Raw genomic sequence first — 223091 nt, 5'->3', positions numbered from 1 at the left:
AGCGGAAGCCGGGGCGGATCCGCTTGAAGATCCGCGGGACGGTCTCGACGTTGTGGGCGAGCACCTGCGGCCGGGAGGAGAAGACCTCGGCCAGCGCTCGCGGATCTCCGTTGAAGTCGGGGGCCAGTAGCTCCACCTGGGTGCGTCCGCCCTCGCGTGTCGCCGTCATGGCGTGGATCTGCCGGACGGTCTCGGCGTAGAGCCAGGCACCGCCGTCCTCCAGGTCGTCACGGGCGACGCCGGTAATCGTGGCGTAGTTCAGATCCATGGTGACGACGGACTCGGCGACCCGGCGGGGCTCGTCGCGGTCCAGCTCCTGCGGCTTGCCGGTGTCGATGAGGCAGAAGTCGCAGCGGCGGGTGCACTGGTCACCACCGACGAGGAAGCTCGCCTCGCGGTCCTCCCAGCACTCGAAGATGTTGGGACAGCCCGCCTCCTGGCAGACCGTGTGCAGGCCCTCGCTCTTGACCAGGCCCTGGAGGTGGTTGTACTCGGGACCCATTTTCGCCCGGGTCTTGATCCACTCGGGCTTGCGCTCGATGGGGGTCTGGCTGTTCCGGACCTCCAAGCGCAGCATCTTGCGTCCGTCGGGTGCGACAGCAGGCACGTCCGGTACCTCTCTTTGCGCAAACGTGGGTAAGGCGTGGCGAGGCGTGTAAGGAGCATCGCCCGGCGGCTCAGGTTACGCCCACGGGTCTGCCGCAACCGGTGAGATTCGGCCCGGCTGAGGTGGGGTGGCCCGAGGTCCGTGGGGCTGTCCGGGCGTGGTGGTCGTGAGGGGCGGGAGGGCAGGTTTGCGGCGGATCTCTGCGTGCATCTTTGCGTGCATCTTTGCGTGCAGCACGGCTGTTGTGGCGGCCGTGGGGACCGGTTCGTATGCCGGCGGGGGTGTGGTGATGAGGGGCGGCCTTGTTCCAGGCGCGTCCATGGTTTTTGTGTGGCTGTGGGTGCCGTCGGGTCGGTTGTGGTGTCTGGCGTGAAACCGATGCCAATGCGTTCAACCGGCCTCGATCGCCTCGCCTTCGGCGGCAGCTTCGGTGACGGCATCATCAAAACCGGCGCCGCTTCCTACGGGCTTGCCACACCCCGGGACCGTTCCGGACGCGAACTGCCAACGGCGAGCGGCGAGCGCGGTCGGCTGCCTCACCATCGCCGCTCAGAGCGCGATCGGCCGATACCTCAAGGCTTCCTCGACGATCTCCTCGGCCGAAGCGTCCTGGAAGTCACTCGAGGGGTGAAAGACCAGGTCACTCACCCGGGGATGCGGCACGTTCGCTTCGAGGAGCCGCAGGTAGTGGTTGCTCTCCGGGAAGCTCACCAGCAATCTGCTGACGATCTCGATGAGTTCGTCCCGTGTGATGTCCGCAATCCGGGGGCAAGCGGGCCGGGCCGCCTCCCTGGCGAACTCCGCCACGGTCCTGCTTCCGTAGTACCCGGCGAAATCGAGGGCCACGTAGGCGTGGCCGGTCACCCCGTTGAAGGCCCGGATCGCCTCGTCAGCGGCCGGGGATTGGTCCGCCACCAGGCCAGCGATCCGATCGATCTCGCGGCTCACCTCATCCAGTCTTCGCCGGCTCACAGGCGGGGGCAGCAGCTCCGGTCTCAGGTCCACAGCCCGCATTATGTCCGCCCGTGCCGACAGGCCGGCAGGCAGGCAGGCAGGAGAAGCAGAACCCTTGTGTGCGCTGAGGGCCCTGCGCATCGCCCCCGCCGCACGGGAGGCCCCGGAAGCCAGTGGCAGGGCGCCGCCGCCGCTCGTACGGTGCCGGTATGACTCCCACAGCCACCGTCGCGCTCCCCCGCCCCATACGTGGGGTGAGGGTGCACTCCCGGCAGACGGTCGGGGCGTGCGTGCCGACCTACGGACGGGTAGAGATGGACTTCGAGCCGGCACCGGCGTCGATCGCCTCTTCCGTCGAGTTCGCCTGCACAGCTGCACCCGAACCGTCCCCGGAGTACGAAGAGTGCCTCGCCCAAGGCGTTCTGCGTGAGCTGGCCGCCGCAGACACCACGGCCCTCGACGCCCGCCGAACTGCCCCGGTGAGCGCGCGGGTCATCGTGCGCGCCATGTCCTGGCACTGGGTCGACACCTGCGAGATGACCTTTGTCCGCCTGGGCGCCCTCGCGGTACGGGAAGCGCTGGCCTGCATAGCGGAAGACCGTGAACCGCGGCTCATCGAGACGAGGGTGCGGCTGATCATTCCGTAACGCCCTCAGGCGAAGTCGGGAGCAGGTGCTGAGAGACCGCCGAATGGGGCAGGGACCGGCCCGCGTCCGGGCGGTCGTTGAGCGAGGCGATCAGGGCCCTTGTGCGTCCATGTCTGGAGTGGCTTGCAAGTGCAGGTGGTTGAGGTCTCCTGAGTGACCTGCCGCGACTTCAACGACGGAGTCGTTGTCGAAGCGGAGGGTGAAGACGGGGCTGAGGTCGATGAGAAATTCGAGGCCGTCTCGGGTCTGGTCGTCAAGCTCCGGCGACACGGCTGCATTCCAGGCGTCACCAGCTATGACCTCGATCCTGATCGGGATACGGGCGAGGCAGGTTGAGGGATTGGCCCACCATTCGAGGTGAGCCAGGTCTTCGTCGTTGTTCATCCTGGTGAGTGAGGTTAGGGCCGGAGCGGGTGCCTTGTCTGTGGGTGAGCCGGCCGATGTGGGCGCGGCGCGGGCGCGCGGGCGGGCGGGCGGCGAGGCCCTGCAGCCACTCCGGGCGCTCCAGGCCCTGCAGCCACTCCCGGTCGCTTCAAGACCCTCCAGTCGCTCCCGGTCGCTCCAGGCGCTCCAAGCTGCTCCAAAATCCCCAGGGACAGCCGTGCTCCCACAGCGACATAGGCGGACACCCGTGCAGCATGCTCTGCCCCGGTCACGTCCACTGGAGGCTCCCGTCCGACATCACACCGGCTGCTGTTGATCATGCCAGGTCCGGATCCTCTTCCTGCCGCTCGCGCTCGTACTCCCAGCCCCCTGTAGTGCTACGACTGGTCAGGGCCCTGGACGGATGTCGCGGCGTCGGCGGTCTCCGCTCTCCCCCTGGCCACCCGTAGCGTCACGGCAGCCGCGACTCCCGCCACCAGACCCCAGGTCAGGGCGGCCGGGACGCCGTCGCCGATCTCGGCAAACAGATGCAGCACTCCCCAGCCCTGGCTCTCTCCGGTCATCGTCACCATCCGCAGCAGTTGGCGCGCCAGCAGCCCGAGGACGGTCGCGCACACCGCGCCGGCCGCCATCGCCGGGACGGTGGCCCGGGTGAGCAGTCCCGGCAGCCGCCGGAGTGCCCACCACACCACGGCGAGCAGCAGCACGTCGGCAGCGCGACTCAGGAGCCAGGCGCCGAGCGGCGTGCCCACCGGGCCCGACCAGGCACCGAGCAGCAGCCACTGGCGCAGGAGGTCACCCGGTTCGGCCAGCAGCCCGGCGTCGGGGGACATCCTCTGCAAGGTGGCGGCGACCGGCAGGTACGACAGGACCACCAGGGAAAAAGCGATCACCGCGGTCCCGGCGGTGGCGGCCAGGCGGGCGGCGCGCGCGGGGACGGCCTGCTGCGGCAAGGGACCTGCCCCCTTGGCGGTGACCCGCGCAATGAGCACGGTCACCACCGCGGCGACCAGCGCGGTCACCACCAAGACCGGCCGCCCGGAGGAGATCACACCCGACAGGCGGGGCAGGAAACGGAAACTGCCGCGTCCGCCCGAGGCGATCAGCCACGGCGCCGATACGGTCACCGCCAGAGTCCCGGCCACCAGGCCCCAGGCCCATACGGCGAGCAGCGTCGCCGAGATCCGGCCGCGTACCGGCGGCAGCCTACGGACGAGGAGAAGCGCCCCGGGCACGAAGAAGGCGAAGACCGCGCCGAACCGAATCTGCAGCGCGGTGGTGTAGAGCGCGAGGTAGCGGACGCTGTTGGCTCCGGCTGCGTCCCCGAGCCCGCCGGCCCCTTCGGTGCCCAGCTGGACCGTGGCCGGCGGGTCGTACGACCAGGGCAGGAGCCAGCGTTCGAGCTCGGCGGTGGCCGGACTGCCGAGCACGCCGGTGGCGCCCGGAAGATGCAGTGCGTATGCGCTCGCCCCTGCCCACCACAGCAGCGCCGTGAGCAGTACCCCTCCGGCTAACGCCGGTATCGCCCCGCGACGGTATGTCACGCGTCGTCCCCCGCCCTGTTTGGTGATGCATGCCGTGAATCTCCTGGTCGGGTGGAGATTACGGGGTGTTGGTCACATCCGGGTCACGGGTGCACGCCGACTTGCCCAGGCGAGGGAGACGTCAGTGCCAACTTGGCGTCGAGAACAACCGCGGTGGTCGGCGATCTGCCTGCGGCACGGCCCGTGAGCTGCGGAAAGCACGATGCTGCGCGGTGGGAGGGTGCACCGGACCTCGTCACACGAACCCTCAGGCAGTCACACAGTCAGGCACTCGCGCAGTCGGGCAGTCACGCCGTCGAGCACTCGCGCAGTCACGCAGTCACGCAGTCACGCAGTCACGCAGTCCGAATGAGCGTAAGGACGTCCGTCGTAGGCCGGACGTCGCCGAAGGACCGGTAGACGGTACGCAGAGTGGCGTTGTGGTCTTCGTCTCGGCCAGTGGCGTTCGCATCGGCGACCATGATGACCCGGTAGCCGAGGGTGCAGGCATCGCGTGCCGAGGACTCGCAGCACACGTTGGTGACCGTGCCGGTGATCAGGACCGTGCTGATCCTGCGCCCCTGGAGCAGATCGGGCAGTGCGCATCGGCCGGGAAAGAAGGCGCTGGGCGCGGACTTCTCCACCAACAGGTCGTCGGTGCCGAGGGTGAAGCCGTGCCAGAGCCGGCCCGGCAGCGGGCCGGCGCCTCCGGCGTTGCGGAACATCTCGGCCGCTTCCGGGCCGTGGAACTCGTCGCCGACCGGGGTGCGTTCGGTACGCGCGGGCAGGACCCAGGCGACCGTTCCGCCGGCACCCCGAAGGCGGTCGGCGAGGCGTTGGATGTTTGGGACGATGCCGCGGGCATAGGGATTGGCGTCGACGAAGAACGGCACCATGTCGACGACCACCAGCGCCGTGCGGGCGAGCTCGAGGCTCGTATAGGCGAACCGGCGGCCGCGTCGTTCTTCCTGGCGCCGGTACTCCCGGTCATCGATGCGCCAGGCGTGGATCCTCCCGTCGTTGTGGATGTTCCCGATGTTCCCCTCGGTGTGTATGTTCCCCTCGGTGTGGATGTTCCCTTCTGTATGGATGTTCCCTTCCGTGTCGTGCACAACGGGCTCCTGTCAGTCGTGGTGCGGATGCAGGCGGCGGTTGTTGCCGGAGTGGCGCTTCACCTCGATGGCGTCATGGTGGCAGCGTTCGACCGGTGCGCAGTGCGGGCCGGGCTCGGATTGCGATCGCCAGGCAGACGCAGAACCAGAACCAGAACCAAAATCAGAATCAGAATCAGAATCAGAATCAGAATCAGAACGAGCATCAGAAGAGGCTGGACGAGGTCTTCGCCTTCTCTCGTCACATGCTCTCGGGTGATGGGGCGTGGTCGGGCCGATTGGTCACCGTGAACTGGTCGACGCTGAGGAGGAGTTCGTTCGCAGCGTCTTCAGGTGGTCAGTTCCGTCTGGGATGCCGCCGCCGAAGCAAGTGTGTGGCGGAGGTACCACTCGGTGGAGAACAGCCGGTGGCGAGCGTCCGGCGGCAGGCCGGCGATCAGTCCGGGTAGCGCTCCCCGTTCCACCTCACTGCGATGGGCCAGCACGGCGGCGATCTTCTGCTCCATCCAGGGGCCGACGTCGACCGTGGCGGTGATCTGTTCGTCGGGAACGCTGTAGACCGTCTCGCGTGCACCGATCACGTCTCTCAGCGCCGGGACAGTCGAGTGCGGGTGCGTGGCCAGATAGAGCGCGTGCGGCTGCCAGGGGGCACCGGCGTCCGGGTAGAGCTGTTCAAGCCCGGCCGCTTGGGCAGCGAGCAGGGTCACCCGGTGTGTGTGCACGTGGTCCGGATGGCCGGGCAGCCCGCCGTAGGCGTCATGGGTGACCATGATCTCCGGGCGAAATTCCCGGATATGCACCACCAGTCGCTGCACCGCCTCGTCGAGCGGTGCATCGCAGAACCGCGCGCTACCCGGGGCCGAGTCCGGTACGCGGGCGTCGGCGTAGCCGAGCATCCGAGGCTTGCCGGCGCCCAGGATCCGCAGCGCCTCGGCCAATTCCGCGACGCGATGGGTACCGGTGGCCCAGGTCGCCGTGACAACTGCGGTACGCGCGCCCGCAGCCGCGTGACGAGCGAGCACGCCGCCCGCCGACAACGACTCGTCATCCGGGTGAGCGAAGACCGCGAGCAGGCTTGGGACGGGCATGGGCAGGCCACCTTCCAGCGCACAGGGGGCCCGAGCCTACGCTCCCGGGGCAACGTGCCGCTGCCCCGCCTGCCGGAGTGGCGACAACCGGTTGCCCGCACATGACCGGGGTCATCGGGTCTCTGGCCAGGCTCATCCAGTCCGCGTCCGCCCCACCGGCGGCCAGCGCCCGCAGGCCCTCTTCAATCCACCTGCCACGTGGTGTGCGGACCGTTGCTACGAGGTGACTCCTCACAAGCCCCCGCCGTCTATACACCACCGCACATGAGGGGCTAGGCTCAATATATACGCTACCGTATATGCGAGAGGGGGCGGTGGCATGCCTGTCTGCTTCGTGGCTTTCCCCTACCCGCGACCTGCGTATCTCGAGGAGTTCGTCGAGCGCGTGCGGCAAGCCTGTGCGTTCGTACGCGCCCGGCCGGGTTGCCTGCCGGGGGAAAACTGGGCCACCGGCGACGGCGAGGCGGTCGTGACTACCGGTCAGTTCGAAACCCAGGAGGCCCTGCAGGCGGCGTTCGCCCCGTCCGCGACTCGGGAGTGAGCACCGACATCGACGAGCGCAAACACCGGCCCCGGGAGTTCTTCACCCTGCTTGCCAGGTAGGGAGAGCGCGGTGTCACCCCGCATCCGGAAGGTACGCACACGCAAGAGGGAGATGGAATTGATCCAGTTGCGCCTGGGAGCACGCTCATTGGAGAACACACGGTTCGCGGTGTCGCCGATATTGGAAACCGCCATTGCCTCCCACTACAGGTGGCACACGCCGAAGCCATGGCACGGGGCACACCAGGAACCACCGTGGGGGCGGGCGGTCCGCAGCGCTCAGATCTGGCAACAACTCCCACTGCTTTCCAGCCTGTTCAGCACCTGCAGTGGACGGTCGGCGAGCCCCCGCCCTTCCCGCCTCTCTCACCCCTCCGACGCCCCTACTCTTCCTCCGTCTCCCCCGATTCCCCCGTTTCCCCCGATCCCTCCGATGACGAGAGCGGACGGGGCCACGAATACCCGTCTGCCCATGTCCCCGGAAAGGGACCGGCCCGCGGACCTGGACGTGGAATCGGAGTTACGGTCCCTACTCCAGGGCGTGGCGCGGCCGACCAGGACCGCGCCGTGCACCAAGGCCGTACTCGCGATCCGGGATGCGGCGTCGTCCGGCACCCCCGTCGCCCGGCGGATCACGGACGAGGTCGAACGGTTCCACCGCCTGTGCCTGGCTCCCCACTGGCCCGCCATCGAGGAACGCATGGAGGCCGACATCTCCTGCCGTACGGGCATCCTCGCCCGGCACGGTCTGGCCGGCGCCCTTTCCCTCCTGCACCCGACGGTCACCTACCGCGACCGCACCATGCGCATTGCCGACGAAGCGCATCTGAACGCTGACTGCGACCAAGAGGTCACACTCGTCCCTTCCACCCTCGCGGACCGGTGCTTCCTCAGCATCGACCTGCATCGGGAGGGCGGCCTGGTCCTCATCTATCCGGCGATCAAACCGGGCAGCGGCGACAGCAGTAGCGGTGGTTGCGCCGGTGGGGGCAGCGGGGCCGGACGGGGGCACGGAGGTCCGCAGCGGGGCGGCGCGGAGCTTCTCGGCCACGTCCTGGGCCACACCCGGCTGTTGTTGCTGCGCAACCTGGGCCGCCCGCGCACCACCACGGCGCTCGCCTCCGACCACCGGCTGAGCCCGTCCACGGTCTCGTACCACCTCACCCGGCTCCACCGGGCGGGCCTGCTCACCCGCATCCGGGACGGCGCGAGCGTCCGGTACCAGCGCACCGCCGAGGCCGAGCGTCTGCTCAGGCCCGTCACGGCCGGTTGACGCCCCCGGGCGCTGAGCACTGTGGCGTCAACTCTCCCCCGGGCGAGACCGAGCGGCCGGGGAAGCGGCGCCCGAAGTTCTCGCGGCGCAGCCGTTTGCAGATGCCTCTCCCCCGTGGCCGTAGTGCCTCTGCAGGGCGTCACTCACCGGCACGTGCGGTCCCCCGACGGGCCGGCGCCTCAATCATCCGCACGGTGCTCCGAGTTCCTCTCGCCGACTTCCGACTTCCGACTCGCGATTGCCGACTTCCGGCTTCCGGTTCGCGACATCCGGCTTCCGGCTTCCGATTCTCTGCGCTCCGTCCGCCAAGCCCCGCACACCACCCACCTGCCGCCGTACACTCGTTCGTTCTCCGGCCAGAAGCATCCGCACCCGCTACGCCGGACGGACCGACGCGATCACCGCCACCCCGGCTCCTCGTACGAGATTGGCGCACCCATGACACAGCAGCCTCAGCCTCCTACCACCCCTTACAACAGCGGCATGTTGAGCAATGACGCCCGTAGCGAGGGTGACCGCTTGCAGTCCATCCAACGCAACGTCGACGCGTTCACCATCGGCCTCCTCGAAGGTCTTCCGATCGAACCCTCCTGGAACTGCCTGGAATTGGGCGCCGGGGCCGGTTCCATCGCCTACTGGCTCGCAGGGCGCTGCCCGGACGGGCGGGTGGTCGGCGTCGACCTGGACACCCGCCACCTCGATCCGAGCCGGGCCGCGAATCTGGAGATTCAGGAAGCCGACATCACGCGCGAGGACTACACGCCCGGTAGCTTCGACCTCATCCACGCCCGCTACCTGTTCTGCCACCTCCCGGAACGCGACGAGATGGTCGCGCGGGTCACCCGCTGGCTCTCCCCTGGCGGCTGGCTCATCGTCGAAGAGCCCTACCACCTGCCGGCCAGCACCTCCCCCTTCCCTGTGATCCAGCGCATCCTCGACGCCTATCAGCGCATGTACGAGCAGCACGGCGCCGATCTGACCTGGGTCCGCGGTCTGCCGGCCCTCCTCGCGCGCAACGCACTGACCGAGGTGGCCTTTGCCGGAAACCCCGGCTGTATGGGCGGGCTCGACAAGGACCGCTGGCTCCCCCTCATCACCCAGGCGGCCCCCGCGCTGCTCGCCGACGGTCTGATCACGGAAGCCGACCTGGCGGAGTTCGCCGCCCTTCTGAAGGACCCGGCCTTCATCGACATCCCCCAGATCACCCTTTCCGCATGGGGCCGTCGACCTGCGGAGACGAAGGCTACGACGGCCTGAACGCGGGGGGGGCCGCCTCCCCTGGCTTCCCATTGCGTCACAGTCAAGACAGACAGACAGGCAGGCCAGGGCGGTCGCGAGCGGGCGGCCGGCGTCGGCCGCGCCCGGGAGCGGCTCCGGCGCGGCCGGCGGACGATGGGATCGGGGCCGATTCAGTGCGCGTGTCAGGGCAGGTGTGCCAGCAGTAGCCTGGTGAGGGGTTCGGGTGTGCGGAGCGGCAGGTAGTGGTCGGCGTTCGCAATCATCTCGCCGCGGGCGTCGGGGATGCCGGTGACGAGCCGTTCGGCGATCACGCCGATCTCCGGGTGGTCGCCGTCGCCGTGGACTACCAGCGTCGGCGCGGCGATGTCCCCGAGGTGCGCTTGGGCATTGGGGACCGCGCTGGAGTGCATTTCGCTCACGATGCGTCGCTTGGCGTTCTGGGTCACCATCGCCTCGATCAGCTCTCCTCCGGGAGCCGTGCGGCCCATCGCTGCCCAGATCGACAGTTCCAGCTCGGCCAGGGCTACCGTGTCCTGCTCCCGGCGCGCCGTGGCATAGGCCGACAACTCGGGACTTCGCGGCCAGACGTGACTGCTGACCGAGGCGCCGATCAAGGCCAGTGCAGTGACGCGCTCCGGGTGGGCGAGGGCGAAGTCCAGCGAGGTCTCCCCGCCCATGCTCAACCCGACCAGGGCAGCCTGACGCAGACCGAAGTGGTCAAGAACAGCGCGCAGATCGTCGATGTCACTGAACGGCTCGCCCGGTGGCGTGGAGCGTCCCAGCCCCCGGGCGTCGTAGCGGATCACGTCGTGGTGACGAGCCAGCTCAGGAACGATGGCGTCCCACAGACGAGAGTCCATGCCAGCGCCGTGCAGCAGCACCACTGGGCTGCCATGACCGCTGCGCTCGGCCCACAGCCAACCGCCGGCCGGGACAGGTATGCAGACTTCGCGCGGAGCCACGGCAGCCGGCCCGTCGGTGTTCGATATCACGCTGCGATTGTTTCAGAACGTTCGACGAGCCGGCCACGTTCGACGCGGGCTCCTGCAACTCGCCGTGGATCCGGTCGCCTCGTACGACGGGGTAGGCCCTGCGCTTCTCGAGGCAGTGTGCGCGATCGACCGCAAGGCGGGCTGCCGACACCTCGTCAGGCCGGCTGCTGCCGCGACGCACCGGCCCACCCCAGTCCCGGCCCCGACCCCACCCCAGTCCCGACCCTGACCCCGACCCCGGCCCACGTTACTTGGATCCACCAAGTCGGCACTTGGAAAATCCAACCTCCATCGCTACGCTGCTCATTATGATCACGAGCAGGGAGGACGGTTATGCGCTCTCCACGGACCCGGACCGCCTCGACGTCGCCCTGGTGCACCGTTGGCTGTCGACCGATGCGTACTGGGCGCTGGGCCGCAGCCGGGAAACCGTCGAGCGGTCCATCCGCGGCTCCCTCAACTTCGCCGTCCATGACCCCACCGGCTCTCAGGTCGCCTACGCCCGCGTGGTCACTGACCAGGCCACCTTCGCCTGGCTATGCGATGTCTACGTTGCCCCTGCACACCGCGGCATGGGTCTCGGCACCTGGCTGGCGGGCGCGGTGCGCGACCACCTCGCCCCCTACGAGCTCAAGCGCGTCCTGCTCTCCACTCTCGACGCGCACGAGGTCTACGCGAAGGCCGGCTTCGCGCCCGTGCCTCATCCTGAACACCTGATGATTTTGAACCCGGCGTCCTGAACCGGTATCCCACCCAGGCTCACCGACCGCGACGCGATGCGGCTGAGCCGACCCGCCGGCAGGCCCGGCGTAGCTACCGGACAGGCTGAAGAGAGGCGACATCCCCCTATGCGTGTTGTGATCTTGTGCGGTGGAGAGAGCCCGGAACGGGACGTCTCCCTGGCCTCGGGCCGATCGGTTGCCCGGGCCTTGCTGGAGCAGGGGCACGAGGTGGTGCTGGTCGACCCGGCCGCCGCGCTACCGGTCCTCGCCGGGCCGCTGCGCCGCGGTGATGCGGTCGACGCCGCTGGGGTCGGGAAGGAGCCGCCGTCCCTCACCGACCGGCAGCAGCTGCGGAGGCGTATGCACACCGCCCTCACCGGCGGCCCGGTCCTGGAGCTGCTGCGCGGCGCGGAGCTGGTGTTCCTGGCGCTTCACGGTGGTTGGGGCGAGGACGGGCATGTGCAGGCGTTGCTGGAGATGGCCGACGTACGGTTCACCGGAGCGGGCAGCGCGGAATGCGCGGCGGCGTGGCACAAGGGACGGGCGCAGGCGCTGCTGGGCGCGGCCGGTCTGCCGGTGGCCGAGCGGGTGGTGTGGCGGCCAGGGGCGCGTGAGGTGCCGCAGGACGTAGTACGGCTGGTGGCGGCTGGGCCGGTGGTGGCCAAGCCGGTCGCGGACGGTTCGAGTGTGTCGGTCCACCGGGTCGACTCGCTCTCGCAGCTGGCGCGGATTGCCGCCGAGGTGGGCGCCGGTGATACCGAGCTGATGGTGGAACCGTTCCTTCCGGGGCGGGAGTTCACCGTGGCCGTGGTCGGCGACCAGGCGTTGCCCGTCATCGAGATCGAGCTGACCACGCCGGTGTTCGACTACGCGGCCAAGTACCAGCCCGGGGCGGTCAGCGAAGTGTGTCCGGCGCGGGTCCCGGACGACTTCGCCTCCCGGCTGCAGGAGCTGGCCCTGCGCGCGCACCGGGCTCTGGGGTTCGGCAGCGGCTCCTACTCACGCGCCGACTTCCGTTGCGACGCCGGCGGAGATCCGATGTGCCTCGAAGTGAACGCGCTCCCAGGTCTGACGGCGACCAGTCTGCTGCCCCTCGCCGCGACCGGGGCCGGCTGGACCTACCCCGACCTGATGCAGCGCATCATGAACCTCGCGACGCGCTGAGCCAACGATCGAGCTGCGGTCACCTCACGTCCAGGACTTCGCGGGCCGCCCGTTCGCCGGAGCGCACGGCGCCCTCCATCAGCCCGTGCATCGACGTCGCCGACTCCGTACCCGCCCAGTGGATGCGTCCCACGGGCTCCCGCAGCGCGCTGCCGTAGTTGGTCAGTGCCCCCGGCGGGAAATGCGCGACCATCCCTCCCAGCGACCACGGTTCATCGGACCAGTCGGTCTCCAGGTAGGCGGTGGGACGGCCGGCCTCCGGGCCGAAGCGCTCGGCCAGCGCGCCCAGCCAGACGTCCCGGCGCTCCGCGGGATCCAGGCGACCCAGCCGTACGGCCCCGGCCCCGAACGCGTAGCTGCTGAGCACGCCCGGCTCCCCCGAACGCGGGGTCTGGTCGATGCTGATCGGGACGGGCGACCGGGGTGCGAGCGTCTGCCCCGACAGCTGCCGGCTCCTCCAGAAGGGCTTGGGGTACTGCGTGTGCACCCGGATGATGGCGCCGGGCACCACTCTTTGCCGCAGGTGGCTGTGTGCGGCGGGGAGCGGTGGGTCGAAGGAGATCCGGCCGGCGAGGGCAGGCGGGGTGGCCACGATGACGCGTCGTGCCCGTACGGCGAGCGCGTCGGCGGTGACCTGCACATCGGTCGTGTTCTGGTCGATCCGTCGGACCGGGTTGGACAGGTGCACCGCCGCACCCAGGCGTTCGGCCATCCGCCGAGCCAGTTCGGGGGCTCCGCCGTCCACGAGGTGGGATTCCGTTTTCCGTGTGTCGGTGTAGTAGCCGAAACCCCCGCCGCCGCGCGCCAGCACCAGCGCGCCCAACAGCGAGACCTCCGCCGGATCGGCGCAGAACAGCAGGTTCATCGTCGACGTGAGGAGGGTGTGGGCGGTGGCCGAGGGCACGTTGAACGGATGGGAGAGCCACTGCCCGAGCGTGCGGGCATCCCATGCGCGTGCGCGCCGTGCCTGCCAGGGGGCGTCCGGCGGAAGCCGCCGCGCCATCAGGTCCAGGCGCAGGAATGCCAGCCCGAGGGTGGCAAGCGCCGCCGGGCCGACCTTGGGGATGCCGCCCCGGTAGCGGTGGTTGAGGCCGTCGAGGCGCACGAGGTGATCGCCCTCGTCGTATTGCGGATACACCGTCAGTCCCAGTTCGCGGCAGAGCTGGAACATCCGGTCCTGGCCCTTTCCCAGCCAGGTGCCGCCCGCGGAGACCACCGTGCCGTCGGGCAGTTCGCGGTTCCAGACCAGTCCGCCCACCCGGTCCCTGGCCTCGAGCACCACGACCTCACGCCCGGCCTCCGCCAACAGCCGTGCGGCCGCGAGCCCGGCGAATCCGGCTCCCACGACGCAGACGTCCGCTGCCACCCGCTCCATGGTCCACCTCCACCGTGCAGCCTTGCTCGCCGGGGCTCGCAGCGCCCGGTGGGTGGTCCGGCCGGGCGGTACGGGCATCCGGAAGGGTGACCCGCCCGACCGGGATACCGACCTTGCGCCCGGAGCCACCATGAGTGACCAGGAGCGGCCCAGCGCACGACGAACCAGCTCCGTGCCCGGTACCGGCCGGCGCACGATGAACCGCCTCCGCGCTCGGTACCGGCCGGCGCACCACGAACCAGCTCCGTGCCCGGTACCGGCCCGGGTGCACCGCGGTGCACCCGGGCCGGTACCTCGTGTCCAACCCGGCGTACGCATGGGGGTGGGCATCTCGAACGGCGAAGCAGCGGCTCTCTAACTGACGGGGGCGGCCTGTTCGGCGGGCCGGCGGGTGGTGCCCGATGCCTTGCCCGACGGCTGCTTCGGGGGCCGGACGAGCCAGAGGGTGAGGGCGGCGCCGGCCATGGCGAGGGCGCCGGCGGTCAGGGCGAGGATGTTGTGCGCGGTGGCGAACACCGCGTGCACGGTGTGGTCGAGGGCCTGGCGCTGTCCGGCCGGGGCGGTGGCGAGGAGGGTGTCGGCTCCGCCGCCGGAGAGGGTCTGCGCCGTCCGGTGCGGATCGGTGGTCGTACCGTCGAGCGAGCGGCTCATGATGCCTACGGCCAGGGCGCCGAAGACGGAGACGCCGAGGGCGTAGCCGAGTTGTTCGAAGGTGCTGTAGGTGCCGGAAGCCATGCCGGCGCGCTCGACCGGGACCGAGCCGAGGGCGAGGGACGCGGCGGCCTGGAAGACGAGGCCCATGCCGATGCCGCTCAGGGTGAGGCCACCGACCAGGGCGGGCCAGCCGGAGGCGGGGGTGAGGAAGCCTTCGGTGCCGACGCCGAGGCCGGCCAGGAACAGACCGAGTGTGGCACCGAGCCGGGGAGCGGGCTTGGGCATCCAGCGCCCACCGATGACGGCGACCAGGCCCGCGGCCACGGCGTGCGGCAGGACGACCAGACCGGCGCCGACCGGGGAGAGCCGCTGAACGGACTGCAGCCACAGGGAGGTGTAGGGCAGGATCCCGTACACCGTGCCCTCGCCGACCGCGATGGTGATCATCGCGGCGGTGAAGGCCGGACGGCGGAACAGGGACAGGTCCAAGAGCGGGTGCATGGTGCGCCGCTGTACGGCCACGAAGACCACCAGCGCTACGAGGGCCACGGCCAGCGGGACCAGCGTTTCGGCCGCGGTCCACCCGTGGGTGTGGGACGCGGTCAGGGCGTAGACCAGGGCGCCTGCCCCGAGTGCGAACACCGCTGTGCCGGGGACGTCCAGTCGCCGTGCGGGGTCGCGCTGGGGGGTGCAGCGGGGGATGTAGCGGAAGGTCATCGTCAGCGCCAGGGCGGTGAGGGGGATGTTGACGTAGAAGATCCACCGCCAGTCGAGCGCCTGGGTGAGCAGCCCGCCCAGGATCGGGCCGAGTGCGGAGGCGCTGGCGGCCACGGCTGCCCAGACCCCGAAGGCGAGCCCCAGGCGGCGCCCGGAGTACAGGGTGCTGATCAGGGAGAGGGTGGTGGTGAACATCGCCGCTGCGCCCACACCTTGCACCAGGCGGGCGACGATCAGCCACCCCATACCGGGGGCGAGCGCGCACGCCACGGAGGCCAGCGCGAAGACGAGCAACCCCGCCACGTAGATCCGGCGGCGACCGTGCAGGTCCGCGAGCATCCCCGCTGCCAGCAGCGCGGTGGCCACGGCGAGCGCGTAGCCGTCGGCCACCCACTGCAGTTGCGACAGCGACGCGCCCAGCGACTCCGACAGGGACGGCAGTGCGACCAGCACGATGGTGATGTCGATGAGCAGCATGAACGTGCCCAGACAGATGGCGGCCAGCGGCCCCCAGATACGCATGACGGAACTCCCGGGAAGGCAAGGACGGGCAGAACGCGCCCAGCCTCCGGGTCCCGCCGACGGCGCCCCAAGCCATACAGTGAGCGATGGGACATTCCGGCGAGGAAGTGGGGAACTACGGTGGATTCCGTCGCAGTGGACGAGCTCGACGAGGGCCTGCTGGAGGCGCTCCAACTCGACGGCCGGGCACCGTTCAGCCGGCTCTCCCGCGATCTGGAGGTATCCGAGCGCACCATCGCGCGTCGCTATCAGCGGCTGCGCGGCCTGGGGCTGCGCATCGTCGGCCAGCCCGTCACGGCGCGCCTGGGGCTGGTGCGTTGGCTGCTGCGTCTGCAGTGCACCCCGGACGCCGCCGGTACGATCGCCGACGCGCTGGCCCGCCGCCCGGACACCAGTTGGGTCACCCTTGCCTCCGGCGGCACCGAGCTCCACTGCGCCGTCAACACCCGCACCGCCGACGAACGCAACGCCCTGCTGCTGGAGAAGCTCCCCCGCACTCCGCAGGTGCTCTCCGTCAGCGCCCACTGCATGATGCGGATCTTCGCAGGAGCCGCCAGCACCTGGCACGCCACCCGGTTCCGCCCGGCCCCCGTCCCGGCCACCGCGGTGGATTCCGGCGCGAGGGTTGCCCCACTGGCCCTGGACGGAACCGACCGCGTCCTGTTCACCGAGCTGGCCCGCGACGGCCGCGCCACCCTGCCCGAGCTGAGCAAGGCCACCGGCCGCTCGCCCTCCAGCGTCCAGCGCCACCTGGAGCGCCTCCGCGGCGAAGGCGCCCTCGCCTTCGCCGTCGACTTCGACCCCCAGCTCCTCGGCTACCACATGACCACCCAGCTCTGGCTGCGGGTCGCCCCCGCGCATCTGCGCATGGTCGGAGAGACCCTGGCCACCCACCCCGCCGTCGCCTTCGCCGCGGCCGTCACCGGCACCGCCAACCTCGTTGCCAGCGGCGTCTTCCGCGCACCCTTGGACCTGTACGACTACATCGACCAGCACATCGGTCCGCTTCCGGGGATCCAGAGCATCGAAACCACCCCCACGCTCCGCGAGGTCAAACGCCTCGCACCGGCCCTGGCCATCCCTTGAGTCAACGGTGCCCGTGGGGAGTTGTCCGGGGCTGCATGTCCCAAGGCACATGTAGGGGCAGCTCGGCTGGCGTGGGTTGCCCGTCGATCAGATCCGCGAGCTGCGGCGGCACAAGAATCTGACGGCCCATTCGGAAAGCCTCATCCCCCACCTGCGGCCCGGCTCATCACGAGATCAGCTCTTCCTCTGGGCCGAGACCCGCCGGCTCCTGCCCTGACCTGCCGACGTCCGGCCGGTCGCCCGGCCCCATGGTGCGTTCCGGGGCCCGGCGACCGTTACCTCCACCACGTGAAGTGGTGTGCCATCAGGAAGGCGCCGCGGTGTACCAGTCCGTCATGGCGCGGTACTCAGGGGCGGGGGTGTCATCGTTCGAGAGCCAGTCGCCGGGGCCGTGCCGTCGCTCCCAGGCGCGGTGCCGGTCGCCGATCGCATCGACGAAGTCGGCTGCCAGCCGGCCCGCTTCGTAGAGGTCCTGGTCCGTGGTCTGTGCGCTCGCACCCACGATCTGGCCGCGGACCTCGGCGGAGTGACCGTAGCGGAAGCTGCCGGTGCCCAGACGGTGCGGGTCGAGGTGGACCGCCTCGCCGTTGTTGTGCCCCAGCCGGCGGTGACCGCCGGCCTTCGCTGCGGCGTTGGGCAGGAACTCGTGGCCGCGGTCGCCGATGGTGATCACGGCCAGCACCGCGCTGTCGTTGGGCACCCAAGGTCCGGCGGTGGCGTCCATGAGGACGAACCCCATCATGGGCCGGGGGTAGGCACCGCGGGGAGCGCATGCGGCTTCGGCATGGTTGTGCCAGATGCTGGCGGCACGTCGCAATCCCAACTCAAGTAGCAAATCGTCGAGTTGGGCGCCGGTGAGGAGGTATGCGTAGGGGTTCTGGCGGTGAGCCACACGGACCTCCAGCCCTTCCGGCGAGACTGTCTCGGCGCCTGCCATGCCTTCTCCTCGTGTGAATGCGGGCCGGGCGCCGGATTGCGGCGCTGTGGGTGGCGCTCGGCGGCCGGCCCTTCGGTGGTGGGGGCCGGATCCGGATGCTACGGCGGTACCGCTCCGCGCGACATCCGGTCGACGGTGCCCGGGAGCCACGGAGAGCCCCTTGTCCAGGACGGGATGCCGGCCTGGAGTGCGCTCTGGGGCGTGTCGTGGTGCGGGCGTTGTCATCGTGCGAGCGCGGGGAGTTGCTGTCATCAGTACCCAGGATCACGTTTAGGTGTGGGGCGAACGCGCCCATGCAGGGGGCCGCACGGTCGTCGCTCATGGGGCCGGTCGCCTTACGGACTCCCGGTGCCCGGGAGGGATCTGGGGTGGTTGTGGCGCATGGGGCAGTGGGCCGAAATTCACCCCCTCGATGAGCAGCATCCAGCCAATCCCGCGGACCTGCTCCACGTACTTCCACCGCCTGAACGCCGAGCATCGACGCCCGCGCCGCCGCGCCCCCTCTCCCTTCACCGAGCGGCTATGCGGACAGTCGCCCCAGCCATTCCGCGAGCAGTTGCTGTTCGGCGTGGCTGAGGGTGCTCTGGCCGGGCAGTGCGGCGCGCAGGGCTCGGGCAGCGCCAGCCGGTCCCTGTTCCTGTACGGCCGGTTCCTGGGTGGTGACGGCGGTGATCATCGATTCGCGCAGCGCGACGAGGAGTGCGGGGTCACGCTGGGGCTCGGGCAGTGACAGCCAAGTCAGGACGGCGCCACGGGCGGTGGCGTGGATGATCTGGGCCGCGAGGCCCTCTTCCACGCGCAAGAGGCCCGCGGCGGCGAGGCGACGGATGCGGTCCATGAGGAGTTCGAGGCCGATCCGGAAGACGGTGGTGGACCGGGTGGGTTCGCCGTACATCAGTGTGTACAGCGCGGGGTTGGCCAGCCCGAACTCGACCGCGATGTCCCAGCCGACGCGCAGTTCCTTGATCGGGTCCTGCGGGGCGGGGTCGATCTGCTGCTTGGCGGCCAGGAACCGAGTGAAGCCGTACTCGGCCACGGCGTCCAGCAGCCCCTCCTTATCACCGAACAGCCGGTACAGGGCCGGTGGCTGCAGGCCAGCGGCGCCGGCGACCGCGCGGGTGGTGACCGCGTCGCGGTCCCCGCGCTCCAGCAGGTCGATCGCGACGTCGATGACCCGGCGGCGGGTCTGCGAGCCCCCATGGGTCCCGTGCTGGCCGGAGCCGGAATCGGCTGATACTACGACCTCGGCATCCAGTACCTGCGCATGATCTTCTCGGGTGTCTTCGACCGGTCCCCGACCTGCAGGTGATCGCCGGACACTGGGGCGAGGTCGTGATGTTCTTCCTCGACCACACCGGCTTCTTCGGCGAGGCAGGCGGTCTGCAGCAGCCGCTCGCCGACTACTTCGAGCGGAACTTCTGGGTCGCCGGCAGCGGCACCAACAGCCCCCGCTACCTGCGCTGGACCGCCGAGGTGATGGGCACCGACCGGATGCTGTACTCCACCGACTACCCCTTCACCTACGGTTTCCGCCCCGACGGCTTTCCCTACGTCGACACCAGCAACGGCGAAGCTCGCTCCTACCTGGAGAACTCGCCCTTCACCGACGAGCAGAAGGCCGACATCGGCCACCGCAACTGATTCCGTCGCCTTCGTCCTGCACCTCGTAGTCAAGGACCGAGCACCAGAACCGGGCGAGGCCGTGGGGATCGGCACAGTCGATCGCAAGCTCGGTGAACTTACTGGTCATATCGAGACCTCCCAGTCAAGCTCCCAGTCAAGCAGCGGGTCCGCCATCCGGCACATACGAATCGCCGTGCCCGACGGCGAAGCAAGCCGCGTGCGGTGTGCGTCCGTCGAGGGCCTGGTGGGGTCGCAGAGTGTGGTGGCTGTGGCGAAATAAGTTGGCTCATTCCATAGGCATGGCACCAGTATCGGGTTCGACCGAGATGAGCGGCAGGTGCGTGACTCATTTCGGCCGACCCGGGCCGCACTCGTGCGTCGAGCGATCGGTACGCCAACACAAGGCCGAGGGTTCAAGCCAACGGCCGAACGTTCCAGCCAATTGCGTAGCACGCGGAGCCACGCGAACGGGAACCCCCGGAACGACCGCCTCCGAAAAGGAAATCCGCCCTGTCCCTCCCAGGCCAACGGCATATGGCGAAACAACCGGGAGAACGGCACGAAGAGGGGGGACGCCGCACTCCGCCGAGGGCGTCAACAGGGCATTCACCCTTGTGGGAGCGCGGCACGAACCTGCCCGCAGCACAAGTGATCGCGCCTTTCAACCACTCCCCCGTTGTTGACAGTTGTGACCATCGGGACCAAGATCCAGCAGTCGGCCGCACGCCCCGGACATCGCCTCGCATTTCCAGCGCGCGGGACCGATGAATCCATGCATTCACCGAACGAATTCCAGGTACGTCACGCAACACCCCGCACCACGACCACCGCTCTTTCCACGAATCCGGAGGACACCTGTTATGACCACGTCTGCCGTCAACACCGCCGTGACCGCCGAGCCCTGGCTCTCCCTCCGCGGCCGTGAATTCCGGTCCCGGCTCATCCTTGGAATCGAGCAGTACACCGACCCCGCACTCGTCAGCGAGGTCCTGCGAGCCGGCGCGTGCGACGTTTTCATCACCACGTTCGACCTGGAGCAGACCAAGCCCAGCCTGCTGATGTCGGACCTGGACGAGGCGGTGGGACTCGACGAGTACGTATGGATCGGGACCACGTCGTTCGCCCGTTCCCAGAAGGACGCGCTGCTCACCGCCCGCCGGCTGCGCGAGTCTTACGGCATCGACATCATGAAGCTCGACGTCCGCCCCTCGGACAACCTGCCGCACAACGCCCAGACGGTCACCGCGGCGGCCGAGCTGATAGCGGAGGGCTTCGACGTCCTGCCGTTCATCCTGCCCGACCCCGCCACCGCCGTCGCACTGGAGGCGGCCGGCTGTTCCGCCGTACGGATCATGTGTTCGCCGGTGGCCAGCGCCAAGGGAGTGGTGGACGAGCGTGCCGTGCGCGAGACCATGGCAGCCGTATCCATTCCGGTGATCCTGGAAGGCGGCCTGGGCACTCCCGCCCAGGTGGTCCGGGCGATGGAGCTCGGTGCCGACGCGGTGCTGGTCAACACCGCGGTGGCACAGGCTCCCGAGCCCGCCAAGCTCGCGGCCTCCATGCGGCTTGCCGTGGAGGCCGGCCGGCTCGCAGCCGACCAGGACCTGGTCCAACCGCTCGACAAGTGAGCACCAGCACAACGGAGGTACCACCCGTGCAGTTCTCAGCCGTGTTGTTCGACATGGACGGTGTGCTCGTAGACACCGACCGGGCCATCGCCGACCTGTGGCACCGGTTGGCTTCGGAGTCCGGGCTGGCCCTCAGCGACGAGGACCTCGCGAACCATGTGTACGGCTGTGTGCCCGAGCACACCGTGGAGACGCTCTTCGCCCCGCTCGCGCCACCGGAGCGGGACGGGGTGCTGGCACGGGTACGGGCGGCCGAACCGGACCTGGTGTGCGAGCCGGTTCCGTACGGCGCCGAACTGGTGCGGGCGCTGGCCGCCGAGGGGGTGCCGCTGGCCCTGGTCACCGGCGCCTCCCTGACCCGCGCCTCCCGGGCGCTGCACGCCCTCGGGCTGACGGGCCTCTTCGACGCCACCGTGACGTGGGGTGAAGCCCCCCGCGGCAAGCCGGCGCCGGACTGCTACCTGCTCGCCGCGCAGCGCCTGGACCTCCCGCCGGACCGGTGCCTGGTCTTCGAGGACACCTCCAGCGGCGTACGCGCCGCCACCACCGCCGGCGCCACCTGCATCGGGGTCGGCCCCGCCGACCCCGATGCCCTGCGCACCAGCGGAGCGCGCCATGCCGTACCGGGCTTCCACGCGGTGTCGTTGCGCGCGGCCTCGGACGGGGCGGTGCTCACCGTGGCGGACACCGAGGAGTTCCGCCTGCGCTCCACCTCGCGCCACCGCTCGGTGGCGCCCACCACCGCAGACGCGACAGAAGGGGGTTCACCATGGCGGTGACCGTCCGCATTCCCACCGTCCTCCGTTCCTACACCGACGGCGCGAGCGAGGTCTCGCTGGTCTCCGGCACCGTCGGCGAAGCGCTCACCGTGCTCGAAGACCGCTTCCCGGGCATCTGCTCACGCATCCTGGACGCGGACGGAAAGCTGCGCCGGTTCATCAACGTCTACGTGGAGAACGACGACATACGAGGCGCCGACAATCTCCGGACCGCCACCCCTGACGGGTCGAGCCTCAGCATCATCCCGGCAGTCGCCGGCGGCTGTTGACCGATGACCGTCCCGCGACGACGTGAACCTGCCGTTCCTCGCGGGACGGTCGCCTCCTCCGCCCGCCGGGCCGGCCCGCCGGCCGGCTCTCCGGCGCGACCGCGTCACCGCCCTGGGCTACACCAGCCTCGCCGCGTACGCCTACTGCCTGTACGCCCTCGCGCCGTTCCTCCGTGCCCCGGGCACCGCGCGGGACGAACTGATCGCCCATGCTCGTCAGCCAATTTGACGCACAGTCAGTCGCCGTCAGCCACTCCTACCGTCGGCCTCCTCCGGACCATGGCTGAACACCGGGAACCTCTGAACCTCTGAAGCTCTGAACCCGTGAACCTCTGAACGTCCTGGAGACGGGGTTTTCGGTGCGGATGCGCTCCTCTTCGCATAGGGTCTGCGCATGCTCTTGTGGATCAACGGCCCCTTCGGCGGCGGCAAGACGCAGAGTGCCCACGAGATCCAGCGACGGCTTCCCGGGAGCGTCGTGTGCGACCCAGAACATGTCGGATTCGGCCTGCACCGGATGATGCCGCCCTCCCTGCGCGCGGACTTCCAGGACCTTCCGGCCTGGCGGCAGGGCGTCCAGGAAGTGCTGGACCTGGTCCTCACCGAGCACGACGGTGTGGTGCTCGCACCGATGACGGTGGTGGAACCGGCCTACTTCCAGGAGATCATCGGTCGGCTTCGGGAACGCGGCCACGAGGTGCGGCACTTCGCCCTGCTGGCCGATCGCGCAACGGTGCTGCGGCGGTTGCGCGAGCGAGGCCTCGGCCACGCCGTGCGGTTCATCGCCGGGAAGGACGCCCCCGTGCGTCGGGAGAGCTTCGCGGTCTCCAAGCTCGATCTCTGCCTGGAGCGTCTGCGCGACCAGGAGTTCGCCGAGCACCTCTGGACCGATCGGCTCACCATCCCGCAGGTCGCCGACACCATCGCGGCCTCGGCCGGCCTGACCCTGGCCCCCAACACCGACAGCGCGCTCCGCGGGCGCCTGCGCCGGGCCTGGACGGGCGTCAAACACATCCGGTTCGACTGACGGGCCAGGCCGGACCGGACTGGGCCGGGTCCCGGGCCGTGCCGCATGCGGGAGCGTCGGCTCCGGGCGCCCGGCCGTACGGGACCACCGCGAGGCGCCCCGCCCGTCGAACGAGGAGGCGCGCCCGCCCGCGGCGCGGAACGTACCGCCGTCCGCGGGGCGTGGCCGGGTGTCGCTCGCCACGGTGAAGAAGGCTTCGGCCCGGGCCCGGCAGACCGTGGCCGCCAGCTCACGGGCCATAGGCTCGGCACGTGGCCCACACCCAGGAGCGCGCCGAGGGCGCCGGACCCTTCACCACCCGACTCACCCGCCACCTCGCCACCGGCGCCACCTCCGTCTGGGAGTCGCGCCGCGCACGCAAGCGGGGCACCCTGACGATCCGTCGCACGGGTGCCACCGCGGCCGTCCAGTACGCGGACGAGGAGGCCCTGCGGCGGCTGCGCCTGCTCAACACCGTGGTCGCCACGGCGTTCACGACCGGCGCCACGCTCTTCGTCCTGGGTGCCGCGCTCTCCCAGTTCACCGCCGCCGATCCCCTTCAGGCCGCCACGGTCTACTTCGTCGGCGGCCTGTTCTTCAACGCCGGCGCGTACGCTTCGCTGCTGCAGACCGTGAACGCGCCCCGCCGGGGCGCTGACGCCGGCACGCTGGAGACCCCGCGGTGGCGGTGGTGGAGCTACGAGCCCCTGCACCTCGACTGGCTGACCACGTTCGTACTGTTCGTGGGCACCCTGGAGTTCGGCATCAACCTGCTCGACTCGTTTCTGCAAGGCCTGACCGTCCAACAGGCCAACCGGCTGATCTGGGCTCCCGACGTCATCGGCTGCCTGCTCTTCCTCACCTCCGGGCACCTCGCGCTCGCCGAGGTCAGCCACGGCCCCCTCCGCGTCCGCCCGCAGGACCTCGGGTGGTGGATCGCCGCCGTCAACCAGCTCGGCTCGGCACTGTTCATGGTCGCCGCCATCGCCGATTTCACCAACCCACGCACCGGAACCCTGGTCAACGTCGGCATCACCAACTGGGGAACCCTCACCGGTGCCGCATGCTTCGTGGTCGGCGGCGTACTGCAGTACTTCGAACGCCCCGGTAGCCCCACCCGTACGACGGGCGACGCGGCGTGAGCAACGGCGCCGGCGGCGCCCCTCGGCGGGTACGGCCGAATGGGTGGTACGCGGCAGCGGGGTCGGTGGCGGCGTTTGGGGGCGGTGGACAGGGGCAGGCGATCTTGTGTCAAGGACTCACACCAACGCAAGGAGGAGTGCGACCATGACCGCCAACGGCAAAACGACCGCGCGGACTCAGCAGGCCATAGGCGCTGTGCAGGAGACCGCGGGACGGGTCGTGGACCACGACCGGATAGCCCGCGAGGGCCGCTCGGAACGTGCCGAGGGCGATCTGCGCCGGGCCGAGGAGAAGGCCGAGGAAGCCGTCCGTAGATGACGGCGTGGCGCAGATGACCTCGTCACGGGAGCCGGTCGACACGTCGGACCCGCCTTTGACGAATGGGGAGTGGCCCGGGGATCGCGTCCCCGGGCCACCGCGCTGTCGCTGTCATCCTCGCTGTCGCTGTCGTACGTCTCCCGACCGCGTTGTCCTCGGCTGCCGCCTGCGGGGCCGGTCGGCGAGCGGGCCGAAGCCGTCAGCCGTCAGCCGTCAGCCGTGGTGAGTGGCGATGACGCAGAAGCGGTTCCCGTCCGGATCGGCCAGCACGATGAAGTCGGCGTCCTCCGGGTACAGGTCCCAGGCAACCCGCCGGGCACCAAGTGACACCAGCCGCTCCACCTCAGCGGCCTGGTCGGCCGCGTCTCCCGCGTACAGGTCCAGATGGACCCGAGGATGCTCCTGCACCGGCGTCTCGCTGAGGCCCAGTGAGAGCTGGGGCCCGGTCCCGGCAGCCGGAACCAGCACCACCCAGTCCTCCTCTGCCTGTTCACGCGGGACGTACCCCAGCGCCTCCCTCCAGAACGCCGCCGCACGCGGTACGTCCGCCACCCCCAGCACCACGGACCCGATCTTGAGCATGCTCTCCTCCGCTCCTCCCCCATCTCGTCCGCACTCTCCCGTACGTCCCTGTACGCACCGGTGCGCCCTGTCCGGCTCCGTGCGTGTTCCCTCCAGGATCTCCCATCGCAATGACGTAGGACGTCGCCAGGAGATCACTGTGCGTCCGAGGGTTGGGTGCACTCACGCATACGTGGCGGAGTCACTCTCGGCGGGCGAGACTGCCGCCAGGTAGATGGTCGCAGTCTCCGTCGGCCGTGCTGTGCTGGGGCTCGGCTCAGCGGTGGCCGAGCCGGACCGGGCTCCTACTGTGGGGTGTCATGAAGATCCTCATCATCGGTGGCAGCGGGTTTTTGGGGACGGAACTGGTGCGCCAGGCGGTGGCTGTGGGCTGGGAGACGGCTGCGACGTACCACTCACGTCCCAGCAGCACGGCCGGAGCCTCGTGGCATCCGCTCGACCTTCGCGTCCCGGGGCGCATCGACGCGATGCTGGCCGCCATCGCCCCCGTCGCAGTGATCAACGCAACCAGCGGAGGGAGCGACTGGGCGGTCACCGCTGATGGTTCGATTCACCTGGCCATGGCAGCGGAGAAGCGGGGTTGCCGTTTGGTGCACGTCTCCAGCGACGCCGTGTTCTCCGGTTCCCGGATCCACTACGACGAGACCTGCCTGCCTGACCCGGTCACCCCGTACGGCGCGGCGAAGGCCGCCGCCGAGACCGCGGTGCGGCTCTTGGCGCCAGCCGCTGCCGTCGCACGCACCTCATTGATCATCGGGCACGGCCGCTCCGTGCACGAGCGCACCGTCCACGCCCTGGCGGCGGACCCGCATGACGGCGTCCTGTTCACTGACGACATCCGTTGCCCGGTGCATGTCGAAGACCTTGCCGCCGCTTTGCGGGAGCTCGCCGTGTCCGACGGGGCTGGGATGTTTCACCTCGCCGGAGCAGACGCCCTCAGCCGTCACGACCTCGGTGTTCTCATCGCCCAACGCGATGGACTCGACGCATGCCGGCTGCCTGCCGGGCGCCGGGCCGACTCCTTGCTGCCCGGGGCCCTCGACGTCCGCCTCGACAGCCGCGCCACCCAGGGCCGTGTGCACACGCGACTGCGTGGAGCCCAGGAGTTCCTCCACGTCCGGGACGGCGAACGCACGGTGCCGTAGGCCGGCTGCTGCCACCGCATCTCCGACTGGGCCCAGCAAGTGGCTTCAGCTCGGGCGGGCGGTGAGCCCTGATCAGGAGTCGCCGCCGCGAGCCGGACGGTTTCCCGTCCGGCAGGTGGGGTGCGGTCGTGCGGTCGGACAGGTGGTCCCGCCTAGGCTTTGCGGGCGAGTAGGTGGACCTCCTTGAACTGCCGTCGGTCGGTGGGCTGGGGCTCGCGAACCATTCGGGCCACCTCGACCAACCCGGACTCGCGCAGCATCGCGGCAAGGTGATCAGGCGACCACCGATAGGCCAGGGCGACTGCGTGATCGAAGACCTGCGTCGGGTGAGACGGATCTTCGCTTGCAGAAAAGGCGAGCAGGAGGTGGCCGGCAGGTGCCAGCACACGGTGGAACTCCGCCAAGATGGCGGGGAGTTCTTGCGGTGGAGTGTGGATGATGGACCAACGTGAGAGTACGCCGCTCAGCGCGCCGTCAGCGATGTTCAACGCGGCCATCGAGCCCACGTCGAACCGCAGGCCCGGATAGGCCTGTCGAGCCAACTTGATCATCGCAGGTGAGGCATCCACACCAAACGCCGCCAGGCCCAGCTCATCCAGGTAAGCGGTGATATGGCCAGGGCCACATCCCAGGTCCGCGACCTGACCGTCCCCACTCGCACGTACGGCCTCGGCGAAGGCACCCAAGATCGCGCGGTCCAGGGGTCTGTCACGCAGGGTGTCGCGGAACTGTTGCGCATAGGTGGGGGCAGCGTCGTCGTAGGCCTCGCGGGTGGCGCTGAGGGCATCGTGTTCGACCATGCTCGCGACAGTAGTTCCTGGCGCTGAGGCGAGCCGGGAGAATCACGATCTCCCCTCCCGCCCGATCGCCCGGGCTATCTGGTGCCTTGTCAGGCAGCCTTGGCCGGGTAATCGGTCCGCTGCCGGATCGGTGGCTCGGGTGCGAAGCGGGTCTTGGGCTCGGCGTGACTGCTCCGCCAGCGGAGGTGTGCGGCGATGTTCACCGACTCCCCGAAGGGCTCCCCGAGGGGGAGCCCTTCGGGGTCTTCGCCAGGCCGAGGTCGTCCAGCCGGCCGACGAAGCGCTTGAAGTCCGTGATGGACCGTGCCAGCTCCTTCAGACCGGTTACGGCCTGGGCCTCGTCGCCCTTGCGCACCCCTTCCCGGCACCGCGTTCCACCGTCCACGGCCTCCCGCAGCGCCTGGTCCCACAGCGCCCGGGACTCGGGCGGGGGCGTACCCGCCTGGGCGCGGCGCCCGTGCTCGGCCAGCCTGCCGCACACCGGGCCGACCTTCCCCGGCTGGATCCCGTCGGTGCTGCGCAGGGCGGCGAGCAGGTCCCTGGAATCCGTGATGAGATCGCCGATCACCGCCTGGCCATGGATGCCCAGCCAGCCGAGCAGTCGGTTCCGTCTCTCGGCGACCGCGCCGGCGGAGGGCGAAGCCGACGGAGAGGGCGACGCCTTCGCCGACTGGCGGGCGAGGGCCGAGGTGAACAGCCCGGCCTCCTGCGGTGGCTTGGCCAACCACCAGCCGGTGAGCAGGACCAGCCCCGCGACACACGCCGCCAGCACATACCCCCGCCGCGCCCACCAGCGGGCGGCAGGCGGCAGCGGTCGGCGTCGGGGCCGGGACCGGCCGCTCACCCGGGCCAGAGCGAGGGCGAGCCCGACGACCGCCGCCAGAGCGACGGAGAGCACCAGCGCTGCCGGAGCCACGGCTGCGTGCAGCCACAGCCAGGAAAGGCCCGGCCGCCAGCCGCAGTTGGCGGCGAGCGCCCCGAGCGGGCGGACGCAGCCGTCCGTGGCCGTGAGGAGGAACGTGGCGAGCGCCCCCGGCACCCCTGCCGCCACCGCCCCCAGCCCGGCGAACCTCAGGGTCTTCCCGGACCCGGAACGCCTCGCCGCCAGATACCCCGTCATGGCCGCCGTCGCGGTCGCGAGCACCAGCGCCAACGCGGTCCACGACTGCGCGTCGGCGAGCCACCTCGGCGTACTGTGCGCGGGCCGCGCGGCATGCAGCCCGCATCGCACCACCAGCACTGCACCGACGCCCAGCAGCACCCCGGCCCCCGCCACCGCCCACCGCGCTCCGGCCGTGGCCACCCTCCGGCGGGCAGCCGACGGCTCCTGCGCGTCCTGCGTGGATCGCCGCGCGCGAGCCCCACGCCGGGTGACCCACGCCCGCAGCGCGACCGCAGCGATCGGGGGGAAGGCCACCGCGTAGAAGCCCATGCCCAGGGTGAACGGGGCGGTGAAGGTGTGGATCTGGAACCACGCCGGACCGGTCTTCCAGCCGCACCACGCGCCGAGCACCGCCACCTGCGGCACACACCCGTCCGTCCCGGACAGTACGAGGTCGCCCGCCAGCCCCAGCAGCAGCGCGGTACCCGCCGCCGCGAAGGCGACAGGCAGGGGGTGGCGGGGCGCCCGGACATACGCGACCACCGCGGTGACCGCCGCCGCGGCGCACAGCGCGACCACCATCCCCATCGTGGCGGTCACGAACCACAGGTCGCCCCGGTCCGCCGCCGGAAGGTGATGCGCGTGCAGCCAGGCCCGGACCGCCACCTCCGTACAGACGCACAGCGCCCCGCCCGCCACGCCGTACGCCAGCACCCGGCGCAGGGACGGCAGTCCGCCACCGACGTGCCCCGGCGGATCGCCTGACGGGAAGGCACGACGCACCCAGGGCGGCACTCCGGTCACCGGGCGCCGGGCCCAGGCAGCCAACGGGAAGAGCCACAGCAGCAAGCCACCGACGCCGAGAACGGGCACCGACAGCAGGTCCGTCCCGATGGCGATCCCTGGCCACCAGGACCGCAGCAGTTCCCGCTGGGCATCCGTGCCGGTCATGGCGGCGAACCCGGAGTCCGCCGCGTGGCGCACCGCCGACATGCCGATGCTCTCGAAGAGAACGCCCCGGGTGTACCACCAGACGAACCAGGCGCCGAACACCGCACACATCACGGCGAGCCCCAGCAGATGGACCCGGTGCAGTGAGCGCCCCCGGCAGGTGCGGATCCAGACCTCGGCGCACTGCGTGGTCCACCAGACGAGCCCCGCGGTGGCGGCCACCAGGAGCAGCAGTACCTGCGGCGCCGGGGGGAGCCAGCCGGGCCCGGCGCTGCGGAAGGTCAGCAGTTCGCCCACGGCGATGCCGAGGCCGAGCCAGACTCCGGCGCGCAGTCCCGACGGGACGGTTCCCCCGGTGAGCACCGCGTGGGCGACCGCGCGCCACAGCGCGACCCCGGCGATGCCGGTGATCAGCGCCGCCGTCAGCCATGCGACCAGTTCCGAGGCCCACGCCACGTCGGCGGGGCCCGACCAAAGGGTGGCCATTTCCACGACGTTCGCCGCCGCGGCCCCGGTCAGCACCATCGTCACGGCCCGGACGCCGAAGAGCGCCGCTGGGTTGAGCAGCGACTCCTCCCGCTCGGCCCACACCGGGTGGGTGCGCCACAGCGCGGCGAACCGCCGTGCTGTGCCGCGCCGTTCGCCGGCCGCACGGGACGCGGCCCGGATCGAGCCCGGGCTGCCGCCGAACCGCGCAGCGTCAAGGTCCGCGTACAGCTCCCGGGTGCGCAGCACATCCGCCCGCGCCAGCAGGACGAGGGCGGCCAGCAGTACCGGCTTCAGCAGCGCGCGCAGGCCCAGTGGCCAGCCCGTACGCCACTGTTCGAGCACCGCGCCCGGGCTGTCGAGGCTGCCCGGGTACAGCGTCCATACGGCGAACGGCATCAGGACGACCACGGCGAAGGTCCGCCACAGCGCCTCGGTGGCGTACGCGATGTCCACATCCCGGTTCCGGATGTGCGCCAATTCGTGCAGGACGACCGTGCGGAACCCGTCCGGGTCGGTGGTGCGGCGTGCGACGAGCCCGGCGTGCAGGCTGACGGTGTGGCTGCGCCAGCGTCCGAAGACCACCGCGCTCGGAGTGGCGGCAACCGGGTCGATGACGAAGCGCGGCGGCCGAGCCAGCCCGGCCGCCCCGGCCAGTTCCGCCAGTTCGGCGGCGAGCCCGACGTCACGGACCGGCACCAGCCGACCGCTGCGGGTCTTCCAGTGGGGCAGCCACCAGTACAGGAGCAGGGCGAGCACGAGGACCAGGGCGGTGCCGCCGGCCATCCAGGCCCATGGGGTAGGCGAGTACCGCTCGACGCAGGCGCTGTACTTGTTGTCGGGGTCTTTCAGGGCCAGTTCGACGGCGGCCGGCCCCAGGCGGTAGTCCCCCACGTCCACGCCGAGCAGCAGCGCGCACGTCCGAGCTGGGTTGGTCACCCCTTCGATGACGGGGCGGGGCGCGGCCAGGGAGATCAGCTCGACGCAGCTGGTGATGACGAGGACGACGAGCAGGGCGAAGCGGAGCGTCGTCCCCGCCCCCAGGACCCTGCGGTCCAGATCGGAGGCGCTCACGACCGCGGCTCGTCCAGCAGGAGGCGGACGGTGACCCCATCGGCGATGGCGGCGGCGCGGGTGTCGTCGATGCCGGCGGCTGTGCAGCGGGCGAGCACCAACTCGCGGACGTGCTGGGCCTGGACGCGGTCCAGCGGCGGCAGGGTCAGTGCTGCCTCGTCCTGCCGCGGGCGACGATGACGACGTAGCCGCTGTTTCAGGCGGGCCAGCCCGCCTGAGGCGGCGGTCTGCAGCTCCTGCCGGGCGACATCCGACAGGACGGTCCACAGCACCGGGGTGACCAGGGCGACGACGGTGTCCAGGCCGAAGCCGAGCGGTTCGCGGGTGCGGGCGCGTTGGCCGAGGACCCGGTCGATGGCGGTGTCGTCCAGTGGTTCCAGCCCGGCCAGCAGCGGCAGTTCCTCCGGCGCGGTCTCGGCGACCACGTCCTTGATCACCTGTCGTACCGTCAATTGCGTTACGTGTTCCCCCATGTATCCGGATTACTTGCTCTCACGCCCCGCCGCAAGACCAGGGCGGGCAGCTGCGTCGTGTTCGCGCCAGACACCGACGGATCAGCGGCATCATCCGCTCCGTGATCCGCCGCCGACTCGATCGTGCCCTCGAGCGGGGGACAGCCCTTAGGGTCGGAAGCCCGGACCCGATCATGGAAGGAACCTCCATGGATGCCGAGCAGGCCCGCGCACGGATCGCGGTCATCCGCAGCTCTGACGGCATGTCACCTGCGGACGACCTGGACGAGCTGTGGGCAGCGCTGCCGCCCGTACGGCCGGAGGACATCCTCGGCCCGTGGAAGGGGTACGCCGTGGCGACCGGGCACCGGGTCGAGGGCATGCTGGTGGAGGCGCAGTGGCACGGAAAACGCTTTACGTCGCTGTCCGATGTGGACCCTCTGATCTGCCGTGACGCCGACGGGCAGCTGTACTCCAACATCGCGTTGGGGCAGGGGAAGGCCACGCTGCAGACGGGCGAGTTCCGTGGCGAGAAGACCGCCGCCATGGTCTACGAGGGCCTGCCCGTCCGCGACTTCTTCAAGCGGATCGACGAGGACGCTCTGCTGGGCGTCATGGACGGCCCGGAGACCCTCGACGAAGGCCGCCACTTCTACTTCGTCCTCGAACGCGACCGCTGAGGACCCGGACTCGTAGCGAAACCGCGGCCGGCGACGGCAGCGCACTCACGCCGGCCGCACACCGCGGCCACGACCGAGGGGGAACACCCGACATGCGTATTCGAGCGGCCTGTGTGGAGTCCGTCGGTGGACCCTTCATCGTCCGTGACCTCGACCTCGAGGGTCCCGGTCCCGGTGAGGTCCTCGTACGGACCGCCGCCGCCGGCATCTGCCACACCGACCTCAGCACCCGGCAGGTCTGGCCGCGGCTGCCCATGGTGTTCGGCCACGAGGGCGCCGGCACCGTCGAGGCCGTCGGAGCCGGTGTGACGGGCCTGGCGCCCGGCGACCGCGTGTGTATGAGCTACCGCAGCTGCGGCGCCTGTGAGCAGTGCACCGCGGGGCACACCGCCTACTGCTCCACCGGCATCAACGCCCTCAATGCCAGCGGCGCCCGGCCCGACGGCAGCACCGCGCTGTCCCGTGACGGTGCGCCGGTCTTCGGCCATTTCTTCAGCCAGAGCAGCTTCGCGACCCACGCGCTCGCCCACCAACGCAACTGCGTCCGGATTCCGGCCGATTTCTCCCCCGTCCTGGCCGCGCCGCTCGGCTGCGGTGTGCAGACCGGCGCGGGAACGGTGCTCCAGGTGCTGCGGCCCGAGCCGGGGGCGTCGCTGGCGGTCTTCGGCGCCGGCAGTGTCGGTCTGAGCGCCGTGATGGCTGCCGTGGCGGTCGGCTGCGAGGTGGTCGCCGTGGACCCGGTTCCGGCACGGCGGGAGGCCGCACTGGACCTGGGTGCCGTCGCCATTGACCCTGCGGCAGCCGGCGACGTTTCCGCGGCCGTTCGTCACGCCACCGACGGCGGGCCGCACCACGCCCTCGACACCACCGGGCAGTCGGCGGTGATCTCCCAGGCCATCGCGGCACTTCGGCAGCGCGGGGCGCTCGCCCTGGTGGGAATCGGGAAGACGGCCGAGTTCGATGTCATGACCGTCATGACCAAGGGCCTCAGGCTGCGCGGCGTCATCGAGGGGGACGCCGATCCGGCCCTGTTCATCCCCCGGCTCATCGAGCTCCACCGGCAGGGCAAGCTCCCCGTCGAGCGGATCGTCACCGAGTTTCCGTTCGCGGAGATCGAGACGGCCGCCCGGGCCGCGGCGGCCGGTGAGGTCATCAAGCCGGTGCTGACGTTCGGATGACCGGTGCTGACGTTCGGAATGGGGCGCCGCGCCGTGACGCACCCGTGGGGGACGGTCGGACCTGCGATCGGGCCTACGAGGGGAAGGGCATGACGTTCACCCGCTTCTCCCTCGATCTGCACCGCCCTCCCCTCGACGGCTTCCTGTCGGCGGTGGACCGGTCCATGAACAGCAACACCCTGCTGTTGGGAGCGGTGGCCGACGTTCCCGTCGGACCGGAGAACCAGGAGGTCGTGTTCCGCGCCTTCCTGCAGAGCGAGGCGTATGCGGAGGCGCTGCTCGACGCGGATCGCCGGCGTGGCTGGTGCAACCTCTCGCACGAGTGCGAGGAGGTCGCCTTTGAGCGTCCACTGCTGCGCGAGGGCTTTCTCGCGACAGTGACCCGACTCGGTCACCGAGAGTTCCTCGCACGGTTGCGATGGATGCTCTGCGAGGCGTACAGCCCGTACGACAAGCACTATGCGGAGCCGGAGGCCGGCAAGCTGGTGAGCGACTTCGCCGATGAGCTGCTCGACGGGGGTGGCTCCGGGTGGACCTTCGCCTCGGTCGAGCCCGACTTCCTGCGTTCGACCGGCTACTTCAGCGGCGAAGCGCCCCTGCCTCCGGTGTACTTCGACGGTGGCGACTCCGATACCGCGACCTTCTTCCACCGTGACCGCATCTGCTACCTGCTGCTCACCAATGGATCTCCCTGAGCGGTGAGCGGTCCTGTTGGGGCATGGTCCGGTTCAGGGTCCCGTTGAGGATGTGGTGACGGGGCGGCGGGCCTGGGACGGCACCTCTCGTACGGCCTGGCGGAAGCCACTCGGCACCCCCGTCTCCGGGGCTGCTGAGTGGCTTCCGTCGTGTGCGCCCTCGACGCGCCTCTTGCGAGGGGGCCGCGCGTCGGCGCTCTAGGCGAGCTGGTCGAGCAGGGCCCGGGCCTCGGCCCGGTGTCGCTGCGCGATGGCGGTGTCCCGGTCCCTGTCCCGGTCAGAGTTGCGGTCCGCTCCCCCGTCCCCGTCCACGTCCCCATCCACATCCGTGTTCCGGTCCGCGCCCCCGTCCGCGTCCGGCTCCCCGTCCGTGTCGCCGTATGCGTCCAGGACGGTACGGGCGCGGGCGCCGGCCGCCGAGGCGTGGCCCAGGTCGGCCTCCAGCCAGGCGGCCATCAGCTGGGTGGCGCTGTGGTCGTGGCGGCCGGCCGGGCCGAGTGAGGCGAACACCTCGATGGCCTTCTCGAGGTGGCCGAGCGCCGCTTCGTAGGTGCGCCGCGCCGTGCCGTCGTCGTCCTCGTCGCCGGGCTCCGACCCGCAGTCGCGGACCAGCAGCTCGCCGGTCTGGCGGTGGGTGCCGGCGAGTTCCGACCGCAGCGTGGCGCGCAGGGCGTCGTCCGCCGGCTCGGCGAGGGCCTCGGTGAGGATCTGCTCGGCCGTGGCCATCACGTCCAGGGCGACCGGCAGTCCGCTGCCCGGGTCGCGCAGTGCGAGCCACGCACGGGCCCGCACCGCACGGGCTGCGCTGTCCGGGTGCCCGAGCCCGCGCCAGAGTTCCTCGGCACGCGCGTAGGCCGCGGCGGCCTGCTCGTGCATCCCGGCGCGGTTGAGGGCGTCGCCGGCGAGGTGGGCGAGGACGGCGTGGTCGCGCTGCCCCTGCCAGCCCTTGGCGATATCGGCGGCGACGAGGAAGTGCTCGCCGGCCTGCCGGGGTTCGCCGAGCACCCCGTGGCATTCGCCGAGCCACCAGCGGGCCTGGACGACCTGGGCCTCCTGGTGGTGCTCCTGCAGGTCGGGCAGGGCGCCCTCCAGGACGGAGGCGGCCTCGTCGAAGCGCCGGAGGCGGAGCAGCGCGCCGCCGAGCACCAGCCGCGCCCAGGCACCGATCCCCTCGCTCCGGTCCGCCTCGTCGGCCCAGTGCGTGGCCTCCAGTGCGTGCTCGGCCACGTCGTTGTCGTCCTGCTCGGTGGCGGCCAGGGCTTCGGCGAGGAGCAGGTGGAGGCGGGCGAGGCCCATCGGTTCGAACAGCTCAGCGCCGTCTTCGAGGGCGGCGCGGGCGGCCTTCGCGGCCTCGTGGGGACGGCCCAGGGCGAGGCAGAGGTCGGCGAGCCGGGCCTCGGCCTCCGCGGCGAGCCAGGGCACGGCGGCCTCGTGGTACAGCCGCACCGCGCGGGTGTACAGCTCCGCGGCCTGCGGCTCGTCACCCCGCCCGGCGAGCAGGCTGCCCAGCAGACACGTGGTGTCGGCGATCCGGGACAGCATCCGCCGGTCCTCAGCGCGGTGCTGCTCGGCGAGGGCGAGCACGCCACGGAGCTCGCCGGTGAGGGCCTCCGCGGCCGCTTCGGGATCGGGCGCTTCCCCGAGCGTGCCCAGCCGGACGCGAGCGGCGGCCAGCAGCGCCCCGGTCAGCTGTCGGGCCGTGGCCCGCCCGTCGGCGTGCAGGGTGCGCAACTCACCGCAGAGGGCGTCGAGTTCGGTGCGTCCTGCATCCGTACGGCCGGAGACCGCCGTCACAAAGGCGGCACGCGCCCGGCTGGCGACGCCTTCACCGGGGTCGCCGGCGGACTCGAACTGCTCGGCGGCCTGGTGGAACAGCCGGATGGCCGTGTCCGGGTCGTCGAAGGCGTCCAGGGCCGCGTGGTAGGCGACCTCGGCGCGAGCCCGCGCATCGAGTGCGGTGCCGGTCCGTTCGGCGGCCTCGGCAACCGCCCGCCATCCGTCGCGGGCGGCAGGGTGCTGGGCCTGGGTACGGCGACCGGCCTCGGCCACCAGCGAAGCGACGTCCTCGGGGCCGGTCTTCGCCGCCGTCACGGGCTCCCCTGCGGTCTCGGGCGCGGACGGCGTACGGACGGGGGATTTCGCGGCGAGCCGGGCGCCCCGGACGCCGAGCGCGAGCCGGTCGGTGAACGGCGTGCCGGCCATCCGCGCGGCCACCCAACGCCCGACCCGGTCGGTGCCGTTGCGCTGGTCGAAGCGGCCGGCCAGCTCGTGGGCGGCGTCCCGGGTACGGACCAGGAGGGCTTCGGTGGTGACGGTGACGCCGCCCGGCATGGGCACCGGCTGGTCGCCGTGACCGAGTTCCGTGAGGCGGCGCAGCAGCAGGACGGCGGCGCTCAGCAGGTGCAGCCGGGAGAGCGGTTCGTCCGCCATGTCGAGGTAGGCCGCGTGCTCGGCGAGGATCTCCAGGCCACGGGCCTCGTTGCCGGTCAGTGCGCAGAACTCGATGTGGCGGGCGAGGGCCGGCACCAGGCTGCCGTTGCCGCGGGCCAGGCGGTAGCCGCGCAGGTGGTTGCGGCGGGCCTCGTCGAACCGTCCGAGGCGCAGCAGCGGCAGCAGGGACAGCGCCAGGATGAGGTGCGGCTGTTCCGCGCAGGACTCCTCGCCGTGCAGTACGGGTGCCCAGGTGGCGAGGGCGCGTTCGTCGTCGCCCCGGTCCGCGTACCAGTCGCCCTGCTCGTTGAGTTCGCAGGCCAGGCAGTCGCTCATACCGTCGCGGTCGGCGGCGGTCCACTCGTCCAGCAGCCGGGCGGCCCGGGCGTCGTCCCCGATGTGCTGGGCGAGGTAGAACTCGGCCGCGCGGACCGGGCGCAGGGAGTGCCCGGCGAGGCGGTAGTGGCGCTCCATGTCCGGGAGCCAGCGGCGGACCGAGTCCAGTGGAATGGCGGGGTTGCCGGTCAGGCCGTAGGTGATCCACTTGAATTGCCAGTGGAGCCGGTGGAGCGCCGGGCCGCTGAAGTCCCCGGGGTTCTCGTCCCACATCCGCAGCAGCCGGGCGAACGGCACGAGCGTCTTACCGCTCTCCGAGCTGAACTGGTACGAGGTGATCAGCGCCAGCAGCGCCTCAAGCAGCAGCGGCCGGTCGCCGGTGGTCTCGGCGAGGGCGACGAGCTCCTCGGCCCGGGTGTTGCGGGCCGACCCGTTGGGCTCGGAGTCGAGCTGCCACAGGGCGCGGCGGATCGACTCGGGGGTGTGCGGCGCGGTGTGGTCGTGCGTCATCGGGCCTCCTCCTGGCCGTCGGCGTGCGTGGCCCACTGCAGCAGGTCCAAGAACGCACGGTTGAGCAGAGCGGAGTCGGCGGGCCGCAGCGGGCGCTGGGCCATCAGCAGGGCCTGGCCGTACAGCGCCTCGGTGGCGGTGCCGGCGAGTTCCCGGTCGTCGATCCGGGCGACCCTGCGGACCAGCGGGTTGTGGTGGTTGAGGACGAGCCGGGCGCGCGGTGCGCTGCCGCGCAGGCTGCCGAGGATCCCGGCCCACAACTCGTCGGCCTGCGCCTCTTCCTCGGCGCGGGCCCGCTCCTGGCGTGCCGAGCGGTCGTCCAGGTGCAGGGCGGGGACGGACACCGGGTGGAAGGTGCGCAGCACGACGTCGCAGCCGAGCGGGTCGAGCTTGGCCCGGGCGGCGGCGAGGAACCCGGACAGTGCCAGTTCCTCGGCGGCGTCGACCGTGTCGAGGTGGGCGGTGACGGTGTCGGCGTCGAGTTCGGCGACCTCGGTGCCGGGCCGTACCGTCGGCAGCAGTTCGACGAGCTCGGCGTCGTAGGTGTAGCCGCCGTTGATGACGCCGATGCCCTGGGCGGCGGCGATCGCGGCGACCTGCCGGTACTCCTCGACGGTCCGGGTGAAGTGCACCACGGCGTGCCGGCGGGCGAAGTCCTCCAGAGGCAGTTGCCCGTCCGTGGTCTCGAACGGCAGCCACGGCAGCATGGTGGTGAGTACGTCCCGGTCGTGCCGGGCCAGCGACTTCACGCCGAGGTGGTGCACGGCGAGGAACTGCGCGAGCCGCTCGGGCTCTCCCCCGGCCAGCCCGGTGAGCCACTCCTTGATGCGCGCGCCGAGGGCTTCGCGGACGGCCGCGAGGGTCTCGTCGGCGTACAGGCTCTCCCGGGAGGCGGTGGGCCGCAGGGTGTCGGTGTCGATGAGGCAGCGGACGAAGAAGGCCCAGTCGGGCAGCAGTTCGTCGGCCCGTTCGCTGAGCAGCATGCCCTTGAGGTGGACCCGGTGCCCGGCGCGCTGCGCGGGGCTGACGGCCGAGGGCAGGACGTAGGCGACTCCGCGGACGCCCGCCACCGGAACGTCGAGGTCGATGGCGTCGAGCGGGGTGAAGCCGAACTGCTGGTGACAGTGGCGGGCGAGGGCCACCCGCCGGGCGGCGGGGCTGGGGTACCGGCGCTCCCAGACGGCCGGGCGATCGGTGACCGGCTCGTCTCCGACGCGTACGTCGTAGGGCAGGAGCGATCCGAAGTCCCTGGCCAGCCCCAACACCCGCTCCGCGGCGAGCCATTCGGCGGCGCCGGGCCGGGCGGTGAGGTGCACGGTGGTACCGGGCTCGGCGCGGGCGTCGTCGGGGAGGGTGCGCACGGTGTACGAGCCGTCGTCGCGGGCGGTCCACTCGACGGGCGGCGCGGCGGTGTCGCGCGCGGACCGGCTGACGACGCGTATCTCCTCGGCGACGACGAAGCAGGCCAGCAGGCCGATGCCGAACTGCCCGAGGAAGTCGGCACGGGCCGACTCCAGGCCGTCGCGCTTGGAGCTGCGGCCGATGGTGGCCAGCAGGCTGTGGACATCGTCCTCGGTCAGGCCGATCCCGGTGTCCTCCACGCGCAGCCCGTTGTCGTCGACGTGCAGACGTACTTGGGCCGGGGCGTCGGGCCACTCGGCGCGGCGGGCCGTGAGGGCGTCGACGGCGTTCTGCAGCAGTTCGCGCAGGTAGACCTTGGGGCTGGAGTACAGGTGGTGGGAGAGCAGATCCACCAGGCCTCGGAGATCGACCTGGAAGCTGTGCGGTATGTGATCAGCAGTCATTCGTCGGTGCGCCGAGGGACATGCAGCATCCGGGGCGCGGACAGGGCGGCCGCGGGCCGCCGGTGGTCGGGTCCGGCCATCATAGGAGCCACGGAACGAAGTTGACCATGGATTTTCCGGTCCGCCGGGTGTGGGACGTACGCCGCCGCGTCGACCGCGGGCACACCCCCCACAACCGCAAAGGATTCTTCGCAAAGAAGCCTTCGCGAAGAATCCTTTGCGGTTTAGGGTGTGCGCCATGACTGACCCCAGAGAGCGGCCGTACCCCCCAACAGCACAGCCGGACACGGTAGTTCTGGATGCCAGGGGCCTGCGTGCCCTGGCACATCCGGTGCGCGTGCAGTTGGTCGGAATGCTGCGGAAGTACGGCCCGTCCACGGCGACCCGTCTCGCGGAGCGACTGGGCGTGAACTCCGGCACGGCCAGCTACCACCTGCGCCAACTCGCCGCCGCCGGCTTCGTCGACGAGGAGACGGAACGCGGCAACGCGCGTGAGCGCTGGTGGCGTTCGGTGCACCACACCACCTGGTTCAACGACCCGGAGCTGGCCGACCGAGAGCCCGAGGCCGCCCTGGCCTACCTGCAATCCGTGGCCGCCGCCTACACCCTTCGCACCCAGCGGGCACTCAACGAACTCCAGACGATGCCCGGCGTCTGGCGGGACACCTTCGACATCAGCGACTGGGCCCTACGGCTCACACCCGAGGAGACCGCCGCCCTGCAGGAGGAGTTGCGGGCCGTCATCTCCCGCTACCGGCGGGATACACCGCAGACGGCGGCCGGGGCTCCCGAGGGGGCCGAGCGGGTCGCCGTCATCGCCCACTTCCTTCCGGAGCTGGATGCCGCCGCCCCGCCGGCGGCCCCTCCCCGCCCCCGAGAAGCAACAGGAAAGGAGGCGCCGTGACGGAGCACGCCTTAGCGGAGGACGCCGCGACGGAGCACGCCCCGGGCGCCGCGGGCACCTCCCGCAGCCGGTCCTTACGTCCGCTGGGCGGGGTGCTGGCCGCCATGGCCGTCTCGGTGACCGGGACGCGGGTCTCGGCCGTCGCGCTGCCCTGGTTCGTGCTCGTCACGACCGGCAGCGCCACCCGGACCGGACTGGTCGCCTTCTGCGAGATGGCTCCCTGCGTGGTGGTCAAGGCCCTCTCCGGGCCGCTGATCGACCGGGTCGGTCCGCGAACCGTGTCCTGGACCACCGATCTGGTCAGCGCGACCGCCGCCGCTGCCGTCCCCCTGCTCCACGCCCTAGGCCTCCTGTCCTTTCCCCTCCTGCTGGTCCTGGTCGCGCTGATCGGCGCGGCCCGCGGCCCCGGCGACCTGGCCAAGGAGGTCATGGTGCCGGAGGCGGCCGAGCGCAGCCGGGTACCGCTGGAACGGGCCACCGGCCTGTCCGGAGTGATCGAGCGGCTGGCCGCCACCATCGGCCCGGCGGCCGGCGGCTCCCTGGTGGCACTGCTCGGCCCCCTGACCGGTCTGGTCGTCAACGCGGGCTGCTTCACCCTCGGATCGGTGATCATCGCCCTGGCGCTGCCGCGCGGCATGGGGCGCGCGACCGAAGCGGCCCCGACGCGGGCGGAGGAGCCGGCACCGGGCTACTGGCGACGCTTCGCCGAGGGCTTCGCCTTCCTCCGCGGCGAACGGCTCCTGCTCACCATCATCGTCACGATCGGAATCACCAACCTGCTGGAAGCGGGGTTCAGCACGGTGCTGCTGCCCGTCTGGGCCAAGGAGTCCGGCAACGGGCCGACGGCGATCGGCCTGACGGGCGGAGCTCTGGGAGCCGCGGCGGTTGGCGGAAGCCTGGTCGCCGCGATGGCCGCACACCGGCTGCGGCGCCGGGTGGTGTTCTTCACCGGGTTCCTGTTCGCCGGGGCGCCGAGGTTCTTGGTCCTCGCCTCCGACGTACCGTTGTGGGCAGTCCTGGTCGTGTTCGCCCTCAGTGGGTTCGGGGCGGGCTTCCTCAATCCGGTGCTGGGGGCGGTCCTCCTCGAACGTGTGCCGCGCCGGATGCTCGGCCGGGTCAATGCGCTCGGCGACTCGCTGGCCTGGGCCGGCGTCCCGCCGGGCGGACTGCTCGCCGGCACGGCGGTGGCCTCCGCCGGACTGACGTCGGTGCTGCTCGCCGGCGGGGCCACGCACGCCCTCACCATCAGCCTGGCCGGACTACGGCCGGAATGGCGCGAAATGGACCGTGCACGTGGGTCAGGCGCCCCGAAGCGGCTCCCCGAGGGGGACGATGCGGAGGAGGGCACCAAGGAGTCCACCGAGGGCCTCGCCGAGGACGCTCACACAGCCGGTACGCCGCACCCGACATGACCGGGGAACCGGCTGACGGCCACCCCTCCCCTGCCGCCCCTAGGACGCGACCGGTCCCAGGACACACGACCGGCTTCAGGCGGCTTCAGGACGCGCGGTCCGCGTCGGGGTGTGCGAGGGCTTCCGTGAGACGTTCCAGACGCCGGGCGAAGGCCGCGGCCTCGCCCGCCGGCCAGGTGGACATCTCCTCGGCCAGGAACGACTCCATCGCGCCGCGCAGGGCGCGGACCGCCCGCTCACCGTCCGAAGTGAGAGCCAGCCGGGTGGCGCGGGCGTCCGACGGGTCGGGGCGGCGGACGATCAGCCCGGCCTCCTGCAGGCGGGTCGCGTAGCGGGTGGTGACGGTGCGGTCCATCCCGATCACCTCGGCGAGCCTGGTGGCGGTCGCGGGACCGACCCGGGCGAGCCCGGACAGTACCGGATAGGTCGTGGCGTCCACCCCCTCAACTCCCGAGGTCAGCCGGCCGTAGACCCCGGCCCGCGTGGCTCGCAGGGTCAGGGCGCCGATGGCCTCGGCCACACGGGCGGCGGAGGTGCTGTCACGGTTCGGTTCACTCACCCCTCAATGATACGTGCAAAAAACACGGAGTCCTGCTACTGTCATTTGCGTGCAGAAAGCACGTTCATCGAACACGCAAAGGACCGTCATGTCGCATCCGCTTCCGCATCAGCCCGCCGTACGCCCCGAAGACGTCCTGCCCGCCGGTATCGACTCGACCGCGATCAACGGGCAAACCGTGCGCAAGGGTTCGGTGGCCGCCTTCGTCGCCAACGCCGTCCGGCTCGACGACCTCACCGAGGACACCCCCGAGTACACGTCCCTCGTCGCGCAGATGCAGGAACTCGCCCCGGCCTTGCGCACGATCGGCCTGCTCGACGTCTTCGCCCCCCGCTCCCCTGTGGTGGCGCGGATCCTCGCCGACGCCGCATAGCGCGAACGGCCTCTCGCGCGGATGCACCGCACCGGGGGACGTGCCGCATCTGGGTACGCGTACCCGCCTGAGTGCGCGTACTCAGAAGACGTCCCCCACATCCGGGCAGGCTCTCCACCACAGCAACCGACAAGGAGTTCCCCATGCACCACACCTCCCGGCCCCGGTCCTCGTCGGCCGCCGGTGGCCGACGCCGCCCGGGAGGCCGCCGCACAGCGGTCCTGGCGATCGCTGCGGTGACCGTCGCACTGTCGGCCACCGGCTGCTCGACCGAGGACGCCAAGTGCCGTGGTGGGGAGTACCCGGTGCTGGCCATCGGCAGCAGCACCGGCGGGGCATGCGTACCCAACGGCAAGAAGCCACCCAAGGGCTTCACCCGGTATCCCGCCGGCAAGGTCCCCGAGCACGTCGGCGACAAGTGGGACACGTACTGGGAGACCCACACGGTCGACAAGAGCGGCAAGATCATCACGACCCACCACAACTGACCACGGGACCGACGGCGAACCCGTACGTCAGCTGGTCATGGTGACCGCGGGCGGAGTCCAGGTGCCGTCGAGGACACGGGGCTTGGGCCGGTACATGCGGAGGATCATGGAGAACCGGCCGCTCGGTGCGGGCAGCCAGTTGGACTGCTTGCCCGCCGGGGCGTCGTGCTGGACGTAGAGGTCCGTGGAACCGTCGGGGTGGCGGGTCGGCTTGACGGCGTGTCCGACCTCGTAGCGGTGGAGCGGGTTGCGCACCAGGAAGCCGTTCGGGTCGTACATCGTGACGGACCAGAAGGCTTTCACCGGCGGAGTTTGCCCTGGGGCGAAGTGGAGGACGTACCGCTTGGCACCGGTCAGCGGCTTGCCCCGGCTGTCGGTGCGGACGATCGGGTAGACGGCGTCCTGGGGGAGGTTGGCGCCGAGCCCTTGCCAGGCGGTGGTCGCGCGCAGCAGGTAGTCGGTGCCATAGTCGCCCAGGTTGAGCGAGACACGCCAGCCGTTCACCTCGTTCCCGGACGTGGCGAGCGCGGCCTTGATCCGCTTCTGGGCCGCGGGTACGGCCTGGCGCAGAGCCTGTGCCGTGGCAGGGCGCGCTCCTCGACCTTGGACGGCCACGCCGGTCTGGTCGAGGCCGTCGCCGCGTTCCTCGACTGCGACCTCGACCGACGCCGCACGGCCCAAGCGCTCAGGGTCCACCCCCACACCGTCGACAACCGCCTCGCCCGGGCTGCCCAACTGACCGGCCTGGACCCGCACACCACGTACGGCGTACAGCTCTTCGGCGCTGCCCGCACCCTCCGTCGACTCGCTGAGGGCTCGACAACCGACTTCATGCCCGGCTGATGGACGCTTCCGCTGGGAATGGCCGGCTCAGTCGCCGTTGTCGTACCGCCCTCAAACGGGGAGTCTCGATCGGGTGGTCAGGGGCCGGCGGATGCCTAGCGGCAGGGCCTCCTGCACGGTTCGGGGATTGCCGAAGCCCTACCGGGCAAGGGAGATGCCCTCTCGCCCCAGCCCGTCGCGCGCGTGCCCGACGCCGCGAGGAGCCACGGCGCGCGCACGGGCCCTCCCCACCCGCCCTCAGGTGTCGGCGTCGTCCAGGAGGTGGGGGCCGTTGTTCCGGACGCTGTTGACCGCGGTGGACACCGCTCGGGCGGCCAGGTGGCCGGCGGCCGGTGCGGTCAACAGGGCGCGGAGCTCGTCGGGGTGCTCATGGCCCGGGTCGAGCCAGGCGCTCCAGTCGTCGGGGGCGATGGCCAGCGGCATACGGGGGTGGACGCGGCCGGCGGCGTCGGTGGCCTCGGTGGTGATGATGGTGCAGGTGGTCCACCAGTCACCGGGGGTCCCGTCAGCGGCGTCGGGGGCGCGCCAGAACTCGTAAAGACCGGCGAGCGCCATCACCTGGCCGTCTTCGGGGCTGATGAAGTACGGCTGCTTGCGGGCCTTGGTGGTCGTGGTGGCGGCGAGGGCCTGCCACTCGTAGAAGCCGTCGGCCGGCAGCAGACAGCGGCGCTTGGCGAAGGCGCGGCGGTAGGCGGGCTTCTCGGTGACGGTCTCCACCCTGGCGTTGATCATTTTCGCGCCGGTGTTCAGGCTCTTCGCCCAGGACGGGACCAGGCCCCAGCGCAGTGGCCGCAGCTGTCGGGTGATCTCCCCGGTGTCGCGCTCGATGCGTTCGAGCACCGACCACACCTCGTCGGTCGGCGCCACGTTCCAGCTCGGGTCGAGCGCATGGTCGGGGTCCCAGCGCGTGACGTCGAAGAGGTCCACAAGATCCTGCGGACGGCGGGTGGAGACGTATCTGCCGCACATACCTCCAGCCTGCCACGTCGCCGGCGGGCTGGCCGGTCGGTCCGGTCCGGCGGTGAGAGCGTTTCCCGCGGACGGGTCTCACCACCGACGGCCGGCCACCTGGGCCCGCCACCGGGACACCACCGGTCCGCTGCCCCCGCGGATGATCCACAGCAGCCGTCGGCCCGCACTGTCATCGATCTCCCGCACCCGGACGCTGTCGGTGGCGTCCGCCCTGTGCGCTGAACGCGCCGATCGGGATCGGAGCCCGATCGGCGCGTCGCGGAGGGCGGACGGCGGTATCAGCCGAGGTGCCGGGCGAAGAACCGAAGCGTGCTGTCCAGCTCGAACGCCGGGAGCTCCCCGTGTTTGCCGGGGTTGGCGTGCAGGGTCTTCTCGGCTGAGGCGAAGGCGTCGAACAGCGCCAAGCCCTGGGCCCGCGGCACCCGTTCGTCGTCCCACTGCAGCAGGAACTCCACCGGGACGGTGATACGCGCGGCAGCGTCGGCCGAGGCCAGCGCACCGCCCAGGCCCAACACGGCCGCGCGCACCCGAGGTTCGGCGGCAACGAACGGCACGCCGAGTCCGCAGCCCAGCGACACTCCCCAATAGCCCACCGGGCCAGCGCCGACATGCTCCAGTTGCTGGACCTCGTCCAGCACCGCCTGCCATTCCGGGACGGTCTGGCGAGCCACGAGCGCCTGGAAGCCGGCGATCATCGGAGCCAACTCCTCTCCGGCCGCCACCCGAGCCTGGTTCTCGGTTGCGATCCGGTCGTACTCCTCGTCCTTCGGCCGGTCGCCATGGCCGGGCACGTCCACCGCCACCACCCCGAACCCGCATTCGGTCACGAAGCGGCGTGCACGGGCCACGATGCCGCGTGCCTTCTTGTGCTGGCCGCCGCCGTGCCCGACCAGGATGAGGGGCCGAGCACCGGAGGAACCTTCGGGCGTCCACAGCACGCCGGGAATCTCACCGAGGGTGAAGAGCTGTTCACAGACGCCGTCGGAGGACGTCGCAGAGCTGAAGCGCATAGCGTTTCAAGCCTTTCAGGATGCCTTCTACGGGCACTCCCTAAGCCATGCGAAGGAGGGAGCCCCGACCTGTCACAGCGTTGATCGGTCTCACCTCCTCAGTTCGCGATGGCGCACAGCGAAGCCGAACGTATCACGGTGTCGGCGGCGCGCACCTGCTCCGGGTCTCCCTTGGTGAGCACCAGCAAGTCCTGCTGGACTACTAGCCGATGTCGGGGGCGGACCGTATCTCGATCCGGTCGCCGGTCCGTTCCATCTCCAGGACGACGATCTCGTTCCGTCCCCTGCGCCACAGATGGCTCGGCGCGTACAGGGTGACCTGCGGCCCGAGCGACCAGTACCGGCCGAGGGCGAATCCGTTGAGCCAGACCATGCCCTTGTCCCACCCCGGGAAGGCCAGGAAGCCGTCCGCGGGGGTGCCGAGGTGGACCCGGGCCCGGTGGAACGCGGGGCCGGCCGGTGTGTCACCGCTGCCGAATGCCAGGGCCGAGAGGTCGTCGAGGGGCAGCCGGCGGATCTCCCAGTCGCGCAGTTCCTCGTTGTCGAGGAGGACCTTTCCGGTGATGCCCTTGGGGTCGTTGAGGCCCTGCCCGAAGTTGACCCGCCCGGTGGGGTCGACGAGGAGGTCCAGGGTGCTCGAGGTGCCGGTGACCGCGAAGTCGACGGTGTGGCCTGGCTGGTTGCGGTCGAAGGTGCCGATGCGCTTGCCGTCGCCGAACACCAGCGCACGGTCGCCCAGCCCCGTGAGCCTCAGGCTCTTGGTGCCCTGCGCCCCCCGCACCCGGGTGCGGTAGTGGATCAGGCCGTGCGGCTGGCCGAGCGCCTCCATGTGGACCGGGGCGGGACGCCGTACCGGGGTGCTCAGCGCGTCCAACGCGTCCATCAGCGGGACCGACTCGCTGACCTTGAGGCTGCGGGCCGGCATGCGGCGTGGGGTGGCCGGCAGCGGCGTGTTCGGGAGGGTGGTGTAGGTGGCCAGCACCTCGCGCACCTTGTGGAACTTCTCCGTCAATTCACCGGATTCGCTGATCGGGGCGTCGTAGTCGTAGCTGGTGACGGTGGGCTGATAGGCGCTGCCGCTCAGGTTGGCACCCGCGGACCAGCCGAAGTTCGTTCCGCCGACCGCCATATAGAAGTTGATCGACGCTCCCGCTTCGAGGAGCTTCGCCACGTCGGCGGCGGTCTGCGCCGGGTCCGTGGTGTGGTGGGGCTCTCCCCAGTGGTCGAACCAGCCGTCCCAGAACTCCGTGCAGAACAGGGGCTTGTCCGGCTGGAAGGCACGCAGTTCCGCGAAGGGGCCGGTGGGGTCCCCGGCGAAGTTGACGGTGGACAGGAGATCGGGGAGGCTGCCGGCCCTCAACGCTTCCTGGGTGGCCCCGTTGGAGCAGAACAGCAGGCTGTCGATCCCTTGGGCCCGCATGGTGTCCCGTAGGTGTGCCAGGTGCGCGTGGTCGTCGCCGTAGCTGCCGTACTCGTTCTCGACCTGCAGGGCGATGATGGGCCCGCCGCGCGTGGCCTGCAGATCGACGAGCCGCGGCAGCAGTTCGGCGAACCAGGCATCGACCGCCCGCTCGTACCCGGGGTCGGAGCGCCGCAGGGGCGCGTCCTTGTCCTTGAGGAGCCAGGCCGGCAGGCCGCCGAAGTCCCATTCCGCGCAGATGTAGGGCCCCGGCCTCACGATCACCTTGAGCCCGACCTCGTCCGCGGTCCGTACGAAGGCGGCGACGTCTCGCCAGCCGGTGAAGTCGGCCTTCCCCTCGTACGGTTGGTGGAAGTTCCAGGCGACGTAGGTCTCCAGCGTGTTGAGCCCCATGGCCCGCATCCGCAGCATCCGGTCGCGCCAGTCGTTGGGATGGGTCCTGAAGTAGTGGAAGGCGCCCGAGAGTATCCGGAACGGCTTCCCGTCCAGCAGGAATTCGTGCCCGCGGGTGGTCAGCCCGCTCGGACTGTCGGCCTGGGCGAGGGTCGTACGGCCGCCCAGGGTGAGGCCCAGGGAAGCGGCGCCCACCATCGCCGCGCTCAGAAACCTACGTCGGCTGAACTGCGTCACGCTGCACTCCTCGACTCGACCGGTCATCGCCCAAGACTCGAACATGTTCAGTGGTGCGCGTTTCTGTGCATCGAGAGTGTTGTGTAGAACAGAAACGAGCACAAGGGTTCGTGACGATCAGGCGCGGTGAATCGGAAGGTGAGCGCGGGTCGTTCGTACGGTCCGTCCGGGGAGGATCGCGAGGGGGAGAACGGTGCCGGGAAGGACGGTGCCGGGAAGGACGGCGAGAGGGCGGAGGGCGGCAAGGGGGACGCGGCGCTTCGACGTGCGGTGGCCGCGGGGGTGCGTCGCTCAGGAGGGGAAGGTGATGAGCGGCTTGATGATGCCGCCCTCCTGTTGGGCCATGGCGTGGAACGCGTCCACGATCCGGTCGAAGCCGAATTGATGCGTGGTCATCGCGGTGGGGTCCACCCGGCCGTTCTCGATCAGGCGCAGGATCCGGCCGAGCCGTTCCCGCCCACCGGCATTGAACCCCATGTACAGCTGCTTGTCGGCCATGCCGTGGCCGATCGCATCGTGCGGGACGACCAGGGGCCCACCGGCGTCCGCGTGGTACCCGACGCTGGAGATACGGCCGCCCGGTTTGGTAGCCCGGAAGGCGTCCTGCCATGTCCCGGGGGACCCGTAGGCCTCGATCACCGCATCCGCCCCCAGGCCTCCGGTCAACTCCCTGATCTGCTCTACGGTGTTGCCCTCGGCCGGATCGATGACCAGGTCGGCGCCGAAGTGCCGGGCGAGCTCCTGGCGGCGGGGCACCGGTTCCACCGCGATGACCAGCCCCGCCCCGAGGAGCCGGCAGCCGACGGTGGCACTCAGCCCGACCGCGCCCTGGCCCAGGACGGCGACGGTCTCACCGAGTTTCAGCTCGGCGTGTTCCGCAGCGACGAAACCGGTGGAGAGCATGTCCGTGGCGTAGACCGCCGCGTGATCGGTGACGGAGTCCGGAATCGCCACCACGTTGGCCTGCGCGTGGGGCACCAGAAAGTACTCCGCGAGCATGCCGCCGTGCTGGGTGTACGCGGCGGCGCCCATCGTCCGGCCACCGCACTGCGAGGAGAACCCACGCTGACAGGAGTCACACTGGAAGCACGGGATGACGCCCCCGACCGCGACCCTCGAGCCGACCGTCAGGCCGGTGACGGCGGAGCCGACGGCATGCACCGTTCCCACGGCTTCGTGCCCCATGGTCCAGTCGGGCGGGACCGGCATACCGCCGCTGGCCGTGTGGATGTCCGAGGTGCACACCATGGCCGCCGTGGTCCGGATGACGACGTGATTGGGGCCGGGCTCGGGCACCGGTTTCTCCATGACCGCCACCTCCCCGGTCTCCCGCAGCACAAAGGCCCGCATCGTGTCGGAGCCGCTCACCGAGGGGTTCCTCCGCTTCCACCGTCACGGCGCCGGCGTGCATGGAGCCGGGAGCGCGGGGCCGGTCCTTCCGGAGCGCATCGCTCGCGCCGGACCCCGCAGCCCTCTCCTCCGACGTGTCGCCCTCGGCCCGCGACGGAGCCGGGGGCCCGTCCTACCGCCGCTGCCTGATGACCGCCTCCGCGGCCGGATCGCGTACCCACGGGAGGAGCGTAGTCTGCTTTGGTCGAATTGCCCGATTGCCGCCGCCCCGGGTGCTGTACGGACGGACCCACGGGCCGGGCCGCAGGGAGCCCCTCGCATTCCCCCAGGAACGGCGAAGGCCCCTTCCCTCTTACGGGAAGGGGCCTTGCATAGAGCGCCCGGCAGGCCTTGCACCTGCATCTCCCACCGGTTGGTGGACGTCTTTCCTTGGACCACAGACGCATCACTCCGGGCTCACTTTCCGCGAGCCGAAGTCACACCATGATCATACAACGTCGACGGCTGCCGGCGACGCCGCCGTTCCCCTGCCTCCGTTGAGGTGCGACGTCCTGACCTGAGGTGCGACGTCCCGATGTGCGGTGCGACGTCCAGACGTGAGGTGCGACGTCCAGACGTGAGGTGCGACGTCCTGACCTGAGGTACGTCCTCACCCCGACGATGCCTGCACGCGCTCCCCCATCGTGCCGGGCTGCAGCGCGGCGGCCCGCCCGCGTACGACGAGGTTCTGCGTGCCCAGGCCGATGGCCAGGTACGCGTAGAGCGACACCGCCCCCAGCACCCCGGCGCCGGCCGCGTGGTCGATCCATATGCCCAGGCCGAAGTGCACGGCCGCCGAGGCCAACCACAGCCCGGTGGTGGCCACCGTCCCCCTGCGCAGCGCCTCACCCTGCGGCCCGCGCCAGACGCGTACGGTCCGCGCCCTGACGGCTCCCAAGCACGCCGCGACGGCCAGGCTCGCCACCAGCAGGACCACAGGCAACGCGGTCATCGCATGGTGCTTGGCGACCGAGGCGATGCCGAAGGCGATCCCACAGACGCCCAGGACCGCGAAGACCGCCGGCGCGATCAGTGAGCCCACACGGCGTACCGGACGGGTGCGCAGCTGCTGCCGCACCACCAGACCGACCACCACAACCAGGGCCAGAACGGCGCCGCCACTCGTGCTCTGCATCTCAACTCCCCCGTCACGGCGCTGCATTCGACCGGCAGCGACATACGCCATTGTGTGCCAGCCACGGGTGGCGCCGCGGAGAGGGGCCGGCGTGAGCGGGACAGGCCTGTCGAGCATGTCAGGGGCGGCACCACGATTGCGGCCGTCGTTGCCTACCCGGCCCGGGCCTCCCGGCGCAGAACCACCTGTCATGGTGGGCGCGTCTTCGCGGGCATGGCGAACATCTCGATACGGCCCGCAGGCCTGGGCGACCTGGACGCGATCGTCGACGTGCACGGTCAGGCGCGCACCGCCTACTACCTGGCCGGCGGGCTGACTCAGGGGGAAATCGACGGTCCGGGCGGGCCAGGGCAGCGGCGGGAGGCGTGGGCGCGTTGCCTGGAGTCGGATGGGAGGAAGGCGTGGTGTGCTCGTGAGGGAGACGGGGTCGTGGGCGCCGCGGCGATGGGCCCGCCGCTGAGCCCCGGCGCGGATGCCACCACAGTAGGCGAGCTCTACCAGATGCATGTCCTGCCGAGCCATTGGGGGAAGGGCATCGGCGGTCAACTGCACTCCCTTTTCGTGCAGTTCCTGCGCGAGGCTGACCTGCGGACGGGCCATGTCGAGGCGTGGGAACGGAACCACCGCGCACAGGCCTTCTACGCCCGGCACGGGTGGAAGCCGGACGGGCGTCGTCGCCCCGGCCCGGGCAACTCCAGCTATCTCGGCATGCGGCTCACCGTGACCGCGGATTGACCGTACAGGGAAGGAAGAAGGGGGCAGAGAGGGCGGAGTGCGTGCGCCTTGTCGGCCGTACGCCGATGCGGCCGCTTGGCAGCTCGGCCGGTGTCGGCCCGTTGCTCTCCGCTCCCGGTCGAACTCGTCGTCATACGATGCCTGTTGTCCGTGATCCAGGCCGTTCGGGCAGGTCGCACGGGATACGGCCGTCGTTAGGAGGTGTACGGGATGCCCTTCACTGCGTTACACCCGGATGCCGGCCGCCTCGACGCCACCCAGGATGATCTCGGGTGCGGGATGGACTGGTCCCGGCTGCACAAGGCCCGTCCCCGCATCGCGCTCACCTGCCCCGAGTGCGGCTGGGGTGTCCACGCCAAGCGTTCCCCGCACGGCGTGCGGTTCTTCTGCCACGATCCCGGTCGGCCGCCGTCGTGTGCGCTGTCGAACGAGTCGTGGGAACACCACATGCTCAAACTGGAGCTGGCAGGTGCGATCCGGGCCGCCGGCTGGTACGCCGAGCTGGAAGTCGCTGCCGCCGACGGCACGTGGCGGGCCGACGTCATGGCGTCCTCGCCGGACGGCGCGCGACGTATGGCCTGGGAGGCGCAGCTCTCGCCGATCACGGTGGAGGACATCCAGGCCCGCACCGCCCGCTACCGGGCCGAGGGGATCGCGGTCTGCTGGGTCTGCCCGCACAGCAGAGCGCCACAGTGGATGGGCACGGTGCCGGCGATACGGGTGCGCGCCCCGGAAGCGGGGGACCCGTGGACGGTGGACGACGGGATCGCCGGTTTCGACTTCGCCGCCGGTAGCTGGGTGGTGCAGGAGGCGGAGTTGCAGCGGTTCGTCCAGTGGACCCTTCTGGGGCAGGTGCTGCCGTGCCGAAGCCTGCCGCGGTACCGGCCGTTGGCCCGGACCGCCGACGGTCAGCCATGGGGGCAGAGGGACGGCTGGTGGACCTCCCGGCAGTCCGCTCGGGCGCAGGCCGAGCACGAGGAGATGCGTCAGCGTCAGGAGAAGGCGGAGCGGGAGCGCGAGGCGCGGAAGAAGGAGCAGGAGAGTGAGGCCGCGCGGAAGCGGGCGGTACACAATGAGGAGGCTCGGCAGCGTCGCGCGGAGAGGGACCGTCGACGCCGGCAGCTGCGCGAGAAGGAGGACGCTGCCCGCAAGGAGGAGGCGCGCCGGCTGCGGGCGGAGCACGACGCCCGCCACGCCCGGGAACTCGCCGAACGGACGGAGCGGGAACGTAGGGAGCGGACGGAGAAGGAACGCCATGCCGTGGCGACGGCGAAGGCGTGGTGGGACCGGCTGTCCCGGGAGCAGCTCCAGGAGCTGCTGGCCGCGGTGGCGGACCGGGCCTGGCGCGAGGAACGACTCCGGGTGGACATACCCGACAGCCCTGGCCTCGCGGCGCACTTCGCCTACGGGATACCGCTGCACTCCCGGGGCCCCGTCCACGCCCTGTACGGGATCGTGCGCCCCTGCCCCCAGCTCGTGTCCCTCTCGCCGCAGCTGTCGTTCCAACGCGCCTTCGTCCGGAACGCCCGGGAAGCCGGCGAGTTGAGCGAGGCCCTGACCGGACGCATCACCCACTTCGACCTGCCCGATCCACCAGGGCCGCGCCCCGATACGGGGTGACGCCCACGCCTGACACGACGCGCCCGCACCGTCGGTCCCGACGTCGGCATCGAGGTCCTCGGCGCCGTCACGGACTCCTCGGCGCTGGCGAACTCCTCGGCGCTGGCGAACTCCTTCGGTGAACGGACCCCGCTGGTCCGGCCGGCCGCCGGCCACGACCTACGGCGCAATCCCCTGCGCGGCCCCACCCCGGTCTCCCCGCACGCGCTGATCTGGCGCACCGACCATCCCGTACCCCGCACCCAGCGCGCTCCGCAGCCGCGACACGACGAGCGCGCCGATGGGCGGGATCCGGCGGCCCGGCCCGCACACTTGCTCCCACGAGTGGCCCGTGCCTCGTGCGCACCGTGCGCGGGCCGGGCCGCCGGCTGCACGCGCCGCTCGCCGCCCCGGAGCCAGCCGCCCGCGACGAGCAGTCCCCCCGTCCCGCTCTGCGCCTCCCTGCCGAGGGGCGCCGAGCCCACGCCGGAGTCCCCATGACAGCACCCCCGCCCGCACCTGCGCGTACGACAGCGCCCACGCACGCACCTTCGCGTACGTCCACCCCTACGCGTCTGTCCACGTCTGCACGAGCGCCCGCGCCCGTGTCCCCGCCTCCGCCCGCATCGCCGCCCGCACTGCCGTCCGCACTACCGCCCGCACTGCCGCGCGCCGCGAGCGGGCCGTCGTCGGGCGGTGACCGTGCCGGAGCGCGGGCGGAACCCGGCCTGGAGGCGCGGATGGCGGCCGTGGACGCCGCCATGACCGTGCGTCTGGAGGAGGCCGCCGTGGCCCATGAGGTGCGCACCGCGCACATCCGGACCGAGCAGGCCGGCCTGGCCGACGCCCTCACCGTGCCGCTCGCCCCCGAGTGGCAACCGCCCGCGCCGCCGGCGTACCCGACCCCGGTGGCTGCCCTCCTGGAGCGGGCCCACCGCCGCATAGCAGTGGGCGGCTGGTGCGCCGGAGCCCTCACCGACGGCCGGGGCGCGGTCTGTCTGCTGGGCGCCGTCCGGGAAGCGGCGGGCGGCGACCGGGGCCTGGAGGCCGGGGCGGTGCGCGTACTGATGGACGCCATCGAACGGCGCTTCGGCGACCGCGGGGCGCCCGGGCCGTCCGGACGGTCCGTACCGTCTGTGCCGCCCGTGCCCTCCGTGCCGTCCTTCAACGATGCCTGGGGAACCGGCCGCGTCCCGCTGCGCATACTGCACGAGGCTGCCGTGCTGGCCGATGCCCGAGGGGTGTAGGGATCCGGCCGTGCGGGGGGATCCTGCGGTGCGTGGAGGGACCCGGCCGTGCGTGTGGCGACCGGCGGTCTGCGAAGGTGGGTAGGTGTGGGCTGGCGGGAGCCGGCCACGGCCGGCGGTGTGTCGTCCTGCGTCGGTCAGAAGACCAGCTGCCCGATGCCCAGCATGTTGCCCTCGCTGTCGCGGAACCAGGCGCCGCGTTCGCCCCGGGCGCCCTTGCTCGGGTAGTTCCCGTCGATCTCGGCGATCCCGTTGCTCGTGTGTCCGCCACCCAGGAGTCCGGGCAGGTCGACGTCCTCGAAGACCACGCCGCGCCGGGTGAGTTCGGCCACCACGTGCTCGATGTCGTCGACCTCCCACGCCATCTGGGTGAACGTACCGGACGAGGCTCCCGTTGACCGGAACAGGACGAAGTCCGTGCCTGCGCACCGGTACAGCAGGCCGCCGGGCAGCTCGTCGACCGGGTCCAGCCCGAGCTTCTCCGAGTAGAAGCGCCGGGCCCGGTCCAGGTCCTGGGCCGGAAGCCTGGTCGCCGTGGACGCCCCGGCGAGAATGTCCCTGTTGTTGGTGTTCATTCCTCCACTCTGGCGTGCGCGGGGGCCGGGCGGGTGGATCGCCGGGGCAGGCGTCGCTCAGTCCGCCGGTGGGGGCGGTTGCGGCGGGCGGTGTTCGTCCGGGAGGGGGACGGCCGTGACGGCGTCCTCGCCCTGTTGTTCCGCGCGCAGTTGCCGGCCCGTCCCGGTCTCCCCCAGCCGCGGCCCGGCGGGGACGTCCGGGCCGTCGAAGCCGGGGCTGGTGAACTCCGGTGCGGAGAAGCCCGGGGCGGTGTCCGCGGCGGGGGCGGTGCCACCGGCGTCCGCGGAGGGGGCAGCACCCTCCGTGTCCGTGTCGGGGGCGGTGCCGACGGCGTCCTCGTCCGGGGCGGTGCTGCCGGGGCCCGGCGAGCTGAAGTCGGGTGAGGTGTAGCCGGGGTGGGGCAGGCCCATGGGGTCCGCCGTGACGTGTTCGGGCTGCTCGTCCAGGGGGCCGGCGGGGAAAGGACCGGGGCCGGTCCCGTCGGTGCGACGGGGTGCGGTGTCCTCCATGGTGGGGCTCCCTCCTGCGGAGCGGCGGCCGCCGGACGGGTCGCCCGGTCGCCGCCTCTCTCCGGTGCCGATGTACTGCGTCTGTCCCGGTGGCCGCCGGCCATGCCTGGCGGACGGGCGGGCCGCGGTGCGCAGGGCGGCACAGCGGCACAGCGGCGCACCGGCACAGCGGCACAGCGGCACAGCGGCGCCAGGGAACCCTCCGTCAATGCGTACGGGCCGCCGGCCGCGCCCCTTCAGGACAGCAGGTCGGTCAGCGGGACCTGCGGATCGGCGAGGCGCTGTGGGTCCACAGGCCGGCCGCTGGAGACCAGTTCCCGGATCTGGTCGGTGACGTCCCAGATGTTGACGTTCATGCCGGCCACTACCTGGCCGCCGGAGAGCCAGAAGGCGAGGAACTCCCGGGCGGCGGTGTCCCCCCGGAAGACGACGCGGTCGTATCCGCCGGGGGCGGCGTGGCCGGTGTACTCCATGCCCAGGTCGTACTGGTCGGTGAAGAAGTAGGGCAGCCGGTCGTAGCGGACGTCCTGGCCGAGCATCGCCTTGGCCGCGGTCCCCGGCTGGTGGAGCGCATTGGCCCAGTGCTCGACGCGCAGGTGCCGGTCCAGGACGGGGTGGTAGGCGTTGGCGACGTCGCCGGCCGCATGGACGTCCGGGTCGGAGGTGCGCAGCCGCTCGTCCACCACGATGCCGTTGTCGACGCGGAGGCCGGCCGCGGTGGCCAGTTCGGTGTTGGGGGTGACGCCGACGCCGACGATGACCGCATCGGCCGCGATCCGGGTGCCGTCGGCCAGCCGCACGCCGTCGGCGGTGCCGCCGGTGCCGGTGATCTCCGTGATCCGGGTGCCGCAGCGCAGGTCGACGTCGTGCTCGGTGTGCAGGGCGGCGAAGATCTCGGCGGCCTCGCGACCCAGTACCCCCAGCAGGGGCAGTTCGGCGGCCTCCAGTACGGTCACCGCGACCCCGGCGGTGCGGGCGGCGGCCGTGGTCTCCAGGCCGATCCATCCGGCGCCGATCACCACGATGCGGGTGGCGGAGCGGAAGACCTCCTTGAGCCGGTCGCTGTCCTCCAAGCGGCGCAGGAGGTGGACGCCGTGGAGGTTCGCGCCGGGCACCGGCAGCGGGCGGGGGGTGGCACCGGTGGCCAGCAGCAGTTTGGCGTAGCCGAGCCGGCTGCCGTCGGCGAGGGCCACCTCGTGGGCGGCCGGGTCGACGGCGGTGACGGGGGTGCCCAGCCGCAGGTCGACGTCGTGCTCGGCGTACCACTGGGGCGGGTGGACGTGGACCTGTTCCCGCTCGGTGTTGCCCATCAGGTAGCCCTTGGACAGCGGTGGCCGCTCGTAGGGCCGTTCGTGCTCGTCGCCCAGCAGCACCACGGGGCCGTCGAAGCCTTCCGCGCGCAGCGTCTCGGCGGCCTTCGCGCCGGCCAGCCCCGCGCCGGCGATGACGAATGCGGTGTTCCGGGCCATCTCGGGCTCCGCTCCCTCGGGTGATGATCGGTTCTGCGTCATCACCTACCCATGTGGGGCGGGGACGGGTGCCGCCGAAGGTGTGACCTGGGGGCCGGCAGCCCTCCTGGCGAGGGAGGTGGGGTGCGGCAGGAGGCGCGTCGGGACGGCGCGCCTCCTGCCAGAAGTGCGGGACGCGTGCCCTCCCGGACGTCCGGGAGGGCACGACGCGGTCAGCCCGCGGTCCGCTCCCGGTGTCCGCGCAGGGCACGCGCCGTCAGGTCGCGGTCCTCGCCCAGCACGAAGGCCGTGACACCGTCGGCGCGCCACTCGGCGCGGCGCTCCGGCGTGGTGGACATCGCGCAGAACGGCACGGCGTGGCGGGCGCAGGCGGCGCGCAGGGTGCGCACCGCCTCCTGGACGCGGGGGTGGCGGACCTGCCAGGGGACGCCGTAGGACTGCGAGAGGTCGCCGGGGCCGGGCAGGACCAGGTCGACCCCGCCCGGGGCGAGGATCTCGTCGATCGCCTCGACCCCCTCGGCGTCCTCCAGCAGCGCGATGACCATGATCTCCGCGTTGGCCCGGCGCAGGTACTCGGCCGGGTCGATCCGGCCGAAGCCGGGACCGCGGCCCCCGTTGAGCGAGCGCATGCCCTCGGGGGCGTAGCGGGCGGCGCGGATCGCGGTGTCGATGTCGGCGCGCCCGCGGACGTGCGGGATCACCACGCCCATCGCCCCGGCGTCCAGGGCCCGCAGGACGGCCCCGGGGTCGGCCTCGGGGACCCGGACGAAGGGGGTGAGCCCGGAGGTCTCGGCCGCTCGGATCAGGTGTTCCAGCTGCTGGGGGCCGACGAGGGTGTGCTCGGTGTCCAGGATGACGAAGTCGTAGCCGGCGCAGCCGATCATCTCGACGACGGTGGGATCGGGGAGCGTGCTGAACAGCCCGTATGCCTCCTCGCCGGCGGCGAGCTTGCGCCGGACCTCATTGGGGCGGAGCACCTCAGCCCTCCCCCGCCGCGTCGGCTTCCTCGGCGCCCAGGAAGTGGAAGCCGGGGCGCGGGTGCATCAGGAAGTCGTGGTGGGAGATGTTCCAGGCGTACGCCCCGGCGATCCCGAACACCACCCGGTCGCCGGCCCGGAGCCCGGGCGCCGGGACCGCGCGGGCGAGCACGTCCTTGGGGGTGCACAGCTGTCCGGTGACGGTGACCCGGTCGCCCTCGGCCGCCGACCGGGGCCAGGGGTGCGGCCAGGGCGCGTCGGACGGCACCACGGTGCAGGGCTGGTCGTGGCCCTTGGTGGCGGGGGTGCGCAGGTGGTGGGTGCCGCCGCGGACCACGGCGAACTCCTCGCCGTGGCTGTGCTTGACGTCCAGCACCTCGGTGGCGTACCAGCCGCAGTACGCGGTCAGCGCGCGGCCCGGCTCGATGCGCAGGGTGAGGTCGGGGTGGGCGTCGGCGAGCCGGGCCAGGCCCGCGCCGAAGGCGGCCCAGTCGAAGCGGCGCTCCGGGTGGGCGTAGTCGACGGCCATCCCGCCGCCGACGGTCACCTCGGACAGCGGTACGCGGTGCCGCTCGGCGAGCGCGGCGGCCCAGCTCACGATGGACTCCGCGACGGCGAGTTGCTCGGGCGCCTCCAGGCCGCTGGCCAAGTGGGCGTGGACGCCGCGGAGTTCGAGGTGCGGGTAGCGGCCGTCGGTGAGCAGGGCGACGACCTCGTCGGCCTGGTCGGGGTCGAGCCCGAAGGGGGTGGGCCGGCCGCCCATGGCGAGCGAGCTGCCGTCGAGGGAGCCGTCGTCGACGGGCAGGTTGAAGCGGGCGAGCACCGCGATCCGGCGTTCCGGGGCGAGCCGGGCGGCGAGGTCGGCGAGCATGTGGAGCTCGTGGACGCTCTCGACGTGGAAGCGCTCGACGCCGGTCTCCAGCGCCTGGGCGATCTCGGCGGGGGTCTTGCCCGGTCCGCCGAAGGCCAGCGGGGCGCCGGGCACGGTCTTGCCGACGTGCGCCAGCTCGCCGCCGGAGGAGACCTCGTAGCCGTCGACGTACGGGCGCAGCGCGGCCAGGATCTCCGGTTCCGGGTTGGCCTTGGCCGCGTAGTAGAGCTCGATGCGCTCGGGCAGCGCGGCCCGTACGGCGGCGAGGTGGTCGTGCAGCGCCGTCAGGTCGTAGAGGTAGGCGGGCAGTTCCTCGGACGTGAGGGCGTGGACGCGGTCGCGGACCGCGGGGGTGAGGTCGGGGGCGGGGGTGGTCATCGGGTGCTCCAGGGGGTGGTGTCGTCGGTGCGCTGCGCGCCCGACAGGACGGCCTCGGCCAGCGGGGAGGGCAGCCGCACATAGCCGGCCTCGCGGTCGGCCTTGCGCTCCCAGCGGGTGAGCAGGTTGGCCTTGGCGGGCAGCGGGACACCGGCCAGCAGGGCGGCCAGCCGCGGCGGGCAGCCGTGCCGGTCCGCGTGGGTCTGCAGGGTGCGGCGGACCTGGGCCCACAGCTCCGTCTCGGTGTCGGGGTGCAGGTCGGCGAGGGCGGCGAGCACCTCGGAGACGTGGTTGACCAGCAGGCAGTACACCACGCGGTCCCAGCCGCGCTGGGCGTCGTAGGTCATCGGCGCCGCGACCTCGGCGGGCAGTGAGGCCAGCAGTTCGGCGTGGTGCTCGGGGACGAGCTTGGTGCCCTCCAGGTCTCGGAAGAGCACCTGGGCGGGCATCCCGTCGCCGTCCACGCAGATCAGCACGTTCTGCAGATGCGGCTCCAGCACCAGTCCGTGGTCGAAGTACGCGGCGAGCACCGGCGGCAGCAGCAGGTTGAGGTAGGCGGCCCACCAGTCCAGTGCGGCCTGCCTGCTGGTGCCCGCCAGCAGCCGGGAGAGGTGGGCGGGGCCGGTGGGGTACTCGTCGGCGACGGCGGCGGCCAGCAGCGGGGTGGTGCCGGGCAGCAGCCGCTGGGACAGGCCCTCGCGGACGATCACGCCGAAGCCTTCGAGGAGCGCGGTGTCCGGGCGGCCGTCCGCGCCGGGCAGCGCCAGGCTGCGGTAGGCGGGCTCGTGGAGCACCGCGCTGCCGGGGAAGCGGGTGGCGAGGTCGGTGAGCGCGGGCGCCAGCAGGCGGGTGAGGGCCACGGCCCCGGAGAGTTCGTAACTGGCGTTCTTCCGGAGGCAGTTGGTGATCCGGACGTTCAGGCTGAACTTCAGGAAGTCGGCGCCGTCGTAGAGGGTGCGGACCGAGGCGGTGGCGGCGAACGGCGTTGCGGTGGTGCCCAGGACGCGGATGTCGTCGCGCTCCAGGGCCTCCCTGAGGCCGGGGTGGTCGCGCAGCAGCTCGTACTGCCAGGGGTGCGCGGGCAGCAGCCGGTAGCCCTCCGGGACGTCGGGGTGCAGCGCGTCCAGTACGGCGGTGGCGCCGTCCGCGCAGGACTCTTCGGCGATCAGTTCCGCGCGCACCGCGAGCAGCAGCAGCGGGAACTCTCCGCCGGTCTCGGGGGCGTAGGACTGCCAGGCGGTGGGGTCGCCGGTGCGGGCCTTGGGGGTGGGATGGAAGCGGTGGCCCAGGATCAGCGACTGCTCGGAGGCGACATAGGCGGTCTGCCAGTCGTCGGCGGCGGGCTCGGCGGCGGGCTGTTGCTCTCCGGCGCGGGCGGCCAGCGCGGCGGAAACGGCCTGGTGGCTGGAGGCGATCTGGTCCAGGAACTCGTCGTTGTCCACGCCGGTGCGCAGCGACAGCTCGGCGTGCGCATACGTGGCCAGGCGGCGCCAGTCGACCTCCGCCCAGCCGTCGGCGGTCTGCTCGAAGACCGGGCCGGTGAACCGGTGGGCGCCCAGCAGCGCGGTGCGGCGCAGGGCGACCCGCAGCAGCACCCCGCGGCGCGGCAGCCGGATCAGCAGCTGTCCGTCGTCGACGGCGGTCTGGTGCTCGGGGCCGGAGACCTCACGCAGCAGGCAGTTGAGCAGGGTGTGCGCCACGGCCTGGTCGGCGGTGGGCAGACCGGCGGGGGTGACGGGGGCCGGGGCGGTGCCGGGCGGGTTGGTCAGCGAGGGCATCGGGGGCTCCTGCGGGTGCGGAGAGTACGGGAGAGGCGGGGGACGGCGATCGCGGCCACGGTGACCAGCGCTATCGCGGTGCCGGTGACGACGGGGGCGGTGGGGCCGAACCAGTCGTTGCCGGCCGCGGCGGCCAAACCGGCGGCGACGGCACCGGCCTTGGAGAAGAACTCGATCGAGCCGAACAGGCCGCCGGGGGCACGGCCCCTGGCGCAGTCGGCGGCCAGCATCGACATACAGACCAGGCCCAGGGTGAGCCCGGCGCCGAGCACCAGGCGGACCGCGACGAAGGCGGTCAGCGAGTGGGCGACGCCGTGGCCGGCCAGGCCGAGCGCGATACAGCCGAAGCCGATCGCGATACCGAGGCGGGGGCGGTTGCGGAACAGGGAGTGCACCGCCATCGCCGCGACGAGGTAGCACATGTGCGGCAGCGCGAACAGGACACCGGACACCATCGGGCCGGTGCCCGGTATGCGCTCCTTGATGAGCGCGATGAGGTACGGGAAGGAGATGACGGTGGAGAAGACGAAGGCGAACTCCAGGGCGTACAGGGCCCGCAGGGAGCCGGCCGTGGCCCGTGGCGCGTCGGCCAGCGGGGCGGGCTCGGCGTCGGCGACGGCCTCGGCCGCGGTGGGCTCCGCCGCTTCGACCTCCGCGGTGGCTCGGGCGGGGGCGGCGGGTCGGCTCTGCGGCGGCTCCGGCAGCGCCGCCAGCATCACGGCGGCGGCCAGCGGGAGTACGGCCAGCAGCGCGTACTGCCGGTGCGGGGAGAGCCACGGCGTCAGCGAGCCGACCACGATCGGCGCGCACACCAGGGCCGCCCGTGCGCTGCCCTGCATCAGCGTCAGGGCGCGGGACAGGGCGTGACCCTCCAGGGCGGCCCCGAGGTAGCCGTTGGACGCCGCGAAGGTGCCGCCGAGGACGCCCTGGATGACCAGCGCGGTGGTGAAGGTGGCGAGCGAGTCGGCCCAGCCGGCCAGCAGGAAGGCGGCGGCGAGCCCCAACTGGGCGCGCAGCAGCAGCTTCTTGCGGCCGAAGCGGTCGGCGAGGCGGCCCCACAGCGGCGCGCCGATCGCGCCGAAGATGGTTGGCACGATGTACAGCAGGCCGGCCCAGCGGGCGGCGCCGTCGCCCAGCTCGGGCAGGATTTCGGTGAGGTAGGGCGGCAGGCCCAGCGCGGCGAAGGAGGCCACGAAGTAGCAGCCGGCCACGGCGTAGACCTGGCGGCGGGCGAGCCCGGGGCGGACCTTGGTCTCGACCGCGGCGTCGACCCGTCGGGGGGCGGTCTTCAGCGGGCTCATCGGATCGCCCCCGTCGGCAGCAGGTAGTTGGGGCCGGTGGTGTAGTGCTTGTTGATGTCGGCGGCTCCGGAGCGTTCCTTGGTCAGCAGGCTGCCGGCACTGACCATGGCCTTGACCGGCAGCTGCGGGGCGTCGAGGAGATGGGCGCGCAGTGCGGCGCCGGGTGCGCCGCCCAGCCTGTCGACGGCCTCGGCGAGCCGGTCGCGGACCAGGCCCAGAGTCCGGTCGAGCGGCGCCCGTCCGTGCCGGGCCAGCCCGAACGCGTAGGAGCCGGCGCACAGATGGACGGTGATGGTGGTGAACAGGTCGAGCACCGGCCGGTCGTGGTCGGCGAAGATCCGCGGGTCGGCGAAGGCGTCGGGGTCCGGGGCGTCGCTGCCGAGGGTCTCCCGCAGGCGGGCGGCGTTCAGGCGCGGGGCGTCGTTGTCCTTGAACAGCAGCCGCAGTCGGGTGCCGTCCGCGGTGCGGTCCAGGACCAGGGAGATGTTCTGCTGGTGGGATTCCAGGCCGATGCCATAGCCGAACAGCGTGGTCTGCCAGTCGAAGAGCAGCGCCCACATCGCGTCCAGCAGGGCCAGCGGGTCGCCGCCGTAGAAGCGGTCGGCGAGGTCGTCGACGACCAGCCGCCCGCCGGGCGCCCGGGCCAGCAGGGCGGCCATCGGGACGACGGTGGAGCGCTCCAGACCGGCCGGGTAGCGGCGGAGCAGCACGGCCAGCAGTTCGTGGTCGGCGTGCGCGTAGACGGTCTCGTCGGCCTGCAGAACCGATCCGGCGAACCGGGGTTCGCGGGCGATCACCCGCTCCAGCAGCCGCTGGCCCTCGGCGCCGTCGATGAGCGTACGGGGCTTGATGGTGCGGCGGTTGCGCAGCCCCAGCGTGGCGGTGGCCAGCGGGAGTTTCAGGTGCAGCCGGGGGTCGGCGTCCACGGCCACGGTCCGCATCGACAGCGTCGGCACCGCGTCGAGCAGCGCCCGCGCGGACAGCTCCGCGGCGCGCTCCAGGCCGGTCTCGCGCAGCGCCTCTGCGAGCGGATGGCCCAGCGTCAGCGGGTGGACGGGCAGCGCGAGGTGGCTGTCGTCGAGGTGCGGCAGATCCAGCTCCGCCGGGGTGGGCCAGCAGTCGGGCAGGGCCGGCGCCTGGCCCGTCACGGTGAGCGCGGTACGGGGCACGGCCAGCCACCGCAGCGCGAAGCGGGGAGCGAACTCCGGTGCGTAGGCGCGCAGTTGAGCCTCGTCCAGGCCGGAGCGGCCGCGGGCGGTCGGGTAGACGGGGTGGTCGAGGCGGGCGGCGAGCGCATCGTACGCCAGGCCGCCGTCCAGGCCCGGCCAGCCCTCGGCCAGTCCGCCATGACGCTCCGTCAGAAGACGGTCGGTCTCGTCCTGGGTGCGGGTGTGCAGCCGCATCGTCGCCAGGGTCTGCCGGCACTCCTCGGCGAAGGCGTCGAAGCCGGGCCGGTCGGCCGGATCGGCCAGCGCGCGCAGCGCGGTGAGGACGGCGTCGGTCGAGGTGAGCCGGGCGCCGTCGGTCTCCCGTATCAGCAGCGGCAGCCGGGCCGCGTGGGTGCCCTGGTAGCCGTCGGGGGCCAGCGGCAGCAGCAGGGCGCCGGTGTCCGGCCCGGCGGGCAGCCGCAGCCAGGGGCCGTCCGGCCGCTCCAGGAGGGTGCCGCGGGTGCGGAGTCCGACGACGTCCTCACGCAGCAGCGCGCTCAGCACCCGCAGCATCAGCTCGGGCTCCTCGGCGGGTCCGGCCGCCGCACGCTCGGACAGCACGGTGGTGGTGTCGGTGCGGGCGGTCACGCTATCTCCCAGCGCTCGGCGGCGAAGAAGCCGTCCACGGCCCGGTCCACGGCGCTCCGGTCGGTGCCGGTGGCCCGCAGGACGCCGAGGTAGTCGCGGTTGGTGCGGTGGTGGGGGTGGTCGGCGCCGACGGGGCGCAGCGGCCGGTAGGCCAGCCGTACGCCGTCGGTGACGCGGTCGGTGGCGGCGGGCGCTGCGGTGAGCGTCCCGGCCCGGTCGGCGAGGGCGTACTCCACCCGGCCCGCGCCGTCGGTGCGGACGTCGAGGTCGGCGGGCAGCGGCTCGCCCAGGTGGGTGCGCAGCACCAGCTCGAACAGCGGTATGCCCAGGACCTGCGCGAGCAGCAGGTCGCACTGGTCGCCGATGACGCGGTAGTTGACCTCGATCAGCCGGGCCCGGCCCTCGTGCACCACGAACTCGGTGTGGCAGGCGCCGAAGCCGACGCCCAGCGCGTCGAGCTGGGCCAGGATCTGGGCGGTGATGGACTCGGGGTGGGCGTGGACGTAGTCGTGCCGCTCCTCGATGAAGGCCGGCGGTGCGGAGACCGTGGTGCGAAAGCCGCCCAGCACATGGCGTACCCGGCCGTCGCCGAGGGTCTCCAGGGTGCACAGCTCGCCGGCCAGGAACTCCTCGGCGACCAGCGCCGCTTCCGGTCGCCGCCGCTGGATGTCCTGGGCCAGGGCCAGCAGTTCCTCGGGGCTGTCGGCGGGCCGGACGTCCTCGCTGGCCACGCCCTCGCGGGGCTTGACGACGCAGGGGAAGGGCAGGTCGGCGGCGAGCAGCGCGGCGGGGTCCTCGCCGGGGGCGAGTTCGGCGGACCGTACCCGGTCGACGCCGGCCGCGGCGAGGTGACGCCGCATCTCGGCCTTGTTCTTGGTGCGCAGCGCCGCCCGCCAGTCCTTGCCGGGCAGCCCGAAGTAGTCGGCGACCAGGGCGGCCTGGGTCTGCAGGTGGTCGCTGTTGGTGAACACCGCGTCGGCCGGGTGGTGGGTGGCGATGCGCGTGATCACGGCACGGAAGTCACGGACGTCGCACTCCAGGACCTCGGCCTCGGTGCCGGTCTTGCGGTGCGCCTCGGGTTGGTCGGTGAGGATCGTGACGTCGAGGCCGAGGTGGGCGGCGGCGGGGAGGAACCCCTCGGTGACCGAGTCGGTGGGGTTGAGGGCGAGCAGATACATCCGCATGAGCGGGACCCCTTCGGGATCAAGGGTGGTGCAGGGGGCGTCGGGGGCGGGGCGGGCCGGGGGGAACGGCCCGCCCTGGGCGGTTCAGCTCTTGGGCAGCGGCACCCCGGTGGCCTTCGCCACGTCGGCGAGCATGTGCTCGGCGGCCTGGATGCCGATGCCGGACATCCACGTCTCGTCGGGCACGTCGAAGACCTTGTGGTTCTTGACGGCCGGCAGGTCCTTCCAGACCGGGTTGGACGTGACGTCCTTCTGCTGCGTCTTGCTGGGGGTGTCGGCGACGGTCACGAACACCAGGTCCGCGTCGGCCTTGTCGATCTGCTCGGGGCTGACGTCGACCATGGTCTTGACCGGGTCGGTGGAGCTCTGGGACTTCGGCCGGGCCAGGCCGATGTCGTCGAGGACCACGCCGCTGTAGGAGGACTTCTGGTAGAGGCGGGTCGGGCCGGCGACGAAGCGGACGACCGAGGCCGACGGCATCTTGCCGTGGTACTTCTTCTTGATGGCCGCGCCCAGCGCCTTGGCCCGGTGCTGGTACTCCTGCAGCTTCTGGTCGGCCTCCTTCTCCAGGCCCAGCGCCTTGGCGTGCACCTTCAGGTTGGCCTTCCAGGGGCCGCCGGTGGTCTCGGTGAAGACGGTCGGCGCGATGGCCTGGAGCTTGTCGTAGATCTTCTCGTGCCGGACCTTGGAGGACAGGATCAGGTCGGGCTTCAGGGAGATGATCTTCTCCAGGTTGGGCTCCAGCAGCGGACCGACGTCCTTGACCCCGCCGATCTCGTCCTTGAGGTAGGAGGGGAAGCCGCCCTCGGTCTTCATGTGCGGGGAGACCGCGCCGACCGGCTTGACGCCGAGGGTGGTGACGTCGTCCAGCTCACCGGTGTCCAGCACGACCACGCGCTTGGGCTTGGCGGGGATCTTCACGTCGCCGCCCATGGCGCTCTTGACGGTGCGTGGGAAACCGGCGCCGGCCTTGCCCTTCGCGGCGTCGTCGGCGGTGGAGGAGCCGTTGCCGCAGGCGGTGAGCGAGGCGGCGCCCAGGGCGACGGTGAGCGCCGCGGCCGGCAGCCGGCGGGTACCACGGAGGGAGCGTCTGGTCAGCATGAGGTGTCTTCCTTGAGGGGGAGGAGGGAACGGGAGGGGACGCGCTCGTGGGGGAAAGCGGTCGGTCAGGCGGTGACGGCGGTGTGCCGCTGCGCACTGCTCTTGGGGACGACCAGCGGGGTGCCGGTCTCGGGGTCGGGGATCACCCGGCAGTCCACGTCGAACACGGACTTGACCAGCTCCGCGTCGAGGACGTCCGCCGGTGCGCCGGCCGCCGCCAGCTGCCCGTCCTTGAGGACCACCAGGTGGTCGGCGTAACGGGCGGCCTGGCCGAGATCGTGCAGCACCATCACCACGGTGCGGCCCGCCTCGGAGTGCAGGGCGGCGACCAGGTCGAGGACGTCGAGCTGGTGCCGCAGGTCCAGGAAGGTGGTGGGCTCGTCGAGGAGCAGCAGGTCGGTGTCCTGCGCCAGGGCGAGGGCGATCCAGGCGCGCTGCCGCTGGCCGCCGGAGAGCCGGTCGACCGGCTGGTCGCGCAGCTCCGCGGTGCCGGTGCGCCGCAGCGCCTTCTCCACCGCCTGCTGGTCCGCCGCCGACCAGGGGCTCAGCAGCCGCTGGTGGGGGTAGCGGCCGAGTCGTACGAGCGCCTCGACGGTGATCGCGTCGGGGGTGACCGGCTGCTGGGGCAGCAGCCCCATCCGCAGGGCCAGCGCCCGGGCCGGCATCCGGTGGATGTCGGCGCCGTCCAACGCGACGGTGCCGGCGGCCGGTGCCAGCAGCCGGGTCAGGCCGCGCAACAGGGTCGACTTGCCACAGGCGTTGGGGCCGACGACGGCGGTGACGGCGCCGCCGGGCAGCACCAGGTCCAGGCCGCCGACGATCAGCCGGTCGCCGTAGCGCAGGTCGAGTCCGTGGGTGGAAAGCTGGTTGGCGGTCATCGGACACTCCTGTTCACGGAACTGCTCTGACGGATCATCAGCACCAGGAGCCATGGCGCTCCCAGGGTGGCGGTGACCACGCCGACCGGCAGTCCGCCGATCGGCAGCAGGTACTGCGCCACCAGGTCGGAGGCGAGCAGCAGCACGGCGCCCGCGAGACCGGACAGCGCCAGCGTTCCGGCGGTCGGCGGCCCGGCGAGGAACCGGACCATGTGCGGTACGGCCAGCGCGACGAAGGCGACCGGCCCGGTGAGCGCGGCGGCCAGCGAGGCCAGCACGATCGCGATGACCAGGACCTGGAGCCGGGCGGCGTTGGTGCGCAGGCCGAGCGCACCGGCCGAGTCGTCGCCCAGGTCGAGCACGGCGAGCCGGCGGTGCAGCGCGAAGGCGGCCAGCAGGCCGACGGCCACCGCCCCGCCCGCGGACCACACCTCGGGCCAGGTCCGCCCGTACACCGAGCCGGTGGTCCACTGCAGGGCCGAGCCCGCCAGCTCGGTGGGGAAGCGGACGACCATGAAGCTCACCGCCGCGGACAGGCCGGCCTGGACGGCGAGACCGACCAGCACCAGTCGGGTCACGCTGGTGCCGGAGCGCCAGCCGAACACGCCCAGCAGCACCGCGGCGAGCAGCCCGCCGCCGAGCGCGGCCAGCGGCATCAGGGCCTGCGAGGCCCCGGCGGCCAGCATCGCCACCGCGCCGAACGAGGCTCCGCCGGTGACCCCCATGACGTCGGGTGAGGCGAGCGGATTGCGGAACAGCCGCTGGAGCAGGGCGCCGGCGGTCGCCAGCCCCGCCCCGGCGACGATCGCCGCGACCATGCGGGGGGCGCGGAACTCCTGGACCACCAGCACCGTGGCGGAGTCGCCGAGCCCGAACAGGCCCTTGACCGCGTCGACGGGCGGCAGCGGCATATCGCCGTTGGCCACCGACACCGTCACCAGGGCGCACAGCACCAGCAGACCGACGGCCCCGATCAGCGCGGTGCGGCTGCGTCCGGCCCTGCGGCCGGGGCGGCGGGCGGTCTCCGCCGCGGCGCCGTGCAGTGCGGAGGTGCGTACGAGGTCGTTCATCGGGCCACCTTCCGGGCCAGCAGCGCCAGCAGGGGCGCGCCGAGGAACGCGCTGATGATGCCGACCTGTAGCTCGGACGGCCGGATGACGATGCGTCCGAGGATGTCGGCGCCGAGCAGCAGCAGGGGTCCGGCGATCAGGCAGCCGGGCACCACGATCCGGTGGTCGGAGGTGCGCAGCAGCTGGCGGACCAGGTGCGGGGCGGCCAGTCCGATGAAGGCCAGCGGACCGGCCACGGCCACCGCGGACGCGGCGAGCAGGACGACGGCGAGCCCGCCGGCGGCGCGGATGCGGGAGACCGGTACGCCCAGCGCCTGCGCCGAATCGTCGCCCAGCGCCAGCGCGTTGAGGGCCGGGGCGAGAGCCAGGGCGAGCACGATGCCGACGAGGAGGGTCGGCAGCAGCGGGTAGAGCACCTCCAGCGGGCGCTCGGACAGCGAGCCGGCCAGCCAGAACCGCGCCTCGTCCAGCGACCGCTTGCTGGCCAGCATGACCGTCGACGTCCAGGACAGCAGGACGAGTTGCAGGACGGTGCCGCCCAGCGCGAGGCGTACCGGGTCGAGGTCGCCGGCCCGGCGGGCCAGCGCCTGGGCGAAGAGCGCGGCCAGTGCGGCGCCGGCGAAGGCGAACCAGATGTACTGCACGGGCCGGGTCAGGTGCAGGGCGTAGATCGCGGTGACGACGGCGAAGCCGGCGCCCGCGTTGATGCCGAGCGTGGTCGGGGAGGCGAGCGGATTGCGGGTGATGCCCTGAACGACCGCCCCGGCCACCCCGAGTGCCGCGCCGACCGCGAGCCCGATGACCGTGCGCGGCAGCCGGAGGCCGGTCACCACGATGGCGTCCCGCCCGTGGCCGGCGCCGAACAGCGCGTCCCAGACGGTGGAAAGCGGCACCGAGCGGGCACCGACGGCGAGGCTGAGGGCGGCACAGAGCGCCAGCGCACCGAGCCCGACCGCGAGCAGCGGTACGCGCCGCAAGAGGTGAGCGGCGGGACGCTTTTCGGGCACAGGGGGTGCAGTGGCGGGTGGTTTGGTCGTCGACACGCGTCGTTACATTAGGTTAGGCATACCTAATCCCGCAAGGCCCACCCGTAGAAAGTGATCAACTGTCCCTTTTGTCTGGCGCGACAGCTCCTCAATCACCCAGCACGCGTCTGACCTGGGGTGACCTACCCAGCGGCCCACCCGCCCACTCGGCCGGAACTCCCGGCGCACACCCCGGCGCACGAAGGCACCGGAGCGCACGCCGCGGTCGGGGCTACAGGAAGCCCGGCGGTACGGAGACGAATCCCTCCGGCTCCGGCCCCGGTTCCAGTGGCCGGATCCCGACGACCCAGGACGCCCGCACCACCGGAAGGCAGGCCTGTACCCGGCAATCGCTCCCCCGCTCGTCGTCCGGGCCGATGGCCCAGTTCATGGCAGGCGCGGGCGCCCCCTCGAGGACGTCACAGAGGAAGTCGTTCCACCGTCCGTACGCACTGCACAGCACGGAGGCGTCCGGGACATCGAGGTCGAGGACCACCACGCCACGCTCCCACTCGACGGGGCTGAGCAACAACTGAGCCGTCAGCAGCACCCGTTCACCGCCGGCGTCCGGCTCGGCCCAGGCCCACACCGGTGGCCTGCCACCGCAGTCGATCCCCCGCCGATGCATCTCGGCCACCATGACCTCGTACGCCGGACGCACCCCGGGAGCAACGCGCTGCCAGTCCCCCGTCAACCGGCCCTCCTGCTCCAGGGTCGCCAGGACGTCGCCGGGTTGCACGGTCCACACACGCATACCGCTCATGGTGACACCCACTCGCCGGGTCCCCGACTCCCGGCCAAGGCTCCGGGGGTGAGGATGCGTGGGTGGTAACAGATGCCGAATGGAGAAGGATCCGGGAGGGCTTGCGCTTCGGGCAGGCCTATGAGGGGACCGTCGTGCGCGTGCCGCGTCCCGGTGCGATCGGGATCTTCGTAGACATCGGGCTGGAGGTCGGAGGCTTTGTCGACGTCGTGCTGCTGCCCGATCTGAGTGAGCACTGGCCGGCCGAGGGCACGGTCACCGGATTCGAGATCTGGTGGGCCGACCGCCGGAAGCAGATCCGCCTGAAGCCGTCCGATCCCCGCTATCTGTGCGCGGACTTCGCCGACTTCGTGGCGCGCTTCCGGCCCGACTGGCCGTCCGAGGTCGGTTGCGCCGTCGAGGCCCCGGGCCGCCACTCGCTGAGGGGGTAGCGGCCCGAGGCGGGGAGATCAGGCCAGGCTCACTGGGGCCAACTGAGGCCTGCTCAGGTCAGACCTTGGTGAAGCACATCGTGTAGTCGATGCCGCGGGACTGGGTGACCTGGATCTGGTAGGTGTACGGCGAGCGGCACTCCTTGCCGGCGCCGTAGAGCCGCTCCCCCGCCTTGTACTGGGCTTCGGAGGAGCCGCAGTCGACGATGGTCGGCAGCGGGTCGCCGTTCGGATGCTCGACCTTCACACAGTCGCCGGACTGCGGGTCGTGCGTCTTCTCCTCTGCCCTCTTGGCGGCCTGGGCGGCCTCCTTCTTCGCCTTGCCGCCCGAGGGGTTGGTGTTGTAGTCCCAGACGTACCAGCCCACGCCGCCGAAGACCGCCAGCACGATCACGGCGGTGATCAGACCGCGCAGCAGGCTGGGCTGGGGCGGACGCTGCTGCGGGGGTACGGGAGCGGGCTGCTGGGCGTACCCGTACGGCTGTTGCTGCTGCCCGTAGGCCTGCTGCTGCTGTCCATAGGGCTGTTGCGGGTGCCCGTAAGGCTGCTGCGGCGGGTGGTTCTGGTAAGGCGGCGGTGCGGACATGGTGCGAATCCCCCATGAATGACGGCAGAAAGTGGAAATCAGCGTGCGGCTGATCGAAGCAGCAGGCTACCCATGGGGCGAACGGCACAGCGATCCGGGGCTCTTGGCGAACGCTTTACGCGCCAAGGGACATCCCGAGGCCCCGTGGTTCGCTTTACCGGTGAACGTCGACCTCGGGGGCGCACGGCCGTGTGCGGCAAGGCAACCGGTCCACGAGCGGCTGTCAGAGCAAGCGGTCCAGCAGCCGCTCGGCCTGCCTCTCCGCCGTGCCGGCCGGATTGCGGGGCCTCGTCGCGGCATCACGCGTCAGCAGAAACAGCCACACCAAAGCCAGCAATCGCCGGCACTCCCGCAATCGCACCGTTTCCGCCGGAGTGAGGTCGAAATGCCCCAGGAACGCGGAGACATCCAAGGGGTGTTCCACCCAGCTGCTCACGTGCTCGATGATTTCCGCCAATTCAAAGGCGCGGTCACTGCGACCGGATTCTTCGAAGTCGACGACCTGTACTCGGACGCCGTCCCACAGGTAGTTCGCGAGATTGCCGTCTCCCGCACCGAAGACCGCCGGCACCTCCCCCGTCGTGCGGACGTCCGCCCCCGACCGCGCCAACCAGGCGAGCCCGGCATCCATGGCCTGCCGCACCACGCCGGTCGCCTGGGGGCGGACCGTCACGCCCCACCGGCGCACGCGCACGATGAGCGCTCCGAGGTGCCCCTCCCGTACCGGGACCTCCCTGACGATGTCGGACGGCACGGCCGTGTGGATCCTGGTGACCGCCCGGGCCAGGGCGTCGGTCCGCTCGCGGTCGAGGGCAGCGCCCCGGAGGGGTACGCCGGCCAGCCGGGACATCACGACGGTGGGCTCGGCGGCCTCAAGGTCCGCCTCCCACGGCCGCGGTGCGAGCCCAGGGGCATGGGCGTGCAGCAGCGTCAGGGCACGCCACTCACACACGGCACGGCCTCGCTCCACCGCCGGAAACCGTTTGATCACGCGGTCAGCGGTCATCTCGATCGCATGGCCGCCCCATTGCCCCGGTTGCATGGGCAGTGATCCTGCCAGACCTCGCGGGCGAGCACGGGCGGAGGGGCGCACGGGTCCCAGGGGATGCACGCTCGCCATCGACCCGAGTGCGTACGCCTGGGCCCACCGTGCCTCGTGCCTCGTGCCTGGTGCCTCGTGCCCGGTGCCGCGAGGCTTCGGGGCCGCGGCGCGCCTCCGGCCGCATACGCTGGGGCTCCCGCCGGCCCCGGCGTCTGCGGCCGGTGGCCGAAGGGTGCTGTCGGTGTGGTGGGACTCCTCCCGTCACCGGTGCCGGCTCGCGCAGACTCGGCACAAGCATGCTCAGCACTCCCCGACCCACGACAGGAGCCGATCCGGATGACCGAAACCCATCAGAACCCCGCGACGGCACAGCCGCTGTTCCGCGCGGACGCCTTCGTACGTGACGGCCACTGGCACCTGGAGATCGCCAGCCTCGACAGCGAACCGGAAACCGGCGACACCGAAGCGCTGCTGGTGACCCTCTGGCCGGTCGACGCCACACCCGATGGGGACGGCTTCCCCGCCGATGCGCTCCGCGAGCAGCTACTGGACAACGGATTCGCGCCGACCGGTCCCGTACGGGGCGCCGGCGGCTGGACCCCGGCCGGCGAGGACCGCTACACCGCCTCGTGCCGACAGACGTACGACACCGCCTGAGCGGCCGTCCCCGGACGACCGACCCACCCGACCGCCTCTCCTCCCGCCTGCCCTCAACCTGCCTCGCCCGTAGTGGCGTTGGCGCCCCGCGAACCGGCCGCCCAGGCCCGTTGCTCCCCATGCCAAGGCGGGCGAGGGCAGGAGCGGCCTGGGGGGCCTGGCGGTCCCGTTCGAGCGCCGTGGTCCACCGGCCTATCTACGGACCGGTGTCAGACACAGCCTCAGCGTCGTCACGCTCCCCTTGGTCCTCTCGTACTCGCTGAAGCCGTCGGGGCACCGGTCACCCGTGGGATTCCGGATCGCGACCTTGTACTCCGCCTTGCTGCCGGCACACTCGACGACGGTGAGCGAAACGTCGTCACCCGACCCGGTCTTCTGCACACAGTCGCCAACGTCGGCCGCATCGACGGTCGTGTCGACGGGCTTCTCCCCGTGGTTCAGGAACCACGCGGCGGCCGCGAAGGCGGCCACCAAGACAAGGGCGATGACGCGTGCCCGTGTGGTGTTGCCCGGCCGGCTGCCCTGCGGCAGCACACCCGGCACGGGGGCGAAGCCGTTTTGCGGGGGTACTGCCTGACCGTTGGGCGGTAGCGGCGGAGCGTACGGGGCACCGTAGGGGGACTGTGCCGGCGGCCCGTACGGGACCTGCCCCTGTGCCTGCCCCTGGCCCTGGCCGGGCTGGCCGTACGGGCCGGGCCCGGGTGGTGGGCCATAGGGGGCCGGGTTGGGGCCGGGCTGGCCGTAGGGGTACGGGCCGCCAGGAGGCGGCAGATGTGCGGACAAAGGAGTTTCCCCCAGATGTGGTTGCCGTTGCGTCCACCGAGCCCGTCGTCCCCTCGGTCCGTCGTTCGGTCCATTGGTCCGTCGATCGGTCCGTCGTTCGGTCCATCGGTCTGTCGGTGGCCACGCCACGTTACCCGCCACCGGTGCACACCGACGCCTTCCGGCCAGCGGCCGCGCCCCTGCCACGAGGAGCCGGCCGCATCCGCCGGGCCGGGCCGCCCGTCCGCCCGTCAGCCCGCCGGAACCGGCCGTCAACCGGAACCGGCCGTCAGCCCGTTACGCCCCGTCCGGAGCGGCCGGGGCGTCCTCGGTCGGGTCGTGGTGCTCCGTCAGCAAGCGGCGGCGGAAGAGGTCGAGCACCTCGTCCAGAGCCGCACGGGTCGGCTGGCCGGGCTCGTCGATGAGGTGCTCGGTCAGTACGGAGTGCGGCGACATCGCGGCATCGGGATTGGCCGCGCTGTCATCGAGTTCGACGGCGGTGAAGGCGTCGCCGAGTTCGCGGCGCAGGAACGCGAACCGGTCGCCCGGCACCAGCCGGTCCCCTCGGAAGCGCAGCCCGAGGACCTGAAGACCCTCACGTTGGCAACGGGTCCGGACGGCGGCGAGTTCCCCGGCGGAGATGTCGATGCCGGCGGCCTGCCGCTTGGTGAGGGCCATCGGCATCGACGGCTGGGACAGCACGGGGGCCAACAAGCGGTCGTCCACGGCCATGGCGAGGGCGAAGCCGCCGGTCATGCACATGCCGACGGCGCCGACACCGGGGCCGCCACAGCGCTCGTGCTCATGGGCGGCCAGGGCCCGCAGCCAGGTCACCACCGGCGAGGACTTCCCGGTGGCCATCGTGGTGAACTCCCGGCTCACACACACCTTTCCGATCGATGAGGCCAGATAGAGCCCCGTCTTCAGCTTCCCGTCGGTGTTCGGATCAGCGCTGCGGCCGGGCGTACCGAAGAGCACCGGGAGCACGGCGGTGCAGCCGATGGCGGCCACCCGCTCGGCGAACGCCAGCACCTTGGGCGTGATACCGGGTATCTCCGCCATCACGATCACCGCGGGCCCGGTACCGCGCCGCAGGATCCGACGGGTCACTCCGCCGTGGCTGAAGGTGCTCCGGGCGAAGCCGGTCAGGTCGTGATCTGCCATGGGTTCCCACCGTCTTGGTCGTGTGCTGCTGAGGACGCTGTCGGGTACGGCCCGAAACCGGTCGGGCCGCGGGCTGCCGGGTGCGGTGCGCATCTCTTCGGGCCGGAGCCTCGGCGGCACCCGGCGTGGTGCGGCGGATGCGAGCCTACTCACTGGTCACTTCCGTCGCCGGCCACTTTTGCGGACGGCCGCCTTCGCGCCCGATCGGTTCCGCTGTGGCCGAGCACCCCAGTTGGCCATTGAGCGCTCCGGTTGGCCAACGTGAGGCTCAGCGGCACGGTGCGACAACGGGCCAGCACCGCATCGGCGGGATGCCGGCTGTATGACGGGACTGTCGGTGATCCGTAGGCGATGTGTAGGCGCGGTGTAGGCGGTCGCTGGAACCGTGGGGTCGAGCTGCCCAGCGCAGCAGCTGCAGCCGCAGCCGCCTTCAACAGCAAGGGGTCCCCGTCCTCATGTCGTCCACGCCCGCCGCCCTGCCCTGGGATGTCCAACGGCTGCCTCGCGCCGATGACAGCGTCTTTCTGGTCACCGGCGGCAACGCCGGCATCGGGTACTTCGTCGCGGAGCAGCTGTCGGCAACCGGAGCCACCGTCGTACTCGGCAGCCGGAATCCCGCGAAGGCCGAGGTCGCCACGGCCTCGATCCGTGCGCATGTCCCTGGCGCGAGGGTGCGGGCCGTACAGCTGAACCTCGCCGACCTCTCGTCGCTCGCAACGGCGGTGGAATCACTGGAGGTGGCACGCCTCGATGCGGTGGTCCACAACGCTGGCGTCGCGCTTGACGCCCCACCGCGCAGGGAGACCGGGGACGGTCACGAGCTCATGTTCGGCACGAACCACCTCGGGCACTTCGCACTGACCCAGAGGTTGATGCCGCTGCTGTCGGCTGCGCCGGCGGCCCGTGTTGTGACCATGGGCAGCTTCGCGGCGAAGTCCGAGCGGCTCGACCTGGACGACCTGCAGTCCCGGACGGGCTACCGGCCCAAACGCACCTACGGACGCTCCAAGTTGGCGCAGATGTACTTCGGCGTCGAACTCGACCGCCGGCTGCGTGCTGCCGGCAGCACGGTGGCGAGCGTGGTGGTCCATCCCGGTGGCGCGCTGGACTCCCTCACCCCGTCACGGCCGCCGCTCCCTGTGCGAACTGCCGGCGCACGGCTGAGCGCGGCACCCGCGGCCCTCCTCGTCCAGGGCAAGCACGCCGGCGCATGGCCCGCGGTCCGGGCGGTGCTCGACCCGGCCGTGTGTGGAGGCCAACTGTGGGGACCGCGCGTCTTCGGCCTGCGCGGCGAGCCCCGACGTGAACCGGTGTGGAACCACCTCACCGACAGCTCCGTCGCGGCGCGGTTGTGGGACGCGAGCTGTGATCTGACCGGCGTCGACTTCGGCACCGTCCCCGGATAGCCCCGGCGCGCGCGTCGGCAACCAAGCGGGGGGGGAGGCCCCCCGGCCGGACGGGGGACCGGCCGGGGGACCTGTCCCGCATGTGCCCCGGTCCGTAGGGAACAAACCGGTTCCGGGCCGGGACGCCAACCGAGCCGCAGGGACTTCCGGCCACCGCCCCACCGGCCACGGCCACGGCCACCAGCCACCGCCCCACCGGCCACCGGCTAACCGCTAGCGCCTGACGGCTACCGGGCGCCGGGCACATGGCACGAGGCACCAGGCACCAGGCACCAGGCACCGACCAGGTGGCAGTCAGGTGACGGTGCGGCCGAGATAGCCGGCCAGATGGTCGAGGGCGGGTGCCCGGTGAGGTACGGGCCGGGGCGGGGCGAAGGAGCCGCCCGTGCTCCGTGGCTGGTCACCGTAGATCTGCCGCACGACCGGAAGGGCCGACTCGGCGAGGTCGGGAACGAGGTCGCGCGGGTGCCCGATGGCCGTGGCCAGGTCCCAGCCGTGGACCAGCATCTCGATGACCAGTTGCTCGACGATCCGCCGGCCCGGTGCCGGCCCATAGCGCTGCTCCAGCATCCCGGGACGGCCGAAGGCGGTCAGTGCGATCTGTGCGGCGGCGTGGAAGGCCCCGACCGGGTCGTCGCCGAGGTGATCGGCGGTGGTCCCGATGGGGGGAGTGCCGTTGGCCAGCCCGGCCCACAGCAGGTTCTCCCGGACCAGGTGGTCCAGCAGGGTGCGTACGTCCCAGTCCGCGCAGGGCGTCGGCCGGCCGAGCTGGTCCGGGGCCACGGCACGGATGAGCCCCTCCACCACGATCAGGACCCGCTCGCAGGCGTCCAGCACTCCCGTGGGCTGCCATGCGTCGGCCCCGGCGTCGTACAGGGAGCCGAGCTCCTCGGCCCGGGCGCCGGGGACGGGGTGGGCGCGCAGCGCGGTCTGCAGCCAGTTGCCCGCCGCGGCGAGGCCGGGGTAGGCGGGCTGGCCGTTGATGGTGCACAGCAGTTGCCCGTACCGCTCGACGACCGGGTCGGAGACGACGTCGAGTTGTTCCCGCAGCAGGCGCCGGGCGGGGGCGCCGTCCGTGTCCGGGACATCGCAGTTGTGCGCCTGTGTGGGGATCCAGGCGGCGACGATGGCGGCGACCACCGGGTCGGCCGCCGGTGAGTCGGGGGCGATGCCCTCCTGCATCGCCGTGTTCACCCGTGCCGTCCAGTCGTCGGTGAGCCGCCGCGCTTGTTGCAGTGCGCACTCGTCATGGTCGCCGGGTGCGTGCTCGGCGGCGTACTGGGCCATACGCCGTATCCCGGTGCGGAGTGCCGGATCCGCCACCAGTTCGCTCAGCTCGATCCAGGCGTCGACCTGCTCGTCAGTGGGGTCGTCGGAGAGTTCCGGGGCGGCTGCCAGCAGTCCGCGGCGGTAGGCCGGGACGTCGAGGTCGCCGAGCGTCTCGGTGAGGAACGTGTGGATGAGCGCGCGGCGTTCGGCGGCGGACAGGCGGGCGGTTCGGGTCATCAGGGCGAGTCCTTCGGCAGTGGTGGTACGGCGGGTGACGGAGCGCAGCACCGCCTGTTGTGTGCGCAGCGCGCGGATCTGGGTTTCCAGTGCGTCGGCGTGCGCCGCGGCCACCTCCGCCAGGGTGTGTTCGCGGTCGAGGACGTCACGGATCGCCGGGAGTCCCAGCCCGAGGTCCCGCAGGGTCCGGGCCAGCTCCAGGCGGGCCAGCGAACCGGGGTCGTAGCGGCGGTACCCGGCGGCGGTCCGCCCGGCGGGCGGCACGACCCCGGTGTCGGACCAGTGCCGGATGAGCTTCACCGACAGCCCGGTCTTCGCCGCGACCTCCCCGATGTTCCACAGCGCTGTGTCGTCGACGTGCATGGGCCCTACCTTCGGCTCTCCCATCGGGGGAGAGTCAACCTCTCTTCCGAATTGTTACGGCGTGCCCCCTCTCCCCGGTTTTCCCCAGGTCTCCCCGGATTGTCGTGCGGAGCGGAGGCCGGCCATGCGCCGCAATCGGGCCCCGCCGGCGGGGCCGGGCGCGGTGCGTCGGGGAGTGCTCCAGCGGCCGAGTACGGGCCGCCCGAAGGGCGCCTGGGCCCGCCCTCCCGTGCGACGGCCGGGCCGTCGCCCATGGCTCAGGCCGAGAGCCTCCGCCCCGAGACTCCCCTCCCCCGAAGGAAGGTGAGGAAGGTGGTGTCCGTGAAACCGCGACCCCGCGAACACCGGGGAGAAGGGCGGGTCCACCGCCTCCCGGCACCCCGCCGATGCCACCCAGGAGGCCTGGAAGGTCCTCGCACTCGCCAATGATGCGGCCAAGCACGCCGACGCCAAAGCGGGGGTCACACTGGCCGCGACCGGACTCATCGGCGGGACGCTCTACCGGTCCGTCCAGAACGGGGAGCATCCCGGCGCCTTCCTCGTCGGCAGCCTGGCGGTGAGCACCGTTGCTGCTGGGCGCCGGGCTGCGCTCCGCCTGCGCACTGGTGCCCCGGGCGCACGGCAAGGGCGCCCCGTCCAGCCTCGTCCACTTCGAGCGGGCGGCCCGGGCCCACCCCACCGGCACGGCGTACGCCGACGGCCTCTCACGACCGTGCAGCCGCCCCCACCGGCCCCGCAGGGCGCGAGCTTCCACCCAGCAGCCACCCGGTCCCCCGCCCCCGGTCGCTCAACCGCCCAGCAACCGAGCCCCACACGGCGCCCTCTCGGTCGTGCCCTTGCTGCTGACCGTGCCGCTGACCGTGCTGCCGTGAAAGGCATGCTTGAAGGGCCGACCGGGGCGGCAGTGGCCCCGGCCGCCTCAGCGACGGCCGGGGGCCCGCGGCTCCAGGAACTCGAGCCGGTTGCCGACCTTGTCGTAGGCGTAGAAGCGGTCGTGGCCCGGGAAGTCGTCGTCCCATGTCACCTCGTGACCCCGCTCCTGCAACCGCTGGGCGAGCTCGCTGAGGGAACGGACGAGGATGCCCGGGTGAGCCTTGCGGGCGGGGCTGAAGTCCTTTCCACGCCGAGGTGAACTTCCAGGCCGCCACCGCGGAACCAGCAACCGCCGCGGGGCGCCAGCGCCGGCGGCTTGGCCACCTCGGCCATGCCCAGGACGCCGCCCCAGAACTCACGGCACAGGTCCTCGGCCCCCGGCGGAATGGCCAACTGCACGTGATGGAGGCCGCCGAAGGTGTAGTCCCCCGCGGCCTCGCCGCCGGTGGAGCCGTTCTCGCTGCCCATTCCGTCCCCCTCGATCGAATCGGTACCGGGCACCAGGCACCAGATGCCCGGTACGTACCGGCACCAGATGCCCGCGTACGTACTGACTGCGCCCCGCTGCGACCAGCTCCGACCGCCCGGTGCGCGGCGGCCTGCCCACGGCATTCCAACTCGCCCTACCGCAAGGGTGGTTCGCCCCGAAGGTGCGCTCCGTGCCGTACGTCCCGCGACGGGCGACGGGGCGGCACCGCACCGGCCCGTCCGTCGGTCCTCAGGGGCGGCGGCCCCACGCGGAGATCATCGGGGAAGTGGCGAGGTCGAGGCGGCCCGACGTGACGTTCGCGAGGTGCCGGTCGATCTCCTCGTCCGTCGCGAGCCCCGCCGCGACCAGACCGTCGCGCACGTGTCGGACCGTCGCCGCCTCCAGGACGTCGCAAGCCGGGGATGTGATCGGGAAGTAGGCGTCCGCGGTGACCTCGGTCAGTCCCGCCTCCCGCAGCAGCCGCGGGAGTTTACGGCCGTAGGCCAGGTCGGCGCCACGAGCCGCCAGCAGCGAGCGGAACCCGGCCCGCAGCCTGTTGGCCAATGCCTGCTCGGGCCCGTACTCGTCCAGGCAGATCAGCGGCTGCGATGCCGGATCGGCGTCTTCCAGCAGGAGCCAGCCGCCCGGCCGCAGAGCCCCGACCATCGCCCGCAGGGCCCGTTCCCGGTCGGCCACGTGCACCAGCACCAACCGTGCGTGGACGAGGTCGAAGCCGCTCCCCGGCGGCTCGTCCCGGCCCACGTCGTGGCGCAGCACCTCGATGCCCCCTCCGGCTGCCCGCTCGGCCCAGGAGGTGTCGATGTCGGTCGCCACTACCCGACCGGCCCGCCCGACCCGGTCGGCCAGCCATGTCGCCACCGAGGGGCCGCCCGCCCCGACCTCCCAGCACTGCCACCCCGGGGCGACCCCCAGTCCCTCCATGTGCCGAAAGGTGGTCGGGTCGAAGAGCTCGCCGAGCGCATCGAATCGGGTGCCCGCCTCGGGCTGTGCATTGTCGAGAAGGTAGCCGCCGTCGTTGCGGGGTTCCTCGGGTGCAGAGCGCGTCATGAGGGGATTGTCCCCCTCCAGTACGCCCCGCCGCACGGCACCACCGACCTCCGGAACGTCCCGCAGTTGCGCAGATCCCGTCAACCGTGCCCCTGGGGCCCGCCAAAGACCTGGCATGCCCTGGCCAAGCCCAGTGAGGCCCTGTGAGGCACGGCGAGGCCCTGTGACTCTCGGGAGAAACGCTCGCGGGCGGCACCCGGTCCGTGAGCAGCAGCTCGCACAGCAGAATCCGTGTAACCCGCTCCGGCGCTCCACCAACGGCCTGAGCTGCCCAGCAGCCCCGACGGACAGAAGCTGCGTCAGAAGCCGTGCGCCGGGCCATGACGGAAGTCGCTTCAACCGGTCACAGACCAGCGACGTCCCTGGCCCTCTTCAGCACGGAGTCGAGCGCGTCCACCACGGCGTCGTGCCGCCTCGCGCGCGCCGCCCGGTCCGCCGGCACCAGCCGCGCGGCGGCCTGCACGGCACAGGCGTCCGGGTCGCCGAAGGCGGTCCGCGGGTGCTCTCCCGTATCCGCACAGTGCGCCGTGATGTCCTTGACGGCCTGGAGCACGACGGCCCGGTCCACGCCCGGCTGCATCACCAGCCGTACCTGGAAACGCGCCATCCACTTCTCGCGGTCCTTCTCCCTCGCCGCGTCCGTCGTCTGGTCCTTCTTCGCCATGTGCTCTCCCGGGTGATCGGCAGCCGTCCGTCATGGAGTTGGACGCCGGGGCACCGAAGTGGGTTGCGGAAGTTGCGGAAGCGAGAATCCGAGATGGCCCGCAAGGCTGCGGCAGGCACGCTCCGCGGCACAGCCATGGAGATGTCTGCAGGGCAGGACGCCGTGGCTTCGGGCGGGGCCGCGTGCGTGTTGGCGGGTCGCTGAGGAGCGGCCGGCCCGGGCGCGGTCGCGGGCCGCACCTCCAAGTGGGCCCTGGAGGGGATGAGCGAGGCCCTCGCCCAGGAGGTCGGCTCGTTCGGCATCCACGTCACCCTCGTCGAACCCGGCCCCTACGGCACCGACTGGTCAGGCGCCTCCGCGGCACGCACCGAGCCGCTCCCCGCCTATGAGCCCGTCCGCGTCGCGCGCCGGGCCGGCGCGTCCACCCGCGCGCCCCAGGACCCGCGGGCCACCGCCGCCGTCGTCCTCGAACGCGTCGACACCGACGCACCACCCCTGCGGCTCTTCCTCGGCACCTATCCGTACCCGGTTGTCGAGGCGGCCTATCGGAAGCGGCTCGACACTTGGCAAGACTGGCGGCACCTCGCGTCCCGAGCGTGACCGGCACGGAGCGGTCGGGCGCTCCGTGGCGCCCGGTGTCTTTGCCCACCACCCGCTGCACACCCCCGTCCGCTGGCGCGCAGCGGGGCGGTGACCGAGCGCTTCAGTTGGCGAGCTTCGTCAACTGAAGCGCTCGGGGCGTGGCATGCCCGTTACCGTCTTGGTCCTGCTGTGGCGTACAGCACGGTGCCGGTCGCCAGCAAGGCCCACGCGGTCGCGGCGGACGCCGTCGTGGCGGGGGAAAGGATCATCCAGCCGCCCACCTCTCCCGCGATGCCGGGCGGAACCGGGACGACGAGGGTGAGCGCGAGCCAGCCGATCGGCAGGGTCCATGCGAACTGTGCCCCGCACAACACCGCCCCGAGCGCGGCCAGGCCGGCCAGGCCCGCGCTGTCCTGGACGACGAGCGCGGCCGGGGCGAGCTTGACTCCCGCCGCCTGGACCGCCAGCAGCGCCACCCCGGCGACCGCGCCGGCCAGCAGCACATGCGCCGCCCGCCGGGGCATCCACCGGATCGCGGCCGTCCGGTCCAGCGCGGCATCCTGCCCGCCGAGCCCGACGGAAGCGGCTGCCACGTTCGCGGTGAGGACCAGGACCGCGATCCCCAGGTCCACCGGTCCTGGACCGTTGAGGGCCCACACCGCCAGCGCGACGAGCGCGACCGCGGCGGCAGAGGTGGGCACCTGCCGTGAACGCGCGTACAGCATCAGCCATCTCATGGGGATGCCTCCCCCGTCAGCGCCGCGAGCTCGTTCTTGCAGGAGAGCGCGGCGGCATGCGTCTGGGCGATCCGCGAGCGCTGCTCGGCCGGTGGCAGGGCCGTCAGCTTCTCCCAGGCGGCTTTGGCGTTCGCCCATGTGCGCTGCGAGTACGCGTAGGTGTCCGGCGTCCACAGCGGTTCGAAGTGGCGATCGCCGAGGGCCCAGCTCGCGGCGATGCTCTGTGCGGGGATGTCGAGCTGGCCCCCGCCCTCCCAGGGGGTGCGTGGTTTGCAGTTGGGTGCCAGGCCCTGGGCGACTAGGAGGCGGGTCAGTTCGGCCCCCGCCGCGTGGGCGATCAGCGGGTCGTCGAAGTCGATCAGCACCACGTCGCCGGAGAGTTCGCGTGGGTCGCCGAGCGCGCGCAGCTCGGTGCCCTCCCGCACCGAGTTGGGCGCCTGGTCACCGAGGGCGTTGTGCAGCACGCGCAGCGCCTCCTTGCCGCGCGGCGCGAGCTCGGGCAGGCGTGAGCGGTGTGCCTGCGTCACGCACACCGGTCCGTCGCAGATCAGGGTGGCGGCGGCCTTGTCGACGACGTAGGTGTCGCGGGGAGCGGCCGGCAGGATCAGCAGGGCCAGCGCCGCGCCGGCCAGGACGGGGGCCACCGCGAGCAGCCGGGCCCGGCGGGTGGCGGCCGACAGCAGTGCGAAGCCGGTGGCGAGCAGGCCGAGCAGCCAGAGCGTCTGACCGAGGTGCACGGAGTTGGACAGGGTCAGCAGCATCTCCCGCGGCTCCGCGGTCGCCGGGGACAGCTGGGTGAGCCGGTTCGGCGCGATGCTCGACGGCAGTGCCCCCTCATTGCTCTGCCGCAGGAGGAGGGCCGTCAGCAAGAAGAACACCGTCAGGGCCGGCGGGGTGAGCACGGAGGGCACAGCCCGCGCGACGCCCATGCCGAACACCGCCCCCGCGACGAGGGACAGCGCCGCCACCAGCGAGATCGGCAGCCACCCGAGACTTGTGTAGGTGGTGGCGCCGAGGGCCACCTGGACTGCGCCCACCAGGACGAGGAGGCCGAAGCCCAACGCCAGCGTGAGCGCCATCGCACCGGCCGGCAGCGCCGCACGGCGCCAGGCCGGCAGCGGCGTGGTCATCAGCAGTTCGGCCGTCCGCGAGCGGGATTCGCGCAGCCCGAACACCGCTCCCATGCCCACCACGAGCGGCCACCAGAAGACCAGCAGGTACCGGGTCCACAGGGCCATTGAGGTCCACTGGGCCGTCCACCCCGCGGCGCCCTGCCACCAGATCCCGTCGATTAGGCAGAAGACCGCCAGGCTGCCTGCCAGGACGACGACGCCGGGCCACGGGGCGACGGAGCGCTTCAGTTCGATGCGCAGAACACGTCCGGTCACCAGGTGCCTCCCTGCTGACCGGAGTTGCGGAGCAGCGCCGAGTAGCCGCGCTCCAGGGGGCTGTCGCCCGGGTGGTCAGGGCCGCCCGCCGCGGCCAGGTCATCCGGCGTGCCCTGGAAGACGAGGCGGCCGTCGGCGAAGAGCACCACGTCGGAGCAGGCGGCCGCGACGTCCTCGACCAGGTGGGTGGAGACGACCACACAGGTGTCGCGGCCCAGTTCCTGGAGCAGCTCGCGGAAGCGCAGTCGCTGCGCCGGATCCAGGCCGACTGTCGGCTCGTCCAGCAGCAGCACCGCGGGATCGTTGACGATGGCCTGGGCGATGCCGGCCCGCCGCACCATGCCGCCGGACAGGGTCTTCATCCGATGGTCGGCGCGGTCCGCCAGGCCCACCCGTTCCACGGCCCGCTGGACGGCCCCGGGGACGAGCGCCTTCGGAACCTCCTTCAACCAGGCCATGTACTCGACGAACTCACGCACCGTGAAGCGCTTGTAATAGCCGAAATCCTGCGGCAGGTAGCCGATCCGGCGACGCAGGGCCCGGTGGTCGACCATCCCGCCCACGGAGGTGCCGAGCATCTCCAATTCGCCCTCAGTGGGGCGCAGCACGGTGGCCAGCGTCCGGATCAGGGTGGTCTTTCCCGCTCCGTTGGGCCCCAGGAGGCCGTGGGTGCCGGTGCCCAGGGATAGGTCGAGCCCGTCGACGGCCATCTTCTTGCGTCCGACGCGTACTCTCAGGCCGTCGGCCCGGATCTCCCAGGCGTAGGTTTTCGGCGCGGTGTCGGCCGCGCTCGTGGTGGGCGTCATGCGGTGGTCCCTTTCGAGGGTCGATGATGGTTTCACAGCGTTGAGTACGCGTTTTTGCGGGCGATCACGGCGCCGATGCCGAGCGCGAGGAGCAGCCCCCACACGTGCAGTTGGTCGGTCTGGAGGACAAGCCGCTGGACAAGGGGGACGTGGCCGGTGACCGATGCGGGTACCACGGCGACGACGCCCCACGCGACCGCCAGCCCGGTGGCGGCGCGGGTCACGCCGACCACGCTGCCCAGCGCCAGGGCGGTGGAGGTGAAGGCCAGGGAGGGCAGCAGCCACTGCGCGGCCGTCACCGTTCCGGTCAGCCATCCCCCCACCAGGAGCCCGGGCAGGACCACCACGAGAACCGCCGTGGTGCGCCTGAGGAGCAGGGGCAGGCCGGCTCGGGCTGTCGAGGCCGTCAGTTCGTGCGCCGGGTCCAGGCCGCGCGACCACGATGCGGCGACACCGCACAGCGGCAGCACGGGCGCGATCAGCGACACGGGAGAGACGCCGCCGAAGAACGTCGGCGACGCGACCGCGTCCAGCAGCAGCGCCATCAAGGTGACGACGCCGGTCATGGCCAACCACGGGGCCATGACCGGCGTCAGCCAGGCCGAGACCCACCTCGGGCGGCGTCGCCGCGAGGGCGCCCTGACGGCCGCGTCCAACTGCGGTTCCAGACCGGCCCGGACGGTGTCGAGGAGCGCGGCGATGCCGGGCGCCTCGGTGGCCACACAGGCCGCCAGGTGGCTCCGGCACGGCGCGCACGTCTCCAGATGGGCCTCCAACGCCCATACCGTGTCCGCGGCCATCGTCGCGTCACCACGTGCGTAGTCGTCGATCAACTGCCTCGACGCGTGTTCCCCGCTCATGTCAGCGCCTCCCGCATCGCGATCCGGGCCCGGCGGGCGCGGGTCTTGACCGTGCCTTCGGGCAGTTGGAGCAGGACGGCGGTCTCCCGGATGGAGAGCCCGTCGAGCACCGTGGCCTGTAGTACCTGGCGGAGTTCCGGCGCCAGTTGCCGCAGGGCGTCGCCGACGTCGCCGCCGACGGTCCCGGCGAGTGCCTCTTCCTCCGCCGCGGGCGCCACAGCCCGCTCGGCGGCGGCGACCGGCGGTTCGGCGTGGTGGGCACGGCGCCGGAACGCGTCGACGAGGCGGCGCACCGCGATCGTCCACAGCCACCCGACGGCCGTCCCGCCGACCGCGCTCCCGGCGAACGCGCCGGCCGCGCGCCACACCGCCAGATAGGCCTCCTGCATGACCTCGGCGACGATCTGCTCGTCCGCGCAGCGGCGGCGCAACCGCACCGCCAGCCACGGCGACGTGCGCCGGTACAACTCGTCGAACGCCCCGCGGTCACCTCTGGCCACCAGCCGGACGAGGCGTTCCTCGTCCAACTCGTCCAGTGCTCTCCTGCGTGATCTCACACCAGCCAGACGCCCGATGCCGCGCGCAGGTTTTGCATCTGCCGTGAGCTGCGTCACAGTGTCACGCGCGGAGGATTGCGATCTCCGCGAAACCCGGTCGCCGGCTTCGACCCGGCTCGTGGTGAACTCTGGCGTCTCGCGGTGCTTCGCCCTCCTCGGCGCAGCCCTGGCCGAGTACGCCGACTGATGCGCAGTCACAATCGATGCCGAAGGTCCAGCCCGCCAACTGAAGCACTCACTCGCCAACCGAACCGCTCAGTCGCAGGGGCGGTGAAGCGGAGCGGTCACGCCGCACCGCTAGAAGTCGAGCTCCACGTAGTCGATGTCGGTGAACTCCACCAGCAGGCCGTCGGCACGGCGGCCGCGGTCCTTGAAGTAGATCTCCTGCAGGCCCTCGGCGGCGATGGTGCGCAGTTGCTCCTCGGTCGCGCCCGCGGCCTGGGCGTCGAAGAGACGGGCCGCGTACGAGGGCGGGAGGTGCTGGGTGATCAGCCGGATCCGGCCGTCGTCGGTGCTGCCGGGTGCGGCGGTGAAGCCGAAACGCGCCCTGGTCTCGATGGTGATCCCCGTGCGCTGGGCCGCGCGCTGCTGGGCCCGGCGTCGCACCCTGGGCTGCCAGCGGCGGCGGACCTCGCGTTCCATGCGCGCGGCCAACTCCGGGCGGGGCCGGCGAATCTGGTCCTTGACGTACCGCTCGACCGTGCGCTGGGAGACGCCCAACAGGTCGGCGACGGCTCTGGTCGAGCCCTTGAACTGCCGGACGAGGAACCGCACTTGCGCGCCGGCCGACCTGGGGACCGGCCGGGTGGCGGTGTTCGCGGCGGCCTGGTCCAGGCTCTCACCGAGAATGCCCATCAGCGGTGCTCCTACTCTCCGTCAGCTGCGGCGTCGGTGCCCTTGATGTGGCGGGCCGGGTTGAGCGCCTCGTCCTCGATCATGGCAGCCACCCACAGGAAGTCCTGCGTCCCTTCGTGCTTGACCATGCCGGGGCTGACACCGAGGCGGAAGCCGCCGGGCAGCGGTGCGCCCTCGGGCGTGCGCGGAAGGAAGTCGAGCGGGCCGGGGCCGTGCGCGAGGTAGACGGCGCAGTCCGACAGGACCGCCACCGGGTACCGGCCGACTGCGGCGAGCTTGGCCATCTTGCGGTGCATATTGGTGCGGGCCTTACCGATCAGCTCCGCCCGGATGTGCGGACTCCAGGTCGGCCGCTCCAGCGCCGGCCACCGCTCGCCATAGGCGTGCTTCGCGCTCTGCGGCCGCTCGCGCAGCTTGCCGATGCCGCCCTTGACCGTGGACTTGATGGCGGAGAGCACGGCGGACCGGCCGGGGTCCGCCTCCTTGTGGCCGGCCATGGCGGCGAGGAAGTCCCGCTCGCTCAGGCCGGTTTCGACGCCGAGGTCGGCCATCGTGGCCAGGTACGCGTCGCGCAGCCGGGTGTACCAGGGGTCCAGGTAGGCGCCGTGCTCGTAGCGGACGTACGCCTCGGCCGGGGCGACCGGGTGCCCGAGCTCCACGGCGTAGGCCAGGGTCGAGGTCGAGTACCAGGCGGGGCCCTCGGGGCGGGTGCCCGTCGGGGTGAAGGGCGAGGGGAGGCGTGGGTCGAGGTCGAGGTGGGAGAGGTCGGCGAGCCAGGAGCCGGGCAGCTTGGGGTCGAAGGCCGGGTTCGTCAGGTGGGTGGCCGGGCCGAGGCCGACGTTCAGCCGGTTGGCGGCCGCGGCGAACGCCATGTTCACATCGATGCCGACGGCGTGGGTGTAGCCCCGGGCGCACTCCTCGTCGGTCAGCGGACGGAACCAGTCGTACGCCTCTTCATCGAGGACCTCGTCCGGCGTGCGCTCGTGGAAGCGCGGGTAGCGGGCGGTGACGACCGGGTGCTCGGCAGGGGCTTCCGGCGGCGCCGGGTCGACGGGCCGGGTCAGCGAGCCAGGCATCGGGCCGGACACCCACGAGCCGGTGCTCTCGTCCTTGACGGCCCGCGTCGGCGGCCGCAGCGCACTCATCAATTCCAGGCCGCACACGGCGGTCGACCCGCGCGGGGTGAGCACGCGGGTGGCGTACGTGCCGAGGACGGCCGCGACATCGGCCGCCGGCAGCTGACCGGTGCCGCCCCAGGAGCGGGAGTCCAACGCGCCCCACGGCAGGACCGCCAGCTGGACGCACTGCCGGGTGCCGCCCTCGGCCGGACGGTAGATCCGCGCCCACGGGCCGAAGCCGCGCCGGGTCAGCTGCCACTTCGCCCGGGTGAGCTGCTTGACGACCTTGTGGTCGTCGGGCAGCCGCAGCCCCCGCCGGTCCGCCAACTCCGTCGGCAGACCGAGCCGTTCGGCGGCCTCGGTGGTCAGCACGATCAGCGGGTCGGAGTCCTTGCCGCTGCGGTGCAGCCGGGGCGCACCGAGCCTGCTCTCGGCCAGGGTCCACTTCACCAGCGCCGGCAGGGTTGTGGCAGGGCAGTTGAGGACCAGGCCGCCGACGCAGTAGAGCGAGCCGTCGCCGTCCAGTACGCCGAGCGGGCCGTTGGCGAAGCGCGGGTCGGGGCGCTGGTCGGGGCGCCGATCGCCGGTGGTCGTGGCGGCGCCGGCCGGCTTGCCGGGCGGGGTCTTGCGCACGGCCGGGCGTCGGGGGGCGGTCCGTTTCGGGGCGGGCGCGGGCGCCGTGGGGGCGGCGGGGGCGATGTCCGGTCCGGGGGCGGGTGCGGCGCCCGACGCCGGGGCGGGCGCGGGGTCTGCTGCCGGTTCGGGTGCACGGGGCGGGGTGGTGACGGCGGCAGGCGGGGTGGAGGGGGCGGGTAGGGCGGAGGGGGCCTCGCCGCCGCGTGCGGCCGCACCGGGGGCGGGTGCGCTGGGGGCAGTCGCGTCACCGACGGTCGTGTCGGAGGAGTTCGTGTCAGAGACGTTCGTGTCGGAGGCGTTCGTGTCTGAGGCGTTCGTGCTGCCAGCGAGCGGGCCGGGCGTGGCCGCGTCACCGACGGCGGTGCCCGGAGCAGCCGCTTCACCGGCGGCCGGATCGGAGGTGGTCGCGTCGGGGGCGGAGAAGCGGGCGGCAAGGCCTTCCAGGAGGCGGGCGTAGGCGGCGCGTTTGGGCGGCCGCGGCTCGGTGCGCCCGGCCTCCCAGTTTCCTACGGCCTCGCGCCGCGCCTGGAGTGCCTTGGCGACCTGCTCCTGGCTGAGGCCGGCCGCCTCCCGCAGACGCTTGCGCTCCGCGGGCGCCGGCAGGGGGTCCTGGGCGACCTGATCCAGCAGCGCGTCCACCGCGCTGAACAGGGCCATCTCGTCGTGGGACACGGCGTCACCTCCGCCCCGACCCTATCCGAGCGCTCTGCGAACCGCAGGCGGGACACACATGGGGCGCGTATGAGACGCACACGGATACGCACACGGATCGAAGGGCGAAACGCTGGTGAAGCGCTTGCAGATCGCTCCAGATCGCCGGGGGGTTCGGGGGCGCGGCGCGGGTGCGCTGCTCGGCGCACTCGGGCACGGATGCCGCTCAGGACGGCGTCGGGGCCCGCCCACCGCCGCCGGTAGCAGCCGCCGGTAGCAGCCGTCGGTGCCGCCCGCGCGCGGCACACCGTGCGGACGGTGGGTGTCCGGACCACGAGGAGGCGGGGTCCGGTGCGAGGTGCGAGGGGCGTGTGCCACCCGCACGATGGTGAGGGGAAGGGAAGATGCCTGTGAACAAGAGCAGCGCCGGGGGGAATGCCGCGCCGGGAGCCCGCCATCTGAACAGGGCGGTCGGCTTCTGGGGGCTGATGTTCCTCTCCTTGGGATCGATCATCGGCTCCGGCTGGCTGCTGGGTGCGCTGACGACGGCGGTGATCGCCGGTCCGGCGTCGATGGTGTCGTGGGTGCTGGCGTCGGTGATGCTGGCGGTGCTGGCGCTGGCGCACGCGGAGCTCGGCGCTGCGTATCCCATCGCGGGCGGAACGGCGCGGTTCCCGTTCTTCGCGTTCGGTCCGCTGGTGGGATTCACCGCGGGCTGGATGTCGTGGCTGCGGTCGGTGATGATTTCGCCGATCGAGGTCGAGGCGACCCTGTCGTACTCGGACCGCATCGGGTGGGTGCACGACCGGGTGCAGATCCTGCACCCCAATGGGACGTTGACGGCCGCGGGGCTGGTCATCGCCAGCTGCTTCATGCTGGTGTTCACGCTGATCAACGTGCTGGGGGTCCGGCTGTTGTCGGCGACGAACTCCTTCACGGTGGTGGTGAAGACGGCCGTTCCGCTGCTGACCGTGGTGGTGCTGATGTCCCTGGCCTTCCACGGCGGGAACTTCACGGCGGGTGGCGGCTTCGCCCCGCACGGCACGCACGGGGTGTTCGCGGCGCTGCCGGCGGGGGTGGTGTTCGCGTTGCTGGGCTTCGAGCAGGCCATTCAGCTGGCGGGCGAGGCGCGTGATCCGCAGCGGGACATCTCGCGTGCGGTGATCGTGGCCATGGCGGTGGGGTGTGTGCTCTACCTGCTGTTGCAGGCCGCGTTCATCGCCGCGCTGGACCCGGGGGCGGTGGCCGGCGGGTGGGATTCGCCGGTGGGGAAGGGGAACTTCGGGCCGTACGCGACGCTGGCGACGGCGGTCGGAGCGGCGTGGCTGGCGACCATCCTCTATGCCGACGCGGTGATCTCGCCGGCGGGTACGGGGCTGGTGTACATGGCCGGAGCAGCCCGTCTGTCGTATGCGATGGGGCGTGAGCGGGTGCTGCCGCGCAGTCTGGCCCGGGTGGGCCGGCACCGGGTTCCGGTGGTCTCCATCGTGCTGGCCTTCGCCGTGGGCGAGCTGGCCTTCCTGCCGTTCCCCAGCTGGCAGGCGCTGGTCGGCGTGGTGACGTCGGCGGCGGCCATCATGTACGCGTTCGCGCCGGTGGCGCTGCACGCCCTGCGGCTGCGGGACGGCGACCGGGCGCGGCCCTACCGGCTGCCGGCCTGGCGGGTGCTGGCACCGGCCGGCTTCGTCTTCGCCAACCTGATCTTCTACTGGTCGGGGTACGAGGCGGGGTGGAAGCTGGCGGTGGCGGCGGCGCTGGGCTTCGTGGTGCTGGCGCTGACCCGTCGGGGCATTCCGCCGGAGGTGCGTCGGGCGCTGGGGTGGCGTGGGGCGGTGTGGATCTGGCCGTGGCTGGGCGGGCTGGTGGTGATCGGGCGGTTCGGGCGCTACGGCGGTACGGGGGCCCTGCCGGCCTGGTGGGACCTGGTGATCGTGGTCGTCTTCAGCCTGTGTGTGCACTACACGGCGGTGCGGCTGGCGGCGCCACGGGCCGCGGTGGAGGCGGCGGTTGAGCACGAGGAGGAGGGCGAGGTGGAGCCCGGGGAGACGGGAGCGGCGGGGGCTGCCGGGAGGGGGTGAGGGTTCCCCAGGCGAGGCGTCAGGGGCCACTCGGCCCCTCCCGAGCAAGGCGCCCGGGCCCCGACAGCATCCTCCCCGTGGAGGTCTCCCCGTCTGCCCCTCCGTCCCTCCGTCTCTCTGTCCCTCTGTCCTTCCGTTCGTCCTTCCGTTCGTCCCTCCGGGCGTACGGGCTGCCGGGCGGGCCCGGGCCCGCCGACGCCGGTGCGGACTACTACCGGGCGCTGGGGGTCTTCGGGACGCGGGCGGCGGGGGCCGTGGTGTCGTAGCGGCCGGACCAGGTGCGGAGGGGAGGGCGGCCGACCCAGGTGCCGAAGATGAGCGCGGCGGCGGTGGCGGCCAGGACGCCGGGCACCATCTCGTAGATGCCCGACCGGAGGGGGCCCAGGAGCGGGTCGATGTGCTTCCACAGCAGGACGGTTGCCGCTCCGGTGACGATGCCGGCCATGGCACCGGCGCGCGTCATCCGCGGCCAGTAGAGGGACAGCAGGATGACCGGGCCGAAGGCGGCACCGAAGCCGGCCCAGGCGTAGGCGACGATGTCGAGGACGGCGCCGCCGCTCAGGGCGATGGCGTAGGCCACCAGGGCGACCACGACCACGGTCGCCCGGGCCGCGAGGACCTTGGCGGCGTCGGAGGCGCTGCGCTTGAGGAAGGCGCCGTAGAAGTCCTCGGTCAGGGCCATCGCGGAGACCAGCAGCTGGCTGTCGGCGGTGGATTTGATGGCGGCCAGTACGGCGACGAGCAGGATGCCGGCGACCCAGGGGTTGACGAGCTGGGCGCACAGGGCGATGAAGACGGTCTCGGGGTTGTCCGGGCGGTGGTCGAGGGCGGCGATGCCGACCAGGCCGATGAGGCAGGCGCCGGCCAGGCAGGCCACGACCCAAGTGACGCCGATCCGGCGGGCCTTGGGGATCTCGCGGGTGCTGCGGATGCTCATGAAGCGGACGAGGATGTGGGGCTGCCCGAAGTAGCCCAGCCCCCAGGCGAGCAGGGAGATGACCGCCACCGCGGTCAGCGGCCGGCCAGACGTCCAGTGGTCGCCGTCGAAGCCGGCCTTGGCACCCATGTCCAGCAGGCTGGAGGTGTGGCGGGTGAGCTTGTCGTGCAGGGCGCCGAAGCCGCCGAGCGCCACCAGGGCGATGGCCGGCAGCGCGATCGCGGCGCAGAACATCACCGTGGCTTGGACGGTGTGGGTGACGCTGACGGCGCGGAAGCCGCCCAGGACGGTGTAGACGACGATGACGACGGCGAAGACGGTGAGGGCGAATTCGAAGCCGCCGCCGAAGATGCCCTCGAACAGGACGCCGCCGGCGAGCAGACCGCTGGCGACATAGACGGTGAAGAAGACCACGATGACGGTGGCCGAGAGCAGCCGCAGGACGTGGCTGCCGTCCTCGAAGCGCTCCTCCAGATAGGCGGAGAGCGTCTTGGCGTCGCCGGCGCGTTCGGTGTAGGTGCGCAGGCGGGGGGCGACCAGCAGCCAGTTGAGGTAGGTCCCCACCGCCAGGCCGATGGCGATCCAGCTGGCGCCGATCCCGGCCGCGTAGACCGCTCCGGGCAGGCCCAGGAACAGCCAGCCGGACATGTCGCTGGCGCCGGCGGACAGCGCGGCGACCACGGCGCTCAGCCGGCGGCCGCCCAGCGCGAAGTCGGAGAAGGTCAGGGTGTCCTGATACGTCCAGAAGCCGACCGCCACCATGGCGAGCAGGAACACCCCGAAGGTGATCATGACGGGGACGATCAGGGGTGTCATCGCTGCTCCTCGGTTGCAGGCACTGCTGGCGGCGCACGGCCCGGAAGACGCCGGGGACGGTTCCCGGACCTCGTAGGGGATCGGGCAGGCGACCCCCTGTGGCCCTCGGGTCCCACACGTGACTTCACAGTGATCCCACAGGTGATCCCCGCACGATCCCGTGATTGGCACAGGCGTAACCCACCCGTAACAACCCGGATGGTCCGGTTCCGGCGCGAGCCGACAATACGGATCCGGACTCGCCAACGGCACCCCCTGGAAAGGATGTTGCGGCCATCCAACCGACGGGGCGGGCGTGCGGACGCACCCGTAACTCCCCTCACCCACTCCCCCGGGTGAGTCCAACTACCGTTCTGCCAGCTCTTTTTGATGCATCGTCATTTCGATGCACGACGGCGGGTGCCCCATGCCGAGAGGACAGGCGGCTCGGCCGGGAGATCGGCGCGGAGATCAGTCGGGAGATCAGCCGGGACGGGTGACCATGGACGCCGCCAGCTCCGCGGTCAGGCGGTGCCAGTGGTGCGCCCCGCGGAGCATGGTGTGTCCGCCGCGGGCCATCGCGATCACCGACGCCTCGGCGCCCGACCCGCGGGCCCGCTCGGCGAACCGCCGGGAGCCATCGGCGTCGGTGACCCGGTCGTGGGTGTCGTGCAGAACGGCCAGCGGCTTCCCCCGCAGGTGGGCCACCTCGTCCTCGGGCGGGCACCACGGGGCGAGGGCGACGATGCCGCACACGGCCGGGTGTCCGCCGATGTGCAGGGCGGCCCGGCCGCCCATGGAGTGGCCGATCAACACGACCGGGAGGCCGGGGGCGAGTGCGGTGAGCGCATCGAGCGCGCCGCGGGCGTCCCGGGCGGCATCGGCGCGCGGACCGTTCCAGCCGCGGACGCGGTAGCGCGCGGACGCCAGCAGCACCGCCCGGCCGCCCAGGGCCCGGACCACGGCGGTGCCGAAGGGGCGCATCCGCAGCGCCGGCAGGTTGAGGCGGGGCGGCGGTTCGAGGCCGTCCGCGCGTCCGCCGTGCAGCAGCAGGACCGCGGCCCGTGGCGCGTCGGGGCTGCGGTGGATCCGCAGCGGCCGGTGCCCGGCGGTGACCGGCCAGTCGGCCCGGTCGCCGGCCGGTACCGCGGCGAGGCCGCCGTCCTCGGTGCCGGCCGGGTCGGGCGGTGTGGTGGGGTCCGTGTCCGTCACGGTGCCGTCCCGTGGGGTCGGCGGCCTGGTGGCCGGGGGGGGGGAGGAATCCGCTGGTGCGGGCCGAGTAGGCAGCGTACCCGGGCCGATCGGCGAGGTGGCGGTCGAGCAGGCGTGTGCCGCTGCCGCAGAGCAGGAGGTACGACATCACCAGCGGAGAGAGCAGGCTCACGGCGGCCGACTGCCAGCGCCACCCAGGCCACCGCGGTGTGGCTGGATCCGGCGTACGGCATGGTTGGCGGTGCGTTACCCGAGTACCGTCGACCTCAGGTTGGCCGGTACACGGGGGTGCGAATGAAGGCTGACACACGCTGGATGCGGCAGTGCGCCGACGACATCGACGCCACAGGAGGCTCCGTACGCAAGCTTCTCGGGCCTGCCGACGGCGCCGTCAGCACACTCAAGGCCGCAGCGCCGGGCTGGGACTTCACGGGCAGCGTGGACGAGATGTCGTCCAGGTGGGAAACGCTCAACAAGGTCGTACGCGACGAGTTGTCCGAAGCCGCGGAGAACATCCGGTTCAACGCCAGCAGCCATGACGGCAACGAGAACGTCATCACCGAAATGTGGCACGACCTCTTCGGATAGGCGGCAGATGATGGTCGACATGACCGCGCTGATGAGCCTGGACCTCGGGAAGTTCCGCGAGGGAGCCTCTGACTGGGGATGGATCGCCTCACGCCTGCGGCAGGCCGGCGAAGGATACGAAGACTCCGTCATCAAACCGCTGAAATCCGAGCAGCACTGGAGCGGCGACGACGCGACCGAAGCATCCCGCACATGTTCCGGGATCCGCCTCGACATCGACGCGGTGGCCAAGGAAGCCGAGGCCGTACAGAAGTTCCTCGACGACGTTGTGGACGGCACCGGCGACGGATTCGGCAGCCTCAGCGAGCACCAACGCCGCGCGACGGAACTGCAGCAGGAAGCCATCGGCCACGGCTTCAGTGTCCGGCCGGACGGCACCGTCACGTGGACCGTCATGCGCGCGCCCGGGCCGCTCTCCCCGGAGGAGCAGCAGGCGGACCGGGTGCGGACCGCCCAGGCCACAGCGATCGAGGAGAAACTCAAGGGCGTACTCAAGGCCGTTACCGAGATCGACGGGAGCCTACAGCGCGGTCTGAAGGTCATCTTCGGGACGGAGGACACCTTCCGTACCGAGAACAGGGGCCGTGTCGACCGCGACGACGCGGACATGAGCGACAGCTGGAACGAGGCGCAGATGGGCCTCGTCCGCGGCTACCTCAACGCCAAGGGGTGGGACGATGCCGCCATGCTCCTGGGACACTTCCTCGACGGGAACGGCGAGCCGGTGGAGGTCGACGCGAACCGCATGCTCGACGACATGCCGGCCTTCCGCCGGGATGTCGACACCACCCTCGCCGAGGCGAAGAAGCTGCCCGACGGCGCCTTCCAGAGCTCATGGCAGGGCAGCCGCCCCAACATCTCCGAGGGCGACAAGAGTCTGAACTGGTACTACGCGCTGAACAACTTCCAGTACCGGCTCGTCGGCCAGAAACATGGCGACCGCATCACGTACCAGGTCGAGGTGCAAAAGCGGTATGACTGGGGCGTCCCCAGCGAGCACCGGCGGGACCTAGACAAGGGGCCGCTGCAATTTGAGCAGGCGGACCTGGCTCGGCTCAACATGGTCGGCATGGCCAAGGACTTCGACGTCAAGGGGCGCAGTACGACGCGGGTCGGTTGAACGGCCCGCACTGCACGGCCCCGGAGCAGGAAGCGGTGTGGAAAAGCGAAAAAGGGTAGTGCTGTCGTGCTGCGTGCTCGTGGGCGTCGTGCTGGTGGCGGCAGGCCTGTTCAGCTGGTGGATGATCGACGCGCTCGACTCCCCCGTGCAAGGCTGGCAGGAGACGCCGACCACGCCGCGGCCGAGTGCCCCGATCTCCTTCAGCGTCAGACCGGAGCCCAGCCACAAGTGACCACACGGCGCCGAATGCGGAACGCGCAGACACTACGGACGCAACGGAGGAGAGACGCGACTTTGCACCGTGGGTCGCCGAACATCTCCATCATGTCGCCGTCAAAGACGTCCGGCCGGTGCCCATGGACCCGCCTGACCGGGCAGTAAACCGCCCACGCCCGGTGCGGACAGAGCTGGTCTCACCCCCTGCTGTGGCATCGCCAGGACGCTCGCGTTCGCCCGAGCCCATGCGGTCCCTCGCCACGGCACGAGCTGATCCACTCAAGGGCCGACCGCGTCGTTACGGGGTGCGGATGGGCACGGATGGCTGTAGCGGGACGCGGATGGGTGCGACGGCGGGACCTTCTACCGCGGGGCGGTCCGGCGTGGTGCGGCAGGGAGCGGGCCGGCTCCCGCTGTCCGGTTGCTGGCCCGCCCATCTCCACTAGGTCAGAGGCGGCGCCCGAAGAGGTCGAGCAGGGCGCTCCAATGGCGCTCGTCCGCCTCCTTGTTGTACGCGGCGGTGTCGATCTGGGTGTAGCCGTGCGCGGCGCCTTCGTACAGCTCGCTGCCGTAGGTCACGCCCGCGGCGTCCAGGGCCTGTTCCAGGGCGGTGATCTGGTCGGGCGTCATCGACTGGTCCTGGTCGGCGTGGCCGAAGTACAGCTCGGCCGTGATCCGGCCGGCGAGCCGGTGCGGGCTGTCCTCGTCCTCGGTGACCAGGCGCCCGGCGTGGAAGGAGGCGACGGCCGCGATCCGGTCGGGGTGGGCCGCAGCGGAGCGGACGCCGAGGATCCCGCCCATGCAGTAACCGGTCGTGCCCACCGGGCCGTCGGCGACGAGCGGGGAGGCGGCCATCCAGTCGAGGTAGGCGCCGGCGTCCCGCGCCACCCGGTCGGGGGTGTGGTCCATGATGAGCGGGATGAGGCGCTCGAAGAGGTCCGGCCGCTGCCCGGGGTCGATGAAGTCGGGCATCTCCACCACCGGGGCGCGTCCGGCGCGGTAGAGGACGTTGGGCACCAGCACCGTGTAGCCGTGTCCGGCCAGTCGCCGGGCCATCCCCTCCAGCGAGGGGCGCAGTCCGAAGGCGTCCATGTAGAGCAGCACACCGGGGTGCGGTGCGCCGTCGTCCGGGTGGGCCAGGTAGGCGTCGGCGGTGCCGTCCGGAGTGGGGATGTCCAGGGGGGTGCCGTGCACAGTCGTCATGTCCGCACCTTTCGGGTAGGTCCGGGGCGGCACGCACCCGGCGGGCCGCCCGCCCGCCGAACAACACGCCGGCGGTCGTCCCCACCGTAACCACTCAAGCGGAGGCACCATCCGCCAGGGGTCCGTACAGCGCGGGAACCGGGCGCCGACGCGGCGGTGGCCCGGCGGAAGGAGGTCCGCCGGGCCACCGCCTCAGTCTCTGCACACGCGGTCGCATCCACCGAAGTCGCTACGGGGCGCTCTCATCGCTTCATCGCGTCCCGCACTTTGTGACCGGCCTCGCGGAGGTCTCCCTTCGCGCGTTCGGCGCGGCCTTCGGCGGTCAGTCGCTCATTGCCGACGGCACGCCCCGCGGTCTCCTTCACCGCGCCCTTGGCCTGGTCGGCCTTGGCAGACACTTTCTTGTCGGTCGTCATGGTCGTGCTCCCTTGCTGTCGAGCCGTTCCTTGACGACAACCCGCCTGCCCTGCGGCCCGGGACACAAACCCGGTCGCGGACCGGTCCGGGCGGAGTGGCGCGATCCGTACCCCAACCCGCCACCGTGCGGCGCCCGTTCACACGGCGGTGGACACGCAGCCCGGCGCCCGGCTGAAGGGGGAGGCCAGCCGGGCACCGGGCTGCGTGGGTGCCCTGTGTGCCTGAGCAGAAACCGGTACCGCGACCGCCCCCTTTCACGGGTCCGGGCGCCGAGGCCGCCGCCGCGGACCGGACCGTGCGCCGCATCTGCGAAGGGCGGGGCAGGGTGATCCGGCGAGGCGACCCGGGGGTGTGGTCCGCCGGTCAGACGCGGCGGATGCGGGCGGCGAGAAGGTGCCCGACGAAGACGTAGAGCACGGCCGGCAGGCCGTAGTTCAGCACGGTCCGCAGCCACTCCGCGTCCATGGTGAACAGGTCGTGCGACCAGCCCGCCAGCCAGAGCGAGGCCGCGTGCACGGCGCTCACCAGGTCGTTGGCGCGGTTGGCGTCGAGGAGGGCGAAGAGGATCCACAGACCCAGGATCAGCGCGGCGATGTCCGCGATGACGACGATGACTTTGGCAGCTCCGTTGTTGCTGTACTGGATGCGTCTGGACATGACACAGCGGATTGCCGTTTTCGGCCCATCGAAACCCGGCCACGGAGCCGGGTGTTCCGCTTCGCCCCTCTCCGGCGACGTTCCCTGACGGCGTCTTCCGCCTGCTACGGCAGCGCCTCCCGCACGGAACGCGCCGGCCGCATGCGTCCTGCGCATGCGGCCGGCGGGTGCGGCCGGCGGGTGCGGCCGGCGGGTGCCTCGGAGTGTCAGCGGATTCCGCCGGCTCCCGGCGAAGGGGCCGAGGGGCGGTAGTGGTCGCTCAGCCCCTCGTGCGGGTGGGGGCCGGCGGTGCGGTGCGCGTCGGGGTGGTCCAGGCGGGGCCGGCGTCCGTGCAGCAGGAAAGCCGCGATGCGCGGGACAAGACGGCTGTGGGGGGTCTTCATCGGTTCCTCCGCTTGTCGATGAGGGGTTACCCGCCAGTGTACGAAGCGGCGTGCCGATGCACGGCGCGATCTGAGCAAGACCTGAGGCCGGACAGCGGCAACCGAGGACCCGGCCGGTACCCGAACGGATGAAATCGCCATCCCGGCCGGATAGTTGGCCGCATCAGGGCATTCCCTGCCCGGGATCGGGAACCCGCGAAGGCAACGGGGACGGACAGGACGACGCGGGCGAGCGGCCGGTGCTCCCGCCGGGCCGGAGGGCCCTGCCACAGGGCGCCCGACCGCAGTACCGCGCAGAGAACGGAGGTACCACGAGCCATGGACTGGCGGAACGAAGCGGCGTGCCGCGCGGAGGATCCGGAGCTGTTCTTCCCCGTCGGCACCAACGGTCCCGCGCTCCTGCAGGCCCAACAGGCCAAGTCCGTCTGCCAGCGCTGCCCGGTGACGGAGCGGTGCCTGGAGTGGGCGCTGGAACACGGGCAGGATGCCGGAGTCTGGGGCGGTACGAGCGAGGAGGAGCGGCGCACCCTGCGCCGGCGGGCCGCACGCCGCCGGGCCCGCAGCCGCCCCTCGTAACTCCGCGCGGCGGCGACCGGGCGGCGCCAGCCGGAGCACTACGCCAGCAGGACCTCCGATCCGGTCCGGCGCCTGCGCGCCTCGGCGACGACGAGGGCCGCGGCCGCGGCGTCCTGGACCGCCACCCCGACCGACTTGTAGAGGGTGATCTGCCCGGGCGAGGTGCGGCCGGGCTTGTCGGCGGCGAGGAGTTCGCCGAGTTCGGCATGGACGTGGTCCTCGGTGATGACCCCGTCGCGGATCGGGTGGAGCAGGTCGTTGCTGCCCGCGGGGAAGGGCGCCAGGGCTGCCCGCCGTGATTCGACGCAGACCAGGGCCTCGGCGACGGTGGCGTCGTCGAGCTCACGGCCGGCCGGGTTGAAGCCGACCGAGGTGAGGTGGACGCCCGGTGTCAGCCAGTCGCGGCGGATCACCGGGTCGGTGGCATGGGTGGTGGCCGCGGCGATGTCCGCGCCGTCGAGCGCCTCGGCGAAACCGGGCATCGCCTCGACGGGCAGCCGGAGTTCGGCCGCGAGGTCCGCGGCGAGGGCGGCCGCGGTGGCCGGGTTGCGGCCGGCGACGCGGATCCGGCGGATCGGGCGGACCCTACACATCGCCCGGGCGTGCGCACGGGCCTGGGTGCCGGTGCCGAGAACGGCCAGCACGGCCGCGTCCTCACGGGCCAGCAGGCGCGCGGAGAGCGCCGAGCAGGCCGCGGTTCGGGCGGCGGTGATCGCCGTACCGTCCAGCAGCGCGGTGGGCTCACCGGTATCGGGGTCGAACACTGCGATCAGGGCCTGGTGGGTCGGCAGCGCGGTACCGGCGTTGCCCGGGAAGACGGACAGCAACTTGCCGGTGAGCGCGCCCGCTGAGGGGACATACCCCGGCATGGCGGCCAGGAAGCCGTCGTGGTCGGGCACCATCGCCGCGCCCCGGTCCGGGCAGGAGGCCCGGCCCGCGCTGAGGTCGGTCATCGCCGACGCCAGTGCGTCGATCAGCGCATCCGTATCGAGCAGCGCCTCGACCTGTGCACGCCCCAGAACCAGCATCTCCGCAACCTCCCGCTCGCAGCCGCCGGGCCGGCCCTGCGCCGGGCCCGGGACCGACCGTAGCCCCAGCCGCGTGGGCCGTGGCGGCCGACGGGCGCGGCGTACGCCCTGGGGGCACCGGCACCGTCACACTGATCGGGTACGGGGATCGCGGTCCCGGCTCCTGGTGCCGGCGCCCTTGTCCCCGCGCCACCATCGGTTCCCGGTGCCGGTGCGGGACTCCGTGCTGCCCGTGAGGGCGTGCGTTGATGTGATGACGGAAGGACGTGACGGATCACCATGCCCACGGATGCCGCTCCCGGACCACTGCGCGTGCTGGTTCTCAGCGCCTCGCTGCGGGCCGGTTCGACCAACACCCGCCTGGCCACCCTGGTCGCCCGGATGATGACCGAGGCCGGCGCAGACGTGGACTTCAGTACGCTGCGGGAATTCGACATGCCGCTGTACGACGGCGACCTGGAGACCGAGCACGGCCTGCCGGAGGGTGCGTTGGCGCTGCGCGACCGGCTGGAGCGGTGCGACGGCTTCGTGCTGTCCTCGCCCGAGTACAACGCCTCCGTGCCGGGAGTGGTGAAGAACGCGGTGGACTGGGTCTCCCGGGTCCGGCCGCAACCGTTCAAGAGCAAGCACGCCCTGCTGGTCTCCGCCTCGCCCTCCCTGGTCGGTGGGAACCGGGGGCTGTGGGCGCTGCGGGTCCCGCTGGAGCACCTCGGCACCCGGGTCTACCCGGACATGTTCAGCCTCGCCGGCGCGCACAAGGGCTTCACCGAGGACGGGCAGCTGACCGACACCGGGTTGCAGGAGCGCCTCGACGAGACCGTGACGGCCTTCCTCCGCCTCGTCGAGGCCGATGCGCGCTATGTCTGCCTGCAGCGGCGGTGGTACGAGTTCCTCGGTGACCGCACGGAGGCACCGGTGACCCAACGGGCGGAGGACTGACCTTACGGTCCGGCGCGTGGTGTGGTGTGGTGTGGTGTCCGTACTCCGCCGGGCCCTTCCCTGCGGCATCCGTTGTACAACGACGCGTCAGGGGGCAGCGCGCCGCGCACGCCCGGTGCCTACGCCGCCGCACTCCAGGCGGCGGCGAACGGCGCAGAATGGCCCTAAGAGGGATCTCTCCGGCGGCCCATACTGAGGACGCTTCGAGACCGGCCGCCCCAAGCCGTCGGCAACGGTGCGTTCTGCTTGACGCACCCGTGTCCCCCGTGTCCTTCCCGCTGCCCTTCCGCTGCCTTTCGGTCGTGGACGTCATTGGTGTGGTGGACGTCGTGGACGTCGTTGGCGTGGTGGCGGTGCGGTCTTCCGATCCTCGACGAAGAAGCGGAGTTTCTCCCATGCACCGACTCTCCTCCTGTGCCATTGCCGCGACCGCGCTGGTCGCCGCGCTCGGCATGACGCCCACTGCGAGCGCGGCCCCGGAAGGGCCCGCCCACCGGGCGGCGTACAACTGCACCCCTGGGTACTTCTGCATCTACAGCGACTGGAACGGCGGCGGAACGCGCTGTCAGTGGTCGCAGTCGAGCAAGGCGAACACCGCCGACGACTGCTCGTTCATCCAGCGGGGCAGCAATGTGCGTTCCGTGTGGAACGGCACCGGGCACCGGGTGCAGTACTACACCCAGACCAACTACCACGCGCGGGTCGGGTCCACCGCGGCCGGCTCCGGCGGCAATCTGCAGGGCGGCTACCAGATCCGTTCCTTCCGGCCGCAGTAGGCGGGAAGCGTCCCAGGACGACCTCACCGGTGTGCACGTCCCAGCAGGTCAGGGGCCGGGCCGTCCCACCCGGTCCCCTGACGGGCTGCGGGGCTGTGCGTCCACCGGCGACGGCGCGATGCTCCTTTCCCGGAGGGCCCGGACCGCCCGGACCGTTCGCCAGGAAGGGAAGCCCATGAAGTCCACACGTCTGTCCGCCCGGAGCGGCCTCGCCGCCGCTGCCGTGACCGCGCTCGTGGTCGTCGCACCGCTCGTCACCGCGGACACCGCGGCCGCCAGCGGTACGAAGCTGACGCAGGCACAGGCCGCCGGCCGACTGCGGGCGGCGGGGATCGGCTGGACCTCCAGCGGTCACTGTTCGGACCGCAACAACCGGCGGTGCACCTCGTTCTCCCGGATCAACTCCGGCACCGTCAACGGGATCATCACGTTCAAACGGGCCAGCCACTGCGCGGTCACGATCACCGGCGGCACCGAGACCGGCCACGCCTCCGGCCGGTACAGCCACTGGAACGGCTACAAGGTCGACGTCGCCCCGACCAGCTGCGTCACCAACTACATCAAGCACAGCTTCCGTTACATCGGCAAGCGCGGGGACGGCGCGCCGATGTACCGCTCCTCCGCGGGCAACCTCTACGCCCGGGAGAGCAGCCACTGGGACATCACCTACCTGTGAGGGGACGCCACGCCGTGCGCGGCGGTACGCCCGCCCGTCAGGGGACGCGGAGCGGGACGCGGAGAGAAGGGACAGGGACAGGGTGAGGACGAAGACACGGGGAAGGCTCGCGGTCGCCGCGGCCGTTCCCCTGCTGTGGGCCGCTTCCGGGAGCGTGCCGGTGCAGGCGGCTCCCGTCACGGTCACCGCACCGTGCTCGGGCAGCGGGCGTGCGGGGAGGAGCCCGGTGAGCACCGGCTGCGACCACCAAGCACGGACGGTGCGCCGCAGCGCGGAGATCGGGCCGCTGATCGAGCTGCGGTACAGCGCGCGGTGCCGTGCGGCCTGGGTCCGGGTCACCCACGCCCGCGGCGGTGACCGCATCGAGGCGCGGAACCGGAGCGGGGCCTGCCGGCCGCGTTCCTGCTACACCAGGACCGTGGCGTCGGGCCACAGCTCCACGTACACCGCCATGGTCAACGACAAGGGCGTCAAGGCCTGGGGCTGCCTGTACCGGCGGAACGGCAACATCGTGTGTACGGAAGGGTATTGAGCCGCCACTGATCAGCCACTCGCGGGACGGGCCGCACCCCCTGAGGGGAGTGCGGCCCGCCCCGGTGGCCGTCGGTGCGGCGCTCCCCCGGTGTGCGGGCCGTACGGGGCGGGCGCTCCTTGCGTCAGAAGGTGAGCGTCCGTCCCTCGCGCTGGGCCTGCTGCTCGGTGTAGGCGACGCCGTGGACCTTGAGGCCGGCCGGGTCCAGCAGGGTGATCGATCCACCGTGGTTGCCGAGCTGGAAGCCGTTGTGGACCGGGACGACCAGGGTGGCGCCCGGCCCCAAACGCCCTTCGGGCAGGTCCAGTTGGTGCTTGTGCTGGTCGGTCAGGTGCCAGCCGTCGAGGTCGACCGGGGCGGCGGAGGTGTTGACCAGAGTGACGGTCTCCTCCTCGGGCGCCGGACCGGCCGGGTTGACCAGCGCGGCCACGATGCGCAGCGCCTCCTCGTCGCCGGTGTGCGGCCGGGCCACGGCAGGCAGGGCGTGGCCGGTGGCGTCGTCGGTGTGCCAGGCCTGTGACTGGAACGCCAGGAAGACGGCCGTACAGCGGGACTCGGTGGGGAAGTGCACCAGCAGGCCGCCGTCCTGCCAGACCCCGTCATCGGCGCGGAACCGGCCGGAGTTGCCCTGGTTCATATGGATGTCGTGGACGCCGTCAGTCGGCTGGAAGCGGAAGACCTTGTCGGCGGCGGGTTCCCGGAACCGCTGTCCGAAGAGGTAGACGGAGGCGGCCGGGTCGACGATGGCCCGCTGCACGGAGTGGTCGAGGAGATCGGCGAGGTCGTTGTCCACGCCCGGCAGTTCCGGTGGCAGTGTCCGCATCTGGGAGCGGTCGAAGAGATTGCCGCGGATGAAGTCCAGGCTTGCCCCGCCGGGTTGGGACGTCAGGGGGCTCCAGCCGCTCCCGGCCGGTGGGAGCAGGTGCGTCAGCGGGTGCCGGAAGTCGTCCAGCACCACGTACAGCAGATCGGAAGGCGCCTGCTGGGAGAGGACGTTGATGGCGGCGCGGTACGACGCTCCGTGGTTGTCGGTGAGGTGGATCTGGTAGTGCGGTGTGTCGGCGGCGCCTTCACGGCGTCGTTCGCGCGGCCGGGCCGCCAGTACACCGTAGTTCCTCAGTGGCATGTGCTCGTCCTCCCGTGTGCCGTGGGCCGGCGGGGTCCGGCCTCGGGGGCGCCGGTTGCCGGCGCCGGGTGCCGCGCCGGTGAGGGATCACAGGCGCAGCCGTATCCAGGCGGGGTCGTGGTCGCTGCCGTCACCGGCGTGCCGGGTGCGGCGGTCGATGAAGGCGCCGTCCTGCCGCGGGGCCAGGGCTTCGCTGAGCCAGATCTGGTCGAACAGCTCGTACTGGGCGGGGCGGCCCGGCGCCTTGAACCGGTGGGTCCATGCCCCCGAGGCCGGGGGCGGCGGGGTGTCGGGCTTGGGGGCGCGGGTCTCGACGGGGTGGGTCAGTCCGTTGGTCAGGGCCGGCTGCCGGGCTTCCGTCAGCGCGGCGAGGGCCGGGGCCTCCGGGGCGTCGTTCATATCACCCAGGATCAGGAAGCGGCCGTCCGGGCGGGTGCGCGCGGTGACGATCCGGGCGATCGTCTCGGCCTGTCTGCGGCGGCGGGTGTCGTTGGCCCGCTTGCCCTGCTCGGGGTCCCGTCCGGGCTCGACGAACTGGCTCTTGAGGTGGGTGATGAAGGTGGTGAACAGGCGCTGGTTGCGGTCGTGCGGATCGAGGATCTCGCACTCCAGGAGATCCCGGCTGAACACCCGCTCATCGGGCGCTTCGGGGTGCACCGCATGCTGCCAGGAGGTGACCGCGCCGATCGGCAGCCGGGACAGTACGGCCACGTCGATCAGCCGTGGGTCGTTGCCCTCCACGAGCGTGAGGAACCGGTAGGAGCGGTCGAGTTGCTGCGCGACGAAGAAGCGCAGCGTATCGATGTCCTCGACCTCCTGCAGGGCGAGGACATCGAGGTCCATCCGGCCGATGCGTTCCGCGAGCACCTTCTGGTCCTGCGGGTCCTTGCCCTTCACCAGCCTCCCCTGGTAGGTGCGCAGCCGCACCTCTTCCGGGTCGTCGAAGACATAGCTGGCGGTCAGTTCGCCGTTGGGCCCGGTCGGGTGGACAGCGGTGATTTCGGCCTGGAAGTTGAACCGCGAAAAGAGGTTGTTGAGGTTGAAGGTACCGACGGTGACGTCCATGGCTTCTTCCTCCGTCACTCAGCGGTGGACACAGCGGTGAACTCAGCGGAGAACTCCGCAGCGTCCGCGGGGAACTCCGGGCGGCGAAACCCTCCGGCGCAGGCCCGATGACACACGCCTGAGGTGCACGCCCGCCTGGTGCGCTCTCACCCCGTGACACACGTTCGGTGACGCGCGTTCGGTGACGCAGGTTTCCGTTACGCACGTTCCGTGACGCACACCCGGCAGGGAATGTCGCAGGGCGAATTCCGGGCATTCCGGCGGCGTACCGCGATTGGTTTGACGGTAAGCCGCACACCCCGGACGGAAATCCCCGGTGGGCCATTCGGGTGACGGCCGGTGGTACGCAGTGCGCGAGGCGGGCCCGACGGCACGGGCGCGCCCGGCCGCGTACGCGGCGCGCGCCGAGGGGCGCGAACGGCGCCGCTGATCGACTGGAGGGGGCTGTCACCCGGTGTTAGCTTGAGAATTGTCTGGCCCTACGGGCACCCGCCCCGCTTTCACCACGGGCGCTCCCCCGCTTTCTCTCGAACTGTCCGCAGAGGAGATGGTGGCCATGGCGCGGGCTCGGCTCTCCCGCACCCCTCGGGACGATCCACCGGCGGCCGGCCCCGGCGCGACCGAGGTGGACTGGGACGGCCTGCGCGCGCGGATGCGCGGACCGCTGCTGCGGCCGGGAGATCCGGCCTTCGACGACGCCCGCAAGCTGTTCAACCCGCTCAACGACGACCATGTCCCCGCGGCCGTGGCGCAGTGCGCGTCGGTGGAGGACGTCCGCGAGGGCGTTCTGGCGGCGGCGAACCGGGTGCCGCTGGCCGCCCGCAGCGGTGGACACTCCTACGTCGGCTACTCGGCTCCCGACGGCGGGCTGGTGCTCGACCTGCGCCGTCTGTCGGCGGTGACGGTCCCGTCGGACGGCACCGCGACCGTCGGAGCAGGTGCGACCCTCCGGGACGTCTACACCGGACTCAGCCAGGCCGGCCGCGCGCTGCCCGGGGGTTCCTGTTTCACCGTCGGGATCGCCGGGGTGACGCTCGGCGGCGGAATCGGCGTACTGCAGCGCAAGTTCGGGCTCACCTGTGACCACCTGGTGTCCGCCGATGTCGTCACCGCCGACGGGCGCACGCTCACCGCGACCGCTTCCGCCACCCCCGACCTGTTCTGGGCGCTGCGCGGCGGGGGCGGGGGCAACTTCGCGGTGGTCACCCGGTTCACCTTCGCAACCGCCCCGGCACCGGCGCTGACCATCTTCTCCCTCGCCTTCCCGGCGGGGAAGGTGACCAAGGTGCTGACGGCCTGGCAGCCGTGGATCACGGCCGCACCACGGGAGTTGTGGGCGAACCTGAACATCTCCAGCGGCAGCACGCCGGGCTGCCGGGTCAGCGGCTGTTTCGTCGGGCCGAGCGGTGCCTGCAACCCGCTGCTGAACGATCTGGTCGCGCGCTGCGGGGTCTCGCCCACGACGCGGAAGGTGGAGGACCGGAGCTACTTCGACGCCATGCGCTTCTTCTCCGGCACCCCGGGCCGCCAGGCGTTCGTGGCCTCCTCGCGGGTGCTCAGCGCGCCCGCCACCAATCCTGGCCGGGTGGTCGACCTGCTGACCGGCAGTACGGGGGTGTCGCTGATCCTGGACGCCCTCGGCGGTGCGGTGGCCGATGTCGGCGTGCAGCAGACCGCGTTCCCGCACCGGACCGCATTTGCCACGGCACAGATCTACGCGGGCGCCACGACCGCGTCCGAGGCCGTGGTGACCCGCAGGGTCGGCAAGGTCGTGACCGGGCTGGCGGACCTGGGCATCGGCGGCGGCTATGTGAACTACATCGACCCCGCCCTGCCCGACTGGGCTGCGTGCTACTACGGCCCGAACCTGGCCCGCCTGCGGTGCGTCGCACACGACTACGACCCGGACCGGGTCTTCGACTTCGCGCAGAGCCTGTGGCGGGCGTAGGGCACCGCGCCGCTTGGGGCCGAGCCGCCCGGGGCCGGTGAGCCTGCCGCATGGAGGGCGTCCCGTACGGGCAGGCGGCTTTGCATGGGAACTCTGAGGCGGGTGGAGCGCATGGTGGAGCGGTGCGAGAACGCGCTGCTGGCGAAGGTCTTCCCGAGCGAACCGGTCGAGCTCTTCGACGACCTGCGGCGGGAGTGCGACGACCATGCGGTCGTCTGCAACCGGAATCGGGTCCTGGTCCCCAATGACTACACGGTCGAGCTGGCGCACGAAGTGCATGACGAACTGGCGGCGCGGGGCGGGGAGGTGGGGCGGCAGCTGACCGATCTGCTGGCCCGGCACGCCGCCGAGCGGGGATACGAATGGCCGGGGCCGCTGACGGTCCATGTGACCGCCGGCGAAGTGCCCAACGGCCGGTACCGCATAGCGAGCGCGGCGCTCGCGCACGTCCCGGCCGGCGCCTCCGGCCCGCGGAAGTAGCCGGAGGCGCCGGCCCGCGGGAGTAGCCGGAGGCGCCGGCCCGCGGGAGTAGCCGGAGGCGTCGGCCGAACGCCGCGGAGGCCGCAGGAGGCCATAGGAGCCGGCCCCTTGGACGTCGATTCTCTTGGTGTGCCTGGTGGCGACCGCTACGCGGAAGGTCGTCCTGACACCCCCAGCACGTCCGTCAGGTGGTGCTGGGTGTGGGCGTGTGCCTCCTGAGCATTGAGTGCTCCGCCGTCCACGCTCAGCACGCGCCACGGGGTCCGGGCCAGGAGACGACTGGTCAGGTCAGCCTCGAAGCGGAGGTGAGCGGCGGCTGACGAGAGGTCATGAACGGCCCGAGTACCAGGGCAGCCAGCGAGTTTCCGCACGTACCAGTCCTCCCAGGCATCGCCTTCTCGCTCGACTGCGCGCCGCAGTGCCCGCTCCGGATCGTCGTGGACGTACACCACGGTGACCTGGGCCGGCTCCACGGCCCGGGCCAGCTCTTCCATGACGTGGACGAGGGTCCCCTCGTCGTGGCCCCATGCCACCAGGGACGGAATGAAGGGCAGAAGGGCATCCGTCACCAGATAGTCCTTGCCCGCCGCGAGGGACTCCGCGACGTAGGCGCGAGTGCACTCGACCAGGGTCTCGGTCCGGACGGCGGAAGCCCCACCAGCGAACTCTTCGGCCACGGGCCGGAAGGCCGACCGGGTGAGAATGTCGGCCTCCTCGAAGTGGTCGACCGATGCGCCGACGCTGGTGAGCCACTGGGCCACCGCACGGCACAGGGTGGACTTGCCGACGCCAGGGCTACTCCCGATCACGGAGATGAGGTGCAGAGTCATGGCGACAGTCTCGCACCGTGCGAAGTCCTTCACCCGGTGAACCGACGGCAGTTGATGAGGGCTGCGGCGATGCCGACGAAGGCCCTTCCCGGGAGGGCGGGCTCCAGAACCATGCCCTCCGGATGAGTTCCCCTTCCCGTGCCTTGTGGCCTGTGTCACTCCATGGCTATGCTCCGGCACACTTCGGACACATCTCCTCCGCAAGTTGACCTAACTGTGTGCTGGTCTTCACGATCTGCCCACGGACGTGAGGTGACTTCGCATGGAACGGCGAGCAGTGGCACCCCCCGCAGAGGACGCTCCGTCCGGCTTATCCGCCGACGTGACGTCCGACGTATCTGCCGACGCCCCGGTCATGACGGGATCCGCCCCGGACGCCGCCGGCGCCCGTGCGGGCGGTGCCCGTGCGGGAGGTGCCCGTGCGGGCGGTGCCCGTGCGGGAGGTGCCCGTGCGGGAGGTGCGCCCCGTCGGGTCGCCCGCTGCGCCCCGCGCCCGGCCCCGGACCCCACCCGATGACGCCGGCCGTTGCCGAACCGGCGCCCGCCGCGCACCGGCCCCACGCCCGCCGCGACATCCGGCTGTTTTGGTGCGCGGGCACCTGTGACGCGCTGGGCAGTCAGGCGTCCGGGCTGGTGCTGCCGCTGCTGCTGATCGGCCTCGGCCGCTCGCCCGCAGAGGTGGGGACGATCGCCGGGCTCTCGGCGGCGGTCACGCTGGTCCTCGGCCCGCTGGCCGCCGTACCCGCCGACCGCGGGGCGCGTCAGCGCGTCATGGTCGGTGCCGCACTGGTGGGCGCCGCCGCGATGGGCTGCGTGGCCGGGGCGGTGTGGGCGGGCCGGGTGTCGATGGCGCTGCTGCTCACCGCCGTCCTGGTCGAGCGGTGTGCGACCGCCTGCTACGAGGCGGCCTCGCTCGGCACCGTCGCCCTGGTGTGCCCGCCCACCGAGCACCGGCGCGTGCTGTCCCGCTTACAGGCGGGAGAGCGCGGTGCCCTGCTCCTCGGACCAGCCCTGGGCGGTCTGCTCTTCCAGGCCGGCCGCTGGCTGCCGTTCCTGGCCGACGCGGTCTCCTACGCCGTGGCGGCCGGCTGTGTCCGCGCCATGCGCACCGATCTGTCCGCGCCCGGGGAGCGTCGACCGGAGGCCGCGGCCCGGCGCCGGCCGGGCTGGCGGGCGCTGGTCGCTGAAGCGGGGGCGGGGCTGGCCCTGGTCCGCCGCACTCCGTTCCTCCGACTGGCGCTGGTCTGGGTCTCCGTCGTCAACGCCCTGCTCGTCGCGCTGTATTACGCCACCGTCTTCGCCCTGCAGGGCGCCGGGCGGGCGGCGGAGCTGGGGCTGCTGCTCGCGCTTTCGGGGGCGGCCGGGCTGGCCGGTTCGCTGCTCGCGCCCCGACTGGCCGGCCGACACTCTGCCCGGGCCGTGCTGGTGGCGGTGTCCTGGCTGATGGTGCCGCCCGCCGCGGCCCTGGTGATGGCTCGTCAGATATGGCAGTACGGGCTGCTGTTCGGCCTCTTGTGCGCGCTCACTCCGCTGGCGACCGTGGCGCTGCAGGCCCGGATCCTCCAGCTCACTCCGCCCGCGCTGCAGGCCCGCACCGGCACCGTACTGGCCACCGCCGCGGGCACGCTGGCCGCGCTGGCGCCGGTCCTCGCCGGACTGTCCGCCGGCCGGGCCGGGTCCAGGGCCACCTTCCTGGGCTGCGCGGCGCTGCTGGCCGGGCTCGCACTGTATGCGACCACTGCGGCACCGGACCGCACCCACGGCACCGTGCAGGGGCAGGCATGAGCACCGGGACCAACGCCCTGGCCGCGCCGCCGGCACCGGGAGGCGGCTTCCGGGTCTACCGGCCGGCGCTGCCCGAGGTCTGCCCGCGCGATCCCGCGCGGATGGCGCTGGCCGCGGACGCCGGCGGCCGCTGCGAGATCTTCACCTGGAACGCCGCCACCGGCGCCTCCCGCCAGGTCACCGACAGCCGGCACGGGACGCTGCACTGTGCGGTGGACGCGGACGCCCGGGTGTGGTGGTTCGCGGAGGACCGCAGCGGCGTCGGGCAGTGGCACTTCCAGGACTTCGAGGGCGGGCCACGGCACCCCGGCCTGTCCGGTCTGCGCCCGGGGTTGCCGAACGGCCTCGCGGTCAGCGACGCCGGGACGGTGGCCATCGGCGTCGGGGACGGCCGCGGGATGGCCGTCCACCTCGGCGTCCCAGGCGGCCCGGCCCGGCAGGTGGCGGCCGTCGACGGCCCTGCGCTGCTCACCGGCATCGCCCCGTCGGGCGGGCTGCTCGCGGTGTCCGGGGCGGCCGGCTCCGAGCCGGCGGTGACGGTGCTGACCTGCGCGGGCGTGCCGCTCGCCCGGCTCTCCGGGCGGGGCGGCCGGCTGTGGGCACTGGGCTTCGCCCCCTCCCCGGCGGCCACCGAGCTGCTGCTGGTGCAGGAGCACAACGACCACTATCGGCTGGCCAGTTGGCGCCCCGGCGGGGGGCTGCGACCGCACGACTGGTGCCGCTTCGACACCGAGATCACCGCCCGCTGGTACCCCGGGGGCCGCCAGGTCCTCGTCCGGCAGGACCGACACGGCCGCTCCTCGCTCGTCGCCGCCGACCTCGGCCGGCGCACCCTGACCCCGGTGCCGTCCCCGCCCGGCACCCTGCTCGACGCCGCCGCCCGTCCGGGCGGCGATGTGCACTACCTCTGGACCGACACCGCCACGCCGCCGCAGATGCGCTCCACCGCGGGGACCCGGCTCCCGGCGCTCGCCACGCTGCCGGCCCGGCCGCCCGGCCGGCACCGCGACCTGTGGACCGACGGCCCGGACGGGCCCGTACACACCCTGCTGAGCGAACCGGACCCGGTGCCCGGCCGACGTCCGCCGCTGGTGTTCCTCGTCCACGGCGGTCCCGCCGACCACGACCGGGACGCCTACGACCCGGAGGTGCACTCGCTGGTCGCCTCCGGTTTCACGGTGGCCCGGGTCAACTACCGCGGCTCCACGGGGTACGGCCCCCGGTGGCGGGCCGCGTTCGGGGAGGGCGTCGGGCTCACCCAGGTCGCCGACCTCGTCGCCGTACGGGCCGACCTGCTGCGCCGGGGCGTGGCCCGCGAGGACGCGATCGGCCTGTGGGGCACCTCCTGGGGCGGCTATCTGACGCTGCTGGCGCTCGGCACCCGGCCCGACCTGTGGCAGGCCGGGGTCGCGGTCAAACCGGTCGCCGACTGCGCGGCGGCCTACCGTGCCGGCACCCCCGCACTGCGCGCCCTGGACGAGCGGCTGTTCGGCGGCACCCCCGCGACCGTACCGGAGCGCTATGCGCGCAGCTCACCGCTGCACCACGCCGCCGCGGTGCGCGCCCCGCTGCTGGTCGTCGCCGCGACGCTGGACGCCAAGTGCCCGCCCGGGCAGGTACGGGGCTACCTCACGGCCCTGCGGGAGGCCGGCGTTGCGCACGAGTCGATGTGGCTGGAGACCGGCCACGACGGCTACACCGGCGCCCACCACGTGGCCGTGCTGACCCGCGCCCTGGGCTTTCTCGACCGGCATCTGCGCCGCACCCCCGCGGCCCACCGAACCCCCCGCCCCAGCGCGGGCGGGGTCCCCGGGAGCACCGGCGCGTCCGGTGCCCCCGGATTGCCAGACCCGTTGTCCGAACACCGGCAGAAGCAGAACAGGAGAAACGGCCATGCAGAAGGACATCATCCACAACGACCCGCTCGAGGGTGACGAGGAGAACCGCAAGCCCGGCATCGGCATCACGGTGACCGTCCCGTTCCGTACCGCTGAGGACACCGAGGAGGAGTGACGCTCCCCGGCCGGCCCGGTGCACCGCCGGGCCGGCCGGACTGTCCCGCACCGCCCCGGCCGGCCGCCGGCCGCATCAGCCCGTACCCCGCCCACCGCCGCCGTATCCCCGGAGCCCCGCTGCGCTCCGCCGCCGTACAAGGAGCCGAGATGCGCGTCCTGCTGGTCAATATGCCCTGGTCCCCGATCGACCTGCCGTCCCTCGCCCTGGGAATCCTGCGGCGCAGCGTCAACGAGCGCACCTCCGGCCACGCCGACGTCCTGCACGCCAACCTGGAGTTCACCGATTGGATCACCCGGCGCACCGCGTTCACCGGGGACGACTACCAGTTCTACGCGCTCTCCTCGTACTTCATGGGGTGCGGCGACTGGGTGTTCTCCTCCGCCCTCTACGACGACCCCGAGTGGCGGGTGGCGGAGTTCAGCTCCTCGATGCGCGGCAAGCTCAGGGACGAGCGGGTGCGGATGTCGCACGAACTCCACCGCGTGGTACCGGAGTTCGTCCAGGAGATCGCCGAGCGGATCGTGGCGGCCGGGCCCGACGTTGTCGGCTTCACCTCCACCTTCCAGCAGAACACCGCCGCGCTGGCCGCCGCCAAGTACGTCAAACGGCTCGCCCCGCACATCAGGACCGTGATGGGCGGCGCCAACTGCGACGCGGAGCAGGGCGCCGCCGCCCACCGCAACTTCCCGTTCCTGGACTTCGTGGTCCGGGGCGAGGGCGAGGCCGTCTTCCCCCAGCTGCTGACCGCCCTGGACAAGGGCGACGAGCTGTCCGACGTCCCCGGCCTGTGCCACCGCGCCGACGACGGCACCAGCACCGCCAACCCCATGAGCACCAGCCCGCTGCCGCCCGTCGCCATCCTGCCGCCCGACTACACCGGCTACTTCGAGCGGCTGGCGTCCTCCGTCGCCCGCAACTGGGTGGAGCCCAAACTCGTCGTCGAGGGCGCCCGCGGCTGCTGGTGGGGGGAGAAGCACCACTGCACGTTCTGCGGGCTCAACGGCTCCTTCATGCAGTTCCGCAGCAAGAGCCCGGACACCTTCTACGAAGAGATCATGGATCTGGCACGCCGGCACCGGGTGCTGGACATGTACGTCGTCGACAACATCCTCGACATGGGCTACCTCGGCACCGTGCTGCCCCGCATCATCGACAGCGGCTACGACCTGCGGATGCACATCGAGATCAAGGCGAACATGCGCCGCCCGCAGCTGCGCACCCTCGCCGACGCCGGCATGATCTACGTCCAGCCCGGCATCGAGAGCCTCAACAGCCGGGTGCTCGACCTGATGGACAAGGGCGTGAGCGGCTGCCAGAACGTCCGGATGCTCCGGGACGGCGCCGAGACCGGCCTGTCCGTCTCCTGGAACTACCTCCACGGCTTCCCCGGCGAGACCGCCGCCGACTACGAACCCGTCATCGCCCAAATACCGGCGCTGGAGCACCTCAACCCGCCGGTCGACCTCTCCGCCCGGATCGCGATCGAGCGCTTCAGCCCGTACTTCAACCGGCCCGAGCTCGGCTTCACCGGCCTGCGCCCCGAGGAGCACTACCGCTTCACCTACGACCTCCCCGAGTCCGAACTGCTCGATCTGGCCTATGTCTTCGAGGCGCCCGAGCGCGGCATCACCGAGCCCACCGTGACCTCGCTCAACGACGCGCTCGGCGCCTGGAAGCGGCGCCATGCGGACAGCCGGCTCACCCACGCCGACCTCGGCGACCGCATCGTCCTGGTGAGCCGCCGGCACGCCTTCGACTGGGGTGCGATGGAACTCACCGACCCCAACGAGATCGAGGCCTTCCGGCTCCTCGACCAGCCGCACACCCCCGCCGCGCTCGCCCGCAAGCTCGCCGCCCGCCTGCCCGAGCACACCGTCGACGCCGCCGCCGTGCACACCCTCCTCCAGCACTGGCTGACGCTCGGCCTGGTCTTCACCGACAACGGCCAGTACGTCCAGCTGGCCCCGGCGGCCGTCAACGAGGACCTGCTGCGGCTCGACTTCATGCGGCACGCCCACGCCGGTGCCTCGGCCCGGGGCGGCGGGCCCGACGCCGACACCGCTGCCGGGGCCGAGGCCGCCGCCGGGGCTGGGGCTGGTGGTGGGGCTGGAGCCGGGGCGGGACGGGAGCAGGTACCGGTTCCCCGGTGACCGATGCTCCGGCCCGTGCCACGGACCGCTCCCCCGCGCTGCCGGCCCCCCGTACCGCAGCGCCGCCCGCACCTCCCGTACTGCCCGCACCTCCCGTACCGTCCGTACGCCGGATCGGGCCGGTGCACGGGCGCGCCCCCGAACGCGTCCGTGCACCCCACGACCATGACCGCCCGTAGGAGACACCCATGGCCATGACCTCCGCCCCCGTCGCCCTCACCGAGCCCGGAGCCCTGACGATCCGGGCGTGGCGGGACTACGACGAGGACGCCTGTGCACTGCCCGGCATGAGCCTGGGCACGGTCGAGGTGACCGGCCCCACCGAGGACCGGGCCGCCCGGCTGTGGGAACTCGGCGTGCGTCGGGTGCAGTTCACCGAGGAGATCGACCTGACCGCGGTGGACGACGCCGACGCCGCGGCCCAGGCAGTCCGCCGGCTCTGCCTCATCCGCGACCTCACCGCCCACGCCGTCCTCGTGCAGTGGCGGCTGCGCCTGCCGGCGGAGCCCGACGACGGCTGGCGCGACCTCGGCCACCTCCAGCCGCCCGGGATGCTCACCGGCCCCGTCGACCCGGCGGCCGCGCTCACCCAGTGGCGCGAGCAGCACTACCTCTGCAAGTGCCTGTGGCGCCAGGGCCCCGGCTTCGTACAGATCCGTGACCGCCGGTGGGGCGACCTGCGTCGCTTCACCGCCGAGGAGCCCGCGTACCACCGGGCGATCGCCCGGCTGGCCTACGGCGCCCCGCCGTCGGCCGTCCCCGAGGCCGTAGCCGCCGACTTCCTACAGGAGCGGCTGGTGCGGCGTACCGGCCCGCTGCTGTGGTGGCTCCCGTACCGGGTCAACCGCTGGATCCAGGAGGCGATGGCCATCTGACAGCCCGTCTCCGGGCGGGCCGGTCGCCGGGAGGTGCCGGCCCGCCCGTCCTGGACAGCACTCCTGCGCCGGAGCCACCGCGGTCGCCATCCCCCGTGTCCACACAAAGATCCCCTCCACTGCCACCTGCTCCGGCCTTCTGGCATTCCGGCCGTCTCCCCCGCCCCCGCCCAGCGGCGGCAGGAGTTCCGCACCCCGTGCTCCCCAAGGAGTACCGCGAGGACGGGCGCCGGAAGAAGGTGATTCGATCAGCCTCGAAAGTGCACCCCTGGCCCTCCACGGTGTCCTGGCAGACCGCGAGTCATGTGCCGAGTCGCTTCGCCCTGGCGGCACGCCGGGCGAACACCTCGTCCTGGGAGTCCCGCATCTCGCGGAGGGCCGCCTTCCGTTCCCGCTGTGCCAGCCGGTCCAGATACAGCCGGCCGTGCAGATGGTCGGTCTCGTGCTGCAGGCACCGGGCGAAGTAGCCCCGGCCCTCGATCACCAGCGGATTGCCGTCCTTGTCACGGCCCCGGACAACGGCACGGTCAAGGCGGGGCACGACACGGTACGGACCGGGCACGGACAGACAGCCTTCGGGTTCTTCCACCAGCCGGCGGCCTTCGGCGGGCGTCTCGTCCAGGACCGGATTGGCGATGTGCCCGACATGGCGGACGCCCCAGTCGTCGGTGATGTCCCACACGAACAACTGCAGGTCCACATCGACCTGGTTGGCAGCGAGCCCGGCTCCCCCCGCCACCTGGTTGGTGGCGAACATGTCGTCGATCAGCTTCGCCAGCTCCGGCGTGCCGAACCGGGTCACCTCCCGGCACCGGCGGCGCAGAATCTCCTCCCCGACCACGGTGATCCGGTGCACCGCGCCCCGAGCCGCCTCCGGCGCGAGCCGCGGAGAGGGCGCGACGGGCTCACCCTGCACCCGCACCCGGCGATCCTGCGCGGTGTCACCGAACTCCACAGCCATGAACCCTCAACGCCTTCCATGAACGCCCCAGTCACCGGGCGGAGTTGTCGCCCGGCTACCTGACGGCTTGCCAAGTCCTTTGCAAAGTAGCACCCTTTGCAAAGTGAGCGATGAACACCGTCCATCCGATGAACACCGTCGGTCCGTGGCCGCGGGCCCCCTGGCAGAGCGCGCCCGCCAGTACCTCCCCGACCATCCCGTACGCATTGCCCTGCTGGACCTGCTCGCCGAAACCGGCACCCTCACCTCCACCGAGGCCGCCGCCCGCCTCGGCCACAGCTCCGGACTCTGCTCCTTCCACCTGCGCCAGCTCGCCCGGTACGGCCTGATCGAGGAAGCACCGCACGCAGGCGGCCGGGCGCGGCCCTGGCGGCTGCGGTGGGACTCACCCCAGCAGTCCGGTCCGCAGCAACCCGAGGAGTTCGCCACCCTCGCCCGCGGGCTGGAGGACGAGAGCTACCGGCACTGGCTGGCGCACCAGCACCAGGCGCCGACCGAGTGGCAGCAGGACGAGTCCTTCAGCGCCGTGCTCCACCTCACCCCGGCGGAGATGGCCGAACTCGCCGCGTCCCTCCGCCGCCTGATCGCCCGCTATCGCGACCGGGACCACCACCCTGCCGCAGGCCCCCGGGACGCGAGGGCCGTAGCCGCGGTCACCCGGCTGTTCCCGCTCCTCGCCGAGCAAGCCCGGCCCCCGCAGCCGGCACCCCACCCCAGCGTTGCGGAAACGACCGAGCGATGAGCCCAAGCCGACGTCGCCCCTCGCCTGCCGACGTCGTCCACGCCCGCGGTGCCTCAAGGAGCGAACTGTGGCCGTCACTCGGCTCTTCCTGCCGCAGACGCTCGTACGGTGCCCGGTAGTACGCCCCACTTCCCCGGTAGTACGCCCTACTTCGGTGCCTGGAAGCCGCCGATCTTCTGCTCGAGCAGTTCGGCCAGCCGCAGCGGGGTGCGGTCCTCGAACATCGGGCCGATGAGCTGCACTCCCACCGGCAGTCCCTCGGGGGACCGGCCCGCGGGGACGGCGGTGGCGGGTAGGCCGGGCATGGTGGGCACACCGGCCCAGACGAGCTGGTCGAGGTACGGGTACTCGACGCCGTCGATGTCGATCCGGCGCTCCCTCGGATCGGGGTTGTGGTCGTGCGGGAACGCGGGAGTGGGCGTGATGGGACACACCACGGCGTCGAACTCGGCGAAGAGCTGCCGCCAGCCGTGGCGGTGGAGGTCGCGACGGTTGTTCGCCTCGATCCAGCCGCGGTGGCTGAGCACCATGCCGCGCAGCCGCGCCGCATCGAGACTCTGGTCGTCTGCGCTCAGCCCGGCGGCACGGGTCCGCAGTTCCTCGTACGCTTCGACGGGAAAATGTGCAACGGAGCTTGAGAACAGCAACTGCGTGTAGAGCATCGCGGCTTCGGTCAGATCGGGCAGCAGCGGACTGTGCCGTTCGACGCGGGCGCCGTCGTCGACCAGCGCGTCGGCCACCCGGTTCACGCCCGCCCGCACGGCGGACCCGGTCGGAATGAGCGGATGCTCCTCAAGGACCAGGACCCGGAAGTCGCAGAGCCGCTCGTGGCGCGCGGCCGGCAGCGTCACGTCGTGCGCCACACCGAGCGTCAGCGGGTCCGGTCCGGCCATGACGTCGAGCAGGAGCGTGAGGTCGCGGGCCGTGCGCGCCATCGGACCGACGACGGCGAGGTCGAGGTCGACAGGCAACGCCGGCGCGGGCGGCGGGACCATACCGCGGTTCGCCGCCAGCCCGAGTGTCGGCTTGTGCGCGTAGACACCGCAGAAATGCGCGGGGGTGCGCAACGAACCGGCGATGTCGGAGCCGATGGACAGCGCGCCGAATCCGGACGCCAGGGCCGCCGCTGATCCGCCGGAGGATCCGCCCGACGTGCGACCGTGATCCCACGGATTGTTAGTGGTGCCGTAGATCTCGTTGAAGCTCTGGATATCTTGCAGCCCCACGGGCACATTGGTCTTGCCGAGCACCACCGCGCCTGCGGCCTTGAGCCGCGATACCTGTACCGCGTCCTCGGCCGGCACATAGTCCCGGTGTTGCGGCATGCCCCAGGTCGTGGGCAGCCCAGCCATGTTGTAGGACTCTTTGACCGTCACCGGAATGCCGAGCAGCGGCCGGTCCGCACCGCGGGCGCGCGCCTGGTCGGCGTCTCGCGCGGCGGCCCGGGCACGGTCGAAGTCCGGCACACAGATCGAGTTGATCGCCTTGTCGTCCCGCTCGATACGGGCGATCGCCTCGTCGGTGAGTTCCGCCGAGGTCACTTCACCGGCACGCAAGGCAGCCGCGAGTTCTTCTGCCGTCTGAGAATTCCACTCCATGCATCCGACCGTAGCGGCCTCTCGAACAGGCCATGAAATGCCGCTTCGCGCAACGGGATTGAGCTCTGCATACCCGTCATGTTCCGCTCTGGCCACCGACAATGACGATGCGTCCGACCGGGGATGGCGACGGAACCCGGCCCCGGACACCCCCATGCCTACCGAATCGAACGGTCAACCGGCGTAGTTCAGCTGGACCAGGGCGATTTCGCTGTTGCCGATGAGGATGACGCCGGCGACGCTGCCGCGGGCAATGGTGCGCATGATGCCGTCGTCGGCCCCGTACGGCTCGGAGTGCGCACGCGGATCCACCATGGCGTCGAGCATGCACACCGACAGGTCACGGCGGGCGTCGTCGGGCAGCGCGGTGTAGGTGGCGTGCAGGGACGGGTCGAGGTGCAGCCGATAGGTCACGCGGCGCCCCGGCGACGGGCGGTGTCGTCGGCGGCGGCCTGGAGTTCCTCGGCATTCACATCGATGAGACCGGCGGTGTAGGCGGAGGGGAGGTGGCCGTTGTCCCGGACGATGGACCGGAGTTGCTCGATCCGGTCGCGGTCGGCCTCGAAGTCCTCGACGAAGGCGACCCACCGGTCGAGCACCGCGGGCAGCTCCCGCACATCGGTGAAACTGAGCTCGTGCATGAAGGTGGCGCGCAGTTGGGAGTGCGGGAGGGCGTGGACGACGCCGTCCACGGTCCACGACCGGCCGGTGCTGCTCATCGGGTCCTCCACACCGCACTTCACGAACGTTCCGTGACTTCTCGGCCCACCGTAGCGAATCGCCCGACCTGTCGGCACCGGTACCGAAGGGGACTACCCCGGCGGCTGAACTCCCCGTCCGGTGGTTGATTCAGCCGGTGGGTGCTTCGTTGCGGTAGGCGACGCGGTCCCGGTTCCACGCCGTGCTGCGCGAAGGGCGTGTGGATGGGGTGAACTGGGCGAGTTGCACGGCTCCCGAGGCGGCCTCGCGCTGCGCGCCGCTCAAGGTGACGGGATGCGGCATCACCTGCCCGGGTCTGTTCCTTCTTCCCCCTGTGCAAGAAGGAACAGACCCGGCGGTGGGACCGGACCCCTCGCGGCGCGTGATCGCCGCGAGGGCGGCATCGGCCGGGTCCGGCGTCCTGGGCCGGGATCGGGATCCCAGCCGGAGGCTCCCCGACCGCTTCTCCGCGCCCCGGGGAACACCGCACCTCCGCGCCCCGGGAACGTGGTCAGGCGTTCTCCGGGCGCCGGGAGCACTGCCGCGGGGCCTCCGGGGCCGGGTCCGGCGATGGGTACGGGAGTCGGGCCGGCGGTCAGGCCTCCGGGCTGTGCTGCTGCTCGTCCCGCGCCGCGTTCTTCTCCTTGATACGGGCCGTCTCCTTCCGGACCTCGGCCTGGGTGGCGCGCTCCCGCTCCAGCCACTCGGGGCGCTCGTCCTTCAGCGCCTCGATCTGCTCGGTGGTGAGCGCCTCGGTGATGCCGCCGCGCGCGAGTCCGGAGATGGAGACGCCCAGCTTGGCGGCGACCACCGGCCGCGGGTGCGGGCCGTTGCGCCGCAGCTCCCTCAGCCACTCGGGCGGGTCGGCCTGCAGCGCGTTCAGCTCGCTGCGCGAGACGACACCCTCCTGGAACTCGGCGGGGGTGGCCTGGAGGTACACACCCAGCTTCTTCGCCGCGGTCGCGGGCTTCATGGTCTGGGTGGTCTTGTGCGACGTCATGCCGTCAAGGATATCGAGCGTGTGCACGACCTCTGACCACGACCGGTAGCCTTGGCGGGGTGACAGGCTCGGATGTATCCCCTTCGTTCCGGCTCGCGTATGTACCAGGAGTGACGCCCGCCAAGTGGGTGCGGATCTGGGACGAGCGGCTGCCCGACGTTCCGCTGACCCTGGTCGGGGTGTCGGCCGCCGAGGCACCCGGTGCGCTGCGGGAGGCCGGCGCTGACGCGGGCCTGATCCGGCTGCCGGTCGACCGGACGTACTTCAGCGCGATCCCCCTCTACACCGAGACCACGGTGGTGGTGGTGCCCAAGGACCACCTGGTGACGGCGGTCGAGGAGGTGTCGCTGGCGGACCTCGCCGACGAGCTGGTGCTGCACCCCCTCGACGACACCCTCGGCTGGGAGCGGCTGCCCGGCCAGCCGGCCAAGGAGCGTCCCGCCACGACGCCGGACGCGCTCGAGCTGGTGGCGGCCGGTGTGGGCGTGGTGATCGTCCCGCAGTCCCTGGCCCGCCTGTACCACCGCAGGGACCTCACCTACCGTCCGGTCGTGGATGCCCCACAGTCGAGCGTCGCACTGTCCTGGCCGGAGGAGGCCACCACCGATCTGGTGGAGGACTTCATCGGGATCGTCCGGGGCCGGACGGTCAACAGCTCCCGGGGGCGTCGCCCGGCGGAGCCCCAGCAGCAGCGTGCCGGTGCGGAGGCCGCGCGGCGAAAGCCGGCCACGGCCGGTCGACCGACCGGAAAGGGGCCCCGGAGAGGCGCCGGCGGGGCCGGGGGTTCCGGAGGTTCCGGCGGTTCCCGGCGTGGCAAGGGCGGCGGCAAGGGCGGGCGACCGCGCCGCCGGTCGTAGCCACGGAGGCGGGGCGAGGAGCGGCGTGGCGGGGAAAACCCGTGGCCCGGCGCCCGCGGCCCTGACACGATCGCTCCCGTGATCTATCGAATCGAGTCGCACCCCACCCGGTGAGCGCCCCGGAAGAGCGCGGTGCGCTCACCTCTGTGCTCCCCCTGTACCTCCACGCCCTGCGGCTGCATCGCGCGGCGCCCGACGGCCCGTTGCCCGACGGCGGCAGCCCGCTGCCGCACCGCGCCCGCCCCGGTCCTCCGGAACGGGACGCTCACCGCCGCCGGCCAGCGGCCCGGCCGGCTCTCCGTGCGGCCCTGCTGCCGCTGCTGGCCGGTCCCGATCCCGCCCGGGCCGCCGAGGAGGTGCACCGTCGCCTCCCCGGCCTCGGCGTACCCGAGCGGCAGCTCGCCCGCGCCGTCGCCGAGCTGCCGCTCGAGGACGAGGCGGCGGCCCGGGCGCTCGGCCGCCGCCTGACGCGCACCGGGACCGGCACCGCGGCCGTGCACGTCGGCCTGGCGCTCCTGGCCCGGGTCGGTGAGCCGGAGGACGTGCCGTATCTGAAGGTCCTCGGTCTGCTGCGGGTCTTCACCGAGCCGGTCGTCGAGGCGCTCACCGCGCTGGGCTGTCCCACTTCGGCGCTGGTGTGGCTGGGCGACCGGGTCAGCGGCCGACAACTCCAGCCGCTGATCACCGCGCTCACCCGGCGCGACGGCCCTGCCGCACGGAGATGGCTGCTGGCCGTTCCCCTCGGCCCGCGCGCCGTGTGGCCGTCGACGGCCCGCACGATCGCCGAAGCGGTACGGCTCCCCGACGCCCTGCGTCAAGAACCCATTGGCCCCGGTGTCCTGGCGCAGGCGGGGCGTCTGCTGGCCAGGATGACGGTCCTGGGCACCGACGTGGCCGAGATCCTGGCCTACCGGCAGGCCGTGGCCGGGTATGAGGCGCTGATCGTCCGGGCCGGCCAACTGCCGCCCACTCTCGACCACTTCGCGCTATTGCTCGCGCTGGCACTCGACCTGCACAGCGGCCCGAGCGTCCTGCTCGACTGGCGTCCGGGACAGCGTGCGGCGCTGCTGGACTCCCTGGAGTCCGTGCTCCGTTCGCCCCGGTGGTCCGCCGTGCTGACCGCCGAACCGGCCGGTCCCGCCGCGCGCCGCCGGATCCGCTGGGCCCGCAGCGCCACCCACCTGCCCTTCGGCCGGCCGACGGAGCCGGCGCGACTGCGGGTCGAGGTCACCGTGGGGGACCCGGCGGCTGCCGGCCCGGTGGAGACCAGGATCCTGATCGATGGCCGGCCCCTGGTGCCGGAGGCCTTCGGACTCGGTCCCGCCCACTCCCCCGAGTACCTCCTCGACACCGGCCGGCTGCGGGCCGCCGCCGAACCGCACCCAGTGCAGTTGTCCGAGGCCTCCTGCACCGAGGGCTGCTGTGGTGCGCTGCAGGTCACCATCCACCGCGAGGGGGACCAGGTGGTGTGGGGCGACTGGCGCCGCCCTGCCCAGCGCCCTTCCCTGCCGCCCCGGTCGGACCTCCCGGTGTACCGCTTCGACGCGGCCGCGTACGACGCGGAGATCGCACGTGCCGAGCGGGACCGGTCCTGGTCGTGGCCGGCCCGTAGCGCCGCCCGGCTGCTCACCGAGGGGCTGCGCGACCGGCCCGGTCTCCTCACCCGGTGGGACGCCCGGCTCGGCTGGGTCGGCACCGACTTCACCGACCCCGACACCACCGTGCTGTCCTTCGTCTACTGGCCGGGGCTCGCCGCCGGGCGCCAGGACAGGGACGGGCCCTGGCTCCAGTTCGTCTGGCGCATCCCCGAGGACGGAACCCCTCCCCAGGAGCGCGCCGACGCCGCCCTGAGCCGCCTGGCCACCACCGACCCGAAGGCCTTCGCGGAGGTCACGGGCGGGAGATCGGCCTACGCCGAGGCGCTGGGCTTCCCGTGGTCCGGCAGCGGCGACCGGGAGTAGCCGGCGGCCCCCGAGGCCGGGGTCGGGCGGCCGTCGCCCGGCCCCGGCCAGGGCGGCCCCCGATCGGTGCCCGCCCGGGTATCCCCCGATCGGCGCCGCAGACGTCACCCGGTACACCCTCCGGGCGGCCGACACCCCCGTGCACGTCCGGACGCCACCATGGAGCTGCCGGGTGCCCTTCCGAACAGGACCGGGCCACCCGCGTCGCATCTGTCGTAGCTCTGCAGTGACGAAGGGAGCGAGTCCGGTGGCTCGCCTGGTGATCGCCGACGGCAACGACTGTCGGGGGCAGCTTCTGCTCGCCGCGCTGCGCCGGAGGAAACACTCGGCGCTGCTGTCGCAGTCCGGCGAGGACGCCCTGCGACTCATCGTCGAGACCCGGCCGCACGCCGTGATCCTCGACCTGGCGCTCACCGAGCGGGCGGGCCCGCGGGTGCCCCAGTTCGTGGCGGCCGCGCGGGGTGCCCCGGTGATCGTGAGCGGTCCGGAGCGTCAGATCATTCCGGCCCTGCAGGCGGGTGCCAGCGGCTATATGCCCGAGTCGGCCTCCGTGGAGCTGAGGTCGCTGCAGATGGACTCCGTCATCGCGCCGGAGCCCGGGCGGGACATCGAGATCGGACGGCTGTTCATCAGCGAGCGCACCCACGAGGTCACTCTGGACGGCCGGCAGGTCGCACTGCGCCCCCAGGAGTTCCGGCTGCTGCTCTACCTGGCGCACAGGGCGGGCCGGGTGGTGGGCACCCTCGAACTCCTCGACCAGCTGTGGGGCGGAGACGTCGGCCCGCCCTCGCTGAACACGGTGAATGTCCACCTGTCCACCCTTCGGCGCAGGCTGGGGGAGAGCGCGGCCCGGCCGCGCTACCTGCACCGGGTCCACGGGTTCGGGGTGGTCCTCAAGGCTCCCCGCTTCGATCGTGCGGAGCAGAGCGAGCGGCCGACCGGCCCGGCACTCCCCGATGCCGGACCCGCACTCCCCGATGCCGAACCGGTACTCCCCGATGCCGCATCGGCGCTCCCCCATGCCGGACCGGTACTCCCCGATGCCGGATCGGCACTCCCCCATGCCGGACCGGTGTTCCCCGACACCCGGGACTCCGGCGGCACGGGCTGACGCGGGAGTCCCGGGCAGGTCCTGAGCGGGCGCCGGGCGGGTGCCGGGCGGCCCGGCCCAGCGGGCGCACGCGGCGCGGGGCCGGGCCGCGGGAGAGCCGCGCCTCGGCGGCCGGCGCGGCGCCTCAGGGCCGGCGGGGCGTGCTCCCGTGGTGCGGTGCGTGGCCCTCGGTGGCGTCCTCCGCGGCCGTCGGGTGTGGGCCCCCCGGCTGTGGGTGTGGATGGCGGGATATGTACGGGCAGGTCCAGTCCTCCTCGGTCAACCGGCCGGCGAAGTGGCGCGCGGGCTGCTCGTATTCGTACCGGGTGAAGCTGGGGTTGACGGAGCCGTTGTGCAGGCACTCCCGGCGGCGGATGGCGGCCTGCATCGTGGAGAACTTCTTCCCCAACAGCACGAACTGGGTCAGGGAGTTGAAGACGATCGCCGGGGAGGTGAAGCGCCGGCTGGCCCGGGACGCACCGGAGTGCATGCCGACCACGAAGAAGGCGTGCCCACCGGTGTGGAAGCCGAAGTCGGGCCGGCCCGGGTCCGACGATGCGCCGGCTTCCACGCCGTGGGTCCGGCTGTCGATGTCGTGCATGAGCTGGAGGTGCTGCCACAGGAGGCGTTCATGGGCGGCCTCGTCGAGCCGACCGGGTTCGTCGAAGGTGGCGACGAAGGTACGAAAGCTCTGGTCGGAGAGCTGGGGGCGGACGGTGCGGACGTAGGCGAGGAGGTCGCGGTGGTTGTCGGCGGCCGTCGCGGCGTCGCCCATTCTTCGGTAGTGGTGATGGGTGAGGGTGTGGCGTTTGAGCGCGGCGCGGGCTCCCAGACAGCTGAACTCGCGGGTCTGGAGGAAGCGTTCCAACTCCGCGCGTACGGCCGCGGCAGCGGCGGAGCCGGCGACGTCGGTGCCGCTGGGGCCGGGACCGGTGTCGGTGTCGCTCGCGCGGTCGGTGTGGGGTTCGGTCATGGTGTGGCCTTCGGTCATGGTGTGGCCTTCGGTGGTGGGGGACGGGCTGCCCGAGGGGCCGGACCGTCCGCGGAGGACGGGCTATCCGCGAGCGCACTGCCGGGCCCGCAGGCACGGGGGTGCACGGTCGAATGCCGGCCGAGGTAGGTCCTTCCCCGCGGTGATCAACGCTGCCGAGATCGACAGTGCGGGGTACGGGACGGCACGGCAAGCCACAAAGCGGACAACAGCCGGCCGCTAGCGGGGGCGACGCTCCGCAGGCACACCGTCACCGCACGCGGCAGCGGCGGCCGTGGGTTCGTGGGTCGAAAGGCGCCGGGACGTTTCCTCTGGATCTTCGCGAGCCCACGAAGATCCAGAGGAAGCGCCCTACTAGAGCACCGCCGAGGCCGAGTCCGCCAGCCGGCGGCGGGCGATGCGGGCGGCGGGGAGGACGGCGGCGGCCGCGGAGATCGCCACGGCGAGGGTGACCACGAGCAGCAGGGTTCCCGGAGCGGGGTGCTGGGCGATGCCGGTGCCCCAGCCGCTGGTGGCGCCCTGCAGGTCGATCAGCCACTGGGCGGCGAGGACACCCAGCGCCGTCCCGGCCAGGGCGGCGGCCAGGGCGGTGAAGGCGGTGGCGGAGACGATGACCGCGGTGATCTCGCGCGGGGTCAGGCCGACGGCCCGGAGGGCGAGCAGGTCGCGGCTGCGGTCGCGTACGGCGGCGCCGACCGTCGTCGCCAACTCCGCGAGCCCGATGAGGGTCAGCACCGCGATCAGGCCCGCGGAGACCCCGCGGACCGCCGAGAGCTGATCGGCGGGGTTGGGGATCTGGCGGACTTCGAGACGGCCGCCGGAGGCCTCGGTCAGGGCGTTGCGTACCGTCGCGGGGTCGGTGCCGGGCCGCAGGGCCAGGTGGTAGAAGTCGGGCCGGGGCGCGGGGTTGGCACCGTCGCGCAGGGTGTCGAGGCTGGTGGAGATGACCCGGCCGGCGTCGCTGGTCTCGATGCTGCGGCCGACGATGTGCAGCACGTGCGGGCGGCCGGCGACGGTCATCCGCACCCAGTCGCCGACGTGTGCGTCGAGGAGTTCCAGCAGGCCCTGCCCGGCGACCGCTTCGTCGGGCCCGTGGGCGGCGCGGCCCTCGGCGAGGGCGAAGGGGTAGGGGCGGGCGTCGGTGCCCAGGCCCCGCAGGGTGATCGTGCCGGTCTGGCCGGGGACCAGCGCCTGCACCTCCGCACCGGGGTAGGCAGTCAACCCGCCCTGAGTGGCGATGAGTTGGCGCACCTCGGGGTCGCTCAGGGAGTCCGGGCGCACGGTGAGGGCGGCCGGCAGGCCGACGCTCTGAGGGTGGGCGGTGAAGCGGTCCAGGGTGGTCCAGACGCCCAGGGCGATGGTGATCAGCAGCAGCGGGACGGCGAGCCGGGCGATGGCCGCCGAGGAACGCAGGGGGCGGTGGAAGGCTCCGCGCCAGCCGAGGACCAGGGCCGGCGGGATCTTGAGGCCGAGGGCGCGGCGGGTGAGGGCGGAGGGGCGACCGCCGGCGGGTGCGGCGGCGCGGGCCGCCGGAACCGGCGGGACCCGGCCGGCGCGCCAGGCAGTCAGGCAGGTCGCCGCACCGATGAAGGCCACCACCCCGCCGCAGATGGCGAGGGGCAGCCAGGTGTGTTCGGGGAGCTGCTGCCACAGGGCGGTGGCCTCGCCGATGCGGCCGGGGGTCAGCGGGCCGAGGGCCTGGGTGAGGAGCGCGCCGAGGGTGACGCCGAGCAGGGCGAGGCCGAGGTGGAGGACGAGGAACATCCGGACGACCTGGCCGGGGGTGAAGCCGATGGCCTTGAGGACCGCGATGTCACGGAGGTGACCGCGGATGCGGGTGCTGATGGCACCGCCCACGGCCAGGGCGGCGGCGAGCAGCGCGCCGAGCCCGAAGAGCCCGAGCAGCCGGGCGAGGAGGTTGTTGTCGCCGGCGGCTTCGGCCTTGGCCTGGCGCCAGGTGGAGACGTCGGTGATCTGGTCGGCGCCGAGCCGGGTGACCGCCCGCTGGACGACGTAGTCGGTGTCGTCGGGGTGGGTGAGCTGCAGACCGATGGCCCGGCCGCGCTGGTCGGGTCCCGCCTCGGAGGCGGCGAGGGTACCGGGGAGCACCCAGGCCACGCCCGGCGTCTCGCCGGCACGGAAGGGGACTTCGGCGGTGTCGGCGATGCCCACCACACGGAGCGGCGCCGAGAAGCCACCCAACACCAGCGAATCTCCCGGTTTTGCCCAGATTGCCCGGGCCACCGAGGCGTCCAGGACGATGCCCTGGGTACGGCCCGCGTCCGCTTCCGCGTCCAGCCAGCGGCCGGCGGTGATCTGAGGTGCGGCGGTGGCCGGCCGCCGGGCCGCGCCGCGCAGTTCGAGCGCCGCCTTCGTCCCGCCGGGCTGGAGGCTCGCGGTGGTGCGGACCGTACGGAACGGGCCGGAGGCGGCGTGGACCTCGTCCAGCGCGGCGAGCGAGCCCGCGGGCGCACCGGCCCGGGTGTGGATCCAGACGTGGGCACCGGCGGACTGGGTGAAGGTGCGCTGCCAGGGGTCGGTGGCGTACGCGAAGAGGGCGGTGGCCAGCAGGAGGGAGACCGTGATCCCGGCGGTGGCCAGCACGATCAGTACGGCCGCGGGGCGGTGCGCGCGGAGGTGCGCCTGGGTCCAGCGGGCCGCTGCTCGCACGGTCAGCCCTTGAGCTTGAGGACGTCCGCGACACCGGCCGCGGGGCGCCGGCCGTCGCCGCCAAGGTGGGCGTCGTCGACGACCTGGCCGTCGAAGAAGCTGATCACGCGGTCGGCCGCACTGGCGATCCGGGCGTCGTGGGTGACCAGGAGGATGGTCTGGCCGCGCTGGTGGAAGCGGGCGAGCAGCCGCAGAACCTCCCGGGTGCCCTTGCTGTCCAGGCTGCCGGCGGGCTCGTCGGCGAGCAGCAGGCTGGGGGAATTGACCAGGGCGCGGGCGAGGGCGACCCGCTGCTGTTCACCGCCGGAGAGCTCGCCGGGGGTGCAGTTCTCCTTGCCCGCCAGGCCGAGTTCGTCCAGCAGCTCGGTGCGGGCGGCGCGGGCCTGCCGGGGGGACCGGCCGGCCAGCAGGGCGGGGAGTTCGACGTTGTCGGCGACGGAGAGGTTGGAGACCAGGTTGAAGAACTGGAAGACGATGCCGATGTGGTTGCGGCGCAGCTCCGCCCAGCGGGCCTCGCGGAAGGAGTCGACCTGGCGGCCGTCGAGCCAGAGGGCGCCGCTGTCGGGGCGATCGAGGCCACCGAGGAGGTGGAGCAGGGTGGACTTGCCGGCTCCGGAGGGGCCGGTGACGGCGACGAACTCACCGCGTTCGACGGTGAGGTCGACGCCCCGTACGGCGTGGACGGGGGCGGCGCCCTCCGGCCGGTGGGTCTTGACCAGGCCGGCTGCCCGCAGTATCGGGCCGGACGGCTCGTCCTGGTTCATTCCAACTCCTCCTGACAGCGCTCCAGCCAGTCGAGATCGGCCTGCAGGTGCAGCATCGCGCCCTCGATCAGCAACTGTGCGATCCGGTTGTCCCGGTCCTCGGCCGCGGCGAGCTTCGACAGGTCGCGCATGGTGTTGAGGTACTGGCGGCGCTGGTTGTTGATCAGGGTGATCTGGTGGGCGGTCCCGGTGTGCGGGGCGAGGGCGAGCTTCATGAAGAACTCGTCCCGGACCCGTGGTTCGGCGGTGGTCTCCTCGAACCACGCGTCCACCGTCTCCCGTCCCGCCCCGGTGATCCGGTAGATGCGCTTGTTGGGCCGGTCCGACTGCTCGACGTCCTCTCCCTCGATCAGGCCCGCCTTCTCCAGCCTGTTCAGGGTGACGTAGATCTGGCCGACGTTCGGCTGAGGGTATGCGGCGCCGAGGAGGTTCTCAAGGGCCTGTTTGAGTTCATAGCCGTGTGCGGGTCCGCTGACCAACAGTGCCAGGAGTGGCAGCCGCACGCTCGTCCTCTCCCTCCCCGCCCTACTTGTCCGTTATGCGGGCGTGTCCGACGGTGAGCCGGACCATCCCCGTATCTTCCTGCAGCATCTAGTATCCCGCATGGCTAACAGGTATACATGGGGCGGGCTGTCGGCCCAGCCCCGTCGACGCCTGGTGCAAGGAGGAGCCCATGCGGTGGAAGCGTGCCGCGGGACGGGCTCTGCTGGTGCTCACGCTGCTGTTCTCCGGCAGCGCGGGCGCGCAGGCCGGGGAGCCGGCCGACGGCGCGGACGGGCGGGGCCCGGTCACGCTGGTGACGGGCGGCGACCTCACGGGCTATCTGCGCGGTGTCCTCGACGGGTGGAACGCCCGTCACCCGCGCGAGAAGGTCACGCTGGTCGAGCTGCCGGACGCGGCCGACGAGGTGCGGGCCCAGATGGTCACCGAACTCCGCTCGCACAGCGCCCGCTTCGACGTGCTGAACATCGATGTGGCCTGGACGTCGGAGTTCGCGGCGGCGGGCTGGATCGAGCCGGTGGATGCCCGCCGGTTCCCGCTGGACCGCTTCCTGCCCCCGGTGGTGGACACCGCCACCTTCCGCGGCCGGCTCTACGCGGTCCCGTACGTGACCAATGCCGGGCTGCTCTACTACCGCAAGGACGTCCTGGACCAGGAAGGCGTCCGGCCCCCGCGCACCTGGGCCGAGCTGGCGCACCTGGCGAAGACCGTCGCCCCCAAGTACGGACTGGACGGCTACGCCGGGCAGTTCCTGCCGTACGAGGGGCTGACCGCCAATGTCGTCGAGGCCGTGCAGTCGGCGGGCGGTTCGGTGCTCGGCGGCGAGGGCAGCCGGGTGACGGTGGACTCCCCGGCGGCCCGCCGCGGCCTGTCCTTCCTGCTCGACGGTGTGCGGGAGGGGTGGATCCCGCGGCGCGCGCTGACGTACAAGGAGGAGGAGTCCCGTAGGGCCTTCCAGGACGGTCAGCTGCTGTTCCTGCGGAACTGGCCGTACGCCTATGCGCTGGCCGGCGGCCGCTCGTCGAAGGTAGCGGGGAAGTTCGGGGCGGTGCCGCTGCCGGGCCCGGACGGGCCGGGCTCCAGCGCGCTGGGCGGCTCCAACCTGGCCGTCAACGCGCACTCCCGGCACCGGCGGACGGCCGAGGAGTTGATCTCGTACCTGACGTCCGAGCCGGTCCAGCGCCGGGTGCTGACCAAGGGCGCGCTGCCACCGGTGTGGGCCGGACTGTACGAGGACCCGCGGCTGGTACGGCGGTTCCCCTACCTGCCGACGCTCAAGCGGGCGGTACTCACCGCCCGGCCGCGACTGAAGAGCCCCCGGTACGACCAGGTGAGCCTTGCGGTACAGGCGGTCATGCATGACGCACTGGTCCACCGGCGGAGCACGGACGCCACCGTCGCACGGCTGGAGCGGGAGCTACGGGCCATCGTCGGCCGCGGCTGACACACCTCGGTCTCACCTCTTCAGTATCCCCCTCTTCTAGTTACTTGTTAAGTACTGTCGCGCGCTATCTGGCTTCACATTCCTGGACAAATGCCGGCAAGTGGCAGGCATCTTCGACCTTTTCGTTGACACTCAAATGACATCCCTACTTAACATGCATGCATAACAGCGACCTCGCAGGCCGCACGGCATGCCCCTGCAAGAACGGGATCACGGCAGATGCTCATCGCCACCGCAGACAACGACTCCCCGGCTCCCTCCGCGCCTTCCCTCCGCCTCCCCGGCCCGGCCGCCCCCTCGCCGGCCACCGGAACCCCCTCCTCCGACACGGCACAGCGCTGGTGGCGCGATGCGGTGATCTACCAGGTCTACGTCCGCAGCTTCCTCGACAGCACGGGCGACGGCATCGGCGACCTGGCCGGCGTCCGCGCGGGGTTGGCCTACCTCAGGAAGCTCGGGGTGGACGGCATCTGGCTCAGCCCCTTCTACCCCTCCCCGCAGCACGACCACGGCTATGACGTCGCCGACTACCGCGATGTCGACCCCGTCTACGGCGACCTCGCCGAGTTCGACCGGTTGGTGGCCGACGCCCACCGGCTGGGCCTGAAGGTGCTCCTGGACATCGTCCCCAACCACTGCTCCAGCGCGCACCCGTGGTTCCGCGCCGCGCTGGAGGACGGGCCGGGCAGCCCCGCCCGCGCACTGTTCCACTTCGCCGACGGGCGGGGGGAGCACGGCGAACTGCCGCCCAACAACTGGCGGGCGATGTTCGGCGGCCCCGCCTGGTCACGCGTCACGGAACCGGGCCCGGCGTCCAGTGGCGCGGAGGACGGCGGCGGCACGCCCGGCCAGTGGTACCTGCACATGTTCACGCCCGAACAGCCCGATCTGAACTGGCGCAACCCCGCGGTGGCCGCCGACTTCGACCAGGTGCTGCGCTTCTGGCTGGACCGCGGGGTCGACGGCTTCCGCATCGATGTGGCCGCGGGGCTGTTCAAGCACCCCGAACTGCCCGACTCCCCCGACCCGTCGGCCGACGAACGGACCCGGGACTCGGTCAACCCGCTGGCCTGGAACCAGCCCGAGGTGCACCAGGTGTGGCGCGAGTGGCGTGCGCTGTGCGAGGAGTACACCGCACGCGACGGCCGCGACCGGCTACTGGTCGGCGAGGTCTCCGTACGGACCCCGAGCGAGCAGGCCGCCTACGTCCGCCCCGACGAACTCCACCAGGCGTTCTTCTTCCACCTGCTGACCGCGCGCTGGGACGTCGACACCTTCCGCACGGTGATCTCCGACGCGCTCACCGACATCGCCGGCACCGGCTCCACGGTCACCTGGGTGCTCAACAACCACGACCAGGTCCGCACCGTCACCCGCTACGCCACCGAACCCGGCAGTGGACCTGGGAGCACCTCCCGGACGAAGTCCCAGGGAGGACTGGGCCCCGCCCGGGCCCGCGCCGCCGCCCTGTTGATGCTGGCGCTGCCCGGCGCCGCGTACCTCTACCAGGGCGAGGAGCTGGGACTGCCGGAGGTCGTCGACCTGCCGGACGAGGTCCTCACCGACCCGATCTTCCACCGTACGGGCAGCCGGCAGCACATCCGGGACGGCTGCCGGGTGCCGCTCCCCTGGTCCGGACACGCCTCCCCGTTCGGCTTCACCTCCGGGACCGATGCGGCCGAGCCCTGGCTGCCGCAGCCGGAGTGGTTCGCCGCGCACGCCACGGACCGGGCGCTGGCCGACACCCGGTCGTTCTGGCACCTCTACCGCGAGGGGCTCCAGCTGCGCCGCAGCCTGCCCCAGCTCGGCGAGGGCACCCTGCGCTGGCTGCCCTCCCCGCCCCAGGTGCTGGCGTTCGAACGCGGCGACGGCCTGGTTTGCGCCGTCAATTTCGGCACCGAGCCGGTGGCCGCGCCCGCGCCCGGCGCCCCGCTGCTGGCCAGCGGCGACTGCCCGGCGGGCACGCTGCCCGGCTCCACCACCGCCTGGTGGACGCACTCCCCCGACCCCCGATAGCCCCGTCCGTCCCCCTGCACCACGCCCCGCTCGTCCTCCCGAAGGGAACACCACCATGAGACGACCCGCAGTACGACACACCCGAGCCGCCCTCTCCGGCGCGGCCGCGCTCGGTCTGGCGCTGACCGCCACCGCCTGCGGCGGCGGGGCCTCCGCCGGCGGCGGCAAGCAGGAACTCAGCGGCCAGACGGTGACCGTGGCCGGTGTGTGGACCGGTGTGGAACAGCAGAACTTCAAGAAGGTGCTGGACGCCTTCTCCGAGAAGACCGGCGCGAAGGTGGTCTTCTCCTCCACCGGCGACAACGTCTCCACCGTCGTCGGCAGCCAGATCGAGGGCGGCAACGCACCGGACGTGGTGATGGTCCCGCAGGTCGGCGTGCTCCAGCAGTTCGCCAGGAAGGGCTGGCTGGCGCCCCTGACGGCGGACATCGGCGCCGAGGCCAAGCGCAACTTCGCGCAGATCTGGAAGGACTACGGCACGGTCGACAAGACCTACTACGGCCTGTACTTCAAGGCGTCCCACAAGTCGACGGTCTGGTACAGCCCGGAGGCCTTCAGCCAGGCCGGGGCCGAGCCGGCGACCACCTACCAGCAGCTGCTCAAGACCGGCCACACGCTCTCCGACTCGGGCGTGCCGGCCTTCTCCGTCGCCGGTGAGGCCGGCTGGCCGCTCACCGACTGGTTCGAGAACATCTACCTCTCCCAGGCCGGCGGGGAGAACTACGACAAGCTGGCCGCCCACAAGATCCCCTGGACCGACCGTACGGTGGTCAAGGCGCTCGGCACGCTCGGCAAGCTCTTCGGCGACAAGAGCCTGGTCGCCGGCGGCGGTTCGGGCGCGCTGCGCACCGACTTCCCCGAGTCCGTCCAGCAGGTCTTCGGCCCCGAGCAGAAGGCGGCCATGGTCTACGAGGGCGACTTCGTCGGCGCCCTGGTCACCGACGAGCTGCACAAGCAGGTCGGCAAGGACGCCAAGTTCTTCCCCTTCCCCTCGGTCGACGGGGGCAAGGCACCGGTGGTCAGCGGCGGGGACGCCGCGGTGGTGCTGAAGGCCGGCAAGAACAGGAAGGCCGCGATGGACCTGGTGAAGTTCCTGGCCACACCGGAGGCGTCGTCGGTCTGGGCCAAGGCGGGCGGCTACCTCTCCCCCAACAAGAAGGTGCCGGCGGCCGACTACCACGACGCGGTCACCCGCCGTATAGCCACCTCGCTGACCGCCGCGGGCAACTCCGTGCGCTTCGACATGTCCGACCAGGCGCCGGCGGCCTTCGGCGGCACCCAGGGGGCCGGTGAGTGGAAGCTGCTGCAGGACTTCCTGCGCGACCCGTCCGACCCCGAGGCGACGGCGCACAAGCTGGAGGCCGCGGCGGCCAAGGCGTACGGAAAGTAAGGACAAAGGGCCCGATCGATGCCTGTCACCACGTCTGCGGCGCCGCCCGCCACCCCGCGCGGCGGCTCGCCCCTCCCCCCGGGCGGCGCGCCCGGACGGCCCGACGCCCCCGCGCGCCGCGCCGTCCGGCGCCGCCGGCGGATCGCCGCGCTGTTCCTGTTCCCCGCGCTGTTGCTGCTGGGTGCGCTGATCGCCTACCCCATCGTGTTCTCGGTGGTCCGCAGCCTCTACGACGCCTCGGGCGACACCTTCGTCGGCGCCGCCAACTACACCGAGATGTTCCAGGACCCGGCCACGCTCCGGGCCATCCGCAACAGCGCGGTCTGGGTGGTCTTCGCGCCCGCGCTGCTGACCGGCCTCGGGCTGGTGCTGGCGGTGCTGACCGAGAAGATCCGCTGGCGGACGGCGTTCAAGTTGCTGATGTTCATGCCGATGGCGATCTCCTTCCTCGCCGCCGGCATCATCTTCCGGCTGGCCTACGAACAGGACCCGCAGCGCGGTGTGCTGAACGCGGTCACCGTCGGCGTCCACGACACCTTCCACGGTGAGTCCGTCTCCTTCCCGACCGCCAAGCCGCGGCTGGGTGACCGGCAGCTGACCCGGCAGCCGGACGGCGGCTACCGCACCGCGCGGCGCACCGGCCCCGGGCACACCGTCCACCTCGGCCTGGTCGGGGTGGCGCCCAAGGACATGCCGCGCACCGCCCGGCCCGCCGCCGGAGCCGCCGCGGCCCCGGCCGGCCACGGCGAGCTGCGGGGCGTGGTCTACCTCGACTTCACCCCCGGCGGGGGCGGCCGCCCCGGCGTCGTCGACCGCGGCGAACGCGGGCTGCCGAAGCTGTCGGTGGAGGCGGTCGACGCGCACGGCAGGGTGGCGGCCACGGCCAGCACCGCCGCCGACGGCTCCTACCGGCTGACCGGCCTGGCGCCGGGGTCGTACGCCCTCCGGCTGCCGGCGAAGGACTTCGCCCCGCCGTACGCCGGCATCTCCTGGCTCGGCCCCACCCTGATCACCCCCGCCATCATCGGCGCCTACATGTGGATCTGGACGGGCTTCGCGCTGGTCCTCATCGGCGCCGGGCTCTCCTCGATGCCGCGGGACGTGCTGGAGGCCGCCCGGATGGACGGCGCGAACGAGTGGCAGGTCTTCCGGCGGATCACCGTGCCGCTGCTCGGGCCCGTGCTGGGCGTGGTGTTCGTGACGATGGTGATCAATGTGATGAAGGTCTTCGACCTCGTCTACATCATCGCCCCGGGCCCGGTGCAGCAGGACGCCAATGTGCTGGCCCTGCAGATGTGGCTGGTCTCCTTCGGCGGCGGCAACAACCAGGGACTCGGCAGCGCCCTCGGCGTCCTGCTGCTGCTCCTGGTGGTGCCGGCCATGGCCCTCAACATCCGACGCTTCCGCAGGAGCCAGACATGACCACCGCCCAGGGAACCGCCGCGCCGCGCAGGCGGCCGGGGGCGCGCCCGGCCAAGCGGCTGAGCCGCGCCGTGATCCAGCTGTTCCTGCTCGTCATCGGCCTGGTCTGGCTCACCCCGGCGGCCGGCCTCTTCCTCTCCTCGCTGCGGACGGAGGAGGCCAACGCCAGCAGCGGCTGGTGGACCGCGCTGAGTGCGCCGGGCCGGCTGTCGCTCGACAACTACGCCGCGCTGCTGAAGGATTCCGGCATCGTCCAGGCGTTCTGGAACACCGTGCTGATCTCGGTGCCCACCACGATCGCGGTGGTGGCGATCGCCGCACTGGCCGGATACGCCTTCGCCTGGATGGACTTCCCCGGCCGGGACTGGGTCTTCCTGGTGGTGGTCGCCATGCTGGTGGTGCCGGTGCAGATCGGGCTGCTGCCGGTGGCCAAGCTGTTCGGCGCGCTCGGCCTGTTCGGCTCCATCCCGGGCGTGATCCTCTTCCACACCGCCTACGGCCTGCCGTTCGCCATCTTCCTGCTGCGCAACTACTTCGCGGAGATCCCGAAGGAGATGCTGGAGGCCGCCCGGATGGACGGCGGCGGGGAGTGGCGGATCTTCTCCCAGCTGGTGCTGCCGCTGGGCCGTCCGGCCATCGCCAGCCTGGCCATCTTCCAGTTCCTGTGGGTCTGGAACGACATGCTGGTGGCGCTGCTGTTCGCGGACAACGAGTCGCAGCCCCTGACGGTCGCCCTGCAGTCGCAGATGCGGCAGTTCGGCAGCAACATCGGGGTGCTGGCGCCCGGGGCGTTCCTGTCTCTGATCGTGCCGCTGATCGTGTTCTTCGCGTTCCAGAAGCACTTCGTCCAGGGGATCATGGCCGGCTCGGTCAAGTAGCCCGTTCCGTACGGCGGATGAGCACGCCTGGTCCCGCTGCGCGCCGCGGCGGGACCCGGCGTGCTCGCCGCATTCGGCAGAGCGGGGACACCGGCCGCCGCCCCGCAACCACCCCCATGAAATGCTGAGACACCCCTGCTCAGGGCGAGAATCGGGAGTGTAGGGCAGCGTGAAGTCAGCGATACGACGGGCAGTGACCGGCGCGTGGGACCGCTTCGCGGCATCCGACCCCGGGCTGTTGCGGCTGATGGCGGGGTTGCGGACGGTGGGGGCCATTCTGCTGACCCTCGGTGCCCTGGCGCTGCTGGGGACCGACGTCACCCTGTTGGTGGCCGGCGCCATGGCAGCGATGGTCTCGACCTTCGCGATCCAGGAGAAGCAGGTGCGCGGCCAGGCGATCACGCTGGCGCTCGGCCTGCCGGTGGCGCTCGCCGCGATGTCGTTGGGCGCGCTGCTGCACCACAGCGTGCTCGCCGGTGACCTGTTCTTCCTCGCGCTGATCTTCGGCGCCGTGTACTCCCGGCGCTTCGGCGACCGGGGCACCGCGCTCGGACTGATCGGCTTTCAGGTCTACTTCATCTCGCTGTTCGTCCAGGCCGGCGTGGCCGCCCTGCCCGAGCTGTGGCTGACCCTGACCATCGCCATGGCCTGCAGCGCCGTCGTACGGTTCACCGTCGTCCCGGAGACACCGCAGCGCACCCTCGGCCGGCTGCGTGCCGCGTTCCGGGCCCGTCTGGCACAGCTGGTGGAAACCCACCTCACGCTGCTCGACGCGGAACCCGGGCAGCTGGACGACGTCCTGGACGATCTCCGCCGGCACACCTCCCGGCTGCACGAGACGGCCCTGATGATCCAGGGCCGCCTGGAGGACGGCACCCGCGACGCGGCCACGGCCGGGCTGCTGCAGCGCCGGACCGCGGACGCCGAGATCGCCGCCGAGCGGCTGGGCATGCTGCTGCTCAACGCCCGTAGCGCCGAACGCACCGACACCCTCACCCTCCATCTGCCCGACGCTCCGGTGTCGGCCACCGCGAGCGTGCTGCAGAGCGGCGGCGATGTGCACCTCCAGCTGCGCCGGGACCTTGAGGCGCTGCGCCTGCTGGTCGCCCGCCGGGCGCCGGACGACCGCGGTACAGCGCTGGCGCACCTGCGCAACCGGCTGCTCGCCTACCGCGACGAGGACAAGCTGCCGCCGGCGTCCCCGGCCGTGCAGGACGCCTTCCGCGGTATCGGTGAGACCGCGCGCGGCGTGCTGGGCCTGCGGCTCGCGCTGGACGGTCCGCAGGACGAGTCGGACGACTCCCCCGCCACCACCCGCTCCCGCGAGGAGTTCGACGCCGAGGAGATCGCGATCGTCGGGGCCAGCGAGGAGGTGGCGCAGGAGGCGCCCGAGGACGAGCGCACCGGCCTGCAACGGCCCACCACCCGCGCCGCCTTCCAGGTCGCGGTGGGCTCGGCGCTGGCCATCGTCGGCGGGGAGTTCCTGTCCAGCCAGCGCTGGTACTGGGCGGTGCTGACCTGCTGGGTGGTCTTCCTCAACACGGCCTCGACCGGCGAGATCCTGGTGAAGGGCTACCGCCGGCTGCTGGGCACGGTCCTGGGGGTGGTCGCCGGTGTGGCGCTGGCCGGGCTGGTCGGCCAGCACACCTGGACCGCGTTCGCCCTCGTGCTGCTCTGTGTCTTCGGGATGTTCTTCACCGCGCCGCTGTCGTACGCGCTGATGTCGTTCTTCACCACGGCGATGCTCGGCCTGCTCTACACCGTCCTGAGCACCTACAGCCTGTCCGTGCTGGTGCTGCGCATCGAGGAGACGGCGCTGGGGGCCGCCTGCGGCATCATCGCCGCGATGCTGGTGCTGCCGGTGCCCACCGACAGCCGTACGGACGAGCAGCTGGCCACGGTCCTGGTCCGGCTGCGGGAGATCGTGACCGCGGCGGTGGAGCAGCTCAGCGGCGGCCCGGCCGTCGACCTGCTGAGCCAGGCGCGCGACCTGGACACCGCGCTGGACGAGCTGCGCGCCTCCACCGGTCCGCTGACGCACCCGATCACCCCGCTGCGGGTCCGGCGGCAGACCGCCCGCTATCTGGTGGCGCTGCTGGAGACCTGCGCCTACCACGCCCGTTCGCTGGCGGCCACGGCCGAACTCGTGCCGTACAGCCGGACCGTCGCGGCCGATCCGCGGCTCGCGCACGCCGGCCGGCGGATCGCCCGCAACCTCGACCTGATCGCGGCGCGGGTGCAGGACGAGCCGGTGACGGGCGAGGTCGAGGCGGGGGCGAGCATCGCCGCGATGCTGGAGGCGAGCGACTCCCCGGCGCTGCGCTCGGGCAGCGTCACCTTCCGGGTGCTGCGGCATCTCCAGCGGCTGGACGAGTACGTGGTGGGTATCGCCCGGCCGCTGGAGGTGCCGGTGGCCGGCCCGGCGAGCCCGAAGGGCTGAGGCCGCCCGTACGGCCCGGGTCGGCCGGCCCGCTCGCTCGCCTACCGCAGGTGCCGGTCACCGGGCCGGGCCCGATCCCCAAACGAGCCGGTCACCGGGCGGGTCACCGCGTCGGCGCCGGGAGGGGGACGGCCGCGCCGGACACCCGTACCCGCGCCTCGTCGGGGCGGACGTCGACGAAGAGGTCGCTGGGGCGGCCCATGTCCTCGCCCTGCCGGATGTGCACCTGCACCGGTTCGGTGACCAGGCCCAGGGCGCGCAGATAGCCGCCGAAGGCCGCGGCGGCGGCGCCGGTCGCCGGGTCCTCCACGACGCCGCCGACCGGGAAGGGGTCGCGGGCGTGCACATCGAGGCGGCCGGGGTCCGGGCGGTGCACGAGGTGGACGGTGGTCCAGCCGTACTCCCGCATGACGGCGTGCAGGGCGTCGAAGTCGTAGTCGAGGGCGGTCAGTTGCGCCCTGCTGCGGACGGCCAGCACGAGATGGTCGTTGCCGGCGAAGGCGATGTGCGGCGGCAGGCCCGGGTCGAGGTCGTCCGGGCTCCAGCCCAGGGCCCGCAGGACGGGGGCGAGGTGGGTGTCCGCGGCCGGGCGGGAGTGCGCCGGCACGCTGGTGAGGGTGGCGCGAACGGGCCCGCCGTCGGCGGTGGTCCCCACCCGGATCTCACCGGCCGGCGTGTCGAAGACCAGCTCACCGGTTCCGGTCCGGGAGGCGAGGGCGACGGCCGTGGCGATCGTGGCGTGTCCGCAGAAGGCGACCTCGGCGCGGGGGCTGAAGTACCGCAGCCGGTAGCGGCGGGCGGCGGGGTCGAGTGCCGTGACGAAGGCGGTCTCGGAGTAGCCGACCCGGGCCGCGACGGCCAGCATCTGCTCGTCGTCCAGGCCCTCGGCGTCCAGGACGACACCGGCGGGGTTGCCGCCGGCGGGGTCGGTGGTGAAGGCGGCGTAGCGCAGCACCTCGACGGCGTCGGCATCGGTGGTGGCGGGGTGGGTGACGGGCTCGTGGGTGGTCATGCCGGCAAGCCTGGCACCAGCAGGACAATCGCGTCCAACGATGGTTCTCGTTCGCCCCTATCGAGAATGCCGATAGCCTGCCGGGATGGACACCCGGCTCCTCCAGACGTTCGTCACCCTCGTCCGGGCGGGCAGCTTCACCGCCGCCGCCCGGTCGCTGCACCTCGCGCAGTCCACGGTCACCGTCCAGATCCGCACGCTGGAGCGGGAGTTGGGGACGCCGCTGTTCGACCGGCTGCCGTCGGGGACGGTGCCCACCCGCGCCGGACTGCGGCTGCTGGAGGACGCCGAGGCGGTGCTCGACGCGGTCGCCCGGCTGCGGGCCAGGGCGTCAACCGGGCAGGGCGACGCGGCCGACGGGGCGGCGATCGAGGGGGAGGTGGCGGTGGCCGCGGGCGATTCGTTGTGCTCGGCGCGGCTGCCCGGGGTGATCGCCGCGTTGCGGCGCGACCACCCGGGGCTGGACGTCCATCTGCAGGCGGCCGCCACCGCGCCGGCGGTGGACGGGTTGCGCTCCGGGCGGCTCGACCTCGCACTGCTGCTGGAGCCGGAGGTCACCGACCGGGACCTACTGGCCCGGAGGATCGCGAGCGAACCGCTGGTGTACGTGGCGGCGGCCGACCACCGCCTCGCCGGGCGGACGGCCGACTGGGCGGAGCTGGCGCGGGAGAGCTTCTTCGTGCACGAGGAGGGCTGTTCCTACAGTGACCGACTGGTCGGCGTGCTCGAGGGCATGCCGGGGGTCCGTCCCCGGATCACCCGGTTCGGCAGCATCGATGCGACCCGGTCGTGCGTGGCGGCGGGTCTGGGGCTGACCCTGCTGCCCCGCGTCACGGTCGCCGGCCAGCTCGCCGAGGGCCGGCTCGCCGAGGTGGCCGGCCCCGCAGCCGAGCCGGTGCCGGTGCAGCTGGTGCGGCACCGGCGGCGGTGGGTATCGCCGGCCGCGCGGGCCGTGGCGGAGGAGCTGGCGCGGGCGTTCACGACGGCGTCCTGAAGAGCACCGCACCCCCGGCGGGGCGTCCCCTGTGACATCCGCCATAGCCCGGGCCCTCGCCAACTAAGCCGCATAGTAGATGCCACCTCGGCGACATAAGGGATTTGTCCTCCTTGGCAGCGTCATAGCCGGCACGGCGCGTCCGGTTCCACGGTCCGTCCGGAATTTCTGTCCGCGTATTCCACATCCAAGGCTTCCTGACGGAGCGACAGGAATTCCACGGAGATCGCCTGCACGGGCAGCACGCCACCCCTCTCATGACAAGAGCCGGGAATGCCTACTAAGCCGCTTAGTATTGTGCGTTCTTGCCCTGCCTCACCAGCGGTCCCAAGAATGGCGACCCCACGGCATCTCCGCAGTTCACGGGCGGGTTTTCGGTACGAGCCCGGCCGTGCAGGAGTGCTGCGCACATACCGAGTGAGGTCACGGATGACGAAGCACCGCAGGACCAGGCATTACCGAAAGATAACCGTCGCCGCATTGGCCGTCGGCGCCGTGGCCATTCCCTCCGCCGCCATGGCATGTCTGAACGGACCTGGCTCCGAGGGCAGGCCTTCCTACGCCGAGGGAAACAGCGGCCACTGGCAGAACGCCGACTGGAAGAAAGCCCACTGGCAGCACGCCCACGGTCATGGGAAGCACGGTCATGGGAAGCACGGCCACTGGCAGCACGCCTCGGCAGCGCCCCGGCCGCAGGCGAGCGGGCAGCCGGCCGGCGGCGGCGCGCAGCCGGCGAAGACCCCCGCCGCGTCCCCCAGCGCCTCGACCACCGCCGCGCCCGCGTCCAAGACCGCGGCCCGCATCCTGGAGCTGGTCAACAGCGAGCGCAGCAAGGCCGGATGCTCACCGCTGACCCTCAACGCCAAGCTCTCCAAGGCCGCCCAGGACCACAGCAAGGACATGGCGGCGCACCGGAACATGTCCCACACCGGCTCCGACGGCTCCTCGCCCGGCGACCGGATCACCCGGGCCGGCTACAAGTGGAGCGCGTACGGCGAGAACGTCGCGTACGGCTACGGCACGGCGGAGAGCGTGATGAAGGGCTGGATGTCCAGCCCCGGCCACAAGCGCAACATCCTCGACTGCTCGTTCAAGGAGCTGGGCGTCGGCCTGGCGCAGCCCGGCGACTACTGGACGCAGGACTTCGGCACGGCCGGCTGACGACATCGCGGCCGTGCGCCGCGCTCAGGCCCCCGCCCGGTCGTGGGTGATCAGCAGGTGCCGCGGGCCCCGCAGAACCGGACTGCGGCGGTACGGCGGCGGATCCTCGACCAGGCGGGGCCCGTCGAGGTGCCGGATCAGCTCGGTCAGGGCGATCTGGGCCTCCAGGCGCGCCATCGGGGCGCCGAAGCAGCTGTGGATGCCGCTGCCGAACCCGAGGTGCTGGATGTCCTGCCGGCCCGGGTCGAAGTGGTCGGGGTCGGTGAACCGCCGCGGGTCGCGGTTGGCCGCGGCCAGCACGAGGATGAGCGGGGCGCCCTTGGGGACGGTGACGCCGGCGACCTCGATGTCGGCGAGCGGGGTGCGCTGCGGCAGCAGTTGGACGGGCGGCTCGTAGCGGAGCAACTCCTCGACCGCCCGCGGCATCAGCGCGGGGTCCTGCCGCAGCCGCTCCAGCTGGCTGGGGTAGCGCAGCAGGGTCAGGACACCGTTGGTGATCAGGTTGACGGTCGTCTCATGGCCGGCGATCAGCAGCAGGACCGAGGTCGCCATGATCTCCAGCTGGGTGAGCTGCCCGCCGGAGCCGTCGCCACCGACGAAGGCGGAGAGCATGTCGTCGGAGGGCTCGGTCCGGCGCCGCTCGGCGAGTCCGCCCAGATAGAGGCCCATCGCCTTACGGGCCTCCGCGGCGGCGCGTTCGCGGTCCGCGGGATCCTCGCCGGGGGTGGGGTCGAAGCCGGCGACGATGGCGTTGGACCACTCGCGGAACTGCGGCTCGTCCTCGGTCGGGACGCCCAACAGCCGGCAGATCACGGCGACCGGCAGCGGATAGGCGAAGTCGTCGACGATGTCGATCCGGTCCTTGTCGCGGAGGCCGGCAATGAGGTCCGCCACGATCCGGGACATCTCGCCCTGCAGGGCGTCGACCCGGCCCGGGGTGTGCGGCGGCCCGAACGAGCGCATGGCCAGGCCGCGAAGGCGGTGGTGCTCGGGGTCGTCGAGACCGATGAAGGACGGCGGCAGACCGCCGCCGGGTTCCTCCGGCGGGATGCGGTTGCGGCGGTCCGAGCTGACCCTGGGGTCGTGCAGCAGCGCCTCGACCTCGTGGTAGGTCCCGACCAGGTAGCTGCCGTCCTCCTGGCGCGCCACCCCCGCCTCGCGGAGCTCGGCGTAGAGGGGGTAGGGGTCGGGGCGGCTGGCGTAGTCGGTGATCCGGTGGAACAGGGTGTCCGCGGGCACGATCGTTCTCCTCATCGCTCGGCGTCGCCGGAGGGGGGCGGGTTCACCGGGGCGGCTGCACGACGGTCAGGCGGCGGTCCGGCAGGTGCCCGGTGAGGGCGACGGTCGGACCGTGCGAGAGCACCCGCGGGTCCGGTACGTCGGAGGGGACGGGGTCCTGCGACTCGGCCTGGTCGGCGGCTCCGGGCCCGGGCGGGAACGGCGCCGCGGTCTCGATCAGGTGCTGGTAGTACTCCAGCGAACGGGCCTGGTTGACGCTGACCGCCGCGGTGACGCGCCCACGGTAGCCGTAGACGGCGACCAGGCGGGCGTCCTGGAGCGAGCCCTGGGCGATCACCACCTGGTCGGAGAAGGTGGGTACGCCGACGGACTTGATGTTGAGGCCGAACTGGCTGGACCAGAAGGACGGCACGGCCAGGTGCGGGCGCCTGCGGGGCCCCGGGTGGACCATGTTGTGCGCCGCGACCTCGGCCTGGGCGACCGCATTGCCCCAGTGCTCCAGCGACAGCAGCTGGTACTCGAAGAGCGGGTGGGGGAACCGGGCCACATCGCCGGCCGCGAAGACGTCGTCGGTGACGATCCCGTACATGTCGAAGGCGCGGCACCCCGCGTCGCAGGTCACGCCCCGCGGGCCGGCGGCGAGGCCGGACTCGGCCAGCCACTCGGTGTTGCGGATCGCCCCCAGCGCCACCACGGCGATGTCCGCCTCGATCCGCGAGCCGTCGGAGAACCGGGCGCCGGTGAGCCGTCCCTTGTCGCCCTCCAGCGAGGTGACCGTCACCCCACAGCGCAGATCGACGCCATGGGCCTGCTGGAGCTTCGCGGCCAGCGCGCCGAGCGTCCCGCCGAGCGCGCCGACCAGCGGCGCCGGCCCGCGCTCAGCGACCGTGACCTCGAGACCGCGCTCCCGGCAGGCCGAGGCGATCTCCGATCCGGTGAATCCGGCGCCGATGACCAGCACCCGGCGGGGCCCGGCGTCGAGCTGCTCGGCGAGGCGCCCCGCCTCGTCGGCGGTGCGCAGGGCGAACACCCCGTCCAGGGCGGCCTCTTCGGGGTGGGGCCAGGGCCGGGCGCGGGTGCCGGTGGTGATCAGCAGCCGGTCGTAGGGCACCTCCGCGCCGTCGGCGAGCAGCACCCGCTTGCCGGCCGGATCGAGCCCGGTGGCGCGCACGCCGAGCCGCCACTGCGCGTTCAGCGGCCGGCGCTGCGGCAGCCCGGTGTGCTCCGCGGACACCTTCCCGAGCAGCACCTGCTTCGACAGCGGCGGCCGGTCGTACGGCGGGCGCGGCTCCTCCCCGATCAGGGTCAGCGAGCCGGTGAAGCCCTCCGCACGCAGCGTCTCGGCGGCCCGCAGTCCCGCGAGCGAGGCGCCGACGACGACGATCCGGCCGTCCCGCACTTCACCACCCACCGGGTCCCGCCTCCTCCCCCACGAGAATGGCCTGTACGGGGCAGGCCGCCGCGGCGCGGCGGACCCGTTCGTGCTGCTCCTCCGGAACGACGGGGGTGTACAACAGGGCCTCCTCGCCGTGCATGGTGAACACCTGGGGCGCGAGGAAGGCGCACTGCGCATACCCCTGGCAGCGGTTGAGGTCGACGACCACATTCATCCCGGACACCACTCCTCCCACCGCCACACCCATCGCCTCTGTCCTCTCCGTCTTACTACCGGCGGCGGGGCCCGGCAGGCGGTGCTGACCCGTTGGAGGGTTGACGCACGGTGACCGGCGGGAGCCGCATAATGGAGCAATCCCGGACCAATCCTCACTCCCACCCGGACAGCGAGAGAGCAGGTACGCACAGGAAACAAGATCTGACACCCCTTCCGCTTACGGCGGCCACCAGCGAACCTCGTAGTCACGGACCGGAAATCCGGTACCGGACACGGAAGAAGCGGAGAGAAGGAGCCCCTCGTGCCTCAGGCGCACACCCCCCACCCCGGTCTGGCCTCCGGGACCGGTTCACCCGGCTGGTCGGTGGACGACCGCTGCACCAACTGCGATGTCGCCCGGCAGCTCGCGCCGGAGCTGATCGATGAGCACGACGGACGCTCCCGGGTCCTGCGGCAGCCGCGCGACACGGCCGAGGAACGGCAGTTGCACGCCGTCGCCTTCGCCTGCCCCACTCGTTCCGTCCGGCCCGCGACGGGGCGGCTGGACCCGGCGTGGGACCCGTTCCCGCTCCCCCTGGACGACGACCACCGGGTCCGGTTCTGCGGGCACAACTCCCCGCACAACGCGGGCGCCAATGCGTACCTGGTGCGGCGCTCCGACGGCACCCAGATGATGGTCGACACCCCGCGCTGGAGCGCCGCGCTGGCCGCGCGGTACGAGCGGTTCGGCCGGATCACCGATGTGCTGCTCACCCACCGCGACCATGCCGCGCACGGACGCCAGTACGCCGATCACCTCGGGGCCCGGCTGTGGATCCACGAGGGCGATCTCGACGCGGCTCCGGATGCCGACCGGGTACTGCGCGGCACCGAGCCCATCGAGATCGCCGACGGGATGGTGGCCCATCCCCTGCCGGGTCACACCGAGGGGAGCGTGCTCTACGTCGCCGATGAACAGTTCTGCTTCAGCGGGGACAGCTTCTACTGGTCACGGGGGCGGGGCGACCTGGAGGTGGCGGAGAGCGTCACCTGGTACTCCATCGAGGCACTGGCCGCCTCGCTGGCCCGGACCGCCGGCCGGCTGCGTTTCGAGTGGCTGCTGCCCGGCCACGGCGACCGCAAGCAGCTTCCCGCCGCCGAAATGGTCCGGCGGTTGCGGGAGTTGACGGACCGGGTCGCCGAACTCCGGCCGCAGCCGGTCGACTTCACCGCGGTGCGCTGGTGACCCCCACCGCCCCTTGACCCACGCCGCCCCGGCGCCCCTGCATCCCGCATCAGGCCACCCGCGTCGCCCCCGTCCGGCCTCCGCGCTCCCCCTGGTCCTCACGGGCGAGTATCCGGAGCAGGGCCCGCACCAGGTCGCCGGACGGGTCATCGGACGGGGCAGACGGCTCGGGCAGATGGCCGGACGGGTCATCGGACGGGGCGGACGGCTCGGTCAGATGGCCGGACGGGTCATCGGACGGGGCGGACGGCTCGGTCAGATGGCTGGTCGAGGCGTCGGACGGATCGGACGGGCCGCCTGACGGCGCGGCCGACCGCCAGCCGATGAACTGGTCGGGGCGCACCAGCAGCGCACCGCCCCCGTCCGGGCCGGTGAACTGCGGCCAGCGACCGTCCGGGTCGGTCACCTCGGCGCCCGGTCCGATCCGGTACGCGGGCAGTTCCAGCCCCAGCCGCTCCCCCGCCTCCCGGGCCGCCCGCACCCACCGGTCACCGCCGGCGCCGGCGCCGGTCAGCAGGGTGAACCGGGACCCCACCAGGTCGAGCGTGGAGAGCCGGTGGCCGTCACGTTCCACCCACAGGTGCGGGAGCCGGGACCCGGGCGCTCCGTCCAGGGCGACGGTGAGGTCCTCAGGGGAGGGCAGCTCGGGCTGCGGGTCGATCACCGCGGCGGAGTCGTAGCGGTACCCCATGTGCACGAGCGGCGCGTTGAGGACGCCGGCCGCGGCGCGCGCCTCGGCCAGCCGTGGACTCAGGTCCCAGTGCAGCCGGGGGTCGGCGAGCCGCCGCAGTGACTGCTCCAGGGCGAGCGCCCCCACCGGGCGCCGTTCGGCGGTATAGCTGTCGAGCAGACCAGTCCCGGCCTGGCCGCTGAGCACGGCGGCCAGTTTCCAGGCCAGGTTGTGGGCGTCGGCGATGCCGGTGTTCAGGCCGAAGGCGCCCAGCGGAGGGTTGGTGTGCGCGGCGTCGCCCATCAGGAAGACCCGGCCGTCCCGAAAGCGGTCGGCGAGCAGCCCCCGGGGCCGCCACGGCAGGGTGCTGACCACCTCGACGTCGAGGTCGGGGGCGCCGATCGCGGTGCGGATCAGGGCGCGGCAGCGTGCCGGGGTGAAGTCGTCGGCCGACTCACCGCCGTCCGGGTCATAGCTGGTGTGGAAGATCCACTCCTGGTCCCCGTCGATGGTCAGCAGGATGCCGGGGGCATCGGGGTGGGTGATGTCGCAGATGACGAAGGACTGGCCCCGGGTGTACGGCGTGAGGTCGGCGCGGAAGAGCATGTTGATCATCGGCGTACCGAGGTTTCCGGGCCCCGAGGCGCCGATGCCCAGGGCGTCCCGCACCCCGCTGCGGACGCCGTCGGCGGCCAGCAGGTAGTCCGCCCGGACGGTGTGCGGGCCGTCGGGGCCGTCGAGGAGCGCGGTGACGCCTTCGGTGTCCTGCTCGAAGGAGACCAACCGGGTCGCGTGGCGGACGGTGGCGCCGCGGTCGCGCGCCGCGGACAGCAGTACGGCGTCCAGCCGGTTCTGCGGGCAGGTGCCGCGCAGGGTGCCCGGGCTGGTCCGGTCGGTCCGTTGGCGCCCCGGCCGCGCGTGGGCCGGCGTGGCGCGCGCCAGCGCGGGCAGGTCGGCCTCGGCCAGGGTCGTCACGGAGATCTTGCCGAGGCCGCCGGCGGACATGTCGATGGCCACCGCGTCGACCGCTTCGGCGATACCGGTCTCGCGCAGGAACTCCACGGTCCGCGGCCCGAGGCCGGTGGCCCGCGGGTGGCGGGACGGACCGTCCTGGCGCTCCACCGCCAGGCACTCGACCCCGTGGTGAGCCAGGAACAGCGCGGCGGACAGGCCGACCGTGCCGCCGCCGGCGATCAGTACGGGTATGCGCTGCTCGGACTGGGTCTTCGGCATGGACAACTTCCCCCTCTTGGCTAGCCATCACGGCTGTGGCTACACCGTATCCATTACGGAAACACCGTAGCCATCAAGATAGGCTGAGGGCAACAGCCGCGATGAGGAGGACCGCGATGACCGACCCGGCCCAGCAGCCGTCCCCACCTCTGGTGTGGCAGAAGGACCGGCCCACCCCGCGCCGCCAGGCGCCGAGCGTGGAGCGGATCGTCCAGCGCGCCCTCGCCATCGCCGACGCGGAGGGGCTGCCCGCGCTGTCGATGCGCCGGATCGCCACCGACCTCCGCTCCGGCACGGCTTCGCTCTACCGGTATGTGACGAGCCGGGACGAGCTGCTGGACCTGATGGTCGACGCGGCGCAGGGCGAGACCGACCCCCCGGCACTCACCGGCGACTGGCGCACCGATCTCACCGGCATCGCTGCGGACGCCCGCGCCACCCTGCTGCGCCACCCCTGGCTCGGCTCCGAGCTGACCGGGCGGCCCGCCCTCGGCGCGAACTCCCTGCGCCGGTACGATCTCGCGCTGGCCGCCGCCAGCTCGCTCACCGCGGACATCACCTTCGCCTCCCATGCCGTCGATGCGGTCACGGCGTACGTCTTCGGCACCGTCGCCCAGGAGCTGGCCGAACTCCGGGCACAGCAACGGACCGGCCTGACCGAGGACGAGTGGCGGGCCGGCGTCGGCCCGTACATCCGCCAGGTCATCGACAGCGGCGACTATCCGCAGTTCGCCCGCCGGGTACGGGACGCCGAGGACCTCACGCCGGAGGAACAGTTCGCGTTCGGCCTGGCCTGTGTTCTCGACGGGATCGCGGCCCGGGCGCCCGGCACGGCCCGCTCCGATCCGGCCTGAGCCGACCTGAGCCAGACTGAGCCGACCTGAGCCAGACTGATCCAGCCTGGTCCGGAAGGCGCGTCCCGGCTCGGCCGGCGCTGAGCACCCGGGGCGGCCGCTCAGCGCAGCGCGGCGGCCGGGGGGCGTTCGCGCACCGCGCCGTAGGCGAAGAAGTAGGCGGGCAGCCGGTTCAGCCAGCGCGAGGTGGTGAGCAGCTCGGCCGCCCGTTTGGCCCGCGCCGGGTCGCCGAAGGGCGGGTCCCCGTCCAACACCGGCCCGATCACCCGCCGGTGGGCGAAGCGCTGCAGGGCCTGGGTGAGCGCCGCGGTCGGCCACCGGCGGCGCTGGACCCCGCGGACGTCCCGCAGGCCCACCGCGCCCGTGCGCAGCGGCTCGACGAGGTACCGGGCGGCGGCCACCGCGTCCTCGACCGCGAGGTTGATGCCGATGCCGAAGACCGGCGACATCGCATGGGCCGCGTCGCCGATGCACAGCAGTCCCGGGCGGTGCCACCGACTCAGCCGGTCGAGCCGGACGTCCAGCAGCTTGACCTCGTCCCAGGACCGCAGGGCCGGCATCCGGTCGGCCAGCCAGGGGGCGGCCGTGGTGAAGTTGGCCATGAACGGCGCGAGTCCGGCGGCGCGGCGCTCGGCGTCGGTCCCCTTGGGGATCAGGGCGGCGCACTGCCAGTAGTCCCCCCGGTCGATCATGGCGGCGAGCAGCCGGTCGCCCACCCCGCCCACCAGGCCGTGCGGGTCGTCATCGCGCCGCGGCAGCCGGAACCACCAGGCGTCCATCGGGCAGGCGAAGCGGCGCAGCCCCAGTTCGGGCAGCGACCGCGCCAGGGAGCCCCGGCCGTCACAGGCCACCGTGAGGGTGGCCCGCAGCTCGCCGGTGCGGCCGTCCGCGGTGCGGTAGCGCACCCCGGCGACCCGGCCGCGCTCCATCAGGAACGACGTCGCCTCGGTGCTCATCCGTACGGAGCAGGACGGCTCCCGGCGGGCCTCGTCCGCCAAGAGGTCCAGGAGGTCCCACTGCGGCACCATCGCGATGTAGTTGAACGGGCCCCGCAGGGCGCCGATGTCGCCGACGGTGACCAGTGAGCGGCCGGGCCCCAGGGGCAGCCGAACCGTCGTCACCCGCCGCTGCGGCAGCCCGGCGAACCGCTCGGACAGCCCGAGGTCGTCCAGCAGCGCGAGGGTGGAGGGGTGCACGGTGTCCCCGCGGAAGTCGCGGAGGAAGTCCCCGTGCTTCTCCAGGACCGTGACCTCGACGCCCGCCCTGGCCAGCAGCAGTGCGAGCACCATGCCGGCCGGACCGCCGCCCACCACACAGCAGGTGGTCCGCTCCATCGCCACCGCTCCTTCCGCACGCTCCCGGGTCCGCCGCGCGGGGAGGGCCCATGGCTCCACGGGCACCCCGTGGGCCCCGTGAGCACCGCACGGGCACTGCCACATATACCCGTAAATCCCCCGGCCGTCGCTGACCCGCGCCCGCCGCGCGGCCGGCTCCACGGCTCGGGGCGGGCCACACCGGTTCGCCCCGGGTGGCCCGCCCCTGTCGCGTCACCAGCTGTGCGCGACGTCCACTATCAGGGTGTGGCCGGACTGCTGGACACGGAACGGCAGCTTGGCGCGCACGCCCAGACCTATCTGGGTCTGACCCTCGAAACTCGCCCCGAACTTGGTGTCCTTGAAGGTCCGGTACCCGCCGATGTTCACGCCCGGCAGCGACTTGCCGGCCTTGCCCGGGTAGGTCTGCTTGCCCGTCGACGGGTCGTGGCTCGGCGCGGACACAAAGACCTGCAGGATGGCGCCGCCCTTGACCGGGATCCGCTCGCCGGAGCCGTCCTGGTGGAAGGCGTCGACGTACCCGACGTGGTAGCCGGCCTTGCCGTGCACGCCGCCGAGGTCGAAGACCATGCGGTCGAAGCACGCGCCCTTGCTGGTCGTGACGTTCTTCAGCGGGCCGGTGCCCGCGTCCGTCACCGACTTGGTGCCACTGCCCCAGTTCACCGCGCAGGCCTTGGCCGGTCCGGCTTGGCCCGGCGTGACCGTGGCGGCACCGGCCGCTCCGGCGGTGCCCAGCAGTCCGGCGCCCGTCAAGGCGACCACCGCGGCGGCTGCCCCCAGACGTCGCATGTCATACCCCCAAAGAAGAGTCTTGGTCAGATGCGTGCGGTAGGACGGGCAAAGCCGCCGGAGCGTTGTGCGCGGGGCGGAATTCGGCCGAGGCCCGGCCGAAGTTGTCGTGAAACCGGCGCCCGTTGGGCGCCGTGCGCCGGTGAACCGCTCCCCCGCCCGGCGACCGCGCCCCGCAGCACGCCCGGCCTCAGTGCACGCCATGCGGCCGGAACTGGATGCTGATCCGGGGGCCCGCCGCCCGGCTGCTCTTGGGGATGGCGTGCTCCCAGGTCCGCTGGCAGGAGCCGCCCATCACGATCAGATCGCCGTGCCCCAGCGGCCTGCGGACGGCGCTTCCGCCGCGCCGCGGGCGCAGCAGCAGGTCGCGCGGCGCCCCCACGGACAGGATGGCGACCATGGTGTCCTCCCGCCTGCCGCGGCCGGTCCGGTCGCCGTGCCAGGCCACGCTGTCCCGGCCGTCGCGGTAGTAGCACAGGCCGGCCGTGGTGAACGGCTCGCCGAGCTCGGCGGCGTAGTACGCGGAGAGGGCGTCCCTCGCCTCGGCCAGTACGGGGTGCGGCAGCGCCTCCCCCGCGCCGTAGTGGGCGAGCAGCCGCGGGACGTCGACCACCCGCTCGTACATCTGCCGGCGCTCGGCCTGCCAGGGAACCTCGGTGGCCAGCCGTACGAACAGGCCGTCGGCGCCGGTCAGCCACCCCGGGAGCAGATCGATCCAGGCCCCGTCACCCAGCTGGGTCCTCCGCAGCCCCCGCAGCGGGCCGAGGCGGATCTCCTCGTTCTGGTCGAAGAGCGAGCCCTGGAGATGCATGCTCATGCAGACAGAGTAGCCCGATATTCGAATGGGTGTTCTGACGGCGCACGGGCCCGGGTATCCGGCTTCGCGCCCGAGGGACGCCAGGAAGCCGATGCCTCGATGCCCCTGACCCCCGCCGACCCCACCGTGCTGCACCCGGTCCCCGGACAGCCGCGGGTGGTGCTCCTCAAACCGCTGATCACCTCCCCGCTGATCGACGTCGGGGAGTTCACCTACTACGACGACCCGGACGACCCCACCGCTTTCGAGACCCGCAATGTGCTCTACCACTACGGACCGGAACGGCTGGTCATCGGCCGGTTCTGCGCACTGGGCACGGGGGTGCGGTTCCTGATGAACGGTGCCAATCACCGCATGGACGGCCCCTCCACCTTCCCCTTCCCGATCATGGGCGGTTCCTGGGCCGACCACGCGGACCTGATCACCGGGCTACCCGGGCGGGGGGACACCGTGGTCGGCCACGACGTCTGGTTCGGATACCGGTCCACGGTCATGCCGGGCGTCCGCATCGGCCATGGCGCGGTGATCGCCTCCGGCTCCGTGGTCGTCGACGACGTACCGGACTACGGCATCGTCGGCGGCAACCCGGCGCGGCTGATCCGCCGCCGCTTCAGCGACGCCGAGGTGGCGCGGCTGCTCGCCGTCGCCTGGTGGGACTGGCCCGCCGAGCACCTCACCGCGCACCTGCGGACGGTGATGTCCGGCAGCATCGACGCACTGGAGGCCGCGGCGCCGACCAGGCGCTGACCGGCGCCGCCGCGACCGCCGCCGACCCCGTCACCCCGGCCCGCCGCGTACGACCGGCGGCCGGACGCGGTCGCGGCCCCGTGCCGGCCCCGCGGGATCAGTGGCCGCTCAGCGGTCGCCGGCCGCGGGCGCCGGGGCCGGGCGGGCCTCCCCCGTCGCCCGCTCGGCCGCCGCCCGCTCGTCCGCGCCCGCCAGCCAGAAGTACAGCGGCGGCAGGCCGAGTTCGAGGACCGTCAGCACCACCTGGAACCACTGTGGCCGACCGTGGACGGCGAGCGACAGCAGTCGGCCGGCGCCGCCCAGCAGGAAGACGGCCGCCAGCCCCCGCACCGCCTTCGCCGGCACCGGCGACTGCCGTCCCGCCCACAGCCAGGCCAGCCCGTACCCGAGGAAGATGGCCCCGTAGTACCGCTCACGGCTGTCGACGGTCGCCCCGGCCGACCCCTCTCCGGGCACCGAGTCGATCCCGAGGGCGAAGTGGAAGACGCCGATCGCCACACAGGCCCATCCCATGGCCCACACCAGCCACTTGAGCAGTCTCGGCATGCCCGACCACCTTCGCCCAGTTAGTAGACACTCGTCTACTAATGAGCTTCGGTGGTGAGTAGACAACTGTCAAGCAAGTACGCTGTGCGGCGTGACCGCCCGCCGCAGGCTCAGCCCCGCCGAACGCCGCGGCCAGCTGCTCGACGTCGGGGCGCGGCTGTTCGCGGCGAAGCCGTACGACGACGTGCTCATGGAGGACGTCGCCGAACGGGCGGGCATCTCCCGCGCGCTGCTGTACCGCTACTTCCCGGGCAAGCGCGACCTGTTCGCCGCGGTCTACCGGCAGGCCGCGGACCAGTTGCTGGCCGCCACCCGCCTCGACCGGGACACCCCCCTCACCGAGCAGCTGGCCGCCGGACTCGACGCGCACATTGACTACTTCCTCGCCCACCGCAACACCGTGCTCGCCGCGAACCGGGTGCTCGCCGGGGACCCGGTGATCCAGGCCGTCATCACCGACGAGCTGGCGGTACTCCGCGCGCGCCTGCTGGACGCCACCCCGCTCGGCGATGGCCCCCGGGAGGCGGTCGCCGCCGCCCTGATGAGCTGGCTGGTCTTCGTGCGGACCCTGTGCGTCGACTGGCTGACCCACCGGGCGTTCTCCCGTACCGACCTGCGCGAGATGTGCATCGGCGCCCTGCTGGGCGCGCTCGGCCCGGTGGTGGACCTCGACGCGGGGGCAGCGACCGGCAGCCGGGGACACCGGCGCAAGGCGCCCCCGGGGACGCCTCCCGCACCGCGCACCACGGCGGAACCCGGCACCACGGCGGAACCCCCGGGACGGTCCGCTCAGGACGAGGCCTGAGCGGCCGCGCGCGCCCGGGCGGCGGCCGCCCGGTCCGGGGCACCGAGCTGGTCCTCCAGGCGGGCCTTGGCCGACCAGTTGTACGGGCAGATCGGCCGCAGCTGGATGCGCTCGCTCAGCAGCGTGCGGGCCAGGTCGCTGCGCCCGGCGCGGAGGGCCGCCTCGACCAGGGTCCGCTGGATCGCGTCGCGCTGGGCATGGCTGCCGCCGAAGGTGTGCAGCCGGTGGCGGACGGGCAGCAGCAGATCGGTGACCCGGGCGAAGTCCTGTTGCCCGTAGGCGATCAGGGCACGGCAGACCGGCAGGCCGATGTCGGCGGTCATGGCCCGATTGGACACCCCGGGCCCCTCGGCCGCCAGCCACTCCTCCCGGTCCCGCACCAGCCGCTGCGCCTCCTCGATCCGGCCGGCCCCCACGTAGGCCATCACCGCGTGGGCGTCGTTGAAGGCGTAGTACGGACCGACCTGGCGGCGCTCCCAGGCGTCCGCGAGCCGGGCCCATCGGGCGCTCTGGTCGTTCTGCGCGAGGTGCAGCCGCCACAACAGGGCGGCGGCGTCCAGGAGTTCCATCGCGATGTCGGCCGAGCCGTCGTGGTGCAGTGCGCTGTCGTAGACCTCCAGCACCCGGGCGGTGTCCCCGGTCTCCAGGGCGTAGAGGGCGTAGTGCCACCAGTTGTGGACGGTGAGCAGGGTGCCGGCGGACCAGTCGTCGGTACGGGCGTCGAGGAAGCGCAGGCCGTCGGCGAAGCGGCCCCGCATCTCGTAGGTGTGCACCACGCTGTGGATCCCCCAGACATCGCGCGGATGCCGGGCGAGGGCCGCGAGGCCGACCTGTTCGGCGTGCTCGTAGTGGCCGGACTCCTCCAGGCCGAAGGCGTACATGCCGAGCAGCGGCCCGTGGTGGGGATCGGACTCGTCCCAGGCGTCCAGCGCGCCGCCGACGCGGTCGCGCAGCCGCTGGGCATCGCCGGTGAGGAAGTCGCGCTGGTGACCGGCGAAGAGGGCCAGCGCATCGCGCGGGAAGGCGACGGAGAGCTCGCCGAGGAGGCGGCCGGCGCCGTGCATGTCGCCGTCGAGCCAGGTGGCCGCGGCGGCCAGGTGCATCCGCTCGCGGGACGTCAGCCGCCCGGTGTCCAGACCGGTCCGGAAGCCGGCCAAGGTGGCGCGCGCGACCTCGGCGTCCTTCTCCTCGGTGCCCAGGACGCCCAGGTAGGCGGCCAGGGCGTGGCCCATCGGGGACCGGGGCGCGGCGACGAGCACCGACTGTGCGGACGCCATGACCTGCGGGCGGAAGAAGAGCAGGTCGTCCAGGGCCCGTTCGTACTGGGCCACGGCCTCGGCGCCGGTGTCGGTCATCGGGTGTCCGTGCCGGTCAGCTGTCATGGGTACCTCCGGTGTGGCGAGCGGCGCGTGCGCGCACCCGCCATCGTTCCCAGCTGTGCGGCCGCTCATGGGACCGCTTCCGGCAACTGGCCGAACCACGGCCGCGGCACGCTGCCACCCGCGCCCGCCTCCCCGCGGGGTCCACACGACCACCGGCCGAACCGGCGTCCTCATGCCGGGACACCCCGCCCCCTGTGCGGTGGAACGCCCCCGCGTGCCCTACGCTACGCGCCGTCGCCGGCGGTGGCGCGGCAGTCCGGATGCCCCCAGCCGTCCGGGTTCTTGGCGATCGACTCGCCGGCGGCGTACGAGCGTCCGCAGCGGCAGCGGCCGGGGAACTTGGCCTTGAGGGTCCGCGCCGAGCCCTTCGCCGCACCCCGGGCGCCGTTCTTCGCACCGGGCCGCCGTGCCGAGGCCGCCGGGCTGCCGGGGCGGCGGGGACCGGCGGACCGTACGGTGTCCGGCGCGGCCAGCGGCTCCGGGGAGCCGAGCTCGGTGCCGGCGGCTTCCTGGACGACGGCCGCCTGGCTCGCGGCCCGGTCGGCGAAGTCATTGAGCCGGTCGCCGTCCACCTGGTGCGCCGGCACGTACCGGAACTCCACCTCGCGGCCGGTCAGCAGCTCGTCGATCCGTACGACCAGCTCCTGGTTGGCGACCGGCTTGCCCGCGGCCGTCTTCCAGCCCTTGCGCTTCCAGCCGGGCAGCCAGGTCGTGACGGCCTTCATCGCGTACTGGGAGTCCATCCGGATCTCGATCGGCACGGCCGGGTCGGTGGCCGACAGCAGGCGCTCCAGGGCGGTGAGCTCGGCGACGTTGTTCGTCGCGGTGCCCAGCGGGCCGGCCGCCCAGCGGACGACGGTCTCCTGGGCGTCGGCGAGCACCCACGCCCAGCCCGCTGGCCCGGGGTTCCCCTTCGAAGCACCATCACATGCGGCAATCACGCGTTCAGCCATGCGCGCGATCATGCCAGGCCGGGAGGCGGCGGGCGAAGTGGCGTCGGCGGGGCCGACGTGTTAGCTCCCGAGGGCACGCCCCCCACCTCCGCACGGCACGCCCCAGGCGCCGGTGCCCGGAGTGCGTGCCCCGGCGGCCGTTCCTAGGCTGGAACGAAGGCTCCGGTCCCGCGGCACCCCTTCCGGCCGGAGCTGACGGACGTCGGCTCCGCGGCGTCCCCCGTCGTCCGCACGTCCCGTGCCGGAGCCGCCATGACGTACCGGTTTTCCCAGAACGATCAGTTCAACTACGAGATCCAGATCGCTCTGGGCTCCGCATGGCGCCACGGCGCCGACGTGGGCGAGGTGCTGGCCGCCGCGGGGTCCGTGGCGGACGCGGACGCCGGGACCTGGCTGACCACCTGGAGCGACCTGGCCCGTGCAGTCCGCGAACAGGCCGAGAAGTCCGCCGCGCACGGGCACGCGGTGAGCGCCCGGGAGGCCTTTCTGCGGGCGGCCGGATACTTCGGCACGGCCCTGGTGGCGGTCGATGCGCTCGCCGACCCGGAAGCGCGGCTGGGCGAGCTCTTCGCCGAGCACCGGCACTGCTTCGACCGGTTCGCGGTCGCCTGGGACCCGCCTGCCGAGCGGGTGGCGATCCCGTACGAGGACACCGCGCTCCCCGGCTACCTGATCAGCCCGCCGGGCCCGCCCGGCCCCCGGCCGACGATGATCGTCAACAACGGCAGCGACGGCCCGGTCTCCGCCGCCTGGACGCTGCTGGGGGCGCCCGCGGTGGCTCGCGGCTACCGCGCCCTGCTCTTCGACGGCCCCGGCCAGCAGTCGATGCTCTTCGAGCGCGGGGTCACCTTCCGGCCCGACTGGGAGCGCGTCATCACCCCGGTCGTGGACTTCCTGGCCGCCCACGAGGACGTCGACGCCCGGCGCATCGTGCTGGCCGGTATCAGCCAGGCCGGCTACTGGGTGCCGCGGGCGCTCGCCTTCGAGCATCGCCTCGCCGCCGCCGTCGCCGACCCCGGCGTCGTCGATGTCGCGGAGAGCTGGTGGCACAACCTCGGCCCGGATCTGCGCGCGCTGTGGGAATCCGGTGACCGCGAGACCTTCGACCGGCTCATGAACGAGGCCCTGGAGGAGTCGCCCGCGCTGGCCGCCGTGTGGCGCTGGCGGGCCAAGCCGTACGGCATCACCTCCCCCTTCGCGCTGCTCACCGAGGTCGCCCGGTACACCGTGGCCCCGGTGGTGCACCAGATCACCACCCCGCTGCTGATCACCGACCCCGAGGGCGAGAACTTCTGGCCCGGTGCGGCGCGGCGCCTCTACGACGCTCTGCCGGGCCCCAAGGAGCTGGTCCGCTTCACCGCCGCCGAAGGCGCCCATCTGCACTGCGAGCCCCTGGGCCGCGCACGGTTCGAGCAGCGGGTGTTCGACTGGTTGGACGCCCGCCTGGGCCTGCCGGCCGACGACTGACGGTCCCGTACGCCTCGTAGGCCCGGTGCGCCCTGTGCACCGCGTGCGCCTCCTCCGTCCCGGAGACGCCGTGGACACCGGGGAGGCTGGGACGTCAGGGGCGCAGGGGACACCGGATTCGCACGGCAGAGCGTCAACCCCCGTCGCCATATCACCGAGAAGTCTGATCTTCGCGCTCTCCGGCTCTGACGAGGAAGTCGACAGGGCATCAACTCCCCCGTACGCAAAGGCGGTCCACCGTCGCGCACCAGGCCTTCCACGGAACGGCAGGGGACGGAACCGCTTCCGCCACAGGTAAGGAGACCGATCGATGGCTCACCGGATCAAGAGTGCCCTCGTCACCGCCGGCGCCTTCGCCGCCGCATTCGGTGGGGCCGGTCTGGCCACCGCCGACAGCGGCGCACAGGGCGCGTCGCTCCACTCGCCCGGCATCGTCTCCGGCAACGTGATCCAGATCCCCGTCCACGTTCCGGTCGGCGTCTGCGGCAACACCATCAACGTCATCGGACTGCTCAACCCCGCTTTCGGCGCCCCCTGCCCCAACGGCTGATACCCCGCACGTACGCCGTTGCCAGGCCGGCGGCCCGGCGTGTGCGGGCCGGAAGAGCGGGCCCCCGGAAGGTCGTCCTTCCCGGGGGCCCGCTCCCTGCGTGGAACCAGGCGCCGCGTCGAACTCCCCCTCATTCGGGGCAGGTTCACGCGGCGCGGCCGTGGGTGCGGCGACAGACGTCGCACGAGCCGGCCGCGGCCCGGGGGGACGAGCAGGAGCGGCCGGCTCCGGGGCGTGCCGTGCGTGGGTCGGCCCGGTCCGTCGTGGGTCGGGTCGACGGCCCGCGGGCTGCGGGGGTGGAGCAGGGACCGGCGCCAGGTTAGGGGGCCGCGCCAGCGGGGTTCGAGCCGCAATCCGGCCAGAGGTGAGCCGTTCCTCGGGTGACGCCCTGTACCGCCTGGGAGCACGGGGCGAGGGAGCACGGGTGGGGGCGCGGAAGCGCCTACCGGCGGAGGTCGGAGGAAACGGATCCGTACGGGCCGGCCGCGCCCGGACGCCACCGGGGACGGAGGTGGCGGGGCAACGGAGTCCTGTCGGCGGGCGGGCGTCGCCGCGCCACCTCAGTACGCATGCGTACACACCAGTTCTGCGCGGAAGGCTCCGCTGTCCCGGCCGTTCGGGCGGAGCCGCCTCGCCCTCCCCCTAGGCAAGCGCGCTCCGACGTAGGACGATCGACAGTATCGATTGAAAGCGCAAGCCCCTCGTTGTTGCGCAGCAGGGGATGCGGGTGCCCCGGCGGCGTCGTCCGTCGACCGCACTCCGCAGGGCGCCACCACATTCCACGAGAGTCCATGGGATTTTCGCCACCACGAGCGCGCTGGCGCGGGTGTTCTACACCGCGGCCACCCGAGGCGCCGGTGCGGGAAGCGAACCGTCATGAAACTCCTCGCTGAGCGGCCGCCGGACGCAACCACCCGGCCCCACGACCTCCGATCTCCCCCGCTGGCCACCGACCTGGGTCTGCTCTTCCTCCGGCTGTCGTTCGGGCTGATCATGGCCGGTCACGGCGCCCAGAAACTGTTCGGAATCTTCGGTGGCCAGGGACTCACCGCCACCGGAAAGGGCTTTGATGCCCTTGGCTACCACCCGGGCGAGTTCTATGCGGGCCTCGCCGGAGTTTCGGAGTTCCTCGGCGGCCTGGGCCTCGCGGCCGGACTGCTCACCCCGCTCGCCGCGGCCGCAGTGATCGGCGTGATGATCAATGCCATGGTCCTGGCGGCCCCCAAGGGGCTCTGGACACAGAGCGGCGGCATGGAGTATCCCCTCTGCATCGCGGTCGTGGCGTTGTCGATCGCCGCGATCGGCCCCGGCCGGTTCGCGCTGGACCGTCCGTTCCGCTGGCGGGACGGTGGTATGGCCTGCGCGGGCTTCGCCCTGGGGGTCGGAGGCATCGGCGCCTTGATCGTGCTGGCCATCTGAACGGCCTCGTACCGTAGGGGGCGTACCGGCCGACCCGCGCGGCTCCTTGCGGCGGTACAGCCCGTGCGGGCCACCTGCCGCTCGCGGCGGTGGAGCCACCGCCCCGGTCACCCGGGATCCGCACGCGGGACGGCGACCGCCGGCCTCCCCTCACCGCCCGCCGTCCGAGCGCTGCTCGACGCTGGGAAGGGCTGCTACCGAGGCTCGGTTCCCCGTACCTGCCGCAGGAACGTCGCATTGTCCGGCGTCTTGCGGACCCGCTCCAGCAGTGCCTCGGTCCGCACCGTCCCGTCGCCGGCGTGGAGGGCACGACGCAGTTGGTGGAGGGCCACCAACTCGTCGGCGGGGAGCATCAGTTCCTCCCGGCGGGTACCGGTCAGGGGGACGTTGACCGCCGGATGGAGGCGCCGGTGCGCGAGGGCGCGGTCCAGGCGGAGTTCCATGTTGCCGGTGCTCTTCAACTCCTCGAAGAAGTAGTCGTCGGCCCGCGAACCGGTCTCCACCAGTGCGGTGGCGAGGATGGTGAGGGAACCGCCCTCCTCCGTCAGGCGCGCCGCACCGAAGAACCGCTTGGGGCCCTGCAGCGCCGCGACGTCCACACCGCCGCTGAGGGTCCTGCCCCCGCTCCCCGGCCCGGTCGCGTTGTTGTGCGCCCGGCACAGCCGCGTCAGGGAGTCGAGCAGGATGACGACGTCCTGGCCCTGTTCGACCAGCCGCTTCGCCCGTTCCACGGCCAACTCCGCGAGCGCGATGTGCTCCTTGGGCGACTGATCGAAGGTGGAGGCCAGCACCTCGCCCCGCACCCGCCGGCGCATATCGGTGACCTCCTCGGGGCGTTCGTCGATCAGCACCACCATCAGCCGGCACTCCGGGTGGTTCTCGGCGAAGGACGCGGCGAGTTGCTGCAGCAGCACCGTCTTGCCCGTCTTGGGCGGGGCGGCGATCAGGCCGCGCTGGCCCTTGCCGACCGGGGCGAGCAGGTCGACGATGCGCGGTGTCAGCCCGCCGGTGGGGGTCTCCAGGCGCATCCGGTGGCGTGGGTGCAGCGGCGTGAGATCGCGGAAGTGCGGCCGGCCGCGTACGGCCCCGGGTGGCAGGCCGTTGACCGAGGCGATACGGGTGAGCGTCCGCGCCCGGTCGCACTCCCCCACCACGAGGTCGCCCCTCCGCAGGCCGTGGCGGCGGATCAGCTCGGCGGGGACACGGACGTCCCGGGGCGAGGGAAGAAGTCCTTCGGTGCGGAGAAAGCCGTGCTGCTGCCGGTCGTTCGCGCCGTCCAGGACCCCTGCGGCGGACAGCGGCGGGGCCGTCGGTGCGGTGGCCGGTGCCGGGGTCCCGGCGGCGGTCGCCGACGCACGGCGGGCGCCCGTCGCCTTTGTGGCCGCGACCCCGGTCGTGCTCGCGGTCGCTGCCATGGACGTGGGGCTGGGCATGGGGGTGGTCAGTGTGGTGGCCATGGTGGTGGAGGAGGTCCTCTCGTCATGCGCGGATCGCTCACGGCGCCCGCGCGGACAGGGCAGATGGGGGAAGGCGGGGAGGGCGGCAGGGCCGCTCCGGAAGCGGCCGGCCGGCAGCGTCGGGCGGACGCGACGGCACGCCCCTGCCGCACCGGTGGTACGCCCCGCGGACGGACGGCGGAACGGCCCACGGCCTGGGAACGGCAGCTGGTGCCGGCATCGCCCAGCCGGGCCGTGTCAACGGCGTACGGTGCGGCGCTGGGTCATCCCCGGATGAAGGTGACTGGTGCGAGGAGCGTGAATCGCGAAGCAAGGCCAGATAGGCAACCAGGACACCGGCGCCGCCAGAGCGGCGAACCGGCGAACATAAGTACGCTCCACCGGCACGGTACCACTCCGCCGGGAAGGCCGTCGAGCGTATGCTGAGGCGCGATGTTCACCGCCCAAGGCCCCACGTTCCGTGAACTCGCCGTCCAGGCGCTGTCCTCCGTCGAGCACGGCTATGACCTGCTCGCGCCGAAGTTCGACCACACCCCCTTCCGGACGCCTCGGCCGGTGCTGACGTCCGTCGCGCGGGCACTGCACGACCTCGGGCCGTTCGGCAGCGGACTCGACCTGTGCTGCGGCACCGGCGCCGGTACGGAGGTACTGCGGCAGGTCTGCGGTGAGCGCGTCACCGGCGTCGACATCAGCGCCGGGATGCTGGCGGTGGCGCGGGCCACCGCCCGCGCGCATCCCGCCGATCCGGCCCGGCCCGCCCACGTGGACGGGGAAGCGGCGGCCGCGGCCGGGCCACGGGAGGAGTGGGTGCGGGCGGACGCCCGGGCCCTGCCCTTCGGCCCGGTCTTCGACCTCGCGGTGAGCTTCGGTGCGTTCGGGCACTTCCTGCCCCGGGAGCGGCCGGGGCTGTTCGCGCAGGTCCACTCCGTGCTGCGGCCCGGCGGCCGGTTCGTCTTCCCGATCGTGGCGCCGTCCCCGCCCGGTTCGGTCGCGTACTGGGCGCTGCTGGCGTTCGACGCCGCGATGCGGGTGCGCAATGCGCTCTGGCATCCGCCGTTCGTCATGTACTACCGGCCGTTCCGCCTCACCGAGGTGCGCGCGGAGCTGGTGCGGGCCGGTTTCCGGGTGGAGTTGTCCGCGCTTGCGGAGCTCGGCCGGCGCCCGGACGGCAGCCCGCGGTGCCGGCTGGTGGTGGCCACCCGGAGCGTCTGAGGCGACGGGCTGCCGGGCGGCTCCCGGCCGCGCCCGCCCCTGTCGGGCCCGTCCCGGCCGCGCCCGTCGCGTCCACGGGCCCGGCCAGGGCAGAAGGGCGACGGCTCAGTCGTCCGTTCGGCAGGTGGCCGACAGGCGCTGGAGGGTCTGCCGCATGCCGATGCGGTTCTGCGCGGCGCGCCGAGCGGCCGGGGTGCCCGTGAAGACCAGGCCCAGCAGCTCGGCGACCGACCGGCGCCAGCCGTGCCGCCGGCGGTCGATCCAGTACTCGGTGACCCGCGTGCCCCGCTGCGTGGGCGTCAGCCGGTAGCCCCACCGCGCCACGGGCAGGCCGAACGTGCCGACGTCGAAGGCGAACTCCCGGCCGGGGTCGTCGATGACGATCCGGCAGTCGGTGAACCAGACCCACGGTCCCCTGCGGTTGAAGCCCACGAAGCGGTCGCCGCGCCGCCACACCCAGAAGACCTCCGGGCTCCACTCCCGCATCCGCCGCACGTCCGCGAGCGCCGCATGGACGGCGTCCGGCGGGGCGGCGATCTCCAGGGACTCCTCTGCACTCCACTCCCGGGCGGCCGCGGTGGCGTTCATCGTCCGCCCCCCGCCGACGCCATGGCGGGCGCCCGGCCCGTGGTCACGACCGACGCGGCGTCACATACCTGCCGGGCGACCGCCGTTGCGTCCGCGAGGACACCGAGGTGCCCGCACCCGGGACGGATGACCAGCCTGCCCTGGTGGCAGGCGCGCAGGAAGCGGCGTTCGTCGCGTCGGAAGTGGTCGCGTTCGCCGTTCACTAGCCATACGGGCCCCGGGTAGGCGGAGAGCGATGCCAGCGGGTCCATGACCGAGACGGCGGCCACCACACTGGGCACCACGGCACAGTCGAGGCCGCCCGCGACCATGGCCCGTGCCAGCGGGCCGGGAAGCGCGCGCCGGAACGCGAACGCGCTGAGACGGTCGGCCCGTTGCGGGTATCGACCGGACAGCCGCGCCGCGCCCCGGTAGACGGCGCCCAGCGTTCCCCGCGGCACCGCCGTACAGCCCATCGCCACCAGACCGGCCACCCGCTCCGGGTGACGGCCGGCGGTGGCCAGGGCGACATAGCCGCCCAGGGACAGGCCGGTGACCAGCGCCCGGCCGCCGAGTGTGTCGATGGCCGCGACGACCGCCTCGACGGCGCCGGACAGCGTGAACGGCTCACCGCGCCGCGCCCCGTGGCCTGGTAGGTCGGGTGCCGCGACGGGATGGCGCGCGCCGATGGCTTGGATCACGGGCTGCCACATCGTGGCGCTGACCCGGGTGCCGTGCACGAACACGAGGGGCAGCCCGGCTTCGTTGGTTTCCATGTCCGGCACGCTACAACAAATGCAACGCAACGTTGCGTTGCTTTTCGCGATAGGCTCACCCCATGAGCGAGGAACCCCGAAAGAGCGGCGCAGCACGGAGCGGCGGCGGCCCGCGGAAGGCGCAGGAGATCTTCGACGCGACGCTGACCCTGCTCGCGGAGAAGGGCTACGAGGGCCTGACCGTGGAGGGTGTCGCCCAGCGGTCCGGCGTCAACAAGACCACGATCTACCGGTGGTGGCCGTCCAAAGGGGCACTCCTGGGCGCCGCGCTACTGGGGTCGCAGCGACTGACCCTCACCCCGACCGACACCGGGAGCCTCCGCGGCGACCTGGAGGCCCTACTGGCGGGAGTGGTCACCCTGCTCACCGCTCCGCCGGCCGCCGCGATCGCCGTGCCGGCACTGGGCGCCGTCACCCACAGCCCCGAACTCGCCGGGTACGTACGGGACTTCTTCGCCGACCGGATCGCCCGCGAGCGACCCCTCTTCGACCGCGCCGTCGCCCGGGGCGAGCTCTCCGCGGACGCCGACCCCATGCTGCTGATGGACCTGCTGGCGGGGGCCGCCTGGGTCCGGGTCGCCCTGCGCCAACTCCCCATCGAGGACGACTTCGTGGCGCGTGCGGTGCACACCGTCCTCAACGGGGCCTCAGGGGCGGGGTGATGCCGGACCACGGCCCCTACCGGCCGGGACGCTGCGGGTGCGGGGACCGTACCGGGCGCGGCAGCCATCTGACGCACCATCTACACACCCCCTACAGGGGAACGTTCCACAATCAACTACAACTTTACTAAAACTTGGTGTAGTTGAACAAGATTTCACTCCAATCTCAAACACAACAGCAGCAACGGCGGCCCCAGCAAGAAGCACCGGCCCCGCGCTGAGTGCTGAGCACCGGGCCCCGACGGACATCCGGTCCCTCCGGCACGGAAGGCCGCCAGCTGCTGGATGTGACGCACACACCGAGTGAAAGGGATGAGGCAACAGCACGATGGCACAGAGCACGTACCGCAGGACCCTCCGGCACGGAAGCCGACTGATGGCGCTGTCCGCCGCGGCATGCGGACTGGTCGCGGCGATGACCCTGCCGGCCGCAGCGGAAGAGGCACCCACGCGGCAGCAGCTGGTGGCCGACTGCGCTTCCGGTGAAGGGAAGTGCACCTTCAACGAGCCCAAGCTCGGGGAGGCGTACCTGGGCGACTTCCGCCGGGTGTCCAACTCGCTCTACAACTGCAGCACTTCGGATGCCACGCAGTCGATGAGCTGGTCGGACACCGTGGGTTCGACGGACTCCGCTGGGGTCTCGGTCACCGCCGGCGGCAAGATAGCCGACCTGATCGACCTGAGCGTGACCGCGACCTACAGCCACACCTGGTCGAGCTCGCACACCGAGGACAGCGCGCTGAACATGACGGTCAAGCCCGGCGAGGTGGGCTGGATCTCGCGTGCACAGGTGATGCAGACCGTCACCGGCACCTGGCAGACGCACTACGACAGCCCGAAGTGGGGGCACTACTACTGGTTCGTGCCGGACACGGTCACCGGTCCCGCGCCCAACGGCACGGACGGGCAGAGCAGCGCGGTGACGGTCAAGACCCGCAAGATGACGGCCAAGGAGAAGGCCTCCTGCTCCAGTGGGCTCAGGAAGGGCCACGCGTTCGTGGTGAAGCGCTGACGGTGGCCCGCCGCCGCGCCTGACGGTGGGCGGGCGCCGGCGCATCTGCCGCAGCGGTTGGCCTCATCGGTGGTGCACCGGTGAGGCCGACCGGTCCGCCGGTCCGCCGGTCGGCCCCCTACCGGGCATCCGGCTGGCGGCGCGCGAGCAGGATTCCGCCGAGGGTGCTCTCGGCTGAGGTGAGAGTCCGGTGCGCCTCGACGGTGAAGCCGGCATCGTTGAGCCAGGCAGTCAACCGGCCGGGCTGTCGACGATGGACGTGGACCTTCATCGGGTGGCCGCCGTAGCCCTGCGTCTTCAGCTGCGGTTCCGCACCGACGTGGAAGCCGAGCAGCAGCGGGCCGCCGGGCCGCAGCACTCGCCGGAAGTGCCCGAAGACCGCGCCGATCTCGTCGTCGGGGACGTGGATCAGCGAGTACCAGGCGACCAGGCCGGCCATCGAGCCGTCGGCGAGGTCGAAGTCCGTCATGGAGCCGACCTCGAAGCGTAGGCCGGGGTGGTCACGCCGGGCCACCTCGATCATCCCGGGCGACAGGTCGACCCCGAACGCGTCCACGCCCACGTGACGCAAGTGGGCCGTGATCCTCCCCGGGCCGCATCCCACGTCCGCGACCGGCCCCCCGCCGCCGGTGCGCACCAGGTCGGCGAAGTGCGCCAGGGCAGCGCGCTCCTCGGGTGTCTCCTCCAGGAGGTGACGGACCTGGTCCGCGTAGCTGGCGGCCACGGTGTCGTAGGACGTCCGGGTGTCTGCCAACCAGTCGTCCGTGTTCGGTTCGACGCTCACGGTCGCAGGCTATCCAACGCCCCGCAGGAGGCGGCCACTTCACGCTCCTTGTGCCTGGCGGCCGTCGGCGGACGCACGGCCACCTCACCCAAGCGGTGTCGACCGCGTCACGTGCCGGCCCTTCGCGGCATCCGCCCAACGACGAGGGTTCGATCCGCCGAACGACGAGGGTTCGATCCGCCGAACAGCGAGGGTTCGACAGCGCGGCTCATCGCACGACTCGGCTGGCACATCCCGAGCACCCCGACGTTCTCGACGGCTGTCGGGGGCCCGGGAGGGGCTCATGCACCAGGGTTGCCCTGCGGGACGTCGAGGATGATGTCGGCGGCGCGGGCGATGACCGGGGCGCGGGTGCTGCCGGGGTGGTCGGCGGCGAGGAAGTGACTGCCGATGGCCGTGCAGAAGGCGAGCAGGGCGCGGGCCTCGACCTCGTCGGGGTCGGCGCAGAAGGTGCCGATCGCGTCGCGGGCCAGCTGCATGCGCTTGTTGTCCACGCGGCGCAGGCGGTCGGCGACGGCGCGGTCACGGCGGGCCCATTCGCGGACGGCTAGGTCGATGGGGAGCAGGCGATCACTGGAGAAGGTGAGCTGCCCGGCCAGGCGGACCTTGTTCCGTGCGTCGCCACCCTCCCGCTCGACGCGGTCCACGACGTCGTCCACGCTCTCGCGCTCCCACGCGTCCAGCATCTCGGTCAGCAGAGCGTCACGGTCGGCGAAGTAACCGTAGAAGCCCCCCTTGGTCACCCCCAGCGCCTTGGCGAGCGCCTCGACCCGCACCGCGTCCACTCCGCCCGCAGCCAGCACCCGAAGCCCCTCCTCGACCCACTTCTCGCGCGGTGTACGCAATGCACCCATATGTGACTCACCTCACCCAGTCCGACCTGTTGTACGGTCCCGCACAACAGGTCTAGTCTCGCCTTGTACGGCATCGTATAACCCGAGAGGGGAGACGTCATGTCATTCGGCTTCGTTGCCTTCCACTACCCGGCCCCCGAGCACGTCGAGGAGTTCGTTGACCAGTGCCACCTGGTCGCCGAGGCGTCGCGGCGGCAGCCGGGCTTCCTGTCCGTCGGGGTCTGGGTCACGCCGGACGGCGACGCCGTCGTCACCACCGGCGCTTTCGAGTCCGAGGAGGCCTTCCGGGCGGCGTCCGAGGTCGGCCGCGAGATGGGCGCGACGCCGGACGGCCTGAGCGACCTGGAGGTCAGGCCCCGTGAGGTCCACTTCCTGGTGTCGCGCTAACGATCTCGGTGGGGTCAACTCTCCGTTGACGTAGGGACTTTGCGTGCAGGAGAAGTCCGGAACCGTCGGCGCATCGACCCTGGTCGACGGCCGTCCGGACCAGCTCCGGTGCTGGCCGGCCCAGATGACCGAGACCGCTCAGCCGTACGCCCCCCGGCCGAACGACTGCGGGGGGTACGACTGCAGAACCTGATGCTCCGTCATGTCAGGTGTCTCCCCCGCCCGTCGGACCGATCCTCCTGGGGGAATACGGTGCTCCGGTCGCCGCAGCGGGTATCACCGGGGGGATTCCGCTTTTTGCGCTCCCGGGAGCCGCTCATGAAGCACACGCATTCCCTGCCCGGCGACATCGGACTCACTCACATCAACGGCATCAGCGGCCGCTTGATCCGCTTCGGCCAGTGGATCAACGGCGACGGCTTCGCCGACTACCAACACGCCTTCCTCGTCCTCCCGGACGACCAGCTGCTGGAGGCGGAGCCCGGTGGGGCCCGCGTCCGTCCCCTCACCCAGTACGCCGACGCCGACGTGCGCTATGTCTGCCCGGAAGGGCTCACCGAGGAGCAGCGTGCCGACATCTGCGCGGCGGCCGACCGGTATGTGGGGGTGCCCTACAGCTTCCTCGACTACCTGGCGATCGCCACCCACCGCTTCCATGTCCCCGTTCCGGGGCTGCGGCGCTATGTCGCCAGCACCCGGCACATGATCTGCTCCCAACTCGTCGACCAGTGCTATGTGGACGCGGGGGTGCATCTGTTCGCCGATCACCGCTGGCCGGGCTATGTGACGCCGCTGGCGCTGTACCAGTTGCTGGGCCGCTGAGTTGCTGGCCCTCTGACGGGAAACGGCCCCGCGGTCCGGGGCCGTTCCTTGTGCCTGCAGATGCCCTGAGGGATCAGGTGCCGGGCGGATCAGGTGCCGGGCTTGCGGCCGTAGACGTAGACGTCGTCGCCGTTCTTGAGCAGGGACCAGTACTTCTTGGCGTCACCACTGCGCATGTTGACGCAGCCGTGCGAGCCCGGCGCGGACCAGACGCTGCCGCTGATGGAGTGGAACGCCTGGCCACCGTCGAAGAACTGGCTGTACGGCATGGCCACGTGGTACAGGGTCGACACATGGTGCAGATGGCGCCAGTAGATCTTCTTGGCGCCGGTGCGGGTCTCGTAGCCGTCGCGTCCGCTGCGGATCGGGACCGGGCCGTACACCAGCCGCGGGCCGTCCTGGATCCAGCTGAGCTGGCGGGTCAGGTCGACACAGGCGGTGCGGCCCCGGTCGGTGGGGCACCGGCCGGCCTTGTTCGGGTGGCTGCCGGCCGCGTTCTGCTGTGCGACGACGCGCATCACCCCCCAGGTGACGGGGCCCGCGTAGCCGATGTTCGGGCTGATGCCGTGGCTGGTCTGGAAGGCCCGGATCGCCCGGCAGTCGGACGCCGACTGCCGGCCGTCCACGGGTCGGCCGAGGAACTTCTCGGCCTGCTTCTGGTAGGGGCCGCGGGACGCGGTGCAGGAGGACGCGGTGGCGGCCTGGGCGGTGGAGCCGAGGGCCAGCGTCAGCGGCACGGTCAGCGCGGTGACCGCCAGCGCCGTGCCTGCCCGGCGCGCCGCGCCGGCCCGCCGCCGTATGCGCAGGTTCAGTCGTCGATTCATGACCGGTAGGACTGTTTGCCCGACCCGCCGGTTGCAGGCGTGACCGACCCGATATTTCGCGTGCGCGAGATCCGGCAACGTCCCGTGCTGCGGTGCGGCGGAGCCCTGGGCGGCGGGTGCGGTGGCCGCCGCGGGGCCGGTGCCGCCGGGGCGGCCTCCCACCATTCGCCGCGCCGGCTTGCGACCATGGGCGCGCCGCCGGGGACCCCCGCCCTTCCGTCGCCGCAAAGGAGCCCGTATGACCGCCAGCACGGACCTGCTCGTCGATGCCTTCGGCCGGATCCGGGAGGCGGTCGACGACGTCGTTGACGACCTTGGCCCCGACGAGCTCAGCAACCGCCCCGACGACGACGCCAACTCCATCGGCTGGCTGGTCTGGCACCTCACCAGGATCCAGGACGATCATGTCGCCGGGGTCGCCGGCACCGAGCAGGTCTGGACCGCGGACGAGTGGTACGAGCGCTTCGGGCTGCCGTTCACGGGCGATGACACCGGATACGGCCACTCCTGCAAGGAGGTCGCGGCGGTACGGGACATCAGCGCCCAGCTACTGGCGGACTACCACGAGGCCGTCCATGACGCCACGGTGCAGTACCTCGCCGGGGTCGGGGAGAAGGACCTCAGGCGCATCGTGGACCGCGGCTGGTCGCCGCCGGTCACCCTGGGCGTCCGGCTGGTCAGCGTGATCGCCGACGATCTTCAGCATGTCGGCCAGGCCGCCTACGTGCGCGGGCTGCTCGGCCGCTGAGCTCCGGACCGGCGTCGGGTCAGCCGCGGCGGGGTAGTCGGTGCAATTCCACCGAGGTCAGCCGGCCCGCCCGCGCCCGGGCCGTCAGGTAGGTGCAGTACGGCTGGCGCCGGCGGTCGGTGGGTGAGCCGGGGTTCAGCAGCCGCAGCCGGCCGTCGGCGGTGGTGGAGTCCCAGGGGATGTGGCTGTGCCCGAAGACCAGCACGTCCAGGTCGGGGAACCGCTCGGCGCACCGCCGCTCGCGCCCCTGGGCGGGCCCGGTCTCGTGCACCACACCGAGCCGCAGCCCGGCCAGCTCGGCGCGGGCCACCTCCGGCAGTCGGGCCCGCAGCTCCGGGCCGTCGTTGTTGCCGTACACCCCGATCAGCCGCCGGGCACGGGACTGCAGCAGGTCCAGGGTGGCGGTGTCGACCCAGTCGCCGGCGTGGATCACCACATCGGCGTGCGGCACCGCGTCGAGGAGCTGCGGGGGCAGCGCCTTGGCGCGCCGGGGCAGATGGGTGTCCGACATGATCAGGAGGCGCACGGGGCGACGGTATCCGCCCGGCGGGCCGGGCACCACGCATTGCGGTCGATCGGTGTACCAGGGCGGTACCGGACCGCTTCAGCGTTCCTGGGCGGTTGCCGGACCACGTCGACGTTCCCGGGCGGCCCCGGACTGTCTCAGCGCTCCTGGGCGGTCGGGCGCACCGTGATCTCGTTGACCGCCGCACGGGCCGGCTGGGTGATCATGAAGAGGATGGCCCGGGCGAGGTCCTCGGGCCGCAGCCAGACGTCCTGCGGAAGACCGTGCGCGGCTCCCACCTGCCCGGCGCCGAGCGTCATCTCCGTCGTCGTCATGCCCGGTTCGACCAGCCCGACCCGGACGCCGCGCGCGGTCACCTCCTGGCGCAGCGCCTCGCTGAACGAGCACACCGCGTGCTTGGTGGCGGAGTAGACGCTGTTGTCCTTGCGGGGCACCCGGCCGGCGACCGAGCTGACGTTCACCAGATCGGCGACGCCCCGGGGCCCCTCCGCGGCGCGCAGCAGGTGCGGCAGTGCGGCGTGCGACATCCGCAGCACCGCCGTGAGGTTGAGGTCGACCATCCGCTGCCAGTCCGCGGGGTCGCTGTCCTGTACGGAACTGCGCGCGCCGAAGCCCGCGTTGTTCACCAGGATGTCGAGCCGTCCGAGGCGGTCCACTGCGGTGGCGACCGTGCGGCCGGGCTGTTCGGCGTCGCTCAGGTCGGCGGCCACGGCGACGGCCGTACCGCTGCCCTGCTCCTCGATGGCCGCGGTGAGCCGCGCCAGCCGGTCGGCGCGGCGCGCCACCAGGGCGACCGAGCAGCCCTCCCCGGCCAGCGCCAGCGCGGTGGCCGCACCGATGCCGCTGGAGGCACCGGTCACCAGCGCCACACTGCCCGACAGCGGCCGCCGGGCGCCGCCCGGGTCCGCCGCCCCGCTCCGGCCCGCCCCGCTCCGGTCCGCCGCGTCCGGGGCGGTCCGTTCGCTCTGTCCGGTGGCCATCTGGTCGTTCCTCCCGATCGGTCGGTCACTCCGCGCACCGCGGGCAGCCCCCGGCGCGGTACGCGGCGCCGGGCCGGTGCCCGGATACAGCCCACACCCGTGCCGCGACGGCCGCCACCGGGCCGGCTCGCGGGGCGGGTGGCGGCCAGCGGGCGGGGCGGGTACCGGCGGGCGTCGTACCGGGGCGGGCGGTGTCCCTCCCGGGGCGCTGCAGAACACCGCGAGCCCCGCGAACACCGCGAACACCGCGGTCGCCGGCCGGTACGGGGCGGCGGCGACCGCGGCGTGCACCGTCACGGCGCGACGAGTTCTCGCGGCAAATGGTTCTGCTGGAGGAACGTCCGCAGGCTCCGGTCGCAGGTGCGGGCGAATCCCTGGGCCAGTTCCGAGGTTCCGCGCACCGGAAGGGGCAGGTGCCGTTCGAGGGCGAAGCCCATCATCCGGGCGATGGCCCGCCAGAGCCGGGCGTCGGTGCTGCGGCCGACCGCGGCGTGGTGCACGGCCAGCAGATGCGCGGCGAGTTCGTCGCCGGCCCCGGCCGCGAAGCGCCACCAGTACAAGGCGCTGTCCCACTTGTCGAGCGTGTAGAGGAGGCAGCCGAAGGTGCGTGCGCCGGCCGCGTCGTAGTCGGCGGCGAAGGCCCCGAGCGTGTCGATGTCCTGGGAGCGGAGCACGATGTGGCACAGCCGCCGAGCCTCGGCGAGCACCGTGGCGCAGGGGATCGCGGGGGTGAGGAGGGGGGTGGGGCGGCGCCTCCGGCGGCCGCGGGCGAGGGCGGGGCGTACGGGGGTCGGGCGGATGCCGGCGACCGCGCCCCGGGGGATCGGCTCGGGGTCCCGACCGGTGCCGTCGGCGATGCGGGCGGCCAGGCGCTCGGTGAAGGCCACCGGATCGTGGTCGGCGAACTCCGCCCTGAGCGCGTCGGCTTGGCGTCGTAGCAGGTCTTCGAGCATCACGCGTCCTCTCCGGCCCCGCAGGAACCGTTCGTCATGATCTCTTTGAGCCTTTGCAGCCCGATGCTGGTGCTGACCTTGGCGGCACCGGGGGTGGTGCCCAGCCGTTCGGCGATCTGGTCGTACGACAGGCCGGCCAGGTGGCGCAGCCGTACGGAGTTGGCCTGCAGGGGCGCGGTGGACTCCAGTTCGTCCAGGGCGAGGTCGAGCGGTTCGCAACTGCGCAGCTCCTGGAGGTAGGCGGTGTCGGGCGGGTCGGCGAAGGGCTGAACCCGGCTGTTGCGGATCTCGCGGCGGTAGAAGTCGGAGATCACGCCGTTGAGGATGGTGTACGTCATGGCCTTGGGGTTGACGTGCGCGAGGATGCGCTCCCACTTGGAGTACATCCGGCACCCAGCCTCCAAGGTGGCCTCCTCGGCGTCGCGGCGGTCGCGCAGGCGCGCGGCGGCGACGGCGAGCAGGGCCTTCTGTTCCCGCTGGAAGAACACCTCGAAGTCCAGCGGCAGATCGGTGGGGCTGGCCAGGGGGGAGTGCTCGTTCACCAGGCCCCCTCGCGGCCATGGCCCGTCGTCGGCGACACCGGCGAGGACGGGACGGCGGCGTCCGGGGACGTGCCGTGGCGCGGGCGGCCCTGGAGGACGGTGCCGTGCAGCAGCGGTACGGCGGTGGTACGGGCGGCGGTGGCGGCGTGGTGGTCTTCGGCGCAGGCCTGCGAGACGGTGCGCACCACGCGCCGGACAAGGGCGTCGAGTCCTGTGGCGGTCAACCGGTAGACGCCGACCAGTGCCAGCGCGTACCAGGGCCATGCATGCCCCAAGTTCTCCACGAGCCCTCCCTTCTTGAGAGTTGCTGCCCCCGCGTCCTTGCGGTGGGCGGAACGCGGACGGCGTTCCTGTCCCTCTCACCGACGAGAGGGGGCTTCAGGGTTAATCAGGCTCCGCACATAATCAGCAGAAAGTGATCGATCAATTGCACACTGTGCGTCCGACCTGCACTTTCCTCCTTCGGGAGTGATCAATACCACATTGACGTGAGGTTTCATCGCGGGTAACTACCGTTCGAAAAACCGGGGTTCGCCTTCGCAATGGAAGCGACGGGGTGTCAGCAGGCGCCGGTGCGCCGGTGCGGGACCGCCTCCGGCGCCGGCCCCGCACCGGACGGACCGGTGCACCGCCCGGAGGTCCGTGCGCGGTGCATGCGGACCTGCGCAGCGCATGCATCGAGCGCCCCGGATGCGCTCGGCGGACACCCCCGCCACGGCCGGGTGATCGCCCGGAAGCAGGGAGCCGTGCCCCGGTCCGGAGCGGGGTGCGCCCCCGCCCCTGGGGGGCCGGTGAACCTCACGGAGGCATGTCCGCGCGCCCCGGACAAGGGGGCAGGCCGGGCCGCAGCGGCGCTACCGCGCGCTCTGCCGGTGCCGACGCCACGCATGGTTGTCTCGTCCCCGTCGATTTCATGGCGTCACCCGGAATGCGCGGTACGGGCAATCCCCCGCACCCGAATTCCGGTGCGGCGTCAGTTTCCTGAATGGCCGCCAGGCAACTGTGCGGCGAGCGACGGGAGCACACGCATGGAATTTCCTCAGGCATCGGAAACGAGCGCCCGGGGCGCATTCCGGGGATACGGGTCCCGGGGCGTCACGGCGGCCGCCGTCCTGCTGGCGGCCGGCGCGCTGAACGTGGCGGCCGGGCAGCCCGCCGGGGCCGTGGCGAGCGGCACCTGGGACCGTCTCGCCGGCTGCGAGAGCGGGGGCAACTGGCGCATCGACAGCGGGAACGGGTTCTCCGGCGGGCTGCAGCTGGCCCACTCCACCTGGAGTTCCTTCGGCGGCCGGTCCTTCGGTGCCCGCGCCGCACACGCGACCCGGGCCCAGCAGATCCACGTCGCGGAACGGGTATTGGCGCGGCAGGGCTGGCACGCATGGCCGGCCTGCTCGGCCCGGCTCGGTCTGAACGGGACCCCGCAGGGAGCCACCCCGCGCAGCAGCACACCACAGCGCGCCCCGCAGCACACCTCTCGCACACCGGCCCGGCCGGGGCACCCGCACGTCCACGGGAAGCGCTTCAAGGCCCAGCGCCACCGGAGTTCCGGCGGCACGGTCGTCGTCAACGCCGGGGACACCGTGAGCGGAATCGCCGCCGCGCACGGATTCCGCTGGCAAGAATTCTATCGGGCCAACCGCACGGCGATCGGCGGGAATCCGGACCTCATCTTCCCGGGCACCCGGCTGGTCTTACCGGTCGATGACCGTGGATGAGCGGTGAATTGACACCGGCTGCGCACTCCGCCCATCGGCCGGACATTCCCTAGCCGGAAATCCGCAGCATCGGCCCACCGGCGGTGGCAGTGACTGCCGGGCCGTAGCGGTGGGCCCCCTGTCGTAGCGGTGGATCCCAGGCCGTCCGTGGCGCCGCGGACGGCCTGCCCACCTGGCCGGGTGTCCGCCGTCCCGGATGTCCGGCCCCGGCCTCGCGGCATCCGCGGGGACCGGCGGACCGATGGGGCGCCGCCCGTGCGGCACCGGCCCCTCGGGCGCGCATCAGCCACGTCGGGAACGCCGGATGGCGATGGCGTTGGACGGTCGGGCGTGCGGCCGTTCGCCTAGGCCATGGCGTACACGCGGGTCGCGAACTCCGCGATCTGCCCGTCGGTGAGGCTCTTCGCGAGGTTGGCCTCGGTGATCATCCCGATCAGGCGGTGGCCGCCCTTGACGTCGATCACCGGCAGCCGCTTGATGTGGTTGTTCTCCATGATCTCCAGGACCTTGGAGGCGTCCGCTTCGGCATCGATCCAGTGCAGCTCCCCGCCGAGCGAACCGGCCTGGACCGTCGCCGGATCGATCCCCTCGGCGCAGCAGGTGATGACGATGTCGCGGTCGGTGACCATACCCGCCAGCTTGTTGTTGTCGCCGCAGATGGGCAGGCATCCGACATCGAGATCACGCATCATCCTCGCCGCGTCATAGAGCGATTCATGGGCACCCACGCAGCGCACTCCGCCGGTCATGATGTCGCGGGCTAGCAGTTTGCCGGCCATGATTCCTCCCGTATCAGGAGCGTTGGTTGCCTCGCCTTCGATGACATCACGGATGGGTGCCCGACGCTTCCCGGGGCGGACGGGGGCGCACCCGCCTCTTCGGCCGCCACCACCCCCGGGGTCCCCTCCGGGGCGTAGGGTCGGCATTCGTGACGACGAACCCCTTCTTCGAACCCAGTGAGCTGCCGTACGGGCTCCCGCCCTTCGCGCGGATCCGGCACGAGCACTATCTGCCGGCCTTCGAGCGCGGGATGGCGGAACAGCTGGCCGAGGTGGCCGCGATCACCACGGGAGCGGAGCCCGCCACGTTCGCGAACACCGTGGAGGCGCTGGAGCGCAGCGGCACGCTGCTGGGCCGGGTGCACCGGGTGTTCTTCAACAAGGTGGCGTCGGACACGGACGACGCGCTCCAGGCGCTGGAGGCGAAGATCGCGCCCCGGCTGGCCGCCCACGGCGATGCGCTGCTGCTCGATCCGGCCCTGTTCGCACGGCTGGCCGCGCTGTACGAGGGGCGGGAGCACCTCGGCCTGGACGCCGAGCAGTTGAAGGTGCTGGAGCGGCAACACGACCTTCGGGTACGGGCCGGGGCACAGCTCGCCCCGGACCGGCAGCGGCGGCTGCGGGAGCTGAACACCGAGATCGCCGAGCGGTGCGCGGAGTTCCGGCGGAACCTGCGGGCGGCCACCGCCGAGGCCGCGCCGGTGGTGGAGCGCGCCGAGGAGCTGGCCGGCCTGTCGCCGGACCAGGTGGCCGCCGCTGCCGGCGCCGCACGGGCGCGGGGCCTGGACGGGAGGTTCGTGCTCAGCCTGAAGAACTTCACCCACCAGACCGAACTCGCCTCGCTCGACGACCCCGTGCTGCGCGAGCGGCTGCTCGCCGCCTCGCTCGGCCGTGCCGCACGGAGCAACGGCCCGGTCGCCGTGGCCCTGGCCCGGCTGCGGGCCGAGCGGGCGGCCCTGCTCGGCCACCCGAGCCATGCCTCCTGGGAGGTCGCCGACCGGACCGCCGGGACCACCGAGGCCGTCGAGGAGATGTTCGGCCGGGTGAACGGCCCCGCCGTCGCCAATGCCGCGCTCGAAGCCGCCGCGCTGGCCGAGGCGGCCGGCGTCGCGGAGATCGGCGCGGCCGACTGGCAGTACTACGCCGAGCGCGTCCGCAAGGAGCGGTTCGGCCTCGACGCCGCCGCGCTGCGGCCGTACCTGGAGCTGGAGTCCGTGCTGCACCGCGGGGTCTTCCACGCCGCCCGCCTGGTCTACGGGATCACCGTCACCGAGCGGCCCGACCTGGTGGCGTACCACCCGGACGCCCGGGTCTTCGAGGTCCACGACGCCGACGGCAGCCCGCTCGGCCTCTACATCGGCGACTTCCACGCCCGCCCTTCGAAGCGCGGCGGGGCCTGGGAGAACGAGCTGGTGCAGCAGTCGCACCTGCTCGGCCACCGGCCGGTGGTGGTCAACAACCTCAATGTCGCCAAGCCCGCGGAGGGCGAGCCGACCCTGCTGACCTGGAAGGAAGTCGGCACGCTCTTCCATGAGTTCGGCCATGCGCTGCACGCGCTGTTCTCCGACGTCCGCTATCCGCTACTGGCCGGCACTCAGGTGCCGCGCGACTTCGTGGAGTTCCCGTCCCAGGTCAACGAGGTGTGGGCGGAGTGGCCCGAGGTGCTGGCGCACTACGCACGGCACCATGTCACCGGCGAGCCGATGCCCGCGGACCTGCCCGCCCGGTTGCGGGAGGCAGAGCGTTTCGGCGCGGGCTTCCGGATGGTGGAGCACCAGGCCGCAGCGGTACTGGACTGGGCCTGGCACTCCCTCTCCGCGGACGGTGAGCTGCCGGACGAGGACGGCGCCGAGGCGTTCGAGGCCGCCGCGCTGGAGCGGTCCGGGCTGGCGCTGCCCACCATTCCGCCGCGCTACCGCACCGGCTACTTCGCGCACATCTTCAGCCACGGCTACGAGGCCGGGTACTACGGCTACCGCTGGGCTGAGGTGTTGGACGCCGACGCGGTGCGCTGGTTCCGGGAGAACGGCAAGACGGTCCGCGAGAGCGGTGAGGTCTTCCGCCGTGAGCTGCTCGCCCGGGGCGGCAGCGTGGACCCGCTGGAGGCGTTCCGTGCAGTGATCGGCCGCGATCCGGAGATCGGGCCGCTGCTCGCCCGCCATGGGCTGGCCGGCTGACCGGGAAGTCCGATCGACTGCTCACGCCCTGTCAGGAAGCGGTCGGGCGGGCAGGTTTCGCTCCCGGACACCGCCCCGCCCATCCAGCTCCACGCGGTATGGGCCGACCTCCGGGCCCGGGTCGCGCTCTCGGTCAGCCGGCCGTCGGTGAACAGCGCGCCGACGCCGTCGTCCAACGCCCAGCCGGCGGGCAACGCACCGTTGGCCACGGCCGCCCGGCAGGAGGGGCGGCGGCCCGGCTCGCTGTCGTAGTGCGGGCAGACCGAGCCGGGCAGCAGCCCCAGCCCGGCGAGGAACTGCTTGATGTAGCCGGGGGCGTCCCCGCTGGCGGTGGGCACGAAGCACACCCGGGGCGCGCAGGTACGGGCGTGCCCGAGCGCCCAGTCGTCGAGGCGGCCGTCGTCGTCGGTGGAGAAGCCGCCGCCGAGGTGGGCCAGCCGGCGTGCGGGAACAGCAGCCATGGGAGCCAGAGGAGCGCCTCCTCGGCGGACGGAGCACGGGAGCTGGTGGTTCCGCCATGCCGGAGGCCGCTCCCGGGCCGCAATCGCTTCTTGCCCGCCCCGGTGGCGGCGCCTCCGCAGGACCGGCCCGGCGCCCCGTCCCGGTCGCTCAGCCGGCCACGAACTCCTCCTGCCGGTCGCCCCGGAGGCGTCCGGGCGGGAGCTTGCGGCCGAAGGCGACCAGCAGCAGGTCCTGGCCGCTGCCGGTGAGCGGGGTGCCGGTGCCGAAGGACCAGTCGAGGTCGTCGGCGCAGAGCTGGACCCCCTTGAGGCGGGCGCCGAAGAAGGCCGCTGACCGGGGGGTGACGCTCTCCAGCAGGACCCGGGTCCGGTCCTCGGGCACCCGGCGGTCGAGGCCGAGCGCCACGGTGATGTCCAGGCCGTGGACCACGTCGTGGCCGAGGGCGGCGGTGATGCCACCCGGCGGCTTGAAGGGGTGGTGGGCGTTGTCCCGGAGGAACGCGGCGAGTTCGGCCGTCGAGGCGGTGGCGGCGTCCCTGTGGGCGAGCCGGTCGGTCATCCGGTGCAGACTGCCGCCGGCCCTGACCAGTTCGCCGGCCATCCGGGAAAGGGAGTAGCGGAAGCCCATCGACATATGGGCGGCGACCTCCCGTACCCGCCAGCCCCGGCACAGGGACGGGGCGTCCCACTGCTCGTCCGTGAGGCCATCCAACAGGTCCGCCAGCTCCCGACGTTCGGCCGCGATCGCCGCTGTGATCTCCATGGCTCCAGCCTCGTGGGCCCGCCGCCATAAGTCCAAGAGCTGGTCATTCTGCCTGCCATAAGCAGCAGTTCTGGAGCGTCCTAGACTGCCGCTCATGGAACTCCGGCAGTTGCAGTACTTCGTCGCGGTGGCCGAGGAGGCGAGCTTCACCCGGGCGGCATCCCGGCTGCATGTGGCGCAGCCGGGGGTGAGCGCACAGATCCGGCAGCTGGAGCGGGAGTTGGGGCAGCCGCTGCTGGACCGTTCCGGCCGTTCGGTGACGGTGACGGAGGTGGGTGCGGCGGTGCTCGGGTACGCCCGGGCCGCGCTCGCCTCCGTCGACGGGATCCGGCACGTCGTGGAGGAGTTCACCGGGCTGCTGCGCGGCCGGGTCGCGATCGGGCTGGTCTCGGGCGCGAGCGTCGGCGCGTTCGATGTGGCCGGCCTGTTGGCGGACTTCCACGACGCCCACCCCCGGGTGGAGATCTCGCTGACCGAGGACACCTCGGAACGGATGCTGGCCGCGCTGCAGAGCGGCGCCCTCGACCTGGCGTTGATCGGTCTCGCCGAGGAGGAGCCCCCGCCGGGGATCTCCCTCCGGCTGGTGGTCGATGTGCCGCTGGTCGCCGCGGTCGCGCCGGACGACCCGCTGCTCGCTCCCCCGGGCCGCACCAGCGTTGCGCTGTCTGCGCTCGCCGGCCGCCCGTTGATCAGCCTGCCGCGCGGTACCGGCCTGCGCGGGGTCCTCGAACGCGCCTGCACGGAAGCGGGCTTCCGGCCCGTGATCGCCTTCGAGGCGGCGGCCCCGCCGGTCCTCGCGCAGCTCGCCGCGCGGGGCCTGGGGGTGGCGGTGCTCCCGGCGACACCGGGCGAGGGCGCGGAGGAGTCCGGGCTGCGGACGCTGGAGCTGACCGGGCCGCGGCCGCGCGCCCGGATCGCCCTGGCCTGGCGTACGGAGGGGCCGGCCGGCCCGGCGGCCCGGGCGCTGCTGGACCGGCTGCGGTCCGCGCTGCCCTCACCCGGTGGCCGCGAACGCGGCGGTCACCGGGCGGCGGGCAGCGGCGGTCACCAGGCGGCGGGGGCGTAGTCCTTCAGGAAGCAGCCGAAGAGGTCCTCCCCGCTCTCGCCGCGGACGATCGGGTCGTAGACCCGGGCGGCGCCGTCGACCAGGTCGAGCGGGGCGTGGAAGCCCTCCTCGGCCAGCCGCATCTTCTCGGGGTGCGGGCGCTCGTCGGTGATCCAGCCGGTGTCCACGGCGGTCATCAGGATGCCGTCGGTGTCCAGCATCTCGCGGGCGCTGGTGCGGGTGAGCATGTTCAGCGCGGCCTTGGCCATGTTGGTGTGCGGGTGGCCCGGCCCCTTGTAGCCGCGGCTGAACTGGCCCTCCATCGCGGAGACGTTCACCACGTACTTGCGGCGCGCCGGCGATGCGGACATCGCCGGGCGCAGCCGGCTCACCAGGAGGAACGGCGCGGTCATATTGCACAGTTGGACCTCCAGCAGCTCGACCGGGTCGACCTCGTCGACCTTCTGGGTCCAGCTGTTGACGGGGTGGAGGTCGGGGACCAGTCCCCCGGCGTCGATCGCGGTGCCCGCCTCGATCCGGGCGGGCGAGGCGGAGCCGGTGGTCAGGGCGAGGGCGGTGAGGTCCTCGGCGGTCAGCCCGCCGGTACCGGCCTCGGCGGCGGTCAGCGCGGCGGGGGCGCCGCTACCGAAGTGGCCGAGGACGAGGGAGGCGGGCAGCTCACCGGCGGGCAGCGGCGCGGACTCGGCGGCCACCAGCTGCTCGTACGCCTCGGGTGAACGACGGACGGTCTGGGCGGCGTTGTTGATCAGGATGTCGAGCGGGCCCTCGGCGCTCACCGTGTCGGCGAGCGCGATGACCTGCGACGGGTCCCGGAGGTCGATCCCGACGATCTTCAGCCGGTGCAGCCACTCCGCGCTGTCCGGCATCGCGGTGAAGCGGCGGATCGCATCGTGCGGGAAGCGGGTGGTGATCGTGGTGTGGGCGCCGTCGCGCAGCAGCCGGAGCGCGATGTACATGCCGATCTTCGCCCGGCCGCCGGTGAGCAGCGCCCGCCGGCCGGTGAGGTCGGTGCGGGCGTCGCGGCGGGCCCGGTTCTCCGCCGCACAGGCCCGGCACAGCTGGTGGTAGAACGCGTCGACCTCGGTGTACCGGGCCTTGCAGACGTAGCAGCTGCGGGGGCGCTCCAGGATGCCGGCTATCTCGCCGGTGGTGGAGGTGGTGAGGGCCCGTCCCTGGGTCTCGTCGTCGATCCGGTCGGCCGCGCCGGTGGCGGTGGCCGCGGTGACGGCCCGGTCGTTGGCGGTCTTGGCCGCCCGGCGCTCCTTGCGGCGGCGCGCCTTGACCTCGCGGAAGATGCCGGCGGTGGCCCTGCGTATGGTGATCGCGTCGGGGTGGTCGAGCGGGATGTCGCCCAGCTCCTCCAGCACGCTCAGGCAGATCGCCATCCGCTCCGCATCGATACCGTCGCCGGCGGCCCGGCCTGTTTCGGTCACCGTCATTGCCGCTGCCGCTTCCCTGGGTGTGTGTACTGCTGGTGTTCTTGTGTCGGCGGAACTGTACGTAGCAAGGGGCGGGTCGGCCAAACCGGTGCGGGGCCCGGCGCCGTTCGGCACCGGGCCCCGCAGCGGGCGCTGACCCTCCGGTCAGTCCGTCGGGTCGTGCCGCAGCTCGAGGTCGAAGTCCGTCCGGCCTTCGGCGTCGAGGTGCAGCGGGGTGGCCGCCGGCGGGTAACCGCTGGCGATCAGCGTGTACGGACCGCTGTCGAGGTCGGTGAAGACGTACGCGCCGTCCTGGCCGCTGGTGGCGGTGCCCACCACGTTCCCGGCCGGGTCCAGCAGCGTCACCCGGGCGTCGTCGACGGCCCCGCCGCCGGCCGTGCGGATGGTGCCGCGGAGCTGGGCGCCGGGCGTCAGCCGGATCTCGTACCAGTTGGGCCGGCCGGCCGCGACCTCGACCTGGAGGGCGGAGGGGCGGTGCCGCTCAGCACTGACGGCCAGGGTGTAGCTGCCCGGCGTCAGTTCGGCGAACGCGAAGCCGCCGTCCTGGCCGGCCACGCCCGACGCCACGACCTCGCCGCGGACGTCGGTGGCCACGACCAGCGCGCCGGGGACGGGGGCGTCGCCCTTCTCCTTGCGGACCTCCCCGGCGAGCTCGGTCGCGCCGGCGAGGGTCAGGTCGTGGGTCAGGGGCTCCTGGCCCACCACGACGGTCAGTGCCTGCGGCTGCCGGGCGCCGGCGGAGCCGATCAGCACATAGGTGCCGGCGCCGGTCGTGTGCAGGGCGTAGCCGCCGTCGGCCGTGGTCGTGGCACGGCCGAGCTGCCGGCCGGCGACGGTGATCAGGGTGACCGCGGCGTCGGCGACCGGCCGACCTCCGCCGTCGCGGACCGTCCCTCGGATGACCGGTCCGGTCGCCGCGGCCGGCGCGGACGCCGGGGTCGCGCCGGTCGCCGGGACCACGGGGGCCGCCGGGTCGGGCACCGGGTCCGGCACCGGGTCCGGCGCGGCCTCGCCGGCCGGCGCGCCGGCCGCTCCGTCCACTGCCGCGGTGGCGGGCTCGCCGTCGGCGGCGGCCCGGCCTTCGGCCTCGGCCTCCGCCTGGGCGCGCGCCTGCAGCCCGGAGATCTGCCGCAGCGGCACTTCCTTGATGAACCAGATCAGCACGAAGGCCACCGCGACGACGGCCGCGCCCATCAGGAAGACGGTGTGCATGGACTCGGCGAAGCCGCGCTTGAACGGCTCGGCGAGCCGCGGGTCGAGGTGCTGGATGAACGACGAGTCGCTGAGCACGCCGGAGGAGCCGTCGTTGCCCGGGTGCTTGAGCATGTCCAGCACGGGCTTGTTCGCCGGGTCGCGCAGCACCGCGGGGTCGTGCAGGGCGGCCTGGAAGCGCTCGGTGGTGGCGGCGTGCCGGAACGCGGCGGAGATCTTGTCGCCGACGGTGCTGAAGAGCACCGACAGGAAGATCGCGGTGCCGGCGGTGGCACCCATCTGCCGGAAGAAGGTGGAGGAGGCGGTGGCCACGCCCATGTCCCGCGGCGGCACCGCGTTCTGCACGGCCAGCACCAGGGTCTGCATACAGCCGCCCAGGCCGAGGCCGAAGACGAGCATGTAGACCATGGTCTCCCACAGCGGGGTGTCCCACTGGACGCGGAAGTGGAAGAGCAGCATCGCCACGACCATCAGGGCGGTGCCGATGATCGGGAAGACCTTGTAGCGGCCGGTCTTGGCGGTGATCTGGCCCGACGCGATGGAGGCGATGAACATGCCCGCCATCAGCGGCAGCATCTCCAGGCCGGACTTGGTGGGGCTGGCGCCCTTCACGAGCTGGAGGTACTGCGGGATCATCAGCATCCCGCCGAACATCCCCATGCCGATCAGCACGGACAGCAGGCTGGTCTTGCTGAAGGTGCCGTTGCGGAACAGCCGCATCGGGATCAGCGCGTCGTCGCCGATCCACCGCTCGACGAAGATCCAGGCGATGATGCCGACGACGCCGATGACGTAACAGGCGATCGACCGGGACGAGTCCCAGCCCCACTCCCGGCCCTGCTCGGCGACGAGCAGCAGCGGGACCACGCCGACGGAGATGGTGAGCGCGCCCCACCAGTCGATGCGGTGCTCGCGCCGGGTGTGCGGGATGTTGAGGACCTTGGCGACGACGAACAGCGCGATGATGCCGATCGGCACGTTCACCAGGAAGACCCAGCGCCAGCCGGTGATGCCCAGCAGCTGGGCCTGGCCGGCCAGGGCGCCGCCGATCAGCGGTCCTGCGACGCTGGAGGTGGCGAAGGTGCCCAGCATGTAGCCCTGGTAGCGGGCGCGTTCGCGGGGCGGGACGATGTCACCGATGATCGCCAGCGCCAGGGACATCAGACCGCCGGCTCCCAGGCCCTGGACGGCCCGGAACGCGGCGAGTTCGGTCATCGAGGTGGAGAAGGTGCACAGCACCGAGCCCACGACGAAGATGCTGATCGCGGCCAGGTAGTACGGCTTGCGGCCGTGCAGGTCGGATAGCTTGCCGTACAGCGGCGTGGCGATCGTCGAGGTGATCAGGTAGGCGGTGGTCGCCCAGGCCTGCTGGCTGAGGCCGTGCAGGTCGTCGGCGATGGTGCGGATCGAGGTGCTGACGATGGTCTGGTCGAGGGCGGCGAGGAACATCCCCAGCATCAGTCCGCTGAGGATGGTGAGGATCTGACGGTGACTCAGGACTCCTGGTCCGGATATCGCCTTGGTCTCCGCCCCGGGCGGAGAGGTGGTGCTCATGTACGGGTCTCTCCTTGCTCCACGGCGGCACCCTGGTCTCCTCCGGGACCCAGCCGTGTGTGTTGTCGATCTGCCATGTCCTCGTTGAGCCGACCCAGCAGCCGGATCAGGTCGGCCCGGTCCTGCGCCGGCCACGGCCGCAGCAGTGCGGCCAGCTCGGCGTCCCGCTGCTGCCGGTAGGTCTCGAAGGCGGCACGCCCGGCGTCGGTCGCCGTCAGCAGCGAGCCGCGGCGGTCCTCCGGGTCGGGCCGCCGGGCGACCAGTCCGCGCTCGACCAGTGAGCGCACCTGACGGCTTACGGTCGACAGGTCCAGGAACGCGTCGGCCGCCAGATCGGTGGCCCGCTTGTCCCCGCCGATCACCAGCCGGGCCAGCAGCACCCGGTCGGCCGCTCCCCCGTCGGTCTTGGCGCGCTGTTTCCACGCCGCGATCAGCCGGGAGAAGCGGACGATCTCCGTCCCCAGCCCGGCGGCCGCCTCGTCCAACCCCGACGAGGCGGTGACCTGCGGGGCCGCCCTGTCACAGCCGGGGGCCGTGCCCTTGCTCATCCTCGTGTTCCTTCGCGGTGCGTCTCGGTCACCCGAATACATTGCTTGTACCTAGCAAGCTTAGCCGCAGCGGGTGACGGCCACGCACCGGGGCGGTGGGTGTGCGGGTGGACGGACGGCGCACGGCGGGGGTGCCGCACCACCGTGGGATCGCCGCCCGTGCGCCGCGGAGCGGGTGGCTCCGCGCTTCGGACCGCGGGGAAAGCGTCGGGCACATCGAGCGTGCCCGCGACCGCGCGCCAGAGGGCGGCCTGGGCGACCGGGCGACCGCGACACCGGGCGGGCGCTGACCTCGCACCCGGTGCCCCGGCTGCTCGCCGTCACCGGCAGCGTCCGGGCCGGGCGGGAGATCGCCGCCGCGGCCCGGGACCTCACACGGGTGCACCTGGAGCTCGGCGGCAACGCCCGGTCCTGGTCCATGACGATGTGGACGTCGAGGCCACGGCGGCGGAGCCGGCGGCCGCCGCGTACGACAACGCCGGGCAGGACCGCACCGCGCCCACCCGGCTGCTGGTGCACCACAGCCGGTACGAGGCGTTCGTCGCGGGGTTCTCCGACCGCGCGGGCCGGCTGCGCACCGGGCCCCGGGCGAGCCGGCGGCCGACTACGGACCGCTCAACAGCGCAGCCCAACTCCGTTCCGTGCAGGCACTGTTGAGCAGACGCCCGAGGTACGCCGAGGTGGTCACGGGCGGGACGGTGGTGCCGGACCGGCCGGGCTTCTTCCACTCCCCCACCGTGGTCGCCGGTGTGCGCCAGGAACGACGAGAGCGTGCAGGAGGAGGCCTTCGGGCCGGTCGTCACCGTGCAGCCGTACGCCGACGAGGACGAGGCGCTGCGGCTGGCCAACGGGGGGCGTACGGGCTGGCGGCGCACGTCTGGACCGGCGACCACGCACGGCCGTGCGGGCCGTGCGAGCCCTGCACACCGGCATCATCTGGGGTGAACACCCACGGCACCACCGTGTCGGAGAGGCCGCACGGCGGGGTGAAGCACTCCGGCCACGACAGCGATCTGTCCCTGGCCGGCCTGTTGGACCACACCCAGGTCAAGCACGCCATGCTGTGAACGCCCCTCAGGGGCCCGGCGCGTCGGGCTCCGCGCCGGCGTCGGGGGCGACCGCGGGCGGCTGTTCCGCGACGCCGGCCAGGTCCCTGGCCAGGTTGACCCGGGAGAGCAGCACGGCGCCCCACAACACCAGGCCGATGCCCAGCACCTCGGGGATCAGCCACCAGCCGACGCGGATCCGCTCGTCGAAGAGGGTCACGCCCAGCGACAGGCTCACCAGGGCGTCGCCGAGGGTGAGGACCGGCTGCGAGGCGGTCAGCGGACCGGACTGCATGGCGTTCTCGAAGAGGAAGAGGGCCAGCACCCCGACGACCGCGAAGCCGTAGGTCTGCCAGGACGCGAAGAACCGCGCCGGGCCGCCGGCCTCCCAGGCGTGGGTGGCGTCCTTCATCAGCGCGGCGGTGAGCGCGTAGGCGACGGCCGCGGACGCGGCGAAGCAGGCCGCCCGTACGCTGCCCGCGCCCCGCCGCAGCGCCGCCCCGACCACCACCACGATCACTCCGGCGCAGACCACGAGGGCGAGCACCCAGAGGCTGAACGGGGCGTGGGTGGTCCCCAGGGTGGGCGCCGCGGCGGCCAGCGCGGTGCCCAGACCGACGACGAGCAGCGCCACGCCCGCCCACCCGCCGGGCGGGATCCGCCCGCCGAGCAGCACCCGGCCGATGAGCAGCGCCAGCGGCAGTTCGAGGACGAAGATGGGCTGCACCACCGACAGCGCGCCCTGGGAGAGGGCCACCGCCTGGAAGCAGGCGGCGGCGATCACCGCGAGCATCCCGCCGAGCCAGACCGCCCGGTGCAGCAGGTCGACCAACAGGCCCAGCCGGAGACCGGCGGAGAGCGGGACGGTGCGTGCCGCGCGCCGCTGCAACACCGTGGCGAGTCCGTTGCTGCCCGCCGCGAGCAGCGCGAACAGCACGGCCGGACCTGTGCCCAACGCGCCCACCTCCCGCTGTGGTGCCTGCCTTCGACGCTAGCCGCACCGCACCGGGGACCGGCCGCCGACACGGGGCGCCGCGGGGTCGCATTCGCTGCTCCGGACGGCGGCATCCAGCGCTCCCCCGGGCTGGGCCGGCGGGGGCAGATCTCTCCTCGGCGGGGGCGTATCCGCAGGTCACGTCCGCTACGGAGCAGTGCGCGGTCGCCGACGACCCGGATGCGGACGTCCGGGCCCACGCCCGGCTCGCCGCCCAGGGGTGACACACATTCGGGCCGCCCGGGTGGCCCGGATCCCGGTCCCGCGGAAGGCTGGGGCGCGAGGGTGCACCCGTCCCGCAGGAGGAGTTCCCGATGGCCCCCAGTCATGACTACGGCGACCTGAGCGCCCTGTTCGTCAACTGCACGCTCAAGCGCTCCCCGGAGACCAGCAACACCGAGGGCCTGCTCGAACGGAGCCGCGGGGTGATGGCGGAGGCCGGGGTGCGCACCGAGGTGCTCCGCGCGGTCGACCACGACATCGCGACCGGGGTGTGGCCGGACATGACCGAGCACGGCTGGGCGTCCGACGCCTGGCCCGAGCTGTACGCAAAGGTGCTGGCCGCCGACATCCTGGTGCTCTGCGGCCCGATCTGGCTGGGTGACAACAGCTCCGTGATGAAGCGGGTCATCGAGCGGCTCTACGCCTGTTCCAGCGTGCTCAACGACCGTGGCCAGTACGCCTACTACGGCCGGGTCGGCGGCTGTCTGATCACCGGCAACGAGGACGGCATCAAGCACTGCGCCATGAACGTCCTCTACAGCCTGCAGCACCTGGGCTACAGCATCCCGCCGCAGGCCGACGCCGGCTGGATCGGCGAGGCCGGGCCCGGGCCCTCGTACCTGGACCCGGGGTCCGGCGGGCCCGAGAACGACTTCACCAACCGCAACACGACGTTCATGTCGTGGAACCTGATGCACCTCGCGGCGCTGCTCAAGCGGGCGGGCGGCATCCCGGCGCACGGCAACCGGCGCAGCGAGTGGGACGCCGGCTGCCGGCCGGACTTCGCCAACCCCGAGCACCGCTGAGCGCCAGGACCGGGCCGCGCGGCATGAGCGCCGTTCCTGCCACGCCCTACACGCCAGATGGCCGCGGTACGTGGAGTTCGCGCCGGGCGTGCTGGTGGCCGGCGGGCTGGTCTGGAACGCGCTGTCCCCGCAGGACTACTGGGGCGATCCGATGCTGACCGCGGCCAGCGTGACGGCCGGTGCGCTGCTGTCGCTGCGGCACACCGTAGCGGTCGGCGTCGTCATCGTCGTGGGCGTCTTCGCGCTGACCGTGAAGGACGGCACCGCCGACACCGTGGTGGGTCATCTGGAGCTGTTCAACACCGTCTTCGCGGCGCTGATGGGCGTCGGGGTCAACCGGGTGATCGCCCGCCACGGCCGGCACCTGGGCGTGGTGCGCATGGTGGCGGAGGCCGCCCAGCGCGCGGTGCTGCCCGAGCCACCGCGGCGCATCGGTCCGCTGGCGGTCGCGGCCTGCTACCAGGCCGCGCAGAGCGAGGCCCGGATCGGCGGCGACGCCTACGCCGTCCAGCGCACCCCCTTCGGTGTCCGGCTGCTGATCGCCGACGTTCGGGGCAAGGGGATGGGCGCGGTGAGCGCGGTCTCGGTGTTGCTGGGCGCGTTCCGCGAGGCGGCCGAGGTGGAGGCGGAGCTGCCGGCGCTGGCCGACCGGATGGAGCGCGCGCTGCTGCGGGAGAGCGAGCAGACCTCCGAGGAGAACCGGCTCGAAGGCTTCATCACGGCGCTGCTGTGCGAGGTCCGTCCGGGCGCCGACGGGGTGCGGCTGCTGGACTGCGGCCACCCCGCGCCGTACCTCTGCCGGGGCTCCGAGGTGCGTGCGCTGGACGCCGGAGAGCCGGGGCTGCCGCTGGGCATGGGCGCACTGGGCGCGGGCCGTCCGGTCGCCACGGCGGCGCCGTTCCCGGTGGGCAGCACCCTGCTGCTGGTGACGGACGGCGTGACCGAGGCCCGGGACCGCGCCGGGCGGTTCTACGACCCCGCGGCACAGCTGACGGGCCGCGGCCCGTTCGGCGCGCCGCAGGAGGTGATCGACCTGCTGGTGCGGGACATCGGGCGCTGGACCGACGGTCCGCGCGACGACGACATGGCGGTTCTCGCACTCACCAGGCGGCCCCTCCCTGCGGGGTGAAGTCGGCGAAACTCCCCGTGGCATACCGGAGATACGGGGTGGTAGATGAGATGATCGGCCGGACCATCAGCATCCGCCCCGAGCGGTCCTCCGCTCCCGCGCAGATCGGAGTTGATGTGTCCGAGAACAGATCAGCCCTGCTGAGTCAGCGCGCCGCCGTCATCCTCCTGCTCGGCGCTCTCACCGCCCTCGGCGCCGGCGTGCTCACCTGTGTCAACGGCGGGACACTGGCGTCCGCGGCCCTGGTCGGCGGCGCCGCGTTCGGCGCCGCCGTCACCTTCTTCCATACCGTCATCGACTGAACACCGCGGTCATCGGCCGGGGCCGCGGCGGGCGCCGCGGCGTACCGAAACGGTCCGGCCACGAGGCGGTCCACTCCGGCGGACTCCGCAGCGTGGCCGTGCCCCGCCCAGGACCGCGGATCGACGAGGTGACCGCCGTCCCCGGCGCGTACGTCCGCCCCGCGGCGGCGGGGCCATCGGGCCCTGCGGGAGGCGCTCACCCGGCGTGCTGACCAGCTGCCCCGCACGCCACCGGGCGCGCCAAGGGGGCCGGTGCCCGCCACGGCCGTCGTGCGGCCACGGCGGGCGTCTCCCCGTCAGGCACAGAAGCCACCAGAATTCCCGGTGTCGCACACGCTGCGCTGCCGCACCGCTAGTGCCAGACTTGAGTCACCGTGCCCGGCCGCCGGCCGGGGCCCGTGTCGCCGAGGGGAACACTATGACCTGGGCATCTTGGACCACTGTCGGGATCCACGCGCTACCCGGCGCGGTGCGCACCGAGGAGATCGGCGTGATCAACGGCGACCTGACCATCCACACGACCTGGTCGGAAGACCTCGCCCACGTGGCGGTGCAGTACACCGGGTCCTCGGACTGGTACACCATGGCCGGCAGCCCGGTCCCCTGCCCCTCCGAAGAGGCCAGCCGCTCCTTCCACCAGGCCGTTGTCGAGGCCGTACGGGGCGGTGAGCGGGCCGAGGCGTCCCTGGAGGAGCTCTTCCGGCAGGGCGCGCCCGCGGCGGCCGAGCAGCGGAGCCGGCGGCGCGGCCAGGCCTAGGAGTCCTTCGGAGCACGCTTCCCTGGGATCAAACCGAGCTCCCTGATCCGGCCTGATCCGAGCGACGCGTCCCGGGGCGCCCGGCCTCATCCGCCGGCAGGCGGGACGCCGCGGGCCCGCCCCGGCGCCGTACCGCCCCGGTGCTCCGGCCGGCGCCCGCCACCTCCCCGACCTCCCTGCGCCGCGCCCCGGGCACGGCCGGCTTCCGGCGCCCGGGGCGCTCCTCGTACGCGAGGCACCGGCCCGGGTAGCCGGCCTGACCTGCGGCCCGAGGCGCACTCCCCCGGGCCGTACCCGTTCCACGGCCGTCGCCGCACCCCGTACCGTCACCGCCCGGGGCGGTCCGCTGCCGGCTGCCCCGGGCCGCGCGTGCCCGTTTCCGTCCGGGCGCGCCGCGGCAGCGGGCTGACGACACCGGCCGTTCCCCCGCGCAACATCTCGTTGCCTCTCGCGAGCAACCATTTCGCGCCACCTCATGTCTCCTGAGGCAGAGCACAGTTGGTCACTTCACCACTACCGATAGGTGATCAATTGTCAAATTTGGACCACAAATTGTGAATCCCGATCATTTCGCTTTACATGCTCATGCCAGGCCCGCCAGGGTTTGCGCGGGGCCACCCGGCCCCCGTGGTGCCTAACGGCACCGCGTGTACGGGCGGTTGGGCAGCCGGCCGCCCCCGCAGCGCTAAGGACCCTCTTACGTGCGTAGACCCCACATACGCAGCCATCGCCTGGCGATGGCCGTCGCGGTGACCACCGCCGCAACCCTCACGGCCGGAGTGGCCTCCGTCGCCTCCGCCGCCCCGGCCGCTCCGGCCGCCGCCCCCGCCGCAACTCCCTCCGCCGCCAAGGTCGTCGACACCGCCCGCGCCGCCGCGCTGGCGCACTCCTCGGCCACCGGCGTCGGCAAGAAGGACACCCTCAAGGCCGTCGACACCATGGTCGACCCGGACGGCCGGCAGCACGTCCGCTTCGTCCGTACGCACCGCGGTCTGCCGGTGCTCGGCGGCGACCTCGTCGTCCACCTCACCGCCGACTCGGCGTACGAGGGCGTGACCCGCGCCTACCGCCACCAGGTCCAGCTGGCCTCTGCCGACCCCAAGTTGTCGGCCGGGCAGGCCCGTTCCCGAGCCGCCGCCGCGGCGAAGGGCCAGGCCGGCGAGCCCGAGCTGGTCGTGGACGCGCGCGACGACCGGACCGCCCTGGCCTACCAGGTGCGGGTCGCCGACACCCGCTTCGACGAGGCCGGCGGCACCCGTACCGTCGTCCTCGACGCGAGCTCGGGCAAGGTGCTCAGCAACGCGCCGGCCAACGACTCCTTCCTGTCACCGGCCCTGCTGGACAAGCTGCGCAAGCGGGGTGAACACCTCAACCCGGTCGCCGGGCAGGCCACCCCCGCCGCGCCCGTCACCGCCGAGGCCGCGCCGACCGCCGGCTTCCCGACCGCGGCCAACGGCACCGGCGCGTCCTTCTTCGTCGGCACGGTGCCGCTGTCCACCACCCGGACCGGCACCAAGTCCTTCGTCCTGAAGGACCCCACCCGCGGCAACACCGAGACCCGGGACGCCGGCGGCAAGGAGCTGGAGAAGTTCTCCGACGGCAAGGCGTTCACCAGCGCCACCAACCGCTGGGGCAACGGCACCACCCGTGACCGGGCCACCGCCGCCGTGGACGCCCAGTACGGCATCACCAGCACGCTGGACTTCTACAAGAAGACCTTCGGCCGCAAGGGCATCAAGAACGACGGCCGCGGGGCACACGCCCTGGTGCACTTCGGCAAGAAGGTCGGCAACGCCTTCTGGTCCTCGGAGTGCGGCTGCATGCTCTACGGCGACGGTGACGGCGAGACCTTCGCCAAGCCGCTGGTCGTCCTGGACGTCACCGGCCACGAGCTGAGCCACGGTGTGGTGGATGCGACCGCCAACCTCCAGCCCACCCGCGTCGACGCGGAGGGCAACCAGTTCGGCGAGCCCGGCTCCCTGAACGAGTCGCTGGCGGACATCTTCGGCAGCGCGGTGGAGTTCTCCACCAACAACCCGAAGAACCCGCCGAACTACCTGATGGGCGAGAAGCTGGGCCTGGCGCAGAAGTTCCTGCGCCGCCTGGACAAGCCGTCCCTCGACAAGCTGGAGGGCACCGTCGACTACTGGTCGAAGGAGTCCTTCGACACCGAGGTGCACGCCGGCTCCGGCGTCTCCTCGCACGCCTTCTACCTGCTCGCCGAGGGCAGCGGCAAGAAGACGATCGGTGGCGTCGCCTACGACTCGCCGACCTACGACGGCTCCTCCGTCACCGGCATCGGCCGGAAGAAGGCGACGGCGATCTTCTACCGGGCGCTCACCCGGTACATGGTCTCCACGACCGACTTCCACGACGCCCGTACCGCGACGCTGCACGCGGCGAAGGACCTGTACGGCGCCGGGAGCACCGAGTACAAGACGGTGAACAAGGCCTGGGCCGCGGTGAATGTGACGGCGGCCAACGCCCCGTCGGCCGGGCACTGACACCGGTCCCGTTCCGCGCGGTGCCCCTGCCCTCCGGGCGGGGGCACCGTGCCGTCCGGGTGCAGATCCGCGGCGACCCTCGACCACGCGGCCGGGCGCACCTACGTTGGAGCGCATGATCACCGATCGCCAGGCCGGACGTCCGGATCCGCGCGAAGGCACCTGGCGCCCCGGCTACCCCGTCGCGGCGGGCGTGTTCGCCATCGGTATGGCCGGGACGACGCTGCCCACACCGCTCTACGGGCTCTACCGCGCCCAGCTCGGATTCTCCGAACTGATGGTGACGGTGGTCTTCGCGGTGTACGCCCTCGGCGTGATCACCGTGCTGCTGCTGGCCGGCAATGTCTCCGATGCGGTGGGCCGGCGGCCGGTGCTGTTCTGGGCGCTGGCGCTCTCCGCGGCGAGCGCGCTGTGCTTCCTCTTCGAGGGCGGCCTGCCGATGCTGCTGCTGGGACGGGTGCTGTCCGGGTTCGCCGCCGGACTGTTCAGCGGCGCCGCCACCGCGGCCGTCCTGGAACTCGCCAAGCCGGGACAGGAGGCGCGCGCCGGGTTCGCCGCGACCGCCGCGAACATGGGCGGCCTCGGCTGCGGCCCGTTGCTGTCCGGGCTGCTGGCCCAGTACGCGCCCTGGCCACTGGCCCTGCCGTTCGTGGTGCACCTCGGCCTCCTGGCGCTTGCCGCCGTGGCGACCTGGCTCCTCCCGGAGACCGTCGCGCCCGCGCACCGTACGCGCGGCCTGCGCCCCCAGCGGCTCCATGTCCCGCCCGAGGTACGGGGCGTCTTCACCCCCTCGGCGATCGCCGCCTTCGCCGGATTCGCACTGCTGGGCCTGTTCACCGCGGTCGCGCCGAGCTTCGTCGGGCAGACACTGGGCGTGCACAACCTGGCCGTCGCCGGCGCGATCGTGTTCACCGTGTTCCTCGGCTCGACCGTCGGGCAGGCGCTGTCCGGGCGGATCGGCGTGCGGTGGGCGCTGCCCGCCGGGTGTCTGGTGCTGGTGATCGGGCTCGCCCTGGTGGCCGCCTCGCTCGCCGTGACCGCCCTGCCCGTCCTGGTCGCCGGCGCGGTCTGCGGCGGCATCGGCCAGGGCCTGGCCTTCCGCGCCGGGCTGACCGCGGTCGGCCACGCCGCGCCGCCGGCGCACCGCGGCGGCACCATCTCCGCGTTCTTCCTCGTCGCCTACTTCGGCATCTCCCTGCCGGTCGTCGGCGTCGGGGCGCTCACCGAGGTGCTGGGCCTGCGCGGGGCCGGCCTCACCTTCTCCGCCTGCGTCATCGCCGTGGCCATCGCGGTCGGGCTGTACGTCCTGCGCCGCCCGCCGCAGGGCGTGGACTGAGCCGAGTTCGGCCGGCACCGCCCGACAAGTCGTCCGTCCGGCAGGCCAGTTGCTTCCAGCACCGCCCCGGCCCGCACCCCGCCGAGCGGCCCGGCCGTCCGGCAGCACCGGCGGCCCTGACGGCATTGTCCTATCCTGAGGGGGCCTGCTTCCTGATCCAGGACGTCGTGTGAGCTGACCGCTATGAGCGCTCCTCAACCAAGGGCCGCCACCCCTCCTTTCGCCGAGTCGCCCCCCGTCGAGCACGTCTTCATCGTGTACGGAATCCGGGTACAGCGATTGCGGAACGTGATCCGGCTGGCCATCGCACTGCTCCTGGCAATGATCACCCTGGTCGACGTGCCCGAGGCGAGCAGGGCGCGGCTGATGACGATCGTGCTGGTCTATGCCGTACTCTCCGCGGGCGCCCTCACCTGGTGGACGGTACGGCCGCCGATAAGGATGCTGGGCGCGGTGTCGGTGATCCAGGGCCTGGTGGACATCCTCGCGGTCTTCGCCATGCTCGAAATGTCGGACGGGGCCTATCTGCTGCTCCTGGTCCTGTTCTTCATGCCGCTCTTCTGCGCCTTCAACATCAGGAAGGCGACCACCGCGATCACCGTCGCGGTCAACTTCGCGGCCTTCGCCATCGCCGCGGAGAGCGACCCGGTCCTGACCTCCCAGGTGAGCCCCGGCCGGTTCGTCGTCCTGCTGTGTGCGCACTTCCTCGTCTGTGCGGCCGTCTTCGCCCTCACCTATGTGCAGAACGACCGTGCGGCGCGCATCGGCAGGCTGATCAACGACCGGTCCGCGCTGCTCGCGGAGACCATGAGCGCGGAGGAGCGGCAGCGCCGGCACCTGGCCGAGGCGCTCCACGACGGCCCCTTGCAATCGGTCTACGCGGCCCGGCAGGACCTCGAGGAGTACGCGGACTCGGGCGCACGGGACGCGTTCCGGCACGCGGAGGACACGCTCACCCACGTCGTGCGCGAATTGCGGCACACCACCTACGAACTGCACCCCGCCGTCCTGGAGGCAGCGGGGCTGGCCGCCGCCATCGAGTCGCTCGCGAGGGCCGCCGAGGCGCGGGCCCGGCTCACCGCGGAGTGCCGTCTGCACCCGATGACCACCCCGTACGACACGCTGCTGTTCAGCGTCGCCCGCGAACTCATCACCAACGTGGTCAAGCATGCGCGGGCCAGCCGGCTGTGCGTGGAACTGGCGGCGTCCGACGGCGGGGTGTCCCTGACCGTCACGGACGACGGCAAGGGGTTCGATCCCGCCCGTATCCCCGACCGCCTCGCCGAGGGCCACATCGGCCTGGCGTCACAGCGCGTACGGGTGGAGGCGGCGCACGGTTCCTTCACCCTGCTGCCGGTACCACGAGGCACGTCCATCAGGGTGTTCGTCCCCCTGGCCCCCGCCGCGGCGGCGTCCGGCACCCGGTGACGAGCCGGGCCGGGTCGAGCCGGGTCGTCCCCGCCCACCACGTCACCGCCCACGACGGTCAGCCCCGGCACGGCACCATGCCGTACGTCTGCACCCGTGACGTACGCGTTCCTGAGCACGGGGACGTACGCGTTCCTGGGCACGGGCGTCATTCGAGCAGGCCGCGCCGCATCGCCTCCGCCACCGCGGCTGCGCGGTCGGAGACCTGGAGCTTTTCGTACAGCCGCTGGGCGTGCGTCTTGACGGTGCTGGCACCCAGCGTGAGCTCCGCGGCCGTCTCCGGGATGCTCAGGCCGCGCGCGAAGGCCTGGAGCACCTGGCGCTCCCGCTCGGAGAGCACCGGCTGGTCACGGTCGGCACGGAGGCGGATCTCGCCCGCGAGGCCGGCCGCGAGTTCCTCCGGAATGACCGTCATGCCCTTGGCCGCCTTCAGGACGGCGGTGACGATCTCGGCGCGGCGCGCGTCCTTGGGCAGATAGCCGGCCGCCCCCTCCTGGACGGCCCGGAAGACCACGGCGCTGTCGTCGATGGCCGACAGGACCATCACCCGGGTGGGCAGCCCGTCGCGCACCACGGCGTGCAGCAGCGCCAGTCCGTCGAGCTGCGGCATCCGGTAGTCGACCACCGCCACCTGCGGCTTCTCGGTACGGATCAGCTCCAGTGCCTCGCGCCCGTCGGCGGCCTCGCCGACCACCTCGATCTGCCCGCTCAGGGTCAGACCGCGGGCGATGCCCTCCCGGTACACCGGGTGGTCGTCGGCCACGACGACGCGGATCCGCGCCCCCATGCCGGACATCGTCATCCCGCCTTCCCGCTCGGCGCACCGGCGGTCGGGGAGCAATCGTTCACCTCTCCAGCATCCTGCAACCGGTCCCGGCCTGCGCGTCGGCGGGCGCCCCGGCCTGGTGGGCGGGGACCGGGCAAGGCACGCTCCGTGTCCGGTGGGCGGCGTTCGGGAACCGGACCGCTTTTCCCCCGGTGCGTCCCCCCATCGGGGGATCGTGACCCGGCCCGGGCCGGCGCACGATGGGGACGTCTCTGCCGCTGGCGGCCGCTTTCTTGGGGACGAACGGCGCTACGGGGGACAGTGGCAGAGCGGGCGCCCTCACCTCGCCTCCGTGGGAGGGCGCCCTTCCTCGTCCCGCCCGGTGCACACGGGGCGCGCGCCGGCAGGAGGCTGTGGCAGCGACGGCGTCCGTGGGTGCGGTGAGCGGCCCGGGGAGCGCCTGGGGCAGACTCGGAGCCATGAACCTCACGGTATGGATGGACAGTTGGCAGATGGAGTGCTGCGGCGATCCGTTCCGGGTCGGGTCCCGGGTGTCGTGGACGCTGGTCGAGGCGAACGGGGAGTGGCTGGCGGCGGTGCTCGGTTCCGCGGCCGCCGCCGGAGTGGATGCCGCGGAGGAGCACCACGGCGGCGCCCCGGAGAAGACGTCGCCCACGTCCGGCACGGTGACGGCCCTCAGCGCGGTGCACTGCCGGTACGCACCACTGCCCGGGGCGAAGAGCGGGCCCCGCCATCCGGTACCGGGCAGCAGCACCTTCACCCCGCTGTCCGCGGCCGCCCGGTGGACGGCCGACCACGGCGACCTGGAGTTCGTGGGCCATCTCGTGGGACTGGACGTCCCCGCGCGGTGACGTGCCGTCATGGGGATAGGGGACCCCGAGCGGTGGCGTGGGAGGCGTGGCGCGCAGGCCCTGACACGGGCACACCAGGAAGGGGCGTTCAGTCGGTCCCGTCGCTCCCCGCGGCCCGGACCGTTGTCGCACCAGCCGCGCCCGTCGCCCCCGTACTGTCCGTCGCCGGCCGCGTCCCCTCGCCGTGCCCCAGCCGTACCCGCAGCTGCCGCGGTCCCCGGGTAAAGGTGCCCGCGTCGGCAGGTGGCGTGCCGTCGGCGAAGTCCATGGTGGGGAAGGCGTCCAGGAGCTGGTTGACGCCGATCTCCACCTCGGCCTTGGCCAGGAGGGCGCCGACGCAGAAGTGCCGGCCGAGGCCGAAGGCGAGGTGGTTGGCGGCCGCGGTGAAGGCGCCCGCCGGGTTGAGGTCGGTGCGGAAGATGTCGAAGGTGTCGGGCCGTGCGTACCGGCCGGGGTCGCGGTTGGCCGCTCCGATCAGACAGGTGACAGTGGCGCCCGCCGGCACGGTGCCACCGCTGAGGACGACGTCCGCCCCGGCCTGACGCATGATCATCTGGATCGGCGGGGTGCAGCGCAGCGTCTCGGCGAGGGCGACCGGGACCAGCGACCGGTCGGCGCGCACCGCGGCGAGCTGGTCGGGGTGCGCCAGCAGGTGCCGGAAGAGCAGGGCGATGGCCTTGTCGGTGGTCTCACCGCCCGCGGCCAGCAGCAGGCTGACGAACGCGGTGATGTCCTGGTCGTTCATCCGGACGCCGTCGATCTCCGCGGTGCACAGCCGGGAGAGCAGATCGCCGCCCGGTTCCGCGCGCCGCTGCCGGAGGACGGGCCGCAGATAGGCGGCGAGCTCCCGGCCCGCGCGCCGGCCGGCCTCGGCGACCGCGGGGTCCTGGGCGAGGTTGGCCAGGAAGGCGACGACCGCCACGTACCAGCCGTGGAAACGGTCGTGGTCGTTCCGGTCCAGCCCGAGCATGTCGACGATCACGTTGATCGGGAGGCGGGTCGCGAACCGTGCCACCAGATCGGTCTCCCCGGCGTCCCGGACGGCGTCGATCAGCTCGCCCGCGTTGCGCTCGATGACCGGCAGGAAGACCTCGCGCAGCTCCCGGCCGCGGAACGCCGGGGCCACCAGGGCGCGGCGTACCGCGTGTTCGTGGCCGCTCATCTGCGGCAGGGTACGGCCGCCGTGGGCCGGTTCGATCTGCCAGGCGTAGTTGTCGGTGCTGAACACCGGGTCGCGGAAGGCCCGTGCCACGTCCTCGTACCGTGAGAGCAGGTAGCTGTCGGTGCCCCGGTGGTGCAGCACCGGATAGTGCTCGCGCAGGACGCGGTAGGCGGGGTAGGGGTCCGCGGCGAACTCGGGTGACAGGATGTCAGGAGCCGGAGGAATGACGGTCACACCGCGTGAGGCTAGGGAGTGCGCGCCGTGCGGTCCAGGGTGCACGGTGGGTGTGCCGGGGCTCCGGGGGCGCATCCCGGCCACCGCCCGGACCACGGTGGCCCCGGGGTGACGGCGGGCATGCGGCGCTCGGGCGCCCCTCACCCGTTCGGCAGGCCCGGGTCACTCCGCTGCCGCGTACGGCACGCCCCTTCGGCGGAGGCCCGGGAGTCTGGGATCCGGCGGCCGGTGCGATCCGGCCGCCCCGCGCAGGACGCCCCGCCGGCCCGTTGGACTTGATGCTCCCGCGGGGCCGGGTGCGGGGCGGCAGCTCGGGACAGCCCCCGGGACGGCACCGCGACCGACCGAGCGACGGGCCTCGCGACAGCGATCGAGGAGGCCGTGCACACGAGGCGCACCCGTCCCGCACCACAGCGCAGACCGTGCGCACGACAGAGATGGTGAGATCCGCATGGCCACGTCTGCCCCTCCGACCCCACTGCGCTCGCTCCGCCGCTGGTGGATCGTCACGGCGGCGCTGCTCGCGATGGTGTTCGCCGCGGCGGAACCGGCCGTCGCCGGCCCGGCCGCCGAGGAGCCGCCCGCGCGGCCCGCACGGACCACGGCCGGGACCAAGCCGCTGATGTTCATGGGCCTGGGCACGGTCGCCGGGCTGACCCTGCTCGCGGGCGCGGGGCTGGTCGCCGGCGCCCGCCGACGGCGGAGCACCGCCGCGCCCTCGGACCACTGACGAAAGGACCGGACCGCACCATGGCCACCTTCACCACCAAGGACGGCACGGAGATCTTCTACAAGGACTGAGGCTCCGGCCGGCCCGTGGTCTTCAGCCATGGCTGGCCGCTCAACGCGGACGCCTGGGACGACCAGATGCGCCTGGTCGCCGCCGCCGGATTCCGCGCCATCGCCCATGACCGCCGTGGCCACGGCCGCTCCGGCCAGTCCTGGCAGGGCAACGACATGGACACCTACGCGGACGACCTCGCCCAGCTGATGGAGTCGTTGGACCTTCGGGACGCGACGGTGGTGGGGCACTCCACCGGCGGCGACGAGGTGACCCGCTACATCGGCCGGCACGGCACCGGCCGGGTGGCCAAGGCCCTGCTCCTGGGGGCCGTACCGCCGCTGATGCTGCGGACCGACGCCAACCCCGAGGGTCTGCCGATCGATGTCTTCGACGACATCCGCTCCGGCGTCGCCACCGACCGGTCGCAGTTCTACCGGGACCTCAGCGAGAGCTTCTACGGCGCCAACCGGCCCGGATCCACCGTCTCCCAGGGCGTACGTGACGCCTTCTGGCTGTGGAGCATGCAGGTGGGGCTGAAGGGGGCGCTGGACTGCATCAAGGCGTTCTCCGAGACCGACTTCACCGAGGACCTCCAGCGGTTCGACGTCCCCACGCTGGTCATCCACGGCGACGACGACCAGATCGTGCCGATCGACGCCGCCGGCCGGAAGTCCGCGAAGCTGGTGAAGGACGCCACGCTGAAGGTCTATCCGGGCGCACCGCACGGCCTGTTCGCGGTCGCCCCGTACAAGGACGAATTCCACGCCGACCTGCTGGAGTTCCTCAACGGCTGAGCAGGGATGTGGAGTTCCTCAACGGCGGAGCACGGGACCTGGAGTTCCTCAACGGCGGTGTGCGGGACGTGAGTTCCTCAACGGCCGAGCGCAGGGGCAGGTGGTCGGGGCCGGGGTCGTAGCCGAGGCCGAGGGAGCGGGCCACGTCCCAGCTGTGCACCACATAGTCGATGAGGTGGAGGCCGATCGCCCGGTCGGCGGGGAACGGCTGGGTGGTGCCGAACTCGGGGAGGACGAACGGGCGGTCGGGGCGGTCCACGGTGGCGAAGGCGGCGAGGACCGCATCGGCCGCCTCGGTGTAGCGCCCGACGGGGTCGTTTCCGAGCGGGTGGACCCTCCAGTGCGCCAGCTCCTCGCCGTCGCCGAGCGCCGCTGCGGCGAACCCGTGGTGCTGGGCCGTCATATGGGCCAGCAGATCGGCCAGCGTCCAGGCCACTGATGGCCGCCGAGCAGCCGGTCTTGGAGGCCCACGGACTGACCATGTGGGCGTACTCGGTACTGCTGCACCTCGATGAGATCCCGATCCGGACCCAGGCCGCACTCGCCGAGGCCATCCGGGCGGACAAGACCCGCATCATCACCGTCCTCGACGACCTGGCGGAGCGAGGACTGATCAACCGTCAGCCGGACCCCAACGACCGCCGGGCGCGCCTACTGTCGCTCACAACCGAGGGCCGGCGACTGCGGGACACCGTGCAGGCCGCGATCCAGGAGGGTGAGGAGCGGCTGCTCGCCCGGCTGCCGGCCGCGGACCGGGCCGCCTTCCTCAGGGGGCTGCAGGCGCTGCCCGAACCGCCCGGGCCGGACCCGCGGGAACCGGGGCGGGACGCCGAACGGAAGACCGCGCGGCAAGCGGGACGGCAGGGCACCCAGCAGCCGGGACGGAAGGCGCGCGGAAGTCTGCACGGGAGGGCGCACGGAAGCCCGGACGGTGACCGACCGCGAGGCCCACCAGGAGGTCTGCCAGGAGGGCGAGCCCTCCCCCACCCGGGCGCAGATGTGCCGGTGCCGGCCGGACGACAGGGGGTCGTCCGGCCGGCACCGGCGGAGTGGCTGTCCGGATTACCGGTAGGTGCCCCAGCCCATGCCGCCGCGCTCACAGCCTTCGCTGAAGACCGGACCGACACGGTCGAAGACGCCCGCGGTGAGCCGGCACGAGCTGAAGTGGCCGTAGCCGTGGCCGCGGTGGTGGTTGTGGTGGTGGCCGTGGCGGTCCTTGCCGTGAGCCAGGGCGGTGCTCGCACCGCCCATGACGATGGTGGTGGCCAGGGCACTGGCGGCGATCGCGGCACGGATGCGCATGTGTGCTCCTCAGGAGGATCAAAGGGGTATATCGACCTTTTCAGGGATCACCTTCGCGCATTCCTTCAAAACCTGATCCAGCGTGAATTGCGCGAGTCGGAGTAATGGGCGGGCAAATTCCGCCCGCCGGACGCCGCCGGTACGGGGTGCCGGCCGGCCGCCACGGAGCCCGCACCGGCCACGTCAGGGCCGGCGCATCCCGGACGGCCAGGCCGGCAGAGGTCAGGCCAGCACCTTGGCCTTCGCCTTCTGGAACTCCTCCTCGGTGATGTCCCCGTGCGCCTTCAGCTCGGCGAGCTTCGCCAGCGACTCCGCGTGCCGGGCGCCGGTGTCACCGCTCCCGGCGGTCTCCCGGATGTACGCCTGCATCTGCTTCTGCTGCTGCTCGACCTGCGCGACCTCGCGTTCGCTCATGCTGCGTCCGCGCGCGAGCACATAGACGAAGACCCCGAGGAAGGGCAGCAGGATCACCAGGGCGAGCCAGCCCGTCTTGGCCCAGTTGTTGAGGTCCCGGCTGCGGAAGATGTCCCCGATGATCCGCACCAGTAGGAACAGCCACATCACCCAGAGGAAGACCAGGCACATCGTCCAGAAAACATTGAGCAACGGATAGTCCATCACGGCCTCCTTTTGATCCGAGCCGTGCCGTCACCTCAAGCATCCTCGCTGGGAGCCTCCCCCGCGAGCAGGTCGTGGTCGCCGAGCGCCTGCTCGGTCCAGATCACCTTGCCGCTGGAGATGTAGCGGGTCCCCCACCGCTCGGCCAGCTGGGCGATCAGGAACAGGCCCCGGCCGCCCTCGTCGGTGGTGGCGGCCTGGCGCAGGTGCGGGGAGGTGCTGCTGCGGTCGGAGACCTCGCAGATCAGGGAGGCGTCGCGGATCAGCCGTACCCGGATGGGGCCGGAGGCGTAACGGATGGAGTTGGTGACCAGCTCACTGAGGATCAGCTCGGCGGTGAACGCCTCGTCCGTCAGCCCCCACTCCGTCAGCTTGCGGACCGCCGCGGCCCGTACCTCGGCCACCGCCGAGGGGTCTGGCGGCACGTCCCAGTCCGCGACGTGCGCGGTGTCCAGCACCCGGGTGCGGGCGACGAGCAGCGCGATGTCGTCGCTGGGCCGGTCCGGCAGCAGGGCGCCCAGCGCCGCCTCGCAGATCTCCTCCGGGGCCCGTTCGGGGTGATCGGCGAGGGTGCGGCTGAGCAGCGCCATGCCCTCGTCGATGTCCCGGTCGCGGTCCTCGACCAGGCCGTCGGTGAAGAGGACCAGCCGGCTGTCCTCGGGCAGCTTGCACTGCCAGGTCTCGAAGGGCAGGCCGCCGAGCCCGAGCGGTGGGCCGCCCGGCACTTCGACGGTCTCCGCACTGCCGTCCGGCCGGAGCACCAGCGGCTGGACGTGCCCGGCACGCGCCATGGTGCAGGTCCCGGTGGCCGGGTCGTAGATGGCGTACAGGCAGGTGGCACCGGTGACCGTGGCCTCGGCCCCTCCGGCGCCCTCGTCCTGGTCGATGCGGGTGACGAGCTCGTCGAGGTGCCAGAGGATCTCGTCGGGCGGCAGGTCGAGGTTGGCGAAGTTGTGGACGGCGGTGCGCAGCCGGCCCATGGTGGCCGCGGCGTGCAGCCCATGGCCGACGACGTCCCCGACGACCAGCGCCACCCGGGCGCCGGGCAGCGGGATGATGTCGAACCAGTCGCCGCCGACGCCGCCGAGGCCACCGCGTCCGACCTGGGCGGGCAGATAGCGGTAGGCCGCCTCGACGGCGTTCTGCTCCGGCAGCACCCGCGGCAGCAGGCTGCGCTGGAGGGTGATCGCCATGGTGTGCTCGCGGGTGTAGCGGCGGGCGTTGTCGATGCTCACCGCGGCCCGGGCGACCAACTCCTCGGCGAGGGAGAGGTCCTCCTCGTCGAACGGCTGGGGTTCCTGGGAGCGCCAGAAGATGACCACGCCCAGGATGACGCCGCGGGCTCGCAGCGGGACAGCGATCATGGAGTGGATGCCGCCGGCGACGATCTTCCTGGCTCGCATCGGGCTCTGCAGATGCCAGCCGCGGAACTCCGACAGGTTGGGCTCCAGCAGCGGTTCGCCGCTGGTGAGCCCGGAGCCGACCGAGGCGTCCGGGTCAAAGCGGATCAGCTCGCCGACGGGGTAGAGGCCGCTGTCCGGCGGTACGCCGGCGGCCGCGGTGCGGCGCATCCTGAGGTCCGCCGACGCCCCCGCAGTGGGCTCCTCACCGGTCAGTACGTCCTCGGCCAGGTCGACGGTGGCGATGTCGGCGAACCGGGCCGCGGCGAACTCGGTGAGCTCCTCGCAGGTGCGCACCACATCGAGGGTGGTGCCGATCTCGGTACCGGCGTCGTAGAGCAGCTTGAGGCGTCCGCGGGCGATGTCGGCCCGGCCGGTGAGCGCCCGCAGCTCGGTGGTGTCGCGCAGGGTGGTGACGCTGCCGGGCGGTCCGCCGGCCTGGTCGGTGGAGCGCTGGTTGACGGCCAGCAGCCGCTCGCCGACCGGATGGACCTCGTCGGTGACCGTCCGACCGGAGGCCAGCAGATGGGCGGTGGCGGGGTCGAGCCCGAGGTCGGTGATCCGGCTCCCCTCCACATCGGGCGGCAGGTCCAGCAGCCGGCGCGCCTCGTCGTTGGCGAGCAGCACCCGGCCGCCGCCGCCGACGATGATCACGCCTTCGCGCACCGCGTGCAGCACCGCGTCGTGGTGCTCGTACATGCGGGTCATCTCGGCCGGCCCCAGGCCGTGGGTCTGGCGCCGCAGACGCCGGCTGACCAGCGCCGTACCGCCGGTGGTGAGGGCGAGGACGCCGGCCGCGGCGCCGAAGAGCAGCGGGAACTGGGAGTTGGCGACGCCGCTGACCTTCTTGATGGTGATCCCGGCCGAGACCAGGCCGATCACCTTGCCGTTGTGGCCGAACACGGGCACCACGGCCTGTACCAGGGGCCCGATGGTGCCGACGATCTTCTCGGTGACGACGCCGCCGGCCAGCGCCGGCGCCAGGGTGCCGACGAACTTCTTGCCGATCCGGTTCACGATCGGGTGGGTGTAGCGGATCCCCTGGGTGTTCATCACGACGATGAAGTCGACCCCGGAGCTCTTGCGGGCGGCCTCTGCCCGCGGTTGCAGTACGGCGGTCGGGTTGGGACTCCGCAGGGCCGCCTGCATGCCCGGCGCGTTCGCGAAGGACTGGGCGACGGCCACCGACCGGTTGCGGGCCTCGCGCTCCGAATCGCTCTGCGACTGGAGCACCAGCGCGACCATGGCGGCGGCGACGAGCAGCACCACGATCGCGACCTGCAGGAGAAAGACCTGACCTGCGACAGTTCGCATCCTGAGAACCGAACGCGGGCGGCCGTTGCGTCCGGCCATGTCCTCTTTCTACACCTCCCGCATACGGTGGGCGAGCGCGCGCTGCGGAGCGCAGCACACACTGTGACCCGTGCTGCACCGGACTGCTTCACGAGCTTTTCGAGGATCGTCCCGTGATCCGGGGCCACGCGCCAGAGGGCGGGAAGACCCCCCGGCAGGTTTTACTACCCCACATATGCGAACGTCCTCGACTAACAGGACATAAGCGCCGGTCGGGGACGGTACGGCGGGGGCGGCGCAGCGCCCGTCCTCGGGACCGCACATGTAACTCTCCCCACAGGTTTGAACTCCCGCCGGGCCGGGGTAAGCCGGTCGAGCGATCCGGGACCCTGCGTAAGTTGCCTGGTCAGCCCGGCTGAGCGGACGCCGGGGGCCGGCGCGGGAGTGGCCCGGTTGCCGATCTCGCCTTCATGTACGCCGGCGGAACGGTATGAGACGTTCGTGGGCATGCATGTTCCAGAGGAGATCCGTGCCGAGGCGGCCGCGCTCATCGACCACCACGCGCGCGGACTGTGGAAGCCCAGCGACGCCGACCGGCGAACCGCCGTGGCGCTGTTCCGCTTCCTCGAAACCGGGCTGCCCCTCACGGGCGAACAGCTCCGGTCCGCGCTGGCACACGCAGAACCGTCGGACGGCGCCACCGAGCGGCTGCTACAGCTGCTGCGGATGACTGCCGGGCTGCTGGACGACGCCCCCGCGGCCGAGGGCGCCGACGGCCGCGACGCCATCGACCACGTGTGCCTGCTGCTGGACGCCATGGCGCTCTCCCGGCCCGCGTAGCACTGATCCCCGGCCCGGACCGCCTACGGGCCGCTCCCCGGCCCGTACACCTCCACGTACACCGCGCTCACCCGCCCCGCGGGGCCTCCCCGCCCGCCGGGCGCAGCCGCCCGTGTCCCCGCGCGGTACGTCCGCTGCACAGCCTGAAGCCCGCCCGGAGAACGTGCCCGGGCGGGCTTCAGGCTGTGCGGCGGACGCCGGGCCCCGGGCGGCTGCGCCCGGGGCCCGTCCGCGGAGGTGCGCGCTACGCCGGCGCGGAGGCCGCCTCGGGCTGCTCGACGGGGGCCTGCTCGTCCTCGGGGACCGAGATCACCCAGTGGGTGTCCTGCCGCGGGCGGAGGTAGACCGCCCAGTACAGCGCGGCGGCGACGACGATCCCCCCGGTGATCACCAGGCTCTGGACGCTCTGCTGGTAGAGCACCCAAGCCAGCACCACGATCAGCAGCGCCGGGACCGCCGGCCACAGCGGCATCCGCCAGGCCAGCTTGTGCTTGTGCTCGCCCCGGCGGGAGACCAGCGCGCCCAGGGCGACGAAGGCGTACATCGCGGCGACGGCGACGCCGGTGACCTCGCTGAGGGTGTCGAGGTTGACGAAGCACAGCGCCGCGCCGGGGACACCGACTGCGAGGGTGGCCGCCCACGGGGAGCCGAAGCGCCGTCCGACGTGCGAGAAGACGCGGTTGACCGCGGTCGGCCAGGCGGCGTCACGGGCCGAGGAGAAGACCACCCGGGAGTTCTGGATCACCATCACGATCGCCGCGTTGATGATCGCCAGGGCGATGCACAGGCTCACGAAGGTGCCCACGCCGGAGTTGCTCCACTGCTGCACCATGCCGGCGATGTCGCCGGCGCCGAGGGTCTTCAGGTCGGGCGCGCCGAGGGTGATCGCCACCACCGGGATCAGCACGACCGCGGCACCAATGGCGAGGGTCCACAGCACCGTGCGGGACACATTGCGGCGGGGGTTGTCCATCTCCTCGGCGAGGTACACCGCGGTGGAGAATCCCTGCAGGATGAAGAGCGCGGTGGCCAGTCCGGTGACGATCAGCCCGGCGGTGACGGCCGTGGTGTGCCCATGCCCGGCGTCGACGACGGGGTGGATCAGCACGGACGCCGAGCGCTGGGTGTGACTGAAGCCGAGGAAGGCGACGACGGCGCAGGCCACCACCTCCAGGACGAGGAAGATGCCGGTGATCCAGGCGTTGGCCCGCAGGTCGAGCAGGCCCATGGCGGTGGCCAGCAGCATCACCGCGGCGGCGGTGTACTGCGGGTCGAGATGGATGACCGGCGCCAGATAGTCGGCGGTGCCCAGGGCGATGATGGGCGGCACGATCATGACGACGATCAGCGAGAGGATGAAGACCAGCCAGCCAGCGAGGCGGCCCATCAAGGTGCCGACCATGGCGTACTCGCCGCCGGAGCTCGGGATCAGCGTGCCGAGCTCGGAGTAGGTGAAGGCCACCCCGATGCACAGCAGGCCCGCGATGGCGATGGTGAGCGCGGTGCCGGTGCCCAGGCCGGCGAACGAGTCCGGCACGATCACAAAGAGCGAGGACGCCGGGGTCAGGCAGGAGAGCGTGAGCAGGGTTCCGCCGACCACACCGATCGACCGGGTGAGCTGGGGAGCCTTGGCGGCATCCCCCTCCGCCGCACTACTACGGGTGTCCCGCTCAGGAGCTGCGGTGGCAACAGACGTGGAAGGCATATCGGTCATCCGTGTCCCATCGGTGCGGGCGGCAGGAGGGGCGCTTCCGGGGAAGTGCGTCATCAGCGGTACGGCCCGGTGAACTGCGGGCGCCGCTTCGGTGACCGAATACAACCCCCGCCATCGAACGGCGTCAAGACCTTGTCGACAGCGTGAGACAACGAAATCCGCAGCCATCATGGCTCCATGGCGGGCATATCCACGACTTCCGTGCGCCGACTAAGCGGATTTCGCGGCAGTCGAGGCGGGTGCGGAATCCGCCCCGGTGCGCCGGGAGATCCGGTGCCTCCCCGGGCCGAAGCGGACCGTGTGGAGGCGTGCCCGGTCACTCCTCGTGCGCGTGGACCCGGGCGATCAGCAGGGCGACGTCGTCGTGGTCGTGCTCGTCGCGCAGGGTGGCGAGCAGGCGGTCGCACAACCCCTCCAGGTCCCGCTCGGGCTCGACGAGCAGGGCGAGCAGGGTCTCCAGGCGAGTGTCGATGGCCTGTTCACGCGTCTCGATCAGCCCGTCCGTGTAGAGCACCAGCTGGTCGCCCTCGCGCAGCGGAACGGTGGTCTGCTCGAAGGGGACACCGCCGACGCCGAGCGGAGCGCCGGTCGGTAGGTCGAGCAGCTCCGGCGGCCGGTCGGGGCGGACGACGATCGGCGGCAGGTGCCCGGCGACGGCGATCCGGCACAGGCTGCGGTGCGGGTCGTAGACCGCGTACAGGCAGGTGGCGAAGGCCGGGTCGAGGCCGCCCGCGATGTGGTCGAGGTGGCGGAGCACCTCGGCGGGGTCGAGATCGAGGTCGGCCAGCGCACGGGTGGTGGTGCGCAGCTGGCCCATGGTGGCGGCGGCATTGATGCCGCTGCCCATCACATCGCCGACCACCAGCGCGGTCTTGTCGCCGGCGACGGAGATGGCGTCGAACCAGTCGCCGCCGACCTCGCTGGCCGCCTGAGCGGGCTGGTAGCGGTAGGCGATCTCCATGGCCTTGGGCTGCGGCGGCCGGTGGTTCATCAGGTGGCGCTGGAGGGTGAGCGCGGTGCGGCGCTCGCTCTGGTACGAGCGGGCGTTGTCGATGCAGACCGCCGCCCGTGCGGCCAGTTCGACGGCGAGCACCGCATCGTCCTCGTCGAACGGCACGGGGTTGCGCACGCGGTACAGCGAGAGCGCCCCGAGCACCTCCCCGCGGGCGATCAGCGGCACCGCCAGATAGGAGTGCAGCCCGGCCCGCCCCAGGAGGGCGGCGCCCTGCGGGTCCGCGGCGATGTGCGACCGGTCGGCGTCGCTCACCTGGGAGACCAGGACCGGGCGTGCCTCGGTCACACAGCGGGTGATCAGCCGGTCAGCCTCGTAGGAGGCGATCTGCCCGGTGGGGTCGGCGGCACGTATCGCCTCGGTGGTGTAGGCCGTGGACACCGCGAGCGCACGGAATCGGGCGCGGCCGCCGCGGGACAGGGCTCCGGGGCGCCCGCCCTGCAGGATGCTGTCGAGGACGTCGACCGCGGCCATATCGGCCAGTTCGGGCACGATCACATCGGCCAGCTCATGGGCGGTCTGGTCCACGTCGAGGGTGGTGCCGACGCTCGCGGAGGCATCGGCGATGAGGGCCAGCCGGCGGCGGGCGCGGGCCGCCTCGGTGGCCGCCCGGTGCTGCTCGGTGACGTCCACGACGGAGGTGGCCAGGCCCAGCACTCGGCCACTGGGGTCCTCCAGCCGGTAGTACGACACCGACCACGCCCGTTCGGCGTGCGGGTCGGCGGCGGTGCGGCCGACGGTGAACTGGTCGAGCAGCGGCCGGCCGCTCTCCAGGACCTCCTGCATACGGGCGACGATGGTGTCGGTGTCCAGGAAGGACAGCGCCTCTTGGACGTGGCGGCCGATGTGCTGGTCGGCGGGTAGGTCGTTGATCCGCTCCAGCGCCGGGTTGACCATCACGTAGCGCAGCTTGCTGTCCAGGACGGCCAGTCCGATCGGCGACTGGGCCACCAGCCGGACGGACAGCGCCAGGTCCCGTTCGACCCGCCGCAGCACGGCCTGGTCGGTGGCGATGCCAAGGGCGTAGGACTCACCGCGCTCGTCCAGCAGACGCATGTTGCGGAATTCCACGAGCCGGGTGGTGCCGTCCTTGTGGCGGACCGGGAAGACCCCCGCCCAGCTCTCGCCGCCGGACATGACCTGCGAGAACAGCCGCAGCACCAGATCGACGTGATCGGGCCCGACCAGCAGCTGCGCGGCGGGCTTGCCGAGTGCCTCCGCCGCGCTCCAGCCGAACAGCTCCTCGGCCTGCGGGCTCCACAGGGCGATCCGGCCGTCCGCGTCCAGCATCACGGCGGCCACGCCGAGCACGTCGAGCAGGCCGCCGGGCTGCCCCGGTGCGGCCCCGACCGGGGCGGCGCCCTCGGGGAACGCGTCGGTCGCACCCATCCAGGCACTCCTTCCGCCGGTCACCCCTGACCGACAGCCGTGGCGCTCTCCGTACATCGGCTGATTCTCGCCGTAACCCGTGTTGTCCTCCATCATCTCCCGACACGGGACGGCCCTGCAGGGAGAGCGGTAGCCGCAGGGCGTGGGCGCTCCGTGCGCGAGGGAGCATTATCCGCCGCCGTTCGCTCACCGGCGACCTGGTTGGCGATATTCGGGGCGATGAATCCGGCCGCCTCGCGGGACGGGGCACCGACCGCGGCACGCCTGCCACCAGGGCCGCAGCCGGGGCGGCCGGGGCGCAACCCCCGCACTCCGCCCTCCGACTTGGGGATGTTGATCTCCAGCGGTTACCCTTGGTTTGTTGCCTCTAGCAACTAAATTCAGTGCACCCCGGCGGCGATGACCACGTCCGCCGGCGTCAGGAGGAAGCCCGCCATCATGTCCCTCACCGACCGGACGTTTCGCACCTACGTGGAGGAGAATCTCGATGCACTTAGTGCTGACCCGGACCGCGAGGCCCTGGTCCACCAAGGACGCCGGGTCACGGCAGGAGAATTCCGCGCCCTGGTCCACCGCATGGCGCGGGCACTGCGTGCCCGGGGCGTCGCCCGCACGGACACCGTCACCCTGCTGAGCGGCAACCTCCCCGAGGCCCTCGCCGCCCGGTACGCCGCCAACCTGATCGGCGCCCGGGTCAACCACCTCTACAACAAGCTGTCCGCCGACTCACAGGCCCGGATCGTCCGCGATGTGGAGACCCGCGCCCTGATCGTCGACCCCCGGTACGTCGAACGGGCCGCCGAGGTCGTCGAGTTGGCGCCGGTGCCGGACGTCCTCGTACTCGGCTCGGCGAAGGTGGGCACGGACCTGCTGGAGCTGGCGGCCGGCCAGTCCGACGCGCCGTTCGCGGGCCTGGCCCGGCCCGATGACGTCTGCACCATCCGCCACACCGGCGGCACCACAGGCCACCCCAAGGGCATCTGCACCACCTTCGAGCAGACGCGCTGGTTCCACGGAGTCCTGCCGGAGCAGCCGGAGTTCGAGCGCCGCCAGCTGGTGTGCACCACGCTGGCGCACGCCGCGGGGCTGATGGCCGACAGGACGCTCCAGTCGGGGGGCACGGTCGTCCTGCTCGACGACTTCGACCCGCCGACCGTGCTCGCCGCCATCGCCCGCGAGCGCATCACCGAGATGTTCCTGCTGCCGCCGCTGCTCTACCAGCTGATGGACCATCCGGACGCAGAGCACACCGACACCTCCAGCCTCCGGATGCTGACCTACGGCGGCTGCCAGGCCTCCCCGGCGCGGATCGCCGATGCGGTACGGGCGTTCGGGCCGGTGCTGCTGCAGGGCTACGGGCAGAACGAGGCCGGCGGCATCAGTGTCCTCACCCAGGAGGACCACGACCTCGACCGCCCCGACCGGCTGCGCTCGGCGGGCAAGGTGCTGTCCGACGTCGAGGTGGCGATCCGGGACGAGGCGGGTCGCGATCTGCCGCCGGGCGAGCACGGTGAGGTCTGTGTCCGCTCCGCCATGATCATGCAGGGCTACTGGAAGCAGCCGGAGCTCACCGCGGAGGTGCTGCGGGACGGCTGGCTGCACACCGGGGACGTCGGATTCCTCGACGACGAGGGCTACTTGACCATCGTCGACCGGATCAAGGACATGATCGTCGTGGTCGGCGGCCACGTGTACACCACCGAGCTGGAGGACCTGCTGAACTCGCACCCGCAGGTACTGCAGAGCGCGGTCTTCGGTGTCCGTGACGCTGACCGGATGGAGCAGGTGCACGCCGCGGTGGTCCGGGTGCCGGACGCCACCGTCGACGCGGACCAGCTGCGGGCGATGGTGCGCGCTGAGCGGGGGGCGATGTACGAGCCGGCCTGCATCACCTTCGTCGACGCGCTGCCGCTGACCGACGCCGGGAAGCCGGACAAGAAGGAGCTGCGCAAGCAGGCCGAACGGCGAGCCGGCGCAGCGGGCTGAGCGCGACGGGCCGCCGCAGCAGGCGCTGCGGCGGCCCGCCTGTGCTGCTGCCGGTCAGAACGGACCGAACAGGCCACCGAAGCCGCCGAAGCCACCGAACCCCCCGAAGGGGCCGAAGCCGAAGCCGCGACCGAAGCCACGGCCGAAGCCGTCAAAGCGGTCGAAGCGGTCGAAGCGGTCGAAGCGGTGGTGGTGGCAGCCACCGTGGCGGTGGTGGCCCCGCCCGTGACGGTCGTAGCTGGCCGACTGCTGCGTGGACGGCTTCTCAGTGGCGGCCGAAGCCACACCGGCGAGCGGGACGATGGTGGCGGCGGCGAGCGCCGCGGTGACCACGGAACGGCCTATGAACTTGCGCATTGCGTTCTCCTGTTTGGCAGGAAATCTGACATTGCGATGAATACCGCGCGGCATCGCAAACCTCGCAGGCACGACGAAGAGCCACTCCAACGGCCCCATGAATTACTCCAGTCGCGGTATCCGTCGGGCACGGCAGGTCGCCCGGGCGGACCGCTCAGAGGCGGATGACGACCAGCGCGGTGTCGTCGGTGGCCCCGCCCGGCGGCAGCAGTTCGGCCAGCAGCCGATCCGCCAGCGCCTCGGCGTCGGCCTCCCGGTGCCGGGCTAGGGAGCCGGCCAGCCGCGCCAGCCCCACATCGATGTCCTCGCCGCGGCGTTCGATCAGCCCGTCGGTGTACAGCACCAGCACCGCTCCCTCGGTGAAGGAGACCTGCGCCTCGGGACGCTCGACGTGATCGGGCCGCGCCCCCAGCGGCGGATCGGTCGCCGCGTCCAGCAGCTCGACCGTGCCGTCCGGGTGCGCCAGCGCCGGCGGCGGATGCCCGGCGCTGCTGTAGGTGAGGGTGTGGGCCCGCCAGTCGATGAGGGCCTGCACCGCGGTGGTGGATTCGGCGCCCGCCACCGACCGCGCATAGATGCCGAGCACCTCCAGCGCCTGGGCCGGTCCCCGGGCGACCCGGGCGGCCGCGCTCAGGGCGCTGCGCAGCTGGCCCATGACACAGGCGGCGTCCAGCCCGTGGCCGACGACGTCGCCGACGGCCACCGCCATCCGGTCACCGGGCAGTTCGGACAGGTCGTACCAGTCCCCACAGACGTTGAGCGCGCTGATCGCGGGCTGGTAGCGCACCGCCGCCCGGTGCCCCGCCACCGGGCGGGGCCTGGGCAGCATCGCCGCCTGGAGGGCCACCGCCACCTGCCGCTCCCGGGCATGGGAGGCCCGGAGCCAGTCGTTGACCTCCTGGAGCTCCTGGGCCCGGGTGTAGAGCTCGGCTTCCATCCGTTCCCGGTCGCGGGGCATCCGGACACCGGCGCGCACGATCTCGGTGACCTCCTCGACCCGGTGCACGACCAGCAGCACCCGTCCCTCGGCGTCGAGAACGGGTGTGTTGACCGGGCTCCAGTACCGTTCCTCGAACACCCCCGGCCGGCCCGGCGCCTCGACGTCGTACCGCTGCAGCGCCATGGCGTCGCGCCTGCCGGTGGCCACCACCCGCTCCAGGGACGCCAGGAGGTTGCGCATCCCGCCCGCCTCGGCGACCGCCGGGTTCTCGGGGAAGACGTCGAAGAGGTAGCGGCCCACCATCCGGTGCCGCTCCCGCCCCGTCCGGTCCAGCAGCGCCTGGTTGACGTCGAGGATCACGAACTCGGGGCTGAGCAGCAGCACTCCGCCCGGCAGTGCCTGGAAGACCGCCGCGTAGTCGATCGCCGGCCGGCTCACGCTCCCGCCCGGTCAGCCCGCCGTGCCGGTGCGGGCCCGCTCCTCGCCTCCGGTACGTTCCTGTCCTTCGCCACGTGCGGCATCATCCCGTCCCGGCGGCGGCTCCGCATGCCGGGACGGCGGCCGGCCGCTCCCGCCGGCGGACGAACGGCGAGGCCGGCACGGTCTGGGTGGCGCCCGGGTCGGCAGGGCCGTTCGAGTCCGCAGGGCCGTGGGGGCCGCAGGGCTGTGGGGGCCGCGGGGCCGTTCGGGGCGGTGTGGCCGGGCTCCGACGGTGCCGGCGGGCTCAGTGCTTGCGGGCCCGGCTCGGCTGGACCCGGGCCGGCTCGCCCGGCATCTTCGGATGGTCCGGCGGGTAGGGCAGGTCGCCCAGCCCCTCCTCCTTCGTGTGCCGGTCCGCGAGCTCCAGCACGGACTCCAGACCGAAGGCCTGGTCCGCCATGTCGGCGTGCACATCGCCGAGTTCGGCGAAGCGCGGCGGCACGGTCCGCAGGTCGAAGTCCTCCGGCTCGGCGTCGGACAGCTCCTCCCAGCGCAGCGGGGTGGAGACCGTAGCGCGGGGGCGGGCACGCAGCGAGTAGGCCGAGGCGATGGTCCGGTCCCGGGCCATCTGGTTGTAGTCGACGAAGACCTTCGCGCCGCGCTCCTCCTTCCACCACGCCGAGGTCACCAGCTCCGGCATCCGCCGCTCCATCGCCCGGGCCAGGGTGATCGCGGCCCGTCTGACCTCGGTGAACGTCCACTGCGGCCGGATCGGCACATAGATGTGCACGCCCCGGCCGCCGGAGGTCTTCGGCCAGCCGCGCAGCCCGTGCTCGTCCAGCAGCGCCCGCAGCTCGTGGGCGACCCTTACGGCGTCCGCGAAGCCGGTGCCAGGCTGCGGGTCGAGGTCGATGCGCAGCTCGTCGGGGTGGTCGGTGTCCCCACGGCGGACCGGCCACGGGTGGAAGGTCAGGCAGCCCAGGTTGGCGGCCCAGAGCACCGCGGCCGGCTCGGTGGGGCACATCTCGTCGGCGAACCGTCCGCTGGGGAAGGCGATACGGGCGGTGGGCAGCCAGTCCGGCAGCCCCTTGGGCGCCCGCTTCTGGTAGAAGAACTCGCCCTCGACGCCGTCCGGGAAGCGCTGCATGGTGGTGGGCCGGTCACACAGCCCGCGCAGCACCCCGTCGGCGACGGCGAGGTAGTACTGCGCCACGTCCAGCTTGGTGAAGCCCCGCTCCGGGTAGTACGTCTTGCCCGGGTTCGACACGCGCACCGTGCGCCCCGCGACGTCCAGCTCCACCGCTTCGCCTCCGGCCATGACTCCACGCTAGGGTCCGGGCGGCGCCGCCGCGCGCCGGGAAGACCCCGCTGCAGCGCCGCCCGGCGCGCGGGAAGGGCCGCCGGGCCTCAGGATCGGGACCATGGACCTGCCTGTGATGCCCCCGGTCTCCCCCATGCTCGCGAAGCTGGTGACGAAGATCCCCGCCGGCATGCAGTACGAGGCCAAGTGGGACGGGTTCCGGGTCATCGTCTTCCGCGACGGCGCGGACGTCGAGATCGCCAGCCGTACCACCAAGCCCCTCACCCGGTACTTCCCCGAGGTGGTCGCGGCGGCCCGGGAGCAGTTGCCGCCGCGCTGTGTGGTCGACGGCGAGATCGTCATCGCCCATGACGGGCGGCTGCACTTCGAGGAGCTGCTGGAGCGCATCCATCCGGCCGACTCCCGGGTCCGTACGCTCGCCGGGCGGACCCCGGCCTCCCTGGTGGCCTTCGACCTGCTGGCCCTGGACACCGCCTCGCTGCTGGACACCCCACAGGCGGCGCGCCGGGAGGCACTCGTCGAGGCGCTGCGGCCGGCCCGGCCGCCGGTGTACACGGCCCCCGCGACGACGGACCAGGAGCTGGCGCGCAGCTGGTTCGACCGGTTCGAGGGGGCCGGGCTGGACGGGGTGGTCGCCAAGCCGCTGGATCTGCCGTACCGGCCCGGCGACCGCGCCATGTTCAAGATCAAGCACGCCCGGACCGCCGACTGCGTCGTCGCGGGCTACCGGCTGCACAAGAGCGGGCCGGTGGTCGGCTCCCTGCTGCTGGGGCTGCACGACGAGGCGGGCCAGCTGCAGCACGTCGGGGTGTGTGCCTCGTTCCCCATGGCCAAGCGGCAGCGGCTGGTGGAGGAGCTGGCGCCGCTGCGGATGGATGAGACCGCCGAGCACCCCTGGGGGGCGTGGACGGACGAGGCGGCGCACGCCGCGCGGCGGATGCCGGGCGGGCCGAGCCGGTGGAGCGGCGGCAAGGACCTGTCGTGGGTGCCGCTGCGCCCGGAGCGGGTGTGCGAGGTGGGCTACGACCACATGGAGGGCAGCCGCTTCCGGCACACCGCACAGTTCCGCCGCTGGCGGCCCGACCGTACGCCGGAGAGCTGTACGTATGCCCAGCTGGAGGAGCCGGTGGGGTACGACCTGGGGGAGCTGCTCCGGGACTGAGCCGGCCGGGGTCAGGGCCGTTCGTCGTCCGGTCGCCAGCGGCGCCGGGTCTCTCCCGGCGCGAGGCGGTCGACCACCTCGGCCAGTTCACGGCAGGCCTGCTCGATCTTGCGCCGGACGGCGTTCTGTTCGGTGACGATCGCCGACAGCAGCAGCGCGGTGAGCGCCGCGGACGCGTTGAGCGCCTGCAGATTGACCATCGCCTCCAGCAGGCTCTGGCCCGTGAAGGGCCCGGCGCGGTGGATCGCGGACGAGATCGCCAGGACCGACACGATCAGCACGCAGGGCGCCGCGCCCACCAGTTGGAAGCGCAGCGCCGCCCACACGATCAGTGGGAAGACCAGGAACAGCAGGGAGAGCTCGCTACGGACCGCGATCAAGGAGACCAGGGCCGCGGCGGCCGCCAGTACGGCCGCCTCGGCCCAGCGGACCCCGGGGACCCCGGGCGGCCACCGGACCGTGCGCAGGGCGAGCACGAGCGGGGTGACGACGAGGATGCCCATCGCGTCCCCCGCCCACCACGCCGCCCAGGTCGGCCAGAAGTCACCGGGCGGCAGCTGGCCGGAAAGTACCTGGGTGCCGCTGCCCAGCGTCGCGCTGATCAGCATGCCGGCGAAGGCCCCGAGGGCGACCAGGGCCACCCCGTCGCGCAGCCGGTCCAGCTCGACGCGGAAGCCGGCCCTGCGGAGCATCAGGCAGGCGCACACCGGGGCGAGGGTGTTGCCGGCGACGACGCCGATGCCGGCCAGGTCGGGCCGGGTGAGGGTGGCGATGACCAGGACGGTGCCGAGGGCGATCCCGGGCCAGGTCCACAGGCCGAGGAGGAGCAGGCAGCTCAGCGCGATGCCGGTGGGTGGCCATAACGGGCTGACCACGGCACCGGCGATCACAACCTGCTCCAGCAGACCGATCCGGGCGGAGGCGTAGTAGACGCCGGCGAGCAGGAGGATCGTCAGGGCGGCCGGTGCGGGACGACGGAGTTCCTCGGGGCGCACCACGTCAGTCATCAGACAACGCCGGCGGCCGGGCGTCGTCCGCGACACGCGCGCCCGGTCCGCGCTTCACCCGGCGCCTCCCGTCGTCGCCGTCGAAGCGCAGCACGATCACCGCGGCGTCGTCGGTGTGCCCGGTGAACTCCGCCACGCTCATCGCCGCCGCGGCCACCGTCTCGGGCTCTCCCCCGGCGTTGGCGCTGACCAGCCGGGCCACCTGGTTCAGGCCCGCCTCGATGGGGAACGACGGCCCCTCCACGACCCCGTCGGTGAGCAGGACGAAGGCGCCTGCCGTGCGCAGCCGCCGGTGGGCGACGGGGTAGGTCTCCCCGGGCAGGATGCCCAGTGGCAGTCCCCCGGGGTCGGCGGTGAGTCCGCTGCGGCCGTCGGTGGTGGCCCAGATGGCGGGCACATGCCCGGCCCGGGCGCTGGATATCTCCCAGGCCACTGGGTCGAAGCGGACGAAGGTGCAGGTCGCGAAGAGTCCGCAGTCCACCGAGAGCAGCAGGTCGTTGGCGCGGCTGAGCACCTCGCCGGGGTCGGCGGCGTGGGTGGCGATGGCGCAGCGCGAGGCGGATCTGCCCCATGAAGGCCGCCGCCTCCACGTCGTGGCCCTGGACGTCGCCGATGCAGAAGGCGAGCGACCCGTCGGCCAGCGGGAAGCCGTCGTACCAGTCGCCCCCGATGTCGAGGCCGTGCCGGGCGGGTGTGTAGGTGGCGGCGGTGCGCAGCCCGGGGAGCCCCGGCAGCCGCGTCGGCAGCATCTCCCGTTGCAGCGCTTCGGCGAGTTCCACCCGGGCCCGCTGGTTCTCGGCGCCCTCCCGGGCCTGGGCGGTCAGCCTGCCGAGCGTGGTCAGCAGGTCGTCGGCGCTCGCCGACCGCGGGGGACGACGCCGAAGCATGGATCGCTCCAAGGTGCATCGGTGCATGGGCCACTGCGGGAGCGCGCTCCCCACGGCGATCCGCGTTGGCTTGCTGACCTGGCCTCATGGGGCTCGTGAAGGGGAGCCCGCCTTTCGGCACTCATCATATTTCTGCGCTGTGACTTCCGCTTGACGGAGGGGAAGCGGGCAGCGGTCACACGCACGGCCCCGGCCAGCGGCAGCGGCTCCTGGTCAGGCCCGCACGGGCCGCCGTCGGTACCCGGCCGGCGGCGGGAGCACGGCGAGCCGCCGTGCTCCCTGAGTCCCGTCCGACCGGGTGCCGGCCTCACCCGGCAGCCGGGCGGCCCACCACCAGGTGACGGACGCCGGAGCGGACCGCCCAGAAGAAGACCCCCAGCGCGAGGACGCCCACGGTGATCGTGTCGTACGGGGCGGGCAGCCGACCGGAGCCCTCGAAGGTGCCGAGCCAGGAGAGCAGGGTCAGCGCGACGAGGTAGACCACCAGCCAGGCGCCGGTGCGCAGTTCGGCGCCCAGCGGGCGGCGCGGGCCGGCGCCGTCGCTCTCCACGGCTGCGGTGCCACCGCGGGCGCCGGGGCGGTGCATGACCAGGAAGATCAGTACACCGACGAGCACCAGGGGCAGGGCCAGGCGCAGGTCCTGCCAGCCCGACCAGTACACGAACTCGCTGGCCACCACGAAGCTGAGCGGGGCGATCCAGCGCAGCCCGGGCACCCAGCCCGCGGTGTGCCCGCCCGGTTCGGCGCGGAAGACCGCGACCGCGACCGCGGAGGCGGCGTAGATCAGCAGGTACATGTCGCCCATCACGCTGACGATGTCCTGCCACCCGCCGAACGGCAGCAGGAAGACCACGATGACCAGCAGGTTGATCACCAGCGCCCGGCGCGGGATGCCGTAGCGCTCGTTGACCTTCATGAAGTACCGGGGGATGGTGCCGTTCTTGGCGAGTGCATAGGTGTGCCGCGCGTCGATCGCCACCCCGACGTAGGCGGAGCCGCCGGGCGAGATCACCGCGTCCGCGTAGAGCAGGCTGGAGAGCCAGTGCAGGTTGAGGATCAGCGCGAGCTGGCCGAACGGTGAGTCGAAGGAGACCCCCTGCCAGCCGTGCCCGAGGAGGTTCTCGGGGACGCTGAACAGGTACGCCACCTGCAGGGCGAGGTACATGACCAGGGCCAGGGCGATGCCGGTGAGCACCGCGCCCGGGATGGTCCGGCGGGGGTTGCGGGTCTCGCCGGAGAAGTCCAGTGGGGCCTGGAAGCCGTTGACGGAGTAGACGATGCCGCCGCCGGCCAGCGCGGTCAGGCAGGCCACATAGCCGTACGGGGCGAAGCCGCCGTGGTCGGTGAGCCGGCCGGAGTGCCAGCCGGAGGCGATCAGCGCGATCACGGTGATCACCGGCACGGCGATCTTGAACACCGAGATCAGGTTGTTGAGCTTGGCGAACATCCGCACCGCGTACCAGTTCAGCACCGTGAGCAGCACGCTGAGCCCGGTGGCCAGGGCCAGCCCGGAGAGGGTGAGGGTGTGGCCGTTGTAGATGCCGGGGAGGTAGTGCGCGGCGTACTGCATGATCGCGCTGATCTCGGCCGCGGTGCCGCCCACCGACAGCAGCGTCGACCAGCCCACCAGGGTGCCCACCAGACGCCCGCTGGCGAACAGCGGCCAGCGGACCGTGCCGCCGCCCTCCGGCCGGGAGGCTCCCAGCTCGATCAGGACCAGGGCGATCAGCCCGCACAGCAGACCCGCGCCGATCCAGGACAGCAGCGCCGCCGGGCCGGCGGTCTGGGCCGCGTACATGGCAGCGAACAGCCATCCGGAGCCCACGATGTTGGAGAAACCGATGCCGGTCAGCCCCCAGAACCCCAGGTCCCGGCGCAGACGCCGCTCCTGCACCTGCACTTCCGGGGCGCCACCGCCCCCGGCCCCCGCTGCTTCCTGACGTGCTCCCACGAAAACGGACTCCTTGCTCGCTGTTCCGGCTCGCCGGACCCTACTCGACGATCACGGGACAGCGGGCAACCGTCCACAGCGCGGTCAAAAGAGCTGGTCGGCGCGGACACCGAAGGTCGTGGCCAGTCCCTCCCGGCCGGCGTCGGTGAGCCGGACGACCCGGCGGTAGCGGCCGTGGCGGAGCCATTCCAGGGCGAACATCCGGGCGGTGAGCACGGCACCCAGGCCACCGGCGAGGTGGTGACGGCGCTCGGCCCAGTCGACGCAGTAACGGATGCTGGCGCGGCGGCGGGGCAGCCGGTCGGGGTCGACGCCGAAGGCGCTCAGCTGCCGGCGGCCGTCCGGGGTCAGGACGTAGGCGACCGCGGTGTCGCCGGCGGCCGCCGCGGTCGGTTCGGCCGCCAGGACGCCGTTGTCCGTCAGGGCGTCCATCACCGCGACGCCCAGCCGTCCGGCCAGGTGGTCGTAGCAGAGCCGGGCCCGCAGCAGCGCCCTGGCGCGGGTGTCCTCGTTCAGCGACCGGACCGGCAGCGGGCGGGCGATCAGGGCGAGCTGTTCCAGGGCGCGGGCGACGTCCGTGGTGGCCAGCCGGTAGTAGCGGTGCCGGCCGTCGTGCTCGACGGTGAGCAGCCGGGCGTCGAGCAGCTTGGCGAGGTGGCCGCTGATGGTGGAGTTGCTGACGCCGGCCTCGGCGGCGAGCGCGCTGGCCGGGAGCGCGCCGCCACCGGCGAGGGCCAGCAGGACCTTGGCGCGCGAGGGGTCGCCGATGGCCGCCGCGACATGGGCCACATCGGTCTCGGTCCGGGCATCCATGTCCCGACCGTACGCCGCCCATGCTTCGGCAACAGGCGAAACGTGGTGGTGCCCGGCGCCGCACGGCGGGGACGTTTCGGCGGATGCCGCAACGATCCGGCCGGACACTGACCGCATGAACTCGCTGCCCGCCCTCAGCACCGCCACCGCCACCGCCAGGCGGCCTGCCCCGGCCCGGCCGTCCCCGCTGCCACTGGTCGCCGTGTGCCTGGGGTACTTCATGGTCATCCTGGACGTCACGGTCGTCACGGTGGCGCTGCCGGTCATCGGCGACCGGCTGGGGGCGGGGGTGACCGCGCTCCAGTGGGTGGTGGACGGCTACACCCTGGTGTTCGCGGGGCTGCTGCTGTTCTGCGGCGGGCTCGGCGACCGGCTGGGCGCCAGGACGGTGTTCCTGGCCGGGCTGGCCGTGTTCACCTTCGCCTCCGCCGGGTGCGCACTGGCCCCCACCGTGTCGGTCCTGGTCCTGGCGCGCCTGGTGCAGGGGCTCGGGGCGGCGCTGATGGTGCCGTCCTCGCTGGCGCTGCTGCGGTCCTCCTGCCCGGACGCGCGGGCCCGCGCCCGGGCGTTCGGGGTCTGGGGCACCGTCGCCGGCCTCGCCGCGGGGGCCGGGCCCGTACTCGGCGGCGTCCTGGTGGCCGGGCTCGGCTGGCGGTCGGTGTTCTTCCTGAACCTGCCGGCCGGTCTGGCCGCACTGCTGCTGACCGTACGGCACGTACCGCGGCCCGCCGCCGGGCGGACCCGCGCCGGACTGGACCTTCCGGCGCAGCTCGCGGCGGCCGGCTCCCTCGGGGGCCTGGCCGCCGGCTGCATCGAGGCCGGGGCGCTGGGCTGGACGCACCCGGTGGTACTGGGCGCCCTCGCGGGCAGCGCTGCGGGGCTCGCCGGGTTCGTGGTGCTGGAGCGCCGCTCGGCCGCGCCGATGCTGCCGCTCGGGCTGTTCCGGGCGCCGGCCTTCTCCGCCTCCGCGGCGATCGGCGTGCTGCTCAACGCCGGTTTCTACGGGCTGCTGTTCCTCGCCCCGCTGTACTTCCAGCGTCTGCACCACTACAGCCCGCTGCGCACCGGCCTGGCCCTGCTGCCCGCCGTCGGGCTGGTGGCCGCGGGCTCCGCGCTGGCCGGCCGGCTGACGGCCCGTACGGGACCGCGGCTGCCCATGGTGGTGGGCCTGGCCGTGGGCGCCGCCGGGCTGTGCGGCTGGCTGGTGGCCGGGCCGGGCACGCCGTACCTCGCGCTGGTGGCACCGATGGCGGGCGCGGGCTTCGGCACCGCGCTGACCATGCCGGCGGCCACCGCGGCGGTGATGGAGGCCGCGCCCGGGGAGCGCAGCGGGGCCGCCGCCGCGGTGTTCAACGCGGCCCGGCAGACCGGCAGCGCGGTCGGTGTGGCGCTGTTCGGCACGCTGGCCGCCGGCGACCTCGTCCCGGGCCTGCACACCGCGGTGCTGCTCGGCGGCGGGGGTTTCCTCACCGCCGCCGCCCTGGCCGCCCGTTGCCTCCCCGGACGGGCCGGGCCGCGGTCCTGACAGCGGCTCGGGTGGGTGATCTGCCCTGCCGCCGCGCGCAGGAGCATTCCGGGTGGGTAGGGGACGGCACGGAAGCCGGCCCACCGCGCCGTGCACCTATGGCGGTCCGCCGGGGCGGAACAACGAGGCGAGGAGCGCAGCGAGATGACACTGCCGTGGCGGGAGGACGAGGGGCGGCGGCGCCGCTCCCCGCGCCCCGGGCCGGACGGGACTCAGGGCAGGCCGCAGGGGCCGACCGAGCCGCTGACGCCGATGGGGCGGATCGAGCCGTACGGAAGGAGGGGGAGCGCGCTGCGCGATGGGCGCCCGGCGCCCTGGCAGCAGAAGGTGATTCTCGGCTGTGCGCTCGGCGCGGGCGTGGTGGCGGCGGCGTCGGTGCTGCTGGCGCTGTTCGGCTGACCGCCCGTCGGATCCCCTGTCGGCGCCGTCAGCTGCAGGTCCAGCAGCCCGACCAGCAGGCCGAGCGGCCGGCGCGGTGGCCCTGGGGGTGGCGCCGGTCGGCCGGGCGCGCCTCGGGCCGGTCGCCGTCGACGTAGGGGTATCCGCCCGCGAGCCGGGCCCGCAGTACGACGGTGAGCGCGGCGAGTTCCTCGGGTTCGGCATGGCCCTTCTCGATCCGCAGCGAGAACGGGAGCGGCTCGTCGGCGGGTGCGCTCTCCTCGGCGGGGAGGTCCGCGTCGGTCGGGGCGGACCTGGCGCCCGCGGCCGTCTCCTCGGTCGTCGCGGCCTCCTCGATGCCGGTGCGCCGGCTTGCGGCTCTGCTCTCGTCGGTGAAGGCGTTCATCGGTAACGGTCCAGGGGCTCGTGGGTGGTGCGGGGCACATGCCGAGCCGCCCCGGCGGGTGCGCCGCCCGGGTTCGGGGCCGTGTGAGTGCAGGTCACAGGGGTGACGCTAGGAGCGCTCCGGGGCGCTGTCGCGCGCAGGGCGGCCCGGCTGCGCCATTCGGGCGGCCGGCCGGGGCCCGATGCGTGATATCCGGCTCCGAGACCGTGTTGCTCCCCGTCGCCCGCACCGCGGCCAGCAACCATCCCGGATACGTAGGGGCAGGCACACGGGTGCCGGTTGACACAGTCAGGAGGGCGGGACGATGAGACGTGATCAGGCCGGTGCCGGAGGTGCGCTGGTACGGGACGACGGTCGCCGGGATTTCCTCCGGTGTGCGGCGGGCTTCGCCGGAGTGGCGGCCACCACGGGGCTGAGCGGGGAGGCCGCCGCCGCGGACCGCCCGGCGGACGGGGTGCGCCGGCACGAGGGCCGGCTGCCGGACAAGGTGCCGTTCCACGGCCACCACCAGGCCGGCGTGGTGACGCCCCAGCAGCTCTTCGCGGGATTCGCCGGCTTCGATGTGCTGGCCGACGACCGCGACGGCCTGGTGGACCTGCTCCAGGCGCTCACCCACCGGGCTCGGGTGCTCACGGGTGGGGTCAAGCCGAAGGACGAGCAGGTCGCCGCCGAGCGGCCGACGCCCGACTCGCTCACCATCACGCTCGGCGTCGGGGCCTCGCTCTTCGACGACCGCTTCGGGCTCTCCGGGCACAAGCCCCGGCACCTGAAGGCGATGCCGGCGTTCCCCGACGACCGGCTGGAGCCGTCGCGCTGCCACGGGGACCTCTCGCTGCAGGTCTGCGCCGAGCACCCGGACGCCATCGTCCACGTGCTGCGTGACCTGGGGCGGGAGACGGACGGGCTACTGCGGCCCCGCTGGCGCACGGATGCCTTCCTCAATCCGTCCCGGCCCTCCGGTGCCCGACGCAACTTCCTCGGCTTCAAGGACGGCATCGTCAATCCCGACACCGCGTCGGGCCGGGAGATGGACCGGCTGATGTGGGTGACGCCGCCGTGCGGTGAGCCGGACTGGGCACTGGGCGGCTGCTATCAGGTGCTGCGGCTGATCCGCTTCCACGTCGAGAAGTGGGACAAGGTACCGCTGGCGCGCCAGGAGAGGATCTTCGGGCGGCACAAGGCCAGCGGCGCGCCGCTGGGCGGCCGGAAGGAGGCGGACGCGCCGGACTACCACGACGACCCGCACGGCGAGCGGATCGCGCTGGACTCCCACATCCGGCTGGCCAATCCGCGCACCGAGAAGACCGACAGGTCCCGCTTCATGCGCCGGAGTTACAACTACAACGAGGGCTACGACCACAACGGGCGGATGAACCTCGGGCTGGTCTTCGCCGGCTACCAGCAGAACCCGGAGCGGCAGTTCGCGACCGTCCAGCGCCGCCTCGAACACGAGCCGCTCGCCCGCTTCATCACCCCGTTCGGCGGCGGCTACTTCTTCGTCCTGCCCGGTGTGCGGGACAAGGACGACTGGTTCGGATCGCGGCTGCTGAGAAAGGCCTGAGCGGGGCGGGCCCAACGGCGAAGGCTGCACGGATCTCCGTGCGCGTACGGACGTCACCGGGGTTGATCGTTTCCACGCTAGCGGTCATGGGCTGACCCTAAAACACAC

The 223091-nt window shown here is 72.4% G+C and carries 205 protein-coding genes and 7 pseudogenes; 94 read left to right on the top strand and 118 right to left on the bottom strand.

Going from position 1 to position 223091, the window contains the following annotated elements; all coding sequences use genetic code 11:
* On the bottom strand, positions 1–607 hold a 607-nt coding region (locus AB0G84_RS21940; RefSeq protein ID WP_361323135.1), incomplete at its 3' end, for a lipoyl synthase.
* A gap of 549 nt (positions 608–1156) precedes the next feature.
* Positions 1157–1555: a hypothetical protein gene (locus AB0G84_RS21935; protein ID WP_361323132.1), complete on the bottom strand. Its 399-nt coding sequence runs from the start codon at positions 1553–1555 to the stop codon at positions 1157–1159.
* Positions 1556–1770: 215 nt separating this feature from the next.
* Here AB0G84_RS21935 and AB0G84_RS21930 point away from each other — a divergent pair, with 215 nt between their 5' ends.
* On the top strand, positions 1771–2208 hold the full coding sequence (locus tag AB0G84_RS21930; RefSeq protein ID WP_361323129.1) for a hypothetical protein: 438 nt from the start codon (positions 1771–1773) through the stop codon (positions 2206–2208).
* A 90-nt stretch (positions 2209–2298) separates the two neighbouring features.
* On the opposite strand, the gene AB0G84_RS21925 is transcribed toward AB0G84_RS21930, so the two are convergent.
* The 4 genes from AB0G84_RS21925 to AB0G84_RS21910 all read right to left on the bottom strand — a co-directional run bounded on the left by AB0G84_RS21925 (position 2299) and on the right by AB0G84_RS21910 (position 6315).
* On the bottom strand, positions 2299–2592 hold the full coding sequence (locus tag AB0G84_RS21925; protein ID WP_361323126.1) for a hypothetical protein: 294 nt from the start codon (positions 2590–2592) through the stop codon (positions 2299–2301).
* A gap of 377 nt (positions 2593–2969) precedes the next feature.
* The gene (locus AB0G84_RS21920; protein WP_361323124.1) at positions 2970–4136 is read right to left on the bottom strand and encodes a hypothetical protein; all 1167 of its coding nucleotides are present in this window, start codon (positions 4134–4136) and stop codon (positions 2970–2972) included.
* A gap of 335 nt (positions 4137–4471) precedes the next feature.
* Positions 4472–5227, bottom strand: coding sequence for an isochorismatase family cysteine hydrolase (locus tag AB0G84_RS21915; RefSeq protein WP_361323121.1), 756 nt, complete (start codon positions 5225–5227; stop codon positions 4472–4474).
* Positions 5228–5556: 329 nt separating this feature from the next.
* The gene (locus tag AB0G84_RS21910; protein WP_361323118.1) at positions 5557–6315 is read right to left on the bottom strand and encodes a PIG-L family deacetylase; all 759 of its coding nucleotides are present in this window, start codon (positions 6313–6315) and stop codon (positions 5557–5559) included.
* A 319-nt stretch (positions 6316–6634) separates the two neighbouring features.
* On the opposite strand from AB0G84_RS21910, the gene AB0G84_RS21905 reads away from it, so the two are divergent.
* The 3 genes from AB0G84_RS21905 (at position 6635) to AB0G84_RS21895 (ending at position 9388) form a co-directional block, all read left to right on the top strand.
* The gene (locus tag AB0G84_RS21905; protein WP_361323116.1) at positions 6635–6856 is read left to right on the top strand and encodes an antibiotic biosynthesis monooxygenase; all 222 of its coding nucleotides are present in this window, start codon (positions 6635–6637) and stop codon (positions 6854–6856) included.
* Between the two features lie 474 nt (positions 6857–7330).
* Positions 7331–8131 carry a helix-turn-helix domain-containing protein gene (locus AB0G84_RS21900; protein WP_361323114.1) on the top strand — a complete coding sequence of 267 codons (801 nt, stop codon included), beginning with the start codon at positions 7331–7333 and terminating at the stop codon, positions 8129–8131.
* A gap of 483 nt (positions 8132–8614) precedes the next feature.
* Positions 8615–9388, top strand: a complete 774-nt coding sequence (locus AB0G84_RS21895) for a methyltransferase domain-containing protein (protein WP_361323113.1) — start codon at positions 8615–8617, stop codon at positions 9386–9388.
* Positions 9389–9552: 164 nt separating this feature from the next.
* Here AB0G84_RS21895 and AB0G84_RS21890 read toward each other — a convergent pair whose 3' ends face one another.
* The gene (locus AB0G84_RS21890) at positions 9553–10362 is read right to left on the bottom strand and encodes an alpha/beta fold hydrolase (protein WP_361323111.1); all 810 of its coding nucleotides are present in this window, start codon (positions 10360–10362) and stop codon (positions 9553–9555) included.
* A 308-nt stretch (positions 10363–10670) separates the two neighbouring features.
* Here AB0G84_RS21890 and AB0G84_RS21885 point away from each other — a divergent pair, with 308 nt between their 5' ends.
* The gene (locus tag AB0G84_RS21885) at positions 10671–11102 is read left to right on the top strand and encodes a GNAT family N-acetyltransferase (protein WP_361323108.1); all 432 of its coding nucleotides are present in this window, start codon (positions 10671–10673) and stop codon (positions 11100–11102) included.
* A 108-nt stretch (positions 11103–11210) separates the two neighbouring features.
* On the top strand, positions 11211–12248 hold the full coding sequence (locus tag AB0G84_RS21880; protein WP_361323105.1) for a D-alanine--D-alanine ligase: 1038 nt from the start codon (positions 11211–11213) through the stop codon (positions 12246–12248).
* Between the two features lie 19 nt (positions 12249–12267).
* Here AB0G84_RS21880 and AB0G84_RS21875 read toward each other — a convergent pair whose 3' ends face one another.
* Both AB0G84_RS21875 and AB0G84_RS21870 read right to left on the bottom strand, forming a co-directional pair.
* A complete protein-coding gene (locus AB0G84_RS21875; RefSeq protein ID WP_361323163.1) occupies positions 12268–13755 on the bottom strand; it encodes an FAD-dependent oxidoreductase in 1488 nt (495 codons plus the stop codon).
* Positions 13756–13977: 222 nt separating this feature from the next.
* Positions 13978–15516, bottom strand: a complete 1539-nt coding sequence (locus tag AB0G84_RS21870; RefSeq protein ID WP_361323102.1) for an MFS transporter — start codon at positions 15514–15516, stop codon at positions 13978–13980.
* A 120-nt stretch (positions 15517–15636) separates the two neighbouring features.
* Between AB0G84_RS21870 and AB0G84_RS21865 the strand changes: the two genes are divergently transcribed.
* Positions 15637–16602, top strand: coding sequence for an Lrp/AsnC family transcriptional regulator (locus tag AB0G84_RS21865; RefSeq protein ID WP_361323099.1), 966 nt, complete (start codon positions 15637–15639; stop codon positions 16600–16602).
* A 304-nt stretch (positions 16603–16906) separates the two neighbouring features.
* Here the strand turns inward: AB0G84_RS21865 and AB0G84_RS21860 are convergent, their stop codons facing one another.
* Both AB0G84_RS21860 and AB0G84_RS21855 read right to left on the bottom strand, forming a co-directional pair.
* A complete protein-coding gene (locus tag AB0G84_RS21860) occupies positions 16907–17539 on the bottom strand; it encodes a hypothetical protein (RefSeq protein ID WP_361323097.1) in 633 nt (210 codons plus the stop codon).
* Positions 17540–18059: 520 nt separating this feature from the next.
* A complete protein-coding gene (locus tag AB0G84_RS21855; RefSeq protein ID WP_361323160.1) occupies positions 18060–18710 on the bottom strand; it encodes a TetR/AcrR family transcriptional regulator in 651 nt (216 codons plus the stop codon).
* 134 nt (positions 18711–18844) lie between these two features.
* On the opposite strand from AB0G84_RS21855, the gene AB0G84_RS21850 reads away from it, so the two are divergent.
* On the top strand, positions 18845–19180 hold the full coding sequence (locus AB0G84_RS21850; protein WP_361323094.1) for a hypothetical protein: 336 nt from the start codon (positions 18845–18847) through the stop codon (positions 19178–19180).
* Here AB0G84_RS21850 and AB0G84_RS21845 read toward each other — a convergent pair.
* Positions 19140–19289: a VOC family protein gene (locus AB0G84_RS21845; protein WP_361323091.1), complete on the bottom strand. Its 150-nt coding sequence runs from the start codon at positions 19287–19289 to the stop codon at positions 19140–19142. The genes AB0G84_RS21850 and AB0G84_RS21845 overlap by 41 nt on opposite strands.
* 733 nt (positions 19290–20022) lie before the next feature.
* Here AB0G84_RS21845 and AB0G84_RS21840 point away from each other — a divergent pair.
* The 7 genes from AB0G84_RS21840 to AB0G84_RS21810 all read left to right on the top strand — a co-directional run bounded on the left by AB0G84_RS21840 (position 20023) and on the right by AB0G84_RS21810 (position 24305).
* Entirely contained in the window at positions 20023–20790 is a 768-nt protein-coding gene (locus AB0G84_RS21840; RefSeq protein ID WP_361323088.1) for a HisA/HisF-related TIM barrel protein, read from the top strand.
* Between the two features lie 26 nt (positions 20791–20816).
* The gene (locus AB0G84_RS21835) at positions 20817–21569 is read left to right on the top strand and encodes an HAD family phosphatase (RefSeq protein WP_361323085.1); all 753 of its coding nucleotides are present in this window, start codon (positions 20817–20819) and stop codon (positions 21567–21569) included.
* The gene (locus AB0G84_RS21830) at positions 21560–21838 is read left to right on the top strand and encodes a MoaD/ThiS family protein (RefSeq protein ID WP_361323083.1); all 279 of its coding nucleotides are present in this window, start codon (positions 21560–21562) and stop codon (positions 21836–21838) included. The genes AB0G84_RS21835 and AB0G84_RS21830 overlap by 10 nt, the downstream gene beginning before the upstream one ends.
* Before the next feature lie 22 nt (positions 21839–21860).
* On the top strand, positions 21861–22067 hold the full coding sequence (locus tag AB0G84_RS21825) for a hypothetical protein (RefSeq protein WP_361323081.1): 207 nt from the start codon (positions 21861–21863) through the stop codon (positions 22065–22067).
* Between the two features lie 165 nt (positions 22068–22232).
* On the top strand, positions 22233–22865 hold the full coding sequence (locus AB0G84_RS21820; protein ID WP_361323078.1) for an AAA family ATPase: 633 nt from the start codon (positions 22233–22235) through the stop codon (positions 22863–22865).
* A gap of 251 nt (positions 22866–23116) precedes the next feature.
* On the top strand, positions 23117–23986 hold the full coding sequence (locus AB0G84_RS21815) for a hypothetical protein (protein ID WP_361323076.1): 870 nt from the start codon (positions 23117–23119) through the stop codon (positions 23984–23986).
* A 145-nt stretch (positions 23987–24131) separates the two neighbouring features.
* Positions 24132–24305, top strand: coding sequence for a CsbD family protein (locus tag AB0G84_RS21810; RefSeq protein ID WP_361323073.1), 174 nt, complete (start codon positions 24132–24134; stop codon positions 24303–24305).
* Between the two features lie 213 nt (positions 24306–24518).
* On the opposite strand, the gene AB0G84_RS21805 is transcribed toward AB0G84_RS21810, so the two are convergent.
* On the bottom strand, positions 24519–24887 hold the full coding sequence (locus tag AB0G84_RS21805) for a VOC family protein (RefSeq protein ID WP_361323070.1): 369 nt from the start codon (positions 24885–24887) through the stop codon (positions 24519–24521).
* Between the two features lie 299 nt (positions 24888–25186).
* Between AB0G84_RS21805 and AB0G84_RS21800 the strand changes: the two genes are divergently transcribed.
* Positions 25187–26032, top strand: a complete 846-nt coding sequence (locus AB0G84_RS21800) for a sugar nucleotide-binding protein (protein ID WP_361323067.1) — start codon at positions 25187–25189, stop codon at positions 26030–26032.
* Between the two features lie 152 nt (positions 26033–26184).
* On the opposite strand, the gene AB0G84_RS21795 is transcribed toward AB0G84_RS21800, so the two are convergent.
* The 3 genes from AB0G84_RS21795 to AB0G84_RS21785 all read right to left on the bottom strand — a co-directional run bounded on the left by AB0G84_RS21795 (position 26185) and on the right by AB0G84_RS21785 (position 30918).
* Entirely contained in the window at positions 26185–26832 is a 648-nt protein-coding gene (locus AB0G84_RS21795; protein WP_361323064.1) for a class I SAM-dependent methyltransferase, read from the bottom strand.
* Positions 26833–27031: 199 nt separating this feature from the next.
* Positions 27032–30445 carry a M48 family metalloprotease gene (locus tag AB0G84_RS21790; RefSeq protein ID WP_361323061.1) on the bottom strand — a complete coding sequence of 1138 codons (3414 nt, stop codon included), beginning with the start codon at positions 30443–30445 and terminating at the stop codon, positions 27032–27034.
* Entirely contained in the window at positions 30442–30918 is a 477-nt protein-coding gene (locus AB0G84_RS21785) for a hypothetical protein (protein WP_361323058.1), read from the bottom strand. The genes AB0G84_RS21790 and AB0G84_RS21785 overlap by 4 nt, the downstream gene beginning before the upstream one ends.
* A gap of 188 nt (positions 30919–31106) precedes the next feature.
* Between AB0G84_RS21785 and AB0G84_RS21780 the strand changes: the two genes are divergently transcribed.
* From AB0G84_RS21780 to AB0G84_RS21770, 3 genes are all read left to right on the top strand, one after another.
* The gene (locus AB0G84_RS21780) at positions 31107–31577 is read left to right on the top strand and encodes a DUF4334 domain-containing protein (protein WP_361323055.1); all 471 of its coding nucleotides are present in this window, start codon (positions 31107–31109) and stop codon (positions 31575–31577) included.
* 92 nt (positions 31578–31669) lie between these two features.
* Positions 31670–32755 carry an NAD(P)-dependent alcohol dehydrogenase gene (locus tag AB0G84_RS21775; RefSeq protein WP_361323052.1) on the top strand — a complete coding sequence of 362 codons (1086 nt, stop codon included), beginning with the start codon at positions 31670–31672 and terminating at the stop codon, positions 32753–32755.
* A gap of 89 nt (positions 32756–32844) precedes the next feature.
* Positions 32845–33450 carry a hypothetical protein gene (locus tag AB0G84_RS21770; RefSeq protein WP_361323049.1) on the top strand — a complete coding sequence of 202 codons (606 nt, stop codon included), beginning with the start codon at positions 32845–32847 and terminating at the stop codon, positions 33448–33450.
* Between the two features lie 198 nt (positions 33451–33648).
* Here the strand turns inward: AB0G84_RS21770 and AB0G84_RS21765 are convergent, their stop codons facing one another.
* A complete protein-coding gene (locus AB0G84_RS21765; RefSeq protein WP_361323047.1) occupies positions 33649–36726 on the bottom strand; it encodes a tetratricopeptide repeat protein in 3078 nt (1025 codons plus the stop codon).
* The gene (locus AB0G84_RS21760; RefSeq protein WP_361323044.1) at positions 36723–38531 is read right to left on the bottom strand and encodes an HSP90 family protein; all 1809 of its coding nucleotides are present in this window, start codon (positions 38529–38531) and stop codon (positions 36723–36725) included. The genes AB0G84_RS21765 and AB0G84_RS21760 overlap by 4 nt, the downstream gene beginning before the upstream one ends.
* 238 nt (positions 38532–38769) lie before the next feature.
* On the opposite strand from AB0G84_RS21760, the gene AB0G84_RS21755 reads away from it, so the two are divergent.
* A complete protein-coding gene (locus AB0G84_RS21755) occupies positions 38770–39435 on the top strand; it encodes a helix-turn-helix domain-containing protein (protein ID WP_361323041.1) in 666 nt (221 codons plus the stop codon).
* Positions 39436–39518: 83 nt separating this feature from the next.
* Complete coding sequence (locus AB0G84_RS21750; RefSeq protein WP_361323157.1) at positions 39519–40847, top strand: MFS transporter; 1329 nt, start codon at positions 39519–39521, stop codon at positions 40845–40847.
* A gap of 85 nt (positions 40848–40932) precedes the next feature.
* Here the strand turns inward: AB0G84_RS21750 and AB0G84_RS21745 are convergent, their stop codons facing one another.
* Positions 40933–41406 (bottom strand): MarR family winged helix-turn-helix transcriptional regulator, encoded by a 474-nt coding sequence (locus AB0G84_RS21745; RefSeq protein ID WP_361323038.1) that lies wholly within the window; start codon positions 41404–41406, stop codon positions 40933–40935.
* An 88-nt stretch (positions 41407–41494) separates the two neighbouring features.
* On the opposite strand from AB0G84_RS21745, the gene AB0G84_RS21740 reads away from it, so the two are divergent.
* A complete protein-coding gene (locus AB0G84_RS21740) occupies positions 41495–41779 on the top strand; it encodes a hypothetical protein (protein WP_361323035.1) in 285 nt (94 codons plus the stop codon).
* A gap of 143 nt (positions 41780–41922) precedes the next feature.
* Entirely contained in the window at positions 41923–42267 is a 345-nt protein-coding gene (locus tag AB0G84_RS21735; RefSeq protein WP_361323032.1) for a hypothetical protein, read from the top strand.
* A 27-nt stretch (positions 42268–42294) separates the two neighbouring features.
* Here the strand turns inward: AB0G84_RS21735 and AB0G84_RS21730 are convergent, their stop codons facing one another.
* A complete protein-coding gene (locus AB0G84_RS21730) occupies positions 42295–42882 on the bottom strand; it encodes a DUF1214 domain-containing protein (protein WP_361323030.1) in 588 nt (195 codons plus the stop codon).
* Between AB0G84_RS21730 and AB0G84_RS21725 the strand changes: the two genes are divergently transcribed.
* Complete coding sequence (locus AB0G84_RS21725; protein WP_361323027.1) at positions 42871–43110, top strand: helix-turn-helix domain-containing protein; 240 nt, start codon at positions 42871–42873, stop codon at positions 43108–43110. The two genes, AB0G84_RS21730 and AB0G84_RS21725, sit on opposite strands and share 12 nt — an antisense overlap.
* Positions 43111–43347: 237 nt before the next feature.
* Here the strand turns inward: AB0G84_RS21725 and AB0G84_RS21720 are convergent, their stop codons facing one another.
* From AB0G84_RS21720 to AB0G84_RS21700, 5 genes are all read right to left on the bottom strand, one after another.
* Positions 43348–44079, bottom strand: a complete 732-nt coding sequence (locus AB0G84_RS21720; RefSeq protein ID WP_361323024.1) for an SOS response-associated peptidase — start codon at positions 44077–44079, stop codon at positions 43348–43350.
* Positions 44080–44360: 281 nt separating this feature from the next.
* Entirely contained in the window at positions 44361–45092 is a 732-nt protein-coding gene (locus AB0G84_RS21715) for an alpha/beta hydrolase (RefSeq protein ID WP_361323021.1), read from the bottom strand.
* Between the two features lie 202 nt (positions 45093–45294).
* Positions 45295–47142 (bottom strand): beta-galactosidase family protein, encoded by a 1848-nt coding sequence (locus tag AB0G84_RS21710; protein ID WP_361323018.1) that lies wholly within the window; start codon positions 47140–47142, stop codon positions 45295–45297.
* Positions 47143–47433: 291 nt separating this feature from the next.
* The gene (locus AB0G84_RS21705) at positions 47434–48510 is read right to left on the bottom strand and encodes an alcohol dehydrogenase catalytic domain-containing protein (protein ID WP_361323015.1); all 1077 of its coding nucleotides are present in this window, start codon (positions 48508–48510) and stop codon (positions 47434–47436) included.
* Between the two features lie 631 nt (positions 48511–49141).
* On the bottom strand, positions 49142–49666 hold the full coding sequence (locus AB0G84_RS21700; RefSeq protein ID WP_361323012.1) for a hypothetical protein: 525 nt from the start codon (positions 49664–49666) through the stop codon (positions 49142–49144).
* 213 nt (positions 49667–49879) lie between these two features.
* On the opposite strand from AB0G84_RS21700, the gene AB0G84_RS21695 reads away from it, so the two are divergent.
* From AB0G84_RS21695 to AB0G84_RS21685, 3 genes are all read left to right on the top strand, one after another.
* Positions 49880–50401 carry a GNAT family N-acetyltransferase gene (locus AB0G84_RS21695; protein ID WP_361323009.1) on the top strand — a complete coding sequence of 174 codons (522 nt, stop codon included), beginning with the start codon at positions 49880–49882 and terminating at the stop codon, positions 50399–50401.
* A gap of 210 nt (positions 50402–50611) precedes the next feature.
* Positions 50612–52021 carry a competence protein CoiA family protein gene (locus tag AB0G84_RS21690; RefSeq protein WP_361323006.1) on the top strand — a complete coding sequence of 470 codons (1410 nt, stop codon included), beginning with the start codon at positions 50612–50614 and terminating at the stop codon, positions 52019–52021.
* A 719-nt stretch (positions 52022–52740) separates the two neighbouring features.
* Complete coding sequence (locus tag AB0G84_RS21685; protein ID WP_361323004.1) at positions 52741–53247, top strand: hypothetical protein; 507 nt, start codon at positions 52741–52743, stop codon at positions 53245–53247.
* A gap of 137 nt (positions 53248–53384) precedes the next feature.
* Here AB0G84_RS21685 and AB0G84_RS21680 read toward each other — a convergent pair whose 3' ends face one another.
* The 14 genes from AB0G84_RS21680 to AB0G84_RS21615 form a co-directional block, all read right to left on the bottom strand.
* On the bottom strand, positions 53385–53822 hold the full coding sequence (locus tag AB0G84_RS21680) for a VOC family protein (RefSeq protein WP_361323001.1): 438 nt from the start codon (positions 53820–53822) through the stop codon (positions 53385–53387).
* A 57-nt stretch (positions 53823–53879) separates the two neighbouring features.
* Complete coding sequence (locus AB0G84_RS21675) at positions 53880–54332, bottom strand: hypothetical protein (RefSeq protein WP_361322998.1); 453 nt, start codon at positions 54330–54332, stop codon at positions 53880–53882.
* 236 nt (positions 54333–54568) lie between these two features.
* Positions 54569–55801 (bottom strand): FAD-dependent oxidoreductase, encoded by a 1233-nt coding sequence (locus AB0G84_RS21670; RefSeq protein WP_361322995.1) that lies wholly within the window; start codon positions 55799–55801, stop codon positions 54569–54571.
* A 212-nt stretch (positions 55802–56013) separates the two neighbouring features.
* A complete protein-coding gene (locus tag AB0G84_RS21665) occupies positions 56014–56778 on the bottom strand; it encodes an aldolase/citrate lyase family protein (protein ID WP_361322992.1) in 765 nt (254 codons plus the stop codon).
* A gap of 1 nt (position 56779) precedes the next feature.
* Positions 56780–58027, bottom strand: coding sequence for a type III PLP-dependent enzyme (locus AB0G84_RS21660; protein WP_361322989.1), 1248 nt, complete (start codon positions 58025–58027; stop codon positions 56780–56782).
* Positions 58024–59805, bottom strand: coding sequence for an IucA/IucC family protein (locus AB0G84_RS21655; protein ID WP_361322986.1), 1782 nt, complete (start codon positions 59803–59805; stop codon positions 58024–58026). Before AB0G84_RS21655 ends, AB0G84_RS21660 begins: the two co-directional genes overlap by 4 nt.
* Positions 59793–61106, bottom strand: coding sequence for an MFS transporter (locus AB0G84_RS21650; protein ID WP_361322983.1), 1314 nt, complete (start codon positions 61104–61106; stop codon positions 59793–59795). Before AB0G84_RS21650 ends, AB0G84_RS21655 begins: the two co-directional genes overlap by 13 nt.
* Positions 61103–62827, bottom strand: a complete 1725-nt coding sequence (locus AB0G84_RS21645) for an IucA/IucC family protein (RefSeq protein ID WP_361323155.1) — start codon at positions 62825–62827, stop codon at positions 61103–61105. The genes AB0G84_RS21650 and AB0G84_RS21645 overlap by 4 nt, the downstream gene beginning before the upstream one ends.
* 71 nt (positions 62828–62898) lie before the next feature.
* Positions 62899–64086, bottom strand: a complete 1188-nt coding sequence (locus tag AB0G84_RS21640; RefSeq protein WP_361322980.1) for an ATP-grasp domain-containing protein — start codon at positions 64084–64086, stop codon at positions 62899–62901.
* A gap of 84 nt (positions 64087–64170) precedes the next feature.
* Positions 64171–65187, bottom strand: a complete 1017-nt coding sequence (locus AB0G84_RS21635) for an iron-siderophore ABC transporter substrate-binding protein (protein WP_361322977.1) — start codon at positions 65185–65187, stop codon at positions 64171–64173.
* Between the two features lie 65 nt (positions 65188–65252).
* Positions 65253–66065 carry an ABC transporter ATP-binding protein gene (locus tag AB0G84_RS21630; RefSeq protein WP_361322974.1) on the bottom strand — a complete coding sequence of 271 codons (813 nt, stop codon included), beginning with the start codon at positions 66063–66065 and terminating at the stop codon, positions 65253–65255.
* Positions 66062–67135 (bottom strand): iron ABC transporter permease, encoded by a 1074-nt coding sequence (locus AB0G84_RS21625; protein ID WP_361322971.1) that lies wholly within the window; start codon positions 67133–67135, stop codon positions 66062–66064. Before AB0G84_RS21625 ends, AB0G84_RS21630 begins: the two co-directional genes overlap by 4 nt.
* The gene (locus AB0G84_RS21620) at positions 67132–68142 is read right to left on the bottom strand and encodes an iron ABC transporter permease (RefSeq protein WP_361322968.1); all 1011 of its coding nucleotides are present in this window, start codon (positions 68140–68142) and stop codon (positions 67132–67134) included. The genes AB0G84_RS21625 and AB0G84_RS21620 overlap by 4 nt, the downstream gene beginning before the upstream one ends.
* Positions 68143–68392: 250 nt before the next feature.
* Positions 68393–68914 carry a DUF3841 domain-containing protein gene (locus tag AB0G84_RS21615; RefSeq protein WP_361322965.1) on the bottom strand — a complete coding sequence of 174 codons (522 nt, stop codon included), beginning with the start codon at positions 68912–68914 and terminating at the stop codon, positions 68393–68395.
* A 110-nt stretch (positions 68915–69024) separates the two neighbouring features.
* Between AB0G84_RS21615 and AB0G84_RS21610 the strand changes: the two genes are divergently transcribed.
* Positions 69025–69354, top strand: a complete 330-nt coding sequence (locus AB0G84_RS21610; RefSeq protein WP_361322962.1) for a hypothetical protein — start codon at positions 69025–69027, stop codon at positions 69352–69354.
* Positions 69355–69412: 58 nt separating this feature from the next.
* On the opposite strand, the gene AB0G84_RS21605 is transcribed toward AB0G84_RS21610, so the two are convergent.
* Both AB0G84_RS21605 and AB0G84_RS21600 read right to left on the bottom strand, forming a co-directional pair.
* Entirely contained in the window at positions 69413–69940 is a 528-nt protein-coding gene (locus AB0G84_RS21605) for a hypothetical protein (protein WP_361322959.1), read from the bottom strand.
* 223 nt (positions 69941–70163) lie between these two features.
* Entirely contained in the window at positions 70164–70982 is an 819-nt protein-coding gene (locus AB0G84_RS21600; RefSeq protein ID WP_361322956.1) for a phosphotransferase, read from the bottom strand.
* 336 nt (positions 70983–71318) lie between these two features.
* On the opposite strand from AB0G84_RS21600, the gene AB0G84_RS21595 reads away from it, so the two are divergent.
* Positions 71319–71639 carry a hypothetical protein gene (locus AB0G84_RS21595; RefSeq protein WP_361322953.1) on the top strand — a complete coding sequence of 107 codons (321 nt, stop codon included), beginning with the start codon at positions 71319–71321 and terminating at the stop codon, positions 71637–71639.
* 192 nt (positions 71640–71831) lie between these two features.
* On the opposite strand, the gene AB0G84_RS21590 is transcribed toward AB0G84_RS21595, so the two are convergent.
* The gene (locus AB0G84_RS21590; RefSeq protein ID WP_361322950.1) at positions 71832–72110 is read right to left on the bottom strand and encodes a hypothetical protein; all 279 of its coding nucleotides are present in this window, start codon (positions 72108–72110) and stop codon (positions 71832–71834) included.
* Positions 72111–72698: 588 nt separating this feature from the next.
* Positions 72699–73565, bottom strand: a complete 867-nt coding sequence (locus tag AB0G84_RS21585) for a dienelactone hydrolase family protein (protein ID WP_361322947.1) — start codon at positions 73563–73565, stop codon at positions 72699–72701.
* A gap of 455 nt (positions 73566–74020) precedes the next feature.
* Here AB0G84_RS21585 and AB0G84_RS21580 point away from each other — a divergent pair, with 455 nt between their 5' ends.
* On the top strand, positions 74021–74971 hold the full coding sequence (locus AB0G84_RS21580) for an SDR family NAD(P)-dependent oxidoreductase (protein ID WP_361322944.1): 951 nt from the start codon (positions 74021–74023) through the stop codon (positions 74969–74971).
* Positions 74972–75265: 294 nt separating this feature from the next.
* Here the strand turns inward: AB0G84_RS21580 and AB0G84_RS21575 are convergent, their stop codons facing one another.
* On the bottom strand, positions 75266–76840 hold the full coding sequence (locus AB0G84_RS21575; RefSeq protein ID WP_361322941.1) for a TIGR03086 family metal-binding protein: 1575 nt from the start codon (positions 76838–76840) through the stop codon (positions 75266–75268).
* Positions 76841–77406: 566 nt separating this feature from the next.
* Between AB0G84_RS21575 and AB0G84_RS21570 the strand changes: the two genes are divergently transcribed.
* A complete protein-coding gene (locus AB0G84_RS21570; RefSeq protein ID WP_361322938.1) occupies positions 77407–77712 on the top strand; it encodes a hypothetical protein in 306 nt (101 codons plus the stop codon).
* A 47-nt stretch (positions 77713–77759) separates the two neighbouring features.
* Here AB0G84_RS21570 and AB0G84_RS21565 read toward each other — a convergent pair.
* From AB0G84_RS21565 to AB0G84_RS21555, 3 genes and pseudogenes are all read right to left on the bottom strand, one after another.
* Positions 77760–78181: pseudogene (locus AB0G84_RS21565) on the bottom strand (glyoxalase).
* A 250-nt stretch (positions 78182–78431) separates the two neighbouring features.
* On the bottom strand, positions 78432–79250 hold the full coding sequence (locus AB0G84_RS21560) for a methyltransferase domain-containing protein (protein WP_361322935.1): 819 nt from the start codon (positions 79248–79250) through the stop codon (positions 78432–78434).
* A gap of 343 nt (positions 79251–79593) precedes the next feature.
* Positions 79594–79914, bottom strand: a complete 321-nt coding sequence (locus AB0G84_RS21555) for a hypothetical protein (protein ID WP_361322932.1) — start codon at positions 79912–79914, stop codon at positions 79594–79596.
* 261 nt (positions 79915–80175) lie between these two features.
* Between AB0G84_RS21555 and AB0G84_RS21550 the strand changes: the two genes are divergently transcribed.
* A complete protein-coding gene (locus tag AB0G84_RS21550) occupies positions 80176–80514 on the top strand; it encodes a hypothetical protein (RefSeq protein WP_361322929.1) in 339 nt (112 codons plus the stop codon).
* Positions 80515–80666: 152 nt separating this feature from the next.
* Here the strand turns inward: AB0G84_RS21550 and AB0G84_RS21545 are convergent, their stop codons facing one another.
* The 7 genes from AB0G84_RS21545 to AB0G84_RS21515 all read right to left on the bottom strand — a co-directional run bounded on the left by AB0G84_RS21545 (position 80667) and on the right by AB0G84_RS21515 (position 88125).
* Positions 80667–81233, bottom strand: coding sequence for a hypothetical protein (locus AB0G84_RS21545; protein ID WP_361322926.1), 567 nt, complete (start codon positions 81231–81233; stop codon positions 80667–80669).
* Positions 81230–82621, bottom strand: a complete 1392-nt coding sequence (locus AB0G84_RS21540) for a hypothetical protein (RefSeq protein ID WP_361322923.1) — start codon at positions 82619–82621, stop codon at positions 81230–81232. Before AB0G84_RS21540 ends, AB0G84_RS21545 begins: the two co-directional genes overlap by 4 nt.
* Complete coding sequence (locus AB0G84_RS21535) at positions 82618–83427, bottom strand: ABC transporter ATP-binding protein (protein WP_361322921.1); 810 nt, start codon at positions 83425–83427, stop codon at positions 82618–82620. Before AB0G84_RS21535 ends, AB0G84_RS21540 begins: the two co-directional genes overlap by 4 nt.
* Before the next feature lie 32 nt (positions 83428–83459).
* Positions 83460–84287, bottom strand: a complete 828-nt coding sequence (locus AB0G84_RS21530) for a zf-HC2 domain-containing protein (RefSeq protein WP_361322918.1) — start codon at positions 84285–84287, stop codon at positions 83460–83462.
* Positions 84284–84844, bottom strand: a complete 561-nt coding sequence (locus AB0G84_RS21525; RefSeq protein WP_361322916.1) for an RNA polymerase sigma factor — start codon at positions 84842–84844, stop codon at positions 84284–84286. The genes AB0G84_RS21530 and AB0G84_RS21525 overlap by 4 nt, the downstream gene beginning before the upstream one ends.
* Before the next feature lie 297 nt (positions 84845–85141).
* Complete coding sequence (locus tag AB0G84_RS21520; RefSeq protein WP_361322913.1) at positions 85142–85699, bottom strand: XRE family transcriptional regulator; 558 nt, start codon at positions 85697–85699, stop codon at positions 85142–85144.
* A gap of 11 nt (positions 85700–85710) precedes the next feature.
* Positions 85711–88125, bottom strand: a complete 2415-nt coding sequence (locus tag AB0G84_RS21515) for a helix-turn-helix domain-containing protein (RefSeq protein ID WP_361322910.1) — start codon at positions 88123–88125, stop codon at positions 85711–85713.
* A gap of 389 nt (positions 88126–88514) precedes the next feature.
* On the opposite strand from AB0G84_RS21515, the gene AB0G84_RS21510 reads away from it, so the two are divergent.
* On the top strand, positions 88515–90182 hold the full coding sequence (locus AB0G84_RS21510) for an APC family permease (RefSeq protein WP_361322908.1): 1668 nt from the start codon (positions 88515–88517) through the stop codon (positions 90180–90182).
* Positions 90183–90393: 211 nt separating this feature from the next.
* Here AB0G84_RS21510 and putP read toward each other — a convergent pair whose 3' ends face one another.
* Together putP and AB0G84_RS21500 are read right to left on the bottom strand one after the other, a co-directional pair.
* The gene (gene putP / locus AB0G84_RS21505) at positions 90394–91935 is read right to left on the bottom strand and encodes a sodium/proline symporter PutP (protein WP_361322905.1); all 1542 of its coding nucleotides are present in this window, start codon (positions 91933–91935) and stop codon (positions 90394–90396) included.
* Positions 91936–92397: 462 nt separating this feature from the next.
* Entirely contained in the window at positions 92398–93009 is a 612-nt protein-coding gene (locus AB0G84_RS21500) for an alpha/beta hydrolase (protein ID WP_361323152.1), read from the bottom strand.
* 411 nt (positions 93010–93420) lie between these two features.
* Here AB0G84_RS21500 and AB0G84_RS21495 point away from each other — a divergent pair, with 411 nt between their 5' ends.
* Genes AB0G84_RS21495 through AB0G84_RS21485 form a run of 3 tightly spaced genes read left to right on the top strand, consistent with a single transcriptional unit; the run spans position 93421 to position 95066 of the window.
* On the top strand, positions 93421–93714 hold the full coding sequence (locus AB0G84_RS21495) for a hypothetical protein (RefSeq protein ID WP_361322902.1): 294 nt from the start codon (positions 93421–93423) through the stop codon (positions 93712–93714).
* A gap of 19 nt (positions 93715–93733) precedes the next feature.
* Entirely contained in the window at positions 93734–94834 is a 1101-nt protein-coding gene (locus tag AB0G84_RS21490; protein WP_361322899.1) for a hypothetical protein, read from the top strand.
* 37 nt (positions 94835–94871) lie between these two features.
* On the top strand, positions 94872–95066 hold the full coding sequence (locus AB0G84_RS21485; RefSeq protein WP_361322896.1) for a hypothetical protein: 195 nt from the start codon (positions 94872–94874) through the stop codon (positions 95064–95066).
* A 431-nt stretch (positions 95067–95497) separates the two neighbouring features.
* Here the strand turns inward: AB0G84_RS21485 and AB0G84_RS21480 are convergent, their stop codons facing one another.
* The 4 genes from AB0G84_RS21480 to AB0G84_RS21465 form a co-directional block, all read right to left on the bottom strand.
* Positions 95498–96253 carry a dienelactone hydrolase family protein gene (locus AB0G84_RS21480; RefSeq protein ID WP_361322893.1) on the bottom strand — a complete coding sequence of 252 codons (756 nt, stop codon included), beginning with the start codon at positions 96251–96253 and terminating at the stop codon, positions 95498–95500.
* Positions 96254–96495: 242 nt separating this feature from the next.
* Positions 96496–96669 carry a CsbD family protein gene (locus AB0G84_RS21475; protein ID WP_361322890.1) on the bottom strand — a complete coding sequence of 58 codons (174 nt, stop codon included), beginning with the start codon at positions 96667–96669 and terminating at the stop codon, positions 96496–96498.
* 364 nt (positions 96670–97033) lie between these two features.
* The gene (locus AB0G84_RS21470) at positions 97034–97327 is read right to left on the bottom strand and encodes a hypothetical protein (protein WP_361322887.1); all 294 of its coding nucleotides are present in this window, start codon (positions 97325–97327) and stop codon (positions 97034–97036) included.
* Between the two features lie 206 nt (positions 97328–97533).
* A complete protein-coding gene (locus AB0G84_RS21465) occupies positions 97534–97710 on the bottom strand; it encodes a hypothetical protein (protein WP_361322884.1) in 177 nt (58 codons plus the stop codon).
* 318 nt (positions 97711–98028) lie between these two features.
* Between AB0G84_RS21465 and AB0G84_RS21460 the strand changes: the two genes are divergently transcribed.
* Positions 98029–98286, top strand: a complete 258-nt coding sequence (locus AB0G84_RS21460) for a WhiB family transcriptional regulator (protein WP_361322881.1) — start codon at positions 98029–98031, stop codon at positions 98284–98286.
* Between the two features lie 38 nt (positions 98287–98324).
* On the opposite strand, the gene AB0G84_RS21455 is transcribed toward AB0G84_RS21460, so the two are convergent.
* Positions 98325–99314, bottom strand: coding sequence for an ornithine cyclodeaminase family protein (locus AB0G84_RS21455; protein ID WP_361322879.1), 990 nt, complete (start codon positions 99312–99314; stop codon positions 98325–98327).
* A 279-nt stretch (positions 99315–99593) separates the two neighbouring features.
* On the opposite strand from AB0G84_RS21455, the gene AB0G84_RS21450 reads away from it, so the two are divergent.
* The 4 genes from AB0G84_RS21450 to AB0G84_RS21435 all read left to right on the top strand — a co-directional run bounded on the left by AB0G84_RS21450 (position 99594) and on the right by AB0G84_RS21435 (position 102237).
* Positions 99594–100253 carry an NAD(P)H-dependent oxidoreductase gene (locus AB0G84_RS21450; protein WP_361322876.1) on the top strand — a complete coding sequence of 220 codons (660 nt, stop codon included), beginning with the start codon at positions 99594–99596 and terminating at the stop codon, positions 100251–100253.
* Positions 100254–100648: 395 nt separating this feature from the next.
* On the top strand, positions 100649–101029 hold the full coding sequence (locus tag AB0G84_RS21445; protein ID WP_361322873.1) for a peptidase inhibitor family I36 protein: 381 nt from the start codon (positions 100649–100651) through the stop codon (positions 101027–101029).
* A 175-nt stretch (positions 101030–101204) separates the two neighbouring features.
* Positions 101205–101705 carry a hypothetical protein gene (locus AB0G84_RS21440; RefSeq protein ID WP_361322870.1) on the top strand — a complete coding sequence of 167 codons (501 nt, stop codon included), beginning with the start codon at positions 101205–101207 and terminating at the stop codon, positions 101703–101705.
* 226 nt (positions 101706–101931) lie between these two features.
* Positions 101932–102237: a DUF2690 domain-containing protein gene (locus tag AB0G84_RS21435; RefSeq protein ID WP_361322867.1), complete on the top strand. Its 306-nt coding sequence runs from the start codon at positions 101932–101934 to the stop codon at positions 102235–102237.
* 124 nt (positions 102238–102361) lie between these two features.
* Here the strand turns inward: AB0G84_RS21435 and AB0G84_RS21430 are convergent, their stop codons facing one another.
* Together AB0G84_RS21430 and AB0G84_RS21425 are read right to left on the bottom strand one after the other, a co-directional pair.
* A complete protein-coding gene (locus AB0G84_RS21430; protein ID WP_361322864.1) occupies positions 102362–103363 on the bottom strand; it encodes a DUF2278 family protein in 1002 nt (333 codons plus the stop codon).
* An 87-nt stretch (positions 103364–103450) separates the two neighbouring features.
* On the bottom strand, positions 103451–104428 hold the full coding sequence (locus AB0G84_RS21425; RefSeq protein WP_361322861.1) for an endonuclease/exonuclease/phosphatase family protein: 978 nt from the start codon (positions 104426–104428) through the stop codon (positions 103451–103453).
* A 556-nt stretch (positions 104429–104984) separates the two neighbouring features.
* Between AB0G84_RS21425 and AB0G84_RS21420 the strand changes: the two genes are divergently transcribed.
* Positions 104985–106376: an FAD-dependent oxidoreductase gene (locus tag AB0G84_RS21420; RefSeq protein WP_361322858.1), complete on the top strand. Its 1392-nt coding sequence runs from the start codon at positions 104985–104987 to the stop codon at positions 106374–106376.
* 84 nt (positions 106377–106460) lie between these two features.
* Positions 106461–106856: a DUF3662 domain-containing protein gene (locus AB0G84_RS21415; protein ID WP_361322855.1), complete on the top strand. Its 396-nt coding sequence runs from the start codon at positions 106461–106463 to the stop codon at positions 106854–106856.
* Positions 106857–107002: 146 nt separating this feature from the next.
* Here the strand turns inward: AB0G84_RS21415 and AB0G84_RS21410 are convergent, their stop codons facing one another.
* Positions 107003–107686: a hypothetical protein gene (locus AB0G84_RS21410; RefSeq protein ID WP_361322852.1), complete on the bottom strand. Its 684-nt coding sequence runs from the start codon at positions 107684–107686 to the stop codon at positions 107003–107005.
* Positions 107687–108199: 513 nt separating this feature from the next.
* On the opposite strand from AB0G84_RS21410, the gene AB0G84_RS21405 reads away from it, so the two are divergent.
* The 4 genes from AB0G84_RS21405 (at position 108200) to AB0G84_RS21390 (ending at position 114512) form a co-directional block, all read left to right on the top strand.
* Positions 108200–109471, top strand: coding sequence for an MFS transporter (locus AB0G84_RS21405; RefSeq protein WP_361322849.1), 1272 nt, complete (start codon positions 108200–108202; stop codon positions 109469–109471).
* Complete coding sequence (locus AB0G84_RS21400; protein ID WP_361322846.1) at positions 109468–111405, top strand: alpha/beta fold hydrolase; 1938 nt, start codon at positions 109468–109470, stop codon at positions 111403–111405. Before AB0G84_RS21405 ends, AB0G84_RS21400 begins: the two co-directional genes overlap by 4 nt.
* Before the next feature lie 228 nt (positions 111406–111633).
* A complete protein-coding gene (locus AB0G84_RS21395; protein WP_361322843.1) occupies positions 111634–113637 on the top strand; it encodes a RiPP maturation radical SAM C-methyltransferase in 2004 nt (667 codons plus the stop codon).
* A 194-nt stretch (positions 113638–113831) separates the two neighbouring features.
* Positions 113832–114512, top strand: coding sequence for a DUF5825 family protein (locus AB0G84_RS21390; RefSeq protein WP_361323149.1), 681 nt, complete (start codon positions 113832–113834; stop codon positions 114510–114512).
* A gap of 301 nt (positions 114513–114813) precedes the next feature.
* Here the strand turns inward: AB0G84_RS21390 and def are convergent, their stop codons facing one another.
* Positions 114814–115473, bottom strand: coding sequence for a peptide deformylase (def, locus tag AB0G84_RS21385; RefSeq protein WP_361322840.1), 660 nt, complete (start codon positions 115471–115473; stop codon positions 114814–114816).
* 145 nt (positions 115474–115618) lie between these two features.
* Here def and AB0G84_RS21380 point away from each other — a divergent pair, with 145 nt between their 5' ends.
* Complete coding sequence (locus tag AB0G84_RS21380; RefSeq protein ID WP_361322837.1) at positions 115619–116215, top strand: helix-turn-helix domain-containing protein; 597 nt, start codon at positions 115619–115621, stop codon at positions 116213–116215.
* A 146-nt stretch (positions 116216–116361) separates the two neighbouring features.
* Here AB0G84_RS21380 and AB0G84_RS21375 read toward each other — a convergent pair whose 3' ends face one another.
* The 4 genes from AB0G84_RS21375 to AB0G84_RS21360 form a co-directional block, all read right to left on the bottom strand.
* Entirely contained in the window at positions 116362–117813 is a 1452-nt protein-coding gene (locus AB0G84_RS21375) for an amidase (RefSeq protein WP_361323146.1), read from the bottom strand.
* 174 nt (positions 117814–117987) lie between these two features.
* Positions 117988–118227 carry a hypothetical protein gene (locus tag AB0G84_RS21370; protein WP_361322834.1) on the bottom strand — a complete coding sequence of 80 codons (240 nt, stop codon included), beginning with the start codon at positions 118225–118227 and terminating at the stop codon, positions 117988–117990.
* Positions 118224–118532, bottom strand: a complete 309-nt coding sequence (locus AB0G84_RS21365; RefSeq protein WP_361322831.1) for a hypothetical protein — start codon at positions 118530–118532, stop codon at positions 118224–118226. The genes AB0G84_RS21370 and AB0G84_RS21365 overlap by 4 nt, the downstream gene beginning before the upstream one ends.
* Before the next feature lie 575 nt (positions 118533–119107).
* On the bottom strand, positions 119108–119512 hold the full coding sequence (locus AB0G84_RS21360; protein WP_361322828.1) for a DUF5997 family protein: 405 nt from the start codon (positions 119510–119512) through the stop codon (positions 119108–119110).
* Positions 119513–119571: 59 nt separating this feature from the next.
* Here AB0G84_RS21360 and AB0G84_RS21355 point away from each other — a divergent pair, with 59 nt between their 5' ends.
* From AB0G84_RS21355 to AB0G84_RS21345, 3 genes are all read left to right on the top strand, one after another.
* On the top strand, positions 119572–120369 hold the full coding sequence (locus AB0G84_RS21355) for a LysR substrate-binding domain-containing protein (RefSeq protein ID WP_361322825.1): 798 nt from the start codon (positions 119572–119574) through the stop codon (positions 120367–120369).
* A 110-nt stretch (positions 120370–120479) separates the two neighbouring features.
* Positions 120480–122330 (top strand): hypothetical protein, encoded by a 1851-nt coding sequence (locus tag AB0G84_RS21350; protein ID WP_361322822.1) that lies wholly within the window; start codon positions 120480–120482, stop codon positions 122328–122330.
* Positions 122331–122577: 247 nt separating this feature from the next.
* A complete protein-coding gene (locus AB0G84_RS21345) occupies positions 122578–123441 on the top strand; it encodes a response regulator transcription factor (RefSeq protein ID WP_361322819.1) in 864 nt (287 codons plus the stop codon).
* A 124-nt stretch (positions 123442–123565) separates the two neighbouring features.
* Here AB0G84_RS21345 and gntA read toward each other — a convergent pair whose 3' ends face one another.
* From gntA to AB0G84_RS21325, 4 genes are all read right to left on the bottom strand, one after another.
* Positions 123566–124393, bottom strand: coding sequence for a guanitoxin biosynthesis heme-dependent pre-guanitoxin N-hydroxylase GntA (gene gntA, locus AB0G84_RS21340; RefSeq protein WP_361322816.1), 828 nt, complete (start codon positions 124391–124393; stop codon positions 123566–123568).
* A gap of 372 nt (positions 124394–124765) precedes the next feature.
* On the bottom strand, positions 124766–127081 hold the full coding sequence (locus AB0G84_RS21335) for an FtsX-like permease family protein (RefSeq protein WP_361322813.1): 2316 nt from the start codon (positions 127079–127081) through the stop codon (positions 124766–124768).
* 2 nt (positions 127082–127083) lie between these two features.
* Entirely contained in the window at positions 127084–127845 is a 762-nt protein-coding gene (locus AB0G84_RS21330; protein WP_361322810.1) for an ABC transporter ATP-binding protein, read from the bottom strand.
* Positions 127842–128348, bottom strand: coding sequence for a PadR family transcriptional regulator (locus AB0G84_RS21325; protein WP_361322807.1), 507 nt, complete (start codon positions 128346–128348; stop codon positions 127842–127844). The genes AB0G84_RS21330 and AB0G84_RS21325 overlap by 4 nt, the downstream gene beginning before the upstream one ends.
* A gap of 170 nt (positions 128349–128518) precedes the next feature.
* Here AB0G84_RS21325 and AB0G84_RS21320 point away from each other — a divergent pair, with 170 nt between their 5' ends.
* The 6 genes from AB0G84_RS21320 (at position 128519) to AB0G84_RS21295 (ending at position 137936) form a co-directional block, all read left to right on the top strand.
* Entirely contained in the window at positions 128519–129790 is a 1272-nt protein-coding gene (locus AB0G84_RS21320; RefSeq protein ID WP_361322804.1) for an ABC transporter substrate-binding protein, read from the top strand.
* 219 nt (positions 129791–130009) lie between these two features.
* On the top strand, positions 130010–131806 hold the full coding sequence (locus tag AB0G84_RS21315) for a glycoside hydrolase family 13 protein (RefSeq protein ID WP_361322801.1): 1797 nt from the start codon (positions 130010–130012) through the stop codon (positions 131804–131806).
* Between the two features lie 55 nt (positions 131807–131861).
* Positions 131862–133196, top strand: a complete 1335-nt coding sequence (locus AB0G84_RS21310) for an ABC transporter substrate-binding protein (RefSeq protein WP_361322798.1) — start codon at positions 131862–131864, stop codon at positions 133194–133196.
* Between the two features lie 18 nt (positions 133197–133214).
* Positions 133215–134618: an ABC transporter permease subunit gene (locus AB0G84_RS21305; protein WP_361322795.1), complete on the top strand. Its 1404-nt coding sequence runs from the start codon at positions 133215–133217 to the stop codon at positions 134616–134618.
* Positions 134615–135496 carry a carbohydrate ABC transporter permease gene (locus AB0G84_RS21300; protein ID WP_361322792.1) on the top strand — a complete coding sequence of 294 codons (882 nt, stop codon included), beginning with the start codon at positions 134615–134617 and terminating at the stop codon, positions 135494–135496. The genes AB0G84_RS21305 and AB0G84_RS21300 overlap by 4 nt, the downstream gene beginning before the upstream one ends.
* Positions 135497–135665: 169 nt before the next feature.
* Positions 135666–137936, top strand: coding sequence for an FUSC family protein (locus tag AB0G84_RS21295; protein ID WP_361322789.1), 2271 nt, complete (start codon positions 135666–135668; stop codon positions 137934–137936).
* Positions 137937–138039: 103 nt separating this feature from the next.
* Here AB0G84_RS21295 and AB0G84_RS21290 read toward each other — a convergent pair whose 3' ends face one another.
* Positions 138040–138948, bottom strand: coding sequence for a PhzF family phenazine biosynthesis isomerase (locus AB0G84_RS21290; RefSeq protein WP_361322786.1), 909 nt, complete (start codon positions 138946–138948; stop codon positions 138040–138042).
* Between the two features lie 85 nt (positions 138949–139033).
* Between AB0G84_RS21290 and AB0G84_RS21285 the strand changes: the two genes are divergently transcribed.
* Both AB0G84_RS21285 and AB0G84_RS21280 read left to right on the top strand, forming a co-directional pair.
* A complete protein-coding gene (locus AB0G84_RS21285) occupies positions 139034–139942 on the top strand; it encodes a LysR family transcriptional regulator (RefSeq protein ID WP_361322783.1) in 909 nt (302 codons plus the stop codon).
* Positions 139943–140371: 429 nt separating this feature from the next.
* Positions 140372–141103 (top strand): CAP domain-containing protein, encoded by a 732-nt coding sequence (locus AB0G84_RS21280; protein ID WP_361322780.1) that lies wholly within the window; start codon positions 140372–140374, stop codon positions 141101–141103.
* 24 nt (positions 141104–141127) lie between these two features.
* Here the strand turns inward: AB0G84_RS21280 and AB0G84_RS21275 are convergent, their stop codons facing one another.
* Genes AB0G84_RS21275 through AB0G84_RS21265 form a run of 3 tightly spaced genes read right to left on the bottom strand, consistent with a single transcriptional unit; the run spans position 141128 to position 143952 of the window.
* Positions 141128–142342: a cytochrome P450 gene (locus AB0G84_RS21275; protein ID WP_361322777.1), complete on the bottom strand. Its 1215-nt coding sequence runs from the start codon at positions 142340–142342 to the stop codon at positions 141128–141130.
* A 43-nt stretch (positions 142343–142385) separates the two neighbouring features.
* A complete protein-coding gene (locus AB0G84_RS21270; protein ID WP_361322774.1) occupies positions 142386–143753 on the bottom strand; it encodes an FAD-dependent oxidoreductase in 1368 nt (455 codons plus the stop codon).
* Positions 143743–143952 (bottom strand): ferredoxin, encoded by a 210-nt coding sequence (locus tag AB0G84_RS21265; RefSeq protein WP_361323143.1) that lies wholly within the window; start codon positions 143950–143952, stop codon positions 143743–143745. The genes AB0G84_RS21270 and AB0G84_RS21265 overlap by 11 nt, the downstream gene beginning before the upstream one ends.
* 303 nt (positions 143953–144255) lie before the next feature.
* Here AB0G84_RS21265 and AB0G84_RS21260 point away from each other — a divergent pair, with 303 nt between their 5' ends.
* The gene (locus tag AB0G84_RS21260; protein WP_361322771.1) at positions 144256–145179 is read left to right on the top strand and encodes a ferredoxin; all 924 of its coding nucleotides are present in this window, start codon (positions 144256–144258) and stop codon (positions 145177–145179) included.
* A 49-nt stretch (positions 145180–145228) separates the two neighbouring features.
* On the opposite strand, the gene AB0G84_RS21255 is transcribed toward AB0G84_RS21260, so the two are convergent.
* Complete coding sequence (locus AB0G84_RS21255) at positions 145229–147082, bottom strand: FAD-dependent monooxygenase (protein ID WP_361322768.1); 1854 nt, start codon at positions 147080–147082, stop codon at positions 145229–145231.
* 116 nt (positions 147083–147198) lie between these two features.
* Between AB0G84_RS21255 and AB0G84_RS21250 the strand changes: the two genes are divergently transcribed.
* On the top strand, positions 147199–147936 hold the full coding sequence (locus AB0G84_RS21250) for a TetR/AcrR family transcriptional regulator C-terminal domain-containing protein (RefSeq protein WP_361322765.1): 738 nt from the start codon (positions 147199–147201) through the stop codon (positions 147934–147936).
* A gap of 101 nt (positions 147937–148037) precedes the next feature.
* On the opposite strand, the gene AB0G84_RS21245 is transcribed toward AB0G84_RS21250, so the two are convergent.
* The 3 genes from AB0G84_RS21245 to AB0G84_RS21235 form a co-directional block, all read right to left on the bottom strand.
* Positions 148038–149270, bottom strand: a complete 1233-nt coding sequence (locus tag AB0G84_RS21245; RefSeq protein ID WP_361322762.1) for an FAD-dependent oxidoreductase — start codon at positions 149268–149270, stop codon at positions 148038–148040.
* Positions 149271–149483: 213 nt separating this feature from the next.
* Positions 149484–150059, bottom strand: a complete 576-nt coding sequence (locus tag AB0G84_RS21240; RefSeq protein ID WP_361322760.1) for a hypothetical protein — start codon at positions 150057–150059, stop codon at positions 149484–149486.
* A 190-nt stretch (positions 150060–150249) separates the two neighbouring features.
* On the bottom strand, positions 150250–150876 hold the full coding sequence (locus tag AB0G84_RS21235) for an alpha-ketoglutarate-dependent dioxygenase AlkB (RefSeq protein ID WP_361322757.1): 627 nt from the start codon (positions 150874–150876) through the stop codon (positions 150250–150252).
* Between the two features lie 99 nt (positions 150877–150975).
* On the opposite strand from AB0G84_RS21235, the gene AB0G84_RS21230 reads away from it, so the two are divergent.
* Entirely contained in the window at positions 150976–151623 is a 648-nt protein-coding gene (locus AB0G84_RS21230; RefSeq protein WP_361322754.1) for a CatB-related O-acetyltransferase, read from the top strand.
* 108 nt (positions 151624–151731) lie between these two features.
* Here the strand turns inward: AB0G84_RS21230 and AB0G84_RS21225 are convergent, their stop codons facing one another.
* Complete coding sequence (locus AB0G84_RS21225; RefSeq protein ID WP_361322751.1) at positions 151732–152169, bottom strand: DUF4345 domain-containing protein; 438 nt, start codon at positions 152167–152169, stop codon at positions 151732–151734.
* 91 nt (positions 152170–152260) lie between these two features.
* On the opposite strand from AB0G84_RS21225, the gene AB0G84_RS21220 reads away from it, so the two are divergent.
* Positions 152261–152974 carry a helix-turn-helix domain-containing protein gene (locus tag AB0G84_RS21220; RefSeq protein WP_361322748.1) on the top strand — a complete coding sequence of 238 codons (714 nt, stop codon included), beginning with the start codon at positions 152261–152263 and terminating at the stop codon, positions 152972–152974.
* Here AB0G84_RS21220 and AB0G84_RS21215 read toward each other — a convergent pair.
* Together AB0G84_RS21215 and AB0G84_RS21210 are read right to left on the bottom strand one after the other, a co-directional pair.
* Positions 152959–154356, bottom strand: coding sequence for a tetratricopeptide repeat protein (locus AB0G84_RS21215; RefSeq protein WP_361322745.1), 1398 nt, complete (start codon positions 154354–154356; stop codon positions 152959–152961). The two genes, AB0G84_RS21220 and AB0G84_RS21215, sit on opposite strands and share 16 nt — an antisense overlap.
* 224 nt (positions 154357–154580) lie before the next feature.
* Entirely contained in the window at positions 154581–155321 is a 741-nt protein-coding gene (locus AB0G84_RS21210) for a ribonuclease H (protein ID WP_361322742.1), read from the bottom strand.
* 240 nt (positions 155322–155561) lie between these two features.
* Between AB0G84_RS21210 and AB0G84_RS21205 the strand changes: the two genes are divergently transcribed.
* The 3 genes from AB0G84_RS21205 (at position 155562) to AB0G84_RS21195 (ending at position 158745) form a co-directional block, all read left to right on the top strand.
* Positions 155562–156776 (top strand): dipeptidyl aminopeptidase, encoded by a 1215-nt coding sequence (locus tag AB0G84_RS21205; RefSeq protein WP_361322739.1) that lies wholly within the window; start codon positions 155562–155564, stop codon positions 156774–156776.
* Positions 156777–157086: 310 nt separating this feature from the next.
* Positions 157087–157326 carry a chaplin gene (locus AB0G84_RS21200; protein ID WP_361322736.1) on the top strand — a complete coding sequence of 80 codons (240 nt, stop codon included), beginning with the start codon at positions 157087–157089 and terminating at the stop codon, positions 157324–157326.
* Between the two features lie 876 nt (positions 157327–158202).
* Positions 158203–158745 (top strand): DoxX family protein, encoded by a 543-nt coding sequence (locus tag AB0G84_RS21195; protein WP_361322733.1) that lies wholly within the window; start codon positions 158203–158205, stop codon positions 158743–158745.
* Positions 158746–158939: 194 nt separating this feature from the next.
* Here AB0G84_RS21195 and rho read toward each other — a convergent pair whose 3' ends face one another.
* Positions 158940–160202, bottom strand: coding sequence for a transcription termination factor Rho (rho, locus tag AB0G84_RS21190; protein ID WP_361322730.1), 1263 nt, complete (start codon positions 160200–160202; stop codon positions 158940–158942).
* Positions 160203–160634: 432 nt separating this feature from the next.
* On the opposite strand from rho, the gene AB0G84_RS21185 reads away from it, so the two are divergent.
* Positions 160635–161414, top strand: a complete 780-nt coding sequence (locus AB0G84_RS21185) for a class I SAM-dependent methyltransferase (protein WP_361322727.1) — start codon at positions 160635–160637, stop codon at positions 161412–161414.
* A gap of 105 nt (positions 161415–161519) precedes the next feature.
* Here the strand turns inward: AB0G84_RS21185 and AB0G84_RS21180 are convergent, their stop codons facing one another.
* Together AB0G84_RS21180 and AB0G84_RS21175 are read right to left on the bottom strand one after the other, a co-directional pair.
* A complete protein-coding gene (locus AB0G84_RS21180; protein WP_361322724.1) occupies positions 161520–162002 on the bottom strand; it encodes an SRPBCC family protein in 483 nt (160 codons plus the stop codon).
* Positions 161999–162757 (bottom strand): alpha/beta fold hydrolase, encoded by a 759-nt coding sequence (locus tag AB0G84_RS21175; RefSeq protein WP_361322721.1) that lies wholly within the window; start codon positions 162755–162757, stop codon positions 161999–162001. The genes AB0G84_RS21180 and AB0G84_RS21175 overlap by 4 nt, the downstream gene beginning before the upstream one ends.
* A gap of 62 nt (positions 162758–162819) precedes the next feature.
* Between AB0G84_RS21175 and AB0G84_RS21170 the strand changes: the two genes are divergently transcribed.
* Positions 162820–163419 (top strand): TetR/AcrR family transcriptional regulator, encoded by a 600-nt coding sequence (locus AB0G84_RS21170; RefSeq protein WP_361322718.1) that lies wholly within the window; start codon positions 162820–162822, stop codon positions 163417–163419.
* Between the two features lie 328 nt (positions 163420–163747).
* Complete coding sequence (locus AB0G84_RS21165) at positions 163748–164431, top strand: hypothetical protein (protein WP_361322715.1); 684 nt, start codon at positions 163748–163750, stop codon at positions 164429–164431.
* Between the two features lie 118 nt (positions 164432–164549).
* Here AB0G84_RS21165 and AB0G84_RS21160 read toward each other — a convergent pair whose 3' ends face one another.
* Both AB0G84_RS21160 and AB0G84_RS21155 read right to left on the bottom strand, forming a co-directional pair.
* The gene (locus AB0G84_RS21160) at positions 164550–165215 is read right to left on the bottom strand and encodes a class I SAM-dependent methyltransferase (protein ID WP_361322712.1); all 666 of its coding nucleotides are present in this window, start codon (positions 165213–165215) and stop codon (positions 164550–164552) included.
* Positions 165216–165496: 281 nt separating this feature from the next.
* Positions 165497–166069: a TetR/AcrR family transcriptional regulator gene (locus AB0G84_RS21155; RefSeq protein WP_361322709.1), complete on the bottom strand. Its 573-nt coding sequence runs from the start codon at positions 166067–166069 to the stop codon at positions 165497–165499.
* Positions 166070–166168: 99 nt separating this feature from the next.
* Between AB0G84_RS21155 and AB0G84_RS21150 the strand changes: the two genes are divergently transcribed.
* Positions 166169–166456, top strand: a complete 288-nt coding sequence (locus AB0G84_RS21150) for an antibiotic biosynthesis monooxygenase (RefSeq protein WP_361322706.1) — start codon at positions 166169–166171, stop codon at positions 166454–166456.
* 318 nt (positions 166457–166774) lie between these two features.
* On the top strand, positions 166775–167278 hold the full coding sequence (locus tag AB0G84_RS21145; protein ID WP_361322703.1) for a hypothetical protein: 504 nt from the start codon (positions 166775–166777) through the stop codon (positions 167276–167278).
* Positions 167279–167367: 89 nt separating this feature from the next.
* On the opposite strand, the gene AB0G84_RS21140 is transcribed toward AB0G84_RS21145, so the two are convergent.
* Entirely contained in the window at positions 167368–168102 is a 735-nt protein-coding gene (locus AB0G84_RS21140; protein ID WP_361322700.1) for a L,D-transpeptidase family protein, read from the bottom strand.
* Positions 168103–168340: 238 nt separating this feature from the next.
* Here AB0G84_RS21140 and AB0G84_RS21135 point away from each other — a divergent pair, with 238 nt between their 5' ends.
* The gene (locus tag AB0G84_RS21135; RefSeq protein WP_361322697.1) at positions 168341–168850 is read left to right on the top strand and encodes a DUF664 domain-containing protein; all 510 of its coding nucleotides are present in this window, start codon (positions 168341–168343) and stop codon (positions 168848–168850) included.
* Between the two features lie 19 nt (positions 168851–168869).
* On the opposite strand, the gene AB0G84_RS21130 is transcribed toward AB0G84_RS21135, so the two are convergent.
* The 5 genes from AB0G84_RS21130 to AB0G84_RS21110 all read right to left on the bottom strand — a co-directional run bounded on the left by AB0G84_RS21130 (position 168870) and on the right by AB0G84_RS21110 (position 172135).
* Complete coding sequence (locus AB0G84_RS21130) at positions 168870–169376, bottom strand: metallophosphoesterase (protein ID WP_361322694.1); 507 nt, start codon at positions 169374–169376, stop codon at positions 168870–168872.
* Positions 169377–169513: 137 nt separating this feature from the next.
* Complete coding sequence (locus AB0G84_RS21125) at positions 169514–170356, bottom strand: SDR family NAD(P)-dependent oxidoreductase (RefSeq protein WP_361322691.1); 843 nt, start codon at positions 170354–170356, stop codon at positions 169514–169516.
* A 293-nt stretch (positions 170357–170649) separates the two neighbouring features.
* Entirely contained in the window at positions 170650–171309 is a 660-nt protein-coding gene (locus tag AB0G84_RS21120) for a hypothetical protein (RefSeq protein WP_361322688.1), read from the bottom strand.
* Entirely contained in the window at positions 171309–171851 is a 543-nt protein-coding gene (locus AB0G84_RS21115; RefSeq protein WP_361322685.1) for a sigma factor-like helix-turn-helix DNA-binding protein, read from the bottom strand. Before AB0G84_RS21115 ends, AB0G84_RS21120 begins: the two co-directional genes overlap by 1 nt.
* Complete coding sequence (locus AB0G84_RS21110; protein WP_361322682.1) at positions 171848–172135, bottom strand: hypothetical protein; 288 nt, start codon at positions 172133–172135, stop codon at positions 171848–171850. Before AB0G84_RS21110 ends, AB0G84_RS21115 begins: the two co-directional genes overlap by 4 nt.
* Before the next feature lie 744 nt (positions 172136–172879).
* Between AB0G84_RS21110 and AB0G84_RS21105 the strand changes: the two genes are divergently transcribed.
* Entirely contained in the window at positions 172880–173566 is a 687-nt protein-coding gene (locus AB0G84_RS21105) for a transglycosylase family protein (protein WP_361322679.1), read from the top strand.
* A 344-nt stretch (positions 173567–173910) separates the two neighbouring features.
* On the opposite strand, the gene AB0G84_RS21100 is transcribed toward AB0G84_RS21105, so the two are convergent.
* Positions 173911–174345: a CBS domain-containing protein gene (locus AB0G84_RS21100; protein WP_361322676.1), complete on the bottom strand. Its 435-nt coding sequence runs from the start codon at positions 174343–174345 to the stop codon at positions 173911–173913.
* Positions 174346–174494: 149 nt separating this feature from the next.
* Here AB0G84_RS21100 and AB0G84_RS21095 point away from each other — a divergent pair, with 149 nt between their 5' ends.
* Positions 174495–176522 carry a M3 family metallopeptidase gene (locus AB0G84_RS21095; RefSeq protein ID WP_361322673.1) on the top strand — a complete coding sequence of 676 codons (2028 nt, stop codon included), beginning with the start codon at positions 174495–174497 and terminating at the stop codon, positions 176520–176522.
* A gap of 21 nt (positions 176523–176543) precedes the next feature.
* On the opposite strand, the pseudogene AB0G84_RS21090 reads toward AB0G84_RS21095, so the two are convergent.
* Positions 176544–176983 (bottom strand): annotated as a pseudogene (locus AB0G84_RS21090) (hypothetical protein).
* Between the two features lie 148 nt (positions 176984–177131).
* Entirely contained in the window at positions 177132–177746 is a 615-nt protein-coding gene (locus AB0G84_RS21085; protein WP_361322670.1) for a maleylpyruvate isomerase family mycothiol-dependent enzyme, read from the bottom strand.
* A gap of 94 nt (positions 177747–177840) precedes the next feature.
* Between AB0G84_RS21085 and AB0G84_RS21080 the strand changes: the two genes are divergently transcribed.
* Positions 177841–178812 (top strand): LysR substrate-binding domain-containing protein, encoded by a 972-nt coding sequence (locus AB0G84_RS21080; protein WP_361322667.1) that lies wholly within the window; start codon positions 177841–177843, stop codon positions 178810–178812.
* Here AB0G84_RS21080 and AB0G84_RS21075 read toward each other — a convergent pair.
* The 3 genes from AB0G84_RS21075 to AB0G84_RS21065 form a co-directional block, all read right to left on the bottom strand.
* Positions 178791–180251 (bottom strand): SDR family NAD(P)-dependent oxidoreductase, encoded by a 1461-nt coding sequence (locus AB0G84_RS21075; RefSeq protein WP_361322665.1) that lies wholly within the window; start codon positions 180249–180251, stop codon positions 178791–178793. The two genes, AB0G84_RS21080 and AB0G84_RS21075, sit on opposite strands and share 22 nt — an antisense overlap.
* Positions 180252–180395: 144 nt before the next feature.
* Entirely contained in the window at positions 180396–183017 is a 2622-nt protein-coding gene (locus AB0G84_RS21070; RefSeq protein ID WP_361322663.1) for an MFS transporter, read from the bottom strand.
* Positions 183014–183565 (bottom strand): MarR family winged helix-turn-helix transcriptional regulator, encoded by a 552-nt coding sequence (locus AB0G84_RS21065; protein WP_361322661.1) that lies wholly within the window; start codon positions 183563–183565, stop codon positions 183014–183016. The genes AB0G84_RS21070 and AB0G84_RS21065 overlap by 4 nt, the downstream gene beginning before the upstream one ends.
* Positions 183566–183638: 73 nt before the next feature.
* Between AB0G84_RS21065 and AB0G84_RS21060 the strand changes: the two are divergent.
* Both AB0G84_RS21060 and AB0G84_RS21055 read left to right on the top strand, forming a co-directional pair.
* Positions 183639–184269, top strand: a pseudogene (locus AB0G84_RS21060) (aldehyde dehydrogenase family protein); the annotation flags it as partial.
* 43 nt (positions 184270–184312) lie between these two features.
* A pseudogene (locus AB0G84_RS21055) lies at positions 184313–184632 on the top strand (aldehyde dehydrogenase family protein).
* Positions 184633–184639: 7 nt separating this feature from the next.
* On the opposite strand, the gene AB0G84_RS21050 reads toward AB0G84_RS21055, so the two are convergent.
* Positions 184640–185566 carry a DMT family transporter gene (locus AB0G84_RS21050; RefSeq protein ID WP_361322658.1) on the bottom strand — a complete coding sequence of 309 codons (927 nt, stop codon included), beginning with the start codon at positions 185564–185566 and terminating at the stop codon, positions 184640–184642.
* 353 nt (positions 185567–185919) lie between these two features.
* Between AB0G84_RS21050 and AB0G84_RS21045 the strand changes: the two genes are divergently transcribed.
* The 7 genes from AB0G84_RS21045 (at position 185920) to AB0G84_RS21015 (ending at position 194089) form a co-directional block, all read left to right on the top strand.
* Positions 185920–186633 carry a flavodoxin family protein gene (locus tag AB0G84_RS21045; protein WP_361322655.1) on the top strand — a complete coding sequence of 238 codons (714 nt, stop codon included), beginning with the start codon at positions 185920–185922 and terminating at the stop codon, positions 186631–186633.
* A 70-nt stretch (positions 186634–186703) separates the two neighbouring features.
* A complete protein-coding gene (locus tag AB0G84_RS21040) occupies positions 186704–187762 on the top strand; it encodes a PP2C family protein-serine/threonine phosphatase (RefSeq protein WP_361322652.1) in 1059 nt (352 codons plus the stop codon).
* Positions 187763–187812: 50 nt separating this feature from the next.
* The gene (locus tag AB0G84_RS21035) at positions 187813–188064 is read left to right on the top strand and encodes a hypothetical protein (protein WP_361322649.1); all 252 of its coding nucleotides are present in this window, start codon (positions 187813–187815) and stop codon (positions 188062–188064) included.
* A gap of 418 nt (positions 188065–188482) precedes the next feature.
* Positions 188483–188821 (top strand): hypothetical protein, encoded by a 339-nt coding sequence (locus AB0G84_RS21030; RefSeq protein WP_361322646.1) that lies wholly within the window; start codon positions 188483–188485, stop codon positions 188819–188821.
* A 701-nt stretch (positions 188822–189522) separates the two neighbouring features.
* Complete coding sequence (locus AB0G84_RS21025) at positions 189523–191325, top strand: M4 family metallopeptidase (protein WP_361322643.1); 1803 nt, start codon at positions 189523–189525, stop codon at positions 191323–191325.
* A 115-nt stretch (positions 191326–191440) separates the two neighbouring features.
* Positions 191441–192661 carry an MFS transporter gene (locus tag AB0G84_RS21020; protein ID WP_361322640.1) on the top strand — a complete coding sequence of 407 codons (1221 nt, stop codon included), beginning with the start codon at positions 191441–191443 and terminating at the stop codon, positions 192659–192661.
* A 183-nt stretch (positions 192662–192844) separates the two neighbouring features.
* Complete coding sequence (locus AB0G84_RS21015; protein ID WP_361322637.1) at positions 192845–194089, top strand: ATP-binding protein; 1245 nt, start codon at positions 192845–192847, stop codon at positions 194087–194089.
* A 148-nt stretch (positions 194090–194237) separates the two neighbouring features.
* Here AB0G84_RS21015 and AB0G84_RS21010 read toward each other — a convergent pair whose 3' ends face one another.
* On the bottom strand, positions 194238–194891 hold the full coding sequence (locus AB0G84_RS21010; RefSeq protein WP_361322634.1) for a response regulator transcription factor: 654 nt from the start codon (positions 194889–194891) through the stop codon (positions 194238–194240).
* Between the two features lie 443 nt (positions 194892–195334).
* On the opposite strand from AB0G84_RS21010, the gene AB0G84_RS21005 reads away from it, so the two are divergent.
* Positions 195335–195727 (top strand): DUF6578 domain-containing protein, encoded by a 393-nt coding sequence (locus tag AB0G84_RS21005; protein WP_361322631.1) that lies wholly within the window; start codon positions 195335–195337, stop codon positions 195725–195727.
* 88 nt (positions 195728–195815) lie between these two features.
* On the opposite strand, the gene AB0G84_RS21000 is transcribed toward AB0G84_RS21005, so the two are convergent.
* Entirely contained in the window at positions 195816–197123 is a 1308-nt protein-coding gene (locus AB0G84_RS21000) for a cytochrome P450 (protein WP_361322628.1), read from the bottom strand.
* Between the two features lie 451 nt (positions 197124–197574).
* On the opposite strand from AB0G84_RS21000, the gene AB0G84_RS20995 reads away from it, so the two are divergent.
* Together AB0G84_RS20995 and AB0G84_RS20990 are read left to right on the top strand one after the other, a co-directional pair.
* Positions 197575–197853 (top strand): hypothetical protein, encoded by a 279-nt coding sequence (locus AB0G84_RS20995; RefSeq protein ID WP_361322625.1) that lies wholly within the window; start codon positions 197575–197577, stop codon positions 197851–197853.
* A 20-nt stretch (positions 197854–197873) separates the two neighbouring features.
* Positions 197874–198701 (top strand): annotated as a pseudogene (locus tag AB0G84_RS20990) (alpha/beta hydrolase).
* Here the strand turns inward: AB0G84_RS20990 and AB0G84_RS20985 are convergent.
* Entirely contained in the window at positions 198691–199137 is a 447-nt protein-coding gene (locus AB0G84_RS20985) for a TIGR03086 family metal-binding protein (RefSeq protein WP_361322622.1), read from the bottom strand. The pseudogene AB0G84_RS20990 and the gene AB0G84_RS20985 sit on opposite strands and share 11 nt — an antisense overlap.
* Before the next feature lie 2 nt (positions 199138–199139).
* On the opposite strand from AB0G84_RS20985, the pseudogene AB0G84_RS20980 reads away from it, so the two are divergent.
* Positions 199140–199364 (top strand): annotated as a pseudogene (locus AB0G84_RS20980) (MarR family transcriptional regulator); the annotation flags it as partial.
* 399 nt (positions 199365–199763) lie between these two features.
* Here the strand turns inward: AB0G84_RS20980 and AB0G84_RS20975 are convergent.
* The 3 genes from AB0G84_RS20975 to AB0G84_RS20965 all read right to left on the bottom strand — a co-directional run bounded on the left by AB0G84_RS20975 (position 199764) and on the right by AB0G84_RS20965 (position 203374).
* A complete protein-coding gene (locus AB0G84_RS20975) occupies positions 199764–200003 on the bottom strand; it encodes a hypothetical protein (RefSeq protein ID WP_361322620.1) in 240 nt (79 codons plus the stop codon).
* 222 nt (positions 200004–200225) lie between these two features.
* Positions 200226–200621, bottom strand: coding sequence for an SHOCT domain-containing protein (locus AB0G84_RS20970; protein ID WP_361322617.1), 396 nt, complete (start codon positions 200619–200621; stop codon positions 200226–200228).
* A 35-nt stretch (positions 200622–200656) separates the two neighbouring features.
* A complete protein-coding gene (locus tag AB0G84_RS20965; RefSeq protein ID WP_361322614.1) occupies positions 200657–203374 on the bottom strand; it encodes a SpoIIE family protein phosphatase in 2718 nt (905 codons plus the stop codon).
* A 447-nt stretch (positions 203375–203821) separates the two neighbouring features.
* On the opposite strand from AB0G84_RS20965, the gene AB0G84_RS20960 reads away from it, so the two are divergent.
* Positions 203822–204154, top strand: coding sequence for a hypothetical protein (locus AB0G84_RS20960; RefSeq protein ID WP_361322612.1), 333 nt, complete (start codon positions 203822–203824; stop codon positions 204152–204154).
* A 244-nt stretch (positions 204155–204398) separates the two neighbouring features.
* On the opposite strand, the gene AB0G84_RS20955 is transcribed toward AB0G84_RS20960, so the two are convergent.
* Positions 204399–205868, bottom strand: a complete 1470-nt coding sequence (locus AB0G84_RS20955) for an APC family permease (protein WP_361322609.1) — start codon at positions 205866–205868, stop codon at positions 204399–204401.
* Between the two features lie 316 nt (positions 205869–206184).
* Positions 206185–208269 (bottom strand): SpoIIE family protein phosphatase, encoded by a 2085-nt coding sequence (locus tag AB0G84_RS20950; protein WP_361322606.1) that lies wholly within the window; start codon positions 208267–208269, stop codon positions 206185–206187.
* A gap of 438 nt (positions 208270–208707) precedes the next feature.
* Between AB0G84_RS20950 and AB0G84_RS20945 the strand changes: the two genes are divergently transcribed.
* On the top strand, positions 208708–210255 hold the full coding sequence (locus AB0G84_RS20945) for an AMP-binding protein (RefSeq protein WP_361322603.1): 1548 nt from the start codon (positions 208708–208710) through the stop codon (positions 210253–210255).
* A gap of 54 nt (positions 210256–210309) precedes the next feature.
* Here AB0G84_RS20945 and AB0G84_RS20940 read toward each other — a convergent pair whose 3' ends face one another.
* From AB0G84_RS20940 to ligD, 3 genes are all read right to left on the bottom strand, one after another.
* Positions 210310–210612, bottom strand: a complete 303-nt coding sequence (locus tag AB0G84_RS20940; protein WP_361322600.1) for a hypothetical protein — start codon at positions 210610–210612, stop codon at positions 210310–210312.
* Positions 210613–210766: 154 nt separating this feature from the next.
* Positions 210767–211990 (bottom strand): SpoIIE family protein phosphatase, encoded by a 1224-nt coding sequence (locus AB0G84_RS20935; RefSeq protein WP_361322597.1) that lies wholly within the window; start codon positions 211988–211990, stop codon positions 210767–210769.
* 286 nt (positions 211991–212276) lie between these two features.
* Positions 212277–213290, bottom strand: coding sequence for a non-homologous end-joining DNA ligase (gene ligD / locus AB0G84_RS20930; protein WP_361322594.1), 1014 nt, complete (start codon positions 213288–213290; stop codon positions 212277–212279).
* 103 nt (positions 213291–213393) lie between these two features.
* Between ligD and AB0G84_RS20925 the strand changes: the two genes are divergently transcribed.
* Complete coding sequence (locus AB0G84_RS20925; RefSeq protein WP_361322591.1) at positions 213394–214455, top strand: ATP-dependent DNA ligase; 1062 nt, start codon at positions 213394–213396, stop codon at positions 214453–214455.
* A gap of 11 nt (positions 214456–214466) precedes the next feature.
* On the opposite strand, the gene AB0G84_RS20920 is transcribed toward AB0G84_RS20925, so the two are convergent.
* The 4 genes and pseudogenes from AB0G84_RS20920 to AB0G84_RS20905 form a co-directional block, all read right to left on the bottom strand.
* Positions 214467–215453 (bottom strand): MASE1 domain-containing protein, encoded by a 987-nt coding sequence (locus AB0G84_RS20920; RefSeq protein WP_361323140.1) that lies wholly within the window; start codon positions 215451–215453, stop codon positions 214467–214469.
* Between the two features lies 1 nt (position 215454).
* Positions 215455–216349: pseudogene (locus AB0G84_RS20915) on the bottom strand (PP2C family protein-serine/threonine phosphatase).
* Between the two features lie 307 nt (positions 216350–216656).
* Entirely contained in the window at positions 216657–218228 is a 1572-nt protein-coding gene (locus AB0G84_RS20910; RefSeq protein WP_361323138.1) for an APC family permease, read from the bottom strand.
* 156 nt (positions 218229–218384) lie between these two features.
* A complete protein-coding gene (locus AB0G84_RS20905) occupies positions 218385–219113 on the bottom strand; it encodes a helix-turn-helix domain-containing protein (protein ID WP_361322589.1) in 729 nt (242 codons plus the stop codon).
* Between the two features lie 115 nt (positions 219114–219228).
* Here AB0G84_RS20905 and AB0G84_RS20900 point away from each other — a divergent pair, with 115 nt between their 5' ends.
* Together AB0G84_RS20900 and AB0G84_RS20895 are read left to right on the top strand one after the other, a co-directional pair.
* The gene (locus AB0G84_RS20900) at positions 219229–220638 is read left to right on the top strand and encodes an MFS transporter (RefSeq protein ID WP_361322586.1); all 1410 of its coding nucleotides are present in this window, start codon (positions 219229–219231) and stop codon (positions 220636–220638) included.
* 144 nt (positions 220639–220782) lie between these two features.
* Entirely contained in the window at positions 220783–221037 is a 255-nt protein-coding gene (locus AB0G84_RS20895; RefSeq protein WP_361322584.1) for a hypothetical protein, read from the top strand.
* A 28-nt stretch (positions 221038–221065) separates the two neighbouring features.
* On the opposite strand, the gene AB0G84_RS20890 is transcribed toward AB0G84_RS20895, so the two are convergent.
* Complete coding sequence (locus AB0G84_RS20890; protein ID WP_361322581.1) at positions 221066–221422, bottom strand: acyl-CoA carboxylase subunit epsilon; 357 nt, start codon at positions 221420–221422, stop codon at positions 221066–221068.
* Positions 221423–221726: 304 nt separating this feature from the next.
* Between AB0G84_RS20890 and AB0G84_RS20885 the strand changes: the two genes are divergently transcribed.
* Positions 221727–222983 carry a Dyp-type peroxidase gene (locus AB0G84_RS20885; RefSeq protein WP_361322578.1) on the top strand — a complete coding sequence of 419 codons (1257 nt, stop codon included), beginning with the start codon at positions 221727–221729 and terminating at the stop codon, positions 222981–222983.
* Positions 222984–223091: the final 108 nt, after the last annotated feature.

The organism is Streptomyces sp. NPDC020742 (genome assembly GCF_040641675.1).
In the GTDB taxonomy this organism is placed as follows: Bacteria; Actinomycetota; Actinomycetes; order Streptomycetales; family Streptomycetaceae; genus Streptomyces.
Note: the sequence above shows the minus strand (reverse complement) of the source record. Positions and strands in the feature narration are given on the sequence as shown.

What these genes read in the sequence shown, in the direction of transcription:
- AB0G84_RS21675 (WP_361322998.1), bottom strand. Translation starts at nt 54,332, where the DNA reads ATGGAGGACACCGCACCCCGTCGCACCGACGGGACCGGCCCCGGTCCT.
- AB0G84_RS21255 (WP_361322768.1), bottom strand. Translation starts at nt 147,082, where the DNA reads ATGCCGAAGACCCAGTCCGAGCAGCGCATACCCGTACTGATCGCCGGC.
- AB0G84_RS21740 (WP_361323035.1), top strand. Translation starts at nt 41,495, where the DNA reads ATGTCGCATCCGCTTCCGCATCAGCCCGCCGTACGCCCCGAAGACGTC.
- AB0G84_RS21395 (WP_361322843.1), top strand. Translation starts at nt 111,634, where the DNA reads ATGCGCGTCCTGCTGGTCAATATGCCCTGGTCCCCGATCGACCTGCCG.
- AB0G84_RS20950 (WP_361322606.1), bottom strand. Translation starts at nt 208,269, where the DNA reads ATGGGTGCGACCGACGCGTTCCCCGAGGGCGCCGCCCCGGTCGGGGCC.
- AB0G84_RS21010 (WP_361322634.1), bottom strand. Translation starts at nt 194,891, where the DNA reads ATGACGATGTCCGGCATGGGGGCGCGGATCCGCGTCGTCGTGGCCGAC.
- putP (WP_361322905.1), bottom strand. Translation starts at nt 91,935, where the DNA reads ATGACACCCCTGATCGTCCCCGTCATGATCACCTTCGGGGTGTTCCTG.
- AB0G84_RS21715 (WP_361323021.1), bottom strand. Translation starts at nt 45,092, where the DNA reads ATGCGCTTCAGCTCTGCGACGTCCTCCGACGGCGTCTGTGAACAGCTC.
- AB0G84_RS21405 (WP_361322849.1), top strand. Translation starts at nt 108,200, where the DNA reads ATGACGCCGGCCGTTGCCGAACCGGCGCCCGCCGCGCACCGGCCCCAC.
- AB0G84_RS21645 (WP_361323155.1), bottom strand. Translation starts at nt 62,827, where the DNA reads ATGCTGCGGGTGCTGAGCGCGCTGCTGCGTGAGGACGTCGTCGGACTC.
- AB0G84_RS21800 (WP_361323067.1), top strand. Translation starts at nt 25,187, where the DNA reads ATGAAGATCCTCATCATCGGTGGCAGCGGGTTTTTGGGGACGGAACTG.
- AB0G84_RS21575 (WP_361322941.1), bottom strand. Translation starts at nt 76,840, where the DNA reads ATGCACGTCGACGACACAGCGCTGTGGAACATCGGGGAGGTCGCGGCG.
- AB0G84_RS21495 (WP_361322902.1), top strand. Translation starts at nt 93,421, where the DNA reads ATGAAGGCTGACACACGCTGGATGCGGCAGTGCGCCGACGACATCGAC.
- AB0G84_RS21625 (WP_361322971.1), bottom strand. Translation starts at nt 67,135, where the DNA reads ATGAACGACCTCGTACGCACCTCCGCACTGCACGGCGCCGCGGCGGAG.
- AB0G84_RS21720 (WP_361323024.1), bottom strand. Translation starts at nt 44,079, where the DNA reads ATGTGCGGCAGATACGTCTCCACCCGCCGTCCGCAGGATCTTGTGGAC.
- AB0G84_RS21700 (WP_361323012.1), bottom strand. Translation starts at nt 49,666, where the DNA reads ATGCAGAGCACGAGTGGCGGCGCCGTTCTGGCCCTGGTTGTGGTGGTC.
- AB0G84_RS20995 (WP_361322625.1), top strand. Translation starts at nt 197,575, where the DNA reads ATGGCCACGTCTGCCCCTCCGACCCCACTGCGCTCGCTCCGCCGCTGG.
- AB0G84_RS20895 (WP_361322584.1), top strand. Translation starts at nt 220,783, where the DNA reads ATGACACTGCCGTGGCGGGAGGACGAGGGGCGGCGGCGCCGCTCCCCG.
- AB0G84_RS21065 (WP_361322661.1), bottom strand. Translation starts at nt 183,565, where the DNA reads ATGAGCAAGGGCACGGCCCCCGGCTGTGACAGGGCGGCCCCGCAGGTC.
- AB0G84_RS21560 (WP_361322935.1), bottom strand. Translation starts at nt 79,250, where the DNA reads ATGACGCGCTCTGCACCCGAGGAACCCCGCAACGACGGCGGCTACCTT.
- AB0G84_RS21310 (WP_361322798.1), top strand. Translation starts at nt 131,862, where the DNA reads ATGAGACGACCCGCAGTACGACACACCCGAGCCGCCCTCTCCGGCGCG.
- AB0G84_RS21415 (WP_361322855.1), top strand. Translation starts at nt 106,461, where the DNA reads ATGGGAACTCTGAGGCGGGTGGAGCGCATGGTGGAGCGGTGCGAGAAC.
- rho (WP_361322730.1), bottom strand. Translation starts at nt 160,202, where the DNA reads ATGGCCACCACACTGACCACCCCCATGCCCAGCCCCACGTCCATGGCA.
- AB0G84_RS21240 (WP_361322760.1), bottom strand. Translation starts at nt 150,059, where the DNA reads ATGCGACGTCTGGGGGCAGCCGCCGCGGTGGTCGCCTTGACGGGCGCC.
- AB0G84_RS21465 (WP_361322884.1), bottom strand. Translation starts at nt 97,710, where the DNA reads ATGAAGACCCCCCACAGCCGTCTTGTCCCGCGCATCGCGGCTTTCCTG.
- AB0G84_RS21145 (WP_361322703.1), top strand. Translation starts at nt 166,775, where the DNA reads ATGAAGCACACGCATTCCCTGCCCGGCGACATCGGACTCACTCACATC.
- AB0G84_RS21875 (WP_361323163.1), bottom strand. Translation starts at nt 13,755, where the DNA reads ATGGTGGCTCCGGGCGCAAGGTCGGTATCCCGGTCGGGCGGGTCACCC.
- AB0G84_RS21135 (WP_361322697.1), top strand. Translation starts at nt 168,341, where the DNA reads ATGACCGCCAGCACGGACCTGCTCGTCGATGCCTTCGGCCGGATCCGG.
- AB0G84_RS21655 (WP_361322986.1), bottom strand. Translation starts at nt 59,805, where the DNA reads ATGCCCTCGCTGACCAACCCGCCCGGCACCGCCCCGGCCCCCGTCACC.
- ligD (WP_361322594.1), bottom strand. Translation starts at nt 213,290, where the DNA reads ATGGCCGGAGGCGAAGCGGTGGAGCTGGACGTCGCGGGGCGCACGGTG.
- AB0G84_RS20970 (WP_361322617.1), bottom strand. Translation starts at nt 200,621, where the DNA reads ATGGACTATCCGTTGCTCAATGTTTTCTGGACGATGTGCCTGGTCTTC.
- AB0G84_RS21930 (WP_361323129.1), top strand. Translation starts at nt 1,771, where the DNA reads ATGACTCCCACAGCCACCGTCGCGCTCCCCCGCCCCATACGTGGGGTG.
- AB0G84_RS21105 (WP_361322679.1), top strand. Translation starts at nt 172,880, where the DNA reads ATGGAATTTCCTCAGGCATCGGAAACGAGCGCCCGGGGCGCATTCCGG.
- AB0G84_RS21140 (WP_361322700.1), bottom strand. Translation starts at nt 168,102, where the DNA reads ATGAATCGACGACTGAACCTGCGCATACGGCGGCGGGCCGGCGCGGCG.
- AB0G84_RS21280 (WP_361322780.1), top strand. Translation starts at nt 140,372, where the DNA reads ATGACGAAGCACCGCAGGACCAGGCATTACCGAAAGATAACCGTCGCC.
- AB0G84_RS21660 (WP_361322989.1), bottom strand. Translation starts at nt 58,027, where the DNA reads ATGACCACCCCCGCCCCCGACCTCACCCCCGCGGTCCGCGACCGCGTC.
- AB0G84_RS21840 (WP_361323088.1), top strand. Translation starts at nt 20,023, where the DNA reads ATGACCACGTCTGCCGTCAACACCGCCGTGACCGCCGAGCCCTGGCTC.
- AB0G84_RS21805 (WP_361323070.1), bottom strand. Translation starts at nt 24,887, where the DNA reads ATGCTCAAGATCGGGTCCGTGGTGCTGGGGGTGGCGGACGTACCGCGT.
- AB0G84_RS21360 (WP_361322828.1), bottom strand. Translation starts at nt 119,512, where the DNA reads ATGACGTCGCACAAGACCACCCAGACCATGAAGCCCGCGACCGCGGCG.
- AB0G84_RS21120 (WP_361322688.1), bottom strand. Translation starts at nt 171,309, where the DNA reads ATGCTCGAAGACCTGCTACGACGCCAAGCCGACGCGCTCAGGGCGGAG.
- AB0G84_RS21475 (WP_361322890.1), bottom strand. Translation starts at nt 96,669, where the DNA reads ATGACGACCGACAAGAAAGTGTCTGCCAAGGCCGACCAGGCCAAGGGC.
- AB0G84_RS21455 (WP_361322879.1), bottom strand. Translation starts at nt 99,314, where the DNA reads ATGCTGGTTCTGGGGCGTGCACAGGTCGAGGCGCTGCTCGATACGGAT.
- AB0G84_RS20960 (WP_361322612.1), top strand. Translation starts at nt 203,822, where the DNA reads ATGCATGTTCCAGAGGAGATCCGTGCCGAGGCGGCCGCGCTCATCGAC.
- AB0G84_RS21880 (WP_361323105.1), top strand. Translation starts at nt 11,211, where the DNA reads ATGCGTGTTGTGATCTTGTGCGGTGGAGAGAGCCCGGAACGGGACGTC.
- AB0G84_RS21820 (WP_361323078.1), top strand. Translation starts at nt 22,233, where the DNA reads ATGCTCTTGTGGATCAACGGCCCCTTCGGCGGCGGCAAGACGCAGAGT.
- gntA (WP_361322816.1), bottom strand. Translation starts at nt 124,393, where the DNA reads ATGACCGAACCCCACACCGACCGCGCGAGCGACACCGACACCGGTCCC.
- AB0G84_RS21235 (WP_361322757.1), bottom strand. Translation starts at nt 150,876, where the DNA reads ATGAGCATGCATCTCCAGGGCTCGCTCTTCGACCAGAACGAGGAGATC.
- AB0G84_RS21780 (WP_361323055.1), top strand. Translation starts at nt 31,107, where the DNA reads ATGGATGCCGAGCAGGCCCGCGCACGGATCGCGGTCATCCGCAGCTCT.
- AB0G84_RS21545 (WP_361322926.1), bottom strand. Translation starts at nt 81,233, where the DNA reads ATGAGATGGCTGATGCTGTACGCGCGTTCACGGCAGGTGCCCACCTCT.
- AB0G84_RS21245 (WP_361322762.1), bottom strand. Translation starts at nt 149,270, where the DNA reads ATGGAGCGGACCACCTGCTGTGTGGTGGGCGGCGGTCCGGCCGGCATG.
- AB0G84_RS21845 (WP_361323091.1), bottom strand. Translation starts at nt 19,289, where the DNA reads ATGACCAGTAAGTTCACCGAGCTTGCGATCGACTGTGCCGATCCCCAC.
- AB0G84_RS21900 (WP_361323114.1), top strand. Translation starts at nt 7,331, where the DNA reads ATGTCCCCGGAAAGGGACCGGCCCGCGGACCTGGACGTGGAATCGGAG.
- AB0G84_RS21265 (WP_361323143.1), bottom strand. Translation starts at nt 143,952, where the DNA reads ATGAATGTGGTCGTCGACCTCAACCGCTGCCAGGGGTATGCGCAGTGC.
- AB0G84_RS21170 (WP_361322718.1), top strand. Translation starts at nt 162,820, where the DNA reads ATGAGCGAGGAACCCCGAAAGAGCGGCGCAGCACGGAGCGGCGGCGGC.
- AB0G84_RS21735 (WP_361323032.1), top strand. Translation starts at nt 41,923, where the DNA reads ATGCACCACACCTCCCGGCCCCGGTCCTCGTCGGCCGCCGGTGGCCGA.
- AB0G84_RS21375 (WP_361323146.1), bottom strand. Translation starts at nt 117,813, where the DNA reads ATGGAGTGGAATTCTCAGACGGCAGAAGAACTCGCGGCTGCCTTGCGT.
- AB0G84_RS21440 (WP_361322870.1), top strand. Translation starts at nt 101,205, where the DNA reads ATGAAGTCCACACGTCTGTCCGCCCGGAGCGGCCTCGCCGCCGCTGCC.
- AB0G84_RS21080 (WP_361322667.1), top strand. Translation starts at nt 177,841, where the DNA reads ATGGAACTCCGGCAGTTGCAGTACTTCGTCGCGGTGGCCGAGGAGGCG.
- AB0G84_RS21885 (WP_361323108.1), top strand. Translation starts at nt 10,671, where the DNA reads ATGATCACGAGCAGGGAGGACGGTTATGCGCTCTCCACGGACCCGGAC.
- AB0G84_RS21045 (WP_361322655.1), top strand. Translation starts at nt 185,920, where the DNA reads ATGGCCCCCAGTCATGACTACGGCGACCTGAGCGCCCTGTTCGTCAAC.
- AB0G84_RS21205 (WP_361322739.1), top strand. Translation starts at nt 155,562, where the DNA reads ATGACGTACCGGTTTTCCCAGAACGATCAGTTCAACTACGAGATCCAG.
- AB0G84_RS21430 (WP_361322864.1), bottom strand. Translation starts at nt 103,363, where the DNA reads ATGCCACTGAGGAACTACGGTGTACTGGCGGCCCGGCCGCGCGAACGA.
- AB0G84_RS21785 (WP_361323058.1), bottom strand. Translation starts at nt 30,918, where the DNA reads ATGGGGGAACACGTAACGCAATTGACGGTACGACAGGTGATCAAGGAC.
- AB0G84_RS21670 (WP_361322995.1), bottom strand. Translation starts at nt 55,801, where the DNA reads ATGGCCCGGAACACCGCATTCGTCATCGCCGGCGCGGGGCTGGCCGGC.
- AB0G84_RS21635 (WP_361322977.1), bottom strand. Translation starts at nt 65,187, where the DNA reads ATGCTGACCAGACGCTCCCTCCGTGGTACCCGCCGGCTGCCGGCCGCG.
- AB0G84_RS21425 (WP_361322861.1), bottom strand. Translation starts at nt 104,428, where the DNA reads ATGGACGTCACCGTCGGTACCTTCAACCTCAACAACCTCTTTTCGCGG.
- AB0G84_RS21585 (WP_361322947.1), bottom strand. Translation starts at nt 73,565, where the DNA reads ATGGCAGATCACGACCTGACCGGCTTCGCCCGGAGCACCTTCAGCCAC.
- AB0G84_RS20900 (WP_361322586.1), top strand. Translation starts at nt 219,229, where the DNA reads ATGAACTCGCTGCCCGCCCTCAGCACCGCCACCGCCACCGCCAGGCGG.
- AB0G84_RS21480 (WP_361322893.1), bottom strand. Translation starts at nt 96,253, where the DNA reads ATGACGACTGTGCACGGCACCCCCCTGGACATCCCCACTCCGGACGGC.
- AB0G84_RS20940 (WP_361322600.1), bottom strand. Translation starts at nt 210,612, where the DNA reads ATGCGCAAGTTCATAGGCCGTTCCGTGGTCACCGCGGCGCTCGCCGCC.
- AB0G84_RS21200 (WP_361322736.1), top strand. Translation starts at nt 157,087, where the DNA reads ATGGCTCACCGGATCAAGAGTGCCCTCGTCACCGCCGGCGCCTTCGCC.
- AB0G84_RS21685 (WP_361323004.1), top strand. Translation starts at nt 52,741, where the DNA reads ATGGCGGCCGTGGACGCCGCCATGACCGTGCGTCTGGAGGAGGCCGCC.
- AB0G84_RS21155 (WP_361322709.1), bottom strand. Translation starts at nt 166,069, where the DNA reads ATGGGTGCATTGCGTACACCGCGCGAGAAGTGGGTCGAGGAGGGGCTT.
- AB0G84_RS21690 (WP_361323006.1), top strand. Translation starts at nt 50,612, where the DNA reads ATGCCCTTCACTGCGTTACACCCGGATGCCGGCCGCCTCGACGCCACC.
- AB0G84_RS21600 (WP_361322956.1), bottom strand. Translation starts at nt 70,982, where the DNA reads ATGCAACCGGGGCAATGGGGCGGCCATGCGATCGAGATGACCGCTGAC.
- AB0G84_RS21925 (WP_361323126.1), bottom strand. Translation starts at nt 2,592, where the DNA reads ATGAACAACGACGAAGACCTGGCTCACCTCGAATGGTGGGCCAATCCC.
- AB0G84_RS21150 (WP_361322706.1), top strand. Translation starts at nt 166,169, where the DNA reads ATGTCATTCGGCTTCGTTGCCTTCCACTACCCGGCCCCCGAGCACGTC.
- AB0G84_RS21330 (WP_361322810.1), bottom strand. Translation starts at nt 127,845, where the DNA reads ATGAACCAGGACGAGCCGTCCGGCCCGATACTGCGGGCAGCCGGCCTG.
- AB0G84_RS21615 (WP_361322965.1), bottom strand. Translation starts at nt 68,914, where the DNA reads ATGCGTGTGTGGACCGTGCAACCCGGCGACGTCCTGGCGACCCTGGAG.
- AB0G84_RS21775 (WP_361323052.1), top strand. Translation starts at nt 31,670, where the DNA reads ATGCGTATTCGAGCGGCCTGTGTGGAGTCCGTCGGTGGACCCTTCATC.
- AB0G84_RS21830 (WP_361323083.1), top strand. Translation starts at nt 21,560, where the DNA reads ATGGCGGTGACCGTCCGCATTCCCACCGTCCTCCGTTCCTACACCGAC.
- AB0G84_RS21420 (WP_361322858.1), top strand. Translation starts at nt 104,985, where the DNA reads ATGGCGCGGGCTCGGCTCTCCCGCACCCCTCGGGACGATCCACCGGCG.
- AB0G84_RS21165 (WP_361322715.1), top strand. Translation starts at nt 163,748, where the DNA reads ATGGCACAGAGCACGTACCGCAGGACCCTCCGGCACGGAAGCCGACTG.
- AB0G84_RS21795 (WP_361323064.1), bottom strand. Translation starts at nt 26,832, where the DNA reads ATGGTCGAACACGATGCCCTCAGCGCCACCCGCGAGGCCTACGACGAC.
- AB0G84_RS21070 (WP_361322663.1), bottom strand. Translation starts at nt 183,017, where the DNA reads ATGAGCACCACCTCTCCGCCCGGGGCGGAGACCAAGGCGATATCCGGA.
- def (WP_361322840.1), bottom strand. Translation starts at nt 115,473, where the DNA reads ATGGCTGTGGAGTTCGGTGACACCGCGCAGGATCGCCGGGTGCGGGTG.
- AB0G84_RS21530 (WP_361322918.1), bottom strand. Translation starts at nt 84,287, where the DNA reads ATGAGCGGGGAACACGCGTCGAGGCAGTTGATCGACGACTACGCACGT.
- AB0G84_RS21320 (WP_361322804.1), top strand. Translation starts at nt 128,519, where the DNA reads ATGCGGTGGAAGCGTGCCGCGGGACGGGCTCTGCTGGTGCTCACGCTG.
- AB0G84_RS21905 (WP_361323116.1), top strand. Translation starts at nt 6,635, where the DNA reads ATGCCTGTCTGCTTCGTGGCTTTCCCCTACCCGCGACCTGCGTATCTC.
- AB0G84_RS21450 (WP_361322876.1), top strand. Translation starts at nt 99,594, where the DNA reads ATGCCCACGGATGCCGCTCCCGGACCACTGCGCGTGCTGGTTCTCAGC.
- AB0G84_RS21195 (WP_361322733.1), top strand. Translation starts at nt 158,203, where the DNA reads ATGAAACTCCTCGCTGAGCGGCCGCCGGACGCAACCACCCGGCCCCAC.
- AB0G84_RS21410 (WP_361322852.1), bottom strand. Translation starts at nt 107,686, where the DNA reads ATGACTCTGCACCTCATCTCCGTGATCGGGAGTAGCCCTGGCGTCGGC.
- AB0G84_RS21490 (WP_361322899.1), top strand. Translation starts at nt 93,734, where the DNA reads ATGACCGCGCTGATGAGCCTGGACCTCGGGAAGTTCCGCGAGGGAGCC.
- AB0G84_RS21605 (WP_361322959.1), bottom strand. Translation starts at nt 69,940, where the DNA reads ATGTCCGCACCGCCGCCTTACCAGAACCACCCGCCGCAGCAGCCTTAC.
- AB0G84_RS21085 (WP_361322670.1), bottom strand. Translation starts at nt 177,746, where the DNA reads ATGGAGATCACAGCGGCGATCGCGGCCGAACGTCGGGAGCTGGCGGAC.
- AB0G84_RS21640 (WP_361322980.1), bottom strand. Translation starts at nt 64,086, where the DNA reads ATGCGGATGTATCTGCTCGCCCTCAACCCCACCGACTCGGTCACCGAG.
- AB0G84_RS20885 (WP_361322578.1), top strand. Translation starts at nt 221,727, where the DNA reads ATGAGACGTGATCAGGCCGGTGCCGGAGGTGCGCTGGTACGGGACGAC.
- AB0G84_RS21005 (WP_361322631.1), top strand. Translation starts at nt 195,335, where the DNA reads ATGAACCTCACGGTATGGATGGACAGTTGGCAGATGGAGTGCTGCGGC.
- AB0G84_RS21520 (WP_361322913.1), bottom strand. Translation starts at nt 85,699, where the DNA reads ATGGGCATTCTCGGTGAGAGCCTGGACCAGGCCGCCGCGAACACCGCC.
- AB0G84_RS21030 (WP_361322646.1), top strand. Translation starts at nt 188,483, where the DNA reads ATGACCTGGGCATCTTGGACCACTGTCGGGATCCACGCGCTACCCGGC.
- AB0G84_RS21555 (WP_361322932.1), bottom strand. Translation starts at nt 79,914, where the DNA reads ATGGCGAAGAAGGACCAGACGACGGACGCGGCGAGGGAGAAGGACCGC.
- AB0G84_RS20925 (WP_361322591.1), top strand. Translation starts at nt 213,394, where the DNA reads ATGGACCTGCCTGTGATGCCCCCGGTCTCCCCCATGCTCGCGAAGCTG.
- AB0G84_RS21305 (WP_361322795.1), top strand. Translation starts at nt 133,215, where the DNA reads ATGCCTGTCACCACGTCTGCGGCGCCGCCCGCCACCCCGCGCGGCGGC.
- AB0G84_RS21595 (WP_361322953.1), top strand. Translation starts at nt 71,319, where the DNA reads ATGACCGAAACCCATCAGAACCCCGCGACGGCACAGCCGCTGTTCCGC.
- AB0G84_RS21580 (WP_361322944.1), top strand. Translation starts at nt 74,021, where the DNA reads ATGTCGTCCACGCCCGCCGCCCTGCCCTGGGATGTCCAACGGCTGCCT.
- AB0G84_RS20905 (WP_361322589.1), bottom strand. Translation starts at nt 219,113, where the DNA reads ATGGATGCCCGGACCGAGACCGATGTGGCCCATGTCGCGGCGGCCATC.
- AB0G84_RS21180 (WP_361322724.1), bottom strand. Translation starts at nt 162,002, where the DNA reads ATGAACGCCACCGCGGCCGCCCGGGAGTGGAGTGCAGAGGAGTCCCTG.
- AB0G84_RS21125 (WP_361322691.1), bottom strand. Translation starts at nt 170,356, where the DNA reads ATGGCCACCGGACAGAGCGAACGGACCGCCCCGGACGCGGCGGACCGG.
- AB0G84_RS20890 (WP_361322581.1), bottom strand. Translation starts at nt 221,422, where the DNA reads ATGAACGCCTTCACCGACGAGAGCAGAGCCGCAAGCCGGCGCACCGGC.
- AB0G84_RS21390 (WP_361323149.1), top strand. Translation starts at nt 113,832, where the DNA reads ATGACCTCCGCCCCCGTCGCCCTCACCGAGCCCGGAGCCCTGACGATC.
- AB0G84_RS21230 (WP_361322754.1), top strand. Translation starts at nt 150,976, where the DNA reads ATGCCCCTGACCCCCGCCGACCCCACCGTGCTGCACCCGGTCCCCGGA.
- AB0G84_RS21760 (WP_361323044.1), bottom strand. Translation starts at nt 38,531, where the DNA reads ATGACTGCTGATCACATACCGCACAGCTTCCAGGTCGATCTCCGAGGC.
- AB0G84_RS20945 (WP_361322603.1), top strand. Translation starts at nt 208,708, where the DNA reads ATGTCCCTCACCGACCGGACGTTTCGCACCTACGTGGAGGAGAATCTC.
- AB0G84_RS21400 (WP_361322846.1), top strand. Translation starts at nt 109,468, where the DNA reads ATGAGCACCGGGACCAACGCCCTGGCCGCGCCGCCGGCACCGGGAGGC.
- AB0G84_RS21020 (WP_361322640.1), top strand. Translation starts at nt 191,441, where the DNA reads ATGATCACCGATCGCCAGGCCGGACGTCCGGATCCGCGCGAAGGCACC.
- AB0G84_RS21300 (WP_361322792.1), top strand. Translation starts at nt 134,615, where the DNA reads ATGACCACCGCCCAGGGAACCGCCGCGCCGCGCAGGCGGCCGGGGGCG.
- AB0G84_RS21445 (WP_361322873.1), top strand. Translation starts at nt 100,649, where the DNA reads ATGCACCGACTCTCCTCCTGTGCCATTGCCGCGACCGCGCTGGTCGCC.
- AB0G84_RS21210 (WP_361322742.1), bottom strand. Translation starts at nt 155,321, where the DNA reads ATGATCGCGCGCATGGCTGAACGCGTGATTGCCGCATGTGATGGTGCT.
- AB0G84_RS20975 (WP_361322620.1), bottom strand. Translation starts at nt 200,003, where the DNA reads ATGCGCATCCGTGCCGCGATCGCCGCCAGTGCCCTGGCCACCACCATC.
- AB0G84_RS21215 (WP_361322745.1), bottom strand. Translation starts at nt 154,356, where the DNA reads ATGACAGCTGACCGGCACGGACACCCGATGACCGACACCGGCGCCGAG.
- AB0G84_RS21910 (WP_361323118.1), bottom strand. Translation starts at nt 6,315, where the DNA reads ATGCCCGTCCCAAGCCTGCTCGCGGTCTTCGCTCACCCGGATGACGAG.
- AB0G84_RS21770 (WP_361323049.1), top strand. Translation starts at nt 32,845, where the DNA reads ATGACGTTCACCCGCTTCTCCCTCGATCTGCACCGCCCTCCCCTCGAC.
- AB0G84_RS21100 (WP_361322676.1), bottom strand. Translation starts at nt 174,345, where the DNA reads ATGGCCGGCAAACTGCTAGCCCGCGACATCATGACCGGCGGAGTGCGC.
- AB0G84_RS21460 (WP_361322881.1), top strand. Translation starts at nt 98,029, where the DNA reads ATGGACTGGCGGAACGAAGCGGCGTGCCGCGCGGAGGATCCGGAGCTG.
- AB0G84_RS21860 (WP_361323097.1), bottom strand. Translation starts at nt 17,539, where the DNA reads ATGGCAGGCGCCGAGACAGTCTCGCCGGAAGGGCTGGAGGTCCGTGTG.
- AB0G84_RS21250 (WP_361322765.1), top strand. Translation starts at nt 147,199, where the DNA reads ATGACCGACCCGGCCCAGCAGCCGTCCCCACCTCTGGTGTGGCAGAAG.
- AB0G84_RS21185 (WP_361322727.1), top strand. Translation starts at nt 160,635, where the DNA reads ATGTTCACCGCCCAAGGCCCCACGTTCCGTGAACTCGCCGTCCAGGCG.
- AB0G84_RS21810 (WP_361323073.1), top strand. Translation starts at nt 24,132, where the DNA reads ATGACCGCCAACGGCAAAACGACCGCGCGGACTCAGCAGGCCATAGGC.
- AB0G84_RS21695 (WP_361323009.1), top strand. Translation starts at nt 49,880, where the DNA reads ATGGCGAACATCTCGATACGGCCCGCAGGCCTGGGCGACCTGGACGCG.
- AB0G84_RS21895 (WP_361323113.1), top strand. Translation starts at nt 8,615, where the DNA reads ATGTTGAGCAATGACGCCCGTAGCGAGGGTGACCGCTTGCAGTCCATC.
- AB0G84_RS21650 (WP_361322983.1), bottom strand. Translation starts at nt 61,106, where the DNA reads ATGAGCCCGCTGAAGACCGCCCCCCGACGGGTCGACGCCGCGGTCGAG.
- AB0G84_RS21755 (WP_361323041.1), top strand. Translation starts at nt 38,770, where the DNA reads ATGACTGACCCCAGAGAGCGGCCGTACCCCCCAACAGCACAGCCGGAC.
- AB0G84_RS21535 (WP_361322921.1), bottom strand. Translation starts at nt 83,427, where the DNA reads ATGACGCCCACCACGAGCGCGGCCGACACCGCGCCGAAAACCTACGCC.
- AB0G84_RS21075 (WP_361322665.1), bottom strand. Translation starts at nt 180,251, where the DNA reads ATGACGGTGACCGAAACAGGCCGGGCCGCCGGCGACGGTATCGATGCG.
- AB0G84_RS21765 (WP_361323047.1), bottom strand. Translation starts at nt 36,726, where the DNA reads ATGACGCACGACCACACCGCGCCGCACACCCCCGAGTCGATCCGCCGC.
- AB0G84_RS20955 (WP_361322609.1), bottom strand. Translation starts at nt 205,868, where the DNA reads ATGACCGATATGCCTTCCACGTCTGTTGCCACCGCAGCTCCTGAGCGG.
- AB0G84_RS21290 (WP_361322786.1), bottom strand. Translation starts at nt 138,948, where the DNA reads ATGACCACCCACGAGCCCGTCACCCACCCCGCCACCACCGATGCCGAC.
- AB0G84_RS21285 (WP_361322783.1), top strand. Translation starts at nt 139,034, where the DNA reads ATGGACACCCGGCTCCTCCAGACGTTCGTCACCCTCGTCCGGGCGGGC.
- AB0G84_RS21680 (WP_361323001.1), bottom strand. Translation starts at nt 53,822, where the DNA reads ATGAACACCAACAACAGGGACATTCTCGCCGGGGCGTCCACGGCGACC.
- AB0G84_RS21225 (WP_361322751.1), bottom strand. Translation starts at nt 152,169, where the DNA reads ATGCCGAGACTGCTCAAGTGGCTGGTGTGGGCCATGGGATGGGCCTGT.
- AB0G84_RS21630 (WP_361322974.1), bottom strand. Translation starts at nt 66,065, where the DNA reads ATGACCGCCAACCAGCTTTCCACCCACGGACTCGACCTGCGCTACGGC.
- AB0G84_RS21035 (WP_361322649.1), top strand. Translation starts at nt 187,813, where the DNA reads ATGATCGGCCGGACCATCAGCATCCGCCCCGAGCGGTCCTCCGCTCCC.
- AB0G84_RS21365 (WP_361322831.1), bottom strand. Translation starts at nt 118,532, where the DNA reads ATGAGCAGCACCGGCCGGTCGTGGACCGTGGACGGCGTCGTCCACGCC.
- AB0G84_RS20965 (WP_361322614.1), bottom strand. Translation starts at nt 203,374, where the DNA reads ATGGCCGGACGCAACGGCCGCCCGCGTTCGGTTCTCAGGATGCGAACT.
- AB0G84_RS21550 (WP_361322929.1), top strand. Translation starts at nt 80,176, where the DNA reads ATGAGCGAGGCCCTCGCCCAGGAGGTCGGCTCGTTCGGCATCCACGTC.
- AB0G84_RS21175 (WP_361322721.1), bottom strand. Translation starts at nt 162,757, where the DNA reads ATGGAAACCAACGAAGCCGGGCTGCCCCTCGTGTTCGTGCACGGCACC.
- AB0G84_RS21315 (WP_361322801.1), top strand. Translation starts at nt 130,010, where the DNA reads ATGCTCATCGCCACCGCAGACAACGACTCCCCGGCTCCCTCCGCGCCT.
- AB0G84_RS21870 (WP_361323102.1), bottom strand. Translation starts at nt 15,516, where the DNA reads ATGCGTATCTGGGGGCCGCTGGCCGCCATCTGTCTGGGCACGTTCATG.
- AB0G84_RS21470 (WP_361322887.1), bottom strand. Translation starts at nt 97,327, where the DNA reads ATGTCCAGACGCATCCAGTACAGCAACAACGGAGCTGCCAAAGTCATC.
- AB0G84_RS21015 (WP_361322637.1), top strand. Translation starts at nt 192,845, where the DNA reads ATGAGCGCTCCTCAACCAAGGGCCGCCACCCCTCCTTTCGCCGAGTCG.